152 protein-coding genes, 12 tRNA genes and 44 pseudogenes (1 of these 208 cut by a window edge) are annotated in these 230,686 nt (G+C 43.5%); 80 read left to right on the top strand and 128 right to left on the bottom strand.

The features are described 5' to 3' along the window. Positions 1–76: 76 nt before the first annotated feature. Positions 77–688, bottom strand: a complete 612-nt coding sequence (locus AC0L66_RS23870) for an SPOR domain-containing protein (RefSeq protein ID WP_473569726.1) — start codon at positions 686–688, stop codon at positions 77–79. Positions 689–1,006: 318 nt separating this feature from the next. Between AC0L66_RS23870 and AC0L66_RS23875 the strand changes: the two are divergent. Beyond that, positions 1,007–3,767, top strand: a pseudogene (locus tag AC0L66_RS23875) (bifunctional acetate--CoA ligase family protein/GNAT family N-acetyltransferase). Between the two features lie 221 nt (positions 3,768–3,988). Here AC0L66_RS23875 and AC0L66_RS23880 read toward each other — a convergent pair. From AC0L66_RS23880 to AC0L66_RS23890, 3 genes are all read right to left on the bottom strand, one after another. Next, positions 3,989–4,876, bottom strand: a complete 888-nt coding sequence (locus tag AC0L66_RS23880) for a LysR family transcriptional regulator (protein WP_473569728.1) — start codon at positions 4,874–4,876, stop codon at positions 3,989–3,991. Between the two features lie 100 nt (positions 4,877–4,976). After that, positions 4,977–7,007, bottom strand: a complete 2,031-nt coding sequence (locus AC0L66_RS23885) for a TonB-dependent hemoglobin/transferrin/lactoferrin family receptor (RefSeq protein ID WP_473569730.1) — start codon at positions 7,005–7,007, stop codon at positions 4,977–4,979. Positions 7,008–7,364: 357 nt separating this feature from the next. After that, positions 7,365–7,739, bottom strand: coding sequence for an NADH:ubiquinone oxidoreductase (locus tag AC0L66_RS23890; protein WP_265674367.1), 375 nt, complete (start codon positions 7,737–7,739; stop codon positions 7,365–7,367). A 503-nt stretch (positions 7,740–8,242) separates the two neighbouring features. Here AC0L66_RS23890 and AC0L66_RS23895 point away from each other — a divergent pair. From AC0L66_RS23895 to AC0L66_RS23905, 3 genes and pseudogenes are all read left to right on the top strand, one after another. Further along, positions 8,243–9,475, top strand: a complete 1,233-nt coding sequence (locus AC0L66_RS23895) for an L-lactate MFS transporter (RefSeq protein ID WP_428751228.1) — start codon at positions 8,243–8,245, stop codon at positions 9,473–9,475. 172 nt (positions 9,476–9,647) lie between these two features. Next, positions 9,648–12,004, top strand: a pseudogene (locus AC0L66_RS23900) (fatty acid cis/trans isomerase). 164 nt (positions 12,005–12,168) lie between these two features. Continuing rightward, complete coding sequence (locus tag AC0L66_RS23905) at positions 12,169–12,357, top strand: hypothetical protein (protein ID WP_473570881.1); 189 nt, start codon at positions 12,169–12,171, stop codon at positions 12,355–12,357. 58 nt (positions 12,358–12,415) lie between these two features. On the opposite strand, the gene torS is transcribed toward AC0L66_RS23905, so the two are convergent. After that, positions 12,416–15,334 (bottom strand): TMAO reductase system sensor histidine kinase/response regulator TorS, encoded by a 2,919-nt coding sequence (gene torS, locus AC0L66_RS23910; RefSeq protein WP_473569732.1) that lies wholly within the window; start codon positions 15,332–15,334, stop codon positions 12,416–12,418. 140 nt (positions 15,335–15,474) lie between these two features. Here torS and torT point away from each other — a divergent pair. Both torT and AC0L66_RS23920 read left to right on the top strand, forming a co-directional pair. Beyond that, positions 15,475–16,421, top strand: a pseudogene (gene torT, locus AC0L66_RS23915) (TMAO reductase system periplasmic protein TorT). Positions 16,422–16,627: 206 nt separating this feature from the next. Further along, positions 16,628–17,083, top strand: a complete 456-nt coding sequence (locus AC0L66_RS23920) for a methylglyoxal synthase (RefSeq protein WP_265674363.1) — start codon at positions 16,628–16,630, stop codon at positions 17,081–17,083. A 94-nt stretch (positions 17,084–17,177) separates the two neighbouring features. Here AC0L66_RS23920 and AC0L66_RS23925 read toward each other — a convergent pair whose 3' ends face one another. From AC0L66_RS23925 to AC0L66_RS23950, 6 genes and pseudogenes are all read right to left on the bottom strand, one after another. Beyond that, the gene (locus tag AC0L66_RS23925) at positions 17,178–18,596 is read right to left on the bottom strand and encodes a basic amino acid/polyamine antiporter (RefSeq protein ID WP_473569734.1); all 1,419 of its coding nucleotides are present in this window, start codon (positions 18,594–18,596) and stop codon (positions 17,178–17,180) included. Between the two features lie 304 nt (positions 18,597–18,900). Continuing rightward, positions 18,901–19,829, bottom strand: a pseudogene (locus AC0L66_RS23930) (alpha/beta fold hydrolase). A gap of 337 nt (positions 19,830–20,166) precedes the next feature. Next, positions 20,167–23,345 (bottom strand): annotated as a pseudogene (locus tag AC0L66_RS23935) (response regulator). Positions 23,346–23,526: 181 nt separating this feature from the next. Beyond that, positions 23,527–24,180, bottom strand: coding sequence for a YdcF family protein (locus AC0L66_RS23940; RefSeq protein ID WP_473569736.1), 654 nt, complete (start codon positions 24,178–24,180; stop codon positions 23,527–23,529). Then, the gene (locus tag AC0L66_RS23945; protein ID WP_473569738.1) at positions 24,156–24,437 is read right to left on the bottom strand and encodes a YdcF family protein; all 282 of its coding nucleotides are present in this window, start codon (positions 24,435–24,437) and stop codon (positions 24,156–24,158) included. The genes AC0L66_RS23940 and AC0L66_RS23945 overlap by 25 nt, the downstream gene beginning before the upstream one ends. Before the next feature lie 83 nt (positions 24,438–24,520). Beyond that, complete coding sequence (locus AC0L66_RS23950; protein WP_265674359.1) at positions 24,521–24,919, bottom strand: OsmC family protein; 399 nt, start codon at positions 24,917–24,919, stop codon at positions 24,521–24,523. 336 nt (positions 24,920–25,255) lie between these two features. Between AC0L66_RS23950 and msrB the strand changes: the two genes are divergently transcribed. Beyond that, complete coding sequence (gene msrB / locus AC0L66_RS23955; RefSeq protein WP_473569740.1) at positions 25,256–26,395, top strand: peptide-methionine (R)-S-oxide reductase MsrB; 1,140 nt, start codon at positions 25,256–25,258, stop codon at positions 26,393–26,395. Between the two features lie 267 nt (positions 26,396–26,662). Further along, positions 26,663–27,793 (top strand): annotated as a pseudogene (locus tag AC0L66_RS23960) (mechanosensitive ion channel family protein). 162 nt (positions 27,794–27,955) lie between these two features. Here AC0L66_RS23960 and AC0L66_RS23965 read toward each other — a convergent pair. Both AC0L66_RS23965 and aroG read right to left on the bottom strand, forming a co-directional pair. Then, entirely contained in the window at positions 27,956–28,381 is a 426-nt protein-coding gene (locus tag AC0L66_RS23965) for a hypothetical protein (protein WP_473569741.1), read from the bottom strand. 147 nt (positions 28,382–28,528) lie between these two features. Beyond that, positions 28,529–29,581, bottom strand: a complete 1,053-nt coding sequence (gene aroG, locus AC0L66_RS23970; protein WP_265674355.1) for a 3-deoxy-7-phosphoheptulonate synthase AroG — start codon at positions 29,579–29,581, stop codon at positions 28,529–28,531. Positions 29,582–30,037: 456 nt separating this feature from the next. Between aroG and AC0L66_RS23975 the strand changes: the two genes are divergently transcribed. The 4 genes from AC0L66_RS23975 to AC0L66_RS23990 are packed head-to-tail and all read left to right on the top strand — an operon-like array spanning position 30,038 to position 31,656. After that, positions 30,038–30,655: a hypothetical protein gene (locus AC0L66_RS23975; protein WP_473569743.1), complete on the top strand. Its 618-nt coding sequence runs from the start codon at positions 30,038–30,040 to the stop codon at positions 30,653–30,655. After that, positions 30,619–31,065, top strand: coding sequence for a hypothetical protein (locus tag AC0L66_RS23980; RefSeq protein ID WP_473569744.1), 447 nt, complete (start codon positions 30,619–30,621; stop codon positions 31,063–31,065). Before AC0L66_RS23975 ends, AC0L66_RS23980 begins: the two co-directional genes overlap by 37 nt. Before the next feature lie 8 nt (positions 31,066–31,073). Next, positions 31,074–31,499, top strand: a complete 426-nt coding sequence (locus AC0L66_RS23985) for a hypothetical protein (protein ID WP_473569746.1) — start codon at positions 31,074–31,076, stop codon at positions 31,497–31,499. A gap of 1 nt (position 31,500) precedes the next feature. Then, the gene (locus AC0L66_RS23990; RefSeq protein ID WP_473569748.1) at positions 31,501–31,656 is read left to right on the top strand and encodes a VRR-NUC domain-containing protein; all 156 of its coding nucleotides are present in this window, start codon (positions 31,501–31,503) and stop codon (positions 31,654–31,656) included. A gap of 128 nt (positions 31,657–31,784) precedes the next feature. Here AC0L66_RS23990 and AC0L66_RS23995 read toward each other — a convergent pair whose 3' ends face one another. Beyond that, positions 31,785–32,465 (bottom strand): MaoC family dehydratase, encoded by a 681-nt coding sequence (locus tag AC0L66_RS23995; RefSeq protein WP_265673929.1) that lies wholly within the window; start codon positions 32,463–32,465, stop codon positions 31,785–31,787. Between the two features lie 329 nt (positions 32,466–32,794). On the opposite strand from AC0L66_RS23995, the gene AC0L66_RS24000 reads away from it, so the two are divergent. Continuing rightward, positions 32,795–32,888: transfer RNA gene (locus AC0L66_RS24000), tRNA-Ser, on the top strand. Positions 32,889–33,008: 120 nt separating this feature from the next. On the opposite strand, the gene AC0L66_RS24005 is transcribed toward AC0L66_RS24000, so the two are convergent. Beyond that, on the bottom strand, positions 33,009–34,355 hold the full coding sequence (locus tag AC0L66_RS24005; RefSeq protein ID WP_473569749.1) for a HAMP domain-containing sensor histidine kinase: 1,347 nt from the start codon (positions 34,353–34,355) through the stop codon (positions 33,009–33,011). Beyond that, positions 34,352–35,050, bottom strand: coding sequence for a response regulator transcription factor (locus AC0L66_RS24010; protein WP_265673931.1), 699 nt, complete (start codon positions 35,048–35,050; stop codon positions 34,352–34,354). The genes AC0L66_RS24005 and AC0L66_RS24010 overlap by 4 nt, the downstream gene beginning before the upstream one ends. Positions 35,051–35,481: 431 nt before the next feature. Between AC0L66_RS24010 and AC0L66_RS24015 the strand changes: the two genes are divergently transcribed. Continuing rightward, positions 35,482–35,847, top strand: coding sequence for a hypothetical protein (locus tag AC0L66_RS24015; protein ID WP_473569750.1), 366 nt, complete (start codon positions 35,482–35,484; stop codon positions 35,845–35,847). A 115-nt stretch (positions 35,848–35,962) separates the two neighbouring features. Here AC0L66_RS24015 and AC0L66_RS24020 read toward each other — a convergent pair whose 3' ends face one another. The 3 genes from AC0L66_RS24020 to helD form a co-directional block, all read right to left on the bottom strand. After that, positions 35,963–36,580, bottom strand: coding sequence for an EAL domain-containing protein (locus AC0L66_RS24020; protein ID WP_473569752.1), 618 nt, complete (start codon positions 36,578–36,580; stop codon positions 35,963–35,965). Positions 36,581–36,852: 272 nt separating this feature from the next. Further along, positions 36,853–37,416, bottom strand: coding sequence for a beta-phosphoglucomutase family hydrolase (locus AC0L66_RS24025; RefSeq protein WP_473570883.1), 564 nt, complete (start codon positions 37,414–37,416; stop codon positions 36,853–36,855). Between the two features lie 112 nt (positions 37,417–37,528). Continuing rightward, complete coding sequence (gene helD / locus AC0L66_RS24030; protein WP_473570885.1) at positions 37,529–39,601, bottom strand: DNA helicase IV; 2,073 nt, start codon at positions 39,599–39,601, stop codon at positions 37,529–37,531. Positions 39,602–39,968: 367 nt separating this feature from the next. On the opposite strand from helD, the pseudogene yccS reads away from it, so the two are divergent. The 3 genes and pseudogenes from yccS (at position 39,969) to AC0L66_RS24045 (ending at position 43,982) form a co-directional block, all read left to right on the top strand. Then, a pseudogene (gene yccS, locus AC0L66_RS24035) lies at positions 39,969–42,153 on the top strand (YccS family putative transporter). A 178-nt stretch (positions 42,154–42,331) separates the two neighbouring features. Next, complete coding sequence (locus AC0L66_RS24040; protein ID WP_265674069.1) at positions 42,332–42,544, top strand: hypothetical protein; 213 nt, start codon at positions 42,332–42,334, stop codon at positions 42,542–42,544. Between the two features lie 177 nt (positions 42,545–42,721). Beyond that, positions 42,722–43,982, top strand: a pseudogene (locus AC0L66_RS24045) (hydroxymethylglutaryl-CoA reductase). A gap of 147 nt (positions 43,983–44,129) precedes the next feature. Here the strand turns inward: AC0L66_RS24045 and luxQ are convergent. The 5 genes and pseudogenes from luxQ to AC0L66_RS24070 form a co-directional block, all read right to left on the bottom strand. Beyond that, a complete protein-coding gene (gene luxQ, locus AC0L66_RS24050; RefSeq protein WP_473569754.1) occupies positions 44,130–46,712 on the bottom strand; it encodes a quorum-sensing autoinducer 2 sensor kinase/phosphatase LuxQ in 2,583 nt (860 codons plus the stop codon). A gap of 2 nt (positions 46,713–46,714) precedes the next feature. Next, a complete protein-coding gene (locus AC0L66_RS24055) occupies positions 46,715–47,815 on the bottom strand; it encodes an autoinducer 2-binding periplasmic protein LuxP (RefSeq protein ID WP_473569756.1) in 1,101 nt (366 codons plus the stop codon). A gap of 69 nt (positions 47,816–47,884) precedes the next feature. Continuing rightward, entirely contained in the window at positions 47,885–48,166 is a 282-nt protein-coding gene (locus AC0L66_RS24060) for a GIY-YIG nuclease family protein (protein ID WP_265673940.1), read from the bottom strand. 230 nt (positions 48,167–48,396) lie between these two features. Next, positions 48,397–49,058: pseudogene (locus AC0L66_RS24065) on the bottom strand (YceH family protein). Positions 49,059–49,094: 36 nt separating this feature from the next. Further along, positions 49,095–49,328: a hypothetical protein gene (locus AC0L66_RS24070; protein ID WP_265673942.1), complete on the bottom strand. Its 234-nt coding sequence runs from the start codon at positions 49,326–49,328 to the stop codon at positions 49,095–49,097. A gap of 190 nt (positions 49,329–49,518) precedes the next feature. Between AC0L66_RS24070 and AC0L66_RS24075 the strand changes: the two genes are divergently transcribed. Both AC0L66_RS24075 and AC0L66_RS24080 read left to right on the top strand, forming a co-directional pair. After that, entirely contained in the window at positions 49,519–49,836 is a 318-nt protein-coding gene (locus AC0L66_RS24075; RefSeq protein WP_265673943.1) for a DUF496 family protein, read from the top strand. Between the two features lie 310 nt (positions 49,837–50,146). Then, a complete protein-coding gene (locus tag AC0L66_RS24080; protein WP_428793648.1) occupies positions 50,147–50,392 on the top strand; it encodes a YgjV family protein in 246 nt (81 codons plus the stop codon). Between the two features lie 110 nt (positions 50,393–50,502). On the opposite strand, the gene AC0L66_RS24085 is transcribed toward AC0L66_RS24080, so the two are convergent. From AC0L66_RS24085 to AC0L66_RS24135, 11 genes and pseudogenes are all read right to left on the bottom strand, one after another. Next, positions 50,503–51,774, bottom strand: a complete 1,272-nt coding sequence (locus AC0L66_RS24085; protein ID WP_473569758.1) for an erythromycin esterase family protein — start codon at positions 51,772–51,774, stop codon at positions 50,503–50,505. A gap of 611 nt (positions 51,775–52,385) precedes the next feature. Further along, a tRNA-Cys gene (locus AC0L66_RS24090) sits at positions 52,386–52,459 on the bottom strand. Positions 52,460–52,540: 81 nt separating this feature from the next. Then, a tRNA-Leu gene (locus AC0L66_RS24095) sits at positions 52,541–52,629 on the bottom strand. A gap of 95 nt (positions 52,630–52,724) precedes the next feature. Beyond that, positions 52,725–52,800, bottom strand: a tRNA-Gly gene (locus AC0L66_RS24100). Between the two features lie 29 nt (positions 52,801–52,829). Continuing rightward, a tRNA-Cys gene (locus AC0L66_RS24105) sits at positions 52,830–52,903 on the bottom strand. Between the two features lie 67 nt (positions 52,904–52,970). Next, a tRNA-Leu gene (locus AC0L66_RS24110) sits at positions 52,971–53,058 on the bottom strand. A 94-nt stretch (positions 53,059–53,152) separates the two neighbouring features. Next, positions 53,153–53,228, bottom strand: a tRNA-Gly gene (locus AC0L66_RS24115). A 29-nt stretch (positions 53,229–53,257) separates the two neighbouring features. Next, positions 53,258–53,331: transfer RNA gene (locus AC0L66_RS24120), tRNA-Cys, on the bottom strand. 212 nt (positions 53,332–53,543) lie between these two features. Next, complete coding sequence (gene viaA / locus AC0L66_RS24125; protein WP_265673945.1) at positions 53,544–54,989, bottom strand: ATPase RavA stimulator ViaA; 1,446 nt, start codon at positions 54,987–54,989, stop codon at positions 53,544–53,546. Positions 54,990–55,022: 33 nt separating this feature from the next. Beyond that, positions 55,023–56,686: pseudogene (locus AC0L66_RS24130) on the bottom strand (ATPase RavA domain-containing protein). 193 nt (positions 56,687–56,879) lie between these two features. Continuing rightward, positions 56,880–58,373 carry a VWA domain-containing protein gene (locus tag AC0L66_RS24135; RefSeq protein WP_473569759.1) on the bottom strand — a complete coding sequence of 498 codons (1,494 nt, stop codon included), beginning with the start codon at positions 58,371–58,373 and terminating at the stop codon, positions 56,880–56,882. Between the two features lie 271 nt (positions 58,374–58,644). Between AC0L66_RS24135 and AC0L66_RS24140 the strand changes: the two genes are divergently transcribed. The 3 genes from AC0L66_RS24140 (at position 58,645) to AC0L66_RS24150 (ending at position 60,716) form a co-directional block, all read left to right on the top strand. Continuing rightward, positions 58,645–59,163, top strand: a complete 519-nt coding sequence (locus AC0L66_RS24140; protein WP_473569761.1) for an NUDIX hydrolase — start codon at positions 58,645–58,647, stop codon at positions 59,161–59,163. A 10-nt stretch (positions 59,164–59,173) separates the two neighbouring features. Next, positions 59,174–60,178, top strand: coding sequence for a low-specificity L-threonine aldolase (ltaE, locus tag AC0L66_RS24145; protein WP_473569763.1), 1,005 nt, complete (start codon positions 59,174–59,176; stop codon positions 60,176–60,178). Between the two features lie 217 nt (positions 60,179–60,395). Next, complete coding sequence (locus AC0L66_RS24150; protein WP_265673950.1) at positions 60,396–60,716, top strand: c-type cytochrome; 321 nt, start codon at positions 60,396–60,398, stop codon at positions 60,714–60,716. Between the two features lie 104 nt (positions 60,717–60,820). Here the strand turns inward: AC0L66_RS24150 and AC0L66_RS24155 are convergent. Beyond that, positions 60,821–62,116, bottom strand: a pseudogene (locus tag AC0L66_RS24155) (DEAD/DEAH box helicase). A 268-nt stretch (positions 62,117–62,384) separates the two neighbouring features. Here AC0L66_RS24155 and trxC point away from each other — a divergent pair. Next, positions 62,385–62,813 carry a thioredoxin TrxC gene (gene trxC, locus AC0L66_RS24160; RefSeq protein WP_265673952.1) on the top strand — a complete coding sequence of 143 codons (429 nt, stop codon included), beginning with the start codon at positions 62,385–62,387 and terminating at the stop codon, positions 62,811–62,813. Between the two features lie 29 nt (positions 62,814–62,842). On the opposite strand, the gene AC0L66_RS24165 is transcribed toward trxC, so the two are convergent. Next, entirely contained in the window at positions 62,843–63,736 is an 894-nt protein-coding gene (locus tag AC0L66_RS24165; protein ID WP_265673953.1) for a helix-turn-helix domain-containing protein, read from the bottom strand. A gap of 73 nt (positions 63,737–63,809) precedes the next feature. Between AC0L66_RS24165 and AC0L66_RS24170 the strand changes: the two are divergent. Next, positions 63,810–65,193 (top strand): annotated as a pseudogene (locus AC0L66_RS24170) (MATE family efflux transporter). Between the two features lie 129 nt (positions 65,194–65,322). Here the strand turns inward: AC0L66_RS24170 and AC0L66_RS24175 are convergent. Next, positions 65,323–66,210, bottom strand: coding sequence for a LysR family transcriptional regulator (locus AC0L66_RS24175; protein WP_265673954.1), 888 nt, complete (start codon positions 66,208–66,210; stop codon positions 65,323–65,325). A 251-nt stretch (positions 66,211–66,461) separates the two neighbouring features. Between AC0L66_RS24175 and AC0L66_RS24180 the strand changes: the two genes are divergently transcribed. Continuing rightward, entirely contained in the window at positions 66,462–66,830 is a 369-nt protein-coding gene (locus tag AC0L66_RS24180; RefSeq protein WP_265673955.1) for a MaoP family protein, read from the top strand. A 282-nt stretch (positions 66,831–67,112) separates the two neighbouring features. Here AC0L66_RS24180 and AC0L66_RS24185 read toward each other — a convergent pair whose 3' ends face one another. From AC0L66_RS24185 to AC0L66_RS24215, 7 genes and pseudogenes are all read right to left on the bottom strand, one after another. Continuing rightward, positions 67,113–67,550, bottom strand: a complete 438-nt coding sequence (locus AC0L66_RS24185; RefSeq protein WP_265673956.1) for an ATP-dependent zinc protease family protein — start codon at positions 67,548–67,550, stop codon at positions 67,113–67,115. Positions 67,551–67,553: 3 nt separating this feature from the next. After that, complete coding sequence (locus tag AC0L66_RS24190; protein ID WP_473569766.1) at positions 67,554–68,573, bottom strand: succinylglutamate desuccinylase/aspartoacylase family protein; 1,020 nt, start codon at positions 68,571–68,573, stop codon at positions 67,554–67,556. Continuing rightward, positions 68,574–69,480, bottom strand: a pseudogene (gene rimK / locus AC0L66_RS24195) (30S ribosomal protein S6--L-glutamate ligase). It lies immediately after the preceding gene. A gap of 498 nt (positions 69,481–69,978) precedes the next feature. Continuing rightward, the gene (galE, locus tag AC0L66_RS24200; protein WP_473569768.1) at positions 69,979–70,995 is read right to left on the bottom strand and encodes a UDP-glucose 4-epimerase GalE; all 1,017 of its coding nucleotides are present in this window, start codon (positions 70,993–70,995) and stop codon (positions 69,979–69,981) included. Between the two features lie 215 nt (positions 70,996–71,210). Then, complete coding sequence (locus AC0L66_RS24205) at positions 71,211–72,623, bottom strand: FAD-dependent oxidoreductase (RefSeq protein ID WP_265673960.1); 1,413 nt, start codon at positions 72,621–72,623, stop codon at positions 71,211–71,213. Positions 72,624–72,896: 273 nt separating this feature from the next. Continuing rightward, positions 72,897–75,327, bottom strand: a pseudogene (locus AC0L66_RS24210) (ABC transporter permease). 1 nt (position 75,328) lies between these two features. Further along, positions 75,329–76,006, bottom strand: a complete 678-nt coding sequence (locus AC0L66_RS24215) for an ABC transporter ATP-binding protein (protein WP_473569770.1) — start codon at positions 76,004–76,006, stop codon at positions 75,329–75,331. Here AC0L66_RS24215 and AC0L66_RS24220 point away from each other — a divergent pair. From AC0L66_RS24220 to AC0L66_RS24235, 4 genes and pseudogenes are all read left to right on the top strand, one after another. Beyond that, positions 76,005–76,613 (top strand): annotated as a pseudogene (locus tag AC0L66_RS24220) (arylesterase). The gene AC0L66_RS24215 and the pseudogene AC0L66_RS24220 sit on opposite strands and share 2 nt — an antisense overlap. 174 nt (positions 76,614–76,787) lie before the next feature. Further along, positions 76,788–77,984, top strand: coding sequence for an enoyl-ACP reductase FabV (fabV, locus tag AC0L66_RS24225; RefSeq protein ID WP_473569771.1), 1,197 nt, complete (start codon positions 76,788–76,790; stop codon positions 77,982–77,984). A gap of 183 nt (positions 77,985–78,167) precedes the next feature. Beyond that, on the top strand, positions 78,168–80,051 hold the full coding sequence (locus AC0L66_RS24230; RefSeq protein WP_473569773.1) for a putative bifunctional diguanylate cyclase/phosphodiesterase: 1,884 nt from the start codon (positions 78,168–78,170) through the stop codon (positions 80,049–80,051). A 153-nt stretch (positions 80,052–80,204) separates the two neighbouring features. Beyond that, positions 80,205–81,861, top strand: a pseudogene (locus tag AC0L66_RS24235) (P-loop domain-containing protein). 59 nt (positions 81,862–81,920) lie between these two features. Here AC0L66_RS24235 and AC0L66_RS24240 read toward each other — a convergent pair. Together AC0L66_RS24240 and AC0L66_RS24245 are read right to left on the bottom strand one after the other, a co-directional pair. After that, the gene (locus AC0L66_RS24240) at positions 81,921–82,529 is read right to left on the bottom strand and encodes a DNA-J related domain-containing protein (protein WP_265673967.1); all 609 of its coding nucleotides are present in this window, start codon (positions 82,527–82,529) and stop codon (positions 81,921–81,923) included. A 201-nt stretch (positions 82,530–82,730) separates the two neighbouring features. Beyond that, a pseudogene (locus AC0L66_RS24245) lies at positions 82,731–83,569 on the bottom strand (isopenicillin N synthase family dioxygenase). Between the two features lie 228 nt (positions 83,570–83,797). On the opposite strand from AC0L66_RS24245, the gene AC0L66_RS24250 reads away from it, so the two are divergent. Continuing rightward, positions 83,798–84,409, top strand: a complete 612-nt coding sequence (locus tag AC0L66_RS24250; RefSeq protein ID WP_265673969.1) for a DUF2238 domain-containing protein — start codon at positions 83,798–83,800, stop codon at positions 84,407–84,409. Positions 84,410–84,551: 142 nt separating this feature from the next. On the opposite strand, the gene cutA is transcribed toward AC0L66_RS24250, so the two are convergent. From cutA to AC0L66_RS24275, 5 genes are all read right to left on the bottom strand, one after another. Then, positions 84,552–84,872, bottom strand: coding sequence for a divalent-cation tolerance protein CutA (cutA, locus tag AC0L66_RS24255; RefSeq protein WP_265673970.1), 321 nt, complete (start codon positions 84,870–84,872; stop codon positions 84,552–84,554). Between the two features lie 14 nt (positions 84,873–84,886). Next, positions 84,887–85,138 (bottom strand): hypothetical protein, encoded by a 252-nt coding sequence (locus tag AC0L66_RS24260; RefSeq protein WP_265673971.1) that lies wholly within the window; start codon positions 85,136–85,138, stop codon positions 84,887–84,889. Next, positions 85,138–86,895 (bottom strand): SgrR family transcriptional regulator, encoded by a 1,758-nt coding sequence (locus AC0L66_RS24265; RefSeq protein ID WP_473569775.1) that lies wholly within the window; start codon positions 86,893–86,895, stop codon positions 85,138–85,140. The genes AC0L66_RS24260 and AC0L66_RS24265 overlap by 1 nt, the downstream gene beginning before the upstream one ends. 64 nt (positions 86,896–86,959) lie before the next feature. Next, entirely contained in the window at positions 86,960–87,193 is a 234-nt protein-coding gene (locus tag AC0L66_RS24270) for a DUF3389 family protein (protein ID WP_473569777.1), read from the bottom strand. Beyond that, positions 87,190–87,624 carry a hotdog fold thioesterase gene (locus tag AC0L66_RS24275; RefSeq protein WP_473569778.1) on the bottom strand — a complete coding sequence of 145 codons (435 nt, stop codon included), beginning with the start codon at positions 87,622–87,624 and terminating at the stop codon, positions 87,190–87,192. Before AC0L66_RS24275 ends, AC0L66_RS24270 begins: the two co-directional genes overlap by 4 nt. 168 nt (positions 87,625–87,792) lie before the next feature. On the opposite strand from AC0L66_RS24275, the gene AC0L66_RS24280 reads away from it, so the two are divergent. The 5 genes and pseudogenes from AC0L66_RS24280 (at position 87,793) to AC0L66_RS24300 (ending at position 93,397) form a co-directional block, all read left to right on the top strand. After that, positions 87,793–88,587, top strand: coding sequence for a M48 family metallopeptidase (locus AC0L66_RS24280; RefSeq protein ID WP_473569780.1), 795 nt, complete (start codon positions 87,793–87,795; stop codon positions 88,585–88,587). 341 nt (positions 88,588–88,928) lie between these two features. Continuing rightward, positions 88,929–90,177 (top strand): annotated as a pseudogene (locus AC0L66_RS24285) (outer membrane protein transport protein). Positions 90,178–90,195: 18 nt separating this feature from the next. Next, positions 90,196–92,406: a VolA/Pla-1 family phospholipase gene (locus AC0L66_RS24290; RefSeq protein ID WP_473569782.1), complete on the top strand. Its 2,211-nt coding sequence runs from the start codon at positions 90,196–90,198 to the stop codon at positions 92,404–92,406. A gap of 35 nt (positions 92,407–92,441) precedes the next feature. After that, entirely contained in the window at positions 92,442–92,627 is a 186-nt protein-coding gene (locus AC0L66_RS24295; protein ID WP_473569784.1) for a hypothetical protein, read from the top strand. 203 nt (positions 92,628–92,830) lie between these two features. Further along, on the top strand, positions 92,831–93,397 hold the full coding sequence (locus tag AC0L66_RS24300) for a PhnA domain-containing protein (protein ID WP_473569785.1): 567 nt from the start codon (positions 92,831–92,833) through the stop codon (positions 93,395–93,397). An 89-nt stretch (positions 93,398–93,486) separates the two neighbouring features. On the opposite strand, the gene AC0L66_RS24305 is transcribed toward AC0L66_RS24300, so the two are convergent. Then, positions 93,487–94,410, bottom strand: coding sequence for an endonuclease/exonuclease/phosphatase family protein (locus AC0L66_RS24305; protein WP_473569787.1), 924 nt, complete (start codon positions 94,408–94,410; stop codon positions 93,487–93,489). Between the two features lie 604 nt (positions 94,411–95,014). On the opposite strand from AC0L66_RS24305, the pseudogene AC0L66_RS24310 reads away from it, so the two are divergent. Continuing rightward, a pseudogene (locus AC0L66_RS24310) lies at positions 95,015–96,287 on the top strand (aromatic amino acid transport family protein). 154 nt (positions 96,288–96,441) lie between these two features. Continuing rightward, complete coding sequence (locus AC0L66_RS24315) at positions 96,442–97,869, top strand: methyl-accepting chemotaxis protein (RefSeq protein WP_473569789.1); 1,428 nt, start codon at positions 96,442–96,444, stop codon at positions 97,867–97,869. A 104-nt stretch (positions 97,870–97,973) separates the two neighbouring features. Here AC0L66_RS24315 and AC0L66_RS24320 read toward each other — a convergent pair whose 3' ends face one another. Further along, positions 97,974–98,321 carry a DUF3024 domain-containing protein gene (locus tag AC0L66_RS24320; protein ID WP_473569790.1) on the bottom strand — a complete coding sequence of 116 codons (348 nt, stop codon included), beginning with the start codon at positions 98,319–98,321 and terminating at the stop codon, positions 97,974–97,976. A 182-nt stretch (positions 98,322–98,503) separates the two neighbouring features. Here AC0L66_RS24320 and AC0L66_RS24325 point away from each other — a divergent pair, with 182 nt between their 5' ends. Together AC0L66_RS24325 and AC0L66_RS24330 are read left to right on the top strand one after the other, a co-directional pair. Beyond that, the gene (locus AC0L66_RS24325) at positions 98,504–99,319 is read left to right on the top strand and encodes a phosphate ABC transporter substrate-binding protein (RefSeq protein ID WP_265673983.1); all 816 of its coding nucleotides are present in this window, start codon (positions 98,504–98,506) and stop codon (positions 99,317–99,319) included. 149 nt (positions 99,320–99,468) lie between these two features. Further along, a pseudogene (locus tag AC0L66_RS24330) lies at positions 99,469–99,791 on the top strand (heavy metal-binding domain-containing protein). A gap of 143 nt (positions 99,792–99,934) precedes the next feature. Here AC0L66_RS24330 and pulA read toward each other — a convergent pair. From pulA to AC0L66_RS24345, 3 genes are all read right to left on the bottom strand, one after another. Continuing rightward, positions 99,935–103,588 (bottom strand): pullulanase-type alpha-1,6-glucosidase, encoded by a 3,654-nt coding sequence (gene pulA, locus AC0L66_RS24335; protein WP_473569792.1) that lies wholly within the window; start codon positions 103,586–103,588, stop codon positions 99,935–99,937. Positions 103,589–104,118: 530 nt separating this feature from the next. Next, positions 104,119–104,192: transfer RNA gene (locus AC0L66_RS24340), tRNA-Cys, on the bottom strand. A gap of 68 nt (positions 104,193–104,260) precedes the next feature. Then, positions 104,261–104,348: transfer RNA gene (locus tag AC0L66_RS24345), tRNA-Leu, on the bottom strand. Positions 104,349–104,451: 103 nt separating this feature from the next. On the opposite strand from AC0L66_RS24345, the gene AC0L66_RS24350 reads away from it, so the two are divergent. From AC0L66_RS24350 to AC0L66_RS24370, 5 genes and pseudogenes are all read left to right on the top strand, one after another. Then, the gene (locus AC0L66_RS24350; RefSeq protein WP_265673986.1) at positions 104,452–104,625 is read left to right on the top strand and encodes a hypothetical protein; all 174 of its coding nucleotides are present in this window, start codon (positions 104,452–104,454) and stop codon (positions 104,623–104,625) included. Positions 104,626–104,943: 318 nt separating this feature from the next. Further along, a pseudogene (locus AC0L66_RS24355) lies at positions 104,944–106,341 on the top strand (aminotransferase class V-fold PLP-dependent enzyme). A gap of 74 nt (positions 106,342–106,415) precedes the next feature. Beyond that, positions 106,416–107,351 carry a transporter substrate-binding domain-containing protein gene (locus AC0L66_RS24360; RefSeq protein ID WP_265673988.1) on the top strand — a complete coding sequence of 312 codons (936 nt, stop codon included), beginning with the start codon at positions 106,416–106,418 and terminating at the stop codon, positions 107,349–107,351. Further along, on the top strand, positions 107,339–109,678 hold the full coding sequence (locus AC0L66_RS24365) for a putative bifunctional diguanylate cyclase/phosphodiesterase (protein WP_473570887.1): 2,340 nt from the start codon (positions 107,339–107,341) through the stop codon (positions 109,676–109,678). Before AC0L66_RS24360 ends, AC0L66_RS24365 begins: the two co-directional genes overlap by 13 nt. Before the next feature lie 451 nt (positions 109,679–110,129). Beyond that, complete coding sequence (locus AC0L66_RS24370) at positions 110,130–111,503, top strand: MATE family efflux transporter (RefSeq protein WP_473569794.1); 1,374 nt, start codon at positions 110,130–110,132, stop codon at positions 111,501–111,503. 186 nt (positions 111,504–111,689) lie between these two features. Here AC0L66_RS24370 and AC0L66_RS24375 read toward each other — a convergent pair whose 3' ends face one another. The 8 genes from AC0L66_RS24375 to AC0L66_RS24410 form a co-directional block, all read right to left on the bottom strand. Continuing rightward, positions 111,690–112,523, bottom strand: coding sequence for a galactosyltransferase-related protein (locus tag AC0L66_RS24375; protein WP_473569796.1), 834 nt, complete (start codon positions 112,521–112,523; stop codon positions 111,690–111,692). A gap of 311 nt (positions 112,524–112,834) precedes the next feature. Next, a complete protein-coding gene (locus AC0L66_RS24380) occupies positions 112,835–113,821 on the bottom strand; it encodes a type III PLP-dependent enzyme domain-containing protein (RefSeq protein WP_473569798.1) in 987 nt (328 codons plus the stop codon). Between the two features lie 23 nt (positions 113,822–113,844). Beyond that, positions 113,845–115,146 (bottom strand): DUF6271 family protein, encoded by a 1,302-nt coding sequence (locus tag AC0L66_RS24385; protein ID WP_473569800.1) that lies wholly within the window; start codon positions 115,144–115,146, stop codon positions 113,845–113,847. Positions 115,147–115,611: 465 nt separating this feature from the next. Further along, positions 115,612–115,685 (bottom strand) — tRNA-Cys (locus AC0L66_RS24390). Positions 115,686–115,752: 67 nt separating this feature from the next. Then, positions 115,753–115,840 (bottom strand) — tRNA-Leu (locus AC0L66_RS24395). 307 nt (positions 115,841–116,147) lie between these two features. Then, complete coding sequence (locus tag AC0L66_RS24400) at positions 116,148–116,717, bottom strand: YceI family protein (protein ID WP_265673994.1); 570 nt, start codon at positions 116,715–116,717, stop codon at positions 116,148–116,150. Then, positions 116,714–117,256 carry a cytochrome b gene (locus AC0L66_RS24405; RefSeq protein WP_265673995.1) on the bottom strand — a complete coding sequence of 181 codons (543 nt, stop codon included), beginning with the start codon at positions 117,254–117,256 and terminating at the stop codon, positions 116,714–116,716. The genes AC0L66_RS24400 and AC0L66_RS24405 overlap by 4 nt, the downstream gene beginning before the upstream one ends. 165 nt (positions 117,257–117,421) lie before the next feature. Then, entirely contained in the window at positions 117,422–117,655 is a 234-nt protein-coding gene (locus AC0L66_RS24410; protein ID WP_265673996.1) for a DUF2164 domain-containing protein, read from the bottom strand. A 203-nt stretch (positions 117,656–117,858) separates the two neighbouring features. Between AC0L66_RS24410 and AC0L66_RS24415 the strand changes: the two genes are divergently transcribed. The 4 genes from AC0L66_RS24415 (at position 117,859) to AC0L66_RS24430 (ending at position 121,202) form a co-directional block, all read left to right on the top strand. After that, positions 117,859–118,503: a helix-turn-helix domain-containing protein gene (locus AC0L66_RS24415; RefSeq protein WP_265673997.1), complete on the top strand. Its 645-nt coding sequence runs from the start codon at positions 117,859–117,861 to the stop codon at positions 118,501–118,503. 48 nt (positions 118,504–118,551) lie between these two features. Next, positions 118,552–119,184 (top strand): hypothetical protein, encoded by a 633-nt coding sequence (locus tag AC0L66_RS24420; protein WP_265673998.1) that lies wholly within the window; start codon positions 118,552–118,554, stop codon positions 119,182–119,184. Between the two features lie 127 nt (positions 119,185–119,311). Continuing rightward, positions 119,312–120,100: a lipase family protein gene (locus AC0L66_RS24425; RefSeq protein WP_265673999.1), complete on the top strand. Its 789-nt coding sequence runs from the start codon at positions 119,312–119,314 to the stop codon at positions 120,098–120,100. Positions 120,101–120,410: 310 nt separating this feature from the next. Then, positions 120,411–121,202 carry an EAL domain-containing protein gene (locus AC0L66_RS24430; protein ID WP_265674000.1) on the top strand — a complete coding sequence of 264 codons (792 nt, stop codon included), beginning with the start codon at positions 120,411–120,413 and terminating at the stop codon, positions 121,200–121,202. A 19-nt stretch (positions 121,203–121,221) separates the two neighbouring features. Here the strand turns inward: AC0L66_RS24430 and AC0L66_RS24435 are convergent, their stop codons facing one another. Next, positions 121,222–121,989, bottom strand: a complete 768-nt coding sequence (locus tag AC0L66_RS24435; RefSeq protein WP_473569804.1) for a hypothetical protein — start codon at positions 121,987–121,989, stop codon at positions 121,222–121,224. A gap of 292 nt (positions 121,990–122,281) precedes the next feature. Here AC0L66_RS24435 and AC0L66_RS24440 point away from each other — a divergent pair, with 292 nt between their 5' ends. Together AC0L66_RS24440 and AC0L66_RS24445 are read left to right on the top strand one after the other, a co-directional pair. After that, on the top strand, positions 122,282–123,007 hold the full coding sequence (locus AC0L66_RS24440; RefSeq protein ID WP_265674002.1) for an AzlC family ABC transporter permease: 726 nt from the start codon (positions 122,282–122,284) through the stop codon (positions 123,005–123,007). After that, on the top strand, positions 123,004–123,318 hold the full coding sequence (locus tag AC0L66_RS24445; protein ID WP_265674003.1) for an AzlD domain-containing protein: 315 nt from the start codon (positions 123,004–123,006) through the stop codon (positions 123,316–123,318). Before AC0L66_RS24440 ends, AC0L66_RS24445 begins: the two co-directional genes overlap by 4 nt. 23 nt (positions 123,319–123,341) lie before the next feature. Here the strand turns inward: AC0L66_RS24445 and AC0L66_RS24450 are convergent, their stop codons facing one another. The 4 genes from AC0L66_RS24450 to AC0L66_RS24465 form a co-directional block, all read right to left on the bottom strand. Further along, entirely contained in the window at positions 123,342–123,746 is a 405-nt protein-coding gene (locus AC0L66_RS24450) for a nitrous oxide-stimulated promoter family protein (RefSeq protein ID WP_473569806.1), read from the bottom strand. Further along, positions 123,746–124,222: a LabA-like NYN domain-containing protein gene (locus AC0L66_RS24455; RefSeq protein WP_265674004.1), complete on the bottom strand. Its 477-nt coding sequence runs from the start codon at positions 124,220–124,222 to the stop codon at positions 123,746–123,748. The genes AC0L66_RS24450 and AC0L66_RS24455 overlap by 1 nt, the downstream gene beginning before the upstream one ends. Before the next feature lie 169 nt (positions 124,223–124,391). Next, positions 124,392–125,048 (bottom strand): potassium channel family protein, encoded by a 657-nt coding sequence (locus AC0L66_RS24460; protein WP_265674005.1) that lies wholly within the window; start codon positions 125,046–125,048, stop codon positions 124,392–124,394. A 16-nt stretch (positions 125,049–125,064) separates the two neighbouring features. Beyond that, a complete protein-coding gene (locus AC0L66_RS24465) occupies positions 125,065–125,583 on the bottom strand; it encodes an NUDIX hydrolase (RefSeq protein WP_265674006.1) in 519 nt (172 codons plus the stop codon). 184 nt (positions 125,584–125,767) lie between these two features. On the opposite strand from AC0L66_RS24465, the gene AC0L66_RS24470 reads away from it, so the two are divergent. After that, complete coding sequence (locus AC0L66_RS24470) at positions 125,768–127,306, top strand: DUF3943 domain-containing protein (RefSeq protein WP_265674007.1); 1,539 nt, start codon at positions 125,768–125,770, stop codon at positions 127,304–127,306. Between the two features lie 229 nt (positions 127,307–127,535). Next, on the top strand, positions 127,536–127,793 hold the full coding sequence (locus AC0L66_RS24475) for a putative hemolysin (protein ID WP_473569808.1): 258 nt from the start codon (positions 127,536–127,538) through the stop codon (positions 127,791–127,793). A 110-nt stretch (positions 127,794–127,903) separates the two neighbouring features. On the opposite strand, the pseudogene AC0L66_RS24480 reads toward AC0L66_RS24475, so the two are convergent. Together AC0L66_RS24480 and AC0L66_RS24485 are read right to left on the bottom strand one after the other, a co-directional pair. Continuing rightward, positions 127,904–128,286: pseudogene (locus tag AC0L66_RS24480) on the bottom strand (nuclear transport factor 2 family protein). A gap of 127 nt (positions 128,287–128,413) precedes the next feature. Continuing rightward, complete coding sequence (locus AC0L66_RS24485) at positions 128,414–129,124, bottom strand: pseudouridine synthase (RefSeq protein WP_473569810.1); 711 nt, start codon at positions 129,122–129,124, stop codon at positions 128,414–128,416. Positions 129,125–129,337: 213 nt separating this feature from the next. Between AC0L66_RS24485 and AC0L66_RS24490 the strand changes: the two genes are divergently transcribed. Then, positions 129,338–130,573, top strand: a complete 1,236-nt coding sequence (locus AC0L66_RS24490) for a leucine-rich repeat-containing protein kinase family protein (protein ID WP_473569811.1) — start codon at positions 129,338–129,340, stop codon at positions 130,571–130,573. A gap of 136 nt (positions 130,574–130,709) precedes the next feature. Here AC0L66_RS24490 and AC0L66_RS24495 read toward each other — a convergent pair whose 3' ends face one another. Next, on the bottom strand, positions 130,710–130,991 hold the full coding sequence (locus AC0L66_RS24495) for a hypothetical protein (protein ID WP_428751322.1): 282 nt from the start codon (positions 130,989–130,991) through the stop codon (positions 130,710–130,712). Between the two features lie 152 nt (positions 130,992–131,143). Between AC0L66_RS24495 and AC0L66_RS24500 the strand changes: the two genes are divergently transcribed. Continuing rightward, on the top strand, positions 131,144–131,806 hold the full coding sequence (locus AC0L66_RS24500) for a tRNA (adenine(22)-N(1))-methyltransferase (protein ID WP_473569813.1): 663 nt from the start codon (positions 131,144–131,146) through the stop codon (positions 131,804–131,806). A 597-nt stretch (positions 131,807–132,403) separates the two neighbouring features. On the opposite strand, the pseudogene AC0L66_RS24505 reads toward AC0L66_RS24500, so the two are convergent. Beyond that, positions 132,404–134,102 (bottom strand): annotated as a pseudogene (locus tag AC0L66_RS24505) (bifunctional metallophosphatase/5'-nucleotidase). 253 nt (positions 134,103–134,355) lie between these two features. On the opposite strand from AC0L66_RS24505, the gene AC0L66_RS24510 reads away from it, so the two are divergent. After that, positions 134,356–135,987: an ATP-dependent endonuclease gene (locus AC0L66_RS24510; protein WP_473569815.1), complete on the top strand. Its 1,632-nt coding sequence runs from the start codon at positions 134,356–134,358 to the stop codon at positions 135,985–135,987. A 208-nt stretch (positions 135,988–136,195) separates the two neighbouring features. Here the strand turns inward: AC0L66_RS24510 and AC0L66_RS24515 are convergent. Then, positions 136,196–136,671: pseudogene (locus tag AC0L66_RS24515) on the bottom strand (DUF1097 domain-containing protein). A 128-nt stretch (positions 136,672–136,799) separates the two neighbouring features. Next, complete coding sequence (locus AC0L66_RS24520) at positions 136,800–137,705, bottom strand: LysR substrate-binding domain-containing protein (protein WP_265674017.1); 906 nt, start codon at positions 137,703–137,705, stop codon at positions 136,800–136,802. 386 nt (positions 137,706–138,091) lie between these two features. Here AC0L66_RS24520 and focA point away from each other — a divergent pair, with 386 nt between their 5' ends. After that, positions 138,092–139,540: a formate transporter FocA gene (gene focA / locus AC0L66_RS24525; protein WP_473569817.1), complete on the top strand. Its 1,449-nt coding sequence runs from the start codon at positions 138,092–138,094 to the stop codon at positions 139,538–139,540. 876 nt (positions 139,541–140,416) lie between these two features. Further along, a pseudogene (locus tag AC0L66_RS24530) lies at positions 140,417–140,986 on the top strand (CBS domain-containing protein); the annotation flags it as partial. A gap of 96 nt (positions 140,987–141,082) precedes the next feature. Here AC0L66_RS24530 and AC0L66_RS24535 read toward each other — a convergent pair. Beyond that, positions 141,083–143,105 (bottom strand): annotated as a pseudogene (locus tag AC0L66_RS24535) (alkyl/aryl-sulfatase). Positions 143,106–143,222: 117 nt separating this feature from the next. On the opposite strand from AC0L66_RS24535, the pseudogene AC0L66_RS24540 reads away from it, so the two are divergent. Further along, positions 143,223–144,144 (top strand): annotated as a pseudogene (locus tag AC0L66_RS24540) (LysR family transcriptional regulator). Positions 144,145–144,261: 117 nt separating this feature from the next. On the opposite strand, the gene hflX reads toward AC0L66_RS24540, so the two are convergent. Next, positions 144,262–145,599, bottom strand: coding sequence for a GTPase HflX (gene hflX / locus AC0L66_RS24545; protein ID WP_265674021.1), 1,338 nt, complete (start codon positions 145,597–145,599; stop codon positions 144,262–144,264). 164 nt (positions 145,600–145,763) lie between these two features. Then, complete coding sequence (locus AC0L66_RS24550; protein WP_265674022.1) at positions 145,764–146,063, bottom strand: hypothetical protein; 300 nt, start codon at positions 146,061–146,063, stop codon at positions 145,764–145,766. Positions 146,064–146,418: 355 nt separating this feature from the next. On the opposite strand from AC0L66_RS24550, the gene AC0L66_RS24555 reads away from it, so the two are divergent. After that, positions 146,419–146,949, top strand: a complete 531-nt coding sequence (locus AC0L66_RS24555) for a DUF4823 domain-containing protein (protein WP_473569819.1) — start codon at positions 146,419–146,421, stop codon at positions 146,947–146,949. A 118-nt stretch (positions 146,950–147,067) separates the two neighbouring features. On the opposite strand, the pseudogene AC0L66_RS24560 reads toward AC0L66_RS24555, so the two are convergent. Continuing rightward, positions 147,068–147,207 (bottom strand): annotated as a pseudogene (locus tag AC0L66_RS24560) (phage regulatory CII family protein); the annotation flags it as partial. A 111-nt stretch (positions 147,208–147,318) separates the two neighbouring features. Continuing rightward, positions 147,319–147,531 carry a hypothetical protein gene (locus tag AC0L66_RS24565; RefSeq protein WP_473569820.1) on the bottom strand — a complete coding sequence of 71 codons (213 nt, stop codon included), beginning with the start codon at positions 147,529–147,531 and terminating at the stop codon, positions 147,319–147,321. 95 nt (positions 147,532–147,626) lie between these two features. Between AC0L66_RS24565 and AC0L66_RS24570 the strand changes: the two genes are divergently transcribed. Further along, positions 147,627–148,253 (top strand): phage repressor protein CI, encoded by a 627-nt coding sequence (locus AC0L66_RS24570; RefSeq protein ID WP_473569821.1) that lies wholly within the window; start codon positions 147,627–147,629, stop codon positions 148,251–148,253. Continuing rightward, positions 148,254–148,943: an HNH endonuclease gene (locus tag AC0L66_RS24575; protein WP_473569823.1), complete on the top strand. Its 690-nt coding sequence runs from the start codon at positions 148,254–148,256 to the stop codon at positions 148,941–148,943. Between the two features lie 9 nt (positions 148,944–148,952). On the opposite strand, the gene AC0L66_RS24580 is transcribed toward AC0L66_RS24575, so the two are convergent. From AC0L66_RS24580 to AC0L66_RS24605, 6 genes and pseudogenes are all read right to left on the bottom strand, one after another. Continuing rightward, positions 148,953–149,840, bottom strand: coding sequence for a hypothetical protein (locus AC0L66_RS24580; protein ID WP_473569824.1), 888 nt, complete (start codon positions 149,838–149,840; stop codon positions 148,953–148,955). A 5-nt stretch (positions 149,841–149,845) separates the two neighbouring features. Then, on the bottom strand, positions 149,846–150,343 hold the full coding sequence (locus AC0L66_RS24585) for an AAA family ATPase (RefSeq protein WP_473569825.1): 498 nt from the start codon (positions 150,341–150,343) through the stop codon (positions 149,846–149,848). A 35-nt stretch (positions 150,344–150,378) separates the two neighbouring features. Continuing rightward, the gene (locus tag AC0L66_RS24590; protein ID WP_473569827.1) at positions 150,379–150,993 is read right to left on the bottom strand and encodes an AAA family ATPase; all 615 of its coding nucleotides are present in this window, start codon (positions 150,991–150,993) and stop codon (positions 150,379–150,381) included. 1 nt (position 150,994) lies between these two features. Beyond that, a complete protein-coding gene (locus AC0L66_RS24595; protein WP_473569828.1) occupies positions 150,995–152,008 on the bottom strand; it encodes a GmrSD restriction endonuclease domain-containing protein in 1,014 nt (337 codons plus the stop codon). Next, positions 151,938–152,633, bottom strand: a complete 696-nt coding sequence (locus tag AC0L66_RS24600) for a hypothetical protein (RefSeq protein WP_473569830.1) — start codon at positions 152,631–152,633, stop codon at positions 151,938–151,940. Before AC0L66_RS24600 ends, AC0L66_RS24595 begins: the two co-directional genes overlap by 71 nt. Positions 152,634–153,078: 445 nt before the next feature. Beyond that, a pseudogene (locus AC0L66_RS24605) lies at positions 153,079–154,202 on the bottom strand (DNA cytosine methyltransferase). 198 nt (positions 154,203–154,400) lie between these two features. Here AC0L66_RS24605 and AC0L66_RS24610 point away from each other — a divergent pair. Further along, the gene (locus AC0L66_RS24610) at positions 154,401–155,456 is read left to right on the top strand and encodes a phage integrase (protein WP_473569832.1); all 1,056 of its coding nucleotides are present in this window, start codon (positions 154,401–154,403) and stop codon (positions 155,454–155,456) included. 135 nt (positions 155,457–155,591) lie between these two features. Here the strand turns inward: AC0L66_RS24610 and AC0L66_RS24615 are convergent. From AC0L66_RS24615 to AC0L66_RS24630, 4 genes and pseudogenes are all read right to left on the bottom strand, one after another. Further along, a pseudogene (locus AC0L66_RS24615) lies at positions 155,592–156,639 on the bottom strand (GMP reductase). 500 nt (positions 156,640–157,139) lie between these two features. Next, complete coding sequence (locus AC0L66_RS24620; RefSeq protein WP_473569833.1) at positions 157,140–158,753, bottom strand: NAD(P)H-hydrate dehydratase; 1,614 nt, start codon at positions 158,751–158,753, stop codon at positions 157,140–157,142. Between the two features lie 66 nt (positions 158,754–158,819). Beyond that, positions 158,820–159,059: a hypothetical protein gene (locus AC0L66_RS24625; RefSeq protein ID WP_428751339.1), complete on the bottom strand. Its 240-nt coding sequence runs from the start codon at positions 159,057–159,059 to the stop codon at positions 158,820–158,822. A gap of 23 nt (positions 159,060–159,082) precedes the next feature. Next, positions 159,083–159,991 (bottom strand): DUF6279 family lipoprotein, encoded by a 909-nt coding sequence (locus AC0L66_RS24630; RefSeq protein WP_473569835.1) that lies wholly within the window; start codon positions 159,989–159,991, stop codon positions 159,083–159,085. Positions 159,992–160,520: 529 nt separating this feature from the next. Here AC0L66_RS24630 and AC0L66_RS24635 point away from each other — a divergent pair. Next, positions 160,521–161,222 carry an outer membrane beta-barrel protein gene (locus AC0L66_RS24635; protein WP_473569837.1) on the top strand — a complete coding sequence of 234 codons (702 nt, stop codon included), beginning with the start codon at positions 160,521–160,523 and terminating at the stop codon, positions 161,220–161,222. Further along, positions 161,155–161,538, top strand: a complete 384-nt coding sequence (locus AC0L66_RS24640) for an OmpA family protein (RefSeq protein WP_473569839.1) — start codon at positions 161,155–161,157, stop codon at positions 161,536–161,538. The genes AC0L66_RS24635 and AC0L66_RS24640 overlap by 68 nt, the downstream gene beginning before the upstream one ends. Positions 161,539–161,678: 140 nt before the next feature. On the opposite strand, the gene yqfB is transcribed toward AC0L66_RS24640, so the two are convergent. The 13 genes and pseudogenes from yqfB to AC0L66_RS24705 all read right to left on the bottom strand — a co-directional run bounded on the left by yqfB (position 161,679) and on the right by AC0L66_RS24705 (position 178,610). Next, a complete protein-coding gene (gene yqfB, locus AC0L66_RS24645; protein ID WP_265674067.1) occupies positions 161,679–161,975 on the bottom strand; it encodes a N(4)-acetylcytidine aminohydrolase in 297 nt (98 codons plus the stop codon). A 68-nt stretch (positions 161,976–162,043) separates the two neighbouring features. Continuing rightward, positions 162,044–162,616 (bottom strand): annotated as a pseudogene (locus AC0L66_RS24650) (SbcC/MukB-like Walker B domain-containing protein); the annotation flags it as partial. A gap of 1,803 nt (positions 162,617–164,419) precedes the next feature. Beyond that, positions 164,420–165,089 (bottom strand): annotated as a pseudogene (locus tag AC0L66_RS24655) (AAA family ATPase); the annotation flags it as partial. A 5-nt stretch (positions 165,090–165,094) separates the two neighbouring features. Then, a complete protein-coding gene (locus AC0L66_RS24660) occupies positions 165,095–166,237 on the bottom strand; it encodes an exonuclease SbcCD subunit D (RefSeq protein ID WP_428751565.1) in 1,143 nt (380 codons plus the stop codon). Between the two features lie 177 nt (positions 166,238–166,414). Continuing rightward, positions 166,415–167,827, bottom strand: coding sequence for an ATP-binding protein (locus AC0L66_RS24665; RefSeq protein WP_265674030.1), 1,413 nt, complete (start codon positions 167,825–167,827; stop codon positions 166,415–166,417). A 13-nt stretch (positions 167,828–167,840) separates the two neighbouring features. Further along, on the bottom strand, positions 167,841–168,545 hold the full coding sequence (locus AC0L66_RS24670) for a response regulator (RefSeq protein WP_265674031.1): 705 nt from the start codon (positions 168,543–168,545) through the stop codon (positions 167,841–167,843). Positions 168,546–168,885: 340 nt separating this feature from the next. After that, a pseudogene (locus AC0L66_RS24675) lies at positions 168,886–172,042 on the bottom strand (efflux RND transporter permease subunit). Beyond that, positions 172,043–173,177, bottom strand: a pseudogene (locus AC0L66_RS24680) (efflux RND transporter periplasmic adaptor subunit). Positions 173,178–173,311: 134 nt separating this feature from the next. Continuing rightward, a pseudogene (locus AC0L66_RS24685) lies at positions 173,312–174,156 on the bottom strand (mechanosensitive ion channel family protein). A gap of 27 nt (positions 174,157–174,183) precedes the next feature. After that, positions 174,184–175,413, bottom strand: a complete 1,230-nt coding sequence (gene pepT / locus AC0L66_RS24690) for a peptidase T (protein WP_473569841.1) — start codon at positions 175,411–175,413, stop codon at positions 174,184–174,186. Positions 175,414–176,012: 599 nt separating this feature from the next. Continuing rightward, positions 176,013–176,204 (bottom strand): hypothetical protein, encoded by a 192-nt coding sequence (locus AC0L66_RS24695; protein ID WP_265674036.1) that lies wholly within the window; start codon positions 176,202–176,204, stop codon positions 176,013–176,015. Between the two features lie 293 nt (positions 176,205–176,497). Further along, positions 176,498–177,443 (bottom strand): annotated as a pseudogene (locus AC0L66_RS24700) (TerC/Alx family metal homeostasis membrane protein). Positions 177,444–177,953: 510 nt separating this feature from the next. Continuing rightward, positions 177,954–178,610, bottom strand: coding sequence for a hypothetical protein (locus AC0L66_RS24705; RefSeq protein WP_473569843.1), 657 nt, complete (start codon positions 178,608–178,610; stop codon positions 177,954–177,956). A gap of 311 nt (positions 178,611–178,921) precedes the next feature. Here AC0L66_RS24705 and AC0L66_RS24710 point away from each other — a divergent pair, with 311 nt between their 5' ends. The 3 genes from AC0L66_RS24710 to AC0L66_RS24720 all read left to right on the top strand — a co-directional run bounded on the left by AC0L66_RS24710 (position 178,922) and on the right by AC0L66_RS24720 (position 181,322). Beyond that, entirely contained in the window at positions 178,922–179,677 is a 756-nt protein-coding gene (locus AC0L66_RS24710; RefSeq protein WP_473569844.1) for a metallophosphoesterase, read from the top strand. Beyond that, positions 179,674–180,990, top strand: a complete 1,317-nt coding sequence (locus tag AC0L66_RS24715) for a hypothetical protein (RefSeq protein WP_473569846.1) — start codon at positions 179,674–179,676, stop codon at positions 180,988–180,990. Before AC0L66_RS24710 ends, AC0L66_RS24715 begins: the two co-directional genes overlap by 4 nt. Before the next feature lie 101 nt (positions 180,991–181,091). After that, positions 181,092–181,322, top strand: coding sequence for a hypothetical protein (locus AC0L66_RS24720; protein WP_473569847.1), 231 nt, complete (start codon positions 181,092–181,094; stop codon positions 181,320–181,322). 105 nt (positions 181,323–181,427) lie between these two features. Here the strand turns inward: AC0L66_RS24720 and AC0L66_RS24725 are convergent, their stop codons facing one another. From AC0L66_RS24725 to AC0L66_RS24770, 10 genes and pseudogenes are all read right to left on the bottom strand, one after another. Continuing rightward, entirely contained in the window at positions 181,428–181,589 is a 162-nt protein-coding gene (locus tag AC0L66_RS24725; RefSeq protein WP_473569849.1) for a hypothetical protein, read from the bottom strand. A 62-nt stretch (positions 181,590–181,651) separates the two neighbouring features. Beyond that, entirely contained in the window at positions 181,652–185,011 is a 3,360-nt protein-coding gene (locus AC0L66_RS24730) for a cellulose synthase subunit BcsC-related outer membrane protein (RefSeq protein ID WP_473569851.1), read from the bottom strand. Further along, complete coding sequence (locus AC0L66_RS24735) at positions 185,011–185,295, bottom strand: hypothetical protein (RefSeq protein WP_473569852.1); 285 nt, start codon at positions 185,293–185,295, stop codon at positions 185,011–185,013. The genes AC0L66_RS24730 and AC0L66_RS24735 overlap by 1 nt, the downstream gene beginning before the upstream one ends. 13 nt (positions 185,296–185,308) lie before the next feature. Next, positions 185,309–185,728 (bottom strand): glycosyl hydrolase family 8, encoded by a 420-nt coding sequence (locus AC0L66_RS24740; protein WP_473569853.1) that lies wholly within the window; start codon positions 185,726–185,728, stop codon positions 185,309–185,311. A gap of 37 nt (positions 185,729–185,765) precedes the next feature. Beyond that, the gene (locus tag AC0L66_RS24745; protein ID WP_473569855.1) at positions 185,766–186,134 is read right to left on the bottom strand and encodes a glycosyl hydrolase family 8; all 369 of its coding nucleotides are present in this window, start codon (positions 186,132–186,134) and stop codon (positions 185,766–185,768) included. Continuing rightward, the gene (locus AC0L66_RS24750; RefSeq protein WP_473569856.1) at positions 186,127–186,774 is read right to left on the bottom strand and encodes a cellulose biosynthesis cyclic di-GMP-binding regulatory protein BcsB; all 648 of its coding nucleotides are present in this window, start codon (positions 186,772–186,774) and stop codon (positions 186,127–186,129) included. Before AC0L66_RS24750 ends, AC0L66_RS24745 begins: the two co-directional genes overlap by 8 nt. Beyond that, positions 186,707–188,368, bottom strand: a pseudogene (locus AC0L66_RS24755) (cellulose biosynthesis cyclic di-GMP-binding regulatory protein BcsB). The gene AC0L66_RS24750 and the pseudogene AC0L66_RS24755 overlap by 68 nt, the downstream one beginning before the upstream one ends. 10 nt (positions 188,369–188,378) lie before the next feature. Beyond that, positions 188,379–190,925: a UDP-forming cellulose synthase catalytic subunit gene (gene bcsA / locus AC0L66_RS24760; RefSeq protein WP_473569858.1), complete on the bottom strand. Its 2,547-nt coding sequence runs from the start codon at positions 190,923–190,925 to the stop codon at positions 188,379–188,381. 1 nt (position 190,926) lies between these two features. After that, positions 190,927–191,091 carry a hypothetical protein gene (locus tag AC0L66_RS24765; protein ID WP_473569860.1) on the bottom strand — a complete coding sequence of 55 codons (165 nt, stop codon included), beginning with the start codon at positions 191,089–191,091 and terminating at the stop codon, positions 190,927–190,929. Between the two features lies 1 nt (position 191,092). Next, the gene (locus tag AC0L66_RS24770; protein ID WP_473569862.1) at positions 191,093–191,653 is read right to left on the bottom strand and encodes a cellulose synthase operon protein YhjQ/BcsQ; all 561 of its coding nucleotides are present in this window, start codon (positions 191,651–191,653) and stop codon (positions 191,093–191,095) included. A gap of 463 nt (positions 191,654–192,116) precedes the next feature. Between AC0L66_RS24770 and AC0L66_RS24775 the strand changes: the two genes are divergently transcribed. The 6 genes from AC0L66_RS24775 (at position 192,117) to AC0L66_RS24800 (ending at position 195,591) form a co-directional block, all read left to right on the top strand. Continuing rightward, positions 192,117–192,788 (top strand): hypothetical protein, encoded by a 672-nt coding sequence (locus AC0L66_RS24775; RefSeq protein ID WP_473569864.1) that lies wholly within the window; start codon positions 192,117–192,119, stop codon positions 192,786–192,788. A gap of 10 nt (positions 192,789–192,798) precedes the next feature. Further along, positions 192,799–193,311, top strand: a complete 513-nt coding sequence (locus tag AC0L66_RS24780) for a BcsE family c-di-GMP-binding protein (protein ID WP_473569866.1) — start codon at positions 192,799–192,801, stop codon at positions 193,309–193,311. Positions 193,312–193,386: 75 nt separating this feature from the next. Continuing rightward, complete coding sequence (locus AC0L66_RS24785; RefSeq protein ID WP_265674047.1) at positions 193,387–193,539, top strand: hypothetical protein; 153 nt, start codon at positions 193,387–193,389, stop codon at positions 193,537–193,539. A 3-nt stretch (positions 193,540–193,542) separates the two neighbouring features. Next, positions 193,543–193,698, top strand: coding sequence for a cellulose biosynthesis protein BcsG (bcsG, locus tag AC0L66_RS24790; protein ID WP_473569867.1), 156 nt, complete (start codon positions 193,543–193,545; stop codon positions 193,696–193,698). Beyond that, positions 193,643–195,181, top strand: a complete 1,539-nt coding sequence (gene bcsG / locus AC0L66_RS24795) for a cellulose biosynthesis protein BcsG (RefSeq protein ID WP_473569868.1) — start codon at positions 193,643–193,645, stop codon at positions 195,179–195,181. Before bcsG (AC0L66_RS24790) ends, bcsG (AC0L66_RS24795) begins: the two co-directional genes overlap by 56 nt. 239 nt (positions 195,182–195,420) lie before the next feature. Further along, complete coding sequence (locus AC0L66_RS24800) at positions 195,421–195,591, top strand: hypothetical protein (RefSeq protein ID WP_265674049.1); 171 nt, start codon at positions 195,421–195,423, stop codon at positions 195,589–195,591. Between the two features lie 161 nt (positions 195,592–195,752). On the opposite strand, the gene AC0L66_RS24805 is transcribed toward AC0L66_RS24800, so the two are convergent. Continuing rightward, positions 195,753–195,944, bottom strand: coding sequence for a YwbE family protein (locus AC0L66_RS24805; RefSeq protein WP_265674050.1), 192 nt, complete (start codon positions 195,942–195,944; stop codon positions 195,753–195,755). Positions 195,945–195,960: 16 nt separating this feature from the next. After that, positions 195,961–196,476 (bottom strand): DUF3087 domain-containing protein, encoded by a 516-nt coding sequence (locus AC0L66_RS24810; protein ID WP_473569869.1) that lies wholly within the window; start codon positions 196,474–196,476, stop codon positions 195,961–195,963. Positions 196,477–196,792: 316 nt separating this feature from the next. Here AC0L66_RS24810 and AC0L66_RS24815 point away from each other — a divergent pair. Further along, positions 196,793–197,133: pseudogene (locus AC0L66_RS24815) on the top strand (cytosolic protein). A 948-nt stretch (positions 197,134–198,081) separates the two neighbouring features. Here the strand turns inward: AC0L66_RS24815 and pfaD are convergent. The 6 genes and pseudogenes from pfaD to AC0L66_RS24845 all read right to left on the bottom strand — a co-directional run bounded on the left by pfaD (position 198,082) and on the right by AC0L66_RS24845 (position 215,621). After that, complete coding sequence (gene pfaD / locus AC0L66_RS24820; RefSeq protein ID WP_473569871.1) at positions 198,082–199,719, bottom strand: eicosapentaenoate synthase subunit PfaD; 1,638 nt, start codon at positions 199,717–199,719, stop codon at positions 198,082–198,084. Between the two features lie 20 nt (positions 199,720–199,739). Next, a pseudogene (locus AC0L66_RS24825) lies at positions 199,740–201,032 on the bottom strand (beta-hydroxydecanoyl-ACP dehydratase); the annotation flags it as partial. A gap of 180 nt (positions 201,033–201,212) precedes the next feature. Further along, a pseudogene (locus tag AC0L66_RS24830) lies at positions 201,213–201,401 on the bottom strand (hotdog family protein); the annotation flags it as partial. Between the two features lie 7 nt (positions 201,402–201,408). Further along, positions 201,409–205,653 carry a beta-ketoacyl synthase N-terminal-like domain-containing protein gene (locus AC0L66_RS24835; protein ID WP_473569873.1) on the bottom strand — a complete coding sequence of 1,415 codons (4,245 nt, stop codon included), beginning with the start codon at positions 205,651–205,653 and terminating at the stop codon, positions 201,409–201,411. Beyond that, complete coding sequence (locus AC0L66_RS24840; protein ID WP_473569875.1) at positions 205,650–207,761, bottom strand: PfaB family protein; 2,112 nt, start codon at positions 207,759–207,761, stop codon at positions 205,650–205,652. Before AC0L66_RS24840 ends, AC0L66_RS24835 begins: the two co-directional genes overlap by 4 nt. Then, positions 207,761–215,621: pseudogene (locus tag AC0L66_RS24845) on the bottom strand (phosphopantetheine-binding protein). The gene AC0L66_RS24840 and the pseudogene AC0L66_RS24845 overlap by 1 nt, the downstream one beginning before the upstream one ends. Before the next feature lie 680 nt (positions 215,622–216,301). Here AC0L66_RS24845 and AC0L66_RS24850 point away from each other — a divergent pair. Further along, a complete protein-coding gene (locus AC0L66_RS24850; protein ID WP_265674057.1) occupies positions 216,302–217,159 on the top strand; it encodes a 4'-phosphopantetheinyl transferase family protein in 858 nt (285 codons plus the stop codon). Between the two features lie 142 nt (positions 217,160–217,301). Here the strand turns inward: AC0L66_RS24850 and AC0L66_RS24855 are convergent. Then, positions 217,302–217,704, bottom strand: a pseudogene (locus tag AC0L66_RS24855) (thioesterase family protein). Between the two features lie 502 nt (positions 217,705–218,206). Between AC0L66_RS24855 and AC0L66_RS24860 the strand changes: the two are divergent. From AC0L66_RS24860 to AC0L66_RS24875, 4 genes and pseudogenes are all read left to right on the top strand, one after another. Next, positions 218,207–218,626, top strand: coding sequence for an Hsp20 family protein (locus AC0L66_RS24860; RefSeq protein ID WP_428751369.1), 420 nt, complete (start codon positions 218,207–218,209; stop codon positions 218,624–218,626). Between the two features lie 157 nt (positions 218,627–218,783). Further along, a pseudogene (gene dnaK, locus AC0L66_RS24865) lies at positions 218,784–220,674 on the top strand (molecular chaperone DnaK). 555 nt (positions 220,675–221,229) lie between these two features. Continuing rightward, the gene (locus AC0L66_RS24870; RefSeq protein ID WP_473569876.1) at positions 221,230–222,612 is read left to right on the top strand and encodes a magnesium transporter; all 1,383 of its coding nucleotides are present in this window, start codon (positions 221,230–221,232) and stop codon (positions 222,610–222,612) included. A gap of 98 nt (positions 222,613–222,710) precedes the next feature. Continuing rightward, positions 222,711–223,300: pseudogene (locus AC0L66_RS24875) on the top strand (MarC family NAAT transporter). Between the two features lie 82 nt (positions 223,301–223,382). On the opposite strand, the gene AC0L66_RS24880 reads toward AC0L66_RS24875, so the two are convergent. From AC0L66_RS24880 to AC0L66_RS24890, 3 genes are all read right to left on the bottom strand, one after another. After that, positions 223,383–223,766: a hypothetical protein gene (locus AC0L66_RS24880; protein ID WP_473569878.1), complete on the bottom strand. Its 384-nt coding sequence runs from the start codon at positions 223,764–223,766 to the stop codon at positions 223,383–223,385. Between the two features lie 150 nt (positions 223,767–223,916). Further along, on the bottom strand, positions 223,917–225,716 hold the full coding sequence (locus tag AC0L66_RS24885) for a mechanosensitive ion channel family protein (RefSeq protein WP_473569880.1): 1,800 nt from the start codon (positions 225,714–225,716) through the stop codon (positions 223,917–223,919). A 107-nt stretch (positions 225,717–225,823) separates the two neighbouring features. Further along, positions 225,824–226,225: a nuclear transport factor 2 family protein gene (locus tag AC0L66_RS24890; RefSeq protein ID WP_473569882.1), complete on the bottom strand. Its 402-nt coding sequence runs from the start codon at positions 226,223–226,225 to the stop codon at positions 225,824–225,826. Positions 226,226–226,674: 449 nt separating this feature from the next. Here AC0L66_RS24890 and AC0L66_RS24895 point away from each other — a divergent pair, with 449 nt between their 5' ends. Then, positions 226,675–227,055, top strand: a complete 381-nt coding sequence (locus AC0L66_RS24895; protein WP_265674908.1) for a hypothetical protein — start codon at positions 226,675–226,677, stop codon at positions 227,053–227,055. 170 nt (positions 227,056–227,225) lie between these two features. On the opposite strand, the gene AC0L66_RS24900 is transcribed toward AC0L66_RS24895, so the two are convergent. Both AC0L66_RS24900 and AC0L66_RS24905 read right to left on the bottom strand, forming a co-directional pair. Further along, on the bottom strand, positions 227,226–228,125 hold the full coding sequence (locus AC0L66_RS24900; protein WP_473569884.1) for a LysR family transcriptional regulator: 900 nt from the start codon (positions 228,123–228,125) through the stop codon (positions 227,226–227,228). 214 nt (positions 228,126–228,339) lie between these two features. Further along, positions 228,340–230,686 carry the 3' portion of an efflux RND transporter permease subunit gene (locus AC0L66_RS24905; RefSeq protein WP_473569886.1) on the bottom strand. 704 nt of this gene lie beyond the right edge of the window, so 2,347 of the gene's 3,051 nt are visible here — the last part of the coding sequence; its start codon lies beyond the right edge, outside the window — the gene reads right to left on this strand; it ends in the stop codon at positions 228,340–228,342.

The raw sequence follows: 230,686 nt of genomic DNA on the forward strand, positions 1-230,686 counted from the left end.
TGAGCCTGTAACTCAATAGCTGGATGCATAATATTCGGCGAGCCTAACTAGAGGCCAAAAATCAATAGATTGAGCGCTAATTAAGTTTACTTAATGTTGGGTAGTCGGATTTTTTAATCTTATCGATACTTTTGACAAATGGTTTAAGCGATTGAAATTCTTTTGGCAATGTAGCGATCGCTGCTTGTGCTTTCTTACGTGTGGCGTAGTCTCCGTACAATACCGAATACCATTTAGTACCATTGACCATTTTGTAGTTTTCCCAAACCGGTTGACCGTTTTTAGGCAATTTTTCTGAGAATAAGGCCACTTTATCTTTCGTACCAACCGCCGCTACCTGAATCGTAAAACCGTAACGATAGTCCTGATCGATTTGCTTTTTCGATGGTGGGACAATTTTAACGACACTCTTATCTGCGGCGCTTGCTTTTGCAGGCTGAGCTTGAGTTTTCGTTACAACGGATTGAGGCTCTGCTTTTTGTGGTGCAGGTTTTTTTGCTACGTCCGTTTTCTTTGCTGCTTCTGTCGCACTTGCCGCTGCCGCAACCGCGACAGGTTGGTCTGTCGTCGATTCGACAACAGGTGCGTAATCTTCACGGTAGCTTTCAGATTTAACTTCAGACACGTAGTCACCTGAAGAACAAGCCGCCAACAATGCGGTGATACTTACGATAACAATTTTTTTCATAGCTTTACTGCCCAAATATCAAATTCTCTAAATCATGCCGACAGAAATTGTTTGATTCAATCATTCCGAATGTCAGCAGTCCAATGCTGTGACATGTTACACAATATTCGAGACACAGCAATATGTTATCTCTAAATTTAGACAATGAAATTCCGACTGAACATGGACTGCGCTACTATATAGTAACTAAAGCAGCCCATGCTGCTCTTGGTCGTAACCGCCTTCATAACCGTGAAGTCTATAGACATCGCGATAATGTATCTGGGTTACTACTTGTTCATTGAACGCCTAATCGTCATTAGTAAAGAAGGATGAACCATGTCATTAGATGTACTCTTTAAACCCGAATCTATCGCAGTTATCGGGGCATCAGCAAAGGCACAGCGAGCTGCAGTGGCGTGGTGATTAAGAATCTCTTGCTTGGCGGCTTTCAAGGCACAATCTTGCCTGTTCATCCTAGATATAAATCCGTAAATGGTATTCTATGTTATCGTTCCGTTAGCGAGCTACCCTTTGCTCCAGATCTTGCCATTCTTTGTACTAGAGGCTCTCGGAATGTCGAGCTATTTACTGAACTTTCAGTGATCGGCGTGAAAATCGTCATCGTAATGGCATCTGATATGACGCTCGACGTCGAGTATCCTGCCATTAAAAATGACAAACCACACTCGGTAGAGACGAGTTTAATAGACGAAGCCAGCCAATTAACACCTCTGAAAAGCTTGGAGCAGCAATGTATTGATATTGCAAAGAATTCTGGTATGCGAGTTTTGGGTTCGAATAGTCTCGGTATCTTGCTTCCATGGCAAAACTTTAACGCGTCGTTTTCACCTGGTTAACTGTAAGCCTGGTAAATTGGCGTTTATTTCTCAGTCATCTGCCGTTTGTACCACTATTTTGGACTGGGCAAACGATAAAAACATCGGATTTTCAGCATTCATCTCTTTGGGTAACGGTGCCGACATTGATTTTGATGACTTGCTCGACTACCTAGCACGCGATAGCAAAACAGAATCTATTTTGCTTTATGTTGATTCTATTCGTGATGCACGGCGATTCATGTCGGCAGCACGAGCGACATCTCGCAACCGTCGTATTTTAGTGCTAAAAGCAGGTAGATCACGGACAAACAGCATGGGTTCACTTACTGACTCTACGCTATCCCTCGATATTGTCTACGACTCAGCAATACAACGTGCGGGTATGCTACGTGTAAATAATACTCATGAATTATTTGCTGCGGTTGAAACATTAACGCATTCCGTTCCACTACGTGGTGAACGTCTTGCCATCATTACTAATGGTATGGGACCTGCTTTGATGGCGCTTGATACCCTTTCCGACCGAGGTGGTAAGCTCGCGGAATTGTCACAGACAACACTACATAACTTATCTCAAGTATTACTTACTACTTGGTCTCAATCCAATCCAATAGATCTCGTTGGTGACGCTACAGCGCAGCGCTATATCCAAGCGATCAATTGCGTTTTAGATAGTGACGATATAGATGCGATTCTCATCATGCACAGTCCCTCTGCAGTGTCCGAGTCAGAAGGTACAGCCCAACAAGTGATTGAAACGCTTCGTACGCACCCTAAGTCTAAGCGTTTCAATATTTTAACGAATTGGTCCGGAGAGGCAACGGCAAAACAAGCTCGCTTGCTCTTTACTGAAAATGGTATTCCGACTTATCGAACACCAGAAAGTGCGGTAACCGCATTTATGCACTTAGTGGATTATCGACGTAACCAGTGGCAACTAATGGAAACGCCGACTACTACGGATTCATATTCTTCTGAACAACTAAGTCGAGCGCATGACTGGCTTTCTAGTCACACCTCTCAACAGCAGTCTCCTGAGCATATGACCTTGCTAGAGTCTCATTTATGTGAGCAGTTATTTGATTTATTTAAACTCCCCGTCTTAAAAACCTGGCTTGCTCATGACCCTTCAGAAGCCATTCACCTTGCTGAACAAATTGGTTACCCTGTAGCGTTGAAGCTTCGCTCACCCGATATCCCACACAAGTCTGATATTCACGGCGTTATGTTGAACTTGCGAGACCTAAATGAAGTATCTAGTGCAGCGCAATCCATTTTAGACCGAACGACGTTGTCTTATCCTAATGCAAAAATAGAAGGACTAACCGTCCAAAAAATGGCTAAGGTCGCTGGCGGACAAGAAATAAGAATTAAAGCCGTGACAGATCCAACATTCGGACCTAGCGCTGTTTATTGGTCAAGGTGGCTCGGATTGGAACATAAGTAAAGAAGCCGTAACTGCGCTTCCCCCGCTTAATACGGCACTCGCTCGTTATCTAATTGTCGGCGCCATTAATAATGGAACCCTACGTTTTCATAAATCACCCAACCCTATTAATTTAGCAAAACTCGCCGAATTCATCGTTAAAGTGTCACAGATAATTGTCGCCTGCCCTGAGATCTATGAACTGGATATCCACCCACTTCTCTTAAATGGTGACGATATTACTATTCTCGACGCGTCCATCGCTGTTAGGCCATTTAGTGGTGATCCACAAGCTCGCTTAGCTATCCGACCTTATCCAACGGAAATGGAAGAAACAATTACTCTTAAAGATCAATCACAAATACTACTGCGACCAATCAAACCAGAAGATGAGCCTTTGCACGCTGACTTCATCAATAATGTTACAAAAGAGGATTTATATAAGCGGTTCTTCTCTGACGTTGGTGAGTTCAATCACGAAGCACTCGCGAATTTGACTCAGATTGACTACGATCGTGAGATGGCTTTCGTCGCTGTTGATGCGAGTCGCACGCAACAACGAATCATCGGTGTTTCTCGAGTACTGGTTAACCCAGACAATTCAGATGCTGAATTTGCGATATTGATTCGATCGGATTTAAAAGGCGTAGGGTTAGGACGCGTCTTAATGCAAAAAATTATCGATTATTGCGTTGCGAAACAGACACTGAAGATATCCGGGATGACCATGCCAACCAACCGAGGCATGTTAACATTGGCACAAAAATTAGGATTTGAATTGGATGTTCAATTTGAAGACGGCGTTGCCGATATGGTACTGAAACTACGCTAGGACACGTATATCCTCTAAACCGTTAACGTTAATAATCATGGGAGCACTGGCTACGCTAGCCAAAGCGCTCATATTAAATTAAATGACTGTCCTAAAGCGTTCAGTTTCTGTAGTTGAGCCCAAACTGGCGTGACGGTGTAACCAATACATTTACACCATCATTAATGCAATATGTCGTATAGACCTATTCAAGCACTTAATTTCACACCACTAACTAGTGGTTACTTTAAATCCCAATTCTTCGTTAAATGCTTGATACACCATGATTTCGCTTCACCCATATTGTTTCTTTTCCAGGCTAGCACAATATCAATTTCAGCTTGCGTCGTACCATTAATTTGGCTGAGCTTACCTGCTTTGATGAGAGGGTCGGCAATTTGAGTAGGTAAAGTACCAATACCGAGCCCGTTTATGAGCGCATCAACCTTAGCCTCTAAATTGGAAACGGTTAATCGTGGCTGTTTCTCCAAGATATTAACGCTTAACGCAGGTTGCTCTCTAGCTGTGTCTGCAATCGCGATAACGCGATACTTCTCTCTTGCCTGACTATCAAAGACACCGCTTCTTTTATGAACATAATGATTGAATGCGGCTACCCATGTCATACTCATTGGTCCTAGAACCTGAGTTTTTACCCCTTGAGGTGTGACTTCCGGCTGAGGACAAATAAGGAGATCACTTCGGTCTTCGTTGAGTGACTCCCAACATCCGGCTAACACCTCTTCTTCTAACTTAATTCGCGTTTTACTCACCGACCCCAGCTTGTCGACAAGCTCGAAGAAATTGGCAACTGGAATAATACTGTCATAAGCAATGGTTAAGTCGAGCTCCCACCCGTTCGCGAGTAATCGAGCTTCATGCACCATCGTTTCGGTGGCGTGTAAAATGACTCTGCCACGCTCTAAAATCAAACGTCCGGCATCCGTTAACGCCGCTTTATGGCCAGAACGATCAAAAATCATAATATCGAGATCTTGTTCAAGCTTTTGAATTTGATAACTTAATGACGAAGTCGCCCTATCTAGCTCAACCGCCGCGGCTGCGAACGAGCCTCGTCGATCAATCGCATCTAATATATGTAGTGCTTCTAGCGTAATTGAGTTTTGCACTAATTCTTTCCCCGAAACATTGCAGATAACTCATTAATATTAAACGTGTATCAAAAAAAAGCGACTTCCTATTAGAAGGCGCTTCATTCGTTATATTGGATTAAAAGGTGTATTGGGCGTTCAGGCGTACAGAGCGACCGGGCTGATACACTTTGGTCCAAGCTGTTCTGTAGTTTTCGTCGAAGGCGTTAATGAGAGAAAGGTCCACTTTGAGTCCTTCTAGCTCACTTGTTGGCTCCCAAGACGCGTAAAAATCAACAAGTTGATATGACTCGTGAGGGCCTTCAGTGTACCCAGCCGGTACACGCCCTTGGCCACTAACAAATGTGGCTCGAGTCCCTATCTTTGTATCAATATTCCAAAACCCATACTGAGCGCTTGCGACCCATTTATCCGCCGGAATGTTGGTGATCCATTCATCAGTATCGGTATCCTTACCACGGGTTTGACCGTAGGAAAGGCCGAGTGACAATTGCTGCCAGCGATAATCGGCTGCGAGTTCGTAACCTGTCAACTCTGCGTTATTGATATTACTCGAGCGACTCGTGCCCGCACAGCCGACCATTGAACCACCGATACCGCAGCTACTGCTCGGAGACGAGTTGACATCTAGATTAATAAAATCTTTAACTTGGTTGTGAAATGCACTAGTCGTTATGGATAATTCGTCGTCCGCGATAACATTATTAAAGTCAAACTGCCCTTTTAACTCTACGTTATGTGACTTCTCCGGTTTTAACTCGGGGTTTGGCACAAATACGTTACTCGGACCACCTGGGCCATACGAATAATGGGTACCACTCATGTAAAGTTCTGATGTGTCTGGTGCTCGAAATGCTTCATCGTAACGTAAAGACCATGCCATCCATTGCTGAGCTTGCCAAAGTAGACCGACTGATGGTGACCAAGCGGATTGATTGTTATCGTCAAAGCCTTGTGCTTTTGAAGAGAAAGAATCGTATCGAACCCCTACATCAGCGGTTAACGTTTCAAACAGGTCATAGTTCACATAGCCAAATGCACCAACCACGAATGTTTGGGCATCTTTAGGTAATTCTGGACGCCCAGAAACAGACGCTGCTCGACTTGCATCCAACTCATCCAAATAACCGTCTACCCCAGTAAGTACCTTAAGTTTCCCCGCGTCTGATTGGTTGGTAACATTAAAGCCCGTTGTTTGTAGTTGTGAAATGTCTTCACCAACAACGGATGGGTCTGCTTCGGTAATTTTAGTATCGTTGCGATAAAGAGAAGCCTCTACATTAAACCAGGCACTATTAGGATTAAAATTATAGTTAACACCATAAGACTGGTCAGTAGTGCGACGGCTAATCAGTAAGCTAGGATCATTAACTTGCCCACTCGAATCCCCGACAACTGGAGGTCGTCCATCGAGATCAGCATAACGCAAGTTGAAGCCAAGTTTATGCGCGTTATTAATCTGCCAATTAAACTTCGCTAACCCTGTTTTATTCGTCGCTTCCGTGCCGTAAAGTGTTGTGCCGTCACCTTGTTTCATGTGACCACTGTCTTTATAGCTACCCGCAATAATCCAATCTATATCATCATTTTTATTCGCTAAGGCTGCGGTATTGGTCCAAACATCGCCATTATCTTGATAACCAACTTTAACTCGACCACCTAATCCGTTCTCTTCCAAAATGTCATCGGCGGTCAGGGTATTTTGAACAACGACGCCACCAATAGCACCCGAACCATACAAAGAACTCATCGGTCCCTTGATAACTTCAATATTTCCGAGCAAAGAAGGATCTAAAAAATAGCTTGGGCGGTGACCGTATTGCATGTTTTGGCGATTACCATCGATAATCTTCAATACCTTATTACCACTCAAACCTCGAATGTTAACCGATTGATTGCCCGGAATATTAGCGCCCTCTATAGAGACGTTAGGTTCGTATTTAATCGCCTCTGCAACAGAATTGGGCTGGATTTCGTCCAATTCTTCCATATCGACCTTTACAACGGAGCGAGTTCTATCTTGATTGGTTTTGTCAGCTCGTGATGCAGACACGACGACCTCATTTAAGGCGGTAACATCTTCCGCTTGAGCATTTGTAGTGAGCGCAAGTACCACTGAGCTCGCTATCATCGACAGTTTTAGTTTCATAGTTCCTTCTTATTTCTGTTCTAATAATCAGTTCTCGCGCATTATTACAAATATAAATGATAATTACTATCATTTATATTTGTAATAAATTGCTACTCGTGACTTCCCTATCATAAAATCTGTTTTGTGACTTAAGAGATACTAAAACGCGGGGTGGTGAGAGGTCCCAACAAGCAAGACAAATACTCATTTTCATCGAGTATTGCGTAAAACGTCGAGCTGTTGTGGGCAAAACGATGAAGCCATGCTAATGAGAGGCTTTGGTGTGGCTACGATCAAAAAAGAAGGACCTGAGTCCTTCTTTTTTTCATTCTATCTACTGCTTACTACAGAGGGTCATGCACAATGCATACGCTGTTATGACGCAAGCTTTGGCTTCATAATATCTGGGATTGGCATTCTGCTATCTTTAAAGCTAAACCAAAGATACGTTACCGCAATCAGGTAAAACAAATAGGACAATGAGAAGACAAGTGGAGATGAGATTAAGTCATAAGACACACTGACACCGACGCCAACTACCGTTACAGTCAATTTTGCCATTGTCCCTAATAGTAACAAACCCATCGCAAATTGCGGATACTTAGTGCTAGCAAATGCAATAAGGTAACAAGCCCCTACCGCTAACGCAGCGATAGAAAATCCAAGCATATAGGAATGGATATGATCAGCGGCCACATAACCCGCCCCAACCGAAAATCCAAGTAACATACCGATTTTTGCAATGAACATAAATCACCTCGAAAAGTAGTAAAAATAGGAATGAAATGTCCATTTTCATTTTTGAAAACTCATTTTGTCTATATTGTCATATGTCTTTAAGGCAATTACAAGCTCAATATTTAACCAGCAATCTTATTAAAATTGCCATTCTTAGGGCAATTACAACTCAGTAACATTGGAAATGTTCACTTCCCTTTCGTTACAGTATGTTACGTAATTTACTTAATTGCTCGCCAGTTATTTTAACAAAAAAATTACATAAAAATAAATCTGGTTACTTTAAGAATTTGTGATCTGCCCATGCACATTAATAAGTTAGATCAAGTTTAAACATTATTTTTACATATTATTTACAGTGTGATTTTTATTTCAATTAATTCAAAGAAATCGATTCCAATCACATTTTTATTGGTTATAATCCGCGCTCCTTTGCGTCGTCTGTTGATAAACGCAAACTAAATTTGAAAATTTGTCTAACCCCCGAACATTGTTCGAAATACCAGAGAACAAAAATGAGCAAGATTGATAAAGCCATGCGAATCCTTATTGCAGGATTCTGTATCAACCTTTGTCTTGGCATCCTGTATGCTTGGAGTGTATTTAACAAAGCCTTAGTAAGTGAATGGGGTTGGAGTGCTGCTGACGCATCTTCTCCTTACGCAATCGCGACAATCACTTTTTCGCTTTGTCTATTAGTAGCAGGTGTACTACAAGATCGCATGGGCCCTCGTAACATCCTTATTTTAGGTGCTACGCTAACAGGTCTTGGCATGATTGCTTCAAGCTTCGCAGAGTCTGTGCTTGTTCTTAACATCACTTTCGGTGTAATTACTGGTGCTGGTATTGGATTTGGTTATGCATGTTTGTCGCCTTCTGCGATGAAATGGTTCCACCCTTCTAAGAAAGGCATGGTCAACGGTTTAATCGCTGCTGGTTTCGGTTTAGCGGCTGTGTATCTTGCACCGCTGACATCTGCGCTGATTACCCAAATGGGTATTAGCTCTAGCTTCATGATCTTAGGTATTGGTATTTTACTTATTGCCGTGCCACTCGCAGCGACGATTAATAACCCACCAGCAGGATACCAACCAGCAGAACCTAAAGTTAAAGCTGGACAAGCCCCTGTAAAAGTAAAACAAGCTGTCGACATTTCATGGAAAGCAATGCTTAAGACGCCACAGTTTTACGCGCTTTGGGTAATGTACGCTTTGGCTTCTGCGACTGGCCTAATGATTATCGGCAACATTACTAACATTGCTAGTGTTCAAGCCAACCTACCCAATGCAGTATACCTCGCATCTATCCTAGCGATTTTCAACTCTGGTGGTCGTATTGGTGCGGGTATTTTGTCTGACAAAATTGGCGGTATTCGCACACTGATGCTTGCGTTTATTCTGCAAGGCATCAACATGATTTTGTTCGCAACCTTTGATAGTGAATTCACATTGATCATCGGTACTGCACTTGCTGCACTCGGTTACGGTACATTACTGGCAGTATTCCCGTCTCTGACCGCTGAATTCTACGGCCTGAAAAACTACGGCACCAACTATGGCGTACTTTATACCTCTTGGGGTATTGGCGGTGCAATCGGTGTCGCAGTGGTTGGTTACTCTATGACCCACGGCGGCGGTTATAACTTGGCTTACACCATCTCAGCAGCAATGATGGGTGTGTGTATTCTTCTGTCTTTCTTCACTAAACCTATTACTGAAGAAAAAGCAGCAGAACTTAAAACTGCTTAACACATTAAGCGACAAAAATTGCAGCGTATCGCATATTAAGCCTGACATCATGTCAGGCTTTTTTTTGTCCAAAATAACAAATCACTAGATCTTTAATCGAATATAAACAAAAATTAGTAACATACTAACAAGGAGATATACGCGTTTTGACACGCTGCATTGAGAGCATATTATGAAAATGAAACAACGTGTTGTCTATTTATGTATCGTCGTTTTTGCTGGTTGTGCGACTTACGCTGGACTCAATTATGATGAATTGTTTGGTAAGCCAGAGGTAAGAGAACGAACCGTTTCGGTTGAATCGACCCACGCTGACTTCTTTATTAATGAAGTTAAGCCCATTATTGATAACCGATGTGTGGTTTGTCATGCTTGCTACGACGCACCATGCCAACTAAAAATGTCTTCGGTTGAAGGAATCGATAGAGGTGCCAGCAAAGCACTTGTTTATCAAGGGGAACGGCTAACAGCCACGCAACCTACCCGCCTCTTTGAAGACGCCCAAAGCACTCAAGAATGGCGAGAAATGGGCTTCTTTCCGGTTCTTAACGAACGCGATCAAACACTATCTGCCAATTTAGATGCTGGTCTTATCTCACGTATGCTCACGCAGAAAGCGCGTCATCCATTACCGGAGACCACCCAACTCGAAGGCTTTGATTTTTCGGTTAATCGCCAACAAGTCTGTCCAACCATTGAAGAATACGATGCCTATGAGCAAGAAAACCCTTTATGGGGAATGCCTTTTGGTATGCCAAATATCGACAATGATGAATATTCAACATTAGTGGCATGGCTAGGTAACGGCGCTATGATGAATGCCCCACTTCCATTGTCCAAAGACGAACAAACTATGGTTGATAAGTATGAAGAGCTTCTTAATACCTCATCACTTAAAAACCAACTCACTGCCCGTTATATCTATGAGCACCTCTTTTTAGCAAACCTTTATTTTTCTGAGATAGAAGGTAAGCCACGCTTTTTCAAAATTGTTCGTTCTAGCACTCCACCCGGCACACTGCAGTAAAACGCATCGTGACGCGCAGGCCTTATGATAACCCTGACCTCGTGCGAGTCTACTATCGGTTGATTCCGAACCAAGGCACCATTGTTGATAAGACACACATGCCGTTCAAGTTAAACGATGCCAAGCTTGAATTGTGGTATGAGTGGTTTATTGAGCCTAACTACACCGTTAACACCTTGCCAAGTTACGATATCTCCGTCGCAGCGAATCCAATGACGGCATTTGAAGCATTGCCTGTTAAAGCTCGCTTTAATTTCATGTTGGATAATGCGCAAAACACCATAATGGCTTATATAAAAGGTCCGGTTTGTCGTGGTCAGCTCGCGCTCAATGTCATTAATGACCGATTCTGGGTCTTTTTCATCGACCCCGAGACGTCGGACATTCCCGAAGTTGTCGATTTTTACAAAGAACAGGCCGATAACTTAAAACTGCCAAGTGAAAAAGAAAGTAATACCGTACCTATTACCAACTGGGTTAAATATTCCAACCAACAAGCGCGCTATCTAGAAGGTAAGTCAAACTTCATGAATCAGTGGTTTACAGGCGGTAAATACTTAACCACGGACTTACTTTGGAAAGGTAACGGCAACAATCCTAATGCAGCACTCACCGTGTTCCGCCATTTTGATAGTGCGTCAGTGGTGCAAGGCTTAGTAGGTCATCCACCTAAAACAGCCTGGGTTCTTGATTATGCCCTTTTGGAGCGTATTCACTACTTGTTAGTTGCAGGGTTTGATGTCTATGGGAATTTTGGCCATCAACTTATCACACGTATGTTCATGGACTTTTTGCGTATGGAAGGAGAAAGTAACTTTTTAGCGCTATTACCAAATACGATGCGACACAAAGAATTCAGCAGTTGGTACCAAGATCAAAGCCCACAATTTAGTACCTTTTTACAACGTAATGTCGCGCCGTTCAGTCAGCCGACCCAAGTGCTATACCTCACTCAGAATTACAAGGCAGAGTTGTTTAGCAAGATTAAAGCAGAATTGGCACCGATACTTAGCGACCGATACCAAATTGTCAATACGGGTTTATCCAGTAAAAACGAAGCGTTATTGAGAACTGTCGATGATATTAAGGGTGAAGGTCTCAAATCTGTACCGCAGATCACTATGCTTATGATTGAGACAAATAAAGGCGATAATCAATTATTCACCCTGCTTCACAACAATGCACACGTGAATATTTCCAGCCTGTTTTCAGAAGAGAATAACCGTGATTACGCCAACGATAGCTTTACTCTTGTTCGCGGGGTTATCGGTAGCTACCCAGCCGCCTATTTTTCAATCAAAGAGAACCAAGTGGAAAAATTTGTTACTCAACTCAGATCAATTGACGATGAAGATGACTACATAAAACTACTCGACAATTATGCGGTTAGACGAAGCTCTCCCGAGTTTTGGCGCTTTAGCGACCAAGTGCATGAGTTTTACCAACGTACACAACCTGTCGAATTTGGACTCTTGGACTATAATCGATTTGAGAACAGGTAAGCCGATTTAACCACAAGTAAATCGACTTGAATTGAAATAATAGGTTAATGACATAATTAGTTGACGGCATAGTTAATGGACACTTTGTCAGATTACGCTTAGTCCGTTGACGACATTATTGATTGACCGCATAGGTGCTCTATTGAACACTTTGGAGGTGTATGATGAGCATTAAAGATAGCATTGAGGCGATCGAACAACAGATTTACGTGGCGTGTTCCGATGGTGATTATGATGCAGTTAACATGCTTGAGCATCAACTGGATCATCTTCGAGAGCTTTCTAACCAAGAGCCAGAAGACACACAATCTTTCGACCCTTCAAGCGTTAAATTTCAAGATAAACCCAAATAATGATTAAAGTGAGGGCTCTTAATGAGCCCTTACTTTTTGGTGGTTACAAACCTTTGGATTAGCGAGTTAATCTAACTAATATGTTATTTAGAACCGCTACTGACTGAGCTTTAACGCTAACAATATGGTCAACTAAGCGAATATAATCACCAATTGGGTCTTGCGATTTTTCAATGGTTAAACAATGTTCAAACAAGGTTGTTAAACCAAGCGCTCCTGCTGATCCTTTTAGTTTATGCGCTAAATCTTTAACACGTTTAGCCTCTCCTTGCTGAGCAGCACGCTCAAGCTCTTCCAATGTAACCTGACTGGATGAGGTAAATGCATCGACGATTTTGGTCATTCGCGTCACGCCTAAGACTTTGACATCTTGCTCTAATACTTGCTCATCAACCATTGTTGTATTCTTCAGCCCCATATTCGCCTCCATATCGACCTCAATTAATGGTATGGGTGCCGCTCTCAGTTCTCGTCCATGTATCTTAGACTGAATAAGAGACTTTAACGCTTCTCTATCAATCGGTTTAGGAAGATACCCATCAAAACCTGCTCTGAGATACCCTTCAACTTCTTCAGTAAAGACATGCGCAGAAACGGCAATCATTGGGATTTGTTCATCACCGTTCGTACTCTGTGATTTCAAGTTTTTCATCAAGGTAACGCCATCCGTGTCGGGTAGATTAATGTCCAGCAACGCGATGTCGAAATCATTTTCAGTGAAAAGTACCTCAGCATCGGCACCATTCTCGGCACAGCGAACGTGATGTCCCATATTCACCAAGAAACCTTCCGCAACCATGAGATTAACTGGATTATCTTCGACCAGTAGTACTTTTGCGCTTACAGCATCAGCCCGACCAATTGGCTCATAGACATCTTGCTTGTCAAATTCACTGGTTTCTAGCGGTACAATAAACCAAAAACGACTGCCTTCACCTAGGTAAGAGTCGACATAGATTTGGCCATGCATCGCATTCACCAGTTTTTGGCTAATCGCCAAACCTAAACCAGTCCCGCCCGATACACTTTTGCCATGACTAGCCTGAGTAAAGGCATCAAACAGTGCAAGCTGATCGTTGGGGCTAATACCCATACCTGTATCAGAGACTTCAAAGACTAAACAGGTCTCATCATCCGGATCACGGGATACGTGAATAGACACTTCTCCTTCGTCAGTAAACTTAATGGCATTCCCAACTAGATTGTTGAGCACTTGGCTCAAGCGTGTTACGTCGCCACAATAGACACTTTGAACGTCAACATCGATACTAAACTTAAATTCCAACTGCTTTTCCAACGCCTTACCATGCATCAATTGATAGCAATCTCGCACCATACGAGTAAGGTCGAAAGGGTTGTTACGAATATCCAAATGGCCAGCTTCAATTTTAGAATAATCCAAAACATCATTTAAAATCGCGAGCAGATTTTGCCCACTGCGGTTAATCACACCGAGATAATGCTGCTGTCTCTCATCTAACGGGGTTTCTTCCATTAATGCCGCCGTGCCAAGAACGCCATTCATTGGGGTACGAATTTCATGACTCATAGTGGCAAGAAACGCGGTTTTCGCTCGGCTTGCTTGCTCTGCATCATTTCTCGCTTGGGCGTGATTTTTTACTTCTCGGTTTAAGCTCGCGTTACTGTTTTGGAGTTCAATCGTTCTGTCTGCAATCGTTTGCTCTAGGTGTGCTTTATGTTCTTGAAGTGCCTTACGAGCACTGGCTTCAGATTCTGCCACCGTTTTGAGTGATTGAGCGGTATCTCTTGCCGTAATAATAGCCTGTCCCATATGAGCAAGCTCGTCGTTGCCCTTCACTACTAAATCGACCTTAAGTTGCCCTTTTGCAATAGACAGCAGTGCAGAGGAATACGCTGCAAGTCGTTTGACCACCGATAGATACACCACCCTCCAAACAATAACCACAACAATGACAAAGCTCAGAATAGACAGTAAAGTCAACGTCAATTGTGCGTAATTCAAAGTCGATGAAAGTTGAGCAACCGCCTGTGACGTCGCGGCATTAGACTGATCAACCAGCTTCGCTACGGTTTTGTTCAAAGCAGTCAATTGGTCAAGTGTTTCTTGATTTAAGGTTAGCGAATGTCTGCCTTCAAAATTGGTTTGCTTCATTAACGCGAAGACATCCGCCCCTTGCTCAAGCTGCGCCAACAGTTGGGTCATCTGCTTTGATCTCGCCGGATCTTCAACACCTTGCACCCGTCTTTTCATAATCGTGATGTTATATTGGTAGGACGACTGCAACTCTTCAATCCGCTCTAACACCGTTACCGTGCGTGACTCTTCTATCTGATTAAGTGTTTTAAACGCTAACAAATGCAGTTCGTGTAAACGCTCCGACAGATCGAGGTCTATTTCAACCAGGCTGTCCAACGCGTCCAGCGCATCTTCTTTCTTGTTTTTTTCGAGTAGCCCATAAATATGAGTCACATTTGCGACTGCGATAGTGCTTGTGTTCAGGACTTGAGTACGAGTGAGCTCTTCTAATTCCTGTGCTGCTACACGCAGCTGTCCAACTTTTTCTAGTATCGACTGGTCCAATTCAATGCGACGTTCAACCGACATTCCGAGCTCGATAAGTGAATCAAGGATAGCTTGTACATCTTGCTCCAATTGACCAAGTAGTTCTGAATCAAAAGAGTCAGACCCTAGTGTTTTAATATGACTAAGTAGCGACTCTAGTTGGCCAAACAGTTTTTTACCCGCCTGCTGATGTTGTACCTTCGTTTTGGCATTAGACAATGTTTGTACCGACGCGATGATACTGGTGCTCAATTCAGAGACTTCACGAGCTTCCAGCATTGATGGCATCGCTGCCTCAACAACCTTCCTTTCAGTTTTGGCGACTAATGAAAACCCAGACACACCGATCGCCGTCGAGAACAACACTAAAAGTGCCATGACCGCGAATGAGAAAAATAGTTTACGTCCAATACTAGCTTTGGCGAGTAACATGCATGACTCCGTGAGAATCCACTTCTTTACACTCTGATAGTACGCTATATTTTGCATGGTTCGATCTTCAGTTGCTACTAAACGATGAGTCCATGTCAAAAAAAATGAATTATTTTCCAATTGTTAGCGCAATTGCATTCATGCTCAGCACGACAACAATCCGTGCTGGTGAGAAACTATGCGCTATCTACCCTCATTTGAAAGATTCTTACTGGCTATCTGTCAATTATGGCATGGTAGAAGAAGCAAGGGCGTTAAACGTCGAGCTTAAGGTGTTTGAATCCGGGGGCTATCCAAATATTGAAAAACAGCGTCAGCAACTCAAAGCTTGTAACGTTTGGGGGGCAGATGCCATTGTCTTGGGCACAGTCTCTCCAACCGCATTTCAGCATGACCTAGGCGCATATACCTAGGTGATACGCCTGTTTTTGCGACCGTCAACCATCTCATCGTCGATGCAAATCAAAAAAAGCACGTAAAAGGCATCGTTGGGGTCGACTGGTATTGGATGGGGTACAAAACCGGGCAATTTCTCGCGAATAAGCATCCCAATAATAGCGGCAGTGTTGAACTAGCACTACTGCCGGGGCCGCAATCAAGCGGCGGGACTAAACCCGTTATTCTTGGTTTTCTCGAAGCCATCAAAGACTCAGATATAAAGGTCACCGATACACTTTGGGCGGATAACGACAAGGAGTTACAGCGTAACCTGGTGCAGCAAGTGATTGAAACAAGACCGAACCTTCGCTATATCGTCGGTAGCGCTGTTGCCATTGAAGCCGCAATCAGTGAAGTAAGAGCAGCAAACCTTAGTGAACACGTCGATTTACTGTCCATCTATCTCAGTCATGGTGTTTATCGCGGATTACTGCGCAACAAGGTGACGTTTTCCCCTACTGACAAAATGGTGGAACAAGGTCGATTGTCGATACAACAAGCGGTGTCCTATCTACGACATGAGCCTTACGGTCATGACCTTGCTCCTCACATTAAAACGCTAACACCTGACAACCTAAGTGTTGACGCGATCGAAGAGTCATTGTCACCCACTGGCTTTCGACCTATTTTTAATGTTCATTCACACTAATTGTCACACTTGTTATTAAACCTAATTGATTGATAACGTAAGGACGATTACCATCGAATACCCTATATGAATGTGAAATTCGCGAGAGTTTGTTAATCCAAACAGAACCGACGCTTCTAGCTTTTAGCTTTTAGAAAAAGTAATCAATATCGGACGATGGCCAAGACTTTCCCATTGGTAGAATTTCAATAACTCAGGATAAATGAATGCAAAAGAAAATACGTACTATGCCTGCACATAAGCATATCGCACTTGTGGCTCATGACCATTACAAGCCTGAGCTACTTCGTTGGGTACTGGAAAATAAAGAAAAGTTACAAGGTCACTTTCTTTATGCAACAGGCACAACAGGTAATATGTTAAGTAAAGACACTGGGTTGGCAATAAAAAGCATGATCAGTGGCCCTATGGGCGGTGACCAACAAATTGGTGCGCTTATTTCAGAGGGTAAGCTGGATATGCTTATTTTCTTTTGGGATCCACTTAATGCGGTTCCGCATGACCCTGATGTTAAAGCCTTACTTAGGATTGCGAGCGTTTGGAACATTCCTGTCGCAACTAACCGCGCAACGGCTAATTTCTTGTTTGAGTCAGATCTACTTGGCAAAGAAGTCGATATCGAAATCCCTGATTATGACGCTTACCTTGCGGAGCGTACATAAGGCTTACCCACTCATTATTAATAAGGCGCCACAGGGCGCCTTATTTTTTGTAGCGATACAGATTCACAAGCGATATTCGATCACACCGCAGTAATTATGCGTGAAGATAACCTGTCGCCATGAGGTAGATGGACAATATTGCCATCAAGACCAACAACACTTCTAGTACTTTGTCTTTACGGGCATAAACGCTTTCACCGAGCTTAATTCGTTTTGAATGAGTGTAGCGAAAAAACGGAATACCAATTGCATACAATATGGTCGCCATTAACAAGAACTCTACACCTGCAGCAGTAATCAACCAAATACAATATGCCGCGGATGATGCCGCGATAAGCGCATAACGTTTTGATTTTATCGCCGTCGACTCGCTTCCAGAGAGCGCGATCTTAAGCAGATATAAGCTACTGAGCAAATAGCAGGGTAACACCATCACTGACGCGATATTAATCGCCGCCAAATACACGTTTTCAAACAGAACCACCATTAATACCAATACCTGCATAAAACTAGTCGACATGTTTAACGAACTCGATGGCGCGCCGTTTTCATTTGTTTTTGCAAGAAAGCTTGGAAACTCTCCGACTCGTCCGGCTTCAAATGGCACCTCGGCGACTAACATCGTCCATGCGACTAACGCACCGAACACCGACACTAACACGCAGATATTCACTAATAACCGTCCCCATGGCCCAACCGCATGAGCGAGCAATGAAGCCGCCGAAGGGTTCGATAATAGCGCAAGTTCTTCTTGAGGAAGAATGCCATAGGCTAATACTGAAATTAACGTATACATGGTAATTGCCACTAAAAAACCGATGAGTGTCGCTTTGCCAACATCAGATTTTTTCCTCGCCTTACCAGACAGTACGACTGCACCTTCAATCCCCACAAAACACCATAGGGTCACCATCATGGTACTTTGAACTTGCGAGAAAACGGTACCCAGATTGTTTTGCTCTCCCCAAACATCGACAACCATGCGTTGCGGATCAAATGTGGCCAGCAAAATACAAATAATCAAGGTAAGACCAAGTAGTTTGCCCACCGTCGAAATAATATTGATATATGATGATGCTTGGACGCCACGCAAAGCGATAAAGTTCATCGTCCACAATAACCCGGAGCAAAGAATGACTGTTTCGATACCATGCTCTAGCAATACTGGGAAAAACAATCCGAGAGAATCGTTGATCATGACTGAAAGTGCGACATTTCCCATGCAGCTCATGATCCAATAGCCCCACGCAGAATGGAATCCAACGTATTCGCCAAAGCCCGCCTTTGCATAAGAGAAGATACCCGAATTTAAATCGGGCTTATGCTCTGATAACAGCTTGAACGTATGCACTAACAATAGCATCCCAGCTCCAGTTATTACCCACGCAAGAATAACCGCGCCGAGAGAAGCTCGTTCAGCCATATTCTGAGGAATGCTAAAAATACCACTTCCGATCATTGAACCGAACACGAGTGCAATCAGACCTATCAAACCGACAGAGTTTTTTTTCATTTTTTATTCTCAATAAAAAAGCAGAAGCTCTAACGAGAAGCTCCTGCTTTAAGTCTTTTGGTTTATTATATGTATTGACCACTTATTCTCAATACAAAATTCGAGCTCAATTGCGATTAATCAATTTTAAATATTGCAGTTAAATACCATGTCAGAATATTACGCCAAAAACACATATGTTAAGATATTTACTTTACAATGTAGCCAGCATTCATCACAAGCCATTAACTCAATCATCACAACACGCGAGCACCTAGTTAGATGTTTCTTTTGTGTGCGCTCATAAGCTTATACGCTCATTACCTTATACACCTTTACTTGAAACGTGGTTAAGGTGCTCAATCATCGCGCTATTGACCTCGGTATAGTGTTCATATTGAAGCACATGCCCTGCATCTTTCAAAACAACCAAATTAGTATGTTCACCTAATAACCGCTGCACTCTCGGCGCATCGTCAATCGTAATCACTTTGTCACTGGTTCCCCATAACAGTAATTTCTCTATCTCGAACTTACCGACTTGCTCATAATTCAAAGTTGGGTCCTTATTTATGACGTGGCGCCCTGAACTAATAATCGCTCTTCTAAACCCTTTAAATTGCATTTGACGTTCAAATTTACTTACCCAGTCAGGTTGTAGTTCAGGCTGAACCAAATCATTGAGTTGGTTCTTAGCCAGTGATGGAATAAAGAACGTATAGCCCAACCATTGCCCAATGATGGGATTCACTAAAGGGCCGATATCAATCGGTTTATTAAACGGCGCTAAGTAAATAACACTGAGTATTTTGCTCGGAAATTGGCTAATAAATGCTGAGGTAATGGCTCCCCCATTGACAACCCAACAATATGAAATGGTTGTTCACCAACCACCTTCGAAGTTAACGATTGAATTTGATCGACAAATAGCTGTGTATCATATTTAGTCGAAGGTCTAGCTGAATAACCTCTACCGTAAAGATCAAACCGTAAAACTCGGTAGCCAGCCTCGACTAAGGCTGGCACGTTTTTGTCCCACATATACGATGGAGCAGAAAAACCATGGACGAGCACCACGAGTGGTCCGTCGGGGTTGCCGGTTAGCTCATAATGAACCGCGCCATGAGTCAACTCTACAAACTGACCAGGAGCCTCTGAGCGGTTCACTTCATTGAGCTTATAACGCTCTTTGTTTCTAAGTGCTGGAGGAATCCAAACACAACAAAACACAATTAGTACTATCCAAAAAATCATTCTAATATAACCCTACACTTATTTTATATACTCGTGAGCACGACTCTTCGTCACAGTCATGGCCTCTGCTTTCATCTTTCACTTGGTTATATGGTGTAGCCAGCGAATAGATCTTTGAAGAATCATGCGAAGCGATAGTGTAGAAGTCTTGTATTTACAAGTCATTAGCCTTGGAGTTGTTCCTAAGCTTTCTGTGCATACAACAGCCTTCCAACTCATAAGAAAACCGCTTCTATTAGAAGAAGCTATGCCAAACCTCTCTTTTACAAATCTAAATAATAACTGGCGCCACAAGAATGGCGCCAGTTATTGATATAAAAGCAAAAGCTGACACGAGTTAAATCAAATTTTGCATCTCATGGAAAAGTTTTTCACGCCGCACAGGTTTTGGAACATACGCATCCATACCAGGCATCGAAACATTTTTGAATATCATCATCTACAACGCTAGCCGTTAACGCGATAATTGGCGTTGGGGACATCCCTTGCTGCTTCTCGTAGCTCCGAATGTCCTTGGTTGCTGTAAAGCCATCTTTAACCGAGCATCATGCAATCCATCAAAATCACATCAAAGTTGGGATCGTTTTGGAAGATATCTAGCGCTTGCTGGCCGTCATTAGCAATGACATAGTCATATCCAGCTTTTTTAAGATGTAGCGATGCGACCTTTTGATTAACCATATTATCTTCCACTAACAATACCCGAATTGCCTCCCCCGCACCTAACTCAGGGGAGGCAAACGTATTTTTGTCACCAGCATTTTGGGATTCGTCACTACCTCCATCATTGACCTTAGTAGACTGCTGGTGAGACGCTTGATTAGCAATATTTTCAGCCTTGACTTCTACACTGCTCACCAATTTTTGTTTAAGGATCTCCGCCTTGAATGGTTTCGGTACGTAGTCCTCCATTCCAGCATCAAAACACTTTTGAATATCGTCATCCACCACACTCGCCGTTAATGCGATAATGGGAGTTCGTGGGGCATCTATTGCTGTTTCATAATCCCGAATAACCTTAGTCGCTGCAAAGCCATCCATAACGGGCATCATGCAATCCATCAATACCACACTATAATTTTTACCTGACTTATAGTGCTCAACCGCCTCTAAGCCGTTATTCGCTATATCATAGTCGTAGCCAAGTTTTTTAAGATGCAGCGACGCCACTTTTTGGTTAACGAGATTATCCTCTACGAGCAATATAAAGACGCTTTCTGTCAGTAAAGCGTTATTTGTAAACGAAGGAACGCCTTGCTCGATCGCCTTACAACACGCGTCTATTGATTTGAGTAAGCGACTTCCCAGCAGCGGATAAGTAATGAGCGCACTAATATTTCGCCCGAAATCTCGATTAACACTCTCAAACTGCCTGATTAAACAAATTGCTGACTGATGCGAATTCAACTGAGCAAAACTGTCTTCATCGTGCTTGGAAGAAACGGAACCACCTTCCACATAAATAACAATCGTTCTTTTGTTCATAGTAAACGGCTGCAGACTTGCTAGATTTGGTACCACTCTCGCTATATCAAGATTATAAAAAGTAAGATCTCGTCTGATTCGCTCCTCGTACTCAAGATCGTCACAAACCATCACTAGCTCATCAAATTTGAGTTCATGACTATGCTGGTAGGTACGTTCATCAATGGGTAAGTTCAGTGTAAAATAAAACCGACTCCCTTTTCCTTTTTCAGAATCCAGTTCAATGTGCCCACCCATTAGCTCAATAAGCTGGGTACTAATGGCCAAACCTAGTCCAGTCCCCCCAAACTGCCTTGTTGTAGAGTCGTCCTCTTGAGCAAACGCCTCAAAAATATTCGCCTGTCGTGATTCATCAATTCCTATCCCTGAATCTTTTACTTCAAAGACCAAGCTCGCCATGTTGTCTTGCTCACCTTGATGATGCACGCCAATGCTAACGCTACCTTCACTAGTAAATTTCACCGCATTAGACATAAAGTTCATTAGGATCTGGCGTATTCGATGGTCATCGGCTAATACCCTAAACGGAATTGTTGAATCAATGTCAACGTTGAGCTGGATTCCTTTCTCTTTAACCTTCGGAGCAACAATCGATGCAATATCATAAATGGATTCACGAATCGACGTGGAGTGAGGGTTGATTTGTAACATCCCAGATTCAATCTTTGAGAAGTCTAAAATATCGTTAATAAGGCTAAGCAACAAATGAGACGAGGTTTCAATCGTGTCGACATAATCTTTTTGCGTGGCCGTCAAGTCGGTATCTGATAACACCTCTGATATGCCAATTACCCCATTTAGCGGTGTACGAATCTCATGAGACATATTCGCCAAGAAGCTACTTTTTGCTTTACTGGCTTGAATCGCATTTTCCTTGGCCTGCTCAGCATCTTCTTTTGCTTCAAGAAGTCGCTTCTGACTCTCTTGTCGCTCTATCGTAAGTCGCTCAACTTCTTGAGCAAAACGGCTCAATTCATCATTGCCACGTACGCGATCACTTAACGAAACTTGCTGCTCTTGTTCTCCGCCCTCTAGGTATTTCAATACTATATTTAGGTTTTTAATGACTCGATGAGCAAGGTTCACCCCCGTAAAAATAACCAGAGCAGTAAGAAGCCCGATACCAGTAAAGAAAACCATGCGCGTTTGTTCAAAGGTGCCAACCAATGCACCAATTTCATTGCGAAGTTGCATCTCGATGGAATCAGAAACAGACTGTATCAAATTTAAACGCAGCGCTAGTGCGCTTATGCCAATATTCACTTCGGCAACAGGTAAGGCATTAGGTTTATCGGTGCTAAGCAACGTGCCGCGAAACTGACTACTCTGTTGAAAAGCAATATCTGAAAAGGTACCTAGCAGTAACGCGACCTGTTCGGTGTCAGCATTAATCGCAACAAATCGTTCAACAAATAATTGCTGACTTTGAGTGAGGCTTCGAATTTCATCTTTAAGCATCTCAATACGATCTTGATCAGTTTGATAATCAACCAATTGTTGTATTTGCCAGTTTTCCTCTTCTGCCCAAAACATCAACCACTCGAGTTGAGATAATGCGGTCATATGCCCATCGACTGCCGCAATTGCGCCACCATGCGGCGCTTTTTCAAGCAATAATAAAATTTGCCCAAACGTATCGACTTGCCACTCAACAATTTCCCTTTTTTCTTCAGCATCTTGCGCATCCGATATCGAGGTGATGCTTTCCTGATAATCCGCAATAAGCCCTTGAAGGTGTTCAAGCTCTTCGCCAGAAAACAACGATTCGGACAACGTGACAAGTCGATCATATTGTACAGTCGTTTCAACAGGGTCACTGGTTAATCGCGCTAAATGCGCTTTAGTTTGAAGATCGGATAAGACTTGAGAAAACACAACTAGCTCTTTAACTTTTTCCAAATTAGCTAATTGAGTGTTTAATGTTGTCACTTGTCTAAACGCGAGATAAAGGATGAGTAATACAGGCAGTATTACTAGTGAGAATATTTTTCGCTTTACCGAGAGACTATTCCAAAAGTTTACCATCACCATTCCACTTGCTAAACGAAAGTTCAATTAATAGTGAGTTTAGAACAGGATCGGTGAGCTTCTACTCAATTGGCAATTATTTTCGCATTTATATGAAGTTAGAGGTATTTCTTGTCGAATTTTAACGCTCTTAGCAGAGTAATTAATCTAATTATTCATTGCTAAGGGCGATGCCAAAACAGTCCTAGCGCTTTACGTTATTTTCTGGGTCAAGATAGCGATTTAACAGAGTCAATGTTTTATCTAGTTGCGCTAGGCTATCGCGTAATACTTGGGTTGAACACTCCGGGCACGTCGACTTAATAGCGGAGTCTAAGATTTTAATAGACCTAAACACAAGCTGGTCATTATTACGCCGACCATACTCTTTCAAATGGCATAATGCCTTCATAGCTGTGTTTAGCGGCATTTCTCTTACTTCAGAGAGTGGGCGTTCAAAAACGTGATTCCTTACTCCTTCTAAATATACACGATAAGTCGTTAATTCATCTGCGGCTAAGAAAGCATAACCCTGCGGGGTCTGGTGAGGATAAGGGACCGCAACATGATCAGATATGTCATAAACAATCTTCATCATTAGTCCGTGAATTCGGCACTTCGTCACTAACCGTTTGAGCAGCCCTTGTTCATCAAGATAGTTCTGAATATCGATTAGCCGCTCTAGATGATAGTCATTAGAAATAAAGCGTACCGGAATACTGGAACCGGGGACGAGCAGACCACTGCTAATCACAACTTGAGATAAGTGCTGGATATTTTCAAGCGTACTCGTGGATTGCTCTTCAAGCAATACCGCGCCAAGGAGCGATAGTTCTAACGCTGCGGCAACTGCTGACAAAAGTACTGGTACATAGCTTGAGATTCAGACATCGTTTGATCAGCCGTTATACCGCCACAAAAGGCAATAATCGTCTTAGAACAGTCATTTTCTAAGACGTACTTTATCAACGCGTCTACTCTCGAAACACCTTCTGCCGTAAGTTGGTCATTGTTCAGACGTTTACCCAGAACAATGAGCAATGCTTCGTATTTAGTTTGCGGGTTTTCTCGTCTATTATTCTGAACAGCGTTACCGTCGAACTCGGTGGCGGTCATAGTATTAGAGTCCACTGTAAAAAGTTTATTTACGTTCACCACCACTTTTAGAATCGTTCTGTTATCAATTTTATTATGAGTAACTAGATAATTTCCCAACTGTGGGTCATCTCAACACCTTCGCCCAACATCAAGCATACTGAGCAGTACTTCTCCAATGAGTCCTTCGCGACTTTAGCCACAATCGCCGGATCAAGTTGTTCGCCACTGACTTCAAAATGAATATTGATTTGAGTAAAAATCTTTGGTGCCATGTCACGTCGAACACTAGACAGCTTAGCAACACAGCCTGTCACGTTCTGACTCGCACTTTTTAAACCATCAACAACATCAACAGAGCTACATCCACCAGCAGCCATTAACACCATTTCCATAGGGCTAGGTGCACTTTTGCCGCCACTGCCATCCATTACCATAGCATGACCAGATTGGGATTCTGCTAAAAACTTAAATCCTTCAACCCATTTTACTTCTGCTTGCATATCTGCCTCTAAGCGATTCATATTACTGTGTTATTACGACCATCATTGGGAAGCTCTATTCGTTGTTACTCCCCAACATCAACGGTTCCACTTTAACATCCCTACTTCTAAGATTGCTACTCGAACCTACTTTATTTAGAAAAAATACAATCACAACAAAGCAGAGTGACGAGAAAGTATTGTTCTTTTTATCTAGGTTCTACGTACGCAGCACTATAAGCGCGTAAAATTAAGCGCGTAAAAACCGCGTACTATTTTCACAACGGTTGAAATTTTTTGCTTCGTGGCCCTGTCTTATTAACCGAACAATATGATGTTTAAGCGATTGAGGTCTTTATGAAAACATTTTCAAAACTATTAGCCGCAGCAGTATTAGCTACTCCGCTGGTGTTCCTACTGACAAGCCAACCCGGCAATGCTGACTCAACAAAGGCAGTCGCGGCTAAAAGTACGGATATCGCCACGCTAGCTGGTGGCTGTTTCTGGTGTACGGAATCTGACTTAGAAAAACTACCTGGTGTGATCAGCGTAGTATCCGGTTACGCAGGAGGCGATCTTGAAAACCCAACCTATAGACAAGTATCGAGCGGTAAATCAGGGCATATCGAAGTCATTCAGGTAACCTATGATACGGATGTTGTCAGCTACGAAAACGTCCTAGACCAATTTTTCCGACACATTGATCCAACCGACAGTAAAGGGTCCTTCGTCGACCGAGGGCCCCAATATAGGCCCGCTATTTTCTATCATAACGACGAACAAAAACAGGTCGCGATAGACTTTATGTCAGACATTGAATCGTTAGGTATTTTCAAAAAACCACTCGCGACAGAACTGATCGCTTACACTCAATTTTGGCCCGCAGAAGAGTATCATCAGGACTACTACAAAAAAAGTAGCCTCAAATATAAGTACTACCGCTATAACTCAGGTAGAGACCAATACTTGGATGAGATCTTTGGCGAAAATCGCCAAGAAATGCCTATGACATTAAGGATGCTGATTGACCATAAAAATGGCAGTGCCAATGCCAAGCGGTATCAGAAACCTTCAGAAGAAACCATCAAAAAGGCGTTAACGCCGCTGCAGTTTTACGTCACACAAGAAGACGGAACTGAGCGACCATTTGACAACCCTTATTGGGATAACAAACAAGAAGGTATTTACGTCGATATCGTGACTGGAGAACCGCTGTTTTCATCGACCGACAAATATAAATCGGGTACCGGATGGCCAAGCTTTACGAAACCAATTAGTGATAAGTATGTTGTCACGACAACGGATTTTAAATTGATTTACCCACGCACAGAAGTAAGAAGCCGTATCGGCGATTCTCACCTTGGGCATGTCTTTAAAGATGGACCTAAACCTACCGGGCTACGTTATTGCATGAACTCCGCGGCGATGAAGTTTATTCCTAAGTCAAAGCTCGCCCAACTTGGCTATGATGAGTTCTTACCGCTATTCAATCAATAAAACATCACCTCTAACCAGGCTGTATAAACTCAGCCTGTTCTCTCTCTCACGTACAGCGTAGTGTTCCTCTCTTCATTGCTTCCTTTCCACTGACTAAGCCGTTGCTTGCGCTCTATCCTAAAATACCCAAAGGACACTCAAACGAATAAAATACAGTGACTCAATACAAAACCGCCTAAATATCCCGTATTATCTGACTATTCAAACCTTCGATAGACTCTACACTCACTAGCGAAGGCCGAAATTCAAACAAGGTGTCTTATCCCTATGAACAGCTCCATGGATGTTCTACAGAATTACATACAATCATTCGGTTATGATTGGTTAAGTAATGTCCTATTAATCACAGTGTCGAGTTTCATTGCTTGGATTGCATGGCGAGTGATCTATCGACGTATTGAAGTATTAGCGCAACACACCCATTTAGAATGGGACGATCTCCTTATCCGAGCGGTTCGTTCACCGATTAGCGCGTTAATTTGGCTATGGTAAGCGACGATTTCTATCGGCCTAATTATTTCCGCGCACTCTGAAATTGATAGTCAGTGGATTGGACAAGTCGATTTACTGCTTGTTATCGCCATCTTCATTTGGATTTCACTTCGTCTCATTCAAAACGTCGAAACACACGTTCTCGCACAAAAGAAACGAGACGAAACCACAGTCCAAGCCATTGCTAAGGTCGCTAGACTGTTCTTCCTTACGATCGGCATCTTAACGGTGATGCAATCTTTAGGACTTAGCTTATCCGGTCTACTTACGTTCGGTGGTGTCGGTGGTTTGATTGTTGGTCTTGCCGCGAAAGATCTACTCTCAAACTTTTTTGGCGGCATGATGATTTATTTCGACCGTCCTTTTAAGGTCGGTGATTGGATTCGCTCTCCTGATCGCAATATTGAAGGGACAGTAGAAAGAATTGGTTGGCGAATGACCATTATTCGTACGTTTGATAAGAGACCCCTCTACGTCCCAAACTCTGTATTTAGTAACATTGTTGTTGAGAACCCGTCTCGTATGCTTAATCGCCGCATCTTTGAGACGATTGGGCTTCGGTATGACGATGGCGACAAAGTCAGTGTTATTGTCGGTGAGATCAAAACGATGCTAGAAAACCATCGCGATATCGACAGCAAACAAACGTTAATGGTTAACTTCGATTCCTTTGGTACTTCATCGCTCAATTTCTTTGTTTACGCGTTTACGAAGACGGTAAACTGGGCACGCTACCATGAAGTAAAACAGGATGTACTCCTGCAGATTATGGCAATTGTTCATAAGCATGAAGCTGACATCGCCTACCCTACTCAAACGTTGAAGTTTGACCCAAAGGTGTTGTCCGAAAACCCAGACGTCATCAATAACAACCCGACCTTTCCAAACTCAATCATAAGCAAATAGTTTGATTGCAATAGTCAGTTATTGAGGCCATGACAACCACATGTTTCAGCTCAAGAAAGCGAAGTTATAACGTCCCTTTCTTGAGCTATCACACTCTACCAATAACAAGCGAGCCTGAATCACCTCTTATTCATTTTCGGCTAATGTCATTACGTCGCACAACTAACTATTATTAAGCTGTACCGCTTGGTATTGCTCAGACTTAATGCTGCCTTTACGTCTTTTCATCTTCACTTCGACCGAGCGCCCCCCATTGTTCACGTCATAGCGAATGGCCTGTTTCAGATAGGCATCATTGCGTTTCATGTCCCTAGCTTCTAACTTCATCGTTTTTGAACCACGGTTAACATCACAACGGTAATCCCAGTCATTCCCGCCTTTTTTGAGTGACAGCAAGACTTGAGAATGCTTGCCACCTCTTGCATTAATCCCTCTAGGTTGCTTATCTAGAGCTAATGCTAATCCCGCCTTGCATAATGCTTCCGACGAAAAAACGTCGTTTGTTCGCGCAGCGACAGCTGAATTTGCCACTGGCAATGTGCAAACAAGAGCCAATGCCGCCACTAAAGTACTAGTATGCTTGTTCATTATTTGTCCTAGTCATATTATCAATGCAAAATTAAAACATGACATACGGTAAATATCAAATAAAAAAGCCTCTATGGTAGTAGAGGCTTCGTTCGCTCAGTTTCTAGTTAATCGGTTTAGCAGACCAAACTAGTCGCCGCTTTTTCTTCATGCATTACGACGCGCAACAACTGCGTCTGCTAACTGACGAAGTACCGCTTCTGTGTCATTCCAGCCAATGCACGCATCGGTAATAGATTGACCATACTTAGCCGCAACGCCATCAACAAGATCTTGACGCCCTTCTTCAAGGTGAGATTCGATCATCACACCAAAAATAGCGTCTTCTCCAGCGGCAAGTTGTGCGGATACATCTTCAGAAACAACCTTCTGGCGAGAAAACTGTTTCGAACTGTTCGCATGGCTAAAATCAATCATAACCTTTTTAGGTAAACCAGAAGCCGAGAGTTCATCTTTAATAGCACTGACGTGTTCTGCGCTATAGTTAGGCTCTTTTCCGCCACGTAAAATCAAGTGACAGTCTTTGTTGCCTGCAGTTTCGATAATCGCAGAGTGTCCAAATTTAGTAACGGATAAAAAGTGGTGAGAGGCGCTTGCAGAACGAATAGCGTCTGAAGCGATCTTGATGTTACCATCAGTACCGTTTTTAAACCCAACTGGACAAGAAATACCTGAAGCCAATTCACGGTGAACTTGCGACTCCGTGGTACGAGCACCAATGGCACCCCAGCTGATTAAATCACCCACATATTGAGGTGTGATCATATCAAGGAATTCACTCGCCGTCGGCATGCCCATATCCGTCAAGTCGAGCAAAAGTTTACGAGCCATTCGCAGGCCATCGTTAATTTTAAAGGTATCATTAAGGTATGGGTCGTTGATCAAGCCTTTCCAACCAACCGTCGTACGTGGCTTTTCAAAATACACACGCATAACGATTTCCAGTTTGTCGCCAAGCTCATCACGTAGCGTTTTAAGGCGTTTGCCATACTCTACTGCCGCTTCCGTATCGTGAATAGAACAAGGGCCAACGATCACAAGTAGTCTATCGTCATCACCGGACAAAATATTATGAATCGCTTGGCGTGCATTAAAGGTTGTCGAAGAAGCAACTTCTGTCGCTGGAAATTTCTCTAGTACCGCGACTGGCGGTAGGAGTTCTTTTACTTTATTAATTCTTACATCATCAGTTTGGAACATTGCTTACTTCTTCCTATTCTTTGTATCTACGACTATCAAGCACGATGTACACTCCATTATGTGACTTATGTCGTGCTCTTTGTTGGTAACTTATCTGCTTGCAGCAAATAGTGCAATCATTAATTTTAAAAAAAGGCAAATTTACCACCTGTTTTTAATTAATGACGCAACGTAAAGAACTATGTACACCTTAAGTGACTAATAATTCACCAGTTATACCCTGCCGAACAAATAATTATTTGTAACCGCGGCAAAACATATGTTCCAACCATTGCTCGAATTCGTCTATCACGGCACTGCCATGAGCTTGCAATGGTCACCACAACTCTACTTGAGAAGCGCTCAGTTTGGCGCTACGATGTGTGTTCGACCAGTTAGTACCGCACTCTCTGTTTTGAACACTTACATAGTAGTTCGGACGTTAATTCATATCTTCAAGTGTCCGTAAGGGTGCCCGTGTCAATATCATCTCAAATTACGCTTGCGCCTAAATATTATCTAGCTAATTTTCAAAAACTTTTAATCCATGTAGAACATTTATATGCTGACCTTCTTCATCATGAAGAGCACCTTTGGTTAGTGCGTTTTCGAGCGCTAACAGAAGATGCGCAATGTCTACTCATACGGTTAATGACACGAAAAGGGGAATGGTTTCGTAGTGACAAGTTGCACTACTCTGAACTCAGCTCAATGAAAAATTGCATCCACGAGTTGGTGAACGAGCAATTCATTAATACGACGAATATTGACGTAGTAACCTTGGCGAGCACATTGCTTACTAAAGCCGAAATTTTGTCTTTTTTTCCAGAGCTACCGAAAACAGCACGCAAACCGGAACTCCTGCGACAACTTTCAGCACTTAGTGACCATCCACCGCTCAATCTTCCTTTTACAACACTCCGGTTAGTCGATAACGACAAGCTCAAGCTGTTCTGTCTACTTTTTTTGGTAACCAACATCAAGAGTTTGCGCAATTCGTACTCAACGATCTTGGTGTTCATCGTTTTGAAAACTATGAAATCTCACCCAATACTCGCATGTTTAATAAAAGAGAAGATATTGATACGACGATGACGCTTCACGCGTTATTGGCACAGTATAAAGATATCGATAAAGCATGCGAGAGGTCTCTGACAGAGTTTTCCCTACATATCCCAACAACGATGGGTAGCTATCCTACTCGACTCGCGGGTAAACTGATTAACGCTGTAGGTCGAGATTTGGAACGTCTCAACAATTATGATCAAGCTATCCATTTATTAAAACAAACCGAGTTACCACCAGCACGAGAACGTTGCGCTAGGATGTGCCTTAAACAAGAACATTTCCTGGAGGCCCAATCATTTGTTACATCGATACTAGAACATCCGAAAAGCGTACCTGAACAAGAGATTGGCCTTCGCCTTGCCGCTCACGTCGCAAAGAAACTCAATACCTCTCACCCCAAACCTAGGTGGTATTCCCTATCCCTGAACGAACCGTAACGTTAGATATGAGTACTCAACGTGTCGAATGGGCAGTTCTCGACTCGTTAGCTAGTGAGGGTTGGCAGACTTTTTATCTAGAAAATCACTTTCTGAACACTCTATTTGGTCTCGCTTTTTGGGATATTATCTTTGCTCCGGTCGATGGTGCCTTTATCAATCCTTATCAACGCCAGCCACTCGACCTATACCGCGATAGCTTTAAAACAAAACGTAGACACATAATCGACGCTCGACTAGCAGAGATTCGAACATCGGGAATCCGTCAATTTACTTCGATAATTGATGATAAATACGGGCTGCAAAATCCATTTGTCGCTTGGGATGTCGTTGAGAAAGAGTGGATAGAGCTGGCGATCACCACCATTCCTAACGCCGTTCTCGCCGCTTTGTTTAAAACTATGCTGATTGATCTAAAAACGTATCAAGCTTAGCATGCCCGATCTTATTGCGTTCAAAGGTAATCAGTGGTTCTGGTGTGAAGTTAAAGGACCGGGAGATAGGCTTCAAGATAATCAGAAGCGCTGGATGAAGGTTTTTAACGCGCTTAACCTTAATTATGAGGTCTGTTACGTAACGGCGGCACCTTAACTGAATCGTTATCAGACATTCGTTATTAGATTCTCGTGTTTCAATCGTAAACCGCACCCTAATATATGGTGTTAAATACAACAAAGCCCAGTGCGTTCACTGGGCTTTGTTGTATTTAATTAGAATGTCTAGAAGTGCAAATGAATCACCGATGTCGCAACACATGCAGGACGACGAATCCCTTCAATTTCCACTCGAATCTCTCGCTCTATCTCCAATCCCTTTTTGATTGGTGTGACCTTTACTAAGGTGCTTTTTGCACGCAGATTACTTCCTGCTTTCACTGGATATGGGAATCGAACTTGATTAAGACCAATATTAACCATCATCTTAGCGGTTGGAAACATTGGTTTATCTGGATCAACGCTATCTGTCAACGCTGGTAGCAAAGACAAGGTAAGAAAACCATGAGCAATGGTTGTCTTAAACGGTGATTCTGTTGTCGCACGCTCAGGGTCCGTATGAATCCACTGATTATCTTCAGTAACAGCGCCAAACTGATCAATACGTTCTTGACCAACCGTTAGCCAGTCCCCCTCGTGAATGACCGTACCAACTTTGCTTTGCAGCTCTAGGTATAAACGCTGTGCTTCTGGCTTTAGCACAATCTCTGGCGTCAAATCCGAAACATGGGGTTCATTTACTGCAGGCTTGTGGTAGTCTCTAACCCATGCAAGAAAATTACGGTTGTGGGTTTTATCAACAAACTCAGACCAATACTCGCGAATTGCAGGCGACATCCATTGCATAAGCTCAGACTGATGCTTAATCGAATCAGCGCTTTGTTTAAACAATTTTACCACTTTCATATTGACCTCAGCTTACAGTCGTTTCAACTAACCGTAATATTTTGAATCAGTTCACAACTTCGTGCAAATGTTTTTGAGCTAACACCCGTATTCTGAACGGCATTTTATTTAAAATAATCAACCAGTTAAGCATAAAAAACAATATTTTATTAATTTGTAAACGTTATCAATTTGAGTGGATATCGAGATCTATTTTCAACTACACTCAGAACAATCTGACTTTTGGTCATTCTAAAAGCAAAACGTGCAGGATTTGTGCAAACAGTTCACTGAAGGTAAATTTAGTCTTTACAGCGTTGGGCGTAACGAATAATATTAGCGCCAACAACGGAGAGATGGCTGAGTGGTCGAAAGCACTACGGTCTTGAAAACTAAGCAAGGGTTAATAGCCCTTCTAGGGTTCAAATCCCTATCTCTCCGCCACATTCAAAAAAAGCCGCTAATTATTAGCGGCTTTTTTGCATTTAGCGTGCAGTTGTCTGTGGTGCGATGGTTTGTCTGTAGCGGCGTTTCCTTTGTTACTTCTATATTCCAACCCATTGCTCATTTGGTTCTAGGTATCACTATCGTAAACCTTGCTCCCCCCAGGTAGCTATCATCAACAGAAACTGACCAACCTAAATTTTTTGCTGCCTGATTAGCGATAGCAAGCCCTAATCCAAACCCTCCTTCACTGACGTTTCTATGTGTATCGATACGTGAAAACGCTAAGAAGATTTCGTCTCGCTTGTCCAATGGAATACCCGGCCCATTATCTTCTATGTCGATCGTCCAGCACGCATCAAAACTCCGAATAGCGAGTTCAACTTCGCCGCAACCATAACGAACAGCATTTTTAAGCAAATTATCTAATACCAACTTAGCGAAACACTGAACCGCTATATATTCTTCACTAGATCCCTCGCTGTCTATAACTAACCTAACTTCGTCTTCTCCCACAACCATCTTAATTCTATCTTTACAAAATTCGCTCAAGCTAAAACGTTCTGGATTAGCATTTGATGCACTGCAACGACCATTCCCGAGTCGGGATAATTGTAAAATATCGGTAGTTAATGAAGAGATATCTTGTATATAGTCATCAATATCATTGAACAGTCTTTCTCTATCTTTCGTATCTTCTCGCCTTAGTAAGTCGCTTGCCATTTGTATTCGACTTATAGGTGTTCGAATCTCATGGGGAATAGCCTGAGCAAACACCATAGACTCTTTGACTCGCAATTCAATATCCGACGCCATTTCATTAAAACTCTCTGCAAACTCTTTCACAGGCGAGATATGAAAAGCTTCAGAGCGTGTGGACAAGTTCCCTTGACCAAATGAGGCCTGAGCTCGTAGTAACTTGTTAATGCGTTTGTTGACTCTTCGAATAGGTAAGTAAAGTAAACCAGCAAGCGCAAACGCCATGGTCAAAAACATCAACGCAACAACGTGATTATCTCGATTTTTATACCAGGCCGTAGTCGACGCAAATGGGTCTTCTAATTCTCGATACAACAAGTAGCGCGCTGATTTTGGGATAGGAAATGCGGCGTAGAACAAATTATCACCATCGACAAAAACCTTTATACCGTGGGTGGTTGTAAAAAGTTGGCAAGCTTCACAGCGGTCTTGACCGACATTGTATTTATCCACTATTCGTAACTTATAATCATACAATGTCAACGCGCCAACTCTATTTAAACGACCATATAATCCATCTCGTTCGAACTGGCTGTTGACATAATTTTTTACGTGTCTGATTCCACTATCAACGAACGTTTCAGCATCGGACGCTCTTACATAGTCTGCGGTTAAATGGAGAAAAACTAAGAAGGTGACCACAAGGCCCACTAAGCTCTCTAGATACAAGCAATAAAACATAGATTTAGGCCGAGTAAAAACCGTCACGATTGATTACCTACCAACCGATAGCCTTGATTTCTAATTGTCTTTATTGTGAGTGAATGTACCTCGGCTTGAATCAATTTTTTCCTCAGCCCTGACACCCTCATGTCAATCGAGCGATTTGTTGAACAATATTCAATACCACGAGCGAGACGGCAGCAGTGCTCTCTGGATACGGTTGTACCTGAATGCTCGACTAATACCTGAAGAATCTCAAACTCCGAGTTGGTCAGATTAAGCGGTTTTTGTTGGTAATAGGCAGTTTGGCGGTCGCTGTTTATTACAATTCCAAATGCGTCATAAAGCGAGCCGTGTTTATCTATCGCTGATTGATGCTGATAACGACGTTGAAGAGCTTCGATTCTTGCCACTAAGATGTGCCCTCTCACAGGCTTCATCAAATAATCATCCGCGCCAAGTTTAAGTAATGAGACTTCGCTCATCTCGTCCTCAGCAGCCGTCAAAATTATAATCATTCCCGAATAGAACTCTCGTGCGTCGCGACAAATATCGATGCCAGATTTTCCTGGTAACATTAAATCTAGAATAACCAAGTCGGGTTTCATATTTTGGATCATTGGTAGCGCTTCCGAACCGTCACCGATCGCCGTCACTTGATACCCTTCAGCCTCTAAGTACATTTGTGTCAGCTGCGCTATCTCTTTGTCATCCTCAACCAGTAAAATCTTGCAACTCATTTCCTTTCCCCATAATACTCATCGCGAAGGAGTATATGGATTTATTCATCACACTCAACAATGCAGCCAAATTTATTAGTAATAATGAGTAAGAAGTTTATTACACCCTGGCGCTTACTTATGCTTACAAATGAAAAATGATTGAGATGCCATTCTGTATAATCAGATTAATTAACACACCAGGCGCTCTAAATTGTTCTAAACCGATTAAATACGAATAAATATTACAAAAAATTATAGTTTGTGAATAATCAATACTGCTTAATTTACTTACATGCCACGCCAAATAGCACTGTATTCATTCCTGTACATCTAGACATTTGGTTTCAGTTTTTTACTATCTATCTAACGATCTATTTTTAGCTCGTACATTCCACACATTCTGCAAGAAGACGCTTATATTATTTTATTAATTATGAATAAAGGTTTATATGCTAAGTAAGAGATTGGCTTTCCCTACTATTTTAGTACTTATGACTCTAGGTTGCAGTAACACGTCTAATTACGTCGGTGAGGCATCACCTGCGTATAAAAATGAAGACAACGTTAGCTTTTGGAGCCTAGGAGACTTAAATAACCTAGACACATTAAGCAACGTAAAGCGAGTACCACATCGTACCAATAGTATAGGATCCCTTCATGAAGAGCGTACTCACGCGACGAAAAAGGCTAACACCAATATACAGCAGCAGTTTGAACGCATGACCAAGTCACTCATTTTAAAGTTTAGAGTCAATAAAGGCCGCTCTCGCACCATAGCGCACGTAAGGGGCAATCAACCCGAAAATCTAGTGTAAATTAGCCCTTGTTCAAGCGATTACGGAGTCAGCTTAGCAATGTAAACCAGATTTTAAAGCTGAAACTGATAACGGCTTGCAGAAATAATAACCCTGAAATAAATCAACACCTAAATCAACACACATATTCGCGGTAGACTGAGTCCTCTATGCCTTCAGCAATAGTGATAGCGTGAATTTTTTTGGCCAACCTAACCGCTTCAGTTACTTTATTTTTATCGGTAACAATACTCTTATCGAGTTTTAGGTATGGCGCCTTGATAGCCATCGCACGTTTAGGAGTGGAGTACAATGTTCCAAAATCATCTAACGCTGTTTCAATTCCATACTCAGTAAGGCACTCTTTTCCCTTCACTATGGCATTCAAATCCGATTCTAAAAACTCTGTGATCTCAAACACAACTTGGCAAGGTGTACTGCCTAGTTCATAACTCCTTTGCACAAAGCGCTCTACTGCCTCTGGCGTGTTTGCTAACGACTTAAAGACTGAAGGCGACGCATTGATAAATAGCTTCACATGGTTGAATTTTGATTGTAGAAAATTGGCGAGGTGAATTTTTCCACACAACAGTGTGTGAACAATATTTTCGGTAGCATCTCTTTCTATTTGAGAAAAAAACAGCGAAGGATCAACACTGTTCGCATTCTCGTCATGTATCCGAACTAAACTTTCAAAAGCATACAGTTGTTGATGACGATCATAGATTGGTTGAAATACACTCGTAAAGTGCAATCCATTATAATCAGCATAAACAACACCGTCATCTGATTCACTTATTAATTCTTGTATTATGTCTTTTTTATTAGAATAGATACTAGGTGGATTTCATACTTATCCTTTCCTTGGCGTAATGAAAACAGTCACAAATATATGTAACTACACTGGTATTTTATCATATTCGGCATTTAGCTTAAGTAACGATGTGTAAGCAAACTCCAGTTTAATTATGTAAAGTTAGCGTATAAACACGATACTAAAAATATAAACTAATTATTAAGTGCTAACTAATTCTTGGCCGCTGGATGAAATTCAAAACCACCCGATGTAACCAAGTAACAATCCATTCCACCAGCATGAGCAGCTTGCAAACCTAGCATTGTGTCTTCAAACACGATGCAATGCTTCGGTTTCGCTTGCATCAATTGAGCGGCAATTAAAAACGTATCTGGATTCGGTTTATGTTGTGCCACATCATCGGATGTCACTAAGCAATCGAAGTGTTCCAACAATCCTGCATGCTCGAGCAATCGTTTCGCTGACTCTCGTATGCTCCCCGTCCCTATCGCCATCGGCTTACGCCCTAAATAAGCCTCCATCACACTTAAGGTATGTGGGATCGGTTTAGCGTTTATAGGCATTGCTTTGAATGTTTTTAACTTAAAATTAGCTACTGTCTGCGGACTGACATCACTCCCAGCGTGTTTTAGTACGACTGCCGCTATTTTCACGCTGGGCATCCCACCCATCGAATGAATCCATCGCTTATCAAAAGGTAAGCCATAATGTTCAGCGGTTAGCCGCCATGCGTCTAAATGACTGGGCATCGTATCGAGAAGAGTGCCATCCATATCAAAGATGATTGCCTGATAATGTTCTAAATTTAGCACTTAGTATCCTTCCATCTTAGTTCATTACTATTAACGATTCATATCGAGTCAAATTTCAATTCGGCTCGGTTTGTTATTGTTTCTTCACAATGACTTGTTCGTATTCGGCAATTTCTTTAACAAACGATGACGGAGATGACTGGTAGGTCACCCATACTTTTTTCTTCGCCCGTGTCAAAGCAACATAAAACAACCTTCGCTCTTCTGCATGGGGGAAAGTGTCGGTTGTATCTGTCAAAGCGTTATTGAGGTGAACATATTTACGCTTAGCTGGGAACTGCCCTTCATCCACATTAACCAATATAACGTAATCGGCTTCTTTACCCTTACTACTGTGACACGTCATAAACTCTAGAGACAACGTGGTAAATTGTTTTTGCCAATCCGTGAACAGCTCGGGGCGATGGTAGTGATTTCGTCCTAGCAATAACACTGAGGTGTTAGATTTCGCTTTGCTATTTAAGTCGTCTAATATTTTTTCTATACGGCTCGCATTTTCTATGATGACCGATTTTTGTTTAACGACTCTGTGGCTACTCAGCGCTTTTTCTAATTGATTTGGGTTCTCTTGAATAAAACGGTTTGCAACATCGCCGAGCATATTGTTAAAACGATACGTGGTATCGAGTTGATGAACGGAAGCATTAGGGAAACGTTGAGAAAATCCCGTGGTCAAATCAACATCAGCACCAGTAAACTGATAGATAGACTGCCAGTCATCTCCTACGGCAAATAATGTCGTATTCTCATTTTCATCCGAGGATTGCTCGCACAGTCCTTGGATTAATGCTAAACGATCAGGGGATATATCCTGATATTCGTCCACCATGATATATTTCCACGCCGATGAGAATTGTTTGCTCTCGATCACTTTCGTGGCCTGCGTAATCATCGAGGTAAAATCTATCTGACTATTTTCTTTTAACATTTTTTGCCACGCTTGGTAGCATGGCCAACAAAGCATCAGTTCACTATTAAGGCGAGCATAATCCTCGTTGTCGACGATGTGTTCTTGGATGGATTTCTTAGTTAAACTCGATGATACGAGTTGGTCGAGTTGCTGCTCCAACCAAGCAATAAGCTTAGGGTTTTCCGATTGGCTACCTAATTCATCATCCCCTTTAAGGTAAGCAATCGGCCAACGAGAAAGATGCTTTTGCCACCGCTTGTAATTGGTCGGAGTCATCCAGTGTTTTTTTAGCCAATCAACGCACCACGCATTCTTCTGAGCTTTTTCAGTGGCTAATGGCGTGAGTGATGTAGCCATCTTTCCAGATTGATTGAGGAGTTTTAGACCTAGCTGATGGAACGTTAGCACCGAGATACTGTCTGCCGTTTGCCCCAATTTGGCAACGAGTCGCTGTTTCATTTCGTTCGCTGCATCACGCCCAAAGGCGACCAGCAGAATCTGTTCTGGTTGTGCAAGATGACTTTGTAGTAAGTAACTGACACGAGCCATCAGTACACTTGTTTTACCTGACCCTGCCCCAGCTAACACTAAGTTATGATCGTTATTGTGTAATACCGCTAATTGTTGCGAATGGTTTAAAGGCGAGGATTCCGACTGAGCAAACAACACTTGCCAATTTTCACACTCATTCTCAAGCCAAGTGTGATTTCTGGCCTGTAATGTATCACTGGTATTATCAAGCCACGGTAACAATGCATTCACTCGTTTCGGCATTCGCCTAATGGCTTCACTCACTGACATGTTCATATCAAGAAACTGAGTGTTCACCGTGCGTTTCCATTGTTCTACGCTTGAATGAGGCAAAAACCGTGGCAGAGCACTTAGGCGTCTTAGTTCATCTTCCCATTTAGGGAGCTGTTCATTAAGGAGTCGACACTGATTTTCATGCCAAAGTTGATAGCAAGAAACCGCATATTTGGCAAATTCTTGAGCTTTGAGCCAAGGAAGCCCCTGTACCACCCAACACAATTGACGAGCGTCAGTTTCATGCGAATAAACGGTTACTGATGACCAGAATACGCCACGCTTTACGCTCAGCTTCCCTGACCATTCACAGAATGGAATCCTCACTTCGGCTCGCGCAGAATGTAATGTAAGGCTATGTTCATCAAGTTCAATAGAGCGAAATTCATGTTGAGTAAAAATTTCGGCTGTTGGCGACGCGGTTAAATGCATGTGACTCATAATTCGTAAACAGATAAAACAACCATTAGTCTACTCCATCAATCTGTGAATACCATCTAAGTTTCTGTCAAAACTGTGAAAACCAATTTAAATTCGAGCGCCGAGAGCGAATGGATTAGGCCTCTAAAATAGGTGGTTCTCTTTATGACTCTACCCCCTAACTATGAATATTCAGGATCGGCGCACCGATGAACCCTTTCGTTTTTTAGGCGATCGTTGTGCAAATACAAGTGAAAATACCTCGATACAACGGTGATGAGATGAGTAAGATCAATAGCTCATCAACTCATCGACGAAGACTGTAACAGAGAACTCACTTTCTGATAGAATGTCATTTTGATTTAATGTAGCCATTCTCTTGAGTATATTCCGTCAACTTCGTCTTCAATGGGCTAATAAAACTTTTAACTACAGCATATTAATGCTGATCACCCTTCTAGGGGTTGTCATACCATCTTGGTACTTTGACAAGAACTCTTGGGTTACGCCTTTAATTCTTGGTGTCATTGCCGCCGCTCTGGCTGAAAGTGATGATAGTTTTGTCGGTCGATTAAAAGCCATCACTTTAACCTTTATTTGCTTCGCCATTGCCGCGTTTTCGATTGAATTTTTGTTTAGTACACCGTGGGCATTTGCAATCGGCTTATTTTGTTCGACCTTTCTATTTATCATGCTTGGTGCGCTGGGTGCTAGATATGCGAGTATCGCCTTCGGTTCACTTCTTATCGCTGTTTACGCGATGCTTGGCGCGCACGAGAGCACTAACTTATGGTTTCAACCACTGCTCTTGTTAACGGGGGCGGCATGGTATTACTTTATCTCGATGATATGGAATGTTTTTTGGCCCCTTCAACCCGTTCAACAGAGTCTCGCAAATGTCTTCAAGGATCTTTCACTATACCTCGATGCTAAACGAGGTCTGTTCCATCCAACTTTTGATTTGGTACCGCAACCGTATCGCCTTGATGAAGCAAAGTTCAACGCAAAAACAGTCAACGCTCTCAATGCCTGTAAAGCCACATTACTTAATCGGTCTCGAAAGGGGCATGTGGACGGCCCGAGCGATCGTTTTCTGAAAGTCTACCTCATTGCGCAAGATATCCATGAGCGTGTCAGCTCTAGTCATTCAAGATATCAAGAACTCTCTGCGCAGTTTGGACGAACCGACGTTCTGTTTCGTTTCAAGCATGTTCTTGAAACCCAGGCTCAAGCCTGTCGGGATATTGCCCTAGCCATCAAACTAGGCAAACAATACGACCATAATGATCGTTCAATTAAAGCGTTGGTTGAGTTACAAGATTCTATCGACTATTTAAACGAACATCCGGACAATGCCCAGTTCTCGTCGTTACCTCAGTTAAATTATCTACTTAATAATTTAGCAACCGTTGAAAAACTGTTAAGTAACGTCAGTAACCCAGATAGTGGCGTCGCAGATGAAACGATTCTGGACGATACGAACCCACATACTTTATCTGCCATGTGGGCCAAAATTAAGACTAACCTCAACACCGAATCGATTCTGTTTCGACATGCGGTTCGACTTTCTATCGCGCTAACCTTAGGGTATGGCATCATCCAATTTTTCGGGATCGAGCGTGGTTATTGGATTTTGCTCACGACACTATTTGTTTGTCAGCCGAACTACAGCGCGACACGCAAAAAACTCTCTGCGCGAGTCGCTGGTACACTAGTAGGCTTGTTTATTGGCGTCCCCCTTTTAACACTCTTCCCCTCTCAAGAGAGTCAGCTGCTACTTATTGTCCTGTCCGGTGTTATGTTTTTTGCTTTTCGCATCAACAATTATGGCTACGCGACTAGGTTTTATTACCGTGTTGGTTCTGCTGTGTTTCCACCAACTTGGCGAGGGTTACGCCGTCGTTCTGCCTAGACTGATGGATACACTAATTGGCTGCGGCCTTGCGGTTGCCGCGGTATACTTTATTTTACCCGATTGGGAATCGCGTAAACTGCACAAAGTAATGTCAGATGCGATTCACTGTAATAAGCAATATTTGATGCAAATCATCGGTCAGTATCGAGTGGGCAAAAAAAACGATCTAAACTATAGGATCGCCCGTCGACAGGCTCACAATGCCGACGCACACTTAACTAACGCCATATCCAATATGCTTGCAGAACCAGGCCGCTATCAACTTGCAACAGATGAAAGCTTTAGGTTCCTAACATTAAATCATGCATTACTTAGTTATGTTTCCGCGCTAGGCGCACACCGCCAACGCTTGGAAGATGAGTCTATTCACCAATTAGTACTAGAAGCTCACCGAACCATTAACCATCATCTAGAGCAGTTAGAGCATCAACTGGCCACTTACTCGGAGGACTGTGTCTTTTCGACCGTTGATCAATTTGATATCCATCGGCGTCTAACCGAGTGGCGAGATGAAGATGATCGCTCCGCTCGAATGGTACTGCAACAACTCCATTTGATCTATCGTATGTTGCCAGAGCTGCATATCTTGGCAAACACTTTTTCTAAGCTTGAAGATTCGAGTAGAAAAACGAATGACCTCAATCAATAGCCCCCTAATTCGCTGATATGTCTATACATTATACCAGCACGAGCCTACAACCCCTTTTCCCATAAGGGTTTGTAGGCTTCAATTTTCACCTAGTGCTAAAACTACGCTTACATTTCTCGGACAAATATTGACCGTAAATTCTATAAATTAATGCTTAAATATTTAGTAAGAATTGCCGATGAACGGATCTCATCCCGCTTTGCTCAACACACTAGTAACAGGTGAACCTATGACTCATCAACAATTTGAACGACTTAAAGAACAGCTTAAGTTACTCTCTCCTCAGCAACTTAAGTCACTTAAAAGCGAAATCTCCAGCCAATTGGAACCCAGCACGAATTCACTCCTTAACGAAGATGAAATGAACGCACTTGCACAGTTGTTTCGCTAAATATCGACTAATCCCAGCTCTGTTTCCGTTAAATTGTTTACAAGTATTTCTAATCACTTGAGAAAAAGGCCGGAAATCAAGCACAAGGCAATACTATCGAACCTTAACGACCGGATTTGACTTGTATCTGACGCTGACCTAAGTAGAATTCTCCCAAACTGTTCTACCACGACCGAAATGCCCAAAATTAACCTACACAAACGAGACTATCTTGACAACATTAGTCAAGAAGATGCTCTGACTGAACTACAAAACAAACTTGCACCTAAAATGCATGCTTCAAGTCGACGTGTCAATCGCAGCCCCAACCTGACTCAGCGACACGTTGATTACCGCTGGAAGCAACTTGATAACGAGTTGGCTAAAGCGCAGCTTTTGGATTCTCACACTCAAGTTCAGATGAGTGATTACAGTAAAAATATCGAATTTTTTATCGGCACCTTAAAAATGCCAATAGGCACCGCGGGCCCAATGCGGGTTAACGGTTTGTTTGCGCAAGGGGACTATCAAGTTCCACTTGCCACTACAGAAGCTGCATTAGTCGCATCTTACAACCGTGGCGCAAACCTAATCACTGCTAGCGGTGGAGCAAGTGCGATGTTACTTAATGAAGGCGTCACTCGTACGCCTGGCTTCGCATTTCGTACGCTGATTGAGGCTGGTCAATTCGTCGCGTGGGTCGTCACACAGTTTGACGATTTTAAACTCCTCGCAGAATCCACGACCTCACATGGAAAACTCATTGATATTAACGTCAACATTGAGGGTAACCATGTATATCTTGTATTCGAATACCTAACCTAGTGATGCATCAGGCCAGAATATGGTCACTATTGCCACAAACTGTGTCTTTAACTTTATCCTTGAACATTCCCCCATAGAACCTGAATTCGCCTTTCTTGACGCAAACCTCTCTGGTGACAAAAAAGCCAACTCGCAATCGCTAAGAAGTGTACGTGGTAAAAAAGTCACCGCAGAAATTACAATACCTTCAGAGCTCATAGGGAAATACCTCCACACTACTCCAAAAAGAATGACCGAGTTTGGGCAAATGACGACCGTAGGTGGCGCACTAAGTGGCACCATCGGAATTAACGCACACTATGCGAACGCCTTGGCTGCCCTTTATATTGCTTGTGGTCAAGACGCGGCTTGCGTCGCAGAGTCGGCAATTGGCATGACTCGAATGGAGTTAACCAAAGATGGTGACCTTTACGCCAGTGTTACTTTGCCAAACATTATGGTTGGTACAGTTGGTGGCGGAACGAATTTGCCGAGCCAAAAAGCGTGTTTAGATCTACTTGGGTTACACGGCACTGGAAAATCTCAAGCATTGGCAGAAGTCACAGCAGTCTTATGCCTTGCTGGTGAGCTGTCTATTGTCGGTGCATTCTGTGCGGGACATTTCTCTCAGGCACACCATAAGCTAGCTCGTTAAAAGTGCGCACTTAATAATTGTGCCTGCCAGGGCTTCGCCTAGTAATAGTTGTAGCCCTGTTAGGCAAAATACGCTTTACAAGTTCCCGTCAGTGACAAATGGCTATCGATAAGTCAAAGAAGACAACGCACTTCCATATGCTAGCGGTTACGCCTTATGTTCAACGTAGTGGTGACGCTTAAAATGCGTTAAAGCTTGATTGAGAGACTTTTCTTTGATCGGTTTCACTATGACGTAGTCCGCATAAGCGTCCATGAATGCTTGCCTTGTCGCTTCCAAATTATCCGCAGTACAGGCATAGATTGTTGTGCTAATCTCATCATTAAGTTTAACCTCTTGCGTTATCTGTATACCAGAAATTGACGGTAATTGGTTATCCATTAAAATCAAATCAAATGGCATACTATTCAAAAGTTCAAACGCCTCATGCCCATCCCTAGCCCAATAAACATTCATGCCATATTTTTCACAAAATGCTTTAGCGATAAAAGCGTTAGTGTGGTTATCTTCAACTAAAAGTACAGCGAGCGCTCTATTGAACAAGTTAAAATCTAATTCTGGCTCTATCGCTCTCTGCTCAGCTGTCTTTTCCAAGATAAATTCAACAGGTAGCTCAATAGTGAAACGCGTCCCTTTGCCAAGATGACTTTCTAGTAAAACGTCACCATCAAATAAGTGTACCAAATGTTTCACAATCGCTAGCCCTAAGCCACTGCCTCCATACTCGCGAATGGATGTCGCTTCAGATTGGACGAAAGGATCAAAAATTTGAGACATCTGATCTTCAGAAATACCTATCCCGGTATCTTCTACAATAATACGTAAAACGTCGCTTGAGTGTTGCAACGCTGTATCTCTAAAGAAAGACACCTTAACGGCACCATCGTGAGTGAATTTAATGGCATTACTGACTAAGTTAAAGAGTATTTGATTTAACCTGACTTGGTCAGTATTCAACATCACGTCATTAGGAAGTTGATTGTTGATAACAAAGTCCACGTCTTTTTCAGTGCATAAAGGGCTATAAATGCCATTTAGGGCCGTTGTAATCTCACCAAACTTAAAGGTGTGTTTTTCAACGTGAAAACTGCCATTTTCTATTTTTGAAAAATCGAGAACATCATTAAGAACCGCGAGTAAATGTTCACCGCTTTGGCAGAGAACCCCAATTTGCTCTTGATAGCGACTGTCAACACTACCCTGCTTTAGCAACTGTGAAATACCTAATATTCCATTGAGCGGCGTTCGTATTTCATGGCTCATTTTGGCCAAGAAATCGGTTCGAGCCTTTGCTGCAGATTCTGCTTCTTTACGGGCTTTCTTACTTTGCCGCTCAGCTTCAATTAGAACGGTAATGTCCTGCCCTTGCGCAAGCACCAACGTTTTAATACCATTCGGTTGTATCGCGGATAAATTCCAGCGATACACTTTGTCACCAATAGGTACGTTTATTCCGGTAAGCGTGGCACCTAAGTTTGCTTTCTGCACGTGTGTTTGCATCAATTGAACAAATGCTAAATAGCTTTCACTACCATCACTATCCGAATCCATCGACAAACCAAGTGCTTTTTTACCCGCCGGGTTAATGCGCATGATAGTAGAAGTGTCAGACCATACAATTATCGGTGACAATGAAAAGTTGAATAGGTCCTGAAAGAGTTTTTTCTGCTCAGACAGTCGATCAAACGTGTCGCTTAATGTGAGTCCTATGTGGTTAAACTCGTATATAGAAGAACCCGCGAACTTCTTAAAATCGCCCTCATTTCCCGCCACTTTGGTATATGACATGAGCTTAGCTAGCTCAATGCTCACCTTTTTATTCAACCACTTACGTGTAACAAATGACACAGAAGCAATCACTGCAAGCGAAAGAGCTATCCAAACCAAGTAGCTGTTGCGTAACACCAAAATACTAGGGTTACGTTGAATTGAATACACCTTGAGCACATGCTTATTAAGACCAACCGAAAGGTTAGTCTCAGAAATTAAGAGTTTTCCAAAGTCCTTTTTACCATTTTGGATCATCTCAAGGATCGACACATGCGTATAGCTGTCTTCTTCTGAAATGGTTGACGCAACAAAGCGATCATCAAACTTCAGCAGGACGTCATCACTGTTACTGCCACTCATTATGCTAGACAATAGACCTGCGTTATCATTTAAAACGATGCCAACAAAAACAAAACCGAGCACTTCTCCTGACTCGCTATTAATAACTGGCGTACGACGAACCAGAATAAATAACTCACCTAACTGAGAGTCAACACGAACTGCATTCCAATTACTGTACGCACCAACTTGGCGGAGTATGTCTTGCAGACTGTGGTCTTCTAAGCCATAAAAAAGTGCATTGCCATCATCCCAAATGATATCAGACAGGTGAGTTATAAAACGAAAGTCCGGAGAATGCACCGGCTCTAAGTTATCTTCTCTGAGAAAAAAGTAATCAAGTGAGCGGCTATCATAATTGTCAAAAAACTGTTCGACAGTGTCACTTTTAGCATTACTATCTTGCAGTACTTTTAACGACGCCAAACGATAATCAAAGTAATTTCTCACTAAGCTGCTCGTCTGACGTGACGTACGCTGTACTTCTTCTCGGACTAGGTCACGACTTAGGTGCCAGCTTTGTAATAGCATCCCAATCGTAAACACACCAATCACCCAAACAACAATTCGGGTAATCAGCGTTGCGAGTGTCTTCCTGCTATTAAAATCCGTTAGTGGCATCGTTAATTATCTGAATAGCGAAAGGCTTGCGCTTTCAGTCGATCCATTTTTTCCGTTGAATCCTCGCTGGTAACCAGCTCAAAATCTCCGGAATACACCGTTGGAACAGGCTTACCTTCCAAATCCCATTTAATGGCTTCCGCCATAGCGACACCTGTATCGTCATTCATCCGCATGACTGTAACGTCGAGATCCCCTTGCTTTATAGCTTCGAGTTCAGCAGAACCTCCTCCCCAGCCGTTAAGCACGACATCATCACGTTTTAGCTCTTTGATGGCTTTAGCTGCACCTAACGCAACATCGGTGGCACAAGCGTAGATAAACTTGATTTCAGGATGCTCTCTCAAGGTATCGATCGCGGCTTGATAACCGCTTTCTATATTTGCTTTGGTGTAATATGAAGAGGCTAATCGATAACGATTTTCAGCGGACATATCCTGAATAAACGTTCCCCCTCGTGCATCACTCACATAGCCTTCCGAGAAATACAAAACTGAATACGCACTCTTTTCGGATATCGTTTTCTTAAAGTATTCCGCTAATACATGACTTCCTTTTACATGGTCAAATCCGACATACATAAAGGGCTGAGCACTCGCCCAATTTCTCACTGGTGTGGTGATATTTTGCAAAATAAGCTTCGTATCAGTCGAATGCAATACGTGTTCAATAAATTTTCGGTGACGTGTCGTGTCGAGAGTAAAAATCAAATAGCCTGATTTATTCTTTACCGCTTCCATCAAAGATACGCTTTGTTGGCGAGTATCAATATTTGGACGAGTAAAGACTTGGTTGATTTCATAATCGATACCCAGCTCGTCCATTCTTGACTCAAAAGCTTTAATATTACGAACCCAATAATCCGAGACCTGTTGTCCTGGATACACGACAGATATCGTTACCGGATCTTTTTGTTTGATCGTAAGTGGAATGGCGGGAGCTCTGACAGTTTGAGACAGTGACTCGGTTAATTGACCTTGCGTAGGAAAGGCATTAAGGAATTCATGGTACTCCCAATAACCAGGAAGCGATTCGCTCGACCACACAGGTGCAGAGCAAGCAGTGAACAATGTTGAAGCGAGTAGAGAAAACGTCTTTTTCATTAGTAATTATCATGTTGGCGTTTTATTACAATTGTATACAAAACTCCGACCTTCAGCCAGTAAGTGCACTCAGTTCGCTAAGATAAATTGCTCTGAATTAACCACTAGCTGCTCTTTTTGGGCTTTGGATAACTTTTTGATCGCGTGCTCGGTTTTCAGAGCATCACTTTTCCCCCTCACCAACTGAGTCCAAACCAAAGACAAAGGTCCTCGTCCTCTTAGTGCTTTTGCACCCTTTCCGGATTCGTGCTGCTTTAACCGACGCGTAATGTTATTAGTGATGCCACAATAGAGCTTTTGTTCATTGGTCCGTAATAAGTAGACGGTCCATGATTCATCGTTGTTTGTCATTTCGCGTTACCCTTTTGATAAACACACTAGAGACAAAGTCATCTCAACCTAATTAAGTACGCCGTTATATGAATGTTCAGAGTGAGAAAAGACTAAGCCGTAGGAACTAAATGCCGTCAATAAAACACGTTAAGTATTGCGTGCATTGTAAGTTTGGCTTATCAGCATGTTGTTTATACACACTAATGAAAAAACTGAAATGGCGGCTATTATTAACCGCCTCTTCTAGACTACGTAGTCAAACCTTCGACCAATGCTTTTAGTTCCGCTACCTCTAGCTCTAGCGATTCCACCTTAAGCTCGAGCGCTTCAAATCGACTATCCTGGTTAGTGTTCGATATTACTACACCCACAGATGCCTCAGCTAAAGCATTAACATCAACTTCACCACTAAGCAAATGAGCATATCGTGATTCACGTTTTCCTGCTTCACGTGGAAGCTTAACCACAAGCGCACCGTGCTCGCGAGACGCCATCGCATCAAGTGTCGCTTCCACTTCTTTAACGTCACTAAAATTGCATAAGCGGTTCGTACGAGTTCTTAGTTCACCCGGCGTTTGTGCCCCTCTTAGTAACATGCAGCAAACTATCCCCTTTTCCTGAGGTGTTAGCTGCAAATCACCAAACTCGGTGTTACAAAAACGGTGTTGGTATTTTGATACGCGACTATTAAATGCACTCTCATCGCTCACTAACCTGCGATTAATCAACCCCTCTAAGGTATCTTGAACTTCAGCTTCACCAAGCGCTAAAACGGGCTCCCGGTTGCTTTTTGATTACATGCCGACGTCAGGCTGTTTAACGTCAGCGGGTAATGATCGGGCGTCGTCACCTCTTTTTCAATGAGACAACCGATGACTCTTGCTTCTAACGGGGAAAGTTCAATACTCATATTAATCCTTTTATCTTTCTGCCTGATGTGCTTTGCTCAGTGCTCCACTAAAAATGGCACCTTAATGACATGCCCATGCTGATCCATTATCACAACACGTGAACGATTTAGTTCTAGTTCGGAAAGCTCGAGTTTTACGCGTTCGTCTATATAGGCTTGTTTGAGTTTAGGTGCAACGCCATCTTCGCATACAGTTGGCGATGAGGAATACTCGTCACTCACTTCAATCTCACTACTGTCTTTAGGGTATTGCTTAGGACTCGGCAACATGACTTATCACACTGTAATCGCTCAATGACCGAAATCATAGCGCTAACTGCCCCTTTAACTCAATTGGTTATTCGCTAAGTGCTTAGATTGTAATCAACAATGGTTCAGCATTGATCTAAGGACTGTTCTACAATCGATTGTTGTGTTTTAATCAGGATAGATTTTGACGAATAATTTAGGAAAGGATTTTATGAGTAGTGTATTCGAAATCGTGTCTCAAGCACGTCGTAAGAACAAACTAAAACGTGAACTGCTAGATAACGAGAAAAAAGTTCGTGATAACCGTAAGCGTGTCGACCTTCTTGAAAATCTTCTGGACTACGTTAAACCAGATATGTCACAAGATGAAATTCTAGCCATCATCAAAAATATGAAAGCGGATTACGAAGATCGTGTTGATGACCACATCATCAAAAGCGCAGAAATCTCTAAAGCACGTCGCGACATCAGCCGTCGTATCCGTGAATTGACAGAAGAAGACAAGCAGCTTGTTCAAGGCAAGAAATAATTAACTTATTTCTGACCTAACAACAATAACCGCCCACTATCATAGTGGGCGGTTTCATATGCAGCCTCAATTCCCCCTATCATCTCCAATTCAACATATTGAGTTATCTCAGCAACAACACCTCGAATAAACGTTTGCGTAATCGCTAACCCTCTCCAATAGCGAAAGTATGGGTTTAATCACAGTTCTAGCCTTGTTAGTATTTGTCCCATACACAACATACACCATTCGAGGCACGGAGCTTCCTCGTTAATCTCAAGATGAGAAGAATTGGTACCAGTTAATCTGGCAAGATTTAGAGGAGCAAAATATGGACGCAAATATGGTGGAAATTCTCGGCTACGCAGCATCAATTATGGTGGCGATCTCATTAACAATGAAGGACATTGTTAAACTAAGAGTGCTGAATTTCATTGGTTGTGCATTGTTTACCGCATACGGCTTAGCAATCGACTCAATGCCAGTTGTCATCACCAATGGTTTTATCGCCTGCGTAAATGTCTATTTTTTAGCGAAAATGGTACAAGAGAAAAAAACAGTTAAATCGGCAGCTTAATATTTTTATTCGTTATTACACTTCAATGTTAGATAAAGCCGTTTTATTCAACATTGAAGTGTTTTTCATCGATAGCTTATTCTATTGACTACTCTAATGTTATTCATACATCATCTAGGTGAATCGATAGAACTTGGTGTTTCATGCCGCGTGAAAAATACACCATCCGCCATGTCTTCGATATTCTCTACACTATAGCCATTAATGCTGAATGAAGTATCTAATGATGATATTTCAGATGGTAAAATAAAAGCATCCTCTACCCCTAACCCAGCTAAAACCCTCTCGACACTATTCGGTCGGCTATCAACAAAGTAAGTTATTTTCCTTTTTTCGGGATCTGCATCAAAGCTTGTAAGAGTCGCGGTATTGAATACATGAAGTAAACTGTATGTTTTGTTGGGCTCCATCACCTCTAAATGACTAAATGCAGCCTTAGTGCCCAACTGGCCCCAAGTATTTTCCAATCGTCCAACATGTATATTATGACCCCATGCCATAATATTTTCTTCTGGTAGCCACTCATTCGCTAACCAATATAAATTGTCAGCCTGCATTATTTCATCTGGATTGTGATCACCATACCAGCGCTCTTCATATTGCGCTTGCATACTTTTAATAACTTGCAACCAAAATGTTGCGTACGTTCTAAAGTCATCTCGGTCTTCAATTGAGGGTAATGGTTGGGTTGCTTTCATTTGTGATGTGACCACATTTAGTTGCTGCAACGTTGAAGCATAAAAGTTCTTTTCTTCTTGTGTTAACTCTGGGTATGACCACGGGCACATTGTCCCTTGCCCTGCATATAAAAACCTAGCCCAATTCACTGTAGTCAATTGATTGCTCTCAATAAATATCTGTAACTCTCCAATCATCAATTCACACGCAGGGTCACTAGAATGACGCCCGTCAAAACCTACGAGGACTAACGGACTATCATTGAATGCATTATCTTCAATGTATCTGTACAAAGGGTATATTTCAGGGGTTTCGACGTACATAAACATAAAAGAATAGAGTAAAGCATCCCGTATATTTATTACTTCCTTATCTTTAACTCTTTGCCAAAGTCTAAGACCATCGTATAGGCCACTCTCCATCGCTAACACATTGCTCGCTCCCTCCTGGTGAAGATATTTTACCAAACGAGAACGGAATTTATACGCTTTGGATCCACCGTGATCAGCCTCTGCTAATCCTATATACTTTTTACCAAGAATAGAATATAGAATTGGATCCAAATCGGTATTGTCATTAGCCGAAAACTCTAAACTATTTATATTAGAAGTAACCTTAATATCTGTAATCTCATTCTCTGATTTGCAACCGATAATTGACAATAAAATAAGAACACACAAAGGTATAAAATTATTACTATTCACAAATATTTATTTCCGTCTGGATAAATAAATACAATAGTAACTAGATAAACATTTAATTAATAGATTTAGACTATCTAATATAATTTGTAATGCAAACTTATTCGAGTGAAATCACAGCTCTAATGATAACTGTAAACATACTAAGGTGAGATATGCGATAATCGCTTTGATTTACTTTTCCTTTGACCGTCTTGATCGTTAAATTCATAAGTAGCACTAGTCAATGATATTTATGAAAACGTAGCCATAAAAAATAAGAATCTACATTTACTATTCGCGAATACTGAAAATATTCGCGACTACATAAATCTACCCCAACAATCGACTATACCAATTCACTTCCCCGTAAGAAATCAAGTCAAAGATAGACAAGAAAACCGCTGTAATCAGTGCGAGTTTAATCAATTTATAGACAATAAACATGGTTGCTCCAATGGTGTTTTAGGTAGTCTAACGGGGACTATTTTACGACGCAAGTGTTTTAACTAATGAAACGAATACTAGGTACATAACACCTGCATCGAGTTAGTGAAGAGGTTATTCGTCAACCAGGAGTTACTTCGCTAAACGTTCGTAATATTTCATTGGGGAATGTAAAAAGAGAGATAAAATGGAGGCGCCTCCCGGAGTCGAACCGAGGTCCACGGATTTGCAATCCGCTGCATAGCCACTCTGCCAAGGCGCCATATTGTATTGCTGAACTGAGTACTGCCTATGGTAGTAATACTTAGTAAATAGCACTTGGAGAAATACTACCTATTATAGATGGTGCCCCGGGCCGGACTTGAACCTAAGCACAACGCGAACGTCGAGGGATTTTAAATCCCTTGTGTCTACCAATTCCACCACCAGGGCACGCAATACTTTGCGATGCGCCAACCAATGTACTCTTCAATAAGAGTGGTTAAACACCATCTGTGTCTTATCGCTTACGCCATAAGATTTTAATTTGGAGCGATACATCGGGTTCGAACCGATGACCTCAACCTTGGCAAGGTTGCGCTCTACCAACTGAGCTAGTATCGCATTGTATTCTTCTTTCCAAAGAAAGAGAATGGAGGCGCCTCCCGGAGTCGAACCGAGGTCCACGGATTTGCAATCCGCTGCATAGCCACTCTGCCAAGGCGCCTTTTTGCTACTATCCCTCAGGTATCACTTATGATGGCAATACGATTTAAGATAGCTTGTTATATTGATGGTGCCCCGGGCCGGACTTGAGCCGAGCACAACGCGAACGTCGAGGGATTTTAAATCCCTTGTGTCTACCAATTCCACCACCAGGGCACGCAATACTTTGCGATGCGCCAACCAGGAACTCTTCAATAAGAGTGGTTAAACACCATCTGTGTCTTATCGCTTACGCCATAAGATTTTAATTTGGAGCGATACATCGGGTTCGAACCGATGACCTCAACCTTGGCAAGGTTGCGCTCTACCAACTGAGCTAGTATCGCATTGTATTCTTCTTTCCAAAGAAAGAGAATGGAGGCGCCTCCCGGAGTCGAACCGAGGTCCACGGATTTGCAATCCGCTGCATAGCCACTCTGCCAAGGCGCCTTTACTTTCAACACGTTATCGAGACACTGTCTCCGTGTGAGACGCATACTTTACGGATTGAGGGGGATTAGTCAAACAAAAACAGGAAAAAAACATCTGTATGCTTGGTAAATGTTCAATGCGCTTAGCTAAGCGCCAATATGGATAATATTCACTCGAAGAAACTCACATAAACTCACTCGATGAGCCGTTCTATTTAGATAGAAATTCCGTTACCACTTTTTCATGAGACGACCCACAAGATTAGGGTGATAAGACCAACAGTGATCAAACATATTCATCAGAGACGGATTGCCGTACTTGGATAAATTAATCGCATGGAAACGATTTTTGTTGTTTTTAAGCTCGTTAATTTTACCCACTAGCTCTTGTGACTGCTCTGGCGCGATAAAATCAGAGATGACGACCAAGTCTGCATTTTTGTAGGTATCCGATAACATCAGATCGATTGACTGCGTTAACACTGGCTCTAAGTCCGTTCCGCCATGAAAGGAATAACTTAAGAAATCTGCAGCTTCACGCAGCCCATCTTGTTTAGTTAGCTCGTACGTGATGTGTTGGGTTGAAAACAAAATAACGTAACACTCTCTGGACTCGGCTAAAGCGATTTGCATCAATGCATAAGCCATTGCCTTTGCACACTGCTCTGGGAAGCCGCTCATTGAGCCTGATGCGTCTACACAAACAATAAACGGGCCTTTATCTACCTCAATTTGGCTGTTGTCTGGTTGCGTAGTGCGAACCTTTTTTAACGTCCTTGTTTTACCCTGAGTCTTATAATTCATCAACCGTTTGTCAGCCAAATGTTTATAAAAGACCACTTCAAGTTCTGGGTAGGCAAGAAACATAGTTTCATTGGGTAGTAATTTATTCAGGTCATCGGACTCATGAATGCCCACAATGTCGTCCGTCGCTTCATCACTTAACTCTTCAACCATTTCTGGCGCTTCCGTTGGCGACTTATTTAGGTCAGGGTCATCTTGGTCATTTGCCATCCGACCAAGCTGTTCAGCAATGTCTTGCAAGCCCTTATTCTTTTTCAAAAACTCAGCATGGTTGTACATGACCTTAAGGTCAGTTTTAGTTAGCTTGGCCGCGGCCATATCCCACAAGCGACCAACAGCGGTCTCGTCCCCCTGCTCCGCAACGGTATCCATATTCTTCATGGTTTCCATACGCTGATAGAGATCAGTCAAAAACTTCTCTTTACTCGCTTCTAGCTCAGACAATTCTGCTTGTTTAATGGCATCTGCGAGGCTCTTGTACCAAAGGTCACAAAAATAGCGCGGAAACATCGGATTATGGTGTTGATTATTTTTATCAAGTAAACGTCGCGCTTGAAGATAAAACGCTGAGTGCCACTCGAGTTTTTTGACAACGTCATTAATTTGGGTGAAAAACGTAGCCTCGTCCCAATGAATCACTTCTTGGTACAAAGCGAGTTCATGTTGAAAGCGCTCCGTTTCACAAACTCTGGTCATTCGCTTTTTTACGGAGCCTCGCCATTTCAACAAGTGCCCTTTTACAGAACGTCTTACACCGCGATTTTCTGTCAACGCGGCAACTTGGGAGCGAGCCATTAAATCATTAACGGCGCTGTCAACGATGCCAGAGTCAGCAATCATTAACGCTAAATTTAATCCATCTGCTCCTAACATGCCCACTCCCTGTTCTAGTATGTGGTGACCGATTTACTCAAAAAATGATCGTAACCCTTTCACTCTCTGTATGACTTTTTCACTTTCTGAACTGGTACTCTCTAGCGTTTTTGTCACCGTTTGAAGACTTACTTCCATTTCCGTTGGGATCATAGGATCAATGAAATTATGCGGCAACGCACCATGGAACTTAGAACGGACTGAGCGCAAATGATGCTCCGCATGATGAAGTTGCGCTAAAACTTGCTGAGCTTGCGTTTCCCACTCTAGATGTAAGTCCTCATCAATACCCGACTTCGTCACCAACGTTGTTAACACAGAGCGATTGGCAATATCCTTTATCACCAAATTATTAGCGGCATCCAAATCGATTTTTAAGCGACATAAATGAGTATTCTGGTTCACATAACCATACACATCCCCGCCACCTTCCTTAATCGTCCGGTTTAGTTCATCACGAGGGATGTACACCCAGCGACTGTCGCCTTTTTCACTTTCAGATACCGACAAGTTACTGCGAAGCAATACCAATTTGACCAAATCTGTTGCTGCAGCCCCACTTTGTAGGATTTGGCTATGCTAGTGTCATATTGGTACACATCTTTTCTTAGTAAACCTGTTGTGCTCTCCATTGAAAGTGGCATCGCATATTCAGCTTCAATCTCTTCTTGCAGTTCGGCTAGCTTCTCTTTACCGTCTTCAATTTGTTGAAACACTTCTTGCTGATCAAACGCGTAATTTAAGGCAAAGTCTTGCACCACATTGTTTACAATTTCTCGTGACTCAGGGCTATTCCACAAACAGTCTTGTAGCAGCAATAGATCTAGCGGGTTAACGCTGTCTCGACCATTAAAAAACGCGCTCGCTTTTAACAGTTTAACGGCCTTCTTCCATCGTCTATCCGACACATACAGATCCGACTCAGATAAGCGCGATTTATTTTCATCTGATGCCGTTTCTAGCAACTGCTTTAGCTGATATAGCTTCTCAAAAACATCATCACTGAGTTCTACCGTTTCAAGATCTTGCTGCCACTGGTGGTATTCTTCATCCGTAATGGCCAGCCCATCCGGAATCTTAGCCTCTTGCGGCGTTCCCACAGTTAACATTGATTTGAAGTTTTGCTTGTTTTGTATGCGGTTGACAAAGATGCGTACCAACATGCGGTCATATAAGGCATCCAAACCGCTGTCTTCATCTGGCAATTCATTCGATGCCGAAACCAACAGGCGCATAGGTACGCGTTCAATATCACTGCCATTTTTGAATGTTTTTTCATTAACGACCGTAAGCAGTGTATTAAGAATCGCAGGCCCCGCTTTCCAAATTTCATCTAAAAATACGACTTGGGCCGTTGGTAAATAGCCTTTAGTCAGACGCAAATAGCGACCGTTATCCTTAAGCTCTTGAATACTTAATGGACCAAATACTTCTTCTGGCGTCGAAAAGCGCGTCATTAGATATTCAAAATAACTGCTGTTATCGAATGCTTGAATAAGACGTTTAGCAATCAGACTTTTTGCGATACCTGGAGGCCCAAGTAAGAAAACACTCTCCCCAGCTAAAGCGGCAAGCAGACACAATTTAATGGTTTCTTCTCGCTCGTAAACGCCGTCAGACAACGCTGCAGCTAGCTTGGTAATTCTCTCTGACCTTAACGCTCTGTCAGCATGGGAAACGATAGTGGGTTTGATCATGCCTATACCTCTGAGCACAAATTAGAATGCATAAGTAAATTTATACATTTGTTGACATTATGTTACAAGATTTTTCATTCACGTCTAATGTTACACATCACATTAGGCGTAAACCTATCCGATTGATTTAACGATACTTTAGGGGCTACTGCACGGCTATAGCGGTTCAACTCTTAGCCTAAAGTATGAGAGGTCACCCTGTGGTACTTGCGAACCTTGGCGTTTCTCGATGAAGCTTCAATGAAGTGTTCTTAATAAACTGCCCCACTAAGCTTGGGTGATAGCGCCACTGATTATCAAATAAATCCAGTACATCGGGGTTGCCATATTTCGATAGGCATAAAGAGTGAAAGCGATTGTATTTACCTTTAAGAGACAAGACCTTTGTTATTGTTTCACTGTCTTGTTTTGGGGTAATAAAATCCGAAATAACGAGAAGATCTGCATTTTTGTATTGATCCCCCTGCATCACGTCAACGGCATAGCGCAATACTTTACTTAAATCAGTCCCACCTTTAAAACGATAAGAAAGAAAATCAGATGCCTCTTTCAAGCCATTTACTGCGGTTAAGTCATAGGTAATAAAGGTCGATGAAAATAGAATTACATGGCATTCGCGCTTTTGTTCAGAGGCCATTTTCATTAATGAGTATGCCATCGCTTTGGCTGACTTTTCAGGAGCGCCATGCATCGAGCCGGAAGCGTCAACCGCGATAACCATAGGCCCTTGCTCTTTATCGGCATGGCCATTAACCTGCGTGGGTGTTTGCCATTGTCTTATGGTTCGCTGCTTGCCTTGCGCTTTATATGTCAGAAGACGTTTTTCGACAAGATGTTGATAGAATACCGTTTCCAATGCAGGGTCCGCCAAATACATGGCTTCATTAGGTAGCATTTTGTTAATGTCATTACTTTCATGTATACCGACAATGTCATCGGTTGCGAAATCACATTTCTCCTCAACAACAATATTATCAACGTATTCGGCTTTATTGAGCTCAGGCGCATCAACGTCTTGTGCCATCCGCCCAAGCTGATCAGCAATTTTTTTCAACTCGGCATTTTTTTCAAGGTACTCGGCGGCTCGCTCAATGTGTTTCCAATCCTGTTTCGTTAATTCTGAGCCTGCTAAATCCCATAAACGACCCAATGTGTGGCCACTGCCTTCTTTATGGAGATTCTCCATATCCTTTATTGTTTCTATTTTCTGATACAGCTGTTTAAGATACTTCGATTTTTGCTCGTCAAGTGTTTCACGCTGTTTATGCTCAACCGCCGAAACTAGGCTTTCGTACCAGTATTTACAAAACTGACGAGCAAATAGAGACTCAGGTAATGAATGGGGATTTGATGATAGTCGCTGCGCGTTTTCATAAAATGGCGACTGCTGAGGAATTTGAGAAACCACGTGGGTTAGTTCTTCATGAAACTCTCGCTCGGACAAATACACAACATGTTGATAGAGCGTCAGCTCAGCTTGTAATTCATCCGTTCCATTGTCTTTAATGAGTTTACGCTTGACGCTCTTTGTCCACTTGGCCATTGAAGCAGTGAAGCTCTGTTTAACCCCTTCATCGCTCCCCATTGCGAGCAGGTCGGTTTGTTGAACAATATCCCGTACCGCAGAATCAATGATTCCGGATTCAGCGACCATCATCGCTAAATTGAGACTATCTGCTCCAAGCATGCAACACCTATTAAAACGTCATAAAATCACAGACTTCCTGATATACAGAGTTTTTTAACAACGAGACAGACAGGTAACCCTAGTTTCCATTTTCGATCTGATAATGACACAACGTTGACCTTTCCACCCATCGACTTTCTTGCCGTGTTGTGCTCATATTACATTTACGCTTACTACTGCTCTAAATACAACATGACAAGTCTGTTCACTCGTACTAACAAAGCAGATAACCGATAACGTTGTAAAACACAGAGCTTCAATGGATGAACTTATGGCAAACCGCATTATTCACCAATGGAAGTCTATTTCCTTGGTCGAAGAAGACATCACGCTGCCTAACTCGAAGACCGTGACCCACACCACGATTAAGCATCCGGGTGCTGCGATTATTCTCCCCCTCACCGAAAACGGTGACATAGTGCTGATCAACCAATATCGACCTTCTTTAAAAAAATGGTTACTCGAAATCCCCGCAGGGACGATTGAAGCAGGCGAAGATGCAATAACCTGCGCACATCGCGAACTCATTGAAGAAACCGGATTACAAGCAAGTGAGATGCACACTCTTGGGCAAGTCACGCCACTCGCCGGATTTTGCGATGAAATACAACACCTGTTCATAGCCAAACGGCTTACCCCAAATCATTCTCATACTTGCGATGATGATGAGATTATCGAAGTGGTGACAATGTCACTTAAACAACTGCAACAGAAGATAATTGATGGTTGCATCACTGACGCCAAAACGATAGCGTGTTTAAGTAAAGCCACGCTATGTGGATATATTTAGGAGAGTTTCAATGGATTTTCGTTCAGATACCGTTACACAACCCACGCAAGCGATGCGTGACGCGATGGCAAATGCCCCTGTAGGTGATGACGTCTACGGAGATGATCCGACAGTCAATGCCCTAGAATTGTGGGCTGCAGAGCGTCATGGGTTTGAAGCGGCTTTGTTTACCACCTCTGGCACACAAGCGAACTTACTTGGATTAATGGCACACTGCCAACGTGGTGACGAATACCTGTGTGGTCAGCAAGCTCATAACTACAAATACGAAGCTGGCGGTGCAGCTGTGCTTGGATCAATTCAGCCACAGCCGATTGAAAACAATCCTGATGGGACGTTGGATTTCCAAAAACTAAAAGCCGCGATAAAACCGGACGATAGTCACTTTGCGCGAACCACCCTATTAAGCTTAGAAAACACCATTAACGGTAAAGTTCTACCCATGTCTTACTTGGCGCAAGCAAGGCAATTCGTTGATGAACACGGCTTAAAACTCCACCTTGACGGCGCTCGCGTTTACAACGCAGCAGCGGCGCTTGATATCGATGTCAAAGAGATTGCCAAACACTTTGATTCAATGACCATTTGTCTTTCCAAAGGACTCGCAGCCCCAATTGGTTCACTGTTACTCGGTGATCGTGCTTTCATTGAGAGAGCCAGACGACTGCGCAAAATGGTAGGTGGTGGCATGCGCCAATGCGGTATACTTGCAGCGGCAGGAAAGCTTGCGCTTACAGAACAAGTTGGCCAATTAAAAATTGATCACGCTAACGCAAAAAAATTGGCGAATGAATTGAATGCACTTGATGGTTTTAGTGTCAACGCAGACTTCGTAGAAACGAATATTGTCTTTGCCAAGCTTGATGAGTCGGTTGATATTGATGCCATCGCTCAACAACTAGCAAAAGATGGCATAACCATCACCCCCGGCAACCCTATTCGCTTTGTCACACATAAAGATGTTTCGTCTGAAGACATTGATGTATTTATCCAAGCACTGAAGAAGACGTTGTAACTCACCCAGTAATATTTCGCTTTACGACAAATCTTTTGTTGCGGAGTAACAAAACGGTATCCCTATCAAGGTTACCGTTTTATCACCAACCTAGCGTGCCTTTCTGAATCACTTCGTGTTTATTGATTGAGTCTAACAAACCATCAAAAACCCCTTGATCCTCCCCTAAGGGAAAGGTTTACACTACACGTCTTGTTCATCGTTCTATCGGATACTTATGCTTCGTCTTTTTGCTATTGTTTTTTCGACGTATTTAGTGAGTTTTACTGTCACGGCGAGTGGGTTTGGTGATGCCAATTTAGGTGAGCAAAAATCACCGAGCTGTGTGTTTTGCCATAATCCAAATGGCACGCCGACACAAGCTCACTACCCCAACCTAAATGGGCAAGATCCATTGTATTTATTTAATGCGATGAAGGCGTATAAATTGGGTGAGAGAAGCGGAGCCTTGTCTGACATGATGAAGGTGCAATTACAAAACCTAAACGAAGACGACCTAAGAGATGTGGCCGCCTTCTATGCTACTCGTGCAAACTAGAATAAACGATAACGTACAATTAACGATAAAGTACAGTTAACGATAAAGTACAGTTAACGATAAAGTACAGTTAACGATAAAGTACAGTTAACGATAAAGTATAACTAACGCTTTTTACCGCGATTGGCGTGGATTTTCATTTTCGCCTTCATGCGACGCTTATCTGAAGAGCGGCTGCGCCCTTTGATTGGTTTGTCGCTTTCAATTTCACTCAGTGGCTTTGGTTCAAACCCTGCTAACCATTCTTGTGGTAGGCGAGTATCCAGTAGCCTTTCGATGGCTTCTAGCAAGTATTGCTCATCATGGCTCATCAGTGACACAGCCAAGCTAGGTTTGCCCAGCACGGCCCGTTCGACCAATACGGTGTATATAGTCTTCCGCTTTGTATGGTAAATCAAAGTTAACCACTTGCGCTAACTGTTGAATATCAAGTCCACGCGCTGCGACATCGGTTGCAATAAGCGCTCTCACTTGCCCAGACTTAAAGTCATCTAACGCTTTCTGGCGTGCGCCTTGGCTCTTATCACCATTAATTGACGCCGCTTTAATTCCATCCAATTTTAGCTCTTTTGCTAACGCATCACTACCTTGTTTAGTTTTGGTAAACACCAATACTTGCTGCCAGTTTTTTGAACCAATTAAATACGCTAACAGTTCATGTTTGCGGCTTTTATCTACCGGGTACACCATTTGTGTCACGGTATCAGCGGTCGTATTTTCTGGTGTGACTTGCACTTCAACCGGAGTAGACATGATTCGATGCGCCAACGCTTTGATTCGTTGTTCAAATGTGGCGGAAAACATCAAGGTCTGACGCGCCTTTGGTAAGCGTCTAAGAATGCGATTTAGATCAGGCATAAAACCCATATCAAGCATTCTATCGGCTTCGTCTAGGACCAGGTATTCGCACTCGGCTAACGTGATATTGCGAACATGTTGATGATCAAGCAAACGGCCCGGTGTCGCGACGAGTATATCGGCACCACCTTTTAAGTTCTTTGTTTGCACCCCCATGCTGGTCCCGCCATACGCGACAACAATTTTGATACTCGGTTTCTTGTGCTAATGGGACTAGGTTGTCAAAGACTTGCTGCGCTAGCTCACGAGTTGGTGTCAGAATAAGCGAGCGTATCGCGTTGTGCGCGCATCTTGGCGTCGCGGACTTATCCATTAATTGTTGAATCACTGGGACACCAAATGCTGCCGTTTTTCCGGTTCCGGTTTGCGCCCCCGCTAACACATCTTTACTCGGCTAAAACATGGGGAATGGCTTGTGCTTGAATTGGCGTTGGCGAACGGTATCCTAAGCTGTCTAAGTTATTGTTAATTATTTCACTAAGTGAAAACTGAGCAAAGCTCGACTCTACGGTTTGGGTCGAAGATTGGGTAGTGTCTGACATAAATTCGCCAACAAGAAAAATAAAGGGACGCGAGTGTAACAGAAAGTCTATCAGAACCCTACTTAGCATCACTCTTGTCTTGATAGTTTTTCATGCTGACTTTAATTCTGAAAGCTCGTTGTGAAGACTAGTTGTGAAGTCGTTTTGTCTTCGATATTCTTATTATCAAAAGGACACGGTGGTTATTTCTCACTAAATCGTATTGTTCTATTGTGATTCGTTAGTGTTAAACCGCCATGGCACATAAAAAACATCATTAGGAAAGCTCATGTCTACCGTTAATACACGTTGTCCTTCTTGTAAGGGCGTTAACCGCATCCCCTCAGAACGTATTGTCGAATCCCCTAACTGTGGCCGATGCAAAAGTCCACTGCTCGATGGCGCCCCAATTGAAGGAACAGCCGATAATTTCGATACCCTGCTCAACAGCAACCAGCCGATCATTGTTGACTTCTGGGCCCCATGGTGTAACCCGTGTGTTGGATTCGCTCCGGTGTTTGAACAAACCGCGTCGGAACACAGCGGCAATGTCAGATTCGTTAAAATAGATACAGAAGCGCAACAGCAACTCGCTGCTCGCTATCAAATTCGCAGCATTCCAACCATCATGGTCTTTAAGAATGGTCAAAAAGTAGAGCAGTTAAGCGGCGCATTACCTAAGTCCCAGTTTGATCAGTGGCTGAAGCAATTTATTTAGTATCACACCCTATTGCCATCGATATTACGTTAAGCATTATTGATGACTCTTTTTCTAAAATCCGTGGGCGAACACCCCACATGTTTAGAGAAACGATGGGTAAAATTAAAGGGGTCCTTATACCCTAACCGCTCCGCAATCATGCCAATGGTCCAGTCATTATTGCGGAGCAAGTCGCACGCTTTGTCCATCCTTAAATTAATCAACCGACTTCTCGGCGACACTCCATAGAGTTGTTTGCAGATTCGTCCCAGCTGCACTTCACTCAAGAATGTACGCTCTGCCATCGCTTGTACAGTCCACGGTAAATGCAGTTGGCTTTCAATTAAGTTAAATAATGCTTGTACACGAACGGTTGAATCTGAAGTCTGCGTTTCAAAACCCGTGATCAAACGACATACTTCACTAACCAAGAGTTTACGATAACTCGCACGGTGACCAATGTCGTGGTAAAGCAATGTCATTAGCGCCCACATACGCTCACAATCGTGAAACGGCAGTACTTTTTGCCCCAAATTCGCTACAGGTAGCCAACGTTCCGTCTCTTTAGGCAAAAACCAAATCATACGCCAATGCTTGTATTGTGGATTAAGTTCAAAACGATACGGCTGATGTGCAGGTAACACGACAATAGAGTATGGCTCGATGCCTTCTACCGATGTTTGTGTCGTTAATACACCGCCACCCTCGATGGTAAACAGTAACGTATGCACATCGACTCCCCGACGTTCGACATGGTAGCCGTCAACTAGATTCGCCATGCCAGCCATAAAAATATCTTCCGACTTAAACTCGGGAATATCACTTTCTGACAAAAAACGTTCTTCACACTCGTTCGATAAATAAACTTCATCTTCCCAAGTTGATTTGACGCAAAATTGCTCAATGATTGATTTGCACAGGTTTTGTTTATTTTTGAACATGGCGATACTCGATTGTTTTCCTTATATTACACACAAAATTCTCGATGCTAATCACACTGTTTAAGGAGCAGCTATGACCACTCGCACTCACTCTATGTCATCTAAGAATGCTACTCAAAACCAAATGCTTGCCACTGTCGTGAAGCTTGGTTTTCCTGTGGCTATTCAAAGCGCACTGGTTGCGATTTTAGCAATGGCTGACGTGCTAATGGTCAGCGATTTTGGTCATGAAGCGACAGCTGCCGTTGGCATTGCCTCTAAATGGCACTTCGTTGCAATTATGATTATGGCTGGAATGGCCTCTGCGAACGGTGTCCTTGTTGCTCAATATTGGGGACGTAACGACAAACGCTCTGCAAAGACAATAACACAGCTTTCCATGATTGTGGGTGCCAAACTTCTCATCCCTGTCACGCTGGTGATTACCGTCTTTTCAAGCTTTATTATGATGCTGCAAACCAGCGATACGGCAGTGATTGAATTAGGTTCGACCTACTTATGGTATGCCTTTCCGGTATTAATCCTTACTCACGTGGTGATTGTTGCCGAATCTGCCATGCGCTCATCTGGTGACGCTGTCACGCCTTTAATGCTTGGTGGCGTGACGATTATCGTCAACATTGCTTTGAATTTCTGGCTTATTAAAGGCGGATTTGGTGTGCCTGCTATGGGTGTCGCTGGCGCAGCACTCGCGACGTCAATTTCGCGCTTATTACAAGTGGCATTAATCTGGGGTTGCCTTCACTATCGCCAACATTGGTTACTACAGGTGAAACAACTCGACTCCCATACTCGTTTATGGGCGTCGTATAAGAAACTGGCGGTTCCGACAACAATTAATGCCGTGCTATGGGCAATGGGCACACTCATGTATCAAGTCATTTTTGGTCATATGGGTACGACTGAACTTGCCGTCTTTAGTATGATTGGGCCGTTCGAATCCCTTTGCTATTCACTGTTTTTTGGTATTTCTGTGGCTTGCTCAATTTTGCTTGGCCAATCTTTAGGCAGAGACGAGTTTGAACATGCGTTTAGTATGTCAAAATTCTTCATTAAAGCCGTGTTTGTTTTCGGCATTGTGGTGGGAGGCTTATTACTGACTAGCCGGGATACTATTCTAGGATGGTTAAACCTGACAGATGAAGCACTCTATCCGCTCGCTTCCCCTGTAATGGTAATCATGTGCTGCGCAATCTGGCTACGTATGCTTAATTTGATCATCATTAATGGCATCTTAAGAGCTGAGCGGAGATAACAAGTTCTGCTTACGTATGGATTTTATCTCTATGTGGACGGTAGGATTGCCGCTCACTGCCATTGGCGCCTTTATCTTTGGCTTTGAGTTTCCAGTCGTTTATGCGTGTATGCTTATGGAGGAAGTGGTGAAGTTAGGTTTATGCTTCCATCGCTACCTTAAGCGCCACTGGATGAACAACCTAACGCTGGCAGCGGCATAAACGCGCCCATTAATTGCCATAACAATTACTATCTTCATAGAATAAAGTGCTTTAAGACTAACAAAAAAATACCCGCTTAAACGAGCGGGTATTTTTATTCACCAATGACAGCCCATTTATATGACCAATCTACTCTGGTGAGTCACTTGCTTGTTGCATTAAAAACGACGGCGACGGCTCAATGGTATTGATTAGGCTTTCCACTTGTAAAATGGCCTCAATCGCCGTGCTGTTTTTACGATAACTGACAAATAGAGGGCGCGACCATGCTTCCGAATCCGACACAACATACAACTGTTCAGACTCGATAAATGGCTCTACTAGCATTAACGGCAAATAAGCACAGCCACCTTTCTCTAAGATAAAATCCAATGCAATGCGTCCAGTCGAAGTCCTTAAATAAGGTGCTGGAATGTTAGGATGGCGCTCTGCGTGCTCAAAACTAAATTGCGTTCCCCAGTCCACATAGACGTACTTATCATTAAACACTTCCTCTAGAAGATGAGGCTGTGTTGAAACCAGCACTAAGGGCAGTTCCGCAATCTGATGACTCTTAAATTCTTCAAGTTTAAAAGGGTCAAACGAGAACGCTAGATCTAAGGTTCGCTCTAACAGCTTGCGATTTAATTGCTCTCGCCCCAACGACTCAGCAACAAAGCCATAGCCACTTAATGAATCCGTCACGACACTCAAACAATTTTGTAGATAGGCATCCCATATGTTGGGTGTGCCACCAATCGTCAACTGAAGCGCTTTATTACTCTCTAACGACAAGTCAAATGTCGCTTGTTTTAGGGTCGACACCATAATTTCAGCATACCCTACTAAACGCTCTCCGGCGGAGGTCAGTTGGATGTTATTTCTATGCCGCGTAAACAAGCGCGTATCAAAATGCTCTTCTAATTGCTTGATCCTAGCACTCACCGCGGCTTGGGTAATATACAAGTTCTCAGACGCGCGTCCAAAGTGCTTTTCCTTTGCGACTTCAAGGAAAGTTTGAAATACTTTTACATCCATAACCCACTCTCAAACAGTGTCTAACTCACTGAGCTTCTTTAATAATTCGTCCATCATTCTACCGATTAACGCCCACCAAATCATAAATAGTTTTTATGATTTCGACAAAAACAATTCACTTCCTTTCTTATCGGTTTCGCTCTATTTTCAGCGTTGAAATAACACCGAATTTGTTGCTACTCAACCTTTAGGTTCAACAACAGATCCGATTAACCACATTGCTATACACTCTATTTTTCATTGAGAACGCTATGACTGATACTCAATTTCGCCACGGTAAAAAACGTTTTTATGATGCCGCCAAATTCCCTCGTGGGTTTGCTAAGTCCGGTGATTTTACGCTTCTAGAAGAAGACATCTTGGTAACTTTTGGTGAAACCATGTTAGCGCTAGAGCTAGGTGCCATTTCGCCTGAAAACGTTGATGAAAAGCACTTCCTAAAAGTCATCGATAATCCAAGTAAAGCTAAAAGTAAACTTGAGCACACTTGGCTTAAGTATGTAAGACTCGCTCGTGGTCGAAAAGCGTTCCATACACTCAATAGTAAATCAAAATATCGTGAAGCATCAAAAGATTACGACTACGATATGGAAAGCGATAACGAATTAGAGCCAGCTTAACGCGTTTCATCCCCTTCCTCCTAGTCAAAGTAGAGCGTTTAAATGCTCTACTTTTTTTATGTCGCGTGTTTTATTACCGACGATGGCAACATGTTTTATGCCTCTATATTTCTATACTTCTATGGCGCTCAATTACGAAAAAACCGCCTACTGGCGGTCTTGATGCTCCCCTTTTAGCATAGTTCAACATACAAATAGTTAAGCATACTAAAAGGGGAAAGAAGCGAGGACATTACGGTTTCAAGCTAAAAACCAACAACGTATACGTCAACGCAGAAAACGTTAGTCAATCAAAAACGCTTTGCCTGGATCGACATACACTTTGTCTATCATCGCTTCACGCCCTAACAACATCATATAAGACATATCTTGACGATTGGTTAACGTCACCTCAATCGGCCACTCTCTATCGCCCAAGCGAAATAGGGTTTGAATAACGCAACGCTGCTCTGTGTCACCATTAGACGACTTAATGCGTCGTGAGTCGATAACCAAAGATTCGCAATGTACAATTTGCTCTAGATGATAAATATCTGGGTGCAAATCATACTGTACATACAAACGCCCCTCACGTTTAACACGAGTGAGGTTATCAACGTGCAGAGACGACGTTTTAGCGCCAGTATCTATGCGAACTTCTAGATCAGTGATCCCAAACTCAGGAAGACTACACAGCTCTAAGTTACCAATGATCATTCTATCGTTATATGTGTTTGGCATAATTTAAATGCTCGGTTCTACAGGAACAATCGAATCTTGCATGATTTCGATGTGTTCAAATACCTCTTCAGCGCAATCTCCAAAATACGCGATGTGATACATAGCTTCACCTTCTTGCACAAGCGGAATGTTTTGCTTGCCAATAATGATGCCTGCTCTGTTTGACGTAACTTGGCTGATATTGTTACCTAGTGGTCCATTAATATCAGCAAGTATGTCGCCTTTCTCTACCTTAGAGCCTAAGGCCACATACTCTTTAACAAACCCACTCGCATCAGCACGAGTCCAATCACTTCGGTTTGCAATAAACGGTTCAGTATTCGCCGCTTTAATACGTTTGCGGATCATACCCAACGCTTTAAGGACGCGAATTACGCCTTTCACGCCAGTTTGAATCGACAGTTCATCAAAGCGCAATGCTTCCCCTGCTTCATAAAGCAGTACACGAGCGCCATTATTTACTGCAGCTTCTCGTAGTGAACCATCGCGTATGTTTGCATTCAATAAAACAGGTACTGCGAATGCTTCCGCAAGTAGTTTTGTTTCTGGGTCGTCTAAGTTAGCTCGGATCTGCGGTAAATTAGAGCGATGAATCGCCCCTGTATGCAGATCAATACCGTAGTCACAGTGAGCAACGATACTATTTAGAAACGTATACGCTAATCTTCCTGCCAGCGATCCTTTTTTTGATCCCGGGAAGCAACGATTGAGATCGCGTCTATCCGGCATATAACGACTTTGGTTAAGTACACCATAAACGTTCACCATTGGAACGAAAATAAGCGTACCGTTTTGTAATTTCAAATTTTCGGCAATGAGTCGGCTAATAATTTCAATGCCATTTAATTCATCACCATGTACAGCCGCACTGACAAAAACTGTCGGCCCTTCCTTCTTAGAGCGTATAACCTGAACGGGTATAGAAACCTCAGCATCGGTATACAGTTTTGCTACGGGAATATTGATTTCTTTTCTTTCACCAGGGCGTATTTCTACGCCCGCAATAACAAGCTCTCTTGCCATTTAGCCACGTCCTATGGTTTTATTTTTGTTTGGCTTTGCGTTTTTTTCAATGAAATCGAAGATCAAGTCACCCACATCTTTGCCTGTCGCTTTTTCAATGCCTTCTAATCCTGGAGAAGAATTCACTTCCATCACTACTAGGTCCATTTTTAGACTGAAGAATATCAACACCACAAAGGTTAAGACCCATCGCTTTAGCTGCATTTACTGCTGTCGCACGCTCTTCTTTTGAAAGTTTAACAAGTTGAGCACTGCCACCACGGTGAAGGTTTGAGCGGAACTCACCTTCTGCGGCTTGGCGTTTCATTGCAGCAATAACTTTACCACCCACAACAAAACAACGAATATCTGCACCATTCGCTTCTTCAATAAACTCTTGGACCAATATGTTGGCTTTCAGACCCATAAATGCCTCAATGACACTTTCTGCAGCCTTGGTTGTTTCCGCCAATACCACACCAATACCTTGAGTACCTTCCAAAAGCTTGATCACTAGCGGCGCGCCGCCAACATTCTTAATAAGATCTTGAATGTTGTCTGGCTTGCTAGCAAACCCAGTTCTTGGTAAGCCAATGCCTTTACGAGAAAGCAACTGAAGCGAGCGTAACTTATCGCGTGAACGACTAATTGCTACCGATTCATTAACACAAAATGTTCCCATCATTTCGAATTGACGAACCACTGCTGTTCCGTAAAAAGTAATGGAAGACCCAATACGCGGGATAACAGCGTCGTACTGTGGCAATTCCTCACCCATATAACGAACTTTCGAGCTACTACTCGTAATATCCATATAGCAATGCAGGGTATCAATGATATCCACTTGATGTCCCCTCGCTTCACCTGCTTCTTTAAGGCGACGAGTTGAGTACAAGTTTTCGTTGCGAGATAGAATCGCAATGCGCATGGCAGTATCCTCTTAGATATAGTTTGTTGTTTGGATTGTGAAACACTAGGTATACGAATGACCGGAAAGAGCGTGCACCTTAAGAGTTTAGTCGAAAAAAATAAAACGATAATTTTTATCCTTAACGACAAATATTTTTTGTTGGAAAAGTGAAATTTTAGGCACAAAAAAACTAAGCCTAAAGTACGGTTTTTAGTTTAATAATTCATTCACTTAAAAAGTATGTAACAAAAAGGTGTGAATGATGTTATTTTTTAGCCATTTCTTTTTTAACCATTACCGCTGAGGTAACGACAAAAGCAATGATGAGCGCTAACTCCATGGAGTTCCCCTACAATTCAAAAGAAATTTCGCACTTATTATTAAGTTGCAAACCTATCTTACCAAAAAAATAACAATGTGACACTTTTTAATCACTAAACAACACGATATGGATCAAAAAAAGGCGCATAACACGCCTTTCCAAATCACATTTCAACAAATTGTTATTCAGCCGTTCTACTCATTAGGGTAACCATTTGGGTTCATTGATTGCCACTTCCAACCATCAGCAGACATATCTTTTAATGTGCGAACCGCTTTCCAACCAAGGTCACGATTGGCTTTACTTGGATCAGCCCAGCATTCAGCGATATCTCCAGGACGGCGATCGACCACCTTATACGGTACCTTTTTACCTGAAGCTTGGCTAAAGGCCTCAACCATATCAAGGACACTGTAGCCGTTTCCAGTTCCTAAATTGTAGATATGTAGCCCTTCATTTTGCTTTAACGTCTGCAGGGCTGCGATATGCCCATCCGCTAAGTCCATTACATGGATGTAATCGCGGACGCCCGTACCATCCTTGGTTGGATAATCGTTACCGAATACCGATAGGAATTCACGGCGTCCCACAGCAACTTGCGACACAAATGGCATTAAATTATTAGGAATACCCTGGGGATCTTCCCCCATTTCGCCACTTGGATGCGAACCAACTGGATTAAAATAGCGCAGTAACGTAATGGTCCAATCTGGATTGGCCTTTTGGAAGTCAGTTAAACACTCTTCCACCATTAATTTACTTCGCCCATAAGGATTGGTCGCACTTAAAGGAAACGTTTCTGTGATTGGCACAGATGCCGGATCACCGTATACCGTAGCTGAAGAGCTAAAGACAATATGCTTAACACCAGCGTCTCGCATCGCATCAACCAAAACCAAAGTACCATTCACGTTGTTGTCATAATACTCTAAAGGTTTATCTACCGACTCACCCACTGCTTTTAAACCTGCAAAATGAATCACGGCATCAATATTATATTGCTTGAGCGCACTGACTAACGCAGCCTTGTCTCTCACATCCGCTTCAACAAATGTTGGACGTTTACCAGAAACGTTTTCTATGCGATCAAGAACCGCCAATTTACTGTTATATAAGTTATCAAAAATGACAGGTGTCATACCTGCATTGATAAGTTGAACACACGTATGACTGCCAATGTAGCCTGCTCCGCCTGTTACTAGAATATTCATTAGCCAACTCCTTGTTTTTTATGCCGGAAAGTATAGCGCACCCTAGCCATGCATCGCAATTTATACGTATTTACAAAACCATTGAATCGAGCCGCCGCATACGTAGAGACAAACACATCGTGTTATCGCCCCTAACCGATACACTAAAATAGTAAACAGCTAGGCATTGCCTAATACACATAATTTCTTAATGCACCTTCCTAGCTCAGCGGGCTCTAATAGGCTTTCGCTAACGATTCCGGGTATCCCCGTGACTTAGCTAAAGCCTTTCCTCTTTCCTCAACCAAACCTAAGGAAAAATCGTTACTTAAAGAAGAAGACTCATAGCTTTTGACATCAAACCACTTTTCACTGATCTTTTTCGCCGCTTCCAGCGCGGATGACGCTTTCACTATTTCTAGTCTAGCGTAATTTTCCCCTTCAAAGCTTACATCAGCGGTTCTCAAACTTGGGTTCGTACCTGGAATTTGCTGAGCACCATAAAGCGGTTTTCCCGCAGGAAGTGCGGTTGCAAAACTGGGGACGTATTGGCTTAGGTGGGCTATAGCACTAAGTGAACGCTGGTTTTGAACTTCAAATGACCAGCCTTTCTCTACTTTACTAATAAGATAGTGAGGTAAGCATGGCTGCGCACTGGTTGGGCTCGAGTGCGCCAGACCATCTTTAAACAATGTGATATCCCCAGTCATACCGTGAAGTTGAAAATAGCCATCTGGATAAGGCGTCAGTTGAGCCATGCCTCGGGGCGTACCACGCTCGCCATGAAAAATTACCTCTGGCCACTTTTCATTGTTTGGTGTTTTCCAATGGGTGACATAAGCGGCTTTAAATTCGACCATACGTTGACGGTGATAGTGCATTTGGTCATCAATAATGCCAGTACGAAAACCACAAGCATTGACAACGTGAGCATAATGTTCAGATAAATCACCTTCACTGGTTATCGTCATTCCAGTTTCGCACGGTGCAACATGATCAACCTTAACACCAGTACGTATCGTTAAGTTAGGAAGCCGCTCAGCCCCTAATTCAATTGTAGCAGCGACTCTGAATAGACTAAGACCATACTCTTGTACTACGTAAATAGGGTATTTTAGGCTATCAAGATCGGTATGATTGGCAAATGGCGTCAACCAATCATCAAGGGTCTTTGGTGAAGACACCCCTCGTTTGCCGATTAGCGCTGCCAATTCTGCTCGTTCAATGCGCTGGAAGTACTGATCTGGATGGCCGAGTACCTGGTTATATGGATCCACTGCCACTAACTGTCGGTAAGTATTTCTCAGTAGCTCTAGTCTTGGAAGTAAAGCATCAGGCTCGCCCTTATCATTCTTGGGTATGGCGATCACAGTCGGTCGACGATTGACAGTATGAGGAAAAAAGCGCACAAACGCGATAGATTGCTTAAGTAAGTCGATGCAATCTTGGTGAGAAAGCTCTCGATAAAGGTTGCCCCCAGCATGAAGGTGACAGATCGGCGGCCCACTCACTAAACCAACATTTTTCTCAAATAATGTTACCTCAATACCTTGTTTTGCTAAAAAGAGCGCGACAGTGGCTCCAGCCACTCCGCCTCCTATAATGGCAACACTTTTACCGCTGGTTACCTGAGCATTAACTGAGTTCATTGATTCGTTTTTATCGTAAATTCGTTTAGTTTTTATCGTTATATAGAAGCACTATTTTATCGTGATAGGCTATTAAAAAAATCACATTTTTCATAATGTTTTTCTTGACATAATTTCACTGAATAACTGTTGAAAACACATTCCTCTTTCAAAATTTCGCGTCATCACCGACACATCAATGGTTATGCTTTTATGACACAATTTTTACTTTTGAGTTATCCCAAATGTTATCCACCGTTTTTGTGGATAACTCAAAAAGATTGCCATTAAACCCTATGATATTCCATTATTATTGGTACTAAGCATCTGTCGAATCAAAGAAAACAACACCGCTGCTAGTGTGACAAACGCAAGAACTGGAACAACAACCCAAGTGGACAAGTGCCAACTCCATGGCAATTCAAAGCCCAGCTTCATTATTAAGCCAACAACAATTTCAGCGCCTAATGTCGCCACAAGTCCAGCGATTAGTGCCATGATCCCATACTCTGACCAAATGGTTCGAATAATACGCTGACGACTCGCTCCTAGTGTTCGATATAAACGTAACTCATCTTGACGCTGCGCCAAACTTAAGCGAAGCAGAGTAAAGATAAGTAACACCCCAGCGAGCACACCGAGGGCGGCAAGCACCGTAATTGACCATACGATTTGTGACAATAATGACTGTATCTTTTCACCCATGATACGAATATCCATAAGGCTAACCGTCGAATACTGTCTAGACAGTGATGAGATCAATGCATTGTCTTTAGGCTCAATCCTAAAGCTAACCAGCCAAGCGCTCGGTATTGCTTCCATGACGTCGGGAGTGAAAATAAAATAGAAGTTAGGCTTCATGTCTCGCCATTCAACAAAGCGAATTGAATTCACTTTGGCTGATACTTTCTGACCGTTTATTGTAAACCCAAGTTCATCACCAATTTTAATATTGAGACTTTCAGCAACTTGTTGTTCCACCGAAACGCCATTTGTCGTCGTCCAAGCCCCCTCAATGACCTCGTTATAGTTTGGAATAGCCGTTGCATAAGTGAAGTTTAACTCTCGACTAAGCGCGTCAGTGTTTTCCTCCCCTTGAGTTTGAGCTTGTTGCGCATCCTCACCATTAATTAGAGCCAAGCGACCACGTGAAATTGGAAACGCCTGAGAGCGCTGAACTGAATTTTCATCAAGAATCTGCAGATAAGACTCTATTTCATGTTCAGCAATATTAAGTGCAAACGCATTAGGCGCATCGGCGGGTAATGTCCGTTGCCAATCGCTCAACAAATCGGTACGAACCAACCAGATGGTAGTAAGTAACATTAATGACAGACCCAATGCGCCATACTGAAGCGCGGTGTGTCGTTTACTGCGATTAATTCGGCTAATTGCTAATTTTAGGGAAACGGGGAGCGAAACTCGGCCCAGTAACCAAGTACACAAAACGCTTACCGCCCCCAGCACGCCAAATAGGCCCGCTATCCCAGCCAGTAAAATCCATATGAGTGTGTTATTTTGATAAACAATCACCAAAGGAATTACAGGCACCACAAGTAATAGATAGATCCATCCGAAGCGTTTTTCATCGGCACTTTGCAGTACTTCAACAGAAGAAACGGATACCAGTTTATATAAAGGAATACCCAACGCTGGAATACCAATCAGCAAGCTTGACGCAACCGCAATCACAGCTAAGCAGTACGCCGTAGCTTGGTAAAGGGCTCGGCAATAATTCTGTCAAGGGAATCCGCAGCAAGTACTCTAAAGCAACCCCAAGTAACAAGCCGACTACAATCGCCATGGTCACCAATAACCCTGCCTGTATTGCCAGCCAACGCACTACCCAGCGCTTGCTCGCCCCAAGGCTTTTCAACATTGCAACCGTTTTTCTACGGCTTTGGACATAGTTCTGACAGGTAAGCACCAGCGTTGTCGCCGCCATAATTATGATAATGGCAACGGTTAGGGACAAATATTGTGTGGTTCTCTCAAAAATATCATTACTGCGACTTGCTGAGTCTTTGTCACGCCAGCGGTCACTCGGAGACAGCGTGATATTTTCTTTCAAATTGGCAAGAACGTCGTCGCTCCCAGTTAAGTATGCTCTAAACTGCACACGGCTCCCGAGCTGAATCGCACCTGTTTCTTCGACAGAATGTTGATGAATATAAGCGGTAGGCATTTGTTGAAACGGATTAAAGCTAATACCCGGCTCTTCAACGATCAAACCACTCACGGTTAGCTCTGCGTCTCCAACGGCGACTATATCGCCCTGCTTGACAGCAAGTTGGTCGGCAATTCTTTCATCTAACCACAATTCATCTGGACCAACATGATGCTGTTTGTGCTCATTAGATGCCAAAGTAAGCGTACCGCGTAATGGAAATGCGTCATCAACAGCCTTCACCGTGATCAGCTGCATGCCAGAGTCACTAAAAGACATCGTGGCAAAACGAGTATAGAAAGACGCCTGCAGATTGCTGCTAGTTAATAGCTCGAGGTTATCTTCTGTTATTGGGTTGTCAGAAATATATATGGTGTCCGCAGACAAGGCGTCTTTTCCCTGCTTGACGATCACCTGCTCCATACGTTCCGCTAGCGCAGCCAAACCAAAAATGCAGGCAATAATCATGGTCAATGACAGTGCGATTGGCCAAAGTTGACCTTGCTTGATCTCATCAACGCTCCACAGAAGTAAACGTTTATTCACAGAGGAAGACATATTAATGATCCTCAGTTAGTTGACCTGCGTTCATCAGGAACACTCGGTCACATCGTTTGGCTAGAGACAGATCATGTGTGACCAAAACAAGAGTCGTACCGTGTTCTTGGTTCAAGTTAAACAATAGTTCCACTATTTTATGCGCTGTATTTTGATCAAGATTACAGGTGGGTTCATCGGCAAAGAGTATTTTGGGGTTGGTCATAAATGCCCGAGCAATGGCGACGCGTTGCTGCTCACCACCTGATAATTGAGAAGGAAGGTGGCCTAATCGGTGGCCAAGGCCAACCGACTCCAACAAACGCGTTGCTTTTTCAACGTCTTCATTTTCCCCTCTCAATAGACAGGGCAACGTCACATTCCCCAGAGCCGTTAAACTTGGGATCAACAAAAAACTTTGGAAGACAAACCCCAAGTGTTGGCTTCTCAGCGCCGCGCGCGCTTCATCATCGAGTATTGATATTTTTTCGCCCAATAACTCAATCTCGCCAATACTTGGTACATCTAGACCCGCAAGTAATGTCATTAAGGTTGACTTGCCCGCCCCTGATGTACCCACAATAGCAATGGACTCACCTTGCTCTATCGAAAGATTTACGTTTTCTAGGATTGTTAATTGCTCGGTTTTCGTAGACACTACTTTTGATACCGATTCGGCTTTTATGATGGAAGAACTCATGATTTGGCAACGTTCCTTTATAGTTTTATTTATTTTATCCCTAGCATCATTCCATGCTAAAGCCGCCTCTTTACTCATTCTCGGCGACAGCCTCAGTGCAGGCTACAATATGAAAGCCGAAGAGAGTTGGCCAACCTTACTACCAAGCCTACTATCAACGGTTGATCGCCCCATTACAGTAGTAAATGGCAGCGTGTCTGGCGACACCACTCGGTAATGGCTTGGCCAAATTACCTTCACTGCTCGACAGCCATAATCCTGATTATGTTCTTATTGAGCTTGGTGCTAATGATGGGCTACGGGGTTCCAGCCCAACATCGTAAAAAATAACCTGCTGCAACTCATACGTATGAGCGAAGATTCAGGTGCAAAGGTTATGCTAATGCAGATTCGCATTCCACCTAATTATGGCAAAAGGTATGCAAAAATGTTTGAAGCTATCTACCCTGAAATTGCGGAAGAAACTGCCACGCCTTTGATTCCCTTCTTCCTAGAAGACGTCATCACCAAATCAGAATGGATGATGGACGATGGTTTACACCCGAAAGCTGAAGCGCAACCATTCATAGCAGAGAGCGTTGCAAACGCACTACGCCCCTATTTATAACGGAATGCGTATTACAAGTTAATACGTTACCACACTCACTGGCTCACCTATAAAGGGCTATTTACTAACATTAGCCCTTCAAAAACACCGTTTTTTAATGGTCTAGCTCAATGTAGATTAAACATTATTACGTTACCCTAATTCTTTATCATCGTCTTAGATAGGTTGTAATTAATGATAATTGAACCAGTTATTCGCGGTGTTATTGCTCGCTCATCTCATCCAGAAGGATGCAAAAAGGCGGTCGATAATCAAATTGAATACGTGAAATCCGCCACTCCAATCAAAGATGGTCCGAAACGTGTGCTTATTTTGGGTGCCTCGTCCGGATTTGGCTTAGCGGCACGCATCGCATTGACATTTGGTGGCGCAGAAGCGGACACCATTGGTGTGTCGTTTGAACACGGTCCTTCCGAAAAGGGCGTTGGTTCTGCAGGTTGGTACAACAACATCCATTTCAAACATCGTGCCCAGCAAGCTGGTCGCCAAGCGATTAACATTATTGGTGACGCATACTCATCGGAAACCCGTGAACAAGTCATTGAAGCCATAGAGACCTATTTTGAAGGTGAAGTGGACCTCATTATCTATAGCTTAGCGTCTGGTCGCCGCACCAAAGAAGACGGTAACTATTGGCACTCAGCCATTAAACCAATTGGTGAAAGTGTTTCTGGCGCCATTATTAATCTCGAAACACAGAAGTGGGAAAATACCACCCTTGCCCCTGCAACCGATGACGAGATTGAGGGTACCCTTAAAGTCATGGGTGGACAGGACTGGGAGAACTGGATTGACACCCTCATCAATACTGATTCCATTGCCAATGGCTGTAAAACCATTGCCTTTTCGTATATCGGTCCAGAAGTCACCCACCCTATCTATCTTGATGGTACCTTAGGCAGAGCCAAGGTTGATTTGCATCAAACCAGCCATGCACTCAATCTCGAACTTGCGCATTTCAATGGTAACGCCTATGCCGCCGTTTGTAAGGCACTTGTCACTAAAGCGAGTGTTTTCATCCCAGGTTTAACGCCTTACTTATTGGCACTATACAAAACCATGAAAGAACAAGGCACTCATGAAGGCTGTATTGAACAAATGCAGCGGCTATTTAGCACTAAACTTTATGGTCAAGACAAGGTACCCGTTGATGGCGAAAGGTTACTAAGGGTCGACGACTTAGAATTGGATCCAGAAATCCAAAGACAAGTTGCGGAACGTTTAAGTCAAATGGACGAGAGTAACTTTAAAGAAATTGGGGATTTTGATGGCTTCCAGCAAGAATTCTTAAACCTTAATGGTTTTGGCTTAGAAGGTGTGGACTACGCTAAAAGAACTGACGTAGATAAACTTAAGACTCTTACACCTTAGTTTAGCCATACTGCGTAACACCATCTCACATTTGAGACACATCGTTGATTTATTAGGCTTTCCCTCTCGTGACGGAAAGCCTTTTTTCTGCCTTCCAATTCAGCACGTATACTTAAACCGTTCAGAACAACATAAATCGCCGGATTGACGTTGATAATTACCCACAGGACGTGGTAACCCAAAATGGAACGAACAGAAAGCACTATCGAAATCAAATCCCTAACACCGTCTGACTGTAACAAGGTTTCAGACATAATCCGCAACCATCTGGTGGTGCACTCAGTGAGGTGCTTTGGGTGGTGTATTGTTGAAAATAAGCAGCTTTCAATCCAATGGATTGACTACTCGAACAACACTCAACCGCAAACCACATTGCCGCCTGTCACTTTCATTAAGTCAAAGCCAAAAACCACGGAAATACAGCAAGCTCTACGAACAATATTAGTGCGTCTTGGCTACCTTACTACCGATACACATATACATTACCAATATTTACCAGCTTCACATCATGGTTATCAACTCGGAATATTTGCAGCTTGCCCACCAGCAGAAAATACAAGCCAACTTATCAGACTATCTCTCACTCAAATTGATACGTACTTAACACAGCGCCGTTTATCTACAGAACTTTTTAAGGCAAAAAAAGAGTTTCAACAGCAACTGCAAAGTAAAGATAAAAAAATTGCCCAGCTAGATGCGATGGTCGAGGCATTAAAGAGTCAGCACAGCGAACTCGGCACACAAATGCAGTTTCAAGTCACCCATGACCCCTCGACAAAAATGCTAAATAGGGCTGGCTTCGAATTAGCTCTTCAGCGTATCTTACGCAGTACCACGGTAAAATCTGGCAAAGTTTACCTATCGGTCATTTTTCTTCATTTCACTAACGGTGAGCGTGTACAAGCGCGCATTGGCTATCAATCCTTTGATCTGTTATTGAGCGAATTTGAAAATATGATCCACTTAAACACGCCCCATGTTAGCCATATTGCCCGTATTTCCACTACAGAAATCGCCCTTGCCGCTATTGTTCCCTCGTTAGATGATATGTTTTTACCCAACTTATGCCAAAGTCTCTCCAGCGTCGCTCGTGAAGGCTTCAACATTGATCAACAAGAAATTCATCTACACACGTATATGGGCGTAGCCAACTCTTACCATACAAGTAACGCCACTGACCTTATAAATAATGCCTATCAAGCGTCCGTCGCATGTAAGGAGTCAGGTAATCTTGTCAACGTCTTTTCTTATGCTGACCAAGTTGAACAAAAAGAGTTCAACCAGCTCGAGAACTACCTATTGCAAGCGGTTCGAAATGACGACCTTATTTTGCACTTCCAACCAAAAGTAAGCCTCGACACGGGACAGTGGACTGGCGCTGAAGTCTTACTGCGATGGCGGCACCCTGTTTTGGGTGATGTATCAAATGAAGCATTGATTCACATGGCGGAAAAAAATGGTCTCATTATCGAGGTCGGTTATTTCGTGTTACGGAGCGCCATAGATCGGGCCTCGGAATGGATTCAAATTGCCCCTGAATTTCATTTATCTGTCAACGTGTCAGCCAAACAGATTTGCGCTTTACACTTTGCAGACAAAGTCACCGATCTGCTCACTCAGCATGAACTCCCTCCAGGTAATCTAGAATTAGAATTAACGGAGAGTTGTCTTGTCGATAACTTCGAGGTAGCAAGAAGCAATATTGAAAAGCTCAAAGCACAAGGTGTCATGTTTGCACTTGATGACTTTGGCACGGGCTATGCCTCCTTTAATTACCTAAAACAATTGCCCTTTGATGCACTTAAGATCGACAAAGAATTTCTTAGTAATGTTTTGTATAGCAAGCAGGATAAAGCCATTTTACGTTCAATTATTACCATTGCTAAAAAACTGAACAAGCAAGTCGTGGTTGAAGGCGTTGAAAGTGAAGCACAACACGAGTTTATTCGACTAGAGCGCTGCGATATTGGCCAAGGATATTTCTACGCTAAACCTATGCCTCGTGACGTGTTTGAACGACAGCTCATTAAACAATACCCAGTCCCGCGTAATTTCATCATCCGTTAGACTATGCGTAATAGCATGCTTTGAAGACATCGAATATGCGTAAAAACAAGGAATAACGTACTCTTCGTCGGTAGAATGACGTTTATGTCTTTACCATCACTAGCGCGGCTCCTATAATCGCGCCCCAAACTCTAGAAATGCGGAATTTGCGTCATGGATCAATTGATAGCCAAACTAAAGAAAATTGAAAAACAGAACTACCGAGCCTACCAACAAATTAAAGGCCAATACGACTTTACTGATTTCGATTTTTATATTGATCACGTCCAATCCGACCCGTACGCCACCGCATCTCGAGTTCGCGCCTTTAGAAAATGGTCGTTAATAGGTTTGGAATGGCTTAAAGCCTGTTCACCAAGCTATCAGATTGCGGCGCGTGACTTTATTGCACGTACCTTTGCCGACTTTGCCAAGCAAGAAAACAGTGTCTCTGTCACATTAACGGGCCAAACCGTTATGGATTCCACCTCGGTGGTTTTTAGTGATGAAGGTATTGAGTTACGTTTTCGAGTTAACCTACCAGCAGAAGGTCGAAATATCTTAGGCAAGAAAGCCTCGAACATCCTGACATTCCACCTCCCAAAGTATATTCGTAAATGTACGCTAGAACGTGAAATCGATGTCGAAGCGCTTAAGCGCCACTGTGAAGTGATCGAAGACCAAGACGCACTGCGTCGTCAGCTAGACGAACACAATCTCATTGCTTTTGTTGCCAATGGCAGTGTGCTACCACGTATTGCTAGGTAACTGTGATTTCCCGATGAAAGACGCCATTGCATTTGTGTCACCACTCTCACTAGAAGTGACACTGCAACGTCCGAATCACGGCGAAGTGAAGGGAATGGGTGTACCAAAAGGCGTGACCTTAATCGTTGGGGGTGGTTTCCATGGTAAGTCTACGTTACTTAACGCTATCGAGCGTTCAATCTACAACCACATTCCTGGCGATGGTCGCGAGTGCATTGTTACCTCAACTGACGCAACTAAAATCAAAGCAGAAGATGGTCGTTCAATTCACAACTTGAACTTAAGCAATTACATCAACCACCTGCCCTTTGGTAAAGAGACCAGTGACTTCAGCACTCAAGATGCCTCAGGTTCGACGTCTCAGGCTGCGTGGCTACAAGAATCTATTGAAGCGGGAGCGACGGGCATCTTAATTGATGAAGATACCTCGGCGACCAACTTTATGATTCGTGATGAGCGTATGCAAGCGCTTGTCGCTAAAGGGGCCGAACCTATTACTCCATTTGTCGATCGGGTTGGTCAATTGCGCGATGAGCTTGATATCTCCACCATGATTGTCATGGGCGGCTCTGGCGATTATCTTGATGTTGCTAATACCGTCATTCAAATGCATGACTATCAAGCTATTGATGTGACCGAAAAAGCACAAGAAGTCGTTAAACTACACCCTAGTGAGCGACAAAATGAGAGCGAAAAGCCACTGGAGATGATTCCGCCACGCCATGTTGATTCAGAACACTTAATGTCGATTTTAGCGGAAGGAAAATTCCGTGTATCAGGGAAAGGCGGCAACTCATTACGCTTTGGTAAAGAAACTATCGATCTAAAAGCGTTGGAGCAATTAGAGTCCAATGCTGAGCTAAATGCAATTGGTTGGTTAATATTCCAACTCGCACAGCAACCAGGTTGGTCAGAGCACCCACCAAAAGCGATGCAGACATTGCTAGAGGGGGATTGGAGCTCAAGAATGCCTAATTCAGGGGATTTGGCAAAACCTCGTGTTATTGATGCTCTTTCAGCATTAAATAGGCTGCGCAGCGCTAAAATGCGTCAACCAAGATAAGCAAGCTAAGCACGCAATCGATGAAGCGTAGCAATGATAAACATGTGTTTTTGTCGGGATTATTTCAATAACGACCACGCTTCGCAGGCTAATTTAAATTGTTCCGCATCCCCTCCTTCACGGTCGGGATGCCACTTCAATGCGCAGCGACGCCAGGCTTGGCGGATATCTTTTGATGTGGCGGTTTCGTCCAGATTAAAAAAATCGAACGCCTTACGCTGTGACATTGTCACGTCCTTCGCGCCAACATGCGCCTGATATCGATCCCAAAAGTCATTCAGTAACCGTTTTACTTCCAACGTGTCCGCTTCATAATGAGACCAATCTAAGTAATATTGACGCAGTGGATCGGAAGGAGAAATACCGTGATTGTCTGCATCAAAAGGCAGCAGTTCGATGCTCATCGCTTCTACATTTAGCCACTTTTCAGGTACCAACATTCCTTGTAGTTGGTATAAAGCATTCATCAATAGAAAGTTACGCTTGAACAGATCTTTTTCTGGTCGCTCATCAAGCACAGGGATTAAATTATCATTCATTAGCTCCGAAGCTAACACATGAATCTTCCAACTGCTCGTGCTTGCTTCTAAACGATTTAGCACCGACCAGATTAATGGATTATCCTCGGTTCTAAAGGCATGAACTTCGCTATCTCTTTGCTCTGTCAACACATTGCTCCCTAATGCACTCTTTTTATGTTAGCACTTCTCCAAATTGAATGCGTCGCTAAAACGCTCGTTGCCTAACCAAGAGACCATTCGAGTTAGCGCTACATTGTTGAACATTTGACTCTAGGCTGCTTTAAACACAAAAAAGCCAGTGTCTTCATTCACTGGCTTTAGACTCGTACGATCCAACGACTTGCTGAGCTAGATTACACCGAGCTCTCGTAAACGTTCCATTAGATAACTGTCGGCAGTATAGCGCTCAGATAATACCACTTCAGGTTTGGGATGCAGAAATAACGGCAACGATATTCTTGATTGGGTTTGCTTCTCACCCGTTGGGTTAATCACGCGATGCGTGGTAGATGGGAAGTATCCTCCACTGGCTTCTTGCAACATGTCACCAATGTTAATGATCAAGTTGCCAAAGTCACAAGGCACATCTAACCACCCCCATCTTGCGTTTTCACCTGCAATCCAGGCTCGTTTGCCGCAGGCAACACGGTCAATAAGTTAATATCTTCATGCGCTGCTGCTCGGATCGCCCCGGGTTCTTCATCACCCGTCATTGGCGGATAGTGCAATACCCGCAATAGGGTCTTGTCACTATTGTTAATCATTTCCGACAGGGCGATAGAAAACTTTTCTTGTACATCTTTTGGTGCATGCGATTCAACCCAGCCCAATAGCTCTTCAGCAAAGGCATTCGCACGCGAATAATAGTCTAGAATTTCACTCTTTAGCTCTACTGGAATTTGTCCCCATGGGTAGATATGAAAGTACTCTTTAATGTCTTTTACCGCATGCCCTTTCGCAACCTCGGACACGCTAGGCGGGAAGTATCCATCTTGGGTGTCTACGTTGAATCGATAACCTTCTTTCTCAGAAGAATTAAAAAACACTTGCCAGTTCTTATAGATGGATTCAACTAATGACTTAGGGATCGGATGATTTTTTAATACACCAAACCCCGTTTCTCTTAGTGAATTGACAAATAATTCCGGAGCATTGGGATCTAAATAATCGACAGTTTCTAATTTCATGACTTCACTTTCGTATCTTTTTTGTTGTGGGGCGATGTTAAGAAAAAGTTAGCGTACTTTCAAAGTATTGCTGACTCAATTTCAGCAACAACCACTTGCAATGTGAACTACATCACACAAATTCAGTATTCAATCCGTTGGCCTAGCATGTAATGACATCGACATGCCAACACCCACAGAAAATAAAATGTACTATAGTGATTCAATCGTGACTGGTAAGGATACTAAATGACCGCTTCACTTGCGCCGCGCCCCACTTTGGTGGTTTTGACCCTGCTCTATACAGTCATCTTAGGGTTTTCATCTATCGATCCCCACTCTCGTGCGGTTTGGATTGCTGAGATCATCCCTGCTATTGGAATTTTAGTGCTGATTTGGATTGTATCTCGGCGCTTCACCTTCTCTAACATCGCCTATATGCTGATGTTCATTTGGCTAGCGCTGCACACGGTTGGGGCAAAGTACACCTTTGCAGAGGTCCCGTTTGACTGGTTTAACGAATTGATCGGCTCTGAACGAAATAATTTTGACCGTGTCGCGCATTTTTCCATCGGCTTGTACGCGTTTTCAATAGCAGAATACGTACACCAAACCAAACTCATGGCAAAAATACCCGCCACACTCTTCGCTTTGTTTGCCATCATGAGTTTAGCCGCCGCCTACGAAATTATTGAGTGGTGGTATGCCGTTTTGGCTGGCGGCGATGAAGGCATCGCGTTTTTGGGATCGCAAGGCGATATATGGGATGCGCAAAAGGATATGCTCTGTGACACGTTAGGGGCGGTTACATCCCTATTGCTGTTTCTTACTCTCACACGCCGCCATAGCGTATCTCGTTGATAGCGTTTGCTTAAAAAACAGTCATGCAACTAATTAACCACCGCATGATAGTAAATAAAGACCCACAGAAGTCGTCAACGGTATTACCTCATCCCAAACAACGGCCAGGTCACTCATCGGTGTGACTCTTGGTCGTTCCACATTATGGTTTTACATGGCTCTTTAACCAGTTTAGGTAAGGTCTATACCCCGCTTCTATGGGCAGCGCCACGATTTGCGGCACCTCATAATCATGGAGTTCAATAATCAGGCGCTCGAGTTTCGAATAAGCTTCGTTCGTGGATTTAATGATCAACAACATCTCTTGTTCATGGCACACTTTACCCTCCCACATATAGTGACTGCCGATCACTTGCGTTTGAATACAAGCCGCTAACTGTTTCTCCAACAATCCCGTAATAATAACATTTGCTTGCTGTTCATTGGGCACCGTGGTGAGTACCGTTATCGCATTAGACTTCACTGAACTTCTCCAATTTATTTCATACGGACCTTACCACCTACCATCTTAATAGCAGGGGTACCGCGAACTAAGGTATCGCGCCCAAATACACTGTCACAGTCTGGGCAAACGCCTAAATCATTCGTGTAATCTTCGGTAATTCTTTCTTTGAAACACTTTACCAACGCGCCCTTTCCGCCTTTTTTATAGCGATAGAGCTTGGCGCCACATTTACTACAAAACACATCCACCGATTTTGCTGGCGCTTTACTATTGGGTTTCGCCATTACCCGTCTCTCTTATTACTGTCACTTGTGAGCGGGTAGTTTTGATAGACCAATTCGTCGGGTTTGACCCAAACTTGGCTAAAGTCAAACCACCCAAGGGCGTTACATTTGGCGTTTTGTAGGCTACCGCAATGATCTTTGCTGATACCTAACCAGCAATGAAACATAGGTATGACTTGGTAACTTTGCACCAACTGCTTAGCAATTTCTTGGGCTGGAAACTTATAATCTTCTTGGCTTCGCCATTCTTCTACCAACGTCGACCATGCCAAAAAGTCCTCTGGCTTGGACATCAACTCAATGCCACTATAATCCAACAACCAACCAGCAATTGCTTCTTCCCTTTTTGTCGCTATACCCATTGGTCTTATCCAGATATCCACATTTTCAGCATCAGGAGAGTCATGACCATAACGAATAAACTGAGTACGTATTCCGTCTTGTTTCAATAACTCTTCTATTGCTCGCGAAATGTCTGGGAATGTAGGATGCTCTGAATAATAAGCGATTTTAATATCTCTAGTGAGCTCAAGTCCTTGCATGTTCTCATATTGAATAGAATCAGCGTGTATTGGCTGGTGATACCAACCTGGTTTTAATCCATGAGCAGGGATAATGCCCAAATCGGTGACTGTGCTTTCTGGTAACTTTTTGAATACCGCTAAAGACGTCAATTTTTTCGTTAAATAACGTGCCCAAGTATCGTCTTTAGCAAGACCACTGACACGGTTAAGCAATAGATAGGTGCATCCTGGGTCGAGCTCAATATCATCATGTTTTTCAGAGCGAGCCCCTGCAATAGGGTCCGCTAGAGTCGGAAACACGAGAGTAGAATGAGGTTCATCGATGATCCACACTTCGACCGTATCAAGCAATGGTCGATACCCAAAATACCCATCAAAAGCAGAGAGAATCAGGCGCTTTTCATTATTCGTGGTGACGCTATAAGGGCCTGTACCAATAGGAAACCGATCAAAATCATCGTTTCTCATGTTGAGCGGGGGTAACACCTTAGCGCTGATTTCCGCAAACAAAAAAGCCGCTTGAAAATCAGGTTGCGAGAAGTGAACGTCGAGCACCCAAGGAGACGGGCTAACCACATGATCGATATGAGAAAACAATCTCGATGTTTTTAATGACTCAATACTTGAAATAATATGTTCAATCGTCAGTAGTTCACCATTATGAAAGCGCACACCAGGTCGGATGTAAAAACGCCAATGACAGTCACTCAACTGCTGCCAGTGATGGGCGAGATCGGGCTTGATCTCATCATGCTCATCAAGTTTGGTTAGCCCGCTGAATACCTGCCTAGCAATGTGCAACTCGGAACGGCGCAACGGCTTAGCCGGATTAAGCATAGAAAGTGCGCGATAATACGGTAGGCGGATGACTTGCTTGCCATCAGTCTGCGTTACCCCTAGATAGCTTTGAATCACTTTACTAAGACGATTGGCATCTTTATCTAAGACATTCAGCGCGTGTCCGATTCGTCCTTCTTCAAGATAACGGCGAGCGAGCGTTTCACTGACGTCGTTACGGTTTTGCTTAAAATTTAAAGTAGAGAGTTTCCCACGACCTGCCGCAGGGTGCCATTCGATCCAACCTGCCTCTTCTAGCTTGTTAAGTACGATGCGGGCGTTGCGGCGCGTACAAAACAGTATTTCGGTGACATCATCAAGCTGCGTTTCAGCATTTTGACCAGAGAAGTGTTCGAATAAGGTTTCAAACTGTTTACGAAGACGAGGACTACTCATAAAGAGGAAAGGCTCAAGAAATGACTTTGGTGTTAGTTTCCTCTTTACGAGTGCAATTAGCAAGTTACAAAGACAGAACCTCGATACCTGTCTCATTCGCAATCTGTTGAATCTGTTCTTGATTATCTAAGCGGATAGACCATTTGCATTCGGCACCGTTAGCGGAAATAACGCACGCTGGCAAAATTAACTGAACGGCGTCTACTTGAGCTTGTAAAGTCGCTTGGTTACTCGCTAATCGAACCACAATTTCATGAGGGGTCATCAACACTTTTCCACCACTAAATTCGACCGTCATGATGTCACTCTTTTGTGTTTCTTGACCGCGATGGTCAAACGACTCGTACAAACCAATCGTTGCTGGGAGTCGGTAATGTCAATTTGCCACACCTGAGTAGACACCCCTAAATGTACCGGTGTTGCACAACCAATAACATGCCCAGAACGCATCGCTCGTACATGGTTGGCGTTGATATCTAATCCCACACAGTAATGATTTTCATCGACACAATAATTCGCAGCAAGTGACCCCAACGTTTCGGCTAACACTACCGATGCACCGCCATGTAACATCCCTAAAGGCTGATGAGTAAAGCTGCATACCGACATGGTGGCAGACAATGAATTGTCGGAAAAATCCGTGTATTCAATCTGCAAATGTTCAATCAGTGTATTCTCGGAAGTGCGATTTAGCGCAGCTAATGAGAGTTTCTTCTTCCAAATACTCACTGTTAAATCCTATACTTAGAGCCATTAATAAAAAGTATGATGCCTTGAGTTCTTTCGTTTGGCAAATATCATAAAATCACAACTGTTCACCGCTACGCTGTTCTTTACGTAATCTTATACTTTGACAAACAGAAAGTGCTAGCACGGATGCATAGGAGTAACAACATCATGAACACTTGGGCAAAAGTAAGCGCTGCCGCAATCATTACATCTTCCATCATAGCGTGTTCATCATCACCGACTGGGCGTAATCAATTAATTCTATTTTCAGACAACGAAATGAGCCAGTTGGGTGCCCAATCTTTTGAGCAAATGAAGAAAGAGCAAAAAATCAGTAATAACCAAGCAACCAACGCCTACGTGCAATGTGTCGCGAAAGCCATTACCGATCATGTTCCACCTCAAGCGGAGTTTTCTGAGTGGGAAGTGGTGGTATTCGACAGTGAACAGGTTAATGCCTTCGCTTTACCAGGCGGTAAAATTGGCGTTTATACTGGTTTACTTAACGTCGCTGTCACACCGGATCAACTTGCTACGGTTATCGGCCACGAAGTCGCTCACGTTCTCGCCGACCACAGCAATGAAAGGTTGTCACAGTCACAACTTGCCAATACCGGTATGCAAATCACTAACGTCGCCCTCGGCGGATCACAGTACCAAAATGTCACCATGGCAGCACTTGGTGTCGGTGTTCAGTATGGCGTAATCCTCCCCTACGGGCGGACTCAAGAATCTGAAGCCGATATTGTCGGCCTAGAACTGATGGCAAAAAGTGGCTTTGACCCACGACAAAGTGTTGATTTGTGGAAAAACATGGCGAAAGCGTCCGGGGGAAATCAACCACCAGAATTACTTTCAACGCACCCTTCCCACGATACCCGAATCAACGATCTTAAATCCAAGGCTGCAACATTACCCGCGTACGCCACTAAGGCCCCAAATTGTAAAAAGCCTAGTGTTTAACACTCATTACTAATGGCTTCGTTCTCGTCTATTCGACGACATTTATCCGGTTCCATCACTCAAAAGTTTATGCGGTGTTCCCTGCACCGCCTTTTTCGATAATCCTCACCTCCTCTCGTCTCCATACCCATCAGCGCAGTCACTATTATTTGTTTTGTCACACTTAACGCACTTTAACCTTGATTTTACCAATAATTTACATGACATTAACAACTGGTCTAATCAGTATAAGTCCTACTTCATCTCCAAACACTACGATGAAAGGTAGGAAGATATTCAGCGAAACGATAACAGTCCGTTACTAGCTCATTTAAGAATATTGCTTAAAAAGGGAATTTATAATGAAAAAAAGAGCGCTCCTTACGCCCATTATATTGGGGGTTATCACACCTACCTCGCTTGCCGCTGGCTTTCAAGCAAACGAACATTCGGCGTCTGGTTTAGGTCGAGCGTTTTCAGGCGAGGGTGCTGTCGCCGATAACGCCAGTGTACTCGCTCGAAATCCGGCAGCTATGACGCTATTTGATAATGCACAGTTTTCAGGTGCAATCACTCTCGTCGATCCCAACGTCAATATTACCGATGACACCAATAACCAGCAAATGAAAGACGTGGCGCCAATGCAACTCGTGCCAGGAGCCTACTACATTAGCCCTATCAATGAGCAATGGGCGTGGGGGATCGGACTTTTTAGTACTTACGGTGTTGCGACAGATTACCCAGATAAAGCCTATGCTGGTGATTTAGTATGGTGATACTGCTCTTATTTCCGTCAACTTAAATCCAAATGTCGCTTACCGCATTAACGAACATTTCTCAGTTGGGGGCGGCGTAAATCTGGTTTATGCAGAAGCAGAGTTAAATCGTCACAAAGGTGCATTAGCCCCATTTTTAGGCGGCTCTGCAAGTGATATGCTCATTTCGATGAAAGGTGATACTTATGCTTTTGGCTGGAACCTCGGCGCACTTTATGAAGTCAATGACAACCACCGCTTTGGTTTCTCGTACCGCTCTGCGATCGATCTTGCATTCGAAGATGGCGATTTTTCCAGCTATGACAGTGGCATTTCAACGCCCCCAAACACTAAGGCTGATTTAGACGTGACCCTGCCTGCTATTTGGGAGTTTTCTGGCTATCACAAAGTGGCAGAAAAATGGGCGATTCATTACGGACTACAGCGTACAGAGTGGAGTAGTTTTAAAGAACTTAAAGCGACATCCCCGACCTGTACTGGCGGTAGTGTGCCCGGAGAATGCTTCTATAAAAAAGAAAACTATGAAGACAGTAACCGTTACTCGGCAGGATTTAGCCACTATCTAACTCATGATTGGACACTGCGTGCTGGCTTTGCATTAGATAAACAAGCAGGTGAAGCTACATTAAGCATCCCAGATTCAGACCGTTATTGGTATTCAGCGGGCATCACTTATCAAATGAGCTCGGCGCTTTCAGTGGATGCGGGTTTGACGTTTCTTCAAGGAAAGTCCGGATCATTTACCGAAGTCGACAAGTTAGGTCAAGAGTTGCAATTTAGTGGTGATTCCACTGCGTATATTGGCGCACTTCAAGTTAACTACCAATTCAACTAAGTCAGTAAGGATACGACTATGAAACCATTATATTTAGCGTCGATCATTTCTGGCGCACTGCTTTTGTCTGCCTGTGGTGGTGAAAGTGAACTGTCTGGAACCCCAACCACCGCGACTTATGAACAACACATTCAAGCCCTACTCAGTAAACCAACCAAAGTGGTGTATACCCTTCAGGGCGCAAACGCCGATGTTCCTTTTCCAACCTTTGCGCTAATGAACACCGTCGATGGTACATTAGAAATTCCGACAGGTGGAAATGACGCACTGAGCAACCCCATCGCAGCAATGGGACAAACTGATGGGTGGTCCACCACCTCTCCTATTGCAATAAAATTCGACAAACCACTAACAAGCACGCCCGCTGCCACATCAGTCACTATGGTTAAGCTGACAAAAGGCTTAACTTCAGACTCACCGTTACCAGAAAAGTTACTGACTTATGGTGTTGATTATGTACTGAAAACACAGGGTACAACTCTCATCGTCATTCCTCTTATAGACCTTACTGGCTCAAGTGAATATATCATTGCGGTTAACAATACCCTGCTGGACGCCAACGGGGATTCGGTCGGTACCTCTCAGAGCTACGCGGCGTTAAAATCCCAAACCAAAATTTACAGTGAAGGATCGCTCGCAACGGTTCAACAAGTTGTGCAAGGGGTTGAGGCACTGATCCACAGCGATAGCGCTGGCGCTATCGACCCCAACAGCATTGTTTATTCCACTTGGTTTTCTACCCAATCTATTGGTGCCACGCTTTATGCAACCAAAGGGATGCTTGCGGCGGCACAAGACCCGACCAAATCCTACAGCGATATTTGGAAAGGATCAGCAAACCCAAATAATGCCGACGTTAACCGGATTGGTGAGATGACCTTTTCTACACCCGTTGACCTTGCTACCGCTCTCGCGAGCGACGACAACTTCACCACCTACTTAGGGCTTTCTAACGATACACGAAATGCTGTGATCGCCAATTACAATAGCGTCGCTGCAGGTACAGTATCGGTGACAAAAGGGACGATTACACTGCCCTATTATTTAGAAACCGGTGACAGCTGGAATACCCAACCATTTGAATCTGGCACGGATAGCCTCGCGATCACTAAAAGTATAATTAGTGATAGTGCTGAACAAGCGAATTTTGCCGCGCAACTTCAAGCGAACAATATTAATCCAAGCACATTTTTAACCGATCCAGAATCGCTGTTAGCCGATTTAATGGGGCTATCTTTCACCAAACTCGATGGCAGTGTATTTGATTCAGAACGTATCGTGACACGATACTCACCAGTACCCGCCGTCAAATCACTACAAGACGTCAATTTTTTGCTTTACACCCCCACCAGCGCAACGATATCTGGCATTGTGGTGTATCAACACGGAATCACATCAGCGAAAGAGAACTCTTATTTATTTGCGACCAATCTAGTAAAAGCCGGTCAAGCCGTCATCGCCATTGATGCGCCTCTTCACGGAGATAGGCGTTTACCCAACGGCGCATCCGCGCAACGCGATGTCACTGATTACATGAATTTAACGGTACTACCCGTGGCGCGTGACAATATTCGTCAATCCATGTTGGATATCATGACGCTTAGAATGGCATTATCGACCAATCAAGCCATGTTGCGTTTTATCGATACCCCACTCGCCGCGCTACCTTCAACAATCACAACCCCTCCAACCTTCATTGGACACTCATTAGGGGGAGTATTGGGCGTACCTGCTATCACTCAAGCCAACGCGCCACTAAATGCGTCTGTTGATCCACTGTTCAGGTTTAGTCGTGCTGCGTTTGTTAACTCAGGTGGGCAGATCGCCAATCTTTTGCTAGGCTCCGATTCTTTCGGCCCACTGGTCACTCATAATATCGCCTTGTCTGCTGGCATCGGCTACGACACGTTCGTCAATTCACGCGCATGCGATCAATTTGCCGCCGATCCTGATACCTATTTTGACTCATGTCTAAGCGCATTTAAGCTTGCTTCACCTATAGAAAATACCGCAAAAATATTAACCACGAATACCGAGTTCAGTTACGCGGTCCAAACCGTGTTGGATACAGCTGATCCATACACACATGCTACTACGTTAAAGGCAATTGCAACGCCAGTATATATGGCTCAGGTTAAAGGCGACGGAACCGTGCCTAACAACGTACCAGGGTATATTGATCAAGGCCAAGGCGTCAGTAAATATGTCCAACAGTCCATTTTCGCTTAAGCACCGAACCATTAGCCGCTAAATTGGGTTTAACGGTGGTCAGTAGTAGTCAAGGCGGGTCTGCCGAAACGACGCCGTTTGTGCGCTTTAGCGCCCTTGGGCAACACAGTAGTTATATTTCGGTTCAAGATACCAGAGCCTATTCCGATTTAGCTCATCATCAGGAGATGCAAAGCGAAGTGAGCTCTTTCATTGCAACTAAGCACAGCGCTCATTTCTAATTCTGCCTCTGTTTTAGAATAACGTTGATGTAGCGCTGAAAGCAAAGCACGGCACCCTGCCGTGCTTTTCCGTTTCTATGTCACACTTTTCGCTAAAACCATGTATAATGCGCGGCTATCAATCCGGTGATACTAAAATTAAGTACCACAGAATAACCATCGGACGAGGCTTTCGCCCGATCTCACCAAAATAAGGGTTAAGTATGTCTACTGAAGCAACGATGCTAGAGCGCTGTGGAAACAAATGTGAACTTTGTGCGGCGGAAACGTCACTCTCTCCGTTTGTTGTCGCGCCTCATTCGCACGTGACCGTTGATCACGCAATCATGCTTTGTGAAACATGTTCAAGCCAAATTGAAAATCCAGAGTCAATGGACGTTAACCACTGGCGCTGCCTAAATGACAGCATGTGGAGCCAAGTTGCTCCTGTTCAAGTTGTGGCATTTCGTCAACTGCATCGCCTTGCAGCTGAAGGCTGGGCGCAAGATCTTCTCGACATGATGTACATGGAAGAAGAGACAAAAACATGGGCTGAAACGGGCCTAGAAAACGATGGTCTAAAACACGTTGACTGCCACGGTGCACCATTACAAAAAGGTGACACGGTCACAATTATCAAAGATCTTCCAGTTAAGGGGTCTTCAATGGTGGTTAAAATTGGCACTATGGTACGAAACATCGGCCTTGCACAAGACGATCCAGAACTGTTCTCAGGCAAAGTTGAAGGTCAATCTATGTGGCTACGTTGTGAATATTGCCGTAAGAAGTAGTGTGTAAAAGTAGTTCGCAGATTAACACTGTCAAAAGCGCCTTAGGGCGCTTTTTCGTTTCTAACCCAACTCCCGTAATATCCATCGCATTATAAATTCAAGTAAGTACGAATTGCGAGATGATCAGATCCAGCTACGTGTGTAAGCGCCTCTCGCTGACAAATTAACAGCTCTTGATCCTCAGCCCTCACCCAGAGATGATCAATGGCAATAATAGGTTGAAATGGAACAAGCCAACGCTCAAGAAAAGAAGGCCAACTGACCACTGGTTCAGTCTGAAATTCTGGCATTAATGCAGTAAATCGAGCCGTTGTGCTCGCTAAATTGAAGTCCCCCACCACAAGTGTGGTATCCAAAGGCGAACGTTCCGCTTCACGCATCACATCTTGTAGTACCTCATTTCGTTCTACCCATAGTTGTTCCGTTCTTGGGGACGGCGGATGGGCTGTAATTAAGTACACATCTTTATCTGTAGTTGCGCGCCAAATTACTTTCAGGATTTTATGTCCAGAGCGTGATGCTATTGAGTTCATTCCATATAGTGGTTGTTGACTCAATATCATTTGACCACTCGGATACCCAACACGACGCTGTCCACCAAATTGATAAGGGTACAGTTCGGTGAGGCCTTTCAACTGCTCACCATGGCTGGGAGACACTTCTTGAAGAATAAGAATTTCGGGTCTATTTGTACGAACGTACTGAATAAAGGAATCCAGTTGAGGATTGCCATAATACACATTGTATTGCACCACCGACACCTTATTTCCCTCGCAAGTTTGCCCCCCATTAAAGACAATAGGACTAAGAGGAAGCAACCAACTCACCGCCAATAGCAGGCTCGTGCTGGCAAGGGTACGCCTCTTTCTTATAAACAACATCAATGCAATACAGAGATAAAACACTGGCAGTATTACGATAAAGGATGCGGCGTTCTCTAACATCCAACTATTCGGCAAATAGTAGGCACAAATACCAATTATGGTCGGTATCGCTACATAAACGATCCACATAATCCCTCATCCTCCATTATCGTATCAGATAATTTCAGTCTAGGTGTGGATAAGCAAGAGTGTTAACGAGGTTCGGCTAGACAGGGCAATAATAGCGAAGGATAGAGGGTTTGTTTAAATAATGAGACGCTTAAGGCACCGCAACAGTGCCTCTATTTCAAGATAGACTTTCTTCTGGTTGGTCATTTTCTTGGTAGTCCGATAGGATGATCCCTACTTCCATTGCATCCATCCACTCTAATGCATCTTCGTGCGTTGCTGTTTCCATAATATCTTCCTTTTTTGCCCGACATTAACGGCGGTCACCGTGTGGGCACTCATCATTGAGTTGTAACTAACTTATATGACGTTCCAATTAAACCCAAGCCTTAATACACAATATTTGACACATCTCATTGTTAAACGATTGCTTCGCCTACTTATTGACCAATAAAGCCAGCATGTAAATATATGCATACACATAGTGATAAATAATCTTACATTTCGCTTGTTTTGACATTTAATTGTCTACATAATCACTACTCATCCAGATAAAAGCGCTCTAAACCTAGCAGACAACTAGTCGGTATCACTTTAGAAAGCCATAACGTAAAGAAATATTTACATGAAATCAAAAGTTATTGGAAGCACACTCATTATTGCGGGAACGACTATCGGTGCAGGTATGCTAGCCTTGCCTATCGCGTCTGCTGGTATTGGATTCGGCACCTCATTAATCATTATGATGGGCCTTTGGGCACTGATGGCGTATACCGCGCTGCTAATGGTTGAGCTTCACCAGCATGCCGATCATTCCGCAACGTTGCATACGCTCGCAAAACAAATTTTAGGTAAAAAAGGGCAATACATTGCGAGCATCGCTATGCTGGTGTTATTTTACGCCTTATGTGCTGCTTACATTGCTTAGTGGCGGTGGTCAGTTTCGTGAACGTGTGGAAATGGTCTTAGGGGTTGAGCTGTCGAGCACCGTCGCGACGCTTATCTTTACTTTCCTCGTTGCGTTAACTGTTGCGCTGGGAACACACGCTGTCGACAAACTCAATCGAGTTCTGTTCACCATCAAGCTTCTCGCAATGGGTGGCGTGCTTTTTCTTCTGGCACCGAGTGTCACTCACTCATACCTGCTGAGCATGCCAGTACAGCAAGGGTTAATCCTTGCTGCAATCCCTGTTATCTTCACCTCATTTGGCTTCCACGGCAGTATCCCAGCGATAGTCAACTACCTTAAAGGTGATACTCGCTCACTGCGCAAAGCGGTCATGATTGGCTCAAGCCTTCCACTCGTCATTTATATCTTTTGGCAAGTTGTCACGCTTGGTGTCGTCAGTCAAAGCAACTTATTGGACAACACAGGTCTTAGCAACCTTATCGCATCCTTAGCCCAAACTGTACATATTGATAAGCTAGCAACCGTCATTGGTGTGTTTGCCGATCTTGCTTTGATGACGTCTTTCTTAGGGGTGAGTTTAGGGTTGTTTGAATATCTTCGTGACCTCGGTAGCCGCTACAATACATCAGTAAACACCACGAAAAACACGATAAATAGTAATAATGGTGAGGACCAGGACGTAGGGACACTTACTACCAAGCAACGTATTATCGCCGCGCTGGTTACTTTTATTCCGCCGCTTTGCTTTGCCCTTTTCTATCCACAGGGCTTTATCATGGCACTTGGCTACGCGGCTATCGCACTCGCTACCCTAGCGATCTTTTTACCAGTAGCAATGATAAAGAAAGTACGCAAAACGTCGGTAGACAACGACCAAGCTTATGTTGTTGCTGGTGGGCAAGTGGCGCTAAACCTATCTTTTGCGGCTGGGCTAATCATCGTCGTATCACAGGTATTAATTTCGATGAATGTCCTGCCTAGCTTGTAAATATCGACACTAGTCACATTAACAATGTAAAAGCTCTCAAGAAATTACATCTTCGCCGATATCAAAGATAGCATGTAGAACAGGAGGCCTTCATTCGAAGGCCTCCTGTTCATTTGTCTATTCAAACAAATTATAAGAAAGCAGCGGAGTCTCTATGAGAGAAGTTCAATTTAGAAAAATCGACTCAATATTTATTAAAATGTCGATAAGCGATAAGGTTTGGGTACTTTTTGCCCTCTTTTTACTTGCCCTATCCTTTACTGCGATAAATCGCTACCAAGATGCCATCATTCACGCGGAGCAGCTAGCGATCACGGCAGCGGAGTCACGCTTACAAGGTTACCTTGAAACAACGTCAAGTCCTGAGGAGCTTCGCGCTCTAGGTGTAACGTCGGCATCAGCCCAAGCGAGCTCCATCAATAACGGAACGGTACAGGCCGTTGCACAAGCAAATAATGGCAAACAGTACGGCTTACATCACTCTGCATCTATCAGCATCGAAACAGCCAAATCTAATGCGCTAACCTCTCTTGCTCTGACTTCTCTTTGGGTACTACCATTTGGTATTTTTGCGTATTGGCTAAGCACCTTCTTAGGTGGTGCACTGTGGACACTTTACGCCACCACCAAGAAAATTGCTGATGGCGATCTCACTTCAAGGTTGAACTTTGTTGCGGGTCGAGATGAGTTTGGCACAATTGGTGTCGCACTTGATGACGCCATGGACACGCTAACCGAACTTGTTGTCACCGTAAAGTCTTCTGCCACCAGCCTAGAACAAACTTCAACGCAATTTCATTCCGAGATCGCTCGCAGCAACAGCCAAATAAGCAGCCAGTATTCCTCGCTTGATTCTGTTGCGACCGCGATGGAAGAAATGACAGCATCTTCACAAGAAGTCTCTACTATCTCTCAGCAGTCTAACCGACAAGCGGAAGATGACGCAAAGCAAGTAGAACTAAGCTACCAAAGGGTTCAGCAAGCAATTGGTGATATCAATCAACTGTCTAATTTCATCCAAGAAGCTTCTCACTCGGTTTCTGCTCTCACAGAAAATACCACGCAGATTAATGAAGTGATTACCACAATTAATGCCATCTCCGAACAAACCAATTTATTGGCACTCAACGCCGCTATCGAAGCTGCCCGAGCTGGAGAGCAAGGTCGTGGGTTTGCGGTTGTCGCCGATGAAGTGCGTACTCTCGCGAGTCGAACTCAAGCCGCGACCGTTGAAATACAAGCCATGATTGAAAAACTACAATCTGAGAGCCACAATATCGCCTCGATTACTCAACAAACCGTTGAACAAGCTCAATCAAGCAGCGCGCTAATTTCTGATATTGGTCATGATATCAATTCAATTTCTGATTCAGCCCAAGCGGTAATGGATATGAGCACCCAAATTTCCACCTCAGCGACGGAGCAAAGCTCCGTCGCATCAAGTATTGCAAGTGAACTCAGTGACATCCGCTCACAGTCAGGGACAATTAGAGAAATTGCACAGCGAAGTGAAGCCTCTATTGCGACGCTTTCGGAAGCCACACGCTCACTCAGCGAAGTTCTTATCAGATACCGTACTTAGTCGTTTTTTTGGCGACGCTGGATCAAAAAGGAGAGCACCTGCTCTCCTTTTCTATTTTTAGTTCTGTTTCTGTTTCTGGCATTTTTTAACATGCTACTAAAAAATCACCAAAAGTAAGCTTTGGGATCTTTTTCAATTTCTCGCATAATCGCCGTAAGGTCATGGCTTTGAGATAAAAATGGATACGGAACCCATTGTGATTCGTCGTCTTCGGAAGGAATCGATAGATGCCACGTCTTATCCAGACTATCAAATTCAACTTTCGCAACTGGATTGGTATAATCAGAAAACGTTGAATCGAGCAAATAATGGGCATTAGAAAACAACACACCGTTAGGAATCGTTTCAAATAACGACTTGCCCAGCTCAACCGGGATACTTTTATTTCGGTTCATGCATACCATTTCAGCACAGCGTTCCAGCCGACATTGGGACATTTGAATTAGTGTCATACACGCTCACCCTTCTATCTCACTGTTAGTTAATATAACTGTTTTTCCGAGATTTTGTTAGAAGCCCAATCTCGATGTCGCTAAATATAATGACCGAATGCTGAGTTCTTTACCTCAATCACAAAAGTGTCATACAAACGACATATGATGTGTCGAATCGTTACTTTATATGGAGTTATTCTATGCTACGCGTCGCTATGGCCGCCCTTATTTCAATTTCAGCCACTTCCTTTTCTTATGCTGAAGAAGTGAATATTTCCGGTTCTACCTCTGTCGCCCGAGTAATGGATGTGCTGGCTGAACAATACAATACCTCTCATAAAAACACGTTTATTGCCGTTCAAGGTATTGGCTCAACAGCAGGCATCACGCTCGTTGAAAAAGGCGTCGCCGACATTGGTATGAGCAGTCGCTACTTAACCGAGCGAGAAAGCAGTGAAGCATTAGACGTCTTCCCTATTGCTTATGATGGTTTAGCCATTGTGGTTAATATCACCAACCCGGTACCTAACCTTTCTCGTGAGCAAGTTTTTGATATCTATAAAGGCAAAATCACCAATTGGAAACAAGTTGGTGGTGAAGACAAAGCGATTGCTGTCGTCACTCGCGAAGCCTCTTCAGGGACTCGTTACAGTTTTGAAAGCCTGTTGGGCTTAACTCGAATTGTGAACGATAGATTGGTCTCTGATATCAATCCAACGAATTTAGTTGTGAACAGTAACAGCATGGTAAAAACCATCGTGAATCATAATCCGCATGCTATTGGCTTTGTTTCTGAAGGATCTGTCGACCGTTCCATCAAAGCGATTCAATTTGAGGGTGTCGAAGCGTCAACTGAAAATATCGCCCAAGGAAAGTACAAATTAGCGCGTCCATTCTTGTTACTACATAAAAAAGATGACATTGATGACGATGCGGATAAGTTCATTAAATATGTACTTTCAGATAACGGGCAGGCATTAATTGCGGAATACGGCTACACCCCTATCAAAAAGTAATCTCAGTCACTTGTGTATTCACGATAAAAGGAGAGCAACGATCTCCTTTTTTATTGCTTCTAAAATAGGCAAAGTTAGTCATTTCACATCTCTACCTGACCTGCTATGTTGTAATTTGGTTTGCTATTACTCAACTCAGGAGAGTGTTTATGATTACTACAACGACTCAAAGCATTGAAGGCAAAAGAATTGTCGCCTATAAAGGCGTAATTGCAGGTGAAGCAATTTTAGGCGCAAATGTTTTTAAAGATATGTTTCTGTAAGCTTACGCGATATTGTTGGGGGTCGTTCGGGAACTTACGAAAGAGAATTACAGCGCGCTCGTGAAATCGCTTTGAAAGAACTGCAAGAGAAAGCTCATGATCTCGGTGCGAATGCGGTTGTTGGCGTGGATTTAGATTATGAAGTGCTGGGTTCTGGTAATGGTATGTTGATGGTCTCCGCAAGCGGCACCGCCGTCGTTATAGACTAGCCATAGACCAGTTATCGACTAATTACCGCCAGTTACTCATCCCCCGTCACTTTAGAAAATAGGCAGCAAAATCGTAATTTTGCTGCCTAAATAAGCGATAAACTATGAGTTATGAGCTATGAGCTATTCGAACTCTGTCAGTACTACTGCTTCGTCACGCTCACTGTCGGTTTTGCAATCTTGTCATCTTGCAGATAACGCGCATCAAACACAAAGTTATACTTACCCGCTTCTGCGACCGTAAGCTTACAATTCTCACCGTCACCCAGACTTAGAGAACCTTCACCTAGCGTCGCGGTACCACAACCGACATTCGGTGCACTCCAACTCGAATCCGCAAATTTAAATTCATGTGTCCCCGTTTCTAACGTTGCTGATAGCTGATACAAGCCATTGCCGACAAATCTCATCGCCCAGTCACTATTATCAGCCCAGCTATTCATACTCCCTTTAACGTACACAATGGTATCGCCAAATGGAGGAATCGAATCCACGTCTTTATCTGACATATCTACGGGCAGGCCTGCACCTTGAGCGCCCGATTGTGGTTGAACAAACACCGCCGTTGTTAATGCGGGTACCGAGAAGGTTCCATCACTAAACGAAGCCGATTGCACCGTCACGTCCGCCGATGTTTTCTGTACGCTATGTAGTTCAAAACCTGTGACGCCCGATATGACCGCATCTTGCTGAGTGGATGTCGAGTTAATCACAACCACAATCGCGTCATAATTGTTATCGAGATCTACCCCTGCCGTTGTTCCATCATCAATGGTCATCACAATCAAACCTTGGGTTTGGTCCTTGCCCACATTTCGGAAATCGACACGGTTCATCACCTCTTCCGCGCTGTTTAACCTAAACAATGGACTCTCGCTGCGGATGGTTAATAATTCCAAAAACTGCGCTTTCGTCAAGGCGATATCGCTTTGATCAGGCTCTGCGGTCGTGTCAGCTATGATGGTTTTAATTAACCCCCAGTTTGCCCCGTCTTTATCTTCTCTTGGTAAACCCACATTCCAGTTGTTGTCAGAGCCGTCAAAACGAACTCGGTTATACCAATCACCTGAGTCATAAGAATCTCGCTGCATAGACTTAGAACGCAGTAATTCCGAACCCATATGGATGAATGGAATCCCTTGCCCTAACATAACCGTAGACAGAGAAACACTTTGCATGCGCGCTCTGTCGGCAGACGATGTGCCTGTCGCAATCTTATACGCGTTATTGTCCCACAGTGTTTGGTTATCGTGCTTTGACACATAAGAAATGTTTTCTGATGGGAACTTAGTATAACCAGCTGGTGCGCCGTTATAGTCCACATCTTTGCCTTTTTTAGTGCTCCCTGTGTAATCAATAAGAACGTAATCAGCTAGGTTTCCAGCCATACCTAAACGCACAATATCTTGGTTATGAAGCATAGCCTTGGTAGTTTCTGGCGAGCTTGTCACTTCTTCGTTGATATACGCCGCATTACCAAATCCTTGGTTGAAACGAAGAGGATGCTTGCCCTCAGTGTTTTGTCCGCCGTCAAACGGACTCCCGCCTCGAACTGCGTCGCGCAGTCTATCTGAGAAAGTACCGATCTGAGTACCCGCCATGTTTAACTGATTCGCTTGATCAAAACGTGCATTATTGGATACTTCACCAAAATCCCAACCTTCACCATAGAACAGTGTATTAGGGTCAATTTCACGTACGTCTTTCAGCGCTTGGATCATTACCGAAGCAGGTTGATGTCCCATCAAGTCAAAACGGAAACCATCTACTTTGTAGTCATCTGCCCAAACTTTTAGCGAATCCACCATCAACTTACCCATCATTAGGTTTTCTGTTGCCGTGTTATCACAACAGGTTGACGTTTCAACACCACCAGTATTCACATTGAGTCGGTGGTAATACCCCGGGACAATTTTATCCAGAACAGACTTTTCATTCACTCCTGAAGCGTTGGTATGGTTGTACACCACATCCATGACCAGCTTTAGTCCCATGTCGTGTGAGGCTTTCACCATTTCACGGAACTCTTTGATACGAGCCGCGCCTTTCGCATCCGTGGCATAGCTTCCTTCCGGTACCGTGTAATGATAAGGGTCGTAACCCCAGTTAAAGCTGTCGAGCATACGTAGATCATTCATCAATGCTTGCGCACTGTCTGTCGCCGGATCATAGCTTTCTAACAAATCTTCTATAACCTGGGAGGAATCCCCACTCGCACACACCGAAGCCGAAGGTGAAGCCGCACACAAATCACCGACCGTGTCGGTAATATCCACGGTTTTTTCTTCATCAATTGTCGCAATATCAAAAGCAGGAAGAATATGAAGTGTGGTTAAGCCTGCATCTTTAAGCGCTTGCAAATGGGTAACCGATTCACGAGATGGCTCGGTTAATGCCATGTATTTTCCGTTCAGCGCCGCTGTGCCTAATGTGTCACTAAAACTGAAGTCCCTAATATGGGATTCATACAGAACATGATCTTCATCGTTCTTTACAGTCGGTCTTACATGTTCGGCACTACCCCAACCCTCTGGCATCAATGCAGGGTCGTCTAAGTTAACGACATGAGAATAGCGAGAGTTAACTGAAAGGCTAACAGAGTATGGGTCGGTAACTAAACGCTCTTCAATGACTTTCGTCGTAGGATGATACACTTTGACATTGTAGCGATAGAACTTACCCACCGCGCCACTAACCACATCCGAAGACCAAACATAGGTATCGCTATTTTCAGTCATCGCAACGGTTTGCTCTAACTGTTTGTCAACGTCGTAGATTTCCAACTGAACACGCTGAGCCGTTGGTGCCCAAAGCTTAAAGTTCGCATCGTTACCTGTCACGATTGCACCCAGAGTTTCATTGATAGCATTGCAGGTATTTTCATCTACAAACACGGCGTCGAGCACGCCTGGCTTTTGTACCTCTGTTGCCGCCATCACTTCATCATTACTGTTGTAAGCCACTACGACAATTTGCGATTTTAAAATGGTTCGCAGTAGCTCGTCAGTCGTATTTAATGTGACTGACTTTACACTTCCTAGGTGTCTAAATCGTTTTTTTAACGCTTCCGACAAATCGCCTTGCACCGTCATGTCAACGGCAGTGCCACCTACTATGTTCCTGTCTTCATCCATCGTGATGGCGGCTGTTTCACTGTAAAACAATTTCACTTTCTGAGCACTGGCCGCCGCTTCCCAAGCGAGTGTGTCCGCATCTAGCCAGTGCGCTTTTTGCCCATCGATAACAACGGGACGATCGGCAATAGGTTTGTAGTACAACTCACTGCTACCATGGAAGCCAAATAGACCCTTGCTTTCATCAAGATTATTAAGCAGCACTTTTGAGTTTGCACTACCAAAGGCTTTTTCATCACCTTTGTGCAAAATGAAGTTCATACAGTTGTGAGGATCAGATGCATCCGGATTAACATTCAATACATAGTACGCACCGTAAGTATCACTGACACCATCGGCTAGCTTAGGTGCCCCCCAAGCAGTCCCTCCATCGGCGATCCCCATTGCTTGTAGATCGGTACTGGTACAACCCTCACCGTTCCATAAATGTAAGCCCCAGCCGTCATAAGGTGACCCGGAAGCTGCAGCAATATCTTGTTTATAATAAACCACGACTTCGTTATCACCCGCTTGATAAAGGCCGCTAATATTGCTGCCATTATTTCCGCCCGAGTTACCACCTGCGTTATCACCGCTGTCATTACACCCTGCGATTACGGCGACAGAAAGTATTGGAACTAAACTTTTGGCAATCATCGATAATTTGAATTTTTTATTGTCCACTTGGCAAACCTATTTGTTATTGATTATTTAAATTGATGTGCAGTACAGCCTCTATGTTAAATAACAGGGGCAACAACAAAATGAGAGGAAGGTTTGTTAACTTTTTGTATCTGAGAAAATTACCGCCGTCTTGGACAACTCTCACACTCTAAAAGCCTAAATAGGTAGTTTAATGAGATCTCTGACACAGAGTTTTGGCCGTAAACCTTGGGGCGTAGTCAGTAAGGATGAGTCTCTTAGGCGTAGATTTCAGCCTTCAATGAGAGAGTTGGCTCACCTTTGGCGAGGAGCTTTATTGATGACTAAAATTAAGTTCTTTGCATCAATGACCCATTTCAATAGATGGCGCAATAACAAGAGTCATGGTTTTAAATGAACTAATTGCGTCTAAAACTATGCACTTAACGTAAAACTAAGCGCTTAATGTAAGACTATAGGTAGAAATGAACGTGCCTGTGTAGCGTCTGAAGAAGGTTATCAGGATTACGAATGTAGCGGAAGTTTAGCTTGAATAGGGAAGCATTAAGAAATGGAGGCGCCTCCCGGAGTCGAACCGAGGTCCACGGATTTGCAATCCGCTGCATAGCCACTCTGCCAAGGCGCCTTTTTATGTCGTATTTCTAAGTTCATATGTAGTGAGAGCTAACGGTTGTTAATCACACAATAATGAGATGGTGCCCCGGGCCGGACTTGAGCCAGGCACAACGCGAACGTCGAGGGATTTTAAATCCCTTGTGTCTACCAATTCCACCACCAGGGCATACATATAATGCTTGGAAACACCATCGCTCCCGCATTGAAATGCGGCTACGTTGAGCACTATATTCGAATGAGAATTATCGTCAAGCAAAAATGTTAACTTTATGGATTACCTGACGAAAACTCCAGCAAGCTGGATGAATCCTCTTCATATTCAAAAAGAAAGAGATAAATCAATGCCTTTAAAGTCAGATATTAATCCAACCGCAATACCAACAAACAACCCTCTTTATAATTCTAATTCAGGGCAATCACCAGCACCGACTTTCACTCCCTAAGATCGCTTACCGTGCAACCAATGTAGATTAAGGTTTTCAAAATCCTAATCTATTACTCTGTGGAGGCCATCAACTAAGATAATGACAAAATTGAGGATAGTGACAATCGCGTTCAACGTGTACCTCTGCGCTAGTTCGCGAAATAGAACGCTATCATGTTGATTTTTAGAAAGCTTTTAACTTGTTTTGGAGTCAAGATCACCTTTGGCTAATTTATTTTTGGCCCTGTAGATACTAAGCTTTTGAAACAGCGAACTTTAATTAACATAACTGTAAATAAGCATTATCAACCTCACTCAATCATAAAGGACTGTGCAAATGAGCAAAGTGAACAAGGAAGTAGAATCACTTAATCGACGTAATTTCATGAAAGGTAGTGCGGGCGTAGCCATTGCTGGAGTTAGTAGTACCCTGTTTAGTTCAGTGTCAAACGCCGACGAGCTCGACTCCCAGTGGAACTCTCATCGCCACTCAACAGGCAAAGCATTTTGGACCAATATTAAATCCCAATTTATTCTCGACAATTCAACAACGTACATGAACATCGGCACTACAGGGTCTATGCCTAAACAAGTGTTAAAACACTATAACAAAAACAACAAAACCGTTGCAAAATACCCTTGGGATATGGACGGAAAATTTGGTTCATGGCCCTATGTCTCAGACATGGTGTCGGATATTGCTGCAGGGTTTGGTGCAGACCCAAGTGAGATCATCTTAAGCCGAAACACGACCGATGGAATGTGCTCGATAATCAACGGTCTTAACCTGCAATCTGGTGATGTGATTCTTACTACACATCACGAACACATCGCTGCAATGTCACCACTGAATATGGTAAAACAAAGGTATGGCGTTGAAATCATCGAGATTCAGTTGCCAATTTATACGGGCAACGAGCCTGTCACAGAACAAGATTATGTAGAAGCGTTCCGCGAAGCGATTGAACAATACTCTAATATTAAGCTTATTACTTTCTCGCACATCACCTATAAAACGGGCACGCGCCTACCAGCGAAAGAAATTTGTCAGTTGGCGACACAAAGTCAGATACCTACCCTTGTTGATGGCGCGCATACAATAGGCATGCTCGACCTCGATTTCCATGATCTTGATTGTGATTTCTACGCAGGTTCTGGGCATAAATGGCAATGTGGCCCCGGGGCCACTGGTATTCTTTACGTCCGTGACAACATGAACCGAATCAAAGAATGGGCTAATGGAGAAAAGCCTTACTGGGCAATAAACTCGTCATTGGGCCATTTAGATTATTTGGGTATTCACTATCAACTCCAATATGTTGGCAATGATAATTACCCAGCAAAACAAGCTTTGGCTGACAGTTGTAAAATGTGGGACGATATCGGCCGCGCTCGTATTGAAAAAAGAGTGCTGGGACTTGGCTCACTGTGCAAAGAGCTTTTACAAAAGACTCTGCCAAATGTCTATATTTTTTCTCCCAACGTAATCAAGCCTGACCAGCGGCCTCACTACATTTAACCCGTTTGAACTTAGTGTGCCCGAAAGCGTACTGACAGAGTTCAGGGATCGTTTACGAGAACAATATGGGTACATAATCCGTACAACAAGTTTTAAATTGGAAATCGGGGGCCCGATACTTATTCATTAAGGATCTCTACCCACCTATTCCATGATGAAAACGATGTAATTGGTCTGATCAATGCTATTCAAGAGCTGTATTACGACATGGCCTAGCTACGATATGGCCTAGTTACCATACGCCCAATATTATATTGGGCGATTATCACCTGAGCTTTAAGAGGTTTACTATGAAAGTTACTCTATCGTATAGTCAAATATCGGCGGCTTTTGCCACGGTTGCTCTGACCTTTTTTAGTTCAGCACTCTTAGCTGATGATTTGGAAGAAATACAAAAACGTGGTGTTTTACGACACCTTGGGGTCTCATACGCCAACTTTGTTTCCTACATTGACCAAAATGACTTTCAATATTTAACCGGATTAGATGTCGAAATTGTACAAGGGTTCGCGGAGTCAATCGGAGTGGAGTATCAATATGTACCAGCACAATGGAATAATGTGTTCGGCAAACTAATAGGGCAAGATGCTCAATTTACCAACAATGCACTAACGCTAGGAAAACAAGTTCCAATTGAAGGCGACTTAATTGCCAACGGCGTGACAATCTTAGAATGGCGAACACAGATTGCTGACTTTTCCACAGATTACTTTCCATCAGCAGTATGGTTGATAGCAAAAACAGAATCCGACTTGAAACCCATTCAACCATCAGGTTCGAGCGCCAAAGACATCGTACAAGTTAAACAACTGATGCGGGGTAAAGATGTACTTGCAATGGAACATTCTTGTCTCGACCCCAATTTGTATCAACTTTATGATACAGGTGCCAATATCATTCTTCCGGAACAACAAAGAAAGCTCAGTGAAATGGTCCCTGCTGTACTAAACAGTAACGCAGAAAGTACATTACTCGATGTACCAGATACGCTAATTGCACTAGAAAAATGGCCTGGTGAAATTAAGGTTATTGGACCAGTGTCAGAAGAACAACGGATGGCTGCCGTTTTTCGCAAAGACTCTCCGAATCTCAGAATTGAATTTAATAAATACTTATCTAAAATTAAAAAAGATGGAAGCTACAATAAACTTGTCGAAAAATACTATCCATCCGTGTTCTATTTTTATGAAGGTTATTTTACAGAAGGTAGTAAATCAAAACTATGACTATAAATGTAAAAGCCAATCGATTGATATTATTAGCCTCTCTATTGCTGGCAGCTTACTTAATGTTAATTCTTGGCGTTACTAACTTAGGTCAGACTCGTTTAGAACAATCTCAACACCGCGAACTTGAGTTAAAAGTGGGAAATTACGCCAGTACTTTAGAGTATTTCTTTTACGTCACCAATGAAGATATGGATACGCTGGTCGAAGACAGAGTAATGCATGCCTTCTTCGCAAACTTAGCATCAGGGATGTCCATGCAGTATGGCTTAGGGTCGAGTATCCTAAGGCTAAAGAACAAACTTGTTGCAACGCAAAAAAACAAAACCATCAATCAAAAGAACATATATGACCGTTTTGCTCTTGTTGGGCTTGATGGTTCTATCATTGCCGATACCTACCCAAAATCAAAACTGCTATTTAATATCTCTCGCCTTAAGAACAACAAGTCAAGTGATGTGATAATTCGAACAGTCAATCGACTGGGTAACAATGAAGTTCAGCTTGTTAAAATGGTGACTCAATCTGGGCTTCCAACAGCCTACTTAGTCGCAATTCTCAACAAAGACGTTATTTTTGAACAGTTGACGGCTCAAGAAAGTAAGGACAGTCAAAGTAGGATTGAACTGGTTTCCGAAAATGGCCACTCTTTTGTATGGGACTCATTATCAGGAAAAAATCCAACATCTGAGCCTAATAGCAATGCGACGATTAACTTTTCTATTCCTATCAAAAATACGCCTTTCGTTTTAAATAGTTGGTTTGAATCTGTCAACGGAAAAAGCATATTAACCTCTAGCTGGTTTATTATTAGCCTATCCTTCCTAGCGCTACCTGTTATGTTTGGTTTATTTTATATTTTTATAATTAATAACGCTAATATCATTTTAAGAACAAAAGTGACTGAATCAAAAAAACAGCACGCTATATTATCGGTAAAAAATCATCAACTCTTAGACGAGATAGAAAAACGGAAAATATCAGAAGAAAAGCTCTCCTATCAAGCCACTCACGATGCCCTAATAGGTTTGCCCAACCGCAGTTATGGTAACCAACAACTAGAAAGTGAGATAGAAAAGGCTGGCGTAAACAACTCAAGCTTACTGGTAATGTTTATCGATCTCGACAACTTCAAACAGATAAATGATACCTTGGGTCACTTAGTAGGTGATGAAGTGCTCAAGCAAAGCACTTCCCGCTTAATGGATTCTGTTGGCAGCTCAGAGCTATTGTCTCGTTTAGGTGGTGACGAATTTTTACTCATTGTCCCTAACCTCAATAACCAAGTATTGGCCAAAGACTATGCAACCCAAGTATTGGCCCTTTTCAATCAGCCATTCAACTGGAATAACCAAGATTTTTTCGTTTCCATCAGTATTGGAATGTCTGTTTACCCGCAAGATGGTCAAAATACAGAACAACTCCTCGCTAATGCTGATATGGCCATGTATAGCGTTAAACAAGATGGTAGAAATGCTTTTAGCTTTTATAGTTCAGATATGAGCAGTAATGTGCAACGGAGTTTAAGCTTAGACGGACGACTGCGCTATGCGATAGCCAACAACGAACTGGAAATTTATTATCAACCGATCCTAAATTTACGCACTAATGAAATCATTGGCGCAGAAGCGCTTATGCGTTGGAATGACAAGAAATTTGGTATGGTGCCGCCCGACGAATTTATACCTTTATCAGAGAAAAATGGCCTAATCCATCAAATTGGTGAGTTCGCTATCATGACGGCTTGTCAACAAGCAGCGCTTTGGCAAGCCATCGCTCCAATACACATGTCTATTAACTTTTCCAGTGTCCAATTTCGATTTTGCGATAAGTTGTTTACGCAAGTTCGCTATGGATTGATGAAATCGGGGTTGCCCGCAGATCGACTCGATATAGAAATCACCGAAAGCCTACTTTTCAACCACAACGAAGAAGTCATCAGCCTGCTGAATAAATTACAATCCATGGGCGTGAAATTAACCATCGATGACTTTGGCACCGGTTATTCAGCGTTAAGCTATCTTCAAAAATTTCCGTTTGATCAACTAAAAATTGATCGTTCATTTTTGAAAAATATCCGTAAAAATAAATCTGACCGCGAGCTTGTCAACGCGGTGATCGCCATGGCAAAAGCGCTAAACTTAAAAGTAATCGCAGAAGGTATTGAAAATCAATGGCATGTTGATTATCTCAATTCCATTGATTGTGAGTATGGTCAAGGGTTTCATTATAGTAAGCCAGTACCTGCTAAAGAGTTTGAGCGCCTACTTAGAGACAATGCCAACAAAGCATATAGAGAACCTCTCAAGCTTAACATCGTGGAATAGAGGGGAATCATTGGCCACCAGCCAAACTTTAGGCCAGTCAGACTGAACTCGAACCACACGAGCATCAAGGTGAGTTACTGCTATCACCTTTAGTTGATTACCTAATTACTATGCCACTACAAATAATTCCCTCCGACTCGCATTTTTTACTCAGTATCGTACTTAGCAAGCTGAGCTTGCGTAATAATATGGAAAACTTATCGATATACTCGTCTCAGCCCCCTTAAAAAATCTCCCTCGAACAGTACAAAAGTTCAAGTTTGCTAGGCAAATAATCATATTGAGTAAGCGACGTTTAGAATGAACTAGCGTTATTTTAGGGTGCGGTTACAGGTGAGTAAATGATTCGAGATTGTATCTTAGTCGTTTGAATACTAGGTCACGCTAGGCAAACTTATTATGCTGCTGGGAATGATGGATTCATGCACACAAAACTTAAAGGGACATTAAGATGATAGCCATGTGGCGAACCGCAGATAGTAATTTTTGGCGTAAAGTATGCAGTATCGCTATTCCTGTTGCTACTCAGTCCATCCTATACTCCTTACTATCCTTAGTGGATGCACTTATGGTGGCTCCTTTAGGTGATAGTGCCGTCGCTTCTGTAGGGCTAGGCGGTCGAATTGTGTTTTTCAACTTACTTGCCATTTATGGGTCGTGTGCAGGCGTGACTGTATTAGCAGCACAATACTTTGGCGCCAATGATATTTTAGGTGTGAAACGTTCTTTAGGACAATCGATAATTATGTCCGCTATCGTTTCATTACCTTTTGCTTTGCTATATACAGTCGCACCTAGCTGGGTCATTGGTCTAGCGAGTAACGATGTTGAATTTAATCAAATGGCGACGGACTATTTGCTATTTACTGGTTGGACTATCTTGCTCACGACAATTGTTGTTCCTTTAGAGTCCATGTTTAGGGCGGTTGGCGAAGCTACTGTGCCCACGTACATCAGCATATTTGCCAGTCTATTAAATGTTGGGTTGAATGCACTATTAATCTTCGGACTATACGGGTTTCCTGAAATGGGGGTTGTTGGGGCTGCAATAGGTACTGCAATATCACGAGTAGTGCAAATGCTGATCTTAGGTTGGTACTTATATAGTCGTAAGCGCCAATATTGTCCGAATAAACACGATGTAAAGAGCGGTCTTACTCTAAAAGCTCGCCAACTCTATCTCAAAATTGCGTTTCCGGCATTGCTACAAAACGGCGGCTGGGCGGCGGGTATTTTAACTTATAGTATACTCATGGGGCACATTAGCGTGGGCGCGCTGGCTGTAGTGAGTATGCTAAGCCCCGTGGAAGCCGTGATACTCTCCCTCTTCTACGGAATAAGTGTCGCAGCATCGACTCTCATTGGCCAGGAGCTGGGAGCGGAACGGTATCAACGCGCATGGTATGTCGCTTGGCGACTGATTATCGTTGCGGTTATCTTAGCTTTCTTTATTGGCCCGCTGACTTACCTGTTAAGGGATGATATTCAGCAAGTCTTGAATTACATGAATACGCCACAACTGGATGTCGCGATTCAGATATTACTAATTATGGCCTTCGCTGTTCCATTGCGGGCTCTTAACATGCTTGGACTGTCGGGGGCATTGCGTAGTGGCGGGGACATGAAGTACGCACTCTTTATCGAGTTATTTGGCCTTTGGGGTATCGGTATTCCAGTTGCAGTATTCACGATTTTTGTTCTTGGTTGGCCGCTAATTTGGGTAATGGTCGCGATCCTACTAGAAGAGGTCGTCAAAGGATGCTTAGTTGTACACCGAATCTTTGCTAAACGTTGGCTAACCAACTTAGTTAATGAACCAGCTTAGTTAATGAACTAAGCTTAATTAATGAGCTAGCTTCAACGTAAACGTAAGGTTGATATCGGCGTCAGATACTAACAATAAGTGAGAGTTACTGTCGATAAGTGCCACTTCTACGTGAAATGGCACTGGCGCTCTCTAAAAAGCAGGGAAGCTTTTCTAACAATACTCACTGTTATACCCTTAGTTTGGCTAACTTAACTGTATTGTTGGATAATAGACAACCTTCCCATCTTCAATTAAGTCATCTAAATTGACTCTTTCATGTCGGATAATTAACTCTTTAGAAAGATCATGACGAATAGGATTTGATAATAGTTCGTTCACAGGGAACTTAACGAGTGCCTCCTTGCTTTCTATACAATAGTCTATTAATTGAGTATCGGTATAGCGAATTATCCGGTCCATAGCTTCACAATTAGCTAAATACTCAGGGTTCTCTGCAACCGTCTCGTAAGTTGTACGCTTATGGTAAAGGTGATAAACGGGATTTTTGAACGTTTTAAACTTCAAGAAGCGTTCAATTTTGTAAGCAAAAACGTCATCTTCTCCTCCCCACCCCCAGAACTCTTCAGGCCAGCCGCCAATTTGAACAAAGTTTGATTTTCGAATCAGTACCATACCGCCACTAAAATTAAGAAAATCTCTACACTCAGATTTATCTTTTTCAGCAATGGGATAATTTAACTTCATGTCGGGTGAGTTATGAATCATCTCACTTAAATCTGCAGGAAGATCAATAACGACATTAAAGGGATTCACTGCCTCAAATTCCTGTTGGCAACTGATGATACATCGGTTTAAATCTTCTGGGTCAATAATAATATCAGAGTCAAGAAATATAAGCACATCATGGCATGCTAGAATGGCGGCTTGATTCATGATTTTACTTTTATTAAATGGCTCAAGTTCATTTCCTACATAAATTTGGTTAATGGTTCCTGGTTTGAGTGAAAACTCGGTCTTAGAGCCATGTTCAGCCAGTATTATTTCACAATTTTGATAATTGGTAATTACCCATTTCAACGTAGAAAAACAGTTTTTTCTCTTTCACTACTTGCGTTCCTAAATGGAATAATAAAAGACACCACACTTTCATTCATTTATTTACCCTCTATTTTCAACTCAAAGCAGGTTGTTCAATTAAGTTTGCTTGCATCGAACCATGCTCACTCCCGTTTTGCAAACTGTGCTTTAACGGAGAAAAACCATTAAAACCGACAGTAGCAAAACTCGCAGAATATGCGCCACATGAGAGTATTAATACAGGGTCCCCAGATTGTAGATCTTCAGGAACGAGAATTTGACTAGTCTCATCATTAATCACATCATACGAGTCACACGTTGGCCCAGCAACAATTGCTAGGTACTAGCTTACTGTCCTTACGCGTGGGGAAGCGCATTTTATATCTGATTTTGTCAGTTTCAAATAAACCATTAAATACTCCACAAGACAGATATAACCACCTCTCTCTAGTACCACATGGTTGAATCCGCTCAGATAAACGCACCACATGCGCACGAATCATACCACTATCAGCAACAATATAGCGGCCCGGCTCAGCGATAAAACGTAAGGAGTACCCTATATCTTTTTGCAGCCGCGACATATTTTCACGAATTGTGCTAAATATTTTTTCTTCTGGTGGAGATAATTTATTTCCCTGCTTATCTAAATAGCCACTGCAAGGGAATCCGCCCCCTAAATTAATATACTCTAACTGTATTCCTTTAGATTTTAGGTTAAGCAAAACCTCTCTCCAGAGAGTAAATAACTGTTCCCATGCTGCAACTTCCATTTGTTGCGAACCAACATGTGCAGAAAGCCCCGCGGGCTTCAAACCGCTTCTCTTTGCTTCTATTAAAACTTGAACCGCTTCCTTTCCTGAGCAACCAAATTTTCGACTTAACTCCCACAATGCGCCTTTGCCTTCATTAGCAATACGACAGCAAATTCGGCTGCCACTCGCGAGACGTGCTATCGCTTGAACATCGCCTATGTTATCGGTCACAAAATCACGAATATTTAAATAATAGGCATGACTAATATCTTTGTCCGACTTAATGGTATTGCCATAGTGGATTTTACTAACATCGCATCCAGATTTAATTGCTTGTATAATTTCATTCACTCCTGCAGCATCAAAACCAGAGCCTTTTTCAACAAGCGACCTCAATACACCATCAACCGGGCATGCTTTGATAGCGAATCGTATATCTACACCAGGTAGTGCATGCGATAACCTATCATATTGACGCTCTATTCCTGCCAAATCGAACGTAATGGCATCGAAATTATCATCATTATGTTCTTGATACTTCATCGTAATTTATCTTCCGCTGATAATTAAATGCTAACTTGCTTCTTACTTGAATTTATTAGTGAAGGCCAAACCTCCGTTAAAAATATAAAGTCCTCCATATCAGATTTGGCTTCGGACAATAACTCACTGAATCGATCACTAATTATACGTGAGAGTTTTTCATAACGACCGCCGAGTTTAGCATATTCTTTAATAATTATATTCAGCGTCTTTTTAGCTGTTTCCTGATCGAGTTTTAGACTTTCTTCTATCACCCCCAAAACAACTTCCGAATTAACTTGGTAATCATGGTCTAGTAGCTCTAATCCAAGTTCATCTAATCTGGAAAAAATAAAACCGAAATAATTAAGAGATACATAATACTTAACCAACCTAATTTGATAATCGAAGAAACCATCATCTGTTTTTCTTTCTGGGGTATGGTAGTTATCTATATGTCTATTGTGCTCTACACCTGGAAGTTTTGAGCTATTAATCATATGTATAAGAAAGTAGTCAGAAGCGATGGTAGACTTCGCCGGAGGAAGCGGTATTTTTTGGTGCACTTTATAGAAACTGACATTGCACATATCGACCGCATAGGGATCAACAGAGCATAGGATCGACTTATCACCGTTAAATCGTTCTATTCCATTACCTTTAAATGACTTCTCTACAAATTCTTTCCTCTGGGCCTCAGAGTAGCTGTCTGGAACATCAAGGCTAACAATTGTCTCATAAACGTCTGAGTTTATGCTTTGCATCTCTTGAACATCTACAGACATTGCGCCAATAAAGGCGCCTCCGACCAACGAAACAGGCATCTGCTCTTGCTCAGGTAACAAGGTCACATAATCAACCTTTCCAGATACATCATGAGCATTTTGAGATAGAGAGCGAAGCTCCTGGTAGATAGGAAAAATATATTCACCGTTGACTCTCTGTAATCGACTATCAGAATCTCTTCGGTGAATACTGTCACAACCAAAAGCGGTACTGATTAAAAAACCTCTATTCGTGCACGCCCCATAAGAACAGCCTTCAGGCAGCATTATCGCTAACAACCTCGCCATCACGTCATGCTGTTTTGCATCATATATAACATTGCGGATAAAACTTTTCTGTCTCTTATCATCAAAATATGAAACTGATACTTTATTTACTTGGTCATACTGCTTAACAGCTTCAAGGTTTGATTTATATTCATCCCCGCTTGAAGTATCCAAAATTAAAACATGAACAAGCACATCAAAATTATCAACCGCATATTTAGCTTCTTTGATCATCAAGCCAATCGCGTTGGCGCATTCTCGGTTGGTGGGTAAAAAAAGACAAATTTTCTTCACTAAAGCTCCTTATTATGCGAAGCCGCTGAACTAAAAATGTCATGCCTCACCGATTTGTACACATAGACTGAATTGCGCTAAGTTTCTATTGCATATGCATACTCTTCCAGTTGCATGGCAGAAGTTTGCGAGCAGTACAACAAAAGAAACTAAGCCAACAAAATAGTGGACATTGCCAAGTGTGATTGGGACAACGTGATACTGAAGTCTCTATTTAAACGCGGAGTGAGTATGTTGAATACGCGCTCACTGACAAGTTGAACCTGAGTCGAGATTGGAGATGGGTATTCGTACGTGAAGACAGCAATAGCATACTGCTATAAAAGCGCTGCATGTTCTTAGAATAGGAAAGCCCTCGCCAGCATGTACTGGCGAGGGCTTCAAATTTCAGGCATAAAAAAACCAGCCTGAGCTGGTGACTTTATCTCTCATCATCAAGCTATCATGCAATTTGATGATGAATATTGGAGGCGCCTCCCGGAGTCGAACCGAGGTCCACGGATTTGCAATCCGCTGCATAGCCACTCTGCCAAGGCGCCTTTATCTGGTACTGGTATCTGTAAATTCACTGGCAACTACGCTTAGTTACGTAACTGATCATTGAGATGGTGCCCCGGGCCGGACTTGAGCTAGGCACAACGCGAACGTCGAGGGATTTTAAATCCCTTGTGTCTACCAATTCCACCACCAGGGCACATGCAAACACCATCATCCTCTCGCTTCACCGTGAGGACGAGACGTACTTTACCCTAATATGATTCTGGGTCAACCGTAAATTCTTACTTTATGAATCATATGGTTAAATTCCCAACTATCTGCACAAAGCCCCACCAAAATCTTAGGTACTAACTGCACCGTCGTTGCTTTTATAAATGACGAGTTTTTTATTTTCGATGACTCCCAGACAGGATTAACCAAAATGTTAATCCTGAGCCATAAAAAAACCCTGATCATCTAAATCAGGGTTTACCTCTAAGAAGTTGCTAACTACAGATTCACGCTTATTTTTGCACACCTTCAATGTGCAGTTCCATATCTACGTAGCTTGATGCGCCCATGACAGGAATCTTAAAGTCCACTAACTCCAAACGAGTAGTTCCATAAAAACCAGCGCGCTCACCGCCCCACGGGTCTTGGCCAGCGCCAATAAACTCAGCGTTGATGGTAATCGGCTGGGTCACACCATGAAGGGTAAGATCCCCTGTAATGTCTAACTTGCCATCACCATTGTCTTTCACACCTGTACTTTTAAACACTGCCTCACCGTACTTACCTGCATCGATAAAATCAGAGCTACGAATGTGCTTATCACGTTCGGCATGATTCGAGTCCAGACTTGTTGTGTCGACGGTGACTTCCACCGAAGAGGCAGCAACGTTTGCAGGATCATAGCTAAACTGACCAGAGAAGTCGTTAAAGCGACCTTGAATAAAGCTGTAACCTAAATGGCTCACCTTAAAGTTCACTGAGGCGTGGGCGCCTTTAGTATCAATAGCGTAATCAGCGGCATTTGCACCTAGTGGCAACATCATTGCCACTGCCATTCCTGTAGCGATTAGTGTCTTTTTCATTTCGAAACTCCTAACATTTTTCGAAGAGTATTATCTTTATTGATAAAGTGATGCTTTAAGGCGGCTAACGCATGCCCTGCAGCGGCTAAAATAACAAACCAAGCGGCATAGAAATGAACCTCCCCTGCAATATCAGACTGATTTGCAAAGAGTTCACCTAATGCTGGAACTGTAAACCATTCAAAAACGTCTATACCTCGACCATCTGACGTTGATATCAAGTAACCACTGGTGAAAATGACCAGTAACGCAATGTACATCATCAGATGTCCTACTTTAGCCCCCATTTTTTCAAAGGCAGAACCTTCTATATCAGGACTAGGCGTTACATGCTTCCAAATTAATCTAACTATAGTAATCACAGCCAAGAGTATGCCCACCGATTTATGCCAATGCGGCGCTGTTTTATACCACTCGCTATAATACGTAAGATCAACCATCCAAAGTCCGACTGCAAACATACCAATGATCACCAAAGCGGATAACCAATGCAGTGCTCTTGAGACAGCGTTGTAATTTTGAACCGTGGTTGTTGCCATTTTCCTTTCCATTTATTGATACCAATTATCATTCGTCATATTAACGACTATTTAACGCTTGAGATACAGTATTTACTTAAATTGACATTACGACGATAGGGAAGGCTTGATAAAGTCATTCAATTTTTTCGAACTAACTCAACCACAACAATTTGCGACCCTACGCTAGTCCAACGGCATCTCTATTTCATACAGTTCATCTCCAATATCGAGCACTCTGCGTTCGAGTACCGCTTTGGCATCCTCTAATCCCTTGTTGTAAAAGGCTGGACCCAATTTTTTGATGAGAAAGTCCAATAAAAACTCGGCATCAAACTGCCCTAAATCTTGCTCCAATTCTTCAGAAAAGTACTGTTGCAATTGAATAATAATGTCATTTCGTTGCTTTGAATCAAACATCGCGCCCTTCTTTCATACTCAACGTGTATCACATAATGTTACATTTTATCTTCTATGACGCATAGGGTTTTAAATCATTCAAGTTTTAACACACCATCCATACGCGTTATTCCAACCACCTCTCATTATTTCGATTATTTATGAATCTCTGTTTCATTTTTGAAACTAAACCACTATGCTGAGTGCAAATATACGGAGGAACCATGAACACAGGGTATCAAGAACGCATCACTCAATTATTGAAAGAACACGGAGTGACTAACCACGAACTGGCCGAAGCAATTGGAAAAGGTAAGGCAACCATTGGTCGCTATCTGACAAAAGGCGCGACAAGAACCTACCCTTCAATAGAAGATCTTGCCCTCATTGCTCAGTATTTTAAAGTTCAACCTCATTGGTTATGCTTCGGTATTGGTGATAAGCATACCCACGCGCAAACATTAACAAACGCGGTAAACGTCGGTGCATCTACTGTCAGTGTTTATACAAGAACCGAAGTCCCACGCCTGCTAAGCGGTGAGCAAGCTGACTCTGTGAGCTCCATTCCTGTTCCTAGCAAACATAACAACTGCTTCGGCGTGTTATACCCTGTGTCAGGGGCGCTATCATACAAATGGGACTGCGTAGCGCTTGTTGAACAAGGCCAAGAATGGGTAAATGATGATATTGTCCTGGCTCGCTTACCAGGTAATGATTACCCAGAATTTTTCACATTAGTCAAAATCGGTGCAGTCATTCATGTTTGGTATGGTGATGACACATCGAAAAATGCCATTCATCAAGTAATGGATGACGAGATTGATGTTATTGGTGTGGTGCGCTGGGGCACATGGTCCAAGCGTGGCTAATTAAAAAATGCTGCATTTACCAAATGCAGCTAGGTTAAGGAATAGACCGTGCTTCTTGATGTTGTTGTTCACAGCTTAAATCAATTTGAAGGTGACTGTTTAACGCTATGTGCTCACCACTACCCTGCTGTTCACAATAAGGGAATGACTGAGCACCACTTGGCTCTCGCATTTGTCAAACGATTAGTAGCAAATCAAACTGGCGCAAGTCAGCACTGCGAATATGCGCCGATTGAATTAAATAAACGCTCAGAAGCCCCCCAACATTATCGTGTGTCTTCCTCTCAAGGTACCGTTTGGGTGATCACGCATCACTTTGTTAACGCGAGTCCTTCGAGCCGAGAGCGTTTGCTTGAAAAGATTCAAGAATGGCAATCAGAATATCGATTTGCCATCCAACCCCATGATTTATTGGTGCTCATCGCCGACCACTGGATGAATCGTAATATCTTTAGCAGAGAGATTATCCACTGGTGGACGCATCAATTGCCAGAAGACCGTGACTTATACGCTCAACAAGGAGTCAAACTAGCCGAAAGCCCCAGCTATTTGCGCCAACGTTTGCTAGCTCGCAACCAATTAACACCACGTTATATTTTATATTCCCACCCCATTAAGCGAGCCAAATACGGGGATTCACTTAAAAAGTACGTCCAACTTTACGCTATTGTTCAAAGCTAATACATGAATGGTAATCAATGAAGCGTTAAATGCTTCGTGTCGGTTTCTGTCATTAAAGGTTCACGCGAATTTTGCATAGTAAGGGATATGTTTACGTTAGCTGTATGAGTTCTGGCCTCGCCTATTCATGAAAAGTCTTAAACGATATCAATATGAACGTTACGCTGTGCTCTGTAACCTTGCTTACCCTCGCATATTTAAACAAACACGCTATGGGTTTGACCCGAACGGTCAGAGAACAATCGCTAACCGTTCGGGTAAAACCGTCGTTAGAGTTTTATGGAACAAACATCAAGAAGAAGCCATCATCGTTATCAAAGGATCTCATAGCGTCAGCGATTGGCTACTTAATTTTGCGCTATGGCAACGCTCATGCCAAGCATTCGGTCTCGATTACTCCATCCATGCTGGGTTTCATTTTATACTCAATCAAGAAAGCCAGCCGAGTCACAAGTTAGATACTCTCGGTTTATCACTGTTTGAACGTACCATGGTGATCGCCAGTGGACTCATTGAGAATGGCAAAAGAATTACGATTACTGGGCACTCATCAGGGGGAGCAATCGGCTGTGTGATAGCCGATGCATTAGAACAGAAGCACCCTAAATCCATTAAGCGAATCGTCACCTTCGGGCAGCCCGCTATCGGTGGGTGGCGCTTTAAAAAGCACTTTAATCTGGCTCATAAGACCTATCGAATCTGTTGTGACCTGGACATCGTCACTTTCCTCCCACCGCTACCGTTTGCTTATTGGCATGTTGGCAAAATGTTATGGCTCTATAATGGTCGTATTTTCGAGAATACCCCTTCAGTCGTGCGATTCAGTCGTTCCGTTGTTTCTTGGCTCATCCGACCTTTTTCATATCACTTAATGAGTAAATATATTCGCAATAAAGATTATTTCGATGAGAGATAAATGAGAGGTGTGTCGATATTTTAACTAAATATCAACGAATTTTCTTTCTGATTAAAAATCAACCAATAGCTTTGCATGTTATTGAGCTTCGTCAACTTTTGAATAAATATCGCTATTTATGAATTTGATTATTTTGAAAACAATGAATTATATCACTAAAATTTCAAGGTTCATCAGCTGAGTACACTATCTTCTCAACGATAACATTGGACAATTAACCCAATTAGGCACCTTTCATAACCATGGTGAATTTGACTTATTTTCCACTCATGACATTATTATATGAATATCTCGAATAAATGTTATCTTCATGCTACTCACTGACAAGCACCAATTTACACAACGAATTAAGATCGACCATACTGGAAGCTATGTCGCAAAATATAAAGACCTTATATTAAAAAGTGTTTTTCAACCGATCTTCTGTCGTGCTGGTACAATTATTGGTATGGAAGCGCTAGTTCGACTTTATGACCAAGATAACAAACCTATTCCACCTAATCTTTTTTTCCAAAATGAAAGTATTCCTCTCTCTGACCAACTGAACGTTGACCGATTAAGTCGCGTAATTCACATTCGAAATTTCAGTATGTCTGAGTATCGAGAAAGGCTACTATTTCTGAACTTTCTCCCGATTTCCAGTGAACGGTTAGCCGCAGAAGGACTTCAATCATCCTTATTGATGTCACGCTTAAAAGCACTTCAGATAGACTGCAAACGTGTCGTAGTAGAATTGGTTGAGCTAACCGCGTTTAGCCCAAGAACATTGGCTTCGGCAGCAAAACACTTAAGTGATGCGGATTTTCTTATAGCGATTGATGACTTCGGCTGTAAGGAGTCAAACCCAGAAAGAGTGGCATCCATTCGCCCCAATATTCTGAAATTTGATCGCCAACTATTGTTGGATTACATCGCAGGAAAGAAATCCCCACTTGTTGATGGCATCGCACTGGCTAAAGCAAATGGTGCAAAAACCGTGATAGAAGGAATAGAAACCGACGAACAACTGGCAATAATGAGATCGTTAGGCTTTGATTTCTATCAAGGCTTCCACTTAGCCGTCCCCATGGCACTTGAACCAAGACTCAAGCAAGTCGTCTAGTGCTTTCCCTTAACGGAATTTAAAAACGCTTACCAAGCATAAAAGTTACGCCTTCACGCGTTTTGCCACTTTGCGCCATTAAAGACGCTTCCCAATTTTCAGCAAAAGCCTTTTGCAGCCCCACCATTGTAGACCAACGACTCGAAGATTGTGTCGCACTAAACTTAATATCGCCAAGCTTGCCTTTTAACTGGCGTTGATAATCCTGATACTGACCTCCAATCACAATTCGCCAACCACTATCTCCAATATTAAGACCAACTAAAGGGGTAATGACCAGTGCGTCCAAACTGACACCCACACCAGAAACTGACGTTGATACGTACTGTGCGTCGATGGTTCCAAAAAAGTTCTTATGCCCATACGCAAGGGTAGTTCCGACAGCAGTGACGGTAGACGTTGTCGCCATGCCATTCACCTCCAAGCGAGCCAAATTGCCATTGGCAAAATCATTGACCCCAATTGAAATATTCGAAGACGTCACTGCTTTGCCTACCATGGCATTAAAGCCCCAAAATGGCAGCACCCATACGTCACCTCGAACCGCTACAATGCTGGTGGTATTAGTGGTTGAGCTTCCACCGCTTGGTAAAAGGTCGTCGACAGGCTCTCCATCAACTTTAAAGTCACCTAAATTCATCAGGTCTTCTTGCTGGTGAGTAAACAGTGAGATGCCGATCGGTTTAGGCAGCGTAATTCCCATATCACGCACTCGATCACCAAAGAATGGTAAGGTTCGACCATAATCCTCGTCTTTTGTTGGCAGTGTATCTTTTGCCCAACACATTGATGTAGTCAACGTAAATATTAATACCAAATAAACCCGTATGTTAATTACCGAGTTCAATATTACTGGATTCAATAAACGATTAAGTAATGAAAAGTCACGTCGTATATTCAAGCGAAAAAGCCTAACTAAAATTGGGTTGGTGATTCTAGCAAGGTTATGAAAACAAAAATAATTCACATTTAGTATGCGTACACACTTGAAGATACACAACGCCGATGCAATATACTCCTTATCAGCAGTGAAGCACTCGCCAGTAGTAACTGGCCAAACACAAATAAGCAAGGAATGCATGCCAAACCATACCATTAAGAAAAAATGTCTAAATGACGCCCCCGCGACTAGGTTGCCTTTATTTCTCAAAGGGTCTCTTTCTATGATGCCTTTAAGTCTCGCTGTCGTTCCTTGGGGATTTTTAGCGGGCTCCTTTGCCATTGAGTCCGGATTAACCTTCTTTGAAGGTCAAGCCATGAGTGCCATTTTATTTGCCGGTGCCGCGCAATTGGTTGCCATGGGGATGATCAAGTCTGGCGCGACTCTGCTGACGATGATGGTCACTATTTTCTTTATTACTTCTCGACATTTTCTTTACGGCCTATCTATGAGGGAGTCGATCTCCCCACTGCCGCTGAGGTGGCGCCTTGGACTCGGTTTTCTGTTAACCGACGAGTTGTTTGCGCTCTGCGGGCGTCAATCGCCGCAGCAATTTAACCGTTGGTATGCGCTCGGCGCAGGCCTGTCCTTTTATTTGATTTGGAATATCGCCACCTTGATCGGTCTTATAGTTGGTAGCCAAATTCCAGACTTACAGCAATATGGGTTGGAATTTGCTGTCGCTGCAACGTTCATTGCCATCGTCATTCCAACAATAAAATCGTTAGCAACGTTACTCGCTATCTGTTCCGCCCTCGTGACCTCCGTAATATTGGCGACTATGAACGTCGAAATGGGGTTGGTCATTGCCAGCATCGTTGGGATGAGTGTTGGCTATATAGCGGAAGGGAGAATCAAGTCATGACTTTTGCGGTAATTTTAATTCTCACTTCCATTGTTTTCGCGAGCCGCTATCTATTTCTGGAGCCTAAACTGCCGCTTAGAATCAGTGCCAGCGCAAAACGCTTTCTAAGTTACGCCAGTCCAGCCGTACTTACGGCTATTTGGGGGCCCATCGTGTTTCTTCCACATGGCGAGCTAAACTGGAGTGACAACTTGCCTTACTGTTTAGGCGCTATTTTTGCCATCATCTGCGCTAAAATTACCAACAATGTCTTGTTAACCACTATCGTCAGTATCGCGTTCTTTATATTATTAAAGCTCACCGTATTTTAAGCGGTGGGCCTTGATAGAAAAGATTACTCACCACGATTTTTTCGCTGCGAGCGATTAGACAGACCCACTCCTGGTTTGGCAGGGACTGCCCTTCTCTCGTGTAAGAGGTGGCGAATAGATAAAATAGGATGAGGAAATAACATCCTTGGGCCAGCATAACGCATCACGGCTTGCATCTGTTCTTTAGGTTGCGGTTTATAGCAATGAATGGGACATTTATTACAGGTGGGCTTCTTCTGTCCATACGGGCATCGATCTAAGCGCATTTCGGCGTAGTCAATTAGCTCACGGCAAGACTTGCACAGGCTTTTACCTTGATGATCGTCTTGATGATGATCACGACAATATATCGCGACCATCGCTTGTACCGTTTTGAACTCTGTTGCCAACTCCCCAGATAACAAGCTTAATTCAAGTTTCATCGTCATTAGTAAATCAACAATGTATCATCAATGGGTTGATAGTCGTCAGCAACGTCAATCAAATTATTAGCGGTTAATGCACGTGCACTGATAACGGTCACTTTCTTACCAAAGCGTTGTTGGATACGCTCCACAAGAATTTGAAAGTCTCCATCTCCGGACAATAAGACAATCCGGTCCACATCGGCGGCCAACTCAATCGCATCTAACGCGATACCAACATCCCAATCCCCTTTTGCGCTGCCATCTGAGCGCTGAATAAAAGGCTTAAGATGGACCTTGAAGCCAATGCCTCGCAAAATATGATGGAATTGTCTTTGCTTAGGATCGGTTGAGGAAATGGCGTACGCATTCGCCGATGTAATTTGATACTGTTCTGAAAGCTGGCGCCATAACGCATTGTAGTCAAAGCGACTTTTAAAAGCTTGGCGGGTGGTGTAGTAAATATTTTGAACGTCAACAAGGACTGCGATGGTTTCCATAACTTCGACCTAAGCGGATTTTTTCACATCATAACAGATCTATCTTGCTCGTGGATGCCTTCAGTACTGGCATATCGTCATACCATCAAAAAAGCCTCCAATTGTCATCATAAATTGGAGGCTTACTCTGTATAAAAGTTAACGAACACTAGGTTAAATCAATAACAGATTACTCATTTTTCTGTGCCAGGTGGCTGCTCACTAGGCTCGCAACCATGATCGCAAGATAAAAGCTGCCTGTGATTGACTCCAAAAAGACGAAAAATTTAGGAATCGCGAGCGTTGGAGAAATGTCACCATAACCGACTGTTGTGAGCGTAATAAAGCTAAAGTAAATCACTTCAAACAAATTATCCAACCATGGTTTATGACTTATCCCATTGAAAGGGTCAACAAATAACTCAAGTTGAATCAGGTAGATAAACGTAAAACTTAATCCAAATAGCAAGTAAACACAAATCGAGCCCACTATTTGATTCAACGTGACTTTTTTCGCCATCACCACCTGCTTTAGCGCTGAATACGTTTGTGCGAGTACAAAACACAGCATTGCTGACATCGTCACTAAAGACAGATCTTTGTTTTCAAATAAAGTAATCGTTCCCGAGGTCACAATGACCACCAGCATAACGGCATACCAAGAGCGATAGAACGTCTGCTTACGATGCACACCAACAATCGACGTCGACATGCAAAGTACAAGTAGCGCCAATACATACGACTGCGCATCGTCTTTAAATTGATGGACAACGGCACTCAGGAAAAATAGAACCAATAGCGAGCCCAGCAAAAAGAAAAAGTTATCGTCTTTCGTCACTAGTTTCAAAACCGTCTCTCCTCAATTACAGCATTTCTTTGGCGATTAAATGCAGCAGGTATGTTTCTCTTTCGATACTCATACCTTTTTTATCACTTTCAGCAATGGTCTTCTCATTGAAGGCTATCGCTTCATGTATATTAATCCAAACTGGCTTCATACCATTTTTGATTTCATAATCCTCGTAAGCGGTTTTACCCAGCTGTCGGTCAACCTTACAAGAATAACAGTAAGACACCATATGAACGACATCCGCATCCTGTTTATGCCAAGGGCGAAATTCTTCATAAATACCAAACGGCTTAATACCATGAATATTCTTAGCACCCGTTTCTTCTTCTAGCTCTCTGACCATACCTGCAATGACATCTTCCCCCTCATCTAACCCACCACCCGGTAGAGAGTAGTCATGATAACGCTCGGTATACAGTAATAGAATCTGTTCGCCATCTATCGCTATCGCTCGGGTCGCCTTTCGGTGGTAAATTTTTTTGTCGTCCAAATGATCAATATCTGGATGAATCGCGGTAGTAATCTTTCTCATGTTTTGCTCGACAACGTGGTAATACTGCGAGAAGTCTATCACATAAATGAACATTTACACTTTGACACAGTTTTATTGTTATTTCAGAAGGGACTATCATAAATGAACGCTGTATTATTACTCCCTCGCTTAAAGGGATGTTAAGCAACTAAACACTACACTGTGAGCTAAGTCCCTTTATATTATGAATGTTTATCCATTGCCAATCTCCACTTCCCCTAGAGCGACAACACCCAAGTCCGGAGTGAGACTATCAGTCATCGCTCTAACACTCATGGGCGTATTTGCCCCTTTGGCAAATGCAACTGAGCAAATCGACGTCAATACTGACACGTCTGCGCTCACTCAAGAAGACTTGCTAAAACAAGCTGTGGCGGCTGAAGAGCCCTTGAGCCACCAAGCACTGACCGCACAACAATATCGAACTTGGAATGAACTCGGCTATCGCTCTATTTCCACCAATAGTAGTTTTGAAGAGTTGCGTCAAAACGAAACCACTGTTGAGCAAGTCAGTTTTTATGACTCACCTTATCAAGTCTCTCTATTTAACCCTCAAAATGGTGAAGATAGCGAGCGCCTTTGGTCGCAAACTAAGTCTATCTTTGCTTATGGTGTGGGTGTTGCGGGTGTGTTGGCACTTATGCCTGAATCCATTACAAACTGGGAAAAAGACGACGTTCAACTCATGAACAAGTGGTGGGACAACGTACAATCTGGTCCGGTATGGGATCGAGATGACCACGTCATCAACTATATTGGACATCCTTATTTTGGTGGCGTCTATTACCAAGCGGCGCGAAAATCAGGCTATCGCCAATGGGATGCCTTTATGTATTCCACGTTAATGTCGACATTTTACTGGGAATACGGCATAGAAGCCTTTGCAGAAGTCCCCTCCATTCAAGATCTTGTCGTCACCCCTACTCTTGGTTGGGTATACGGTGAATGGGCATTTAACAAAGAAAAAGAGATTCGCCTCGGCGGCGGAACAGTTTGGGGATCCGACGCACTCGGCTCGACAGCACTGTTCTTCTTAGACCCTGTCGACAGCCTTGGTCGCGGCGTCAACAACGTTGCGGGCAGAGAAATAGTAAAAGCCGGTACTGGCTTTGTCGGTGCGCATTCCAATGTCCTTAGAAATGGCGAAGTGGAAACCAAATATCAAGTTCAAGTACAATATGCCTTTGGCGCCGGTGAGACCGATGACAGCTTGAAACGTCGTCAGAAGAAAAACTACCATCAATACACGGATGATCCAGTCACATATGGTATCGTCGGTCTCAGCGCTGGGTTTGCTTACCCTCAGTTAGACAAAGAACGTAACCTCAAAAACGACTTTGCCCCAGCATTTACACTGGGACTTTATTTCACAGAGCAGTTCTCGACGCGTCTTGGCTATATGCAAGGCAACTACGAGTCAACCGTGAGCAACCAAAAGCATGTTTATGAAAACTACAGTTTAGATTTTCAATACTATTTACTCCCTGGTAGCCCTGTTAAGCCATACCTCAATGCGGGGGTTGGTGAAGCAATGCTTGATAAAGATCGGGATACTAAGAAATTACAGTGGAATATTGGTACGGGCGTGCATTACTCAATCAATGCCAATTGGTCACTGCAAGCCGACTGGAAATACGCCTACCACCGCAATTCCGGTGCGCGAGATCATATAATGGGCTCACGCTTGATTTACCGCTTTGGTGAAGGCAATAAATACATCTAATCAACCACGATGCCTTGGTATCGTGGTGAAGGCCACAATACCAAGGACGATAGTGCGTCGTTCGACTTAAAGATGGACGTCAACATACAAATTTGTAGGAATTGTAGACACAAACACAATATCTCAACTATTTGTCGATTAAATGTAAATATTTTGACCGAATCAAAACACTTTTTCTCTGAGATCTCCTACACTTAACCAAAAGCCAGATTTCCAACTAGGAGAAAGAATGAAAACAGCAAAATGGATGATTGGTGCGATTGCAGTAGGTATTATGGCAGGTTGTGCAAGTGAACCTGACGAATATGATGTCGATGAAATCACAGCCATTAGCGACCCAGCTTATGTTTATTGTGTTGAGCAAGGCAATAAATTGGCACGTGTAACAGAAAATGGTAAGCGTGTACCTTACTGTGTTATTTCTGACGAAGAAAAATACACCGTTTGGGACTATTACGAAAATAGAAATAAAAAAGAAGAAAACTAATACCTATATAAAGGGCGCTCGACAGCAGTGCCCTTTATTTAACCACTTTCATTTAAACACCTTAATTTTACCACTTTAGTATCCGTACCTACGCTTCCACATAAATGTCATTAGAACATTGAATGATCATTTAATGAACGATCTGGCACCTGCTGAATTGCATCCCAGTGCTCGACGATTTTTCCATCATTATCGAACCGAAAAAATCCATGGTGACGTACTCGTCGCCATCGGGCCACTGTTGGTGAGTATGCAATGCGACTAAATTTCCTTCACCAATCACACGCAAAAACTCGATATTCTTTTGAGGATATTCCGTCGCCATTTGTTGAAAGTAATCTATAAACCCTAGCTTGCCATCCATGACAACGGGGTTGTGCTGTATGTATTCATCACCAACATACAGCTCTACTGCTTTTTCCGGGCAGCCTAAGTACGCCATTTTGTAGAACTCGACAGCATGCTTTTTATTTTGCTCAACTTGACTGTTCATCGTCAACCTCCCACTCCGTATTTACGCTAAACCGTAGGCGTTGTTCGCAGGAAATACCAGTTCTCGTCCCACTGTAATTGGCAGGCCTTAGGTTCCCAAACCCAAACTGTAAATAATTAATAAGGTATTATTCACCCTCATGGCGGTCTCTATTAAAGAAGCTTTCTACTTCTAACTGCGTTAAATAGCGCCATTCCCCAGGCTCAACGTCCAGCTGTATATCACCAATCCGTTCACGATGGAGTTTCACGACTTTATTGCCAATGCTTGCAAACATACGTTTCACTTGATGAAACTTGCCTTCAGTGATGGTTAAACGTACATCCTGAGGGGTAATAATGGTTAAGATGGCTGGCTTAGTCAGTTGGGCTTCTCCTTGCAACTGAACCCCATCTTTAAACTTACCAACGGCACTGGTATCAATAGGTTTTGATAAACTGACTCGATAGACTTTGCTACATTGTTTCGAAGGCGTAATGATATTGAAAGACCAACGCCCATCATCGGTAATGAGTACCAATCCCGTCGTGTCAGCATCTAAGCGCCCCGCGATATGGAGTTCATCACGATGCTGGATATCAATACTGTTAAATAATGAGGGGTATACTTCATCGATATTTGAGCAAATCGTCCCTGCCTTCTTATTCAGTAGAAGATAACGAAACGGACGACACGATAGCTTCACTCCGTTCAATGTCACTTGGTTATTTTCATGTACCTGAGTACGTTCACTTGTCATCGTTTGTCCATTAACGCACACCTCGCCGCGTTCAATCACGGAGCAGGCTTGCGCTCGTGTTAGTTCGGTGCTTTTACAGACAAATCGATCTAGCCGCATTTCATGATTCTCCTAATAGTCTTCGCCGCCATTATGCGCACTCAGCAATATTTAGCAATGCTTAGCATTGCTTAGCAAGTCCACTGATACCGGAAAAATCGACAACTTTGAAAACGTATTGCGACTTTAATTGCGCCTAGCTCTACACAACCTACGAGTATTTCGCGTAAACTAGCCACGTTCAAAATCACTACCTAGTATGGACAAATCATTTTGCAGACGCTTTCACAGCTCCAATCCGGCGAACTTTTTGGCACAACTCATCTCAAATTATCCGAATCACTGACCACTTTCCCATTAGAGATTTTATCGCTTGCCGATAGCTTAGAAGTTCTCGATTTGTCGAATAACTTACTCACATCACTACCTGATGAATTAGAAACATTCAGCAAACTCAAAATCGTGTTTGCCTCAAACAATCTATTTGATACCTTACCTTCCGTGTTAGGTCGCTGCCCTAACTTAGAAATGGTCGGCTTTAAAGCCAATAACATCAAGCATGTCCCAGCAGAGTCATTACCAAAACGTTTACGTTGGCTTATCTTAACGGATAACCAGATTTCATCGTTGCCCGATTCGTTAGGCGAACGACCTCGATTGCAAAAGTTAGCCCTAGCTGGAAATCGCTTAACGGCACTACCAAGCACGATCGACAACCTGCATAACCTTGAGCTGGTGCGGATTTCCGCTAACCAATTAACGCAATGTCCAGACTCATTACTATCATTACCTAAGCTGGCATGGCTTGCCTTTGCTGGCAATCCATTTTGTCAATCCGACATTAACATCCAATCTGTTCCTAAAATCAAAGCCACAAGTTTTACTTTGCAGGAAACATTGGGGCAAGGTGCATCGGGTGTGATTTCTAAAGCGATATGGAACCAAGCGCAAGCAACGCTACCGCAAGAAATCGCGGTCAAGGTGTTTAAAGGCCAAGTGACGAGCGATGGTTACCCAGAAGATGAATTGCAAGCTTGCTTAAAAGTCGGTAATCACCCCAACCTCGTTCAATCTTTAGCGCAAGTGCATGAGGAAAACTACTTAGCTTTGATCATGAACTTAATCCCAGCTCACTATAAAAACTTAGGCTTGCCCCCTTGTTTAGACAGCTGCACACGAGATACTTTTGAGCCAGACTTTACCTTACCCATTGAAAAGATTGAAAAAATTGTTACACAGATGGAAGACGTATTTGAGCATTTACACTCAAATCAAGTGTGTCATGGCGATCTGTATGCACACAACACGCTTGTTGATGAAGCGGGTAATATTATATTTGGTGATTTTGGTGCCGCCACCATGTATCACATGCTATCAAGCCAGCAACAAAACAAAGTAAAAGCCATAGAGCAGCGCGCGCTGAAACACTTCATTGATGACCTGCTAAATATTTGTGCAAAGCAGGATGTTAACACCAAGCAATACAAGGTGTTGCGCGAAAAAACATAACCGCCTTTTCTCAATATCAGGCTGCGATGATTTCCGCATATGCGAATCGTTATTTCCCTATTAGGTGTAGCATATCTAGTGCCCAGCCTAATGGGTGAAGTAACGTGAAGACTCCGCCAAACTCGGTGATCGGCGATTAAATTAACGACACGCCTTCCACTTCAATGACTGAACTGGCATTGGCACGCTCAATAATCTTAACTAACGCTGACTGAATCACTTCATCATTTCGTGCATCGGTCGTACTCGCAAACAACTCCTCTTGGATTTGAGCGCCTTCAGCCAATACAAACTGAACCACGACCTCAGATGCCCTCTCTGCTGTTTCACCACGATATTCCAATGTGATTTGTGGGTAGCCTTTAAATCCCTTTTTCACTTGTTTAGCAATGCGCTTTTTTGCTTTATCTACGTTCATATCATTCCTTGTTCTCGTCGTAAGTTCTAGTAACGCGAAATTGCCCTAGCTAAAAACGATATAACCAGACTACTTCGCTAACGCTAAGAAAACCATTACAATGCGCGCAATTTCCTAAAATAGTTAACGGTCTAAACGTATAGGTACTTTCCTTGAAGTTAAGCAACAGACTCTCGCAGATCGATCACATGATCGCTTCAAACTACACCCATATTTGGGATTGCTGCTGTGATCACGGATTCCTAGGTGCCGCACTACTAGATCGTAATGCCGCGAAGCATATCCATTTTGTTGATATTGTACCTAAACTAATGACGGCACTTGAAGATAAGCTCGAACAGTTTTATGCAACGTGTCCGTCTACGTATTACGTCCATTGTATCGACGTCGCCACGCTGCCGTTATCCGAGTACAAAGGCAAGCATTTAGTTGTCATTGCTGGCGTAGGGGGAGATTTAATGATGAAATTTGTCAGCGGCCTTTGCCAACGCTATCCACAGTTAGACATCGATTTTCTATTGTGTCCTGTTCACCATCAGTATGCGCTTCGCCAAACCTTGATAAAAAATAATTTGCGTCTTCTTCGTGAGTCATTGGTTGAGGACAACCGTCGCTTTTACGAAGTCATGCTGGTGACAACCAATCCCGAACAAGGCGATATCATTAGTTCCGTTGGCAAGGAATTCTGGCAAACCACCAGCTCGGAGCAAACCGAAACAGCCACCAATTATCTCGACAACACTCTGCGTCACTATGAACGTATTCAACGTGGTGGTAGATCCGACGTCACCAATATCTTGCAAGATTACTGCTAAGAATTTCTGTTTGTGATAAGCAGGGAGCGCTCAAAGCAAACCGTTAGCTAGCGCAGGACCAAGCACCAAAAGTGTTAAGTGCACCGCACATCTTTAGGTAACCGTATGACATATCAATATTCAAAGCAAATGTGGTGCTTATTGGCTTGACTGAACGAGCGGTATTTCTTAACTTGGTAGCGAACGCCTTTGCTTGCGCGTCTGGAATGGCCGAGAGGAAGTTGTACTCGGCCACTTTCTTTCTTGTATCGAGCCTTTCTCTTTCTCTTTCTCTTTCTCTTTCTCTTTCTCTCAAAACATTGAACAATGTGAACCTAACGGTCTCTACATATGAAAAAAGCCGATGTCTCCATCAGCTTTTTATCATTAATTTTAGATTATGCCGCCACTTGGCATAAAGTACAGCATCACTAGCCATACCCCAATCCAGCTCGCCACAACGGCTACATCAAACCAATCTTTATTCCACATATCGCCTCCAAAGAGCGCGGTAAGCATCGCTGACTAAACAACATCAATGTCAGGTAAGCGACAACAGTATTCACCTAAAACACTGCAATAAAGATACCAATTTAGCGTTTGATAACCTTTTTCAGACTAAAGCTTTTGATATTGACACGCGGAAATTAACCTTTCCGGTTTATCTTTCAATAGCTTAATAAAACAGTCAGACATAGACCAATTCGTTACGATCCCCTCACCTTGCATATTCAAGATGGCGTCATAGCCTTCTTTGCCTTTCATGGTATATGCGCTTGAGGTGCCAGTATATAGTCGGGTAGCATCAAGTGGCCTTCCTGCAATAAAGACATCGCTTACCCTCTCACCCATAGGCGCATCTTTGTCATAATGAAACTCAAGTTGATAAGTGTAAGGATAACTGCCCGATCCGGTTCCAACCACACCGTTATCAGTGGCGTTATTAATCGCCCCCTCAATGATAAGAGGGATATAACAACCTTGTATGCCATAGACCCCGATAGGAACGGCAAACGGCAGCAGCTTTCCGGCAATATCGGCGACCGAAATATCCCCTGCATTTAGAGAATTTCTCACGCCCCCCGCATTGTGTATGGCAAATTCAGGTGTATGACCTAATTGGCTCATCGCATAATGAAATGATTCCGCGACAGAAGGCGCGATCTGACTGCCTCCTTGGGTATCGGGTAGCCGTACATGGCGAAGTGGACGACGTAGCGACGCTATGGTGCTTTGCTGCAATGCCCTAACTCGAGGTTGGTATTTGTCTCTTAGAATCGCCTTGATTCGCTCATCTTTACGACACTGAACAACATTAGAGTGGCCTTGTACCGTTGCTTTTACCGCATCATAGTCATCATCGGTTAAGGCATTATCGACGTCCATAAATATACGGCGCCCGACTAAGAGCTCATTTTTTCCACTAAACTGCGTAACCACGCCATTCGTATCAAATTCGATCTCACAGTGCCCCATTGTCATAGAGTGGTGCCCAGCCTGAACAACATGAGTATTGCCAACTTTTACGCCATATGGGTCTTTACTTACTAACCCCAAGCAAGAAAAATCACCTTGCAGCACGTGACTATGCCCGCCAATGATCAAACCTAAGCCGTCGACTTTACTCGCCAGATCAAGATCAGCATCATAACCAAGGTGACTAAGCAGAATGATCTTATTGATGCCCGAGTCATGAATGGCTTGAATGGTATTTTTTGCCGTTAATATCGCGTTTTCAAAAACCGTATCACTATCTGGGTTAGCGATATCTGCCATCTTGTCAATTGAGAGCCCGAAAATCGCTAACTTATCTCCCTTAATCGTTTTTTCTACCCATTTTGCTGTTTTTGTGGCGGGTTGATAATCATAAACATTGGGTTGCCCCTTAAGTGAAAAGGCCTTGCTACCTTCTTGTGATAAGTTCCAGTTACTAAGCTAGAAATGGAAACTGAATGCTACGTACAAACTGCCCAACCGGGTCGTTACCCATATCCAGCTCATGGTTACCAAGTGCCATGGCATCCAACTCTAGGGCATTAAGCAATTCAGCGTTCGCTTCGCCTTTGAAGAGTGAAAAATACAAGGTGCCTTGAAAGCAATCGCCAGCATGAAGAAATAGGAAGTCATCACTATTATGCGCCGCTTTAATTTGTTCTACGCGGGTTTTGATGCGTGCAAATCCACCCGCACTAACAAAGGGGTGAAATTCATGATTAGCGACCTGAACCTTGAGTTGTAAGGAAGTGGGTTCAAAGTAGGAGTGCGTATCGTTAATATGCGCGATGGTCAATTTGAGAGGTGTTGTTGTTTTTATCATAGTATTATCTCTTAATTCTCCCCTCTGATGGTAGCCAGCATTATGTGACATTCAAATGAATTTTTTGAAATCACACAAGCATTATACAGGTCTTAGTAAGATATACATCACACTAAATATCTAAGGTTATTAGATAACTTTATGAGCTAACATCCAACAAAGTCACAAATAGTTTCTTATAATTTAGATAGATACTGCTCATCACTTTACGATTTTACTTAAATAACTTTTGCGAAGCACTCGGGAGAGTTGGATGAAATTAGACAGAATCGATATCTCTGGTTTCCGAGGCATAAAGCGCCTGTCTCTTGCATTAGACGATTTAACCACGCTCATTGGTGAAAACACTTGGGGCAAGTCGTCGCTACTGGATGCAATTTGCGTGGTATTACCTTCAGATGGAGAACTCTATCAGTTTGAAATGACCGATTTCCATGTCGACCACTCTGTCTCACATCCACAAACTCGCCACCTACAAATTGTCCTCTCTTTTGTCTCTACTGAAAAAAATGAAACTCTTACTGGTCGATACCGAAAATTAAAACCCGTATGGCAAGTCGACGAAAACGGAACATATCGGTTTTACTACCGCATTAGTGCCACACTCGAAGCATACAACGTGACACAGCATTACGCCTTTCTAGATAGACAAGGACAGACTTTACGCCTTCACCATTCAGAAAAAATTGCCCAAGAATTAATGACATTACACCCTGTGATTAGACTTAGGGATTCACGTCGCTTCCGTCATCCTATGGAATTAGAGCGCTTGCACAATTCACGAGCAGAGAAACGCATTAACAACACATGCCGCCGCCTTCTCGCCGTGCCGGGGCACGTTAATAAAGGTGAAATAAAAAGCAGCTTGAATACCATGCGCGATTTGGTTGAGCATTACTTTTCATTTAAAAGTCATTCTCGTGAGTCTGTCACCAAAAACCGTGACGGCGTATTTTTTAGCCGCCCTCACTCTGAACAAAATCTCGTCAACATTATCGACGAAACCAAAAACCATCAAACTCGTTTACTTCTGCTCGGGTTACTTAATGCGTATTTGCAAGCCAAAGGGCCCAATGACCTTCGCCGCTGTGCTAGACCTATACTGATATTAGAAGATCCAGAAGGTCGCTTACACCCTACCCACTTGTCTCGCGCATGGAGCTTATTACAAATGCTCCCCATGCAGAAAATCCTAACGACCAACAGTAGTGATTTATTAGGCACGGTGCCCATACAGTCCATACGTCGCTTGGTTCGGCAGTCAGACCGCACGGTTGCGACCAGTCTAAGCACCAAACACTTATCGAAAGACGAACTGCGACGAGTCGGCTTTCATATTCGCTTTCATCGTTCTCGGGCACTATTTGCTCGCTGCTGGCTACTGGTCGAAGGTGAAACTGAGGTTTGGCTGTTCAATGAACTGGCCAATTTGAGCGGTTATAATTTAGCGGCAGAAGGCGTGCAAATCATAGAGTTTGCACAGTCCGGATTAAAATCTCTGATCAAAGTGGCCAAAACCTTTGGTATCGATTGGCATGTCGTCACCGATGGCGATGCGGCAGGGAAAAAATACGCAGCGGCAGTGATGAATCAGCTCGACGGAGAGCACCCTCGCCATCACTTAACCGAATTACCCGAGCGTGATATTGAACATTACTTGTATATCAACGGGTTTGAAGACTTTTTTAAGGGGTTAATCAAGATTCCTAATGACCACCCGATTCCGCCTCATAAAGTGGTTGTGCGAGTGCTGAAAAAGTTCGCCAAACCCGACCTCGCATTGGCGATTGTTGGGGAGTGTGAGGACCGAGGCGTCGATAGCATTCCGCTGCTCATTCGTTGGATCCTCAAACGAGTCATTACCATGGCAAATGGAAATACATAAATTTTTCAATGCATTAAATAACAAACATCACAAAACCCCAAGGACAGGCGCAATCGCTAGTATTTCTCGTATCGCTGCTGTTCATGAGAATATAACCGAACTAAAAAGGGCTCATCACTAATCTTGATGAACCCTTACAGTATGAATTTACTTTCCTTTTCGGCGAGTATTGTCCGTTCGAGTATTGTCCGTTCGAGTATTTCAGATTCTATTGCTTTAATAGCTGAGCATCTCGTTGCCCAAGATTAGCATGTAGCCATAATCCGCTGGATTTCATTGCGTAGCCAAACAAGCCACCTAATACTAATGAAGGAACGACTAATTGCCAATTTCCATCCGCAGCAAACGTTGCACACGCTCCAATAAAGGTACCGGGAATGTAACCAAGCCACGCACGCTTAGCTTGTATACACATGCAAAATGAGACCAATGCCGTCATTATGTAACCTGCGATTTCCATGTTAATCAGTGAGGAGCCATGGATAATAACCAATGCCCATACCACGCCAGATAAATTGGTTAACAAGCTTTTAGCCAATCCTTTAGCGCCATCCGTAGGAGAGGCAAAATAACTAGTGCAACCCAAAATCCAGCCCATGAAAGCAAACCAAACGAAATGGCAATCCATCCCCAAATTCCAGAAAGAATACCTGTCGTTAGCGAAATTGCGATCAATTGACTCATTACTTTGCACCAGTATTTGTAAACACAGGCACTACAATAGCCAAAAGATCGCCAACATTAAGTGATCAAAATCCCACCGATCAATGTACGAATGAATCAGTTGCAATACAAATGAGATGCAAATCACACTACAATATTGATGGACGACCTTTCATCATTCGCATGCCTTCACGTTTAGCACATTCCGCAAGTGGGTTTTCTGCCATATCTGCACGCCAAATAAACGACAATGTTCGCTCCATTTCTAATTCAGGGACATTTAGAGCCACCAGCTGTCCTGCCTCAATGAAACGCTCTACATCTAAATACGGTAAACACGTTAAATACTGGCTATTGGCAACCATGCTTCGCAGTACAGGAACATGCTCATACTCACGCCAAACATCGAGATCGCCAATAAGATGGTGGATGGAGCTATCAAATATTTTACGTGTACCTGAACCATGCTCTCTTAACACCCAGCGAGCTTGTTCAAGTTGAGAAAGGCTGACTCGGTCGCGTCTTGCAAACGGATGATGCGCAGCAGCAACCACGGTCAAGTGATCTCGACACCACGTCTCTTGGTGAATTCGGTTGTCATCGCAACGCCCTTCAATAATGCCCAAGTCGTATTGATACTCCAACACCCCTTCAATAACAGAGTCGGTACTTTGCACACCTAACGTGATGCGCATTTCAGGAAAATCATTATCGATGGCACTAATGAGATCCGGAACCAAGTGTTCCGCGGGCGTTTGGCTCGCACCCAGTTTGAGTTCTCCACTCAATAAGTGTTGCTCGTAAAAACCCATCTCAATTTGCTGCGCATCTTGCAATAAGCGTTTTGCTTTAGGCCTAAGCCAAACTCCCCAGTGTGTGAGGGCCATTTGCTTACCTTGTCTTTCAAAAAGTGGGCGACCAAGCATTTTTTCTAGCTGAGCCAGAGACATGCTGGTTGCAGATTGAGTTAAAGACAATTTATCTGCAGCTTGACTGACACTGCCGCTATCAGCCACGGCATCGAATACGGCGAGTTGTTTTAATGAGTACCGCATAGTTGTTCCTTACTACAGGTCAAAATAATGAAATTGATACAAATAAACGCACTTCACTGTGCGTTTATGTCATTCGGGGACATCAAGTTTTCTTATTCGTTATTGCCAGTGTCTTTTAGTGGTCAATTAACCGCCAATTCACGTTATAGAGCCACCATGCAAAATAACAAGAAAACAATGCGTTACCCTTGAAACCCTTATTCTACCTAGTGCACAGCACTTATCAATAAATTTGATGTGGTTTTTAAAAATTATCAATTTTACCTCTAACCATAAACTCCCTTAATCTAGTTTCGAACACGGCAATCAGCCTTGTTTTCGCAAATAGATTAAGGAGTTATGAAATGAGCGAACGACTACACACACTAATTGAAAAGGAGTAACCCATGGCAACTTCCAACTCCGATAATCACCTCTTATTTTCTCCTGTCGAAATGATGGCTGAAGCAGAGAAGTTTGCATTAAGTAAGGCTAAGAAAACCAGCGGCATGACAATGAGCCTAGCCATTATGGCTGGTGCCTTTATCGGTCTCGCATTTTTATTCTATATCACTGTGACGACGGGTAGCGCCGACGCAGGATGGGGCATGAGCCGCTTCGCTGGCGGTTTGGCTTTCAGTATGGGCCTAATTCTTATTGTGATCTGTGGAGGTGAGCTATTTACCAGCTCAGTGCTTTCTAGTATTTCCTGGGCAAACAAACAAATCACCTTCGGCAAAATGCTGTCGGTTTGGGGGAAAGTCTACGTCGGTAACTTTATTGGCGCGATGTTCTTATTACTTATTGTCTCTGCCGCTGGTTTGTACCAAATGGACAACGGTCAGTGGGGTCTTAATGCCCTCAATATCGCACAACATAAGTTGCATCATTCATGGGTACAGGCATTTGCACTGGGCGTACTTTGTAACCTCTTAGTGTGCCTAGCTATTTGGCTTACCTTTAGCTCCGCTAATGCGATGACAAAAGCGGCGATGACTATCTTACCCGTGGCTATGTTCGTTAGCAGTGGCTTTGAGCACTGCGTGGCCAATATGTTTATGGTTCCTCTTGGCATTGTTATCCAAAATTTTGCGCCAGCGGAATTCTGGGCATCGGTTGGCGTCAGCGCTAGCCAGTATGCCGATTTAACACCCTTCCACTTTGTTGCTAATAATTTAGTTCCAGTGACACTCGGTAATATCGTCGGAGGCGCCGTATTAGTCGGGCTTGCTAACTGGAGCATCTACCGTAGACCGCAATTAAAAGCGGCGAATGTCACTGCAATCACGCAAACCACCACTCTAATGTCAGTTAAGGAAAGCACTATGAATAATACCATCGTCGTAAAAGAAATCATGACTCACCAACCCGTAACGCTAAGTGCTGAAACACTGACAGCTGTTGCGCTAGACACACTTCTTGACCACAACCTAACGAGCGCGCCTGTTGTAGATGTTGAAGGACGATTGGTAGGTTTCTTCTCGGTTCATGACGTAATGGTTGATTTGTGGTGTGAGAACTACAACCCGAAAGCAGGTCAAAAAGTGGTAGACCTAATGAACCGTGATGTTGTCGCTATTCACTGCAATGAAAAGCTGGTCGACGTAGCTGAATTCCTTTGTATTGATAAAGAGCAGCTGTTCCCTGTCACTTCAATGGGTATCGCGACTAACTACACGACATTGTCTTTAGAAGAGCGTGCTAAATCGATGAAAGTGAATAAGCCACATGTTCTGCCAGTACTAGACGATGGAAGATTAGTTGGTGTGCTATCTCGTGGAGACGTCATGAAAGCGATTCGTCCAGTATACGGTGAGCGACTCAACGTGGTCGAGCGCAGTTTAGAAACCGCTTAATGCTCACATCGCAGTAAAAGTTAAAAAGTTTTTGGTTGGAAAATAAGTCGTTTGGCCAAAAAAGCCCCAGTGTAAAAGCTGGGGCTACCCCATTTCTAGTCCTTCAAAAAACCTTTACCTCGTTCCAACCACCCGCATAACCCTACTACTCGCGCTGGCTGTATTCCGGCTGGATTCGACATCGGATATTCGACCACGAATACATCGCTACGTTCATTAGGCGCCAATTAGCTGTCCTATAGCCCTTCCGTATAACAGGTAAATTAACCAACGTTCCTCACTACACATATAGCCAATAACAAACCACTCGCAGTCGCTTACCGCTAGCCACGTTTTCATACCGCTCAACGGCTTTGTTAACCAGTTAATTACCATTCGCCCCAAGGTACAAAGATACAAAGGCGCACCATGTTAAAGACGACAATAACCATCACATCCCTTTAAGGACATATAGACCGTCGCACAACGACTCACACCTATAGCCAGCAAAAGACTAAGAAACGATTACGCTCACTAAAACCTAATCGACACGCGCCAGAAATTGGAATAGCGAGAGATGACATTGCCAGTAACGATTAAATAACGTCAACATCAAAGATTCTTACTGCGTATATTCATCTTTGTTATTGATTAAAAAAACGCCCCACAAGGCGACGGCGCGAACATCAAAATATTAATAAACTCCAGGCCATCATATGGCGTAGAGCCCCGTCATAGCTAACTCCACTGCGACATCAATAGTTTTGAATACCCTAGTCAATATTACCCATTTTACGCCATGACCATTTTTGCCTTAATCTAGTTTCGAACACAGCAACTGCCGACATTATCACGTTTATATTTAGTCTTATCGGCAAGCGAATAACCCAATGCGATGTATGTAAATCGCGACCTATAAAAAGAGTAAGGGAACCAGATATGAACAACATCATTGTAAAAGACATTATGAACAACCAACCTATTGCGCTTAGTGCCGAAACACTCACGTCCGTCGCACTGGATGCCCTATTAGACAACAATCAAACCAGTGCTTCTGTCGTGGATGCTCATGGACGTTTAATCGGTTTCTTTTCTGTGCACGATGCAATGGTGGATCTATGGTGCGAGAATTACCTTCCGCAACAGGATCAAAAAGTCGTCGACATTATGAATCGTGATGTTGTCGCGATTAACGCGAAAGAGACGTTAGTTAACGTTATCGAAGCACTGTGTATCGATAAAGAGCAGCTGTACCCAACATCATCTATGGGCTATGCCACAAACTTAACTACCGCTTCTGTAGAAGAGCGTGCAAAAGCAATGAAAGTGAACAAGCCACAAGTGCTGCCCGTGCTTGAAGACGGAAGACTTGTCGGCTGTATCTCTCGTTTAGAAGTCATGCAGGCGATTCGCCCTACTTACGGTAAGCGTTTAAATATCGTCGAACCAGAACGTGCGACGGCATGATGAACTCATTTTAAAAGTTTTTGGTTAGGAAATAAGTCGTTTGGCCAAAAAAAGCCCCGGTGTAAAAACCGGGGCACCTTTGTTAAAGATAATAAATTACTTTGTCGGCATGGGTAAAATTTCAAACATGCCATCGAACTTATCAAGCGTACCTGCTAGCTGCTTAAGTAGTGAAGCATCACCCTTAACGCCTGCTTGACCGGATTTAAATAACTCGTCCAATGTCGTCTCACCTAATACGACTTTGGTGAAGTCTGTTTTGTTGATAATCAGTTCAAAATCAACCGCAGGAATAGCGTCTACTTCAATGTTCGACATATTGGCATTCGATACTTCACCGTAGTAACGCTCTTCAAGATCTGGGTGGTAAACACCGAAGTTAAAGTCCAGTCCCGCCGCCTCAGCTTTTGGTGCGTTCATGCTTACCGCAATGAAATCTAAGAACATGCCAGTTGGCGTGTTAGCAATCACATCCGATGACGCCAGTTTAATTGATGGCTGAATATCACCAGTACGCAGCTCTACCGCACCTTGCAAATAACTGTTACGCCATGCCATAGTTTCTGATTGGTAGCCTTGTTGTTCAAAGCTGTCGGCCAATGCAAAACGGTAATCGATATTATTTGGGTCGCACTGCACTAAGTCATTAAACAATTGAGACGCTTCTTGATACTCACCCGCTTTAAAATGCGTCATACCTGCTTTGTAGAGCGTATCTGCACCTGCAGCATTCACGTAGACACAAGACTGGTCTTGAGTCTGCAGCGGATTGGTATTTACCGGGTTCATGTCGTGGTAACCCAAATAAAGGTTAACAACGGCACGAGCATTATGACTGTATGAGCCGTGGTAGCCGTTAGTATGCCAAGTGTCAATTTGAGATTGAGGCACTATCCCCTCAATTTCGCGGCCTACGTCGTGGATCGTCACGCCATGATTGGCTAAACGCATCGCTTGGTTATGAATAAATCCATAGTTATCACGTTGTAGCGTCATATATTGTGAGATTTCGTTCACGTCAGTATCGGCGTTATTCCACACTGGCGCGGAGTGAGCTGCATGAATATTGTCGACTAAACCGCTATCAACAAAGCGCAGCTTCAATTCTGTTAGGTATTTCGTCCATACCAATGAATCACGCACTTTAGCGCCACGGAAAGTGTAGATATTGTGCATACCATCATAGGTAAGCTCTGCGGTATTCAACGAACGATACTGCGGAACGTACAAAACAATCTCTGCTTAGCGCTTCTGCACCAGGCATATTAATCGCATGGAACTCGAGCCCATCAATAGTCACGGTTTTTTCGCGCTCTTGAATCTCAGTCGTTGGCGCTACTAACGTCACTTCACCGCGAGAAGTCCCTAACCCTAATGCGTTATCCACTATGCCTTTGGTATTGTTATCTAGCGTCGTACCATATTGATAGTTTGCGCGGCGCCCCATCGCAGTCCCTGCGATCACATTTTCATCGGCCAGCTCTTTAATGAAGTCTTTAGGTGCATATATTTTCGCACCGTCAGCAAAGTCACCAGACTCTACGATGCCACGTGAACCACCAAAGTGATCCGCGTGCATGTGAGAGTAAATCATGCCTGTGATTTTGTGTTCACCATTAATCGCTGGAAGATGCTGCTTGGCAAAATCCCAAGAAGCCGCTGCTGCTTGGCGTGAAAGTAGTGGATCGTGAATGACATAACCGTTGTCAGTACGATAGATGGTCATATTTGATAAATCTGCACCACGGATTTGGTATACACCGTCCGTGACTTCATAGAGACCACCAGCCGCATAATTGAGCATGCCTTGACGCCAGATAGACGGGTTAACCGACGGGGGTAAGTCATCAACTGACATATCCGTCATATAATTAAAGCGCTGTTTAAGTTCCCCGGCTTCGTGAGTGCCAAATTCAGCAATGAGTCCACGTTTGGTACGCTCAAATGCGGATGTATCTTCCCACGGTAGAATCTTCGCAACTGCCGCATTAGCTTTCGTAGTATGCTCGGATGCTGGTTTGCCTTCATATGTGTCGATAGAAGCGTAATCATTGGCCGCAGCGCCAAACGACACAAGAACCGCTAATGATAGGACTGAAGGAGCAAAACAAGTTTTCATAGGGAACCTCTTTATCATTCGATATTGGATATGAGGCTAATTTAAAGGTTTGACACATAACAATACATGCATGACACTGTATTTATCACATCACAAATCGTTATGTATGAGGCCGTAATGTTTCATGACTTTGATCTCAATCTGCTAAAAGTGTTTGTCGCTGTTTATCGTCATCAATCAATAACTCGCGCCGCCGATGAGATGGGACTCACACAGCCAGGTGTCAGTGGTTTACTAAAGCGATTACAAAAACAAGTCGGTAGCCCTTTGTTTGTTCGCTCGGGGCGAGGCATTGCCCCCACACAACACGCTCAGGAACTCATTAAGCAAGTAGAGCCAGCACTCATTCAAATTAATAACGCGCTAGAAAGCTTAGAAGGCTTTTCTGTTCAGCATCCTAGAAAGTTTGTTGTTTATACTTCCGAACCGATTATGCTGATGCTGCTACCAAAAATTGAAGCCGATACGCAGTTAGGTAATGTGTCAATTGAGCTGCAACTAAGCGCATGCTAACGAAGAACACCTATTTCAAGGTTTAAATCAACATCAAGCCGATCTCGCGATTGATTTTACCAACTACTCTTCTGCGTCTTATTTTACCGAAGCATTATTTACCGATGATGTTTGCGTCATTGCGCGCAATGCACACCCACGAATTAAAGGCACCATTAGCAAAGAACAGTATTACCAAGAAAAGCACATTACATTAAAATTACGCAGGGAGGATGCGTATTTAGCAGATTATTTTACCGAAGAAGAGTTACACGAACGTATGGTAGCCGCAGAATGTACCTCACTGGTATCGCAAATGTCGATGGTATCGGCCAGTGACTGTGTCGCCACCATCGCTAGAAGTATCGCTCACATGTTTGCCGATAAATTTGATGCCCAAGTGCTTGATACCCCGTTTACTGGTATTCCTGTTCACTATCAGTTAGTTGCCCACAATAGAGAACGGCACAGCCCTGCAAATATGTGGTTACGCAATAAGATTCAAACGTATTTCTCTATATCGTCCGATAATTCCCTCTTGCGATAATCCTTCGTCCAAAAACACGTCGACCTATAAAACGTAGCACCATAAATACAAACAACTACGGGTAGAAAAAGTGACCTCTACCTACCCGTGACTCTATTTCACCACTGCCAATCGCGCTTATAAATTCCGCATGCGCTTTTTCAGCCTTGCCAGTTCAATTTCGCTGGTGCGTACGGTCAATTTAATATGCTCATAATCGTACTCTTCTTTCGTCACGCTCATACTAGAGCGGATCTCTCCTACCACGCCATTAGCGGTATAAGGCACGATAATTTCTTCTTCGATCATCCCCTGCTCTGCCACACCAACAATGTATTTATGCAGTTTTTTAATATCAAGGGGATCACGAGTGGACGTGAACATCGCATCAGGGAACTCTTCCAATAACGCTTGCTGTTGCTCTGCACTCAAACGGTCGGACTTATTCAATACCAACAGCTTTTCGCTGTCTTCTACGCCAACTTGACCCAACACTTCGTGGACCACATCAAGTTGCGCACGGAACGAAGCATCAGAGGCATCGACAACATACAGCAACAATGACGCATCATGGGCTTCCGCTAGTGTTGAGTGAAATGAAGCGACTAAATCGTGAGGAAGCTTTTTGATAAAGCCAACCGTATCTGATACCAAGATCCTAGGTTGAGTAATGGGTTGCAGCGCACGAACTGTCGTATCAAGTGTCGCAAACAATTTATCCTCACCCACGACATCCGTCGCCGTCAGAGCGCGCATCATTGAAGATTTTCCGGCATTGGTATAGCCAACTAAAGCAACACAAAATAGCTCAGAACGTTGTGAACGTCGGTTCTTCAATTCATTCTGTACGCTTACAAGCTCACGTTTTAAGTCTGCTAGTTGGTCTCGCACTTTTCGGCGGTCGAGCTCTAATGATGTTTCACCAGCACCCTGACCCATCTGACGTTCTTTATCACCATTTTCAGTTTCGCGAAGCCTTGGAACTAGGTAATTAAGGCGCGCAATTTCAACTTGTAAACGTGCAGTACGGGTACGAGCGTGACGGCTAAATATCTCAATAATTATGCCAGTACGATCAAATACTTCCACGCCCAGCTGGCTTTCTACGTTACGTAGTTGAGATGGACTTAAATCACAATCAAATACCACTACGTCTGCAGTTTGAGAAGGCAAGGTTTCAGCATCAAGATCAGAAAAATCCGTTTCATCAAAAAGATCGTCATATTCCGCTTCTTCTATGGAACCTTGATACCCCGTCAACTGAGCAATTTCAGCCAACTTACCCACACCAAGTACGCTGGCTTTTTGTGTCGAGCTTTGCTTTTGCGACTGGGAGCCAACCACTTTAAACCCTAAGGTTGTTACTAAACGAGCAAGTTCCGCGAGAGACTCTTTCGCTTCATCACCTTTAAATTCCGGCGTGGTAATGGAAATAAGTAACGCGTTATTGCGTGCTGCTTTTGCTGTTAGTTTCATTATCTAATGCATTTATGCACCTAAGTGCAAACCTAGTAGTTGGTCTAAAGTGGCGTGATCCTACGCTGTTATTGACAAGCTTGATAGAGCAATAACAGGCTAAATACAAAATGATTACGCTAGACTGATTGCCCAAGGAGGGAGTGTCCTCTAAATCTAATGCTTTAATAACCCATCTTACTCAGCGCACCTGATATGAGTGCATTGAACTTAGGTAAGCTTGGGTACACGTCCAATCGCTTGCCATTAGGAACGGAATAACTGAATGAAACCGAGTCTTCCAACTCTTCAAATTCTATTCCCTTCTTCGATATAAACACTTTTTTCTCTTTGGATCCTAGCTTCTCCAGATTCAATAAATCATCTCGACTAAGTACTAAATCATAATTTTTGAAATCAAAATCCAAACGAAAAAGTGCATTTGTTTTATCGATTAACTCGTAATTTGAACTGTCACCATTCATAAGCCCTATCCTCCGAACAAACCATACCTGCCATCCCTACAAACCGCCTTATTTTCCTCTACCGTGCCTGGGTCCAATTTCTCTTTTACTCTGCAAAACACATTACTCAGACACCCCAACCCAACCCAGCTACTGTTTAAATATACAGTGTATTTTGTAGCTTGTGTATCCCCACGCTACTGAATCGGGTGAATTCTGCATATCCTATGCTTAACCCGTCTGTTGAATAGGCAAAATTCATACACAACTTCACACATGACTCACAGACTGTTTCATTAAGTCCTGATAACCTCAGCCCATTAACTCTCGAATAAATTTACCTCCACACATAGAGTTAGGGGAGAAAAATATCTACATGAAAAAACTCATCTTTTTGGTTTCAGCTTTAGCACTTAGCGGATGTGCCGACACTCATAAATTGAACGTATCTGAGCAAAATAGTACGAATAAGATTGCGCCTTCTTCGTCCGTTTATATCGCACTTTCACATGATGGGAGCTACGGAGAAAAATATTATAACGGGTCAGGAAAAATGCTGAGTAACATCATTAGAGCTCGGGTTATTGCGCAAATACACGATGTATCGGTAGCCACTACCCCTGAATCATTAAGGGCAGCTCTGGCAACCGCATCAGAAAAACACTATGACTATTTGCTGTATCCAACCATTATGCACTGGGAAGACAGAGCAACGGAATGGTCTGGGAAACCAGATAAAGTCGAGGTTAAGATTAGTACCTGGGATGTGAGCGCAAACCAAGAAGTGAATTCTGTTATCATCGAAGGTAAAAGCGGCCTCGGTACATTTGGCGGCGACCACCCTCAAGATTTGCTACCGCAACCAATCTCTGAATACTTAGATACATTGTTTGATAGCAAAGTGTAGTTTCTTATTGCACGCGCACTAGCAATCCAACTTAAGAGAGTCACTAAAAGTAATATCTCGTCTAGGACGGGAGGTGCGACTATATCAAAATCTCAGAGCGTAAAGCATCCCCATGGTTGTTACGTAGAACGATCGCGTTCATGTCAGTGACCTTTGCAAGCTTGGTCATATTCTCCGAGTTCGCAAATGCACACACGCATCAAAGAATGCCTTTTGTTTAGTGCCACAGAATTCGCACATTGAGTCAATTTCATTCATGGCAAATACTCAATTGAAGAAGAAAGGGACGAAAATGAGAACCCAGCCGAGAATATTGAGCCAAATTGGACAATACTCTTTGGTGGGCACCATTCGAGAGAAAGACATGGTTTAACCCTGAAGCTCTAACGTTTCACGGGTAGCCATTTCGACCAGCGCAATCATGTTGATTAACGGGGTCTCTTTGCTCTTAGCTTTTCTTTTGATGGGTAATTTGCCCTCTGCTACCCAATCCATAATGGTGCGTTTGGGCATGCCAGAGAACTGAGAATACTGCTCGTAGGTCATAAAAGGGGTATTAAGTACTACTTGATATGAAAGCATGATGGTATCCTTGTAAGTTATTGATTGTTTAATTTCGGGCTTAAGAGTTGCAGCTCGCCGCCCAGTAATCATTTGAGTGAAAATATAGACTTCTTATGAGTGAATTACAAGCTGTTATTCCACCTTTTGAATACATTGGTGGCAAAAATGTGACCGAAAGAATGAAAGCGGTCACCAACACCAAGGACTTCAAGTCGCTTGGTGAAGCCCTTGGCATCTCAAAAGGAACGATTTCCACTTGGCACCAACGTGAATTGACGCCATTTGAAGTCATCATGAGACTTCATTTGAAGACTGGCGCATCGATTAGATATCTTGCATTAGGCGAAGGCGAGGCATTTCCGGAGCAACACTCTCAAGCTCATACCTCAAAGAAAAACGAAAACAAAACAATCTTCGATTTGGACCATTTCTCACTGAGTAATGGAAAACTGGCAGGCACCAGAACTTTGGCATTTGATAAGACTTATCTTGATAAGTTGAATGTAGTTAACGTAATGGCTATCGACTACGACGGAAGCACCTACGTCGTTGACAAAGAAACCCGCCAAGCAGTGACAGGAACTTACCTAGTCGACATGGACGGCCTACTCTCCCTAAACGATATTCAACGTTTACCAGGCAAGAAGCTGGCGATCAGCTTTAATGGATCTACGTTGACTGTTGAAGAGGATGATGTGCGGGTTGTGGGTCGGGTTGCTTTGGTTATGGAGAAGAAGTAATTGGCAAAGAGAAAGGATTGGTCTGAACTAGAATTATCTGAAGCAGTCAATGCCTATTTAGAAATGCTCCATAAAGATAATGTTGGTACTCCTTATTCAAAGAGTAAGTACTACCAAGATCTTGCCGATAAGTTTGGACGGACACCAAAAGCTTTTGGTAGAAGAATGTCGAACATCACACATATCATGATGTTGATGGATCTCCCCGCTCTTTCTGGCTTAGCCCCATTAACAAACGTAGGCCCACAGCAGGCTCCCATTATCGAACGCTTAATCTCACAGAAACTTAAGCTTCCGTATATCGGTATCGGGTTAGCCGATGCAGAGATGCAATCCTTGGTTAAAGCCAAAAGAACACCAAAGAAACCCTCCGGTGATAAAAAACCGGGGTTTATTGAAACAACAATAAAAGTATACAAACGATCAGGTAAGGTTAAAGGTTGGGTTATTCGACGAGCTGACGGCAGCTGCGAACTATGTAGAAATGATGCACCTTTTACAAAAGAGGATGGCACACCATTTTTAGAAGTGCATCACTTAACTCGCTTAAAGGATGAGGGTCCTGATACTGTAGAGAACTGCGCAGCACTCTGCCCTAATTGCCACCGTAAATTACATCATAGCCCAGATCGAGATATGTTAACTGAAGAGCTTAGAGAAAAGGTTCTCAAAAAAGAAAGCGGCCTATAGCCGCTATCTTTATAAATGATCGCCAAGATGTGCTATTAAGAATTTGTTAGCTTTATTTGTGAGCTTGTAAAAGCCAAAGTACATACGATTGTCATCATGGTATTTACCAGTTCTATACTGGCCATCCATGAACTCTAGTTTACAATGGTATTCACAGTTATACTCTGTTGTATAACCATCAATTTCAAATTCAAAATCAAGCTTCTTATCCTTTGTCTTACGCTTCTTCTTACCACCGCCTTCCTCGCATGTAGTAAACTTGATTTTTTTATCCAAATATTTGATGTCATTTTCTGTATCACCATCTTCTGGTGTATAGCAATTCATTTCATCAAACATCTCAAAAATACCCTCTAAGAAATTAACACAACCACTTGTGATATTGTCCAGATCATCATACTGAGGATGAAAGACAAGGCTACGATACATTCCCTTAAACGCCCCTGAGTATTGTGCGGAACTCAAAGTATTATTTCTTAACACATCCTTTGAAAACTCAATAATATCCTTTTCATTTTTAACATTACGGACTGGATAATTGATTACAATAGACGTGGGTAACACTCCAAAAATAGATAACCATCGGTTATCTTCAGTAGGCACCTCTTTATTTATCAACTCGATAACTTCTGAAGTTTCAAAGTTTCTATTACCAGCCAGATTAAATTTTCCATCATATAATAAAGAAGATATTACGCCTGCCTCTGGAATTGATTCAGGCCCATATAGCATAGGGATAATGTCATTATAAAAATCAGACGAAGTAGAAAATCGTATAAACTCTTCTGATTTCATACGTGCTATTAAAGCGGAAACTTCCGTTAAGTCACCGATAAGCTCATTGACTGGGCCACTAAAATTAAAGCTGTTAATGGTAAAAAATATGTCGACTTTCATAACTACTATTCCTGACCAGGAAGCTTGGATTTACCAGTCATAATCATGAACATATCTTGAGCTTGTTGATCAAAAAAACCTTCTGGCCAATTCGATAATTTACCATCTTTAGTAATCGTTATTTTCTCAACGTTACTTTGCTGATCTCCTTGGGAGATGTAATACAAGGTAAATAACTTAGGGTCGAAGTGTTCGTTTAATCTTGTTATAACACGGATTCCATTTAACAAATGATCGCTGTGTGTCTCTACAATCACCTGAACACCTGCAAGGGCGGTCAACGCAATGAGCCTACCAAGATAGCTTTGCCCTCTAGGGTGTAAGTGAGCTTCTGGGTTTTCTATGATGACCAGTCCACCCGGCTTAGTTAGCAATAACGCTGTTACTATACCCAAGACATAACTCACACCGAAGCCAACATTATGAGGTTTCAGAGAATTAAATGAATTCTGACTATATGCACTAACTGCAACTGAGGCCTCTTTAAACACTTTATTAGACACTTCAATACCCGGACTTATCTCACTCATCCAAGCATTTATATGGTCATGCAGCCCTTGATTTTTTTTGAGCTGTGCAATCGATGGTCCAATTCGCCACCGTCAGCAACGAATTGCCCACCAACAAAGAATCGTTGGAAGTTCTCAACATTAGACAGAAACTCAGCGGTAAACTCTCCCTTAGAACCAAGCCATTTGGAGTGGTACATGCTAGATTTTGCTAGGTCATAGTTATCCCGCGGGCCATAGCGCTCTGCTTGCAAATACTGAAAATTATCTAAAATCTCGCCTAAGTCTTCGCTGTTTACTCTACGATCTTTGTCTAAGCTATTAATTTCATTGTTTGATAACTTAAGATGTTCCGAATAATCTTCATACCCCCAAGAATAAACATCATCTCCAATGGTTAGTTCTATTTTTAAGTCTTCCCCTTTAGGTTTTTTATGGTGAATATCATTGATAAAGCCCACCTCCGTCAATCCCCCATTGAGTGAGGCAGTTTCAGAAAAGTTTGACTGAAGAGGAATGGAAATAGCTTGAATCGCAGTACTTTTACCAACTGAGTTATTACCACAAAATACGCTTAACATTGAAAGCTTAAATCTTTCTTCTTTATAACTCTTAAAATTCTTTAAACTGACGTTATTTATCATACTAAATCCCTTCTATTGGTTTTATTTCTACTTTAATATTAAGGGTCTGATTTAGTATCTTTTCAAATGCCTCAAATCGATATAAAACTGTCACTTTCTTACCTGTAGAAGTAGACAAGGAATAATTAAACCCTCTATTTGCATCCTCATATATTTCAGATGTCCAATCAGTTAATCCCTTATCATCTGATTTTATAGCCGTATATAACGAATCAACTAAATCACTAGCGTTTTCTATTACAATTTTCATTTGACTTTCGGTTAATGCTGAAAAATAAGTCACAATAAGTTCAAATAATTGCTTACTAATTGGTGAGGACTTACTATCTATCTCTTTTCTAAAGGTTGCTTCTCCAAATACTTGATAAGCTAAATTCACTCCCTGCGTAAACCTACGCGAAAGTTCAATATATTCCGAGCTTGTACCTTCAATGACGCTGGACTTGCCTTTATCTAGGCTAGTATCATCATCAAAATTTAGCTTCATCTTATTAAGTACTTTCATAGCACTAGACAAAAAGTTATCGTAGGTCTCTTTGCCTTTGGAACCAAACTGCTGATATCCAAACAAAATAAATGAGATTGCAGACAAGCAAAGCTCCATATCCCTTTGGCGATCTGACTTAACTTTGTTATGAGTAGATACTTTGAATTCTTTTGTGGCTGAAAGATATCGGAGAAACTTAACACTAGTACCTTGATTCATCGCTGAACGAATTTCCTGTGGACTTAACTTAACCCCATAAGTATTTATCCTATGGAATAACTCAACTAAAATGGTCGAGTCATCTTCATCCATATCGATCAGATATGCTGTTATCGCGTATTCTCTAATTTTCCTCTGTTCAGTTCTATCGAGGTCCCTAAAATAAACGTCGTCATACTCTTCACCCAAAAACTCAAGGTTACGGAGAGGGAACACCCCACGCATATAGTCATAGACGCTAGTAATTCGCTGCAACCCATCCACAACAACCCAAGTACCATTCGGCTTTACAGCAAAATAAAATATCACGTAGGGGGAGATCCATTAGGATTGATTCTATAAGCTTTGCTTTTCTTCCATCTGACCAAATCCTATCTTTTCGCTGAAAATCAGGTTGTAACTCTATATCATCAAATTGAATTCTATCGTAAATCAATGAAAGAACGGGGGTAAGTTGTCGGATTCTAGGTGAGTCTGTTTTTTTCTTCTTACCATCTTGGCTATCTGCCTTCTCTGACTCTTTATTCTCCCCATAGCTCCCTTCATCAATACCAGTAACAGCAGGGGCGTCTAACATTTGGTCAAAAGATAAAGTGACTTCATTTTGCTCTTCTTCTAAAAGCTTCTTATCGTTAGTTATTCTTTTGCTTACTTCAGGAAGGCTCAATACAGTAGCATCTGAAATTCTCTCTGAAAGGTCGCTCAACATATCAAGAGCTTTTTCGGTATCTTGAATAGATATTTCACCGGGATATTTACTCATAACAGAATCTAGAGAGTTTGTTAGAAGCTCAAGCAGATCTTTTTGTTCCTGAAGCAAATCCAAGTTCGTCAGTTCAAAGTAGTTATCAATTTTTTTACGCAGACTTCTATACTCTGCTCCAGAGACCTCTAACAACGTTCCGGTTTCATGTGTTGGATGCTTACACAACAATATGTGCTTCTTTTTTTGTACTTGAAATGTTGAATATATGGTAAATTTGCAAAAACAGTTTCTGGCTGATTTCTACTACTACCACTACCATATAGGGCTTGGTCAACATTACTAAATCCCTTGTATTGAAGATCCAAAAAAATAGCTTCTAACTCCCAAAAAAATCGGGGACTCCCCAACTCGTTAGGAGATGAAGATACGAAATATTTTTCCTGCTTCTTATCAAATTTAGTTATATAGATGGGATCCGTTGTCGGATTTATTGATTGAAGCTTTTTACCTACTAGTTGCTCAATATCTTTGAGGACGTCATTGAAGTGCATAAGTAAACCTAGTTTGGATAGCAATTACTTGCGCTAAGTTTATCACGACTAAATCTTAATGTACCAGAATGATTCATAACGTTGTGAAACGTATAAAAAAAGGAGCTAATAGCTCCTCTTCCTTATAGTGATTTAAGGTAAGTATTTATGGTTTTCGCTAAACCTTCCGCCGCAAGGTATGGAACCCCGTTACCAATTGTTTTGAACATGTTTGACAATGTCATTGTAGGCGGGAAGCAAAACTCCTTTGGTAAGGATTGAATAGCTAAAGATTCCGCAGCACTTAAGCGTCTATCTTTATATGGGTGAAGGTGAACTTCATTGTTACCATAAGCAGCTGTTGGGGAGTAACGCCATCTATGTAATCGCTTGAACGATTTTTTACTATCATCCCCTTCCAGAATAGTTTGGAAGCGCTGCATAGACTTCGGCTGAAAATGATGCGCTGAGTTAGGGTGATTATAAACATCGTTCTTTTCAAACCAATGCTCTACTGTTAATTCTTCATACTTAGCTAGATTTTCTGGTCGCTCTTTCTTTGAGTCCTGCCCATAAGCTTCATGACCTGGCCAAATATTTTTATCTAGAACTTCATCTCTATTGAACTTAGCCCTCTTCTCCCAGTTAAACTGAGTTTCTAATTGCTCTGATTTCAACTCACCTAAGCACGTGATTTATGGATACCAAAAAGCAGAATACGGTCTCTATCTTGAGGAACCCCATATTCAATACAGTTAGTTAAACGATCTGTAAGGATGTAGCCTTCGTTCTCTAAACGTTGTTTCATCTCATCATAAAAAGCTCTGTGCTTAGCTGTTCGCCAAAGCCCTTTTACATTTTCAAATAAAAAGAAATCTGGTTTGTTTTTAATAATTGCATCGATATAAACGCGGCTTAACTTGCCGTTCTCACCTTCTGAACCCTTGTTTTTCCCAGCTACAGAAAAGTCCGGGCATGGTGGGCCACCAATAAAGCCAACAAGTGAATCTGCTTTAGCGTCTTCAACATGTGCGGTAAGTTCTTGTGCGCGTTCACCCGTCACGAAATCTTCAATACTACCTAAGAAATGGCCATATTTTGGCTCTGGTAGCTTCATCACCTTTCTTGAGTACTGATATGCTTCTAAAAATGGTTTGTGGAACTCGTTGATGAAACGAACATCAAAACCAGAGCGTTCGAAGCCTAGATCTAAAAATCCACTACCAGAAAAGAATGAAAAGATGATTGGTTGTTTTTGAGCAGACAAATGAGAGCCTTTCTTAATTGTTGATTCTATCGATAATCGTTAGCAAGCCAGCCATAATACATCATCACGGCAATCGCTAACATACGATTTTACTTTAGATAGTCGAGTTTCGCTACTGTTTCTTAGTAGCGATATAAAACATTGAAGTACATATTAACACGGTTATACTGTTTTTATATACAGTTATGGTTTGAAATTATGTCGATTCGCAACTTAAAAGACGGTTCCGCTAAACCTTGGTTATGTGATTGCTATCCAAATGGCCGAAGTGGTAAGCGCGTCCGCAAACAGTTTGCCACCAAAGGGGAAGCGACGGCTTTTGAAAACTACAGAATGTCTAACGGCAATATTGAAAAGCCTTGGCTCGATAAATCTTCCGATCATCGGCGTTTATCTGAACTGATTGATATTTGGTATACCATGTATGGCATCAACCTTTCTAATGGCGCCGTTATCTTTCAGAAGTTTAACCATATGGTGAACGCCATGAATAACCCAGTGGCTGCCACATTTAATGCTCGCATCTATGCGGACTTTAGGCGCCAACGTATGGTAGGTGACATCATCTTTGTTGATGATAAATGGAATAGAAAAACCGTTAGCGTTTCTACTCTCAACTCTGAGTTAGCACGATTTAAAGCTGTATTCGAAAAGCTCAAAGAGCTCGGAGAATGGACTGAAAGTAACCCTCTTCAATCTATTAAGCCGTTCAAACTTCAAGAAAGAGCGATGTCTTACCTAACGAACGAGCAAATAATAGAGCTGCTTAAACTTGTTGGGACTCATAAACGCGGAGACATGCTTAAAATAGTAAAACTGTGTCTGTCCACTGGTGCTCGCTGGAATGAGGCTGCTCAACTCACTGGAGCGCAATTAAGCCAACATAAAGTCATATTTACCAATACCAAAAATAAGAAAAACCGCGCTGTACCTATCTCTAACGACCTTTACGATGAAATAGTTAAACCGACATCAGGAAAACTATTTGAAGAGTGCTATACGCCCTTCTGCTACATCTTAAAGCATAAATTAGGTTTAGATTTGCCAAGCGGCCAAGCGTCCCATGTATTACGCCACTCTTTCGCTAGCCATTTCATGATGAACGGTGGAAACATTCTGGTGTTAAGAGGTATTCTTGGCCACGCCGATATTAAAATGACAATGAGATACGCACACTTTGCCCCAGATCATCTAGTTGAAGCGATTACAAAGCACCCCATCACGACTATTTCAACTATTCACAATGCCGAATAAAAATGCACTATCTGTATTTCTTCGTCCGTTCACTTTGAGTCTGTGTAGACACTTTTGAGACAAACGCCATTTTTCAGGCAAAAAAAGAGCCGCTAAAAAGCGGCCCTTATTCAACAAATTTTGCTTAGCGTTAACTTATGCGTCTTTGCCGTAAACGTTGTTCTCTTGCTCTTGTACACGGATGAACGTGGTACGCTTCGTTAGCTCTTTAAGCTTTGCTGCGCCTACGTATGTACAAGTTGAACGTACACCACCAAGGATGTCTGAAATCGTATCGTTCACGTCACCACGGTAAGGAAGAAGAACCGTTTTGCCTTCTGCTGCACGGTATTTAGCAACACCACCTGAGTGCTTCGCCATTGCGCTTTCTGAAGACATGCCGTAGAACTTCATGAACGTCTTACCGTCTTTCTCGATAAGCTCACCACCAGACTGTTCGTGGCCTGCTAGCATTCCGCCAAGCATCACGAAATCTGCGCCGCCGCCAAATGCTTTTGCAACATCACCTAGCACAAGCACAACCGCCATCACCGATGATCATGCCGCCAAGGCCGTGTGCTGCGTCTGCACACTCGATGATTGCAGAAAGCTGAGGGTAACCTACACCAGTTTTAACACGAGTCGTACAAACAGAACCAGGGCCAATGCCCACTTTAACAATGTCTGCGCCTGCTAGAATAAGCTCTTCACACATGTCGCCTGTTACTACGTTACCCGCAGAAATTGTTTTCGTTGGGAATTCAGCGCGTACACGTTGAACGTAGTCAACGAGGTGCTCAGAGTAGCCGTTAGCAATATCGATACAGATGAATTCTAGGTCTTCGCTCAATGCCAAGATTTCTTTCGTTTTTTCGAACTCTCTGTCAGAAGTACCTGTAGAAACGAACACTTTGTTCAACGTCTCTTTATCCGCACCTTTTACGAATTCAGCCCACTGCTCTACTGTGTAGTGCTTGTGCATTGCCGTCATTACGCCATGCTTCGCGAGCTCAGTTGCCATTTCGAAGCTACCAACAGAATCCATGTTCGCTGCAATTACTGGTGTACCAGACCATTGACGACCGCTGTGCTTGAATGTAAACTCGCGGGTTAAATTTACTTGAGAACGACTTTTAAGAGTTGAACGCTTAGGGCGAAACAGTACATCTTTAAAGCCTAACTTAAGTTCTTGTTCGATACGCATTGTGTAAATTCCTTAATTTAGTAGTACATGTTCCAGTGGGCATCTATCTTGTCTAACTGTCAAAAATGACATCTAAGCATAGTGCGTTGATAACTCGTTGGCAGACGATTTACCTTTCTTCGGACACAAAAAAACCGGAGCGTTGGCAGACGCTCCGGTTTTCAGCATTATAGGTCGGGATATTTTTCTTACAAGACTGCATTTTTATTTTTTTTGTGATACCATTTCGAACATCTGCAAATCTGCTCATTACGTCCCGAATAAACCTCGCCCCGAACAAGCAGTAACTTACTCATTTAAAACACAATAATCCAAATACCGCCCATTTGGCACTGTCGCTACAAACGACCTCACCCTGTTCAAAAAATCAGCAAGCAAACGATTAGCTCACTTCCTAGCCGCACCAATTGGCTTATTTGCTGTTTAATAAATACACAGCACACCAATTTTTGATGACCGTTTCCGTGAAAAAACACAAAACAACATATTTATTTACAACATTAACTCGTTAAAGAATGGGCGGTATTCACCGTTTTACGCAAATACGGCAGTAGATCACTGGCCATCATGCCAATACTTCCACATTCGTTCGCACTGTCATCACCTGCTAAGCTGTGGATCAATGTGCCCAAAACGGCCGCATCGAATGTGGCATAGCCTTGAGCAAGTAAACCCGCTATAGTGCCCGACAGAACATCTCCCATCCCTCCCGTCGCCATTCCTGGATTACCTGCGTGGCAGATAACCGTAATTTCACCATTAGTGATTAGCGTACCCGCTCCTTTTAACACAACAACACCACCGTATCGTTCAACAAGTTGACGACTTGCTTTATAACGGTCTTTTTCTATCGTGTCGGTTGAGACGCCCAATAACGTTGCAGCCTCTCCTGGGTGAGGAGTCAGTATTCGTGATGAACCCACACCATCGAACTTGCCATGATGGTTTTGGCTAGACAGCCAGTACAGAGCGTCAGCATCTAAAACTCTTGGAACATGTCTGTCACTAAAAAAGGACTCGGTCTGTTCAAAAAGTGTCTTACTCCAGTCGTTTCTTCCTAGGCCTACGCCAATACAAGCCACACTCGCCCATGACAAACGTTCGGTGACAGCGTCACTTAGTATTGCTTTTGTAGCAATTGATTCTATAAACGTTGCTTCTGTAGCCATTGCTTCTATAACCGTTGCTTCGATAACCATCGCCTCTGGTAGTAACGACCTTATTGCGTTTACACTATCTGCGTGAGACACCGTTGCAACAAGGCCAGCCCCGGTTCTTAATGCGGACGCAGACGCTAAAAATGCCGCGCCACTCATCCCCTTATCACCACCAATCACTACGACTTTACCATTGCTGCCCTTATGAGCATCTTTGCGTCTCGATCTTAAATACGATAACCACTGACGACTGGTCAACTGCCCAGCCGCTTGAGTCACGTTGTCAAAGTAGTGATTGGCCTGTAGTCCGGAAAAAAATAATTCACCGACATACTGCCGTGCGCTACCCGTCACCAATCCCGATTTAATGCCGATAAAGGTAATGGTATGTGTGGCTTCAATCGCATTGTGATCAACATAGCCAGTATTGGCATTCACGCCTGAAGGAATATCTATAGCAATCACTGGCGCTGACGATTGATTAATACGGTCGATAAGGTGGGAATAGTAAGGACGAGGTGGCCCCGTTAACCCAGTCCCTAGTAGCGCGTCAATAATAACATCCACATCATCGGGGATTTGGTTTCCCGGCGCATGAATATCTCCGCCCAACTGAAGAAACATGAGTTTAGCTCGCTGAGCATCACCGGTTAATGAGTTAGGATCACCAACATGCCATAACGTGACTGTAATATTTTCTTGCAGCGCGTTAGCGGCGACAATATATCCATCCCCACCATTATTACCTTTCCCGCAACATACTAAAATGTGAGTCAGCCTTGGGTAACGGTCTTTAAGTAATTCGAAAGCAGCTCCACCAGCTCTTTGCATCAAAGTATACAGCTCTATTCCTGCATGCGAAGCAGCCTGCTTTTCACCAAACTTCACAGATTCAGCACTGTAAACCTTATTGGGAAGTGCCCTGATATACTTTGGCTTTGCAGTGGATTTGGGCATTGCACTCTATCCTCTCGACACCTGGTAACGTATCCACGCGCTCTAAGCTAATGACTCACCACTAAATTAGAATTGTGGCCAAAAAATGTGAAATGCAAACCGTATTACAATGGCAGCGATCACAAGCGCAACTCCGAGGCGATAGCGCTTATATTCAGACACATTCATTGGTACACGTTTGTAAAACATGGTCACGACGCCTTTCCAGTCGTGACTTCTGCGCCCGTATTGCACCATCCCAGCTAAGATGAACAATATACCGACGATGAGTAATCCTTTTTCCGCTAAAAATAGACTGGTTTCCATTTGTCCTGCTCCTCGTACTTATTTCAACCTCGATTGTAAGCGGAACCAACCATCAAAGCTGTAGGACTATAGTCTAACGCCACTCCCGCCATAAGATCGGTAGCAATGTCTCGCCATTCATCAATTTCTTTAGCCAAATGTTGCTGCTGCTTGTTAGATAGCGTATTCAAAGACTGAGCAATATAATCCGCGGCGATAACTCTGTTCTTCATTATCTTATCCATTAACGTATCAGTGTAGTAACTCTCCGGATCATTCATAAAGCGTTGAAACTCGGGTTGATAATAAGCAATGTCGTTACGGCGACGGAGAAGTTGATTGACGTACCTCTGCATGTTTTCACGGTGCATTTGCCAGTCTATGACAGTAATCATCATCTCTTGGGACCAGCGGTACGCTAAATTTCGATGATCGTCAGTTAATTCCCCATACCAACGCTCAAAACTGCTTTCTATTCGTTCTTGATAAATAGCCCTAATCGCTTGTTCATCTAAACCTTGGTATTTTTCCAGTAACGTCTCATCTTTCTCTGCCAAATTAGTGAGTAGCTCATCCACTTGCTCATCACTCAGTTGTTGCGTTAAGGCATATAAATCTGGCGTCATCTGTTCAACTAATCGCTTTCCATGGGCGCGAAGTTCAGTCATTTGCTCGGCGACAAAGCTCGCATCAGCTTTGCTGGGGTCTTGTTCACGAATCGTATCGAGTTGACGAAGGTATATCGGCAACTCTTCTTTTCTGTGCCAGCGACTTAGCCATTCAATCCTATCGCTTAAAATTTCCTCTTGGCCACGGCTTAACGATACGTAGTCATCGATGTACTCAATGACTATCCAATCTAAGTTGCTATAGATAAACTTGGTGCCACATCCAACCATTGCCAACAACAGCCATCCTATTGCAATGCTTCGTTTTATGTCCTTTCTCTTCATCAGCAACTTTCCTACCTACACGTTGACTACCCTGTACTGCACTTTTCTAGGCTCCACTTTCGTGTCTCATAGTTAATAATAGATGAAAAAAACCATAATCAGTCAGTAAAACCCGTTATTGCGTTGGTCATCATTCTCTTAGTACTTATTCAGATAGAACGGTACAACCGTACGCATCATACCTTGCAAAACGACACCATTTCACTCTCACCTTTACCTTAAAGAATCCCGCTTAGATAACTCTAGATTCACAGTGTAAATCTCCGTAATTAAAGGCCTTTGAGTATATAACGTCATCACTACTACACCGCCTACTCCGTTAGATTCACTCCTCATCTATTGTTAGCCTTTGCGTTGAAATCATTACCGGATTCTAATTGTCTAAATTGCCAATAATTGAATACAACCACGCTACCGAAACCACCATATGAAACTAAGTTAAATAACTTTGCGCAAAGACCAGTCCTACACTATTTTTAATTTGGTATTTGTAATCAATAAAATAGATTGAACAATTAAGGACGTTGTTATGAGAAAGACAGTGGTAGCGGCAGCAATTATGAGCGCCATGACCGTTCCTCAGGTTACGGCTGACGAAGGATTTTACTTAGGTGGACGTTTGGGGGGCTCGCAGCTTTCCGATGCATGTAATGTCTCTGGAGCTGAGTGTACCGATAGCGGATTTAGCGCTGGTTACTTCGCCGGATACGATTGGAATGACTATATTGCCTTAGAGTTTGCCTATGACTGGCTGGGCAGTTACAAAACTTCGTTTAACGCAAACAGCCTGAGCTATACGCAAGACGCGAGCTTGAGCGCGATTACCCTAGCCCCTAAATTTTCTTACCCATTTACCGATGATTGGTCAGTCTTTGGTAAAATCGGTGCCGCTTACACCATCTATGGTGATCGGAAAGCAACGGCTCTAATGGGTGGCGTCGGAGTAGAATATGATTTTGCAACGGCGTGGTCTGGTCGATTTGAATATCAACGCATCAACGATGCTAAAGATGACTGGTTTAACACCGATGTAGACACTCTTTGGCTAGGTATCTCGTATTCATTTGGTAACGCTGCGGCGGCCGCAGCGGCAACGGCTGCTGCAGCGGCAACAACGCAAGTTGAACCTAGCGCCAACAGAAACCGCGGCGGTTGCTGTTGTCATGACAAAAACATTCGAACAGGCTTCAGGCCAAGAAAACTTTGCACTAAACAGTACTTCCCTCGATGAGTCTCGACAATCCGACTTTGATCCCTTGGTTGCTCTCATGACAGAGCACCCAGAATCGACTGTCGAAATCGTCGGCTACACTGACTCTTCAGGCCCAGAAGCGCTAAACCAAAGAATTTCTGAAGAGCGTGCAGAATCCATTGCCGCTTACTTAGAATCTCAAGGGATTGAACGCTCTCGAATGACAGTAAGTGGGATGGGCGAAGCCAATCCAATTGCTGACAACGCCACTAAAGAAGGTCGTGCTCAAAACAGACGGGTAGAAATTACCGTTCCGGAGTTTGAATATACCGTCGAAGAGATGCGTAGCGAATAAAAACTGAAAAGTCATGTCGAGTGAATGAAGCGCAACTACTTTCCCTGCGCTAATTGCATTCGTCGAGTTAGCGTCACTTAATAAAATGCCAGTCTCGTATCAGACTGGCATTTTTAGTTCTAGGCAGGACTTAGAGCAAACTAAGCTAGCTCAAATTGGATGACAAATAACTGTGTTTCTCCGGGGTAAATCTCGGCAATCACGTTTTTTAGTTGCGGTAGTGTCATATTTTCTTGCTCCGCGTGAAGATCATTAATGTCATTAAAGTCAATCGCATCAACGGAAAGTACTTTGAGGCGGCAAAATTCACGTCCATCCTCAAAAGTCGAGACAGGAACAACTGCGCCAATCTGATAGTCTTTTTCAGACGCATCTCTAATTGTGATGGTTTTGGTACCCGCTAAGATATCCGTTTCAAAGCGCTCAAAAAATGTCATTGCTGTTAACATAGCTTTACCTACTCAATGGATCCGGTTACGGATCTTAATCAACGAAATTCGTCGTTCTAATTAACTAAACTCACCGTGCTACCCACCCTTGATGCGTGGACATCTAGGCGAAGCGGCATTTGTTCCTTTAACTCGGAAACATGCGAAATAATACCAATGGTACGCCCAGACTGCTGTAGCTCGATCAATGTTTGAATCGCTAAGTCTAAGGATTCAGGATCTAAGCTACCAAAGCCTTCATCAATAAATAACGTATCTAAGCGTATGCCACCACTGTATGATTGCACAACATCTGATAATCCTAATGCCAGTGATAACGCTGCCATGAAGGACTCACCACCCGATAGCGTTGCGACGTCACGCCACTTACCTGTATACGCATCTTCAACGATCAAATCTAGCCCCGAGCCTGCATTACCTTTACTGCGTACTTCTTTGCGCTTCAAGTCGTAACGACCTTTACTCATTAGCCTTAGACGTTGTGAGGCTTGTATAAGAACATCATCCAGCAATACCCCTAGCACAAAGCGGTGTAAACTCACTTTACTGCCAGTGCGACCGTTGGCGACGTCACTAAGTGTCCCAACCACTTTATACTCTTGCTCAAGTGCATCGTTCTGTGCGTGCAAGGTTGTTAAAATACGTTTTACTTTCAATATATTATCGAGCTGAGACTGAGCGCTTTGGACTTGCTGCAGTGTCAGTTGATAGCCTGCCTCCGCCTGTTTTACTGCGTCGCTAAAGACCATAATATCAAGTCGTTGGTTACCTTGAAGCTCATCTGAAAGCAATGTTAACCGCTCGGTTAGTTGAGTCGTTCGCCGCTCGTAGGCGCGAATGTCGCTCTCTAACTGATCCAAAACAGGCTCTGTCACTAAAGCGTCCAAAAATGCCTGCTCATGCTCAAATTCGCTGCCTTGTAAACTCGCTTGCCATTGTGCTTCACTCACCTTGCACTCTTGTTGCAGCTGGGTACTTTGTGTTGTTAGCGTATCAAAATGCGCCGTATAACGTGTCAGTAAATCTGTCGTTTCCGTGGCTTTAGCGCGAGCGGCCTCCAGCATGGCATCCAATTGGCGTCGTTCAGTCTCCACTGTCTGCTGCCTACCCGTAAGTTCAGCTAAGGTTTTATAGGGAGAGGCATTTTGTGACTCCAATTTTTCCGTCACCGCTTTTAGCCCACCGAGTGTGGTTGTTAGCTGTTCTAATTGCTGAAGTTTTTGCTCAACTTGTGCTTGTGTCTCTGTATAGCGTTTATGTGCTGTCGCGACCTGATCACTGATAGCATCGAGGTTTATCTGACTTAATTGTACGATGTCAGATTCTAACGTGCTGATGTCGTGTGCCAATTGCTGACTCACCGCATCTACCGTCGACAAATCAATAGCAAACCGCACGATCATATCCTGTTGACGCTGCTGCAGTTGAGACAGCTCACTCTCAATACGATTACATTCAATGACCAATGCATCCAGCTGGTTCTTACGCGCTTGCTCTTTCTGACGATAGCCGTCAACCATATCAGCGGTCACTTCATTACCGTTAGGCTCCGCTTGGTTTGGGTGTGTTTCACTACCACATACCGGACACGGCTTGCCGCTTTCCAGCGTCTTTGACAGTAGATAGGCTTGACCTGAATGCCAATCTATTTCTGCCCGAATACGTTGCTGTTCCGCCTTTTTGTGTTCGGCAGTTACTTCTGTGATCTGAGCTTGTATCGCGTGATGTTTGGGAGTCATCTGAGATACTTGTTGAACTAACTGATTAAGCTGCCCGATTGATTGCTGCTTACTTTGTAACGCGTCTAGGGATAAACGCTTTTCGTTTAATGTCGCTAACGATTTTTCAGATAGTATCTGATGCTCTTTAGCTTGCTCATAGCCATTAAGTAAGGTTTGCGACTGCAATTTACCTACGTTAACGTCATCGGTTAATATCGCCAGCGCTTTTGTTGTTCTATCTTGCTCGATACGCTGCTGTTCAAGTTGTTGAACATTAACCATATAACCTTTGAGCTGATACAACTCTTCATCTAGAACCTTACTCAGCAGGTGCTTTTGCTGGCTCTCTTCCAGCGCCTTCTTAGCTAGGACACTCAACTCATTAGCCTGTGCAATTTTCTTGGCTCCAACGTCTAAACGCTGCTCCAGTTCGTTGCTGTCTTTGGCAAGCTTACTTCTTTGTTCAAACACCGCGCGCAATTTTGTTGCGGAATGATACGCCGCGACCTGTTTTCGGTTGAGCACATCAGCCGTTTTATTCTGTTCATGCTCATGAATAGCAAGTTGAACGTCGTCGCGCTCTTTGAACTTACGTTCTTGCGTTGTGGCCAAATCACACTGCTTTCGCTTGTCAGCCAATTGTGCTTCGACGCCTAGTCAATTGCGCTTTAAGCTCGTTAAGCTGTGGAAGTTGCGCCTGCTCTTGATCAAGTAACTGCTGCTCAGACTCCAACCCTGCGACTTCTAGCGCGCCTTTAATTTGATTGTCGAACTCGTCCTTAGCTTTACGAATACTTGCCGCTTTATCGAAAAGTGTTCGCTCGATATTGCTGTATATATGCGTCTGAAATAGTTGACCAAAAATCAGTTCCCGCTCTTTCGAACTTGCCGTCAGCAACTCTCTAAACTTACCTTGTGGCAGCACCATCACTTGACGAAACTGTTTAACATCCAAGCCAACTAACTCGTGAATCGCCGTCGCCACCTGCTTAGGCTTGTTAGCAATCAGGCTTTGATCGGTGAGCTTTGTTAGCACCGCTGAATGTGTGCGTTTTGTCGTTCCCTCGCCTCGCTGTTTAGGCACTTCTTGATCAGGGCTACGCTCAATACAATAAACGTGTCCTGATAGCTCAAACTCGAACACCACAGACGTCAATAATGTCGCTTCCGCGTAATCACAGCGCATTTGATCGCCAGTTCGCTCACTGCCTGTGGTTTCGCCATAGAGTGCGTAGCATATTGCATCTAAGATCGAGCTTTTCCCCGCACCTGTTGGCCCATTAATCAAAAACAACGGTGATGTGCCCAGCAGTGAGAAATCGATCACTTCAGTCTTAGCAAAGGGTCCAAATGCGGAGAGGGTTAATTTAATAGGTTTCAACGTGACTACTCCTTATTACCTTTGGACAACGCGCCAACGATATCAGCGACCATTGATTCTTGCTCAACCGTTAAGACTTCCCCTTGAACGTCATGAAAAAAGTCTTTGAACATGTCGAGTTCAGAATGTGCCAGTCTCGCCTGTGTCATTTCTCTATCCACCCCCACCAACATCCCCGGCTTTTCAAGGTGCAACACATTCGGGTATACCTCCCTCAATTTCGCCATCGGGTCTAAGATGGCGTGCTTATCCATTAAACGTACTAACAAGTAATCCTCGTTATGCTCATCATGTTGCCCTGCCTCGAGTAACTCAGACAAGGTTCCTTCCAAAATACGCATATTATGAGGCGCGGTCAGTGGGATCATGCTCGTCGTAACGTTGCCATCACCATCAAGCTCAACCAATGTCATGCTCTTATTGTGGTACTGCTCTGAAAAGGAGTACTTCATGATAGAACCTGAGTAGCGAATATGCTCAGCACCGCGCTTTTGCGCCTGATGCAAATGCCCCAATGCAACATAGTTAAAATGGCTAAAATGACTAAAACTTACACGGTCAGCACCGCCTATCGACAGGGTTCTTTCTGATTCTGAGGGTTCTGCGCCATCAATAAAACAATGGCTAATGAGAACATTCTGCTTTGATGAGTCCATGACTTCGCTGAGCTGCTGCGCCATGATGCGATGAGCATCATCATGATTACTGACCGTCACATTATAAAAATGACGGACATGCTCGGGGTCGCTATAAGGCATACCGTAAAAGTAGACGTCTGGTTTATCCGTTGACGAGATTACGATTGGCGTGGTCATCTGTTCAAGGCTGCTGATGATATGAAGTCCTGAACGGTCTAGCTGGCGGGCACCAAATCCCAGTCGCTTCGCACCGTCATGATTTCCTGAAATCATAATGACGGGAACCCCAATGTCTTGAATGACCTTGGTTAAGAAATCATCTAACACCTCAATCGCACTAGTCGGAGGGACTGAACGATCATAGATATCGCCAGCAATAACGAGCGCATCGACGTTATGATCTGTTAAATAGTGCTCGATTTGCTGCAGTACGGCGCGCTGATCGTCTAATAATGATACGTTGTGAAACTGCCTGCCTAAATGCCAGTCTGAGGTATGGATAAATTTCATACGGTTCAATTCGTTACCTTGTTAATACGTTAGCTTGGCTAGTATATAACGTTAATGAACACTTGGCAGCGATAGATTTCGGATGAAAGAATTTGCTGATGGCGAGAGAAACGTGGACTTAGTAACCGATACCGACATCCACGTATAAAAAGGAAAACAAATGGTGAGATATCGGCTTTATTCCGCAGGTTTGTGTGGGAAGATGAGACAAAAACAGGCACCACCTAACTCGCTATCACACACGCTCACTTTTCCATTGTGTCGAAGCATTATGTGTTTCACGATTGCTAACCCCAATCCATAGCCACCCGATGTACGATCACGGGCTTTATCGACCCGATAGAACGGTTCAAACAAGGATGCCCAGTGTTCTTTTGGAACCCCGCACCCATCATCATGAACCTGAATCACTAAGTGTTCTTCGTTACTTTGTACCTTAATAACAATCTTCTCATTGGCATAACGTTTCGCATTACTCAATAAGTTAACGACCATTCTGCACAGAAGAAACGGATCGACATTCGACATATGAGGAACATAATTATCAGGATGACCAACAGGATTATCCAAGCGATTCAAGAGTGAATTGTTATCACTTGAGTCTTTAGCTGAGGTGGTAGCACCACTGCAACTCAGGGCACTATCGATATTGAGAGAAGGATCAACATAGATTGAAAAATCGACGCCTACATCTTTTTTCCATTTGTCTTCATACTCTTGCAACCACGCTGCTACATCGATATTCTCCAAATGAACAACGGCGTCAGGCCTTTCTACCCGAGCATAGTAAAGTAATTCATCGACAAGCGTTTCCATGTCCTCTGTATCTTCAATAATACTCTGCAACTGTTTTTTATGTTCCGGTGAGGCAACTTGATCAAGTAACACTTCACTTTGCCATTGAATGCGAAAAATAGGCGTTCTTAATTCATGTGCTACTGCATTGGTCAGCGCCTTGTTGTTGACCATTAGATTAGCGATTTCATCGGCCATTTTATTGAATTTTCGGTTGAGTTTCCCCAACTTGATCCAGTGCCTTTCTGATGCTCGAGCATCAAAATTACCACTTGCAAACTCAACGGCGGTTTTTTCCAGCACTCGCAAACGTCGGCTAAGAAACCAAATAAAACCGGAACTAAAGGCGACAAAACTGGCAAGGAAAAACAGCCAAACCACTTGATTACCGAATTCTATCGCCTGCAGCAATTCCGACTCAGGGTCGTCATACATTTTAATGTAATCGCTATTGGTATCAAACTTGAGCCAGAGCTGGTCATCGTCATCGAGTAAAAAAGGGGTATTAGGCTGCTCAATGAAGTATTGCGCGATCTCATCGGGAAGTTCAGACTCCGGCATGGTATCGAGTAATCGGTGGGTTTTGGTTGCGAACATTTGCAATAAATCTGTCGCGCGTTCATCACTTTCATTCACCGCGACATGATTCATTATGTCTCTAAACGCTTCAACTCTCAGGTTTGCATCTACGAGGTCAGGGTCGGATTTTCCGTATATTAAATACTCATAACCGACAATACTCGCCCCAAATAGTAAAATGAGCCCAATGAGAGATTCTACAAATATTCGCCACATACTCTGATTGACCCTAGCCTAGCCAGCCGTCAGAAACAAACAAGTAACCTTTTCCTCGTACTGTGATGATCCCCTTCGGATTGGTCGCGTCATCAAACAGTTTTTTTCGTAACGTCACAATGCGGTTGTCTATTGTACGGTCGATACCGTCATAATCGATTCCACGTAGCTTTTTAGTTAGGAAGTCACGCGACAAGGTTTCGCCAGGCGACGATGCCAATAACCACAATAGGTCAAATTCACTATCAGTAAGAGATACATCAATGTTTTGATATTTGCAGTTACGGCTTAATTGACTGATGACCAACTGTCCGTACTTCAGTGAATGTCCCGTCTTAACGACCTGTTCATCGGCTGATTTACGTAACAAGTTGCGGATTCTCGCAAGCAAGACGCGAGGTTTAACGGGTTTAGTGACAAAGTCGTTTGCACCCGTTTCTAGTGCGGCCACATGGTCAAAATCGTCATCGCTCGCGGTTAGCATGAGGATTTTTCCGAAATAATTATCTCGTACAGAGCGACAAATCGACAGGCCATCTTGCCCGGGAAGCATTAAATCTAATACGATAAGATCGGGTTCAAACTCATGAATAGCTTTTTCGGCTTTTGCGCCGTCTAACACCGTTTGAACTCGAAAACCTTGAGTTTCAAAGTATTCCGCGAGCATCTGATTTAATTTGACATCATCTTCAACGATTAGCAGCTTTTGACTTTCCATCACCCATCCATCACATCTATACAATCTGCCGCTACCATACAGAGTTTTACATATTTACTCAATCACACCTACATTGTATGACATCAGCATCAAAATAAGACATATTTGTGAATTTACTAGGGCATCCTCAGCATTTACTACCACACTCATAGAAAGTTTAATACCGCTTCAATCGATTTTTCGCCACTTTCTCATAAATCGCCATATGAATACGTTGTCTCCCTCCATTTAATGTAATACATCGTCACCAAAATCATGACAAACCCATACAAAAAAGCACCTCATAGGAACCCTATGAGGTGCTTTGTAAATCATGATACTAATTGATATTTAGAATCCGTTAGTCGTCATCAAGCGGTATTAACTTAGTACTGCCCCCTTTCACTTTTTCACGACGACGCTGAATCAATGCATAAAAACCAGGTATGAGTAATGTACCTGCAAGTAATACACACAATAGGCCACCCACAAGGGAAATACCTAGTGAGTTCTGGCTGACATGCCCAGCTCCAGATGCAAACACTAAGGGTACAATGCCTAAGATAAATGACCATGACGTCATGTTGACCGCTCGGAAACGTAGCATACCGCCGCGCACGGCAGCGTCACCAATCGGTACGTCTTTATCTTCACGCTCATTCTTCGCAAACTCAACAATAAGAATGGCGTTTTTGGCGGCGAGCGCTATCAACAAGACTAACCCTATCTGAGCGTATAAGTTCAGTGGCGTACCAAGTAAGGTTTAACGCCAAAAACGACCCGAGTGTAGCAATCGAGCACCACTAAGATGATTGCCAAGGGGATGGACCAACTCTCGTACTGCGCCACCATAAAGAGGTAAATAAAGATCAGCGCTAAGGCAAAGGCATAAATAGCCTGATTCCCCGCTAAAATCTCTTGATAAGCCATACCCGTCCATTCGTACTGGTAACCCATTGGCAATACGTTTGCCGCTACACGCTCCATGGCAGCAAGGGCATCGCCACTCGAGTAACCTGGTGCTGGCTGCCCTTGTATTACCGCACTTCGGTACATGTTATAACGCCACGCTACATCAGGCTCAAACACCTGATCGTAAGTCACTAATGTACTTAAAGGGATCATATCACCATTGGCGGATCGAACATGGAACAGTTGCAAATCATCCATGCCACTACGATATTCCGCATCCGCCTGCATCGTCACACGGAAGTTCTTACCAAACATCGTAAAGTCATTGACGTAGAGTGACCCTAAGTTGCCCTGCAAAGTTTGGAATATAGATGATAGCGGTATGCCAAGTTGCTGCGCTTTTTCCCGGTCAATATCCACGTAGTAATGTGGAACGTTGGCTCGGAATGTACTAAACGTATAGGCAATTTCAGGTTGCTTGTTCGCTTCTTGAATCACCTCTTGCATCACATTCGCCAAGTCGGTTCGACTTCGCCCTAACGTATCTTCGAGAACAAATTCAAACCCAGATGCGGCCCCCATACCCGGAACCGCGGGTGGTCCCATAGCAAAGACGACGGCGCCTGGAATTTCCTGAGCCGCCATACCGTTGATACGCGCGGCAATGGCGTTGGCAGAATGATCGCCTTCAAAACTATTACGTTCACTCCAGTCTTTTAACTTGATGAACATCGAGGCACCATTAGAGGCAGCAGCGCCAGTCATGAACGCATAGCCGTTCGCGACAGTCACACCATCAATGCCTGGCTCTTGCTCAACGAGTGCCATTAAGTTGCTTGTTGTTTCCGTCGTTCGAGACAAAGATGCGGAGTCGGGTAACTGTACGTTAACCAGCAAAATACCTTTATCTTCTTGCGGGACAAACGCCGTTGATGTCGATTTCGCAAAGAAGGTTACCGCCGTTAATGCCACGACAAAAAATGCGATTAGCAATAGCGTTTTCTTAACGAGGAAAGTCGGCAATTTGACCATACTTTCTCGTGACACGCTCCAACCCTTTATTAAAGGTTTGGAACCATCGTGCTGTATTGCCCCCGCCTTGCTTCAACACCAAAGAACACAGTGCTGGCGACAAGGTTAATGCATTAATTGAGGAAATAATTACTGAGATACAAATGGTCAACGCGAACTGTCGGTACATAATTCCGGTGATGCCGGGTAATAACGTTACCGGAATAAACACCGCCAGAAGTACCAACGTCGAGGTGATGATTGGGTCAGGTTACCTCTTTCATCGCCATTAAGGTTGCTTTACGTGGCGACAAAGTCGGATCACGCTTCATGATGGTATCCACGTTTTCAATCACGAGAATCGCATCATCTACCACAATACCGATAGCCAGTATCAAACCAAACAAGGTTACCGTATTGATGGTAAACCCTGTCATGCTCATGATGGCAAAGGTACCAATCAATGATACGGGTATCGCCACAACAGGAATTAACGTCGCACGAGCACTGCCTAAGAATAAATAAGTCACGGCAATAACCAGTAAAATCGCTTCAATGAGCGTTTTCACTACCCCTTTAATCGACTCAGCAACAAAAAGAGTCGTGTCATAGCTGGTTTCGTACGCCATGCCATCCGGGAAGTTAACACTTAACTTGTCCAGCATTGCCATAACGGCCTTGCCACTTTCAAGCGCGTTGGCATCAGACTGAAGTGACAATGTCACGATAGAGGCATCTTGACCTCTAAATTCACCCGAACCATCGTAGAATTTTTTACCTAGCTCGACACGAGCTACGTCTTTTAGATAGACCGTAGAGCCATCTATATTGGCGCGCAGTACGACATTTTCGAACTCACTAACACTTTCTAAACGCCCTTTCGTCACTAGGTTAAATTGCACTTCCTGCGGATCTGCGTAAGGCGCAGCACCCACTCGGCCAGCAGCGACCTGCACGTTTTGTTCAGCAAGAGCCGAATACACGTCCGATGTCGTCATCTTTAAATTGGCGAGCTTGTCTGGGTCTAACCAGACTCGCATTGAGTACTCACCGCCGCCAATCACACCCACTTCACTAATGCCCTTAACTCGCGCAAGCTGATCTTTAATATTCAGGTTAACGTAGTTAATTAGGAATTTATCATCATAGGTGCCATCAGGAGAATAGAAGTTCAGTACCATTAGCAAGTCAGGTGAACGCTTCTTCACCGTCACACCAACCATACGCACTTCTTGTGGCAATTTAGATTCAATTTGAGAGACACGGTTCTGCACATTGACTTGTGCCATGTCAGGATCAGTGCCGATATCAAACGTTACGTTTAACGAGTAAGAGCCATCATTCGCACTTTTTGAAGACATATAAATCATGTCTTCAACGCCGTTCACCGAGGTCTCAATGGGATCGGCGATGGCTTCTTCAACTACCTCAGCGCTTGCACCCGTGTAGTACGCAGTGACACTGACCGAAGGAGGGCTAATTTTGGGGTATTCCGCGACAGGAAGAACCATTAAGGAAATGGCACCTGCTAGCGTTAATATGATGGAAATGACCAAAGCGAACTTTGGTCGTTGGATAAAGAAACGACTTAACATCTAGGCACCTTGTTCGGTTGATTCCGGTTGTTCAACTCGTACAGGAACTCCATTCCTTACACGTTGTAGACCTTGCGTGATCACAACATCGTTAGCGCTTAAGCCCACTTTGATGATGATGCCACTGTCTGTTTGAGGACCTAATGCGACGTTTCGGCGTTCAGCAACATCGCCTTCCGTAATGACCATAACAAAGTCGCCTTCAAGATCGGTTTGAACCGCACGCCTTGGTACTGTTACGACATCGACCGCTTGCTTCTCCATTAACTCAACGCGAACATGCTGGCCCGGCAGTAAACGCTGCTTAGGATTTTCAACAACAGCACGCATTGCCAATGTGCCAGTGTTAAGATTGATTCGGTTCCCAAGAAAATCCAGTCTTCCTTGATGATCAAACAACTGTCCATCTTCTAAAATGATATTGACCGCAACACCGTTTGATTCGTCACTACCATCCCCTTCTATTTCATCCATACCCAACACCAAACGCTCACGCTCACTGATACTAAATGATGCATAAATCGGATCCATACTGACCAGTGTCGTTAGTACACCAGAAGAAGGCGACAATAAGTCACCAGGTACTGACTTTGCTATCCGCAATTCGGCCAGTAAAAGGCGCGCGTACTTCTGTATAAGATAAATTTACCTCTGCCACTTTCAATTGAGCCTTACCCGCAGCAAGTTGCGCGCGAGCACTCATCAACGCGGCAGTCAGTGCATCAAATTCAGCTTGAGAAATATTATTGGATTTAACTAGGTTTTGGCCTCGAGCGAAGTCGAGCTGTGCTTTTTTGAGAGTAGCTTCTGCTTCTGAAACCTGCGCGTTCGCACTGGCGACTTGAGCTTCGAATGATGAAGGCTCAATGGAATACAGCAATTGGCCTTTTTCTACAATTTGTCCTTCATAGAAATGTCTTTCTTTTAGATAGCCAGAAACCTGCGCAGTAATAGCAGTATCTTCAACCGCATCCATACGACCGATATAAGATTTGCTTTGCTGGTGCTGCACGACATTCACCTCTTGCGTTTGTACAAGGGGCAACGGCGCGGCAGATTTATTAGCATTATTATCACCACAATAGGTTAGTAACGCAGTTGTGATTAGGCTTAGAACAAGTATTTTTTTAGGCATTGAAACACCAATTATATTTAAGTTGGAACAGGCCCTGCCAGTATCCAACGAAAAGTCATGCCAATGTCCGAGAATCATCAGCATGTTCAATGAAAGTGTTTCAAAATATAACAGTATGTTTTTAAATGCGTTTCCTATTTTTCCTTAGGGAATGCATTCGAATATATCAACATAAAGTCAGCACGAATTTCTTGCTCTAAATGCGTTGCCAATTCAGTCGGGCAAAATATCATCACATTCACGATTTGCTCATTGAGTGGCACCACTAGAAAGATAAACGTGAGGTTCAGATCCTGGCAAATCTACGCCTGCGTGTTTTTCAATCACACCATTGTATCGACGAGCAACGTCAATAAAGCCTTCGCTGTGATTCTCTATTTGAGCGATCAAGTCAGGCACGAGCGGAAACAGATTATCAAAACCCGGTACAACAATAGAAAAGTGATGATAAACATAGCGTTTCATGAAGTTCAGGTTTTTCACCGCGTAAGTGAAGAACATGCTATTAGGAAGCGTAATCGTTTTACTCGGTAAAGTGATAATGACCATGATACAGGTCGATTTCCTGAACTACCGTTGCCATGAGGTTATGCTCGATCACTTCCCCGCTGGTCTTACCCACTTCGATCCAATCACCAATTCGGAACGAGCGAGAGCTGGCTCGTTGAATCGAACCCGTAAAACATAAAATAATCTCTTTGGACGCGACCACGATTGCAACAGCAATCGCCGTCACTGACAGTGCGAATTCACTGATCTCTGACTTCCATACAAGAAAGAGTATCAACACAATCAGCGCAAATGACCAGTTTTTGGTACGAGACATCCACTTGCGTTGATCTTCAGAAATAAACGCCACATCGCCGCGGATTGCGCCTAGCGTAATCCGACGAACGATGAGTATAAAGAAGAGAATTAAAGCACTCAGCAGGAGTTTATTTTCGTATAAATACGCGATGACTTTTTCTGTATCTTCCATGTGAGCCTACATCAATTATGGTTTGGCTCAACGATACCGAATTGCGGTCTCTTTCGCAATTTGCACAATCACTTTTACTGCTAATTCCATGCCTTGCACGGTAATAAACTCATGAATACCATGAAAATTGTAACCGCCAGTAAAAATATTCGGACAAGGTAACCCCATGAAAGATAAGCGAGCACCATCCGTCCCACCGCGTATAGGTTTGATATCAGGCTGTACATCACAAGCGATCATCGCTTTTTCAGCAAGCTCAATAATGTGTGGATGAGGCGTGACCATTTCACGCATATTTGAGTAGTTATCCACCAACTGCAAGCTCACTTTCGCGCGCTTACTGCCTAACTCAAACGACGCTACTTTGTCTTCAAGGTACGCTTTTCGCCTTGCCAGTCCATCACTGTCAAAATCACGAAGAATATAGTGCAACGTCGATTTCGCTACGGACATGTCTGCCGAACCTAGATGATAGAAACCTTCGTACCCTTGAGTGGTTTCAGGCGTCTCATCGCTTGGCATCTCAGCATGAAAGCGTGATGCTAGCGTCATGGCATTGACCAACTTCCCTTTCGCGGTTCCCGGATGAACGCTAACACCAGTAAACTCAACTGTCGCCGCAGCGGCGTTAAAGTTCTCAAACTCTAATTCACCGACAGGTCCGCCATCAACCGTGTACGCCCACTGAGCAGAAAACTTTTCAACGTTAAAAAGATTCGCACCACGACCTATTTCTTCATCTGGAGTAAATCCAATCTGAATGTCGCCATGTGGAATATCAGGATGAGCCAGCAAATATTCTACCGCAGTAATAATTTCCGCAATGCCTGCTTTATTGTCAGCCCCGAGCAACGTTGTGCCATCCGTGGTAATAATGTCGTGCCCATGTAAATCATGAAGATCGGGATATTGAATCGGCGATAACACCTCATCTCCTTTTCCCAGCGCAATATCACCACCGATATAGTTTTCAACCATTTGAGGTTTCACATTACGACCTGAGGCGTCAGGCGCCGTATCCATATGGGCAACAAAACCGATCGCTGGGACATCCCCTTCTACGTTAGATGGCAATGTCGCCATGAGGTACCCATTATCATCTAGGCTTACATTCGATAGACCTAAATCAATCAGTTCCTTTTTTAAATGTTCTGCGAAATGCGCTTGCCCTTGAGTACTTGGGCAACAACCTTTAGATGAGTCTGATTGCGTGTCAAATGTGACATATTGAAGAAACCGATCCGTAAGACTTGCCATGTGTTTCACCTAGTTATTATATGTAATCGCGAACCATAATACGGATTAGACGCATCGAGACGTTGAGATAAATCAGATTATATTGCTTCAGTAAAAATGAGTTCATTTAATATCCTCCCCTTTACCTACGCCTTAAATAACTGGATTTGGGTTGATGTTGCTTAAGACTAAACTGACTAAAATCAACAGAATACCTTACCCAAACGCATACTTATCAACGCAAAACCATATCTATGTAAGCGATCATATCTATGTAAGCGACCATATCTATGTAAACGACTAGGGTACGCGCTTAATTTTGATAGAGAGTGACAGAACAATGAACGATATCTATTACGTATTTTCTCCTACATATATAGGGCAAGATCCCTGCACAACAGATGAGGAGTTTGAGACCGAACAAAAAAGACGCGAGCTCATCGCGCAGCGACTAAGAGAAGGCGGCCTGACAGACTGACCTCAGTTACGGTACGACGAACTGCTTTGGCCCTTTCCTAAAAATTTGCTGTGTTCTTCCGATGTACAATGGGTACCAATAAAAAAAATGGGCACCAACTCTTGTTGATGCCCACTTTAGGTATTCGCTTTGCTTATGCTTGTTATCGGTTAAGGCCGATATCTCGCTGCATATGACTAGACAGTTCATTTGAGTAGTAAGTATTTTCTACTTCACCTTTACCGAACATGATATCTAGTAGGTGTGCAATCAATCCTTTGAAGTTAACCGCGTAGGCTTTCTTATCCATAGAGGGTGCTAGAGCGATGGTGTCGATATTCATTGCTTGTGCCATGATTGCCTCTCTTTACAAATTCATTTTTTGTCGTTGTTGGAGCAATAATAGGCAACAAAACGCGTGTAAAGAAATGACAATTTTTGGCAATTCAGATTAGTTATTCTAATGGAACAATGCGTTAACAAGTGCCGTTTTTAACCATTCAAAACTGCTGCATAATTACCCATAAGAAAGCGATTTGGATAAATAATTGCTCACTTACCCAAACCGCTACGTTCAATTGTTAAGCATTCGTTACTTAAAAATGTCCCTTTTTTCTTTTAGAATTCAACAGCCTCTCGTGAACTATTCTAATCTAATGCTTTAGGCAAATTACGCTCATGATACAGCGACGCTAATGTGGCCAGTAGCATAGTCACCAGTATAACGCTCAGTGAGACCCATGTTGGTATCGCCCAAGCGCTGCCTACTAATAGCATTTTGATACCTATAAAAATCATAACGAATGACAATGCCTAGCTTTAAGTACACAAAACGGTTCATCATACCTTCAAGAACAAAATACAATGAGCGCAGACCTAACAAAGCAAAGACGTTCGCTGCTAGTACCAAAAACGGCTCTCTGGTGACAGCAAAAATTGCAGGGATTGAGTCAAGTGCAAACAACACATCCATAAACGCGATCACACCGATAACAATAAACATTGGTGTAAATACGCGTTTACCATTCTCTATAACCGACAACTTATTCTCTCGATAATCATCCGATACGGTAAAAAGCCGTCTGATAATTCGCTCCGGTAAAGGATTAATTTCATCTTCACCGTGATCTCGTGCTAGCTGTATACCCGTCCAAATTAAGAACGCCGCAAATAAGTACATGACCCAGTGGAACTGAGCAAGAAGTTGTGCTCCAACGCCAATCATGATAGCGCGTAAAACCAGTGCCCCTATTACGCCCCATAACAACGCTCTTGGTCGCAAATGCACAGGTACGGTGTATTGGTGGAAAATAATCGCGAATACAAACAAGTTATCGATGCTTAGCGATTTTTCAAGCAAGTACCCAGTTAAGAACGCAACGGTTGCCTTTTCAGCACTGTAATCACTACTTGGTGCGTAAACATCCCAATAGAAATAAATCGATGCCGCAAAAACAAACGCCAGCAGGAACCAAAAACCACTCCAAAGTGCGGCTTTGCGAATGGTAATAAGCCCACCACGGGTTTGGTAAATATCTAACGCAACTAAACCTAACGTTAGTACTAGAAAAGAAAGGTAAACAGATAAGGGCATAAGTCCTCCAGGCAGAAGGACGATGAGTGAGTGCCGACCTTCCGCAAACCAATATACACCCGAGTAAACATACTCACTCGGACTTTGATTGCGTTGGTCTCGTCAAAGCACACAAGGTGCTCTTATTTGCCGGATAAGCATTGGCTTAACGAGATGACGACAAATAATTTAGGTGACTACTCCCCAAAACGAGCGGATTGTATGCCTGAATTTATGGGTTGTCTATGGTTTTTTTGAAAGATTTTCGCGAGGCCTAGAAATGCAAAACCAGCAATAAAGATTGCTAGGTTCATGGGTGGTTTTTACACATTTTATAGCATTGATTAATTTATGCTTTTTCTCTATCCGTTGTTTTTTGATTGGTTTCTTTCCAATACTGGATACGACAACGATGAAGTCGAGCACGTCTCATTTTTTTCATGGGTTAACTCCTTCTCTACTCTACGCATTCCAAGTTACTTACGTTATGTAACAGTGAAATGACAACCGTAAGACTATTGTGTGACAACGTTAGAAAGCTGGATTCGAAATCCATTCGAGCGAAATCTGCTCTTTGTCACTTTTCATACAGAGTTTTTCTGCAATGAACCTATTCTGAATCTCATTTTTATGAATCCAGGTAAATAGTTTAGAGTCAGAAATGGGATGTAAGTTCAAAAATTCAACCAGTTTCTTATCCACGTCATCTGAAGAATGATTTTTCAGCGATTCGGGTACGTTAAGTTTTTCTTGGCCAATCGTCACTTCTTCCAGCTGATAACTATCAATACGAAGGTTATAAGGAAGACGTGTGTAATGGTATGGCGTCATATCGGCGGTGAATTTAATGTGGGTGACTTGCCCTTTCACAAGGTGTATTTCCGCATTCATTGGAACGCCGCGGTAATCCAAATCAAACCCACAATAATATTGATGCTCGGTTTCTCCACAATCATAGACATCCGCGAGTACCCCCACATCCTCTATGTCAATAATCTCAGTATGGCCTGCGATGAAGTCATTGACCCAATTGGCTTGAACTTGACCAACCGCAGTGGAACATAGCAACGCCGTGAACCATGACAAGGTAGTGAAACATGACAACGTAAAGAACCGTACTTTCTTAAACAGGCTATTTATTGGCTTGTGTCGCCTCCCCTCCAGCCATAATCTCATTGTTTTTTGCATACCATTCTTCCTATTAACATCATGGCTAGTTGATACTTACGCGACTATTTACTTACACAGCTATTTACTTACACGGCTATTGTCAGTCAATTCCCTCACTGCTAGGTCACTGAATTTTCGATAATTACAGAACTATACGCCACTATATCACCACAGCATCGTTTACTTCGCAGTTTCACAGTAAATTATTCCTCATTCCGTTCTGAATAATTGATGACTCTGATAGAATCCACCTATCTTATTAAAATTTAAAAGAAATCATGAACGTTAGTCGACATTCTCTTTCTATCCTCATAGCCTGCGCTGTCCCGATGCTTCTCACTGCATGTAATAGTGATGATACCGTATCACTCGGCGATCGTATTCCAACCGCCCCCGTTAAAAGCTTTGGACCAGAATGTGACGCTTTGGCAACGACTCAAACCGTAAGATTTATTCATGTTGCCGATCTTCATGGTCATTTTGGATTTCAAGAAAAGTACTACAGCAAAATTAAGGCCGTACATAATCAGGCACTGTCTGAGCAACCCTATACATTATTTACTAATGGTGGGGATGATTATGAAAAAGGCTCTGTCGCCGAGCAGCTATCACGTGGAGATGCGACGTTAGAAGCGACTCAAGCCCTAGCTTTTGACTATCGAGTTATTGGTAACCATGACTTTGCTTGGGGGCCTGAACAACTACTCAAATATTCAAAAGACGATGTCGCCACTGTTCTGGCTTCTAATACTGAATATTACGGAAGCGATCCACAAGGCTTTGATGGTGTGAACTTTGCTATTGCACAAGTAGGCTGTATCAAAATTGGCTTTTTTGGCATGACATCTGGCCCCTGGAATGAACTAGATCAAGAAGTTACCCCTGAAACCGATTTTATTCCTGACTTCAGTATGCGTTGGGACTGGAACGACAGAGCACGACAACTCATCCGTGACTATGCACAAGATGTAGACTATATGATCATGCTCAGCCATTTGGGCTTTGGGACGGATAAAGCACTCGCGACTTACGTTGACGGCATCGATTTAATTCTTGGTGGACATTCACATACCACACCTGCATGACCGAATTAATTAATAAGACCATGGTGGTACTGCCTGATTTTAACGCCAAGGGTTACACTGAAGTTGACATCACCTTTAACCTTGCTGACAAATCAGCCGTGATATCCCAGCCTATTGTCAGTACCGATATAGAACTCATGTCGCCCGTTGATAGTACAACACAACACAAAATAGACGCTATTCTTGGTCGCTACGCCCCCGATGCACACACCGAAATTGCCGTATCGAAAGGGCAGCCAACTCGTACGCAGATGCGTGATATTTTGTACAACGCTATGCGATCATTCACCAACCCAGAAACGGACCAATACTTCGCTATTGATGCCAGTATTCTTGATGAAAATGAAATTGAAGACAGCGAAATATGGGCACCAGGGTCATTAACACAAGAGCATTTCCATCGTTCCTACCCGATAGAAAGGCAACCTGCCAACACCCCAGGCTTTAGCGCTTTATATCAAGTTCAAGTGCTAGGCTCTGAACTCAAACTCATGGCTAATGCTAGAAACGAACTGCAGTACAACGGCCCTACCATGGATGAGATTGATGACCAAAAGCGCTATAACGTCGCCTTATTCAAATCAGCGGCGTGGAACCCTGAACTGTTTTTTAATGCGGCCTATTATGAAAAAGACGACGCGGTACTCATTGCCGAAGCTTGGCAACTGTACGACGTTTATGCACGAAATCGCACCGCCAACTGCCAATTTATTGATTCAGACGACGTACTTTATAGCTGTGACAATGACGTAATCAACGCGACAACTATATGGAACTTCAATGATCCTGCGACCATATTCACTGGCGAGCAAAGTCAACTTTCATCCCTATCGCTACAGAGCAATACGGGCGAAGCGGCAAACTGTGATAGCGCTATTATGTCGTGTGGGACTACGGATTCATTGGGTATACCCGCTCTTCCTGATGGCGCTATAGGTAACGTTATTAAGCTTGAAGCGCTCATTGCAGATGAAAATGGCGAGTTTGCTTTGAAAACAACGCATGCCGCAAATGGCGAATTTGCATCACAAGATCTCATCTCTAATTACACCTTAGTCTTTGATGTACTTTGGCCCGACAACAGTAGTAATGAATATCGAGCGATCCTAGATGCCAATGACCTCAACAACAAGGTCGAAATATACTTAAATGAAAGCAACCAGTTAGGGCTATATTCACAATACGCAGGTACGTTCAACGCCAATACTTGGTACCGTATTGCCTTGGTCTTTTATGCCTCAGAGGCGGGTGATGTGGTTTACAAGCTCTATGCAGATGGCAAGTTCATCTCAACGATGCGCTACAGCGCTTAGCGAAGGGTTTAAATGGGCAATGAATAAAGACACCATGCGCTTATTTACTGATACTGAATATCAAAAGTACGAAGCTGAGCTAGGTTTATTTAAATGCGCTGTTGTACACACCAAGACCGCTAACCGATGTTGAAGTCGCGAGTATGGGCGCTGCCAAAAGTGTGTTGACATTCACACCGACGGTGCGCGAGCTCAACCAAACGGTGGAAAGATTCTATGAAAATGCGCCTGAAGATTGGGCGCACAAGTGGATTAAGCAACGTGCTAAGTTTATGAAAGCGGCGCCTAGCCCATCGCAAACACAGCACTTGCAAACAATACGGCTTAAATAGCTCTATAAAAACTCACGTTAGATAGACAATTACGTTAGATAAACAATGACGTTAGACAAACCATTAAGCAGCGCTGACTCTTCAGGGCTGCTTAAGAATGTCACTCTAATAGTAATTGGAGTAGAGCCTTAATGGATCGGGTTGCAGCTCTGCACTCTCCCATGCAGGGTCAAAGTGATATTTGAAATAGAGATTGAACAAACTCGGTTGATAATCACTGGAAAATTGCTGAGAAAGATAACCAACCAAAGTCCAATGGTCTGTCATTTTGTACTCCGTATATAACTGCACGGCACTACTTACCCCGGAGCTAGTTGACGCGCTGCCACCTAACTGATACGGAGCGTCAAAACTCGCATTAGAGACAGATACCGTCCCACGAGCACCGTATGTCCAATCATAATTAACTCGTCGATAGTAAGAGACCTAAGCAATGAAACCGACACATAAGATTGTGGGCTGTAGTAATTACCGTGACCAATCACGACCTCGTTTACGTTTTTGTCGTATCCCATATAGAAGAGCGAGCTGCCTACGGACAAGGCTTGATCATTACTGCTTATTAGGTTGTAGTAGCCACCAAACATACCGGATAGTCGGTCGTTGTCTGCCACATTTTTTCCACTTAGTTTATGGTACTCACCGTAGCCCCAAAAGCCATAGGGCCGCCCATCATTCCATGATGCACTGACGGTACCTCCTGTACGGGTAATACCACCAAATTCCGTCACATTGCCACGGCGATCAGCCACTTCAAGACCCGAATAAGAAATTAGGCTAGACGTCACTGGTCGTTTACTTATGCTCGCGCGCATAGAAACATCGCCAAATGTACTTGTTCCCTCTATCCCACCAACCCAGTCATTGATCCTAAAGCCCAGTGGCGTGGTACCGATATCTGCGCGCCATTGCGGCGCTTCCCAGCCGACTGAAAATGCTTGCCCAACGCGGCTACGTTCAAAGCTAACACCTTCGTTATAATAAGTTAACTCACCGCTATTTAGGTACACACTTTCAGTTCGGAGTTTTAAGTGACCATCCCAATCAGGCATGGCAATACTTAACTCGATGGGCGCGGTTAGAAATGTGGCACCATTGGGTACGGAATTATACTCAGCGCCAAACATCACATAGCTTTGATTTCGCTCTCGAAGCACATCCAACGTTGAAATAAGATCATTCGTCATCCACTGATCATCGGCATGTCGATAAGCCGCTCTCATGGTACGGACGTTGGCGAGTTCATGACGCTCTTTGTCATCAAGAAGCAAACTCTTTTCCGCATAACGCTGAACAAGGGCATGATTATCTCTCTCATTGGCTTCTTCCTCTAGTCGCCAATAATCAAATGCCGTCAGCGTTTTTTGCGTTGAATGATTGTTGAAAAAGTTGATATACGCTTGGTTATTCGTTCTTATTGCTGCAATTTCAGCGGTCAAGAACTGCTCTTTTGTCAGCTGAAATACATTATCCGCAGAAGCTTTAATTAACGCTTCTGCATGCTCGAGGGACTGCTCTACGAGTAAAAGGTATCGCTCCGAACCTAAATCAAAACCATCATTGATCAATTCAACGTAAAGCGCTGTCGCTTTCCCTGCTTGGTTATTGGCAAGGTAGCGGTCTGCGTTAAACGCCTGTTCTCGCTCATTGATAACCGATACGTTTATTTCTCGGTTGTGCACTTGGCTATAAACGGCGTGATGGAGCGCGGCTTGATTGAGGTCAAAGCTCACTTGAGAATAAAGAACAAGCTCGTAATCTTGCAGTTGGCTAACATCCACCGAGGCTAGCGCTGTATTCGCCTGATCTTGATACCCAAATTCGTTCCACAGCACGATTGCAATCGGCAAGTTTTGCTTAGAAAGGCGGCGAATATAGGGTTCAATAACTTGGTCATTAGCTTGTTTGTTTCGTACCACCTGACGGTGATATTCAAGCGTAATTCGAGTGAAGGTGGCTTGCTCAGACGGCGTTAAATTTACATACTTATTCTCATTAACAACACCGTACGCCTCTTCCCAGCGATTTTGTGAAACCAAAAACAATGAGTAAGCGTGGCTGTGTTGAGCATCCTGATGCTCAATGTAAGCGTTACGCATCGTTCGGTTGGCTAATTCAGGTTGACCTAAACGAAGTAACTGCTCGGCAATCTCTTTTTTCAACCAAGGTAAATTCGCTGTACTTGCCACGACATCTTGGAATAGTTTTGATTGCGCTAACATAGGGGATAAAGCGTCCACGACTTTCAAACGGTTCAATATGACGCTGTGCTCAATACGAGCAGAAAAAGCGCGTAGTGCTTTACGCTGCTGCGACGATAACGTATTGAGGGCGAGCATTTGACCTTCCACACCAAGATTCGGGCGATACGTTTCAACCCAAAGCTCAAGTGCGCTAGTACTTAGCGGCTCTATCTCTATGGCCTTTTTCGCCCACTGGCTGGCCTGTTCTACTTCGCCTTTGCTACGTAATACTTGCCCTTTCAGCACATAACCCAGTGCAATGCTTTCATCCGTTTTTAGCGCTCTATTAATATAGGCTTCCGCCTGAGTAAAATTCTGAGCGATAATCGATTGGCGCGCTAAGTCAATCGCTTGCCAGTACTCAATTGAGCGCTTCTGAGACAAATAAAAATCCGCTAAATCTGGATTGTCATCATTGGTCTCGGCTTGATGCAGGTAGGCTAATGATGCCTTATAATTACCACGTTGAAATTCATGTCGGCTTAGGGCAATCAAAATATCCGGTGAATTCGGCCACTTTTTATTAGCGGCAAGCAATGCGCTCAATCCGGACTGTGAGTATTGACTGTTATCCACCTCTTTTAACGCACGTAGCTTTGCACGATAACGGGGATCTTTTCGCAACGTCTTTTCCTGCGACCAACGATTGACCGCTGTTTCATATTTTTGCTGGATCGCTAAATCAGTAGGGTGATAACTGGCAACCCGTGAATAGGTGTCAAACCATTGTTGAGAAAGTGGCTGTGAATCGAGTTCATTTAGCCATAAACTGCTGGCAAAAACGCCAAGCTGAGCGTCATTCGCTAAGTCTTGATAAATGGCGATCGCTTGTTTTTCATCGTAATAACGAGCTAAATGACGTGCCAGCCGAATTCGGATCTCCCCCACATGTGGAAAAGCGCTATCAAGTGCTTGATAGCCTTGCAGGGCTTCATCGGCACGCTCGGGAAAGGTGGATAATAAATCTAGATACTCAAGCTCATAGGTAATATCTGGGCGTTGGTCACCAAACAAATCGTTAAAACGTGCTAGCGCGGCTTCATTCTGTCCACCTTTTTGCAACAGGATAATTTGGTTAAAATCACTTTTTCGCTCGACATTGACTAACAGGTAAGACTCGAATGCACGAATCACGTCTCTGTTGCCTTGTTTTTTCACTTTCAGCAGCAGCGATGACGCTAAATCAGGCTGATCATTTCTCACCAACCAACGACCTTTTGCAAACAAGGCCTCGGGGTTTTCCGGGTCAATGGCAAGCCAACGCTCTACCGCAGAGAGTACTAACTCTTCGTCTTGTTTAAGCTCACCGATAACTATCTGATTTTCTAGCCAAGTTGGCGCAGATTGATAATAAATCACTGGCGCAACGGGCATGGCACCTACAGGGATGACACTCGATAAAGCGAGGGTACACAAGCCAACCGCAAGATGAGGCACTTTCACCATTATTTAGCCTGACCCGTAGATTGGGCGTTACTGGCCCAAGGTACAATCAATTCCCCCTTGGCATTAAATCGAAATTTGTCGGTATACCAAGCCGTTCCGAATATCGCCAACACATTGTTGTAGTATTCGTTGTCTCTATCAGTAATAAGTTGTGTTTTCACCTCTAAATCGAAGGCAGCAGCAAGCTCGGTCTCACCACTCGCGACCAAAAAGGGCAGCATTGCTGCGGTAAAACCAACAGGAGACGTGCCTTGAGTCAAGCCACTATCTGCGTACGTCGTCAATGGAACTTGCTTATTATTGCGTAATCGCCTTCGCGAAAGGTTGTAAGGAATGAAGCTGTTCCACCTGCCCTTCCATGTCTGAAGGCATCATACCTGCCCATAAATACGTACGTATGGCGTTATAACTTCCTGCGGCTGTCGTATTCTTATCGTAGAAATACCGTTTCCCATCATAAAGCACCCAATCAGGGCTGACACCGTGTGACTGAGTTTGCAGTAGTAGCTCGACTGAGCCTGCCCATAGTTCCTGCCAGCGTTTATCGTCAGATGAATAAGCAAACTTCGCCAGTAGCGGCAAGGGCACATAGCTAGGATTGAGCTTAGCGACAGAATCACTCATGAAGCCCTTTTTGCCCGGAAGTAGCTGACGACTCCCTGCTGTTAAGCTCACGGTTTCTTCAGCCAGAATGCGCAACGCTAATAAATAGCCCACGTTTTGATAGTAATCACTTTGCCACAGCCGCCCTGCCTCAATTAAATGTATAGGCGATCCATAGATCAGAATCTGATGCTGAATTATCGTCCAACACGCCCTGGCGATTGTTTTCACTTCCCCATAACCAAGCAGGTAAGCGAGCGGTCAAGTCACCTTCGGCAAGGTGAATGCGAGTCCACTCATATAAGCGATCAAAGGTTTGTCGATCGTTTTCCACTAATGCAAAGAACAATGCATAAGATTGTCCTTCAGAGGTGGTGATCCGTCTTGGGTCCGAGCCATCAATCACCCGCCCATTATCGATGATGTAAACCTGTTTAAATTCCTGCCACGCTGATTGGTCTTTCGCCCAAACGTTAGAAAAAGACAGCAAAAGAAGAAAAGTAACCAGTAGCTTATTCATTATGCTGCCCCGTAGATTCATTTAAACGACGTGACGCATACGCTCTGAGTACTCGCCATATCACTAAGGTGAAACCCATGACCAGCAGTAACGCGACGATAACCATCAACATGGGTCTATCGGAGAAGTGATACCAAACAAGATCATACAAAGGGAGCGAACCCACAAAATAGTTATCCCCTATCTGATAACCGTTAATATCATATTTGGTAATGGCGACGGCTGAACCTGACAATTTGGCGCTGTTCTCCGCCAGCGCCTTTTGCAATAACGGGATGGAATGTTCATTACGAGCCGATAATACCGTCACCGTCCGGTTGGCCGTCAATGGCGACTCAAAGCTGGCCATTGACGCAAACTCTCCGCGCGTCGATAAGTGCGTTGCAACCGTTGGAGATTGCCCGCTTAATTTCGCAAACCCGCGCGGTTTGGTGACTTCCGCTTTCACTGTTGCCGTCATAAATTGACCATCTTCCGATGAATTGACGTAGGCCAGTGATTCAGAGGCGAGTCCAAATTGAGAGGCTGACTGGATACCCAATACCAGAATATCCTTATCCGCTAACTTAGCCTCATCCCATGTATCTAAAAGCGTATAGCGGTATGCTAGGTAAACCCGTCTTCTTTGAAATAAAGCCAACGGTTTCTAACAGCAATTCTATTTCCTTGTTACTTGGTTGAGGCGTAATCACAATCGCGGTCTCAGATAGATCAGCCATTCTAGAATATGGAAAACCCGAGCTCGCAAACACTTGACTGTTTGGCATACGTATATAGTGAGGAAATCCTGAAAAATCGAGCGTTGAGTTACCATCTATGGCCGCATACTGTATTGAAGAAGAACTTCCCTGACACTTCCCTGCGACGCTTTTCGCTAACTCAAAATTAAAACCAACAGTATTGCTTGTCGCGACTTTAAAGCCTGGGACATTTACCTTTTTAGATTCGCTGAAGGACTCACTGCCTAGAACAGGAAGACGCCAAACCGAAACTTGTTGCGGATCAGTGTCATCAAGTGAGAAAGCTCGGACAAAACGATCGTTGACAGTAACACTCATTTTTGAGCTGGCTGTCCCCTCTTGAGGCGGTGAATGACGGAAGTTCAACTCTCATCGGTATAGAATTGGCGTTCCAGGTAAATAGATCTCGGAGGTAAAGGTGAAGCTCACATTGATTGGCGCTAAATTAACGCCTTGTGTTTCAAGTTGGTAGTCGCCCTCAATCAACTCAGAAAATCTCACCGCCCTATCAGTTGGCAGCCAGTTGGGTGCATCGTAAGGTTTGCGTTGCTGTAAATTTTCCACCTTTTTCACATAGGCAACTTCCCCAGACATTAACTGATTACTTGAGGCCAGCCCTTTCACGGCCAATGACAGTTGTTGCTCATCCGCTCCTAGAAGCAATAACAGTTTAATATTCGGGTTTTCTGGATGACTCACCATCTGAATCGTCGGCTGTGTAATGTCAGGTAAATCTTTTAGAAATGCAGGTCTAGCATTATTGGTGGCAAACACGACGGCATGTCGAGTTGGTAATCGATCGCTATAAACAGGAAACTCAATGTCTCGCCATTTTACGTGACTGGCGAAATAGCTGGCCACCGTCGACACAGAATGAACGTCCGTCAACGTTAAACCTTCTGGCACGACAAATGGAATAGTAACGTCGTGAAAATCACGCGCGTCAAAAAACGGCGCTGGCAATAGACTTAATTCATTCGCTATCGCCAAACTACGTACATTAAGCTTAATGGAGCTTGCTGAACTCAGCTCCCACCAAAACGCAGGATCGCTTCCGTCACTGCACATTGCGTCAATTTGACCGCTCAGTTCAAACTTTAGTTGGTTGTAATTCTTAAAGAAACGTCCGTCGAGTGCAATGGTTTGGCTCTGCTTTTGAACCGTATCGCTATTGCTGATTTGAACCACGTCCATCAGTTCATTATTTAGGAAGACTCGCACATGGGATACGGAGGCCTTGAGAGCGGGTGAAGGTAAAAACTCCAAATGTAGCGTTCCGCCTGTGATGACTTGATCGAGTCGAGAGCCAAAACCAAGAAAAGCGGTACTTTGGTTGCCCCTCATCGCAATAGATGAGTCCCCAGAAATGTCCGCAAAAGTATATTCCACCGTACCATTAGACTGGCTCGTTAGATCGGCGCTTGTCGCTGCAGCCGACAGTACCGATGAAATCATGCTCAATGATAAAATAGAGAGAGCTCGCATTATTTTCATTATTACTTTCCTAAGACGTCCATTTCGGTCTAAACGACACCAAAATCAAAATACACTTTTCCATTGCGAAATACGCCCGTTGAACCACCTTTGGGCTATAGTCCACTATTTTTCTAAATCCAATAACACTCACAAAAGCCATACCTTTCAAACTTTCCAATGGCTTATCTTCATCGTATGATTTCTGCCATTGTGACCACGTGTCTGAACGAGCAAACGTGCATTGAATAAAATGTTTCTCTTTTTCCAATGTCATCGGCATAAGTTGGGTACCTACCGTTCCGTTTCGACAAAATTTAATCTCACATAGAAACGATTCCGTAATACCGTAACGCTGCAATGCCACATGAACTTTGTCGCCGACCATAAGTTTAATCTCAGGGTGTGTTTCAAAGCCTAACCCGCCAAAAGAAAAATCTTTTAGCTGAGCAGGATAATGGTGGCCATCTGTCGTGGTAAAAGAGATAGGATAATCCACGTCAATCCGATGCGTTTGACGAACTTGCTTCTCTTCTGCTGCTACCGCCAACGCGACACCTAAAACAAACAAGTTATAAGTTGTCCAAAACAAATTGACTAACACCGTGGTCGTTTCAGTAAATTCATGATCAAATAGACGATAAACCCCCACACTCATACCCAATAAATTCAACAGTAAAAGTGCGATGATCGGCTTACTAATGTTCCAATCAAAGAAACTCGATTGGATTAGTCCGCCTTTCGCCGTTACGTTAAATGAGCCTTTGTTTGGCGCAATGAGTGCCACTGTAGTAGGGATAGCGATATACCAAGCAAGTACCGTTTCGTATACTTCACCCCAAAACGAATGACGATATTTACCCTGAATGCGCGAGTTTGCCACATTAGCGTGAAAAATATGCGGCAGCACAAACAGAACAATCGCGATGGCTGGTGCATAGATGATATAAGCATCAAGAAGCAAAAACGCCAGCGGTGCGACCATAAATACCAGACGCGGAATACCACTTAAAAAGTGCATCATACCGTTTAAGTAACATAGCCTTTGCTGCCACTTTAATCCGCGGCCAAGCAACGGGTTATCAACCCGGAAAATTTGCGCCATACCTCTAGCCCAGCGGATTCTTTGCCCAATATGGGCTGATAAACTATCCGTGGCTAACCCTGCCGAAATCGGCTCTTTCAAGTAAGCACTTCGGTATCCCAGACGATGCATTTTTAACGCGGTATGAGCATCTTCTGTCACCGTTTCAACCGCAACGCCTCCGACCTCTTCTAATGGTTTCCGTCTCAATATGGCACATGAACCACAAAAGAAGGTTGCATCCCACATGTCATTGCCGTCTTGAATCAAGCCATAAAACAAGTTGCCTTCGTTAGGCAGTTTTCGAAAATTTGATAGATTACGCTCAAACGGATCAGGAGAGAAAAAATGATGAGGCGTTTGCACCAATGCAAGCTGCTCATCTTTAAGAAAGGCGCCCATCGTCACTTGAAAAAACGCGCGGGTAGGAATGTGGTCACAATCAAAGATTGCCACAAACTCTCCCGATGTCTGCGCTAACGCGTAGTTAAGGTTACCCGCCTTGGCATGCTCATTCGTTGGACGGCGAATATACCCCACACCAACTTGCTCAGAAAACGCTTGGAAATCATCGCGCTTGCCGTCGTCAAGAATCACGATGTTTAGCTTGCTTTTCGGCCAATCTATCGTTTTCGCCGCCAATACGGTTGCTCTTACGACTTCAAGTTCCTCATTATAAGTAGGGATGAACAGATCAATCGTAGGCCATGTTTGCGTGGAGGACGGCAGTAAAACAGGTTTGCGATTCAGTGGCCAAATTGACTGAAAATAACTAAGTAGCAATACCATCCATGAATACGTTTCCGCTATAAGCAATACCAAACCGAGGATCATATCTAAGTCTTTATCCCAATTAATCGTCGATGTATATCGCCACCATATATAACGGCAAGAGGCGATCAGCGAAAGAATAATAAGAAGTAAATTGGGAAGGCGCCCCTTCAATCCGCGAATAGAAAAAGCAATAACCGCTAACGTACCCACAAACACAACTTGAGCAGGGATAGAAAATGGGACGGTTAAGCACAATAGCGTGAGTAGAAAAAGGATGCCATATAACAGAGGATTTGGCAGTACTCGGTTCGCTCTCTTTTCTGAACCCATAGACTCTAGTTTACTATCAAGCAATGAAATAATTGCCTGAGTGAGATATCGCAATCCCGAAACACACTGATGCATCCCTGCTCCAACGACTCGTAGATGAGTAACAAAATGCCATTGCCCAAAGACAAAATTTTGTTTAACACATAACAACCACAGTAATTGAATGCATACACGGAAGTTATCTGAAACTTTAAAGCGATCGAAGTTCACCTGAGGGAATGTCTTAGCCCAGGTTGTCCGAGTTAAAGGTCGTCGTAAAAATGCTACTGAGCACAAATACAACATAAAAAGAAATAAGTGTCGGGTACTCAGCGAGTATTCGGGGATCTGTAACGATTCAGAAAACGCTCGATAAACTTCAGGGGAAACAAACGTCTTAGCTACAATCATCTCATTTTTCCTGACGTTGAACCTGTTCCAGATATGACAGTGTGACTGTTGCAAGTTGTTTGAATTCTGTATGACTCTGCGCATAAAGCGCCGATACCATGACGTTTGATAACTCTGCAAACGCCTCCTGAATCGCAATATCAAAATAAACGTAGGAAGAAAACAATCTATCGCCAAGCATTTCTTCCAGTACTAGCGTTAAATCGAGGCAACAATCGAACATCATGTCGACACAAGTTCATCACAAAGCGAACATTGCTCATCGAGTCGTTATTTTGTAGCCACCTAGACAACATCATGACAGACACGGGAGTGGGGTTAACCACCTTGATCGCTAAATCACACACTACCCCATAGTCCTCGATGTTAAGATCATTAGGAAGCAGAACGATGATGTGCTCGAATTTAAGTAATGCGGCTTGGAGCATTTCTTTTAAAACGTTAGAGGCAATTTCAATATCAAGCGCAGCATCCCCATAGGGAAGAAAGTACGTTCCAGCGGGGCTTTTAAATAAACCTTGATTCCACGCCCCTCCGCTAATGTACGCGCGTGTCCAGCCGTGATTGTCTAATGCGTTCTGACCAAACCAACAACCTATTAGATTGCGAGTATCGAGTTCAATAACAAGGACTTTGTGGCCACGTTCAGAATAGGCCGCTGCCATATTTGCCGCAATAGTGCTTGCACCAGCACCACTATTTATTCCTTGAACCGAAATTACAGACATTTATTACTCTCTCGCACTAACAAGCTTATTACTTGCTTTACCTTCTACGCACTGCGCTAGGTTGCTTATACTTCCATCACTTTCTACCGTCTCACCTAAAAATTGCCATTTAGCATAAGTCGACTTTAATTCTTGTTCTCTTTCTAAATTTTTATAAGATTCACAATCCAAACCATACGACTGGTAAATTTGCGAAATATCCGGACGTACCCTTTGACATTTGCACTCTGAATGTAATTGTTAATAACCAGGCGGCATAGTACACTACTTTTAACAAAACGGCAGCCCCTAAGGTACCTTTCTTCAATGATTCAACAAGTTATAGGCATCGATTCTTGGGAAAACATGCACTCGCTCGCAATTAACAACTTTAACATCCCATTAATAAATAACAGCTTTACCGTATTGCTTTCAAATATGAATAAAGCGGGTATATTACAAAGATCAAATTGCCGATATATCAGTGTCATATAACCTAAAGAGTGCCCTAAATATTATGTTCTCAGCGATTTATCTGCCCGATAATACATTGCCAGCTGCGGACTTTTTGGATGATTTAACAAAAATTAACCATGTCGAAGGGGCGCATTACGTTATCATTTTAGACCGACACAATTTGAAACACTTTGACGTTGAAGTCATCATTCAACGATGTGTTGAGATATTCGAACTCCTTACAATATTTGTGGTTAATTCAGAATATTCTTACATTACAGCGGTCACAAAAAAAATAACACCAGTTGGCGGCTACTACCTTGGTGAAATAACCACGATTCAAGGAAACCTCTATTCTAATGTTATAACGTACGTTTCTGGCGATCGGTATATTAGCAACAAAATATTCAAACTGGATAACTCGCCGACCAGCCACGTACTGACGGAGTCATTACCTGTGTATATCCATAATGGTGCCGCATCACACCATTTTATCACTGCACATGGCTACCATGTATTTAGCTGTAGCAGTGAGATTGAAACCAGTGTTTCTCGTATGCAAGACGCGGTTATCGTGTTTAACTGCCAAGGCTTTCATGATATCGAACATGTCACTCAGCAAGCTTTTACTTTAAAACAAAAATTTGGCGCATCTCTTCGGGTTCTAGTGAAAGAAAGTAAGCGCCTGCATTCGCTATAATGATTTTCATATGCTGATCAATGCTGGGGTGCAAAGTATTATTGAACACCACCGCTCAGATTCCGTACTATTTGACCAAATACGCCTCGCATCACTGACTAAGATGGATAGTCATAACATAGACTTACCTACGCTACAGGGCTACTTTCAAAGCCCATTAATGCATAGCGGCATTCAACCCTTTGACGACTTTTTCAATATAACCAATGATGTCATCAGTAAGATACAGCACTCTCAACTGGAGTTTGCGCTTGTTGAGCTTATCCCATTTTCATCGGTGCCGATGAGCGAAGCCACGAGCTATTGCAAATTAAAACGTAAAGGTGACATTGCCACCTGCGTAAACGGCCGCCTAGTACTCTTTTTCAGCTCGCTGAGACTGTATGAAGTTTCTCAAGCGCTCTCTAATGTATTTACGGTCGCGACAAATGAAATTTTTTCTCAAACCAACACATTAACCAAGCACGATGACATTGTGGCAAAATTGCACACCCTAAATCAACATCATTTAGGGTACTGCTGAAGCTTTGCAGAACACTACTGTGAAAAAAACCGTGTTATCGAGTAGTAAAGCGATAAAAGTCGACTGGGAGATGGTATGAACATCAATGAGTTCCTAATCGTCGCCTTTTTCTTTACTGGGCTTGGCATTGCTATTTGTTTGTTAGCACCAATAGGATTTCGCTTAATGAAAGCACTCTATTTGTTTGCTTTTAAGCACCCTAAACATCTGAAGAAAACTAAGTTCTAAACTATGAATACGACAACTTCTCGCACTTACTCTTGGTACCTAGGCTGGTGGACAGTCTACTTCGCATTAAAAGTTATTCTGTTTTGGAGTGATACCCTTAAGTTTGACCCACTATATAACTTTGCGTTGCTCGCTTTTATTGCCCTTCCGCTTCCCTAAGGGTTGGTTCAACAGACTCCGCCATTGTATTGCTGCGGGTGCTGCGCTACTGCTTTTACATCATGATTCATTTCTCCCACCGCTAGACCGATTAACGAGCCAATGGGAGCTCATCAGCCAATTTGACTCAAGTTACTTACTTTCTCTTGCCGTTGACTTTGTTTCGCTCGACTTTGTCCTTTTAGTATTACTTGCGAGCATTGGTTACCTCTATTTAAATCAAATGTTCCGACTCTCCACCTTTGTAGTCATCGGAATGGTTACCTGCTCCATCCCAGCATCTGTATGGCAACCTTCCGCCACGACCAACCTAGTACAAGCCAGTACGGGAAGCCTCTCTTCGTCCAGTGGAATAACAAATCAAGCGAATATCAATCCAGAAAATGGCAGTATCACAGAAATCGACACCTCATCAGCTGGGTTGAATCGTTACCTCAGCGACTTTTTTTCTGTTCAGTCAACCCTCACCTCAACGCTATCATCGGTGGAAAACATTACGCCTAACTATGACATTCTATTTGTTAATATCTGCTCGTTAGGCTGGGATGACTTAGAATTTAGTGGCAACATCGATCACCCACTCTTTAAAGAGCTGGATATCGTTTTTAATCATTTCAACTCCGCTACTTCCTATAGCGGCCCTGCGGTACTGCGCATCCTTCGTGCTAACTGTGGTCAACAAAGCCACGCCGACCTCTTTAATAGCAAGTTAACCAAGCAATGCTCTTTATTCGACCAGCTCCATCGCCTTGGGTTTGAAAAAGAGGTATTAATGAATCACGACGGTAAATTCGACGGGTTCAACAAGCATATTGCCAGCAACATCGGTTCTTTTACTGCCGCTATAGATGTAGACACAATGCAACCCTCCCAATACGCCTTTGACGGGACAAAAATTTATAGTGACCGAGACATCCTGTCGAAATGGAGTGAGATCAACCACGCCAACCCAACAGTGAGCTTATACAACACCATTAGTATTCACGATGGTAATCGCGTTATCGGTCAATCTGGATCACGGCTTGTCACCTATAAGCGACAACAAACTCAACTCCTAGATGACCTTTACGAATTTTTCCAAAATTTAAAAACAAGTGGACGCAATGTTGTCGTGGTTGTTTTACCAGAACACGGTGCAGCGGTACGTGGTGACCGTATGCAGATATCTGGTATGCGTGAAATACCAACTAAAGCGATCACCTCCGTTCCCGTCGGTGTGAAATTTTTTGGCGACGTTTCACTGACCAATCATCAACAAGTGAGCGTCGATGCCCCGGTAAGCTTTTTGGCGATAAGTGACTTAATCGCCAATATTGCGTCCAGTGGTATCTATAACGGAGCAGACGGGTCACTTAGTTCGCTGGTTGCAAACTTACCGCAAACCCCAGTTGTTTCTCAGAACCAAGGAACGACTATGCTCGAAGTTCAGGGGAAACAATTTTATAGCTTTGATGAAACGTCGTGGACCGAATACAAGCAGTAAGTTTACTGCGACAAAAGAAATAGTTTGCTGCGACAAAGGAAATAGACGCGATTCATACGTGTCTCACAGCAACCTCAACAGCCATCACACATGGTTATTGAGGTTGCATTTTTAAAGGCATTCATCGGCTACCACTATCCCTTCCATGTCGGTGTAGAAAGCTTTCCGATACGATTCAAATCTTGCTATATTCCGTTACAATAAATCCGCACCACTATATAAAATATGCCGGAGAAATCATGTCTAACAAAACGGTTCGATTCGAATACGAAAAAGAAACCAAAAACAGCGTTCGTTACAAGGAAGTTCCAGATGAAGGCACGGCGCCCATTGTCGGGTCGCTTTATGTTCAAAAGTGGTTTGCCGGAACCAGCAAAACCATTGAAGTGACGATTGAGAAAAAGGACTAAGTTTACTTATATTGCGTAGCTTTTGGACATACGTCTAAGCCTGCGCCGAAATCGTTATCGCCATTCACCAGTACAGTATCACTCCGTGCTGGTGATGAATATGGCCGACGTTCAAACGCTATGACGACGCTAGCCATTACACCGAACGTGAACGCTCTATCTTAAACAATAACTTTCACTCGCCCTACCTCTCCGCTCTCTAAGCGAACCTTGATGCCGTGAGGATGACTCGGTGAATTAGTCAGTAAGTCTTTTACTATTCCTGACGTTAAGTGACCACTACGTTGGTCTTGCTTTAGCACTATTTTCACTTCAATCCCGGGCTGAATATTCGCGCGCGTGGTTCCATTCATAATCTTACCTTGTTAATTATTGAATCAAGCGTGGCTCAAAATCTTCGACATTAATATCCATTGATAGAGAATCTATCTGCGCTTGCAACATCTGTATATTTTTTTCTAGTTCACTGAGCGTAAGCGTATTGTTATCGAGAGAGTAGACCTGCTTTAAGCTATGGTAATAGAAATAAAGTACAACGATCGCGTCGCGATCATTGTCACTGACTCGCTGCTTGATGGGTTTAATTCTGCGATAAATACGATTTTGCAACGCTTTCAAACGCCAAACGTAGTACACCTCTTCAAAGTAGGGTGTATTTTTCAATTTAGACAATACAGCAACACAAACGAGCGCGGCGGCGATAACACCCATTACGTTTAAGTGAAAATTGCCTGTTGACTCCGCGGTAGGACTTTGCGATCCAAAGAAAGCAATCAATACGCTACCAAAACCAACAGAAAGTACCGCTAATGCTACAACAATTGCAATCGTAATAACGTTTAGACGCTGCTTATATATCATTTTATCGATGTTAATTAACTTCATAAATCCAACTGGTTAGCGAAATCTAACCCCATGATAACTCATGCTATGATACGCAGGCCACCTTCTTTCAAGTCTGTGTCGTTAATGGCACGACTTAGTTAGACGATCTCCAACAATGACACGCCATTTATATTTTCGAAACGAATAATAAGAAAAACCCGCACAGTGAAACTCTTTTCTGGAGAAAAACGTGTGCAAAGTTAGACTAGTGAATGTCAGCAAATGGTACAGAATTACCACCTTTAGTACCTAAATCTCTACTACGTCCTCCCCTGATAGTGATAAAATCTCCAAATCAGAATTATCGAGAAACTCTATGTTTATCCATCATGTTAACGGCATCGACTGGCTGGTGATTACAGCTTTTGAAGAACTAAAAACGATGTTTATCGAAGAAGCACGGTGCGATTCCATCCTGCTTCTCTATCGACAGCGAATTGAGCCTGATTGATCAAGCCAGGCGCACTTACGGATATTTGCCCACATTTAGCGGCGTAATCACCGATACTCGGCACCTATCAAAGCAAGGATAACGAAGAAGATTTACACCCACAGCTTGCCTGCCTAGTTGAGGGGCGTGGCCGAGTGTTTATCTACCACGGAGGGTTTGTGGCTTTTGTGGATGACGAGCAAACCTTTATTACCCGAATGGACTGAAAATTACTCAGTAAGTTGAAATAGGCGAATTGGTATCCCTAGCAAGGGATCGGGGAAAAGTAAGTCAACCTCATCAAAAAAATAACTATGGTGTCGCGTGAGGTAATCCCCAAAAAAGAAAACCCCGAGACCTTTCGGCTTCGGGGTTATATCTCTTACTCGCCGCAATCCAGCGACTAAAGGTGCTCCATGCATCAATCCATGACAGTAATGCTGAAGTCCGTCAGCTTATTCCATTCATCGCCATCCTAGCGGTGTCCAAACGGTATTCCTTACCCGCTAACCATCCTCGCTAGCACTCATCACTCGTTCCTAAGCGGTGTCCTTAACATCCATCCTGATGCTTGTTCCCTACTTCGTCCAAAAGTGTCCACTGCCTTCCTTAGTTCGTTACCTATCCTAGTAACGGTTGCATCCTTTCAATGTCCTGTTTGCTCTCCGTGCCGACGGCGCTTCCTAAACCATCGAATCGTCTTCCTGACGATGCCCATTCCTTAAGCGCTTCCTGTTCCGTGTCGCTATCCTGTCGACAAGAGATATAATAATGCAATTAAGGGGAATTGATGTGTTACTAAGATGTAAAAACCCAGAACCTATCAAACCCACTTAGAATAATTCATTAAAAAACAATAATTTAAAATCACAACCATCAAAGTCTTCACGCTGATAACGGCCAATACTTACATCCTTGTGAGTGATCTCGCACAAGATACACGGAGAGAATGGCCACCTCGCCTATTTTACGTAAACAAGACGTTGTCATTAATAGACCATAACCATGAACAAACGTGAGGCTATCCACGGACAGCAGCCTATGCTCGACGGAAGAAAAAAAGCGACCTCTTAAAGAGATCGCTTAGCGTGTATATTAGCCATCAGGTCATACGTTAACGATTTCGTCACACATTAACCATCAAGTGACCTATTAACCATCAAGTGAGAAACCACTTAAGCCATTCGTTGGTTCGGCGTCCAGCGTGCAAGCTCTGGCGTAAATTTAATGCCTTGTGAAGTGAGTAAATTAATACGCGCTAGATACGCGGCACCATGCATCAAGTGTTTTGCAAGATCAACCGCATTACGCTGCTGGTAATCATCGAGGTAGCTGTCTTTTGCCCACGCATTAAACGCGCCTAGTGCAGGACCAGCCCATACTTGATAATCCATCTCACGGCCCTTTTCACCTGTGTTTGACCAGCGGCTAGAAAGACCCAGATACCAGCGGAAGATAAGCGCCATTTTACGCTTTGGGTTACCTTCTGCACGTTCAATCTGTTTCGGATCACGTTCATTAAAGTGCGCTACCGTTCCAGCCCAGATATCATCCAAGGTTGAGCGGAATACCTGAGTCTCAAGCTTGTGGCGCTCGTCGGCAGGAATGGCTTCAATCGAGTCGTAACGGGTGTATATCTCGTACAATTTGTTGGCACGCATTGGGAACAAGGTACCGCGCTTCACCACTTGCAGCTTCACGCCCATTTCAAACATATCAGCCGCAGGCGCCATCGTCACATCAGCCATTTCAGTGGTAGAAAGCAACTTACGGGTATGCTCGCTCGCGCCCGCTTCTACACACGCTTGGTTGATTGAGCCCGTCACAATGTATGCCGCGCCCATATTAAAGGTCGCTAGTGCGGCGTCTGGTGTACCAACACCACCGCCACACCCAACACGAATCGGGGTTTTAAACTGATACTGGGCTTGGATTTTGTCTTTCAATGCCAAAATTGTTGGCAGTAACGTCACCAGTGGACGGTTGTCCGTGTGACCACCAGAGTCAGCCTCTGCAGTTATATCATCAGCCATTGGCACCAGCTGCGCCAGTTCCATTTGCTCAGCGCTAATGCGCCCTTCATCCACCAACGCTTGCAGCATTTTCATCGGCGCAGGCGCCATGAACTTGCTGGCCACTTCCGTACGGCTCACCTTAGCGATGACCTTGTTGCCAATCTGAATCTCGCCTTTAGCGTCACGGCTCAGACCTGCCGCTCGGTAGTGGACGATTTGCGGTGTTAAGCCTAAAAATGCCGACGCTTCTACCGTCTTCACTTTGTGCTTCAAAAATAGCTCCACGCTGCCACGCTCAAGCGCTGGTTCACTTGGGCTATGGATCAAGTTAAACGCGTACGGGCCGTTTGGTAGCGCCGCTTGAATGCGGTTAATCGCTTGTTCAACGCGAGACGGAATAAGACCCGCTGCGCCAAATGAACAGAGAATACCCGCTTGACCAAGGGCAATAACCAGCTCTTCCGAAGAGATGCCGTTTGCCATCGCGCCCGCATAGTAAGCGTATTTTACCCCGTGGCAGCGACGAAACTCTTCATCGCCAAGGCTTTGTGTACCAAGCGCTGGCGCATAAGCGCTGACAGGTTGGCTGTTTGCTGCGCTTGCCGCGTCACCTGACGTCACTTCTGCGTGTTGGCTAAGCCCCAATCCTTTCTCAGGATGGTTCACCACATAGCAACCAAGACTAAGATCTTTAAGAATGGTTGCCATTGTCGCTGGGTCAAAATGCGTCGTGCTATCTTCAATTTGCCACGGCCATGGAGAAAGCTTTTCGTTGTTCATGGTTAGTTGTGTTGTCATTATAATTTGTCCTTTCTCACTTAAGCTTCTTCGATACAGATAGCAATGTCTTTCACTTCATAGATACGAAGACCGTCTTTGCTCAAGTTGGCGTCACCAACAATGATTTTCTTGCCGTCTTCATCTTTAATCGCTGTAATGTGCACATCGAGCGACATCTGTTTATTCAACGGGTTGATTTGACCACGATATTTCCACTTCACTTCAGATTGGATCTGACCAAACTTCGGTGAACGGAAGCCAGCACCAAGGTCTTTATTTAGCGCATAGGTCTGCATCAATTCGATGATGGCTTCTACGCCAAGTGAACCCGGCATCACTGGATCTTGGTGGAAGTGGAATTGGAAGAACCAATCACTTGGGTCAATCGTGCGCTCAGCGTATAAGTAACCCAGTCCTGATTGACCACCATCACTGGTGATTTGCACCTTATCGATGAAGTTCAAACGGCCACCAGCCAACTGATAATGCGGCTGTGTTGCCCCATTTGCCAATACAGGTGCGTTAAAGTAACGGCTTGATTTATCAAGCAGATTAATGCTGACATCTGGCGTACGATTGTTATCGACATGCCATGGCTGTGTCACTTTACCGTTATCCAAGCCAAGTTGGTCTTTCAGCGCGGCGCCTTTGAAGTAACCAAATACCGCCTTGCCTTCATAGAAAGGCACACCATCGGTGCTCAACTCAAAGCTAAAGCTCTGTACGATGTTGGTGCCCATCATGACCGTCGACAATAGACGAGAGTCATTGGTGATGGTTTTACCGCGTAAATCAACATTGCGCAGCATTTTGCCACTGCCATCTAGGTTGCGGAAAAACAGTTCTTCACCAGGGAATCCTAGGGTCGTACCCATGTAGCCTGAGATAAAGCCATTTGGCTGTAGAGAGATCTCCATCAGCACTGAATACGGCATTAAGCTTTCATGGCTGTTTTCGTCGAAATACCAGGCATTGGCTGGTACTTCATACTCAGCAATACAAGACGATGGCTTTTTGAAGTCACCACGTTGACCGTTGATTTCTACTACGCGTGTCGTAAGCTGCAAGTCGCCACACGGAGTACGTGGTGGGATCATTCCACGATAGATAGAGAAATCAGGACCGAAACATTTTTCAATGTCACCCGTTGCAAACTCAAACATATGGTACGGCGTAAACGGAACCGTATCCGGCGTGCGGTTCAGATAATCAGGTGTGATTGGCGCTTCAACGTGCTGTAAAGGAATCACGCCTTTATTTGTTGCGGTCTCTAAATCGGGGATCTGAGCCATCAACGGCGCATTGACGGATGCTTGATTGCTCGCTTTGGTTTCTGTCGGTGCAACAGTTGCAGCCGTTAATGCCTCAACATTTACCGATTCGCTGCTAGCAATAAGTTGAGGATAACGAGTACATTCAGCTTCTTCCTTGATCATCACCCCAAGGTTTTGGAAATCAACAATCACTTTGCCGTTCAGCAAGATATCGATGTTTGCTTTCGCATAAGGGCGTGGGCTAACACCAATTTCCGTCACTTCCATTCGGTATGTCAGCTGAGCTGATTGTGGCAATACTTGCCCACGACAACGCACTTGTTGTGGCGCATTTTCTAATGGCTGGAAACGACCATTTTCAACTAGCGTGTGCATGCCAAGGTGCATCATGTAGAACTGCAGTAATTGACCACAACCTTCCGCCATCAATGAACTAAGCCATCACGTTGTCATCTTTAAAGTGACATGGGAAATACCAGTGCTCTTTCTCTAGCTGTTTGTGTCCTTCAATCAGACCTAAGCCCCATGTGCCGCCTTGTGGCTCTACTCGGCTCACTTGTTCAATCATCATGAACTTCTCAGAACTAAAGCACAGTGACGGTTGATGCTGGCTAGATTGATGCGTCGGACCAAAACATTCCGCGATGTTCGCCGTCAACAGGTGACGTAATGCACTGTGATCAAATTGCGATTTCGGGCAATGTAATATTGGTTCAAAGCGTTGCTTCGTCGCTAATTGACGCGCCTTGATTTCGCTTTCGGTATGAATGACACCTTTACCATCCGCTAACTCTTCATCGGTGAAGAAACCAGCACAACCGTTATCCATTTTCAGGATCATCTTGTCGCCGATAAAACACTCGTACGAGAAGAAGAACAACAAGGTATCGCCATTGCGAGCGTAGTTGTTAATAGAGATATCGTAGCGCAGCGTATCACCACCACGAGGCAAGTCGCCAAGGAAGGTCAACGTACAATCTAGAAGACGATAAACACGCTCGCCTTTATTTTCAAAATCAATACCTAAGTAGCTGATCAACATCAGATCGCACTGACCGGATTCAACCGCAACCGCCCATGGGATTTGACCATCCACTAAGTAGGGTGCGTCCACAGGAATGTCGTACTCGGTCGTCATCGTACTTGGCTTGTATTCCAGCATCGTGGCATCAAGCTTGGTCACGCGAGAAACCAAAAGATAATCGGTAGTTGGCAGTCTTACACGGCGCTTATAGCTGTCGATAATAGCGTAATCTGGGCCGAAAACTTTGGCGATATCGCCTTCTGCGTATTCAACCAGATCATCGTAATCCCAGATACAAGGTTTACGAACGGGTCTCGCTGGCGCCGCATACACGTTCACAGGCTCAACGCTTGGTTGAGTTTCAGTGATCGTTTGAGCGAGATTATCCTCTGGTTGAGTAATAGGTGCGTTATTGGCTACACCACTTTCTAAGCCCTGAGTGATTTCGTTCAATTGCGCTTTAAGGAGCGCATCAGCGATTTGTAAACCTTGTGCGCGATTGTGCAAAAAGGCTTGATGGACTTGTTGCGTCAATTGCTGGTTTTGTTGAAACGCAGAATCTTGAGTCGCGGATAATTGAGACGTCGGCGCGCTATTTTTAGCGGATAAAACATCAGTCATAGTGCTGTGATTACCTATAAACGGACTCTGACCGGTTGCATGCAATGCCACGCCCGTCAAAGTTGTAGAGTTGGATGATTGAATTTCAATGGCTGGATTTGTCTTAACTAACTTAGTCTCAATCGGCATAGCAACGGTCGCTGGCGACAACGTTGGTACTGACACCGTGCGGCGACCTGTTTTTCCAACCATTTTTTGTTGAATATGTGGCAACGTTGATAATGGCGTTTGCGTAATATGCTGATAAATATCGCGACCACCAAGGGACACGGATTTAATCAGTTGACGCTTCGCATCACTGGCTATCTCGCGCTGTAAACGAAGTGTCAATGCTTGGGATTCAATCTTGGATTGCGAGACAAGCAATTGTGAACACTGCCCTTCACTAACGTTAGCAATGATCGCTTGTTTGGATGGATGACCTGCAACAGGGTCAGCAATACCATTGAGGTTTAGTAGACCATGAAGCAAACTCGCCATACCAGAAGCCGCTGAACAATGCCCTAACCGCTTGCTGGCTTGAGTTTGCTTAGCAACGTGGTTAACGAGTATGTCAGTGTGCCCCAAAGGCACGCCTTTCTCTGGCGCGTGGTTAAGCTCAACCACAGCAATTTGGCTTGAGTGCGTAGCAGATTGCGTCAATAACGCGTCGGTCACGGCTTGACTACGAGTACGGTTACCAAACGCGAGTGCATCGATTCGACCATAGCTTATGACTTTACCATCTTCAGTAATTTGGCGCGTTGCAGCGTGCTGCTCATCAACCAAAACAATGGCACCCGCCCCTTCACCGACATTCCAATCGGCATCCTGTGGCTGCATTGCCACTGGCGTCACACTGTTCTTGAGGATAACGTGCTCGGCGCTGCCACTAAGATCAACCGCAGCAATCACAACCGCATCTAACGACTCTTGCGACATCAGGTTTTGCGCGACGTCTATACAACGCGTGACCGACTGCTCTGCAGCAGAGATGGTGAACGCCGGGCCATTAAAGTCCCACAACGACGAGATGCGCGACGCCATGATGTTACCAATGAAACTGGTGTATTGGTTAAGCTTCGCCGCATCCATGACACTGTCCATTGCGATTGCTTCTAGCGCTTGGTATTCGTCTTGCGACAACTCGACACCCATATTGGCAAAGCTATCTGCCAATTGGCTGTGCAGGTTGACACGACCACGGAATTGGTGCATTTCAAGCTCGGTTTCCATCGCAACCAAGACAGCGACTTTTTGTCCAGCCACTAACTTGGCATCACGAATCGCTTCGTCCGCGACTTTCATCAACAACAGCTGCTGAGAGATCAAACGATCATCTTCATTCGGTGGGATTTTAAAACGCAGAAAATCCAGCTCAAATTGGTCAATATACGCGCCCGCTGGCACCGAAGTCAGCCCAAACTGGCTGAGTAGCTCTGGATGCTGATCGAGCCCTTTCCAACGCTTTTTCGGCAATTCAATAAAGGCATTACCGTCAGTGTCAATGGCACGACTTAGCGCATTGATACTTGGCAATGAACCAAAGTGAGAAGCCAAACCAGCGATGCTAAGCTTTGACACAATCGGTGAAGCGGCGCTTGGGTACTGTTCGTTGATGTCCTGTTTACTGGGGGCCAGCTCGCTAAATGGAGGCACAGCACCAGTGCTCGAATAGGCCTCAAGCAACAAGTGCGCGTTACAGCCACCAAAACCAAACACGGATACCCCCGCGCAACGCTCTGAATTGCCCGATTTACCCGGCCAAGTTTGCACGTTTCTTGGTAATGTCTGCGATCCAAATAGGCCATCAGGCGACGACAACGGCGTATCGAGGTTAATACTTGGTGGTAATACGCCCTCTTTCATCGCGAAAATCATTTTCATGATTCCCGGCATGCCAGCTGCGGTAAGCAAGTGACCAAGGTTCGACTTTGCCGAGCCAATCAATGGCGCATTTGAGCCATTCAGTTTATCGGCAAAGAATCGCTCCATCGAGGTCAACTCAACTTTATCACCCAACGGTGTTCCCGTTGCATGACATTCAATCACCTCGATACTGTCGGGTGTCAGTTCAGAGGCTTCATAGGCACGTTCAAATGCCTGTACTTGGCCTTTGCTGTTCGGACTCAACACAAATTGACCACGACCATCGTTAGACAGGCCAATCCCGCTGACAACCGCATAAATATTGTCACCGTCGCGCTCCGCATCGGCTAAGCGCTTGAGCACTAATACGCCCGCGCCTTCGCCCGCAAATAATCCTTTGCTGTTGCTATCAAAAGGAACAGACACACCGTGATCGGGATAAGCGTGGAAGATCGAGAAGCCCATGTTGATAAAGAACGGGTCTGCACCGGAGACCGCGCCCGCAAGCATCATGTCAGCCTTACCTGTATTCAAATAATCACAGGCGAGCTTTAATGAATACACTGAGCTGGCACACGCCGCATCAAGGCTAAGTTGTACATTGCCAAGACCCAGTGCGTCCGCCACTAATTTAGAGGCATTGTGCGCCGCTGCGCCATTGACCGTATTCAAGTCATGCGCTAGCTCATTGGTTGGCAATAGTGAAAACTCATCACTATTAAGCTTAGTTTGAAGCGCCTTCTCAACCACTGAGTGATACATTGGAAGAAACAGATCATTGGAGCGAGTGGTAGGAAACGACAACGCCCCCATGATGACGCCAGTACGCTCAAGTACATCGGCATTTAAGGCAATACCGGCATCATCGAGTGCTTTACGACTCGTGTCCAGTGCCCAAAGAAAACTTTGGTCAACGCCCTTAAAAGATTCTTCCGTGACGCGGTAACCTTGACCATTAAACGCAAAGTTTTCGATGTAGCCGCCTTTATCACAATAAAAGCGATCCGATTGGCCTTGGGTTCCTTGATAGTCTTGCGGGTTTGCCCCCAGTTTCTCTGCGCTTAACGTCGTGCGAGAGTCTTTTTTATCTATCAGGTTTTGCCAAAAATCTTGTGGCGTATCCGCATCAGGGTATTGATTGGCAATACCGACAATGGCGATTTTGTTATTTTGCTGAGAACTCACACTGGCTCTCCTTGATGATTATTTGCTGTGGTATCTGTTGCAGCCAGATCATAGGAATGCTTCAGCGCATTGAGCTGCTGTTCTAGGCCTTGAATAAGAGGCGCAACAGAGAGCGGGATTTGATGCGTGATAAGTTGACCAAGACACTTAAGTAAGGTCACTACGTCTTCGCCGCCTTTGGCGTTGGTGGCAACAACACAATGTTGATTGGCGACATCATCACTTCGATTAATCTTGTCGATTAATGTACTGGTTTGCCTATCAGCGCCAACTTCGACAAACAGGCGTGCACCTTGCTCGCGAGCACTGCGTATCAACGCGGTAAAATCGAGTGTCGAGCAGAACGTATCGGCAATAGAAAGTGCAATACTGTCACTGTTGATATTAACGGGTTTATTACCTGCGGCACTGATAAAGCGGATATGCTGCGGCAATACGTCGAACAACGGCTGCGTGTAAAACTCACGAACTTGCTGATGTTGACTCAGCGCGGGTGTGGTGTGCATCGCCGTCACTCGATTGGCTGCGATACCGCGTTTACCCAGTTTTTTAAGTAAAGCGCGACAGCTTTCTTCACAATCGGCTAAGACGCACGTGTCACCCTGTACAATCGCTAAGTAAGCTCTTGGGAATTCGGCTAACAGCGACTCAATCGACGCCGCGTCACTGCGAACTACAAAACTGTTCCAACGAATGTCATCCGTCTCAGTCAGGTTCCAATCTTCACGAACCGCCGTGAGCTTGCCTGAAATAGCGGTGGTAAAAATAGGGCTGGTTTGCGTCATTTCAATCAACGCATGAGGGTTCTTCCAAACATTAAGGCTAGCCCACATCGAGGCTTCACCCTTGGAATAGCCCAGCGCAAAATCTGGCTTCACAGCGAACTCATCGCAAAGTAGTTGCGTCAGTAGATAACTGCTACCCACGCCTGCAATCGCCAGCTCACTGAGAGACATCTCTTGCGCGTCATCTGAATACGTTTTTTCCGCTTGCAGCATATCGGCCAAGTTGCCTTCACGCTCTAGCCGTGCATAAAGCGATGGAAAATACTGATGAAACTCACACAACATGCCCGGATAGACCGTACCGACACCAGGGTAAACAAACGTTACCCCACCTTGGCTGGTCGGTGCTGGAGAAAAGCCACTACCCGCTGGGGTTTTGTAATGACTGTTATCTGCTATCACTTTCGGCAACGCTTGTTGTAGCGCGTTAATTTCTTGTAAGGCCGCCTCAAGCGATGCGGCTTGAATCACGATATTGGCCTGTGAATGAACAGGCGGTGATTGAGACTCAAACTGCGTGAGGTTGCGGTGCATCAACGTGGTGAGTGTGAGTGCTTCATGGTCGGAATTACGGGCACTGACAAGCTCATCATTCAACTGCGTTAAGCGTGCGATTAACTCGGCTTGCGTCGTGCCCGACACGACAAACATCAATCGCGTCGCAGATAGCAACGACTTGGATGGTTGTAAGCCGGTCGCTTGAGTAAGGACTAGGCTGGTCGATACAGAGCTAGCGTTATTAATACTAGCCTCATCCATAAAGGTTAACGTTGCTACGCGTGCTTTATGAGGCTCAGTAAACCAATAGCCGTTCGCTAATGTGCGGCCTGAAATGGATTGAATCAAAGACAACAACGCCGAGAACTTCTCTTCAGACGTCACGACGGACGTTGAAATTTGCTGGCTAACATCGCCGTTCGAACGCTTGGCATGCGCAAGTGCACGGTCGATACTGTGCGTTTCGCACGCCGTATTAACGTTATCCGAGGCCTCCACAACGGCCATTCCTGCTAAATAAGCATGCGGATGGACCTTATTTTTTGCTGCGGTGAGTGCACTCAACATCCAGATACGTGCGGGTGCGCCACTAACAAGATGACCAGCGGGTAACGTCTCAGCGGGATCGGCGATAAATTCTACCAAGTGCCCTTGACTAACAGCATCAATGGCAAGGTTTAGAGCAGAATTAAAATCATCGCCAATCGTGATTTTCTCAACGCTGGCTAACAAAGGCGATAAGTCGGCAGAAAGCTCAGCAGCAAACGCTGGCTGAGCCAAAAGAGCGATGCGCAAAGGCATCGCTTGATTAGAAGGAACCGTCATTATGACAATGGCTCCTTTTCTGCTTTCAATTTTTCTGTTGTCAGTTTTTCTGTTGCCAATTTGTCTGTAGACAATGTTTCTGTTGCCAATATTACAACCGGTGAGTTGGCGAGAAACGCATCATTAAGGCTCTTACTGATCGTCACTTTTGCCCCTTTCATCACCGCGCTCACGCGACCATCTTGATGATAAAGTGAGATATTCGCTTGTAGTGAACGAGCCGTGCTCTTAATCACATCCAGCGCTATCCATCCTTTCTCTCCGGCCTGCAAAGGCTGATAGCAAATAAAATCACCGATTGCCGATGGCAAACTTGCCGCGCCATATTTCATGCGAGCCCAAACCAACATCGCTTGCAGTAAGTAGTCTTCCGTAAAGGGTTGGCTATCCGCAAAACCATTTTTCGCGACAAACGCACCACAATCACGGTCGGCAATGATTGGCAATTGGCACTGCGCAAGTAAACTTGAGTCATCAAAACGTTCTATTGTCGTGATGCCTTGCAATCTAGGGCCATGGAACAAGGTTCCATCGCTGTACAGTGACGCTTGCGTCGCAACGCTTCCTGCTTCGTTTGCCTTAAATTGCTTCGTTAACGTGCTCGGCACATCCGATGAACATTGCACATCGGCAACTTGTAGCTCCGCTTGATACTGAGGACGACCTTGGCAATGAACCATTGCTTTAATTCGACCCGCAGACTTCGCCAAAGGTGACAATGTCACTGTTAACTCTTGTGCTTCATCAGTATCAAATATGACCCCTTTCAGCAGCTTGTAGTTGTGAACGCTAACGCTCACACCTAACTGTTGCTGCGCCGTTTCACGCATCCATTGAATGGCACACACTGTCGGTAACACAGGGTTACCAAGCAATGCAGTGGTCTTGAATAAAAGGCAGAGCCTTTGGTTCAAGAACACGTGTCACAGTGATCGTTGTAGTTAGCGGACTCTTTGCAAGATGCACAGACTCCGCATTACGCTTTTTTACAGCGGCTTCCTTGTTGTCAGAACCTTGCATGCTCGTTCCCACAAGCAGTTGAATACCTGTTTCGCTTAGCAGTTGAGTACTGAACAATTCAGCGCCAGCTTGTAGAGGAATAACGTAGACACCACGATCATTGAACATCTTCTTCAATGCAGCATTCACCATGCCACCATCCCATGGTCCCCAGTTAAAGCTCATCACTTTTGCTTCAGGGTGACGCGCAGAAAGTTGCAGCGCGGCTTTATTCAAAATCTCATTAGACATCGAATAATCACTTTGACCTGTGTTTCCGTAGAAACCCGCCGCCGAAGAGAACATCGCAATCAGTTTTAGTTTGCTGCTATCAAGGCCACCAAGAACCGCTTCTAATCCGCCCACTTTCGTGCCGTAAACCATGTTCAGTTCATCAAGCGTTTTGTCTTGAATGTGTTTGTCAGCCAGTACGCCTGCACCGTGAATAAGACCTGTGATGCCTTCGAAGTTTGCCAGCGCTTTCGCTACTGACTCATGGTTCGATACATCTAGGCTTAGGTATTCAGCGCTCGCGCCAATCTCGTTGAAAGCGGTAAGTGCGGCGTTGATTTCAAGGCTGCTCAATACCGGTTTTAGCAAGGTATCTACTTTCTTCGGCGTTGGTTTGTCACCTGTTGCTTGTAGGTGCGCGATAGCCGCTGGTTTTAGCTCTTTTTCTTGTTTGCCTTGAGCCCATTGAGGCAGCTCTTGTGACGTAATGTGTTTACTACGACCCGCAAGAATGAAATGAGACTTACATTGCTTAGCAAGCGTCAGTGCACATTCAAACGTCACGCCTTTAGCGCCACCTGTTACGAGAACTTTGTCGCTCTTGGTGAGTTGAGCGCCTGCGTTTTTGGTTTGTGCAGCACCTGGTGTTGCCGCAATTAATGTTGCACGACCAGATTCACCGTTTTCCGCATGGCTAAGGCCGATTTCAACCGTATTGGTATCGATATCGAACAGTTCGCCTGTGATTGCTTCAGCAAGGTGACGAGCATCAATAGAAGCGTCAGCATCCAATGCGCGGCAGAACACGTTTGACCATTCATGGCTTAGTGTTTTAGTGAGACCAGACAACGCCGCTTGGTTAAGTTCTGCATTCGCTAATTGCTTAGTATCTAGGTAACCAAAGCCACCATCGATACGGCTTAGTGTAAAGAACACACTGCGACCAGAAACTGCATTCAATTGGCCATTTAGGTGCTTGGCGAATAAGAACGCTGTCGTCAATGAAGCTCTTGAGTCTGCATTCAAGTTAACCGCTTGCTCGCTGCTTTGTTTTGCATCAACGATAGCTTGTAGGTGAACGAAGCCAGCAATCACTTTGTTCGACGTTTTAAGGTCTGCTTCGATGTCGTTAATAACCGCAGTCACACCAGCATCATCGACGCTGTTGAGTGTGTAGCTTGCTATTTCACTGTTTAAAGGTGACGCGGCAGAAAGAGCACTGCGCACTACAGCAACTTGAATGCCGTTAGCGGTCAACTTTTCTGCTAGAACACTACAGCGTTGTGACCATCATCTGTGATCACGACACAAGCGTCTTTTGAGAAACAATCGACGAGTTTATCTGCCGCTGGTAGCTTTTTTAGCGCTACCTCATTGTGTGGAGGAAGTTCCGCTGTCGCTGTTTCTGCGATAGGCGTTACTGATTCAGCTTTTGGAGTCGCCACAGGCGCTGCTGCTGATAGCTTACTTTGCATGTAAGTAACGATTTCACCAAGCGTACGACACTCAGCCAAGTCTTCAGGGTTTAGCTCTGGCAGCGTTGGTAGCTGGTCTTGAACCGTACCTAGGATCTCAACGCGTTTGATTGAGTCGATACCAAGGTCTGCTTCCATGTCCATCGCTAGGTCTAGCATTTCTGCTGGGTAGCCTGTTTTATCGGCAACCACTTCCATCATGGTGGATTGAACATGAGCAGGGTTTAGGTCGTTGCTCGTGCTTTCTACTGCGGCTGTAGCTGCTTCTGGAGCAGGCGCAGCGTTAGGAGCTAACTTACTGTTCATGTAATCAACGATTTCGCCCAGTGTACGACACTCAGCTAGATCTTCAGGATTTAGCTCTGGCAGTGTTGGTAGCAGGTCTTGAACCGTACCAAGGATCTCAACACGTTTGATTGAGTCGATGCCAAGGTCTGCTTCCATGTCCATTGCTAGATCAAGCATTTCTGTTGGGTAGCCCGTTTTATCAGCTACTACGCTCAACATTGTGCTTTGAACTTGCTCGGCGTTTAAACCGTTTGAGACTGCTTGCGCTGGTGCAGATACTTGAGCCGCTACTGGAGCAGAAGCTGGAAGCTTGCTGTTCATGTAGTCAACTATCTCACCAAGAGTACGACACTCAGCGAGGTCTTCTGGGTTTAGCTCTGGAAGAGTCGGTAGTTCGTCTTGAACCGTACCTAGGATTTCAACACGCTTGATTGAGTCGATACCAAGGTCAGCTTCCATATCCATTGCCAGGTCTAGCATTTCAGTCGGGTAGCCCGTTTTCTCTGCGACTACTTCTAACATGGTTTTTTGAACGACAGCTGCATCTAAACCGCTAGCTGCTTGAACTGAAATCGCTGCAGTTTGTGCGACTACAGGAGCAGAAGCCGGAAGCTTGCTGTTCATATAAGCAACGATTTCGCCAAGAGTACGACACTCAGCTAAGTCTTCAGGGTTTAGCTCGGGAAGAGTAGGCAGTTCATCTTGAACCGTACCAAGAATCTCAACACGCTTGATTGAATCAATACCAAGGTCTGCTTCCATGTCCATTTCTAGATCAAGCATTTCCGTTGGGTAACCTGTCTTCTCAGCCACCACTTCTAACATGGTTTGTTGAACGACCTTCGCATCAAGACCATTAGATGCTTGAACAGGAGCAGTTGCGCTTGGCTGTGCTGCCACAGGCGCTGATGCTGGCATCTTGCTGTTCATGTAAGTAACGATTTCACCAAGAGTACGACACTCTGCTAAATCTTCAGGGTTCAGCTCAGGGAGGTTCGGCATTTCGTCTTGTACGGTACCAAGGATCTCTACACGCTTGATTGAGTCGATACCAAGGTCTGCTTCCATGTCCATTTCTAGATCAAGCATTTCCGTTGGGTAACCCGTTTTCTCAGCGACCACTTCTAGCATCACTTTTTCAGCATCGGCTGATTGTACTGCTACTGGTGCAGCCACAGGAGTCAGGTTGCGCTCTAACGGGCACGGGTTGAGCTGCAACAGGCGCTGCCGCTTGAGCCGCTACTTGTGGTGCAGGAACGGTTTTCTGGACTGGAGCTTGCTGAGCTGTTGTATTTTGAACTGGTGCTGCTTGTACAGGAGTCGCTTGTACTTGAGCTTCAGGCTGTTGAACGATAGCTGTTGGAGTAGTTTGAATCGTTGGCTGAGTATTTGCTGGCGCAACGAAGGTTGGTTGTGCCGTTTGTACTGAACCTTGCGTCAGCATATTAAGTGCCGAGCTGTTGCTGTGTGCTTGCATCTCTAGGTAATGAGCGTGCGCTTTTAGCGTTTCAGCTTGGTGCTGGTGGAACATTTCCATAGAACGTTGTAGGTTCTCCGGAATAGCTACGCCTGCTGTTGCCATTTTCGCTTGCTCAGACATTAGGGTGTTGAACGTGTCACCGTATTGCTGAGGAATCGCCAAGAATTGCTGGTGTACTTCTGCTGCTTGTTGTTGAGCATTGAAGAACGATTGCAGTGAAGATTCATCAACCGTTACTTGCGCTGCAGGCTGAATAATCGCCGATGCAGGTTGTGCCACTTGAGGCTGCTGAGCTGCTGTTGCTACTTGTACACTTGGTGCTGTAACTGACTGTTGTACGTTTGAAGCTTGAGGAGCAGCCACAGGTACTTCAACGATTTCTGTTTTAATCACTTCTTTTTCCACGATTTTCTCGACTTCAACTTTCACTTCAACAATCTCAGTCTTTTCGGTGACGTTGCCCGAAGCCAATGATTGAGCCATTTTCTTACGAGTAGCAGGGCTGATGTAGTTAGTTGCATTCAGCTTGATGTTCATTGGTGATGCCTTTGCAGGCTCAGCAATGTCAGCTTGGTAAGGGTCAATGTTGTCTAATGAAACACCTGCCACACACAGCTGAACTGCAGCTAAACGAAGCTGTTGGTCACTGTCGCCTTTAGGACTTGGGTTGATGCTGATTGCGTAAAGTTCGTCGTTCTTATCCGCCAATGTTTTCTCAACCAGCTTTTGAAGAATGTTTTTTGGACCGAACTCAACGAATACGCGCGCGCCTGCTTCATACATCGCTTCAATTTGCTCACTGAAACGAACCGATTGCAGCATGTGTTGCTTGAATGCCTTCTTGATAGCTTTCGCGTCTTTGCTGTGCTGTTTGCCCGTTGCGTTTGAATAAAGTGGCAGCGTTGGCGCGCTGAATGAAGCTTTATCAATTGCAGCAGCAAATGGTTTTTGAGCGTGAGCAACAAGCGGTGTGTGGAAAGCACCAGATACTGGCAGAGCAATTGCTTTGAAGCCTTGTTCTGTTAGCGCTTGTGCTGCTTGTTGAACCGTCGCAGTTGGACCTGCAATAACCAGTTGAGTCGGTGCGTTGTAGTTGGCAATGCTCACGCCTTCGAATGGGCTGATACAGCTTTCAACGGCTGGAAGCTTGTCTGCATCGAGGATGACCGCAAACATAGTACCGCTGTCGCCTTGTTCAGGTGTCGCTGCCATCGCATCACCACGAGCGAAAGCTAGCTGGTAGTAATCGTCTTGCGAGATGACACCCGATGCACATAGTGCACTTAGTTCACCAAAGCTATGACCTGCGACCATGTCTGCTTTAAAGCCAGCTTGCGTCATGATGTCGAACTGACCCATAGACACAGTACCAATTGCACTTTGCGCATTGGCCGTGTTGGTTAACACAGCCTCTTGAGCTTTGGTTGCTTCTGGTGTGAAGGTTGGAATTGGGAACAGAATTTGCGACAGAGCCGTTTTCTTGTGCTGACCAAATACTTGATCTGCTTGAGCAAGCTGTTGACGCATTTCAGGATAATGACAAGCAAGCTCGCGACCCATGTTTAGGTATTGCGATCCTTGACCTGCAAATAGCGCTGCCACTTTACCTGTACCGTTTTCAGCAATCAGTGCCGACTCACGGTAGCTAGTACCGTTTGGCATCTGCCAATGTGTTTTGGTTTGGCTCTCAAGCATAGAAACCGCTTGAGTCAGTTGTGCTTGAAGATCTGCTTGTTCAGTCACAACGAAACCAATACGAGCATGCTCAGCGTTTACTTCACGCAGTCCGTATTGTTCAGCAAGCACTTCCAGTTTGAACGCAGCATCTGCCGCTTGAGTTGAAACCTGTTTAAGTTCATTGACCAGTGCTTGACGAGACTCTGCGCTGAATAATAAAGTTTGCGGCACTTGGCGCTGACGATATTTGTCACCACGAGCGTGCTCTGGTGTGTACTCTTCCAATACCACATGGAAGTTAGTACCACCAAAACCAAATGAGCTGATACCCGCACGGCGCGGTGTGCCATCAACACGTTGCATCCAAGGACGCGTTTGTGTGTTTAGGTAGAAGGGCGAGTTCTCGATATCCAACTTAGGATTCGGAGCCGATACGTTAATCGTTGGCGGCAGTACTTTGTGATGCAGAGCTAACGCCGCTTTAATCAATCCAGCGGTACCCGCGGTTGATTTGGTATGACCGATCTGAGACTTCACCGAACCCAATGCAATGTGCTGCTTTTGCTCGTTATCTTCACTGAATACTGAGTTTAAACCACCAAATTCAGCCACGTCGCCCGCAGCAGTTCCGGTACCGTGCGCTTCTAGCAACCCAAGTGTATGCGGTGCAAAACCAGCATCATCGTAGGCACGTTTCAGGGCTTTGGCCTGACCTTCAGGGCGAGGCGCATAAATACTCTTAAACTTACCATCAGAAGATGAACCTACCCCTTTAATCACAGAGTAGATTCTATCACCGTCACGTTCTGCATCTTCAAGACGCTTTAGCGCAACCATGCCAATACCTTCGCCAATCATCATCCCTTTCGAGTCAATATCAAAAGGTTGAATGGTTTCATTGGTGGTGAATGCTGGTGTCTTAGAGAAGCTCATGTACATGGTTGGTGAGTTATCAGTACACACACCACCAGTAATCATCATTTCACTGCGCCCTTCCACCAGCTCGCTCAATGCCATGCGCATTGCTGCCAGTGAACCTGCACACGCCGCATCCACAACGCAGTTAATGCCGCCAAGATCGAAACGGTTAGCGATACGACCAGAAATAACATTGCCCAACGAACCTGGGAATGAATTCTCTTCCCAGTGAATGTATTGGTCTTGGAATTTCTTAATCATCATTTCGCTGTCTTCGTCGCTAATACCACTGCTCTTGAAGACTTTCTTCAACACTGGATATTGCAAACGAGCGTTTAGGCTTTGTGCGATCTTTTGACCACCACCCACGCCAAGCGTAATGCCGATCTTGTCGCGGTCATAGCCTTCAGGCAATTTCGCGTCTTCGAGTACTTCTTTGGCAACAATCAGCGATAACAGCTGAGACGTGTCAGTCAATTCTAAAATGTTTGGCGGAAGGCCAAACTCCATTGGGTTGAAATCTACCTCTGGAATAAAACCACCACGCTTACAATAAGACTTATCAGGTGTCGTTCTATCTGAATCGTAGTAATCCTCTGGACGCCAGTGCGTGTCCGGCACCTCGGTAATCGCATCGATTTTCTCGCTGATCAGATCCCAAAATTTATTCAGGTAACGCGAATTAGCAAACATGCTTGCCATACCGACTATCGCGATAGGCATATCTTTAAGACGTTTATTCAAACGAGAATCGTCTATGGATTCAGGTGTCGTTGTTTCTGGTTGGCTCATTTATGAGTCTCCACTGGAAATCACAGAGGGTGATGTCTGGTTTTGAGGCTGGACTTTTGGGTATAAGAAGGAAAAATCTGAGTCAGATTTGGAAAAGCACAGCCGAAAAGTTAGGTTGCTGAATTCTAGCAACCAGATAGAAATTTGATTTGCAAAGCGCAATAACTTGCATTGATAGAAGTGATGTTTCATGCGCGATATAAGCGCTCAATTCTTAGGGTGGTGTCCATTAAAATCCTGTTCAAATGATGACGAAAAACACAGCTAACTTCGCCAAGAAAACGAGTTATTTTGTCTAATGGATGAGCAGGCTACCGGACAGGGCATTTCGATACAATGCTCATACTGGCCAGTATCATCTCTTCAGACCAGTTAAAATCCCACACACCAAGTAAAAACTAACACACCAAGACAATAACAACTTGATTCGTAAGGGTTTAGAGTAATTACTTAGTGCTTTTACTCTACTTTGTGACAAAATGCGATCTAGTTATCATTTTTAGCAGTTTTCCAGATCAAACGTCGACACATCAAGGGGAATGAACTAGCAATTGGCAAATATCATTTATGGCCAATTCAGCGAGCAAGACATAAATTCGGCCTGTTTCAGGCTTGTTTTACAATGGATTCAGCATGGTAGAAAAGGTATGATCTAACACTATTTTTGAATGGCTAGGAGTATGGCATTGAAGGCAGTTCAGCAAGTTGATTTATGGGTTTGCCCACTCGTCGATCTTAACCAGAAAACAAATCGACTTAACAAACTACAGTCTTGGCTAAGCGATGATGAATTAAGTAAAGTCTCTCGTTATCGTCAGCCGCATGCACAGCTTACTGCACTCTATGTACGCTGTATCTTGCGAGCAATTTTATCTCGCTATTCACCTATTCAACCCCAGCAGTGGGCATTCGAATATGGAAAAAAAGGTAAGCCTCGCCTAAGCACCTTACAACGCGAACAAACGGGCCTTAATTTTAACCTCAGCCATAGCAAAGATTACTTGCTCATCGCACTCCTTAAATCCGATGATGAATCAATGATGCTGGGCGCGGATATCGAGCACGCCAGAGAAAATACTGATATTCACTCGATCATGAATCACTACTTTTCTTCACAAGAAATTGATGATTTAAAGGCGTTAAATAGAAGCGAACAAAGAGGACGTTTCTTTGACCTTTGGGCGCTGAAAGAGTCCTATATAAAAGCGACGGGGCAAGGCTTAGCAACCTCCCTTAAAAGCTTTGCTTTCGATTTTTCTTCTTCCGTGGCAAATGCGCACCCGTTAACACCCGCTTGCGTTGGCGGGTACGCCACAAACGTTAATATATTAAAGGATATTGGCATCCACTTTATTAAGACGCCCCTTGAAGAAAATACGACAGTGACAATGAATAACCATCACCTGTCATGTTGGCAGAGCTTTTTAGGGTATCTAAATCGAGACTATCGCTTTGCGGTTACGGTTGGGGGATGCGATAAGCCAATAGTATTAAAATTACAGACCTTTTCGCAGCTAAGTTTGCCTAACTTTGAATAGCGCCTTTAATATGACCAGTGTTCATGATTCGTTCTATAATGAGGTCATCGTGAATTGTAACAAACTCCCCTAGCCCGCTTTCTTAGATTAATAGCAACACACCCTGTGAATGGTGTGTTGCGTACACTACCAAAGGCGCATACTAGCCAGCTAACATCGCCGTAAGCACCTCTTCAGGAACTAGGTTGCAAGCGTTTATCTTTATCCAAGCACACCATTTCAATGTCGCCAATGACTGCTGGTTTAGTCGCTCCTTCACGCCACACTTCCTGACGCCATAGCGTTTTGTATTTCCCATCCAATTCGAATGAGGTACGAATATCGCAAATCTCCGCAAATTCAACACCATCTTGAAAGGTCATGTTCGCTTTATAGACGGCAAAGCCTAGCCCATGATCATTCCATAACTGGGCTAATTTATCGCTACCAAGCACATGTTCACGGGCTCGCTCAAAGTATTTTAAAAAGTTGGGGTGATAAACCACTCCCGAATGATCAGTGTCTTCGTAATAAATTTGAACGGGGTGATGATAGATCTTGCTCATGATCGAGGGGTCTCTTTTTTAGAACGGATAACTTGGAAGATTTCATGCCACGGGCCGTGTAAACCATGAAAGTCACCAACATAAGGCTATGCGGCACTGTACCTTAACTATCTCAATCACTTCAATCCTGCATCAGGCATTGTGGCCTTGGTCAGACCTCAATAGACCACATACCTGCACTGACTACACAATCAAAGGAACACCTCACCTGCTATACAAATAAATCATTATTTTTACTAATGTAAGTATTGACAGTGGCAATTCGGAAGCATATATTGATTACACGAACTGCCATATGGAGTTCATTAATGACCAAGTTCGCCTCATATAGGGAACAATTGGTCGTTGTAATCGTAAGAAGCGCTCTTTCAATCAGACTGTTTCTTGCGCATTTTTAACAGCAGAACCCTACGTCCACATTAGCGAGTTAACGCTTCGGAGTATGAGTTCTTTCTCTTAGCTCGGTGCTAAGAGAACTATTGCTTTAATAAAGGATAGTATTATGCGTAACATAGATTTTTCTCCCCTATACCGCCATGCCATTGGTTTTGATCGCTTGTTTGATCTTGTAGAGAACAGTGCAAAAAAACCATCTCAAAATGGTTATCCTCCTTATAACATCGAACAGAAAGACGAGAACCACTATCGCATCACGATGGCGGTTGCGGGCTTTTCTGAAGATGAACTTACCCTCACACAAAACGAAAACATGTTACTTGTGACTGGTGAAGTCAAATCAAATGACACGAAGCCGACCTATATCTATCAAGGTATCGCCGAAAGAAACTTCGAGCGAAAGTTCCAACTTGCCGACTATGTCACGGTTGAAACCGCGAACCTAAAGAATGGTCTACTGCATATTGATTTGGTACGAGAAGTCCCTGAGGCCATGCAGCCACGCCAAATTTCAATCAGCAAGTAACAACGCCTCAGCTCAAAGAGCAGGCACCATCAATTATAGATTTCGTTTAGCTATGTGCAGTCATCATTATAACAGTGACTGCACAGGGGTTATTACATCAAAAATTCAACGATAAGCATTAGATTAATTAATCCTTATCGTTAAGAGGAACATCATTATGGGTAAAATTATTGGTATCGACTTAGGTACAACCAATTCATGCGTTGCTGTATTAGACGGCAACAAACCACGTATCATTGAAAACGCCGAAGGCGAACGCACGACAGCATCCGTCATTGCTTATACCGATGGTGAAACACTTGTCGGTCAACCAGCAAAACGCCAAGCCGTCACTAACCCAGAAAATACGCTATTCGCGATTAAGCGCCTGATAGGCCGCCGCTTCGAAGACGAAGAGGTTCAGCGTGACATTGAAATCATGCCTTATAAAATTGTTAAGGCAGACAATGGCGATGCATGGGTAGAAGCGAAAGGACAGCCAATGGCTGCGCCTCAAGTGTCGGCTGAAATCCTAAAGAAAATGAAGAAAACAGCGGAAGACTATCTAGGCGAAGCCGTAACTGGCGCAGTGATTACCGTTCCTGCCTACTTTAATGATGCACAACGTCAAGCAACAAAAGACGCAGGTCGTATAGCAGGCTTAGACGTTAAGCGAATTATTAACGAGCCAACTGCAGCTGCACTCGCTTACGGGCTAGACCAGAAAGGCGGTAACCGCACAATCGCAGTTTACGACCTTGGTGGTGGTACTTTTGATATTTCGATTATTGAAATTGACGAAGTAGACGGAGAAAAAACATTTGAAGTATTAGCGACCAACGGGGATACCCACCTTGGTGGCGAGGACTTCGACAATCGTCTGATCAATTACCTCGTTGACGAATTCAAAAAAGACCAAGGTATTAATCTAAAGAACGATCCACTCGCGATGCAACGTGTCAAAGAGGCCGCAGAAAAGGCGAAGATTGAACTGTCTTCCACTTCTCAAACCGACGTTAACCTGCCTTACGTTACGGCAGATGCGACAGGCCCTAAACACATGAATGTGAAAGTGACGCGTGCGAAACTAGAATCGCTTGTAGAAGATTTAATAGTGCGCTCTATAGAACCACTTAAAACCGCGCTATCAGACGCCGAGCTAACGGTCAGTGACGTCAACGATATTATCTTAGTCGGGGGTCAAACACGTATGCCGATGGTGCAAGCTAAAGTAACAGAGTTCTTTGGTAAAGCACCACGCAAAGACGTCAATCCCGATGAAGCGGTGGCAATGGGCGCAGCGGTTCAAGGCGGCGTTCTTGCTGGTGATGTAAAAGATGTTCTGCTATTGGATGTGACACCACTTTCTCTTGGTATCGAAACCATGGGTGGCGTAATGACCAAGCTTGTTGAGAAAAACACGACGATCCCAACCAAGGCAAACCAAGTGTTTTCTACCGCAGAAGACAATCAAAATGCAGTTACCATCCATGTGGTTCAAGGTGAACGTAAACAAGCGATGTACAACAAGTCACTAGGACAGTTTAACCTAGAAGGTATTCAAGCGGCTCCACGTGGAATGCCACAAATCGAAGTGACTTTTGATATCGATGCGAACGGTATATTGAATGTATCTGCGAAAGACAAATCGACTGGCAAAGAACAGAAAATCACCATCCAAGCATCAGGTGGTCTAAGTAACGAAGACATAGAAAAAATGGTACAAGAAGCGGAAGCAAACAAGGAAGCAGACAAAAAGTTCGAAGAATTGGTTGCGGCTCGTAACCAAGCAGACCAATTGATCCACAGTACTCGTAAACAGCTAGAAGAAGCTAGGTGACTCCCTTCCTGCTGACGAAAAAGGCCACATTGAAGTTGTCATCACCGAGCTAGAAACCGCTCGTAAAGGTGACAATAAAGACGAGATTGATACAAAAACTCAAGCGTTAATTACGGCGGCTCAAAAGCTGATGGAAATGACTCAACCCAAATCAAATGACACGGGTTCTGAATCTAAGACCAAAGCAGATGACGATGTCGTCGAAGCTGAGTTTGAAGAGGTGAAATAGCAACACCTTAGACAAAACAATCATTAATGTACTCTACGTTAAACACAAAGGGTACGCTCTGGAAGCTAGTGGCATTGCCCACTAGCTTTTTTTATGTGTAAGTAAACCGCGCTCCTTAATTGGGTGCCTAGTACTTTGCCTACTTCGATTATGAATTTCTCTAATTCATGTCCTGAAACACCACCTCAAATTACCATAAGCATCGAACCTGTCTCGTTACAGTAGAACCCTCTATTTTTCCTTAGTTAGTCCATCGAAACATACGAATAACTGAGGGAAATCATTCGATAAAGGCCCAATATGTACGAAGTTATGAAGTAAGACTCTACGCTGTACTGCTCATTTCAGAGCTGATGGCTGAACCTATCAAGTTGGGTTTAGAGCCAGCCATCTCGTTCTATTTTTCGCTTACCTAATCTTAATGTTCGACTAAATAGCCATTTATCGAATCATGATTATTTCGAATGGGCACCAACATAGAGATTTCACATTTTAAGCAATCGATACGCATCGCTTGCCGATTCATGTTAATAATCAACCATAGGCATAATATTCATGACAACGTCCCTCGCCTCCCCTAACGCCGAGACCGTATTTAATCGACTACTCATCGGTTTCGACCACAATAATCCAATGATGATCCAAAAATGCATCGCCGAGGCAAATTCAACGGACTTACCCGCTATCTTTAGAAGGTTCAGTGAGTCCCAACGTACAATATTTTGGATAGCATTAAGCGCCCAAGATGCCCAACTTGGAGCGGGTTTACTTGATCATCTTACTGACGCTGAACAAACCGCTTTATTCGTACAGTTACCGACTGAGAGCGCAAAAGAGCTCTTACAGTACATGCGCTCTTCCGATCGACGTACCTTACTCAACTTACTTCCAAATACCAGCAGACACTCGCTAGAAACATCTCTTCCAAGAACATGGGAAACGGAAGAAAAAGCCGCGATGATATACCAAGGTGATTCGGTAGGAAGAATATGTAAAAACGAAATTTTGAAGCTTGAAGAATCCGCTACCGTCGCTGATTTAGAACATCTATTGAGAGAAGCTGAAAGTCGCTCTGAGCATATTGAATGGCGATATATCTATCTTCACGATAATAACGGCAACTACCTCGGAGCAATAAAAACGCGAGAATTGTTCCTACAACAATCATGGAGTAGCTTGAGCAACCATATTGATACGAGTGTTCCAACCGTCTCCCCTGACCTGGATCTTATGTCGTTAAAAAGCATCTTGGACACCACTTCTCACACCACGATTCCAGTGGTGAATGACAAAGGCTTTCAAATCGGTATTGTAGGATTTAATCAACTTAACCATGCGCTTTATGAGCAATCTGAACAACACCTACTAGAAAAAAGTGGCATTTTCGGTGGTGATGAATTTAGAACAATGCCCATTATCAAACGTAACGTTAGACGAATGACATTTCTTCTTCCTTCTGTTGTTTTGAGCTATGCGGCGGTTTCTATTATTGCCGCCTATGAACCTATAATTGAACAAATCGCTGTGCTTGCCGCAATCTTACCGCTGGTTGCAAATTTATCTGGCGCCGCTGGTAACCAATCGGTTGCAATCTCAATACGCGAACTGTCTGTTGGCCATATTTCGGCACAAGACTGGCTATTCGTGGTAGTAAAAGAACTCCCTATAGGTTTAATCAACGGGTTCTGCCTTGGCATGATCATCGCTCTATTAATGTTGGTCACACACGGCACTCAAAACAGCCTACTTCCTGTTATCGTCGGGTTTTCATACACAATATCTTCAACATTTGCTGTTATTTTAGGCGGGACGCTACCTCTGATTCTAAAAAGAATAAACCTAGACCCTGCCATGTTATCGAGCCCAATATTGACCACTTTAACGGATGCTATTTCATTTTTTAGTGTCTTGTATTTTACTCAAACCTTTCTTCTTTAGTTCACTCCACCGTATAATTTATCTATAGGCTACTCAGTATGTATTTTGAAACATTTTTCACTTATTTAACCCTCACCGTATTGGGCCTCCTCCCTATTATGAACCCTCCGGCAGCAGCCACAGTACTACTTGGACTCAGCAAAGGAAGAGATAAAAGCTATATTGTTTCACAAGCAAAAACAGTAGGAATCTACCTCTTTGTCGCTATGTGTATTACCTTCTTCATTGGTGCGTCCGTTCTAGAACTTTTTAGTATTTCCATTCCGAGCTTACGATTAGGAGGGGGATTATCATCGTTGCAATCGGCTTTAATATGCTCTTTCCTAAGCCCGAGCACAATTCCACAAGTGTCGGTCAAGACTCCATAGCACTTGTTCCATTGACCATCCCTTCATTATGTGGACCAGGAACGATGGCTTTGATCATTAGCTTGGCCGTAGAAATAGCCTCAAGCGAAGAGGAACTGAACCGCATCACTGTTTACACAGGTGTTATAGGGGGGTTTGGTGTGGTCAGCCTTGTAGCCGCGTTTATACTCAGCATGGCCTATCCATTGTTAAAAACACTTGGTCAAAACGGCATAAACGCATTTACCCGTATCATGGGATTCTTACTGATCTGTATGGGCATGCAGTTTTTTACCATTGGTATTACTGAGATCGTTCAAGATATTAGCCTTGCGATGTAACGACGTAAACCCACTGTTCAATTAGGTACTCATCCTAAAAAACCCGCTATTAAGCGGGTTTTTTAGGAATTGGGTGAGACAGCTATAACCATTTAGCTGCTGGATTGACAAAGGTATACTCACCCAATCTGGTTTTCGTTGCTTTCACTAAACTCGTCGTGATTGTTGACGGTAACATACTCGTGACAATCACTGCATTTTCGATAGTAAATAAATCAAGAATATCGTTAACATCTCGAATTAAGTTGTACACCTGTAGTGCATTTAATTCTCTAAGATTGTTTGACCATCCTATCGATGTATCAATAACAATTTTTCTATTAGTCTTAATCTTTTGGTCGTAATAAGTACTGTTTATAGTGGGCACATGACTATAATGGCCGATATAGATAATCGCATCATCACCATTACCCACATCAATAATTCCATAACACTTTTGATTCACCTGTATTTCATATTGACTCATAGTACACCTTATTAAATAGTAACTGTCAGGGTGACGAAATATGCCACCCTAGTATTAATTTGAAACACTCAACAACAAACCCTCCATTAAAATAATTCCACATTTACATACAAAAAATGCCATAACAGTTAGTGACTACCCAAAATAAATTCAGGTCGATGTGTTTTTCCTGACGGCAGAGGTTTTAGTTGGATACATGACAGTATTTTGAATGTCTGATTTATATTCATAACTGAAATCAGGGAACGGATAGTTATTTGTCTCATGCCACTTTTGGATCGTTTGTGTCGCTTTATCCTTTAATTCACTATCGACCGTTGATAATTTATCCACCAATTGATACTGATTTGATAAAGCAAACTGCGCTCCAACCACTTTCATTTGATGCATCAATTGAAATAAGACATCTTCCTGGACAGCCAGAAATTCTTCGTTATCTCGGCATCTAATATAGGCCAGAACATTTAAAATGATGGAAAATTCACCGATGCCTTTAAGTCGCACTCTCACAGCTTCAACTTCTAATTCTGGGTGCTGAAGCAGTACTCTACGCATGTTGACTATCAATAGCTTAAGCTGGTCCTGAGTAAGCTCAGTACGCACCCTTAAGTTATGTTCCATTCTTCGCTTATCACGACGTTCCAAGTTATCAATTTCCATATTAGCAAATTCGGAGTTTGGAATAGTAATGAGTGAGCGCTCTAGCGTACGAATCCGAGTAGACCGTAAACCAATACTTTCTATGGTGCCCAGTTTTTCGCCGTAACGGCACAACTCTCCAATCTTAATACCACCATCTGCGTATAGCGTTAAACCATTAATCACATTTTCTAAAACCGGGCGTATGGCAAGCGCAACGGCTAAACCACTCACACCAATACCCGCGAGTATAGGTGAGATGGAAAAACCCATATACTCAACGGCATAGATAGCGAGCATCGCGATCGTTAACCCACCAACAATTCGAGCTAATACCGTAAGAAGCGATGAATCGATATGTTTACCATCATGTTTCTTAAATGCATATATCACTGATAAGTAATTAAATGTTGCCATGATCATCCATGAAATATAGAAAAACTGCGCAACCAAAAAACCTGTCGATAAAAACTGATATATAGCCCCGGTAATCCAGATACCATCGTCGATGATCTTACGTGTTACAAAGAGTATTAACACCGCTCCCAAAAGAGCCATCAAACGGCCAACTCGCCAAGTTACGTCCTTGTGCTCCCTTCGGTGATTGAACTTATCACCAAGATAAAAGCTAATTTTGATTAGCAGTTTACTAAAGGAGAACACGACAAGTAGCGCCACCCATTGCCACAAAGGAAGCGGGCCATAAAGCGTATTAAAAGCCGTGGGTAACTGATGAATAAATTGCTTAGAAAAAAGCGGGCCGGGATTGACTAGAAAGTCTTGGTAATAATCACTACGAACCAAGTTTTGATACGGTAAAACCTCCATTGCTCGATACCAATACGGTAGCTGCTGAATCGAAGTCGCGGAGAATAGGTATTGCCCTGCCTTCTCTCCCTCCAGTTGTCGAATAATCGCAATATCCGTGTTCGCAAACCGCCATTGAGTCACTTCATTGCCATGACTGTCGATAAACTCCGGCGCTTGAAAAAAAGCTTCTTCATCAATCCGATCGAGGATCTCTCTTAACAAAAGAATTCTCTCCATTACGACAACAGTGCGGTTTCTATTCGGTACCAAGGTCAAATCCATCGTTCGCTTTGTTTGCGCTAACACGTGCTGCGCATGCTGTGTTTCTAGTTTTTCCTCTTGCCAATATTTAATGAGCGTTTCTGAAGACAGTAAGAAGCTTTCTAATGTTGACTTTGCTGTAGACGTGTTTGATAAAGAAAAATCATCATTCGACCACGACAACGGACTTAAAAATATAAATACACATAACAACAGATGTGGTAAATCCCGATGTATCATTGTATTTTATCGCCTTTTAATTGTGTAAGAAGCTTGAAGTGGCGATCCCAAAACATTAGAAGGAAGTCACGCTAATCATCATGATGAATACTTCATTTCATTCATTATTATGTAAAAGTATGCGATAACACCTCTGATGAATATAAAGTATCCGTATGCTCAGTTAACTTTGATATTTTCCCTTCATCAAAGTCAAACCACATGACATAACTATTGTTAAACTGATGATCACTGGTCGTTTTTGCGCTTACCTCTAACTCAACAACCATCAGTTCTAGCGTTTCGACACTCCGTATAATCTGATAATCAAATGTCATATCTTGATAAAACTCACCTGACATCACTGATAAAAACAGAAAAGCCTCATCTCCCTTAAGGGTGTTAAACTCGATCGATTTTGATGCTACCTCATAGACGAAGTCATCACGGCAAACAGAAGATATTGCTTTTAAATCTCTACAACCGATGGCGGTTAAAAACTTATTTACTTTCTTTAAATTATCACTCATTGTCTTACCATAATTATCACTTCACGATTACATAAATTCCTAAAGCATAGGCTAAAAGCACTCCAATATAGAGTTTACTATCGCTTCTTTTATGTAAAACAAACGGTTTAAAAATGAAATTGATTAACTTCAAATGAGCACCCCAATTAAAAATCCGACATTAAAATAAATTACTTTATTTATCATCATACTAAACACTTAATGTTATATCGATTCCCAGCATCCCAACCAGCTTTTTGACATCATGAGTTTTACGAACAACGACATATCTATATAATAACGACAGTCGCAACATTGGAGTATGGATTACAGAAATTCAAATTTGCACTAAAACATGCACAATTGAATTTCTGTAATTCTTAGCTCTCACTAGCATAATAAGTCACACTAGTCCCACCCATAACATGACTATAAATAACAACATGAAATCAATAAGATCCACTTCGGTAATGTCAAAAGATATTTATTTAAATGATAGGAAGTATCACATTCATGACATCGGAGAAGGTGAGAATGTCGTGTTTATTTTTCATCGTGGAGAAGGGATACTTAAATTAGAAGATATAGTATCGAATATTCTAAAAAAACATCAGCGTATCATTGTGATAGATTTGACAGAGGACTTTCCAACGGATGTCTCCTCCCTTAGCTCGCAACGCTGTAAAGAGTTAATTGATGACATCCATTTACTTGCCGATGTCTATTGGTTAGATGACATCTCACTAGAAAGTAACTACATTAACAAACCAATTCAAAGAGAAATAGTGATTGCTTTAGGCCCACGCTACGCACCTCAAAAAAATGATATCATCAGCGAAAAACAATCATGAAGTATATACCTATATTAATCGTCGCAATAGGATACCTAACCTACTTCTCTATATTAATAAATAAATTAGGCGCCTCCTAGATTAGGAGGCTTACGCACCCGCACTGATTAGAGTGACGCATTAAACGGTTACTTTACCCAACAGCAATAGCTTTCCCTTCAGATAAATCATCAAAAAACGTCTGAAGTACCTGATGTAAGTATTGTTGAAGTGGGTACCCTCTTCTGGTTTGTAAATACCCCCACAATCTGCGTGTTTTGTTGTGCGCTAGCAGGGAGTGTGAACAACTGTAAGCGATCATCCAAATCACTCATGTAGTGACCAGAAAAACAGATTGAGTCAGAACTAATGAGTTGATACACAGCAGCTTTCAGGCTGTGTGTTTTTAATATAACATTAGCTTGTTTACCTCTAGCAGAATAAAACTCTTCTAAGGCACTCTTATTATAGTTAATACCCGCCAGATACAATTGAACAACAGGGAGCTGGTAGATTTCTTCCCAATCGTTAGATTGACATAACACCGGGTGATCCTTTCTAGCAACAATACCCAAACAATGCTCATCAAGTAAGTGTGTATAGACACCTTGCGGGAATGGAAATTGACCCAATTGGATAGCATAGTCAATTTTGCCGTCAAGTATATCGACCAACGAATGTGACTGCCAATGATCGAGTTCAAACTTAGCGTTGGGTAAAGCCAACTGCAATGTTTTGAGCAGTTCAGCACCCGCAATATCTAATAAATAGGCGTACGCAACAATAGAAACTTTCCCATCAAACGTTTTAGGATCGAACTGGTAATACGATTCCATCACCTTCGCGATAGGGTTTAACATTTCATCTGCAGCTTCAGCCAACTTCTCTGCCAATTCTGAAGGTTCAACGCCATGCGCTTTACGTAAAAAAAGTTGGTCCCCAAATGTTTCTCTCAGTTTGGCTAAACCACGGCTCACGCTCGTCTGTGATATTTTTAACTGTTCTGCCGCTAGGTGAGTATTTTTCGTTTCAACGACCGCTTTTAAAAGTTTCATCAGATTTAAGTCTAAATCTCGCAACTTATTTTTCATTCTCAACCCTCAATTTCACTCCTCTTAATATAGGATTATTTTCAACGATAGGCTAGGTATTCACACTTAACGTTGTAGAGCACATAACTGCATATGTAATTGTTTAAACGGTACTTTATGATATATCACCTTGATAAGCAGGTGACCATTGTTGTCTATTTCGGTTGATACTCAATTCAGAGCAATGAAATGAGCATCAACCCGGAAGGACCTATCAGTGGGAAACTCGATACATTAATGAATAGAACACGGGTAGAACAAGTAACGTTAAGAGCGTAGCAAAGCCAAGTCCAAATATAATGGTGACCGCCATCGATTGAAAAAAGGCATCAAAGACGAGTGGAATCATTCCTAACATTGTCGTGATTGCTGCCATACATACGGGGCGAACACGGCTTACGCTGGCGTCAATGATAGCGCTGGAAAGTTCACTTCCTTCTTGCGTTTCAATGTTAATTTGCTCAACCAAAACAATGCCATTTTTCACGATCATGCCAGATAGGCTGAGTAAGCCCAGTAGCGCCGTGAATGAAAATGGAATATTCAGTAACAACAAGCCCGCAGTTACGCCAATCAAAGCTAAAGGCACGGTCAACCAAATCGCGATTGGGGCCCGTATTGTGTTAAATAACAAAACGGTAATCAAGAACATCATAAAGTAACCCGTAGGTAACGAACCCATGAGATTTGACGTTGCTTTTGCTTGGCTTTCATATTCACCTCCCCACTCAAAATGGTAACCAGGAGGAAGTTGAATCGCTTCGATATCGGAGGCAACAGCACGTCGTAACGACTCCGCCGTGTCATCACTAAATGGTGCAACATCCGCCATCACAGAAATAACACGCTTGAAATTTCGACGCACAATCAACGAATCTTCGGTCGTTAATTCAAAACTAGATACGACCTGGGTGATCGGGATATAACGTCCTTGCTCGGTGCTCCAAACCTGAATTTCTGGTAGTCGGTCAACGTCATAGCGTTCATGGTCGGGCGCTCTCAAAGTGATAGGCATAATGTGGCTACCATCTCGATACAAACCAATTTGTTCACCATTAAAATTACGCAGTAACGTGGCATCCAAGTCAGACTTGGTGATCCCTACGCGTCTCGCTGAAACGTTATCCAATTGAGGTTCAATGACGGTGGTTTGCTCTCTCCACGAATGCCTAATGGCGGTTGCCTTCGGCTCGGCATTCATGATGTCCTTTGCCTGCGAGGCCAATTGTCTAAGTACCACAGGGTCGGCCCCATAAAAGCGAGCTTCTACTTTTGCAGCAGGAGATGGCCCTAAGTCCATCAATTTAAATTTAAAATCAATCGCTGGATAAAGCGCGTCTAATTTTGATTGCATTGTTGGCAAGATCGCTCGAATAGCGGGTAAGTCCTTTGCTTCAACCATAAGCTGCCCATAACTGCTGTATGCTTTTTCTGGGGCGTAAGTGAGAATAAATCGCTGCGCGCCGCTCCCCATGACGGTGGTAATATTCACGACATCATCAAAGGATTCAACGAGTTGCTCCACGCCGCGAATTTGCTCTTCCGTTTCACGAATATCGGTCCCTTGTTGCATCCAAACATCGATATAAAATATCGGTGTATTTGAAGGTGGGAAAAAGGCTTGCTTAACCGAACCAAACCCCACGACGGCAAGACACAGCAATCCCATCGTCATCGCGACCGATACCCAGCGATAAGTTAGTGCTTTCATAAGGATCGAACGATACAACGTGAAGATAATGCCCTTATATGGGTCAGAAGACGCGCTCTCTCCTTTAGCTATCTCTTCTTTAAACATTATTTCACAAAATAATGGCGTCAGGGTGATGGCAAGGAGCCAACTTAGAATCAGCGAAATCGCCAATACTTGGAAAAGCGATCCCAGAAAGTCTCCTGTCGCATCCGCTGACAATCCGATAGGAGCAAAGGCAATAATGCCTATTAATGTTGCCCCTAATAGTGGCCACTGCGTCTGCTTAACAATGGTTTGAATCGCCTGACTTTTGTTTTGCCCTCGCTTGAGGCCAATTAACACGCCTTCGGTAATGACAATCGCGTTATCAACCAGCATACCGAGCGCAATAATCAATGCACCCAGTGAGATGATTTGAATTTCTATTGCCAACAGCTTCATCCCAATGAACGTACCGAGAATAGTAAGCAGCAAAATCATGCCCATCAGCAAGCCAGAACGAAGTCCCATTGCAAATAACAACACCACGATCACAATCAAGACCGCCTCAACCAAGCTCACCACAAAGTCAGACACCGATTCGGCAACCACCGCACCTTGGTCATAAACATTGACAAGCTCGATACCAATAGGCCGTTTAAAATCAATTTCTTGTAATTTTTCTTCGACGCGATTACTCACCTCTACAACGTTTACACCATCTGAAAACGAAACGCCTAAAGAAACCGCACGTTCTCCGTTACTTCGATACAGTGTGGTGGGTGTATCTTGGAACTGACGGCTTACGGTCGCGATATCGCCAAGTTGTATCAGTTCACTGCTTCCCGGAGGACTGAACTTAAACGCTCTTAGCGATTCAATTTCGTCG

The sequence above is a fragment of the Vibrio sp. GJ43-1 genome, assembly GCF_055808835.1.

Excerpts from the sequence above, each read along its gene's own strand:
- AC0L66_RS23870 (WP_473569726.1), bottom strand. The coding sequence starts at position 688 with ATGAAAAAAATTGTTATCGTAAGTATCACCGCATTGTTGGCGGCTTGT.
- AC0L66_RS23885 (WP_473569730.1), bottom strand. The coding sequence starts at position 7,007 with ATGAAACTAAAACTGTCGATGATAGCGAGCTCAGTGGTACTTGCGCTC.
- AC0L66_RS23890 (WP_265674367.1), bottom strand. The coding sequence starts at position 7,739 with ATGTTCATTGCAAAAATCGGTATGTTACTTGGATTTTCGGTTGGGGCG.
- AC0L66_RS23895 (WP_428751228.1), top strand. The coding sequence starts at position 8,243 with ATGAGCAAGATTGATAAAGCCATGCGAATCCTTATTGCAGGATTCTGT.
- AC0L66_RS23905 (WP_473570881.1), top strand. The coding sequence starts at position 12,169 with ATGAGCATTAAAGATAGCATTGAGGCGATCGAACAACAGATTTACGTG.
- torS (WP_473569732.1), bottom strand. The coding sequence starts at position 15,334 with ATGTTACTCGCCAAAGCTAGTATTGGACGTAAACTATTTTTCTCATTC.
- AC0L66_RS23920 (WP_265674363.1), top strand. The coding sequence starts at position 16,628 with ATGCAAAAGAAAATACGTACTATGCCTGCACATAAGCATATCGCACTT.
- AC0L66_RS23925 (WP_473569734.1), bottom strand. The coding sequence starts at position 18,596 with ATGAAAAAAAACTCTGTCGGTTTGATAGGTCTGATTGCACTCGTGTTC.
- AC0L66_RS23945 (WP_473569738.1), bottom strand. The coding sequence starts at position 24,437 with ATGACCGCCACCGAGTTCGACGGTAACGCTGTTCAGAATAATAGACGA.
- AC0L66_RS23950 (WP_265674359.1), bottom strand. The coding sequence starts at position 24,919 with ATGCAAGCAGAAGTAAAATGGGTTGAAGGATTTAAGTTTTTAGCAGAA.
- msrB (WP_473569740.1), top strand. The coding sequence starts at position 25,256 with ATGAAAACATTTTCAAAACTATTAGCCGCAGCAGTATTAGCTACTCCG.
- AC0L66_RS23965 (WP_473569741.1), bottom strand. The coding sequence starts at position 28,381 with ATGAACAAGCATACTAGTACTTTAGTGGCGGCATTGGCTCTTGTTTGC.
- aroG (WP_265674355.1), bottom strand. The coding sequence starts at position 29,581 with ATGTTCCAAACTGATGATGTAAGAATTAATAAAGTAAAAGAACTCCTA.
- AC0L66_RS23980 (WP_473569744.1), top strand. The coding sequence starts at position 30,619 with ATGTTTAATAAAAGAGAAGATATTGATACGACGATGACGCTTCACGCG.
- AC0L66_RS23985 (WP_473569746.1), top strand. The coding sequence starts at position 31,074 with ATGAGTACTCAACGTGTCGAATGGGCAGTTCTCGACTCGTTAGCTAGT.
- AC0L66_RS23990 (WP_473569748.1), top strand. The coding sequence starts at position 31,501 with ATGCCCGATCTTATTGCGTTCAAAGGTAATCAGTGGTTCTGGTGTGAA.
- AC0L66_RS23995 (WP_265673929.1), bottom strand. The coding sequence starts at position 32,465 with ATGAAAGTGGTAAAATTGTTTAAACAAAGCGCTGATTCGATTAAGCAT.
- AC0L66_RS24010 (WP_265673931.1), bottom strand. The coding sequence starts at position 35,050 with ATGAGTTGCAAGATTTTACTGGTTGAGGATGACAAAGAGATAGCGCAG.
- AC0L66_RS24015 (WP_473569750.1), top strand. The coding sequence starts at position 35,482 with ATGCTAAGTAAGAGATTGGCTTTCCCTACTATTTTAGTACTTATGACT.
- AC0L66_RS24025 (WP_473570883.1), bottom strand. The coding sequence starts at position 37,416 with ATGGATGGCACTCTTCTCGATACGATGCCCAGTCATTTAGACGCATGG.
- helD (WP_473570885.1), bottom strand. The coding sequence starts at position 39,601 with ATGCATTTAACCGCGTCGCCAACAGCCGAAATTTTTACTCAACATGAA.
- AC0L66_RS24040 (WP_265674069.1), top strand. The coding sequence starts at position 42,332 with ATGAACGGATCTCATCCCGCTTTGCTCAACACACTAGTAACAGGTGAA.
- luxQ (WP_473569754.1), bottom strand. The coding sequence starts at position 46,712 with ATGCCACTAACGGATTTTAATAGCAGGAAGACACTCGCAACGCTGATT.
- AC0L66_RS24055 (WP_473569756.1), bottom strand. The coding sequence starts at position 47,815 with ATGAAAAAGACGTTTTCTCTACTCGCTTCAACATTGTTCACTGCTTGC.
- AC0L66_RS24060 (WP_265673940.1), bottom strand. The coding sequence starts at position 48,166 with ATGACAAACAACGATGAATCATGGACCGTCTACTTATTACGGACCAAT.
- AC0L66_RS24070 (WP_265673942.1), bottom strand. The coding sequence starts at position 49,328 with ATGTTGCCGAGTCCTAAGCAATACCCTAAAGACAGTAGTGAGATTGAA.
- AC0L66_RS24075 (WP_265673943.1), top strand. The coding sequence starts at position 49,519 with ATGAGTAGTGTATTCGAAATCGTGTCTCAAGCACGTCGTAAGAACAAA.
- AC0L66_RS24080 (WP_428793648.1), top strand. The coding sequence starts at position 50,147 with ATGGACGCAAATATGGTGGAAATTCTCGGCTACGCAGCATCAATTATG.
- viaA (WP_265673945.1), bottom strand. The coding sequence starts at position 54,989 with ATGTTAGGAGCAGATGGATTAAATTTAGCGTTAATGATTGCTGACTCT.
- AC0L66_RS24135 (WP_473569759.1), bottom strand. The coding sequence starts at position 58,373 with ATGCTTGGAGCAGATAGTCTCAATTTAGCGATGATGGTCGCTGAATCC.
- AC0L66_RS24140 (WP_473569761.1), top strand. The coding sequence starts at position 58,645 with ATGGCAAACCGCATTATTCACCAATGGAAGTCTATTTCCTTGGTCGAA.
- ltaE (WP_473569763.1), top strand. The coding sequence starts at position 59,174 with ATGGATTTTCGTTCAGATACCGTTACACAACCCACGCAAGCGATGCGT.
- AC0L66_RS24150 (WP_265673950.1), top strand. The coding sequence starts at position 60,396 with ATGCTTCGTCTTTTTGCTATTGTTTTTTCGACGTATTTAGTGAGTTTT.
- trxC (WP_265673952.1), top strand. The coding sequence starts at position 62,385 with ATGTCTACCGTTAATACACGTTGTCCTTCTTGTAAGGGCGTTAACCGC.
- AC0L66_RS24165 (WP_265673953.1), bottom strand. The coding sequence starts at position 63,736 with ATGTTCAAAAATAAACAAAACCTGTGCAAATCAATCATTGAGCAATTT.
- AC0L66_RS24175 (WP_265673954.1), bottom strand. The coding sequence starts at position 66,210 with ATGGATGTAAAAGTATTTCAAACTTTCCTTGAAGTCGCAAAGGAAAAG.
- AC0L66_RS24180 (WP_265673955.1), top strand. The coding sequence starts at position 66,462 with ATGACTGATACTCAATTTCGCCACGGTAAAAAACGTTTTTATGATGCC.
- AC0L66_RS24185 (WP_265673956.1), bottom strand. The coding sequence starts at position 67,550 with ATGCCAAACACATATAACGATAGAATGATCATTGGTAACTTAGAGCTG.
- AC0L66_RS24190 (WP_473569766.1), bottom strand. The coding sequence starts at position 68,573 with ATGGCAAGAGAGCTTGTTATTGCGGGCGTAGAAATACGCCCTGGTGAA.
- galE (WP_473569768.1), bottom strand. The coding sequence starts at position 70,995 with ATGAATATTCTAGTAACAGGCGGAGCAGGCTACATTGGCAGTCATACG.
- AC0L66_RS24205 (WP_265673960.1), bottom strand. The coding sequence starts at position 72,623 with ATGAACTCAGTTAATGCTCAGGTAACCAGCGGTAAAAGTGTTGCCATT.
- AC0L66_RS24215 (WP_473569770.1), bottom strand. The coding sequence starts at position 76,006 with ATGAGTTCTTCCATCATAAAAGCCGAATCGGTATCAAAAGTAGTGTCT.
- fabV (WP_473569771.1), top strand. The coding sequence starts at position 76,788 with ATGATAATTGAACCAGTTATTCGCGGTGTTATTGCTCGCTCATCTCAT.
- AC0L66_RS24230 (WP_473569773.1), top strand. The coding sequence starts at position 78,168 with ATGGAACGAACAGAAAGCACTATCGAAATCAAATCCCTAACACCGTCT.
- AC0L66_RS24250 (WP_265673969.1), top strand. The coding sequence starts at position 83,798 with ATGACCGCTTCACTTGCGCCGCGCCCCACTTTGGTGGTTTTGACCCTG.
- AC0L66_RS24260 (WP_265673971.1), bottom strand. The coding sequence starts at position 85,138 with ATGGCGAAACCCAATAGTAAAGCGCCAGCAAAATCGGTGGATGTGTTT.
- AC0L66_RS24265 (WP_473569775.1), bottom strand. The coding sequence starts at position 86,895 with ATGAGTAGTCCTCGTCTTCGTAAACAGTTTGAAACCTTATTCGAACAC.
- AC0L66_RS24270 (WP_473569777.1), bottom strand. The coding sequence starts at position 87,193 with ATGACGGTCGAATTTAGTGGTGGAAAAGTGTTGATGACCCCTCATGAA.
- AC0L66_RS24280 (WP_473569780.1), top strand. The coding sequence starts at position 87,793 with ATGAACACTTGGGCAAAAGTAAGCGCTGCCGCAATCATTACATCTTCC.
- AC0L66_RS24290 (WP_473569782.1), top strand. The coding sequence starts at position 90,196 with ATGAAACCATTATATTTAGCGTCGATCATTTCTGGCGCACTGCTTTTG.
- AC0L66_RS24300 (WP_473569785.1), top strand. The coding sequence starts at position 92,831 with ATGTCTACTGAAGCAACGATGCTAGAGCGCTGTGGAAACAAATGTGAA.
- AC0L66_RS24305 (WP_473569787.1), bottom strand. The coding sequence starts at position 94,410 with ATGTGGATCGTTTATGTAGCGATACCGACCATAATTGGTATTTGTGCC.
- AC0L66_RS24315 (WP_473569789.1), top strand. The coding sequence starts at position 96,442 with ATGAGAGAAGTTCAATTTAGAAAAATCGACTCAATATTTATTAAAATG.
- AC0L66_RS24320 (WP_473569790.1), bottom strand. The coding sequence starts at position 98,321 with ATGACACTAATTCAAATGTCCCAATGTCGGCTGGAACGCTGTGCTGAA.
- AC0L66_RS24325 (WP_265673983.1), top strand. The coding sequence starts at position 98,504 with ATGCTACGCGTCGCTATGGCCGCCCTTATTTCAATTTCAGCCACTTCC.
- AC0L66_RS24350 (WP_265673986.1), top strand. The coding sequence starts at position 104,452 with ATGGATTACCTGACGAAAACTCCAGCAAGCTGGATGAATCCTCTTCAT.
- AC0L66_RS24360 (WP_265673988.1), top strand. The coding sequence starts at position 106,416 with ATGAAAGTTACTCTATCGTATAGTCAAATATCGGCGGCTTTTGCCACG.
- AC0L66_RS24370 (WP_473569794.1), top strand. The coding sequence starts at position 110,130 with ATGATAGCCATGTGGCGAACCGCAGATAGTAATTTTTGGCGTAAAGTA.
- AC0L66_RS24380 (WP_473569798.1), bottom strand. The coding sequence starts at position 113,821 with ATGAAGTATCAAGAACATAATGATGATAATTTCGATGCCATTACGTTC.
- AC0L66_RS24400 (WP_265673994.1), bottom strand. The coding sequence starts at position 116,717 with ATGAAAAAGACACTAATCGCTACAGGAATGGCAGTGGCAATGATGTTG.
- AC0L66_RS24405 (WP_265673995.1), bottom strand. The coding sequence starts at position 117,256 with ATGGCAACAACCACGGTTCAAAATTACAACGCTGTCTCAAGAGCACTG.
- AC0L66_RS24410 (WP_265673996.1), bottom strand. The coding sequence starts at position 117,655 with ATGTTTGATTCAAAGCAACGAAATGACATTATTATTCAATTGCAACAG.
- AC0L66_RS24415 (WP_265673997.1), top strand. The coding sequence starts at position 117,859 with ATGAACACAGGGTATCAAGAACGCATCACTCAATTATTGAAAGAACAC.
- AC0L66_RS24425 (WP_265673999.1), top strand. The coding sequence starts at position 119,312 with ATGAAAAGTCTTAAACGATATCAATATGAACGTTACGCTGTGCTCTGT.
- AC0L66_RS24430 (WP_265674000.1), top strand. The coding sequence starts at position 120,411 with ATGCTACTCACTGACAAGCACCAATTTACACAACGAATTAAGATCGAC.
- AC0L66_RS24435 (WP_473569804.1), bottom strand. The coding sequence starts at position 121,989 with ATGTGTTGGGCAAAAGATACACTGCCAACAAAAGACGAGGATTATGGT.
- AC0L66_RS24440 (WP_265674002.1), top strand. The coding sequence starts at position 122,282 with ATGCCAAACCATACCATTAAGAAAAAATGTCTAAATGACGCCCCCGCG.
- AC0L66_RS24445 (WP_265674003.1), top strand. The coding sequence starts at position 123,004 with ATGACTTTTGCGGTAATTTTAATTCTCACTTCCATTGTTTTCGCGAGC.
- AC0L66_RS24450 (WP_473569806.1), bottom strand. The coding sequence starts at position 123,746 with ATGACGATGAAACTTGAATTAAGCTTGTTATCTGGGGAGTTGGCAACA.
- AC0L66_RS24455 (WP_265674004.1), bottom strand. The coding sequence starts at position 124,222 with ATGGAAACCATCGCAGTCCTTGTTGACGTTCAAAATATTTACTACACC.
- AC0L66_RS24465 (WP_265674006.1), bottom strand. The coding sequence starts at position 125,583 with ATGAGAAAGATTACTACCGCGATTCATCCAGATATTGATCATTTGGAC.
- AC0L66_RS24470 (WP_265674007.1), top strand. The coding sequence starts at position 125,768 with ATGAATGTTTATCCATTGCCAATCTCCACTTCCCCTAGAGCGACAACA.
- AC0L66_RS24475 (WP_473569808.1), top strand. The coding sequence starts at position 127,536 with ATGAAAACAGCAAAATGGATGATTGGTGCGATTGCAGTAGGTATTATG.
- AC0L66_RS24485 (WP_473569810.1), bottom strand. The coding sequence starts at position 129,124 with ATGCGGCTAGATCGATTTGTCTGTAAAAGCACCGAACTAACACGAGCG.
- AC0L66_RS24495 (WP_428751322.1), bottom strand. The coding sequence starts at position 130,991 with ATGAACGTAGATAAAGCAAAAAAGCGCATTGCTAAACAAGTGAAAAAG.
- AC0L66_RS24510 (WP_473569815.1), top strand. The coding sequence starts at position 134,356 with ATGAAATTAGACAGAATCGATATCTCTGGTTTCCGAGGCATAAAGCGC.
- AC0L66_RS24520 (WP_265674017.1), bottom strand. The coding sequence starts at position 137,705 with ATGCGGTACTCATTAAAACAACTCGCCGTATTCGATGCCGTGGCTGAT.
- focA (WP_473569817.1), top strand. The coding sequence starts at position 138,092 with ATGGCAACTTCCAACTCCGATAATCACCTCTTATTTTCTCCTGTCGAA.
- hflX (WP_265674021.1), bottom strand. The coding sequence starts at position 145,599 with ATGAAACTAACAGCAAAAGCAGCACGCAATAACGCGTTACTTATTTCC.
- AC0L66_RS24550 (WP_265674022.1), bottom strand. The coding sequence starts at position 146,063 with ATGAATGGTGACAGTTCAAATTACGAGTTAATCGATAAAACAAATGCA.
- AC0L66_RS24555 (WP_473569819.1), top strand. The coding sequence starts at position 146,419 with ATGAAAAAACTCATCTTTTTGGTTTCAGCTTTAGCACTTAGCGGATGT.
- AC0L66_RS24565 (WP_473569820.1), bottom strand. The coding sequence starts at position 147,531 with ATGCTTTCATATCAAGTAGTACTTAATACCCCTTTTATGACCTACGAG.
- AC0L66_RS24570 (WP_473569821.1), top strand. The coding sequence starts at position 147,627 with ATGAGTGAATTACAAGCTGTTATTCCACCTTTTGAATACATTGGTGGC.
- AC0L66_RS24580 (WP_473569824.1), bottom strand. The coding sequence starts at position 149,840 with ATGAAAGTCGACATATTTTTTACCATTAACAGCTTTAATTTTAGTGGC.
- AC0L66_RS24590 (WP_473569827.1), bottom strand. The coding sequence starts at position 150,993 with ATGATAAATAACGTCAGTTTAAAGAATTTTAAGAGTTATAAAGAAGAA.
- AC0L66_RS24610 (WP_473569832.1), top strand. The coding sequence starts at position 154,401 with ATGTCGATTCGCAACTTAAAAGACGGTTCCGCTAAACCTTGGTTATGT.
- AC0L66_RS24620 (WP_473569833.1), bottom strand. The coding sequence starts at position 158,753 with ATGCCCAAATCCACTGCAAAGCCAAAGTATATCAGGGCACTTCCCAAT.
- AC0L66_RS24625 (WP_428751339.1), bottom strand. The coding sequence starts at position 159,059 with ATGGAAACCAGTCTATTTTTAGCGGAAAAAGGATTACTCATCGTCGGT.
- AC0L66_RS24630 (WP_473569835.1), bottom strand. The coding sequence starts at position 159,991 with ATGAAGAGAAAGGACATAAAACGAAGCATTGCAATAGGATGGCTGTTG.
- AC0L66_RS24635 (WP_473569837.1), top strand. The coding sequence starts at position 160,521 with ATGAGAAAGACAGTGGTAGCGGCAGCAATTATGAGCGCCATGACCGTT.
- AC0L66_RS24640 (WP_473569839.1), top strand. The coding sequence starts at position 161,155 with ATGACAAAAACATTCGAACAGGCTTCAGGCCAAGAAAACTTTGCACTA.
- yqfB (WP_265674067.1), bottom strand. The coding sequence starts at position 161,975 with ATGACATTTTTTGAGCGCTTTGAAACGGATATCTTAGCGGGTACCAAA.
- AC0L66_RS24660 (WP_428751565.1), bottom strand. The coding sequence starts at position 166,237 with ATGAAATTTATCCATACCTCAGACTGGCATTTAGGCAGGCAGTTTCAC.
- AC0L66_RS24665 (WP_265674030.1), bottom strand. The coding sequence starts at position 167,827 with ATGTGGCGAATATTTGTAGAATCTCTCATTGGGCTCATTTTACTATTT.
- AC0L66_RS24670 (WP_265674031.1), bottom strand. The coding sequence starts at position 168,545 with ATGGAAAGTCAAAAGCTGCTAATCGTTGAAGATGATGTCAAATTAAAT.
- pepT (WP_473569841.1), bottom strand. The coding sequence starts at position 175,413 with ATGGCAAGTCTTACGGATCGGTTTCTTCAATATGTCACATTTGACACG.
- AC0L66_RS24695 (WP_265674036.1), bottom strand. The coding sequence starts at position 176,204 with ATGGCACAAGCAATGAATATCGACACCATCGCTCTAGCACCCTCTATG.
- AC0L66_RS24705 (WP_473569843.1), bottom strand. The coding sequence starts at position 178,610 with ATGCAAAAAACAATGAGATTATGGCTGGAGGGGAGGCGACACAAGCCA.
- AC0L66_RS24710 (WP_473569844.1), top strand. The coding sequence starts at position 178,922 with ATGCTTCTCACTGCATGTAATAGTGATGATACCGTATCACTCGGCGAT.
- AC0L66_RS24715 (WP_473569846.1), top strand. The coding sequence starts at position 179,674 with ATGACCGAATTAATTAATAAGACCATGGTGGTACTGCCTGATTTTAAC.
- AC0L66_RS24725 (WP_473569849.1), bottom strand. The coding sequence starts at position 181,589 with ATGACAGACCATTGGACTTTGGTTGGTTATCTTTCTCAGCAATTTTCC.
- AC0L66_RS24730 (WP_473569851.1), bottom strand. The coding sequence starts at position 185,011 with ATGGTGAAAGTGCCTCATCTTGCGGTTGGCTTGTGTACCCTCGCTTTA.
- AC0L66_RS24745 (WP_473569855.1), bottom strand. The coding sequence starts at position 186,134 with ATGAATAAGCTACTGGTTACTTTTCTTCTTTTGCTGTCTTTTTCTAAC.
- bcsA (WP_473569858.1), bottom strand. The coding sequence starts at position 190,925 with ATGATTGTAGCTAAGACGTTTGTTTCCCCTGAAGTTTATCGAGCGTTT.
- AC0L66_RS24770 (WP_473569862.1), bottom strand. The coding sequence starts at position 191,653 with ATGTCTGTAATTTCGGTTCAAGGAATAAATAGTGGTGCTGGTGCAAGC.
- AC0L66_RS24780 (WP_473569866.1), top strand. The coding sequence starts at position 192,799 with ATGCTGATCAATGCTGGGGTGCAAAGTATTATTGAACACCACCGCTCA.
- AC0L66_RS24785 (WP_265674047.1), top strand. The coding sequence starts at position 193,387 with ATGAACATCAATGAGTTCCTAATCGTCGCCTTTTTCTTTACTGGGCTT.
- bcsG (WP_473569867.1), top strand. The coding sequence starts at position 193,543 with ATGAATACGACAACTTCTCGCACTTACTCTTGGTACCTAGGCTGGTGG.
- AC0L66_RS24800 (WP_265674049.1), top strand. The coding sequence starts at position 195,421 with ATGTCTAACAAAACGGTTCGATTCGAATACGAAAAAGAAACCAAAAAC.
- AC0L66_RS24805 (WP_265674050.1), bottom strand. The coding sequence starts at position 195,944 with ATGAATGGAACCACGCGCGCGAATATTCAGCCCGGGATTGAAGTGAAA.
- AC0L66_RS24810 (WP_473569869.1), bottom strand. The coding sequence starts at position 196,476 with ATGAAGTTAATTAACATCGATAAAATGATATATAAGCAGCGTCTAAAC.
- pfaD (WP_473569871.1), bottom strand. The coding sequence starts at position 199,719 with ATGACAACACAACTAACCATGAACAACGAAAAGCTTTCTCCATGGCCG.
- AC0L66_RS24840 (WP_473569875.1), bottom strand. The coding sequence starts at position 207,761 with ATGACGGTTCCTTCTAATCAAGCGATGCCTTTGCGCATCGCTCTTTTG.
- AC0L66_RS24850 (WP_265674057.1), top strand. The coding sequence starts at position 216,302 with ATGGCATTGAAGGCAGTTCAGCAAGTTGATTTATGGGTTTGCCCACTC.
- AC0L66_RS24860 (WP_428751369.1), top strand. The coding sequence starts at position 218,207 with ATGCGTAACATAGATTTTTCTCCCCTATACCGCCATGCCATTGGTTTT.
- AC0L66_RS24870 (WP_473569876.1), top strand. The coding sequence starts at position 221,230 with ATGACAACGTCCCTCGCCTCCCCTAACGCCGAGACCGTATTTAATCGA.
- AC0L66_RS24880 (WP_473569878.1), bottom strand. The coding sequence starts at position 223,766 with ATGAGTCAATATGAAATACAGGTGAATCAAAAGTGTTATGGAATTATT.
- AC0L66_RS24885 (WP_473569880.1), bottom strand. The coding sequence starts at position 225,716 with ATGATACATCGGGATTTACCACATCTGTTGTTATGTGTATTTATATTT.
- AC0L66_RS24890 (WP_473569882.1), bottom strand. The coding sequence starts at position 226,225 with ATGAGTGATAATTTAAAGAAAGTAAATAAGTTTTTAACCGCCATCGGT.
- AC0L66_RS24895 (WP_265674908.1), top strand. The coding sequence starts at position 226,675 with ATGTCAAAAGATATTTATTTAAATGATAGGAAGTATCACATTCATGAC.
- AC0L66_RS24900 (WP_473569884.1), bottom strand. The coding sequence starts at position 228,125 with ATGAAAAATAAGTTGCGAGATTTAGACTTAAATCTGATGAAACTTTTA.